The sequence below is a fragment of the Pseudomonas sp. Marseille-Q7302 genome, assembly GCF_965111925.1.
Window position 1 is genome coordinate 332,273 of record NZ_CBCOPK010000001.1, and the last position, 222,807, is coordinate 555,079.

208 protein-coding genes, 2 tRNA genes and 3 pseudogenes (2 of these 213 only partly in view) are annotated in these 222,807 nt (G+C 65.7%); 102 read left to right on the forward strand and 111 right to left on the reverse strand.

The genetic code is table 11. From position 1 onward, the window contains the following. Both ACWPW1_RS01610 and ACWPW1_RS01615 read right to left on the reverse strand, forming a co-directional pair. Positions 1–310, reverse strand: the beginning of a protein-coding gene (locus ACWPW1_RS01610; protein WP_434775501.1) for an L-dopachrome tautomerase-related protein. The gene continues 827 nt to the left of window position 1, outside the view; only the first 310 of its 1,137 coding nucleotides appear in the window; its start codon is at positions 308–310; its stop codon lies off the left edge, out of view. Beyond that, complete coding sequence (locus tag ACWPW1_RS01615; RefSeq protein ID WP_434775502.1) at positions 310–1,317, reverse strand: zinc-binding alcohol dehydrogenase family protein; 1,008 nt, start codon at positions 1,315–1,317, stop codon at positions 310–312. The genes ACWPW1_RS01610 and ACWPW1_RS01615 overlap by 1 nt, the downstream gene beginning before the upstream one ends. A gap of 104 nt (positions 1,318–1,421) precedes the next feature. Between ACWPW1_RS01615 and ACWPW1_RS01620 the strand changes: the two genes are divergently transcribed. After that, complete coding sequence (locus ACWPW1_RS01620; RefSeq protein WP_434775503.1) at positions 1,422–2,330, forward strand: LysR substrate-binding domain-containing protein; 909 nt, start codon at positions 1,422–1,424, stop codon at positions 2,328–2,330. Between the two features lie 47 nt (positions 2,331–2,377). On the opposite strand, the gene ACWPW1_RS01625 is transcribed toward ACWPW1_RS01620, so the two are convergent. Together ACWPW1_RS01625 and ACWPW1_RS01630 are read right to left on the reverse strand one after the other, a co-directional pair. Then, entirely contained in the window at positions 2,378–2,794 is a 417-nt protein-coding gene (locus tag ACWPW1_RS01625) for an organic hydroperoxide resistance protein (protein WP_313648377.1), read from the reverse strand. A 145-nt stretch (positions 2,795–2,939) separates the two neighbouring features. Next, positions 2,940–3,374 (reverse strand): transcriptional regulator, SarA/Rot family, encoded by a 435-nt coding sequence (locus tag ACWPW1_RS01630; RefSeq protein ID WP_434775504.1) that lies wholly within the window; start codon positions 3,372–3,374, stop codon positions 2,940–2,942. Between the two features lie 87 nt (positions 3,375–3,461). On the opposite strand from ACWPW1_RS01630, the gene ACWPW1_RS01635 reads away from it, so the two are divergent. Next, the gene (locus ACWPW1_RS01635) at positions 3,462–4,979 is read left to right on the forward strand and encodes a sigma 54-interacting transcriptional regulator (protein ID WP_434775505.1); all 1,518 of its coding nucleotides are present in this window, start codon (positions 3,462–3,464) and stop codon (positions 4,977–4,979) included. 18 nt (positions 4,980–4,997) lie between these two features. On the opposite strand, the gene poxB is transcribed toward ACWPW1_RS01635, so the two are convergent. Continuing rightward, complete coding sequence (gene poxB / locus ACWPW1_RS01640; RefSeq protein ID WP_434775506.1) at positions 4,998–6,722, reverse strand: ubiquinone-dependent pyruvate dehydrogenase; 1,725 nt, start codon at positions 6,720–6,722, stop codon at positions 4,998–5,000. Positions 6,723–7,017: 295 nt separating this feature from the next. Here poxB and vapB point away from each other — a divergent pair, with 295 nt between their 5' ends. The 5 genes and pseudogenes from vapB (at position 7,018) to gcvT (ending at position 12,539) form a co-directional block, all read left to right on the forward strand. Further along, entirely contained in the window at positions 7,018–7,248 is a 231-nt protein-coding gene (vapB, locus tag ACWPW1_RS01645; RefSeq protein ID WP_434775507.1) for a type II toxin-antitoxin system VapB family antitoxin, read from the forward strand. Then, a pseudogene (gene vapC / locus ACWPW1_RS01650) lies at positions 7,248–7,664 on the forward strand (type II toxin-antitoxin system tRNA(fMet)-specific endonuclease VapC). The gene vapB and the pseudogene vapC overlap by 1 nt, the downstream one beginning before the upstream one ends. Before the next feature lie 319 nt (positions 7,665–7,983). Beyond that, positions 7,984–8,352, forward strand: coding sequence for a glycine cleavage system protein GcvH (gene gcvH / locus ACWPW1_RS01655; RefSeq protein WP_007159937.1), 369 nt, complete (start codon positions 7,984–7,986; stop codon positions 8,350–8,352). Positions 8,353–8,359: 7 nt separating this feature from the next. Then, a complete protein-coding gene (gcvP, locus tag ACWPW1_RS01660) occupies positions 8,360–11,215 on the forward strand; it encodes an aminomethyl-transferring glycine dehydrogenase (RefSeq protein ID WP_434775508.1) in 2,856 nt (951 codons plus the stop codon). Positions 11,216–11,429: 214 nt separating this feature from the next. After that, complete coding sequence (gene gcvT / locus ACWPW1_RS01665; RefSeq protein ID WP_434775509.1) at positions 11,430–12,539, forward strand: glycine cleavage system aminomethyltransferase GcvT; 1,110 nt, start codon at positions 11,430–11,432, stop codon at positions 12,537–12,539. 143 nt (positions 12,540–12,682) lie between these two features. Here the strand turns inward: gcvT and ACWPW1_RS01670 are convergent, their stop codons facing one another. Next, positions 12,683–13,297: a glutathione S-transferase N-terminal domain-containing protein gene (locus tag ACWPW1_RS01670; RefSeq protein WP_434775510.1), complete on the reverse strand. Its 615-nt coding sequence runs from the start codon at positions 13,295–13,297 to the stop codon at positions 12,683–12,685. A 156-nt stretch (positions 13,298–13,453) separates the two neighbouring features. Here ACWPW1_RS01670 and ACWPW1_RS01675 point away from each other — a divergent pair, with 156 nt between their 5' ends. After that, positions 13,454–14,359 (forward strand): LysR substrate-binding domain-containing protein, encoded by a 906-nt coding sequence (locus tag ACWPW1_RS01675; RefSeq protein WP_434775511.1) that lies wholly within the window; start codon positions 13,454–13,456, stop codon positions 14,357–14,359. 15 nt (positions 14,360–14,374) lie between these two features. On the opposite strand, the gene ACWPW1_RS01680 is transcribed toward ACWPW1_RS01675, so the two are convergent. Beyond that, positions 14,375–14,566: a hypothetical protein gene (locus ACWPW1_RS01680; RefSeq protein ID WP_156428920.1), complete on the reverse strand. Its 192-nt coding sequence runs from the start codon at positions 14,564–14,566 to the stop codon at positions 14,375–14,377. A gap of 244 nt (positions 14,567–14,810) precedes the next feature. Between ACWPW1_RS01680 and ACWPW1_RS01685 the strand changes: the two genes are divergently transcribed. Further along, positions 14,811–16,769 (forward strand): DNA topoisomerase 3, encoded by a 1,959-nt coding sequence (locus ACWPW1_RS01685; RefSeq protein WP_434775512.1) that lies wholly within the window; start codon positions 14,811–14,813, stop codon positions 16,767–16,769. Positions 16,770–16,952: 183 nt separating this feature from the next. On the opposite strand, the gene ACWPW1_RS01690 is transcribed toward ACWPW1_RS01685, so the two are convergent. From ACWPW1_RS01690 to phoB, 6 genes are all read right to left on the reverse strand, one after another. Beyond that, entirely contained in the window at positions 16,953–17,261 is a 309-nt protein-coding gene (locus tag ACWPW1_RS01690) for a hypothetical protein (RefSeq protein ID WP_434775513.1), read from the reverse strand. Positions 17,262–17,437: 176 nt separating this feature from the next. Next, complete coding sequence (locus tag ACWPW1_RS01695; protein WP_434775514.1) at positions 17,438–18,745, reverse strand: MFS family transporter; 1,308 nt, start codon at positions 18,743–18,745, stop codon at positions 17,438–17,440. Positions 18,746–18,914: 169 nt separating this feature from the next. Then, the gene (locus ACWPW1_RS01700; protein WP_434775515.1) at positions 18,915–20,252 is read right to left on the reverse strand and encodes a sigma 54-interacting transcriptional regulator; all 1,338 of its coding nucleotides are present in this window, start codon (positions 20,250–20,252) and stop codon (positions 18,915–18,917) included. A 138-nt stretch (positions 20,253–20,390) separates the two neighbouring features. Further along, positions 20,391–22,157 carry an ATP-binding protein gene (locus ACWPW1_RS01705; RefSeq protein ID WP_434775516.1) on the reverse strand — a complete coding sequence of 589 codons (1,767 nt, stop codon included), beginning with the start codon at positions 22,155–22,157 and terminating at the stop codon, positions 20,391–20,393. A gap of 56 nt (positions 22,158–22,213) precedes the next feature. Then, complete coding sequence (gene phoR, locus ACWPW1_RS01710) at positions 22,214–23,527, reverse strand: phosphate regulon sensor histidine kinase PhoR (protein ID WP_434775517.1); 1,314 nt, start codon at positions 23,525–23,527, stop codon at positions 22,214–22,216. An 18-nt stretch (positions 23,528–23,545) separates the two neighbouring features. Continuing rightward, positions 23,546–24,235 carry a phosphate regulon transcriptional regulator PhoB gene (gene phoB, locus ACWPW1_RS01715; RefSeq protein ID WP_007159925.1) on the reverse strand — a complete coding sequence of 230 codons (690 nt, stop codon included), beginning with the start codon at positions 24,233–24,235 and terminating at the stop codon, positions 23,546–23,548. Positions 24,236–24,393: 158 nt separating this feature from the next. Here phoB and ACWPW1_RS01720 point away from each other — a divergent pair, with 158 nt between their 5' ends. The 7 genes from ACWPW1_RS01720 to ACWPW1_RS01750 all read left to right on the forward strand — a co-directional run bounded on the left by ACWPW1_RS01720 (position 24,394) and on the right by ACWPW1_RS01750 (position 32,262). Beyond that, positions 24,394–25,188, forward strand: a complete 795-nt coding sequence (locus ACWPW1_RS01720) for an IclR family transcriptional regulator domain-containing protein (RefSeq protein ID WP_434775518.1) — start codon at positions 24,394–24,396, stop codon at positions 25,186–25,188. Beyond that, complete coding sequence (locus ACWPW1_RS01725) at positions 25,185–26,138, forward strand: 2-dehydro-3-deoxygalactonokinase (protein WP_434775519.1); 954 nt, start codon at positions 25,185–25,187, stop codon at positions 26,136–26,138. Before ACWPW1_RS01720 ends, ACWPW1_RS01725 begins: the two co-directional genes overlap by 4 nt. Continuing rightward, positions 26,131–26,757, forward strand: a complete 627-nt coding sequence (locus tag ACWPW1_RS01730; protein WP_271653612.1) for a 2-dehydro-3-deoxy-6-phosphogalactonate aldolase — start codon at positions 26,131–26,133, stop codon at positions 26,755–26,757. Before ACWPW1_RS01725 ends, ACWPW1_RS01730 begins: the two co-directional genes overlap by 8 nt. A gap of 122 nt (positions 26,758–26,879) precedes the next feature. Further along, positions 26,880–28,028 carry a galactonate dehydratase gene (dgoD, locus tag ACWPW1_RS01735; RefSeq protein WP_017642356.1) on the forward strand — a complete coding sequence of 383 codons (1,149 nt, stop codon included), beginning with the start codon at positions 26,880–26,882 and terminating at the stop codon, positions 28,026–28,028. A 252-nt stretch (positions 28,029–28,280) separates the two neighbouring features. Further along, a complete protein-coding gene (locus ACWPW1_RS01740) occupies positions 28,281–29,606 on the forward strand; it encodes a D-galactonate transporter (protein WP_434775520.1) in 1,326 nt (441 codons plus the stop codon). Positions 29,607–29,699: 93 nt separating this feature from the next. Beyond that, positions 29,700–30,752, forward strand: a complete 1,053-nt coding sequence (locus ACWPW1_RS01745; protein WP_434775521.1) for an SMP-30/gluconolactonase/LRE family protein — start codon at positions 29,700–29,702, stop codon at positions 30,750–30,752. Positions 30,753–30,861: 109 nt separating this feature from the next. Beyond that, the gene (locus ACWPW1_RS01750; RefSeq protein ID WP_434775522.1) at positions 30,862–32,262 is read left to right on the forward strand and encodes a sugar porter family MFS transporter; all 1,401 of its coding nucleotides are present in this window, start codon (positions 30,862–30,864) and stop codon (positions 32,260–32,262) included. Positions 32,263–32,306: 44 nt separating this feature from the next. Here ACWPW1_RS01750 and ACWPW1_RS01755 read toward each other — a convergent pair whose 3' ends face one another. Beyond that, entirely contained in the window at positions 32,307–32,744 is a 438-nt protein-coding gene (locus tag ACWPW1_RS01755; protein ID WP_434775523.1) for a hypothetical protein, read from the reverse strand. Positions 32,745–32,976: 232 nt separating this feature from the next. Here ACWPW1_RS01755 and ACWPW1_RS01760 point away from each other — a divergent pair, with 232 nt between their 5' ends. Continuing rightward, on the forward strand, positions 32,977–34,185 hold the full coding sequence (locus ACWPW1_RS01760) for an aldose 1-epimerase family protein (protein WP_434775524.1): 1,209 nt from the start codon (positions 32,977–32,979) through the stop codon (positions 34,183–34,185). Between the two features lie 18 nt (positions 34,186–34,203). Here ACWPW1_RS01760 and ACWPW1_RS01765 read toward each other — a convergent pair whose 3' ends face one another. Continuing rightward, on the reverse strand, positions 34,204–34,605 hold the full coding sequence (locus ACWPW1_RS01765) for an acyl-CoA thioesterase (protein WP_026083995.1): 402 nt from the start codon (positions 34,603–34,605) through the stop codon (positions 34,204–34,206). Between the two features lie 482 nt (positions 34,606–35,087). Here ACWPW1_RS01765 and ACWPW1_RS01770 point away from each other — a divergent pair, with 482 nt between their 5' ends. The 5 genes from ACWPW1_RS01770 (at position 35,088) to gltP (ending at position 40,831) form a co-directional block, all read left to right on the forward strand. Continuing rightward, complete coding sequence (locus ACWPW1_RS01770) at positions 35,088–36,401, forward strand: MFS transporter (protein WP_059313169.1); 1,314 nt, start codon at positions 35,088–35,090, stop codon at positions 36,399–36,401. Between the two features lie 167 nt (positions 36,402–36,568). Beyond that, positions 36,569–37,768: a formaldehyde dehydrogenase, glutathione-independent gene (gene fdhA, locus ACWPW1_RS01775; RefSeq protein WP_059313170.1), complete on the forward strand. Its 1,200-nt coding sequence runs from the start codon at positions 36,569–36,571 to the stop codon at positions 37,766–37,768. A 144-nt stretch (positions 37,769–37,912) separates the two neighbouring features. Further along, positions 37,913–38,275 carry a hypothetical protein gene (locus tag ACWPW1_RS01780; RefSeq protein WP_434775525.1) on the forward strand — a complete coding sequence of 121 codons (363 nt, stop codon included), beginning with the start codon at positions 37,913–37,915 and terminating at the stop codon, positions 38,273–38,275. 64 nt (positions 38,276–38,339) lie between these two features. Beyond that, on the forward strand, positions 38,340–39,170 hold the full coding sequence (locus ACWPW1_RS01785; protein WP_059313172.1) for an aldo/keto reductase: 831 nt from the start codon (positions 38,340–38,342) through the stop codon (positions 39,168–39,170). 311 nt (positions 39,171–39,481) lie between these two features. Next, positions 39,482–40,831, forward strand: a complete 1,350-nt coding sequence (gene gltP / locus ACWPW1_RS01790; RefSeq protein ID WP_434775526.1) for a glutamate/aspartate:proton symporter GltP — start codon at positions 39,482–39,484, stop codon at positions 40,829–40,831. Between the two features lie 51 nt (positions 40,832–40,882). Here the strand turns inward: gltP and ACWPW1_RS01795 are convergent, their stop codons facing one another. Then, on the reverse strand, positions 40,883–41,728 hold the full coding sequence (locus tag ACWPW1_RS01795; RefSeq protein ID WP_454252297.1) for an NAD-dependent epimerase/dehydratase family protein: 846 nt from the start codon (positions 41,726–41,728) through the stop codon (positions 40,883–40,885). A gap of 151 nt (positions 41,729–41,879) precedes the next feature. Between ACWPW1_RS01795 and ACWPW1_RS01800 the strand changes: the two genes are divergently transcribed. The 3 genes from ACWPW1_RS01800 to ACWPW1_RS01810 all read left to right on the forward strand — a co-directional run bounded on the left by ACWPW1_RS01800 (position 41,880) and on the right by ACWPW1_RS01810 (position 46,354). Beyond that, entirely contained in the window at positions 41,880–42,812 is a 933-nt protein-coding gene (locus tag ACWPW1_RS01800; RefSeq protein ID WP_454252298.1) for a LysR substrate-binding domain-containing protein, read from the forward strand. Beyond that, the gene (recG, locus tag ACWPW1_RS01805; protein ID WP_454252299.1) at positions 42,809–44,884 is read left to right on the forward strand and encodes an ATP-dependent DNA helicase RecG; all 2,076 of its coding nucleotides are present in this window, start codon (positions 42,809–42,811) and stop codon (positions 44,882–44,884) included. The genes ACWPW1_RS01800 and recG overlap by 4 nt, the downstream gene beginning before the upstream one ends. Positions 44,885–44,959: 75 nt before the next feature. After that, on the forward strand, positions 44,960–46,354 hold the full coding sequence (locus ACWPW1_RS01810; RefSeq protein WP_434775530.1) for an aminoacyl-tRNA deacylase and HDOD domain-containing protein: 1,395 nt from the start codon (positions 44,960–44,962) through the stop codon (positions 46,352–46,354). A 97-nt stretch (positions 46,355–46,451) separates the two neighbouring features. Here ACWPW1_RS01810 and rpmG read toward each other — a convergent pair whose 3' ends face one another. Both rpmG and rpmB read right to left on the reverse strand, forming a co-directional pair. Beyond that, positions 46,452–46,607 (reverse strand): 50S ribosomal protein L33, encoded by a 156-nt coding sequence (gene rpmG / locus ACWPW1_RS01815; protein ID WP_007159904.1) that lies wholly within the window; start codon positions 46,605–46,607, stop codon positions 46,452–46,454. Positions 46,608–46,618: 11 nt separating this feature from the next. Beyond that, positions 46,619–46,855: a 50S ribosomal protein L28 gene (gene rpmB / locus ACWPW1_RS01820; RefSeq protein ID WP_007159903.1), complete on the reverse strand. Its 237-nt coding sequence runs from the start codon at positions 46,853–46,855 to the stop codon at positions 46,619–46,621. A 391-nt stretch (positions 46,856–47,246) separates the two neighbouring features. Between rpmB and ACWPW1_RS01825 the strand changes: the two genes are divergently transcribed. Next, positions 47,247–48,824 (forward strand): ABC transporter substrate-binding protein, encoded by a 1,578-nt coding sequence (locus ACWPW1_RS01825; RefSeq protein WP_271653619.1) that lies wholly within the window; start codon positions 47,247–47,249, stop codon positions 48,822–48,824. Between the two features lie 50 nt (positions 48,825–48,874). Here the strand turns inward: ACWPW1_RS01825 and ACWPW1_RS01830 are convergent, their stop codons facing one another. The 10 genes from ACWPW1_RS01830 to ACWPW1_RS01875 all read right to left on the reverse strand — a co-directional run bounded on the left by ACWPW1_RS01830 (position 48,875) and on the right by ACWPW1_RS01875 (position 62,151). Further along, positions 48,875–49,204 carry a Na+/H+ antiporter subunit G gene (locus ACWPW1_RS01830; protein ID WP_434775531.1) on the reverse strand — a complete coding sequence of 110 codons (330 nt, stop codon included), beginning with the start codon at positions 49,202–49,204 and terminating at the stop codon, positions 48,875–48,877. A gap of 15 nt (positions 49,205–49,219) precedes the next feature. Then, on the reverse strand, positions 49,220–49,489 hold the full coding sequence (locus tag ACWPW1_RS01835; protein ID WP_059313179.1) for a K+/H+ antiporter subunit F: 270 nt from the start codon (positions 49,487–49,489) through the stop codon (positions 49,220–49,222). After that, positions 49,474–49,971: a Na+/H+ antiporter subunit E gene (locus tag ACWPW1_RS01840; RefSeq protein WP_271653621.1), complete on the reverse strand. Its 498-nt coding sequence runs from the start codon at positions 49,969–49,971 to the stop codon at positions 49,474–49,476. The genes ACWPW1_RS01835 and ACWPW1_RS01840 overlap by 16 nt, the downstream gene beginning before the upstream one ends. Further along, positions 49,968–51,467: a monovalent cation/H+ antiporter subunit D gene (locus tag ACWPW1_RS01845; protein ID WP_454252300.1), complete on the reverse strand. Its 1,500-nt coding sequence runs from the start codon at positions 51,465–51,467 to the stop codon at positions 49,968–49,970. The genes ACWPW1_RS01840 and ACWPW1_RS01845 overlap by 4 nt, the downstream gene beginning before the upstream one ends. Further along, the gene (locus ACWPW1_RS01850; RefSeq protein ID WP_058791729.1) at positions 51,464–51,793 is read right to left on the reverse strand and encodes a Na+/H+ antiporter subunit C; all 330 of its coding nucleotides are present in this window, start codon (positions 51,791–51,793) and stop codon (positions 51,464–51,466) included. The genes ACWPW1_RS01845 and ACWPW1_RS01850 overlap by 4 nt, the downstream gene beginning before the upstream one ends. Position 51,794: 1 nt before the next feature. Further along, entirely contained in the window at positions 51,795–54,602 is a 2,808-nt protein-coding gene (locus tag ACWPW1_RS01855; RefSeq protein WP_454252301.1) for a monovalent cation/H+ antiporter subunit A, read from the reverse strand. 431 nt (positions 54,603–55,033) lie between these two features. Further along, on the reverse strand, positions 55,034–56,473 hold the full coding sequence (locus ACWPW1_RS01860) for an efflux transporter outer membrane subunit (protein ID WP_434775533.1): 1,440 nt from the start codon (positions 56,471–56,473) through the stop codon (positions 55,034–55,036). Then, complete coding sequence (locus ACWPW1_RS01865; protein WP_434775534.1) at positions 56,470–59,646, reverse strand: efflux RND transporter permease subunit; 3,177 nt, start codon at positions 59,644–59,646, stop codon at positions 56,470–56,472. The genes ACWPW1_RS01860 and ACWPW1_RS01865 overlap by 4 nt, the downstream gene beginning before the upstream one ends. A gap of 159 nt (positions 59,647–59,805) precedes the next feature. Next, a complete protein-coding gene (locus tag ACWPW1_RS01870; protein WP_434775535.1) occupies positions 59,806–61,023 on the reverse strand; it encodes an efflux RND transporter periplasmic adaptor subunit in 1,218 nt (405 codons plus the stop codon). Positions 61,024–61,230: 207 nt separating this feature from the next. Next, on the reverse strand, positions 61,231–62,151 hold the full coding sequence (locus tag ACWPW1_RS01875) for a LysR family transcriptional regulator (RefSeq protein WP_313649522.1): 921 nt from the start codon (positions 62,149–62,151) through the stop codon (positions 61,231–61,233). Positions 62,152–62,300: 149 nt separating this feature from the next. Between ACWPW1_RS01875 and ACWPW1_RS01880 the strand changes: the two genes are divergently transcribed. Beyond that, positions 62,301–63,317: a zinc-dependent alcohol dehydrogenase family protein gene (locus tag ACWPW1_RS01880; protein WP_434775536.1), complete on the forward strand. Its 1,017-nt coding sequence runs from the start codon at positions 62,301–62,303 to the stop codon at positions 63,315–63,317. 57 nt (positions 63,318–63,374) lie between these two features. Here ACWPW1_RS01880 and ACWPW1_RS01885 read toward each other — a convergent pair whose 3' ends face one another. After that, positions 63,375–64,436 (reverse strand): acyltransferase family protein, encoded by a 1,062-nt coding sequence (locus ACWPW1_RS01885; RefSeq protein WP_434775537.1) that lies wholly within the window; start codon positions 64,434–64,436, stop codon positions 63,375–63,377. Between the two features lie 300 nt (positions 64,437–64,736). Further along, positions 64,737–65,033, reverse strand: a complete 297-nt coding sequence (locus tag ACWPW1_RS01890; RefSeq protein ID WP_027600646.1) for a YciI family protein — start codon at positions 65,031–65,033, stop codon at positions 64,737–64,739. A gap of 198 nt (positions 65,034–65,231) precedes the next feature. Between ACWPW1_RS01890 and ACWPW1_RS01895 the strand changes: the two genes are divergently transcribed. Beyond that, complete coding sequence (locus ACWPW1_RS01895; protein WP_454252302.1) at positions 65,232–66,182, forward strand: sulfonate ABC transporter substrate-binding protein; 951 nt, start codon at positions 65,232–65,234, stop codon at positions 66,180–66,182. A 17-nt stretch (positions 66,183–66,199) separates the two neighbouring features. Here ACWPW1_RS01895 and znuB read toward each other — a convergent pair whose 3' ends face one another. Genes znuB through ACWPW1_RS01910 form a run of 3 tightly spaced genes read right to left on the reverse strand, consistent with a single transcriptional unit; the run spans position 66,200 to position 68,230 of the window. Next, positions 66,200–66,985, reverse strand: a complete 786-nt coding sequence (gene znuB / locus ACWPW1_RS01900) for a zinc ABC transporter permease subunit ZnuB (RefSeq protein ID WP_059313191.1) — start codon at positions 66,983–66,985, stop codon at positions 66,200–66,202. Continuing rightward, positions 66,978–67,748 (reverse strand): zinc ABC transporter ATP-binding protein ZnuC, encoded by a 771-nt coding sequence (znuC, locus tag ACWPW1_RS01905; protein WP_059316798.1) that lies wholly within the window; start codon positions 67,746–67,748, stop codon positions 66,978–66,980. The genes znuB and znuC overlap by 8 nt, the downstream gene beginning before the upstream one ends. Next, positions 67,745–68,230, reverse strand: a complete 486-nt coding sequence (locus ACWPW1_RS01910) for a Fur family transcriptional regulator (RefSeq protein ID WP_059313192.1) — start codon at positions 68,228–68,230, stop codon at positions 67,745–67,747. The genes znuC and ACWPW1_RS01910 overlap by 4 nt, the downstream gene beginning before the upstream one ends. Before the next feature lie 65 nt (positions 68,231–68,295). On the opposite strand from ACWPW1_RS01910, the gene znuA reads away from it, so the two are divergent. The 4 genes from znuA (at position 68,296) to ACWPW1_RS01930 (ending at position 72,415) form a co-directional block, all read left to right on the forward strand. Next, entirely contained in the window at positions 68,296–69,315 is a 1,020-nt protein-coding gene (znuA, locus tag ACWPW1_RS01915) for a zinc ABC transporter substrate-binding protein ZnuA (protein WP_454252303.1), read from the forward strand. A 517-nt stretch (positions 69,316–69,832) separates the two neighbouring features. Next, entirely contained in the window at positions 69,833–70,510 is a 678-nt protein-coding gene (locus ACWPW1_RS01920) for a response regulator transcription factor (protein ID WP_007159882.1), read from the forward strand. Then, positions 70,507–71,901 (forward strand): ATP-binding protein, encoded by a 1,395-nt coding sequence (locus ACWPW1_RS01925; RefSeq protein ID WP_059313194.1) that lies wholly within the window; start codon positions 70,507–70,509, stop codon positions 71,899–71,901. The genes ACWPW1_RS01920 and ACWPW1_RS01925 overlap by 4 nt, the downstream gene beginning before the upstream one ends. A 61-nt stretch (positions 71,902–71,962) precedes the next feature. Next, a complete protein-coding gene (locus ACWPW1_RS01930) occupies positions 71,963–72,415 on the forward strand; it encodes a thioesterase domain-containing protein (protein ID WP_434775540.1) in 453 nt (150 codons plus the stop codon). 58 nt (positions 72,416–72,473) lie between these two features. On the opposite strand, the gene ACWPW1_RS01935 is transcribed toward ACWPW1_RS01930, so the two are convergent. After that, a complete protein-coding gene (locus ACWPW1_RS01935) occupies positions 72,474–74,177 on the reverse strand; it encodes a penicillin-binding transpeptidase domain-containing protein (protein ID WP_434775541.1) in 1,704 nt (567 codons plus the stop codon). Between the two features lie 129 nt (positions 74,178–74,306). On the opposite strand from ACWPW1_RS01935, the gene ACWPW1_RS01940 reads away from it, so the two are divergent. Continuing rightward, on the forward strand, positions 74,307–74,621 hold the full coding sequence (locus ACWPW1_RS01940) for a YkgJ family cysteine cluster protein (RefSeq protein ID WP_434775542.1): 315 nt from the start codon (positions 74,307–74,309) through the stop codon (positions 74,619–74,621). 338 nt (positions 74,622–74,959) lie between these two features. Here the strand turns inward: ACWPW1_RS01940 and ACWPW1_RS01945 are convergent, their stop codons facing one another. Beyond that, positions 74,960–75,364, reverse strand: coding sequence for a YkgJ family cysteine cluster protein (locus ACWPW1_RS01945; RefSeq protein ID WP_059313197.1), 405 nt, complete (start codon positions 75,362–75,364; stop codon positions 74,960–74,962). A gap of 3 nt (positions 75,365–75,367) precedes the next feature. Further along, on the reverse strand, positions 75,368–75,940 hold the full coding sequence (locus ACWPW1_RS01950; RefSeq protein WP_017642829.1) for a xanthine phosphoribosyltransferase: 573 nt from the start codon (positions 75,938–75,940) through the stop codon (positions 75,368–75,370). Between the two features lie 180 nt (positions 75,941–76,120). Here ACWPW1_RS01950 and ACWPW1_RS01955 point away from each other — a divergent pair, with 180 nt between their 5' ends. Further along, positions 76,121–78,178, forward strand: coding sequence for a methyl-accepting chemotaxis protein (locus tag ACWPW1_RS01955; protein WP_434775543.1), 2,058 nt, complete (start codon positions 76,121–76,123; stop codon positions 78,176–78,178). 52 nt (positions 78,179–78,230) lie between these two features. On the opposite strand, the gene ACWPW1_RS01960 is transcribed toward ACWPW1_RS01955, so the two are convergent. From ACWPW1_RS01960 to bioB, 7 genes are all read right to left on the reverse strand, one after another. Beyond that, complete coding sequence (locus ACWPW1_RS01960; RefSeq protein WP_271653633.1) at positions 78,231–78,497, reverse strand: hypothetical protein; 267 nt, start codon at positions 78,495–78,497, stop codon at positions 78,231–78,233. Between the two features lie 89 nt (positions 78,498–78,586). Continuing rightward, on the reverse strand, positions 78,587–79,699 hold the full coding sequence (locus ACWPW1_RS01965) for a hypothetical protein (RefSeq protein ID WP_434775544.1): 1,113 nt from the start codon (positions 79,697–79,699) through the stop codon (positions 78,587–78,589). Between the two features lie 76 nt (positions 79,700–79,775). Further along, on the reverse strand, positions 79,776–80,447 hold the full coding sequence (gene bioD, locus ACWPW1_RS01970) for a dethiobiotin synthase (RefSeq protein WP_271653635.1): 672 nt from the start codon (positions 80,445–80,447) through the stop codon (positions 79,776–79,778). A gap of 5 nt (positions 80,448–80,452) precedes the next feature. Beyond that, the gene (gene bioC, locus ACWPW1_RS01975) at positions 80,453–81,250 is read right to left on the reverse strand and encodes a malonyl-ACP O-methyltransferase BioC (RefSeq protein ID WP_059313203.1); all 798 of its coding nucleotides are present in this window, start codon (positions 81,248–81,250) and stop codon (positions 80,453–80,455) included. Beyond that, complete coding sequence (locus ACWPW1_RS01980) at positions 81,231–81,956, reverse strand: alpha/beta fold hydrolase (protein WP_434775545.1); 726 nt, start codon at positions 81,954–81,956, stop codon at positions 81,231–81,233. Before ACWPW1_RS01980 ends, bioC begins: the two co-directional genes overlap by 20 nt. 7 nt (positions 81,957–81,963) lie before the next feature. After that, positions 81,964–83,139 carry an 8-amino-7-oxononanoate synthase gene (gene bioF / locus ACWPW1_RS01985; RefSeq protein WP_434775546.1) on the reverse strand — a complete coding sequence of 392 codons (1,176 nt, stop codon included), beginning with the start codon at positions 83,137–83,139 and terminating at the stop codon, positions 81,964–81,966. Positions 83,140–83,213: 74 nt separating this feature from the next. Then, positions 83,214–84,263: a biotin synthase BioB gene (gene bioB / locus ACWPW1_RS01990; protein ID WP_007159868.1), complete on the reverse strand. Its 1,050-nt coding sequence runs from the start codon at positions 84,261–84,263 to the stop codon at positions 83,214–83,216. 750 nt (positions 84,264–85,013) lie between these two features. On the opposite strand from bioB, the gene ACWPW1_RS01995 reads away from it, so the two are divergent. Beyond that, positions 85,014–85,994 carry an IS110 family transposase gene (locus tag ACWPW1_RS01995; protein WP_454252304.1) on the forward strand — a complete coding sequence of 327 codons (981 nt, stop codon included), beginning with the start codon at positions 85,014–85,016 and terminating at the stop codon, positions 85,992–85,994. Between the two features lie 85 nt (positions 85,995–86,079). Here the strand turns inward: ACWPW1_RS01995 and ACWPW1_RS02000 are convergent, their stop codons facing one another. The 4 genes from ACWPW1_RS02000 to ACWPW1_RS02015 form a co-directional block, all read right to left on the reverse strand. Continuing rightward, positions 86,080–87,630: a phospholipase D family protein gene (locus tag ACWPW1_RS02000; RefSeq protein ID WP_434775547.1), complete on the reverse strand. Its 1,551-nt coding sequence runs from the start codon at positions 87,628–87,630 to the stop codon at positions 86,080–86,082. Beyond that, positions 87,627–88,907, reverse strand: a complete 1,281-nt coding sequence (locus ACWPW1_RS02005) for an FAD-dependent oxidoreductase (RefSeq protein WP_434775548.1) — start codon at positions 88,905–88,907, stop codon at positions 87,627–87,629. Before ACWPW1_RS02005 ends, ACWPW1_RS02000 begins: the two co-directional genes overlap by 4 nt. A 36-nt stretch (positions 88,908–88,943) precedes the next feature. Further along, positions 88,944–89,753, reverse strand: a complete 810-nt coding sequence (locus ACWPW1_RS02010; RefSeq protein ID WP_434775549.1) for a methyltransferase domain-containing protein — start codon at positions 89,751–89,753, stop codon at positions 88,944–88,946. 72 nt (positions 89,754–89,825) lie between these two features. Further along, positions 89,826–90,314 carry an Lrp/AsnC ligand binding domain-containing protein gene (locus ACWPW1_RS02015; RefSeq protein ID WP_007159864.1) on the reverse strand — a complete coding sequence of 163 codons (489 nt, stop codon included), beginning with the start codon at positions 90,312–90,314 and terminating at the stop codon, positions 89,826–89,828. A 157-nt stretch (positions 90,315–90,471) separates the two neighbouring features. Here ACWPW1_RS02015 and dadA point away from each other — a divergent pair, with 157 nt between their 5' ends. The 4 genes from dadA (at position 90,472) to ACWPW1_RS02035 (ending at position 94,001) form a co-directional block, all read left to right on the forward strand. Then, positions 90,472–91,770, forward strand: a complete 1,299-nt coding sequence (gene dadA / locus ACWPW1_RS02020; RefSeq protein ID WP_434775550.1) for a D-amino acid dehydrogenase — start codon at positions 90,472–90,474, stop codon at positions 91,768–91,770. Further along, entirely contained in the window at positions 91,745–92,101 is a 357-nt protein-coding gene (locus ACWPW1_RS02025) for a RidA family protein (RefSeq protein WP_059313211.1), read from the forward strand. Before dadA ends, ACWPW1_RS02025 begins: the two co-directional genes overlap by 26 nt. Positions 92,102–92,196: 95 nt before the next feature. Continuing rightward, positions 92,197–93,267 carry an alanine racemase gene (gene alr / locus ACWPW1_RS02030; RefSeq protein WP_434775551.1) on the forward strand — a complete coding sequence of 357 codons (1,071 nt, stop codon included), beginning with the start codon at positions 92,197–92,199 and terminating at the stop codon, positions 93,265–93,267. A gap of 179 nt (positions 93,268–93,446) precedes the next feature. After that, positions 93,447–94,001: a cupin domain-containing protein gene (locus tag ACWPW1_RS02035; protein ID WP_271653642.1), complete on the forward strand. Its 555-nt coding sequence runs from the start codon at positions 93,447–93,449 to the stop codon at positions 93,999–94,001. A gap of 253 nt (positions 94,002–94,254) precedes the next feature. Here ACWPW1_RS02035 and ACWPW1_RS02040 read toward each other — a convergent pair whose 3' ends face one another. Then, entirely contained in the window at positions 94,255–94,806 is a 552-nt protein-coding gene (locus tag ACWPW1_RS02040) for a DinB family protein (protein ID WP_434775552.1), read from the reverse strand. Between the two features lie 148 nt (positions 94,807–94,954). On the opposite strand from ACWPW1_RS02040, the gene ACWPW1_RS02045 reads away from it, so the two are divergent. From ACWPW1_RS02045 to kdgT, 3 genes are all read left to right on the forward strand, one after another. Beyond that, positions 94,955–95,938, forward strand: a complete 984-nt coding sequence (locus ACWPW1_RS02045) for a glycosyl hydrolase 53 family protein (protein WP_454252305.1) — start codon at positions 94,955–94,957, stop codon at positions 95,936–95,938. A 282-nt stretch (positions 95,939–96,220) separates the two neighbouring features. After that, on the forward strand, positions 96,221–98,836 hold the full coding sequence (locus ACWPW1_RS02050; RefSeq protein ID WP_434775553.1) for a cellulase family glycosylhydrolase: 2,616 nt from the start codon (positions 96,221–96,223) through the stop codon (positions 98,834–98,836). Between the two features lie 787 nt (positions 98,837–99,623). Then, positions 99,624–100,622, forward strand: a complete 999-nt coding sequence (kdgT, locus tag ACWPW1_RS02055) for a 2-keto-3-deoxygluconate transporter (RefSeq protein ID WP_434775554.1) — start codon at positions 99,624–99,626, stop codon at positions 100,620–100,622. A gap of 232 nt (positions 100,623–100,854) precedes the next feature. Here kdgT and rep read toward each other — a convergent pair whose 3' ends face one another. Then, the gene (gene rep / locus ACWPW1_RS02060) at positions 100,855–102,867 is read right to left on the reverse strand and encodes a DNA helicase Rep (protein ID WP_434775555.1); all 2,013 of its coding nucleotides are present in this window, start codon (positions 102,865–102,867) and stop codon (positions 100,855–100,857) included. A 59-nt stretch (positions 102,868–102,926) separates the two neighbouring features. Further along, positions 102,927–103,619, reverse strand: coding sequence for a hypothetical protein (locus ACWPW1_RS02065; RefSeq protein WP_434775556.1), 693 nt, complete (start codon positions 103,617–103,619; stop codon positions 102,927–102,929). A gap of 175 nt (positions 103,620–103,794) precedes the next feature. Between ACWPW1_RS02065 and ACWPW1_RS02070 the strand changes: the two genes are divergently transcribed. Next, the gene (locus ACWPW1_RS02070) at positions 103,795–104,379 is read left to right on the forward strand and encodes a flavin reductase (protein ID WP_434775557.1); all 585 of its coding nucleotides are present in this window, start codon (positions 103,795–103,797) and stop codon (positions 104,377–104,379) included. 39 nt (positions 104,380–104,418) lie between these two features. Here the strand turns inward: ACWPW1_RS02070 and ACWPW1_RS02075 are convergent. The 6 genes and pseudogenes from ACWPW1_RS02075 to ACWPW1_RS02100 form a co-directional block, all read right to left on the reverse strand. Continuing rightward, positions 104,419–104,994 (reverse strand): annotated as a pseudogene (locus tag ACWPW1_RS02075) (methyl-accepting chemotaxis protein); the annotation flags it as partial. A gap of 123 nt (positions 104,995–105,117) precedes the next feature. Next, positions 105,118–106,380 (reverse strand): annotated as a pseudogene (locus ACWPW1_RS02080) (HAMP domain-containing methyl-accepting chemotaxis protein); the annotation flags it as partial. A 98-nt stretch (positions 106,381–106,478) separates the two neighbouring features. Next, complete coding sequence (locus ACWPW1_RS02085; RefSeq protein ID WP_059313221.1) at positions 106,479–106,808, reverse strand: Arc family DNA-binding protein; 330 nt, start codon at positions 106,806–106,808, stop codon at positions 106,479–106,481. 31 nt (positions 106,809–106,839) lie between these two features. After that, the gene (locus ACWPW1_RS02090) at positions 106,840–107,481 is read right to left on the reverse strand and encodes a LysE family translocator (RefSeq protein ID WP_059313222.1); all 642 of its coding nucleotides are present in this window, start codon (positions 107,479–107,481) and stop codon (positions 106,840–106,842) included. 1 nt (position 107,482) lies between these two features. Next, positions 107,483–108,253 carry a 2OG-Fe(II) oxygenase family protein gene (locus ACWPW1_RS02095; protein WP_271653649.1) on the reverse strand — a complete coding sequence of 257 codons (771 nt, stop codon included), beginning with the start codon at positions 108,251–108,253 and terminating at the stop codon, positions 107,483–107,485. Between the two features lie 35 nt (positions 108,254–108,288). Further along, positions 108,289–108,927 (reverse strand): alanyl-tRNA editing protein, encoded by a 639-nt coding sequence (locus ACWPW1_RS02100; protein WP_059313224.1) that lies wholly within the window; start codon positions 108,925–108,927, stop codon positions 108,289–108,291. A gap of 92 nt (positions 108,928–109,019) precedes the next feature. Between ACWPW1_RS02100 and ACWPW1_RS02105 the strand changes: the two genes are divergently transcribed. From ACWPW1_RS02105 to ACWPW1_RS02115, 3 genes are all read left to right on the forward strand, one after another. After that, positions 109,020–110,003, forward strand: coding sequence for a LysR family transcriptional regulator (locus ACWPW1_RS02105; protein WP_271653650.1), 984 nt, complete (start codon positions 109,020–109,022; stop codon positions 110,001–110,003). 199 nt (positions 110,004–110,202) lie between these two features. After that, entirely contained in the window at positions 110,203–111,603 is a 1,401-nt protein-coding gene (locus ACWPW1_RS02110) for a sugar porter family MFS transporter (RefSeq protein ID WP_059313226.1), read from the forward strand. A 78-nt stretch (positions 111,604–111,681) separates the two neighbouring features. After that, positions 111,682–112,167: a UPF0158 family protein gene (locus tag ACWPW1_RS02115; protein WP_323149659.1), complete on the forward strand. Its 486-nt coding sequence runs from the start codon at positions 111,682–111,684 to the stop codon at positions 112,165–112,167. Here the strand turns inward: ACWPW1_RS02115 and ACWPW1_RS02120 are convergent. From ACWPW1_RS02120 to ACWPW1_RS02140, 5 genes are all read right to left on the reverse strand, one after another. Next, positions 112,164–112,688: a glycine cleavage system protein R gene (locus ACWPW1_RS02120; protein WP_434775558.1), complete on the reverse strand. Its 525-nt coding sequence runs from the start codon at positions 112,686–112,688 to the stop codon at positions 112,164–112,166. The genes ACWPW1_RS02115 and ACWPW1_RS02120 overlap by 4 nt on opposite strands. 59 nt (positions 112,689–112,747) lie before the next feature. Further along, positions 112,748–113,806, reverse strand: coding sequence for an HAD family hydrolase (locus ACWPW1_RS02125; RefSeq protein WP_271653652.1), 1,059 nt, complete (start codon positions 113,804–113,806; stop codon positions 112,748–112,750). Between the two features lie 136 nt (positions 113,807–113,942). Continuing rightward, complete coding sequence (tcuC, locus tag ACWPW1_RS02130) at positions 113,943–115,223, reverse strand: MFS transporter (protein ID WP_271653653.1); 1,281 nt, start codon at positions 115,221–115,223, stop codon at positions 113,943–113,945. A 219-nt stretch (positions 115,224–115,442) separates the two neighbouring features. Continuing rightward, positions 115,443–117,176 (reverse strand): OPT/YSL family transporter, encoded by a 1,734-nt coding sequence (locus ACWPW1_RS02135; protein WP_434775559.1) that lies wholly within the window; start codon positions 117,174–117,176, stop codon positions 115,443–115,445. A 72-nt stretch (positions 117,177–117,248) separates the two neighbouring features. Beyond that, entirely contained in the window at positions 117,249–118,163 is a 915-nt protein-coding gene (locus ACWPW1_RS02140) for a LysR substrate-binding domain-containing protein (protein WP_434775560.1), read from the reverse strand. A 287-nt stretch (positions 118,164–118,450) separates the two neighbouring features. Here ACWPW1_RS02140 and ACWPW1_RS02145 point away from each other — a divergent pair, with 287 nt between their 5' ends. Continuing rightward, positions 118,451–119,431: an aldo/keto reductase gene (locus ACWPW1_RS02145; RefSeq protein ID WP_434775561.1), complete on the forward strand. Its 981-nt coding sequence runs from the start codon at positions 118,451–118,453 to the stop codon at positions 119,429–119,431. A gap of 65 nt (positions 119,432–119,496) precedes the next feature. Next, on the forward strand, positions 119,497–119,649 hold the full coding sequence (locus ACWPW1_RS02150) for a hypothetical protein (RefSeq protein ID WP_167348550.1): 153 nt from the start codon (positions 119,497–119,499) through the stop codon (positions 119,647–119,649). A 99-nt stretch (positions 119,650–119,748) separates the two neighbouring features. Here the strand turns inward: ACWPW1_RS02150 and ACWPW1_RS02155 are convergent, their stop codons facing one another. From ACWPW1_RS02155 to ACWPW1_RS02165, 3 genes are read right to left on the reverse strand one after another with little or no spacing between them, the layout of a single operon-like run. After that, entirely contained in the window at positions 119,749–120,729 is a 981-nt protein-coding gene (locus ACWPW1_RS02155) for a DUF3618 domain-containing protein (protein WP_434775562.1), read from the reverse strand. After that, entirely contained in the window at positions 120,726–121,139 is a 414-nt protein-coding gene (locus ACWPW1_RS02160) for a phage holin family protein (protein WP_059313235.1), read from the reverse strand. Before ACWPW1_RS02160 ends, ACWPW1_RS02155 begins: the two co-directional genes overlap by 4 nt. Then, positions 121,136–121,849, reverse strand: a complete 714-nt coding sequence (locus ACWPW1_RS02165; protein ID WP_323149376.1) for a hypothetical protein — start codon at positions 121,847–121,849, stop codon at positions 121,136–121,138. Before ACWPW1_RS02165 ends, ACWPW1_RS02160 begins: the two co-directional genes overlap by 4 nt. Before the next feature lie 372 nt (positions 121,850–122,221). Here ACWPW1_RS02165 and ACWPW1_RS02170 point away from each other — a divergent pair, with 372 nt between their 5' ends. Continuing rightward, positions 122,222–122,752, forward strand: a complete 531-nt coding sequence (locus ACWPW1_RS02170; RefSeq protein WP_059313236.1) for a Dps family protein — start codon at positions 122,222–122,224, stop codon at positions 122,750–122,752. On the opposite strand, the gene ACWPW1_RS02175 is transcribed toward ACWPW1_RS02170, so the two are convergent. Continuing rightward, a complete protein-coding gene (locus ACWPW1_RS02175) occupies positions 122,734–123,987 on the reverse strand; it encodes a substrate-binding domain-containing protein (protein ID WP_434775563.1) in 1,254 nt (417 codons plus the stop codon). The genes ACWPW1_RS02170 and ACWPW1_RS02175 overlap by 19 nt on opposite strands. A gap of 184 nt (positions 123,988–124,171) precedes the next feature. Here ACWPW1_RS02175 and xylA point away from each other — a divergent pair, with 184 nt between their 5' ends. From xylA to ACWPW1_RS02195, 4 genes are all read left to right on the forward strand, one after another. Further along, a complete protein-coding gene (xylA, locus tag ACWPW1_RS02180) occupies positions 124,172–125,488 on the forward strand; it encodes a xylose isomerase (protein ID WP_454252306.1) in 1,317 nt (438 codons plus the stop codon). Positions 125,489–125,605: 117 nt separating this feature from the next. Beyond that, positions 125,606–126,607: a D-xylose ABC transporter substrate-binding protein gene (xylF, locus tag ACWPW1_RS02185; protein WP_059313239.1), complete on the forward strand. Its 1,002-nt coding sequence runs from the start codon at positions 125,606–125,608 to the stop codon at positions 126,605–126,607. A 63-nt stretch (positions 126,608–126,670) separates the two neighbouring features. Next, positions 126,671–128,227: a D-xylose ABC transporter ATP-binding protein gene (gene xylG, locus ACWPW1_RS02190; RefSeq protein WP_434775565.1), complete on the forward strand. Its 1,557-nt coding sequence runs from the start codon at positions 126,671–126,673 to the stop codon at positions 128,225–128,227. Next, positions 128,227–129,363, forward strand: a complete 1,137-nt coding sequence (locus ACWPW1_RS02195; RefSeq protein ID WP_434775566.1) for an ABC transporter permease subunit — start codon at positions 128,227–128,229, stop codon at positions 129,361–129,363. The genes xylG and ACWPW1_RS02195 overlap by 1 nt, the downstream gene beginning before the upstream one ends. A gap of 233 nt (positions 129,364–129,596) precedes the next feature. On the opposite strand, the gene ACWPW1_RS02200 is transcribed toward ACWPW1_RS02195, so the two are convergent. Further along, the gene (locus ACWPW1_RS02200) at positions 129,597–129,881 is read right to left on the reverse strand and encodes a hypothetical protein (RefSeq protein WP_434775567.1); all 285 of its coding nucleotides are present in this window, start codon (positions 129,879–129,881) and stop codon (positions 129,597–129,599) included. Between the two features lie 269 nt (positions 129,882–130,150). Between ACWPW1_RS02200 and ACWPW1_RS02205 the strand changes: the two genes are divergently transcribed. Beyond that, entirely contained in the window at positions 130,151–131,470 is a 1,320-nt protein-coding gene (locus ACWPW1_RS02205) for a Na+/H+ antiporter NhaC family protein (protein WP_434775568.1), read from the forward strand. A gap of 69 nt (positions 131,471–131,539) precedes the next feature. Continuing rightward, positions 131,540–132,481 carry a GNAT family N-acetyltransferase gene (locus tag ACWPW1_RS02210; RefSeq protein WP_434775569.1) on the forward strand — a complete coding sequence of 314 codons (942 nt, stop codon included), beginning with the start codon at positions 131,540–131,542 and terminating at the stop codon, positions 132,479–132,481. On the opposite strand, the gene ACWPW1_RS02215 is transcribed toward ACWPW1_RS02210, so the two are convergent. The 5 genes from ACWPW1_RS02215 to ACWPW1_RS02235 form a co-directional block, all read right to left on the reverse strand. Next, a complete protein-coding gene (locus ACWPW1_RS02215; protein ID WP_434775570.1) occupies positions 132,478–132,708 on the reverse strand; it encodes a DUF2934 domain-containing protein in 231 nt (76 codons plus the stop codon). The two genes, ACWPW1_RS02210 and ACWPW1_RS02215, sit on opposite strands and share 4 nt — an antisense overlap. Positions 132,709–132,885: 177 nt before the next feature. Continuing rightward, positions 132,886–133,713 carry an AraC family ligand binding domain-containing protein gene (locus ACWPW1_RS02220; RefSeq protein WP_434775571.1) on the reverse strand — a complete coding sequence of 276 codons (828 nt, stop codon included), beginning with the start codon at positions 133,711–133,713 and terminating at the stop codon, positions 132,886–132,888. A gap of 62 nt (positions 133,714–133,775) precedes the next feature. Further along, positions 133,776–134,087 carry an AzlD domain-containing protein gene (locus ACWPW1_RS02225; protein ID WP_323149371.1) on the reverse strand — a complete coding sequence of 104 codons (312 nt, stop codon included), beginning with the start codon at positions 134,085–134,087 and terminating at the stop codon, positions 133,776–133,778. Continuing rightward, positions 134,084–134,776, reverse strand: coding sequence for an AzlC family ABC transporter permease (locus tag ACWPW1_RS02230; protein ID WP_434775572.1), 693 nt, complete (start codon positions 134,774–134,776; stop codon positions 134,084–134,086). The genes ACWPW1_RS02225 and ACWPW1_RS02230 overlap by 4 nt, the downstream gene beginning before the upstream one ends. An 81-nt stretch (positions 134,777–134,857) precedes the next feature. Next, a complete protein-coding gene (locus ACWPW1_RS02235; protein WP_434776680.1) occupies positions 134,858–135,616 on the reverse strand; it encodes an AAA family ATPase in 759 nt (252 codons plus the stop codon). A 229-nt stretch (positions 135,617–135,845) separates the two neighbouring features. Between ACWPW1_RS02235 and ACWPW1_RS02240 the strand changes: the two genes are divergently transcribed. Both ACWPW1_RS02240 and ACWPW1_RS02245 read left to right on the forward strand, forming a co-directional pair. After that, positions 135,846–136,640, forward strand: coding sequence for an OBAP family protein (locus ACWPW1_RS02240; RefSeq protein ID WP_434775573.1), 795 nt, complete (start codon positions 135,846–135,848; stop codon positions 136,638–136,640). 42 nt (positions 136,641–136,682) lie between these two features. Then, positions 136,683–137,237, forward strand: coding sequence for a GNAT family N-acetyltransferase (locus tag ACWPW1_RS02245; RefSeq protein ID WP_434775574.1), 555 nt, complete (start codon positions 136,683–136,685; stop codon positions 137,235–137,237). On the opposite strand, the gene ACWPW1_RS02250 is transcribed toward ACWPW1_RS02245, so the two are convergent. Both ACWPW1_RS02250 and ACWPW1_RS02255 read right to left on the reverse strand, forming a co-directional pair. Then, positions 137,234–138,283, reverse strand: coding sequence for a double zinc ribbon domain-containing protein (locus tag ACWPW1_RS02250; protein WP_434775575.1), 1,050 nt, complete (start codon positions 138,281–138,283; stop codon positions 137,234–137,236). The genes ACWPW1_RS02245 and ACWPW1_RS02250 overlap by 4 nt on opposite strands. 54 nt (positions 138,284–138,337) lie before the next feature. Continuing rightward, positions 138,338–139,183 carry an EamA family transporter gene (locus tag ACWPW1_RS02255; protein ID WP_434775576.1) on the reverse strand — a complete coding sequence of 282 codons (846 nt, stop codon included), beginning with the start codon at positions 139,181–139,183 and terminating at the stop codon, positions 138,338–138,340. Positions 139,184–139,310: 127 nt separating this feature from the next. Between ACWPW1_RS02255 and ACWPW1_RS02260 the strand changes: the two genes are divergently transcribed. Together ACWPW1_RS02260 and ACWPW1_RS02265 are read left to right on the forward strand one after the other, a co-directional pair. After that, positions 139,311–140,000 (forward strand): DUF1275 family protein, encoded by a 690-nt coding sequence (locus ACWPW1_RS02260; RefSeq protein WP_313649657.1) that lies wholly within the window; start codon positions 139,311–139,313, stop codon positions 139,998–140,000. Beyond that, positions 139,997–141,628 carry an ATP-binding protein gene (locus ACWPW1_RS02265; RefSeq protein WP_434775577.1) on the forward strand — a complete coding sequence of 544 codons (1,632 nt, stop codon included), beginning with the start codon at positions 139,997–139,999 and terminating at the stop codon, positions 141,626–141,628. Before ACWPW1_RS02260 ends, ACWPW1_RS02265 begins: the two co-directional genes overlap by 4 nt. Here ACWPW1_RS02265 and ACWPW1_RS02270 read toward each other — a convergent pair. Beyond that, a complete protein-coding gene (locus ACWPW1_RS02270) occupies positions 141,621–142,262 on the reverse strand; it encodes a LuxR C-terminal-related transcriptional regulator (protein ID WP_434775578.1) in 642 nt (213 codons plus the stop codon). The genes ACWPW1_RS02265 and ACWPW1_RS02270 overlap by 8 nt on opposite strands. 57 nt (positions 142,263–142,319) lie before the next feature. After that, complete coding sequence (locus ACWPW1_RS02275; protein WP_434775579.1) at positions 142,320–143,708, reverse strand: NorM family multidrug efflux MATE transporter; 1,389 nt, start codon at positions 143,706–143,708, stop codon at positions 142,320–142,322. 115 nt (positions 143,709–143,823) lie between these two features. On the opposite strand from ACWPW1_RS02275, the gene ACWPW1_RS02280 reads away from it, so the two are divergent. The 3 genes from ACWPW1_RS02280 (at position 143,824) to ACWPW1_RS02290 (ending at position 147,204) form a co-directional block, all read left to right on the forward strand. Next, the gene (locus ACWPW1_RS02280; RefSeq protein WP_434775580.1) at positions 143,824–144,753 is read left to right on the forward strand and encodes a LysR substrate-binding domain-containing protein; all 930 of its coding nucleotides are present in this window, start codon (positions 143,824–143,826) and stop codon (positions 144,751–144,753) included. 160 nt (positions 144,754–144,913) lie between these two features. Then, entirely contained in the window at positions 144,914–146,884 is a 1,971-nt protein-coding gene (locus ACWPW1_RS02285) for a Cache 3/Cache 2 fusion domain-containing protein (RefSeq protein ID WP_434775581.1), read from the forward strand. A 128-nt stretch (positions 146,885–147,012) separates the two neighbouring features. Next, positions 147,013–147,204, forward strand: coding sequence for a hypothetical protein (locus tag ACWPW1_RS02290; protein ID WP_059313259.1), 192 nt, complete (start codon positions 147,013–147,015; stop codon positions 147,202–147,204). Here the strand turns inward: ACWPW1_RS02290 and ACWPW1_RS02295 are convergent. Both ACWPW1_RS02295 and ACWPW1_RS02300 read right to left on the reverse strand, forming a co-directional pair. Beyond that, complete coding sequence (locus ACWPW1_RS02295; protein ID WP_434775582.1) at positions 147,201–148,691, reverse strand: YifB family Mg chelatase-like AAA ATPase; 1,491 nt, start codon at positions 148,689–148,691, stop codon at positions 147,201–147,203. The genes ACWPW1_RS02290 and ACWPW1_RS02295 overlap by 4 nt on opposite strands. A 62-nt stretch (positions 148,692–148,753) precedes the next feature. Continuing rightward, on the reverse strand, positions 148,754–149,053 hold the full coding sequence (locus tag ACWPW1_RS02300) for an accessory factor UbiK family protein (RefSeq protein WP_059313261.1): 300 nt from the start codon (positions 149,051–149,053) through the stop codon (positions 148,754–148,756). A 390-nt stretch (positions 149,054–149,443) separates the two neighbouring features. Between ACWPW1_RS02300 and glnK the strand changes: the two genes are divergently transcribed. The 4 genes from glnK (at position 149,444) to sutA (ending at position 152,166) form a co-directional block, all read left to right on the forward strand. Continuing rightward, a complete protein-coding gene (glnK, locus tag ACWPW1_RS02305) occupies positions 149,444–149,782 on the forward strand; it encodes a P-II family nitrogen regulator (RefSeq protein ID WP_003096476.1) in 339 nt (112 codons plus the stop codon). A 48-nt stretch (positions 149,783–149,830) separates the two neighbouring features. After that, a complete protein-coding gene (locus ACWPW1_RS02310) occupies positions 149,831–151,171 on the forward strand; it encodes an ammonium transporter (RefSeq protein WP_434775583.1) in 1,341 nt (446 codons plus the stop codon). 172 nt (positions 151,172–151,343) lie between these two features. After that, a complete protein-coding gene (locus ACWPW1_RS02315; RefSeq protein WP_059313263.1) occupies positions 151,344–151,763 on the forward strand; it encodes a secondary thiamine-phosphate synthase enzyme YjbQ in 420 nt (139 codons plus the stop codon). A 70-nt stretch (positions 151,764–151,833) separates the two neighbouring features. Then, positions 151,834–152,166 carry a transcriptional regulator SutA gene (gene sutA, locus ACWPW1_RS02320; protein ID WP_059313264.1) on the forward strand — a complete coding sequence of 111 codons (333 nt, stop codon included), beginning with the start codon at positions 151,834–151,836 and terminating at the stop codon, positions 152,164–152,166. An 810-nt stretch (positions 152,167–152,976) separates the two neighbouring features. Here sutA and ACWPW1_RS02325 read toward each other — a convergent pair. Continuing rightward, complete coding sequence (locus tag ACWPW1_RS02325) at positions 152,977–153,189, reverse strand: hypothetical protein (RefSeq protein ID WP_059313265.1); 213 nt, start codon at positions 153,187–153,189, stop codon at positions 152,977–152,979. 304 nt (positions 153,190–153,493) lie between these two features. Here ACWPW1_RS02325 and ACWPW1_RS02330 point away from each other — a divergent pair, with 304 nt between their 5' ends. Next, entirely contained in the window at positions 153,494–153,832 is a 339-nt protein-coding gene (locus ACWPW1_RS02330) for a cupin domain-containing protein (protein WP_454252307.1), read from the forward strand. A gap of 73 nt (positions 153,833–153,905) precedes the next feature. Here the strand turns inward: ACWPW1_RS02330 and ACWPW1_RS02335 are convergent, their stop codons facing one another. From ACWPW1_RS02335 to ACWPW1_RS02355, 5 genes are all read right to left on the reverse strand, one after another. Beyond that, positions 153,906–154,259 (reverse strand): hypothetical protein, encoded by a 354-nt coding sequence (locus ACWPW1_RS02335; RefSeq protein ID WP_434775585.1) that lies wholly within the window; start codon positions 154,257–154,259, stop codon positions 153,906–153,908. Positions 154,260–154,542: 283 nt separating this feature from the next. After that, positions 154,543–154,618 (reverse strand) — tRNA-Phe (locus tag ACWPW1_RS02340). 289 nt (positions 154,619–154,907) lie between these two features. Continuing rightward, complete coding sequence (locus ACWPW1_RS02345) at positions 154,908–155,180, reverse strand: oxidative damage protection protein (RefSeq protein ID WP_017639567.1); 273 nt, start codon at positions 155,178–155,180, stop codon at positions 154,908–154,910. After that, complete coding sequence (gene mutY / locus ACWPW1_RS02350; RefSeq protein ID WP_271653679.1) at positions 155,177–156,241, reverse strand: A/G-specific adenine glycosylase; 1,065 nt, start codon at positions 156,239–156,241, stop codon at positions 155,177–155,179. Before mutY ends, ACWPW1_RS02345 begins: the two co-directional genes overlap by 4 nt. Beyond that, complete coding sequence (locus ACWPW1_RS02355) at positions 156,238–158,463, reverse strand: AsmA family protein (protein WP_434775602.1); 2,226 nt, start codon at positions 158,461–158,463, stop codon at positions 156,238–156,240. Before ACWPW1_RS02355 ends, mutY begins: the two co-directional genes overlap by 4 nt. 296 nt (positions 158,464–158,759) lie before the next feature. Between ACWPW1_RS02355 and ACWPW1_RS02360 the strand changes: the two genes are divergently transcribed. The 9 genes from ACWPW1_RS02360 to ACWPW1_RS02400 all read left to right on the forward strand — a co-directional run bounded on the left by ACWPW1_RS02360 (position 158,760) and on the right by ACWPW1_RS02400 (position 165,538). Then, a complete protein-coding gene (locus ACWPW1_RS02360) occupies positions 158,760–160,424 on the forward strand; it encodes an OFA family MFS transporter (protein WP_059313268.1) in 1,665 nt (554 codons plus the stop codon). Positions 160,425–160,567: 143 nt separating this feature from the next. Next, the gene (gene hisB / locus ACWPW1_RS02365) at positions 160,568–161,161 is read left to right on the forward strand and encodes an imidazoleglycerol-phosphate dehydratase HisB (protein WP_058761454.1); all 594 of its coding nucleotides are present in this window, start codon (positions 160,568–160,570) and stop codon (positions 161,159–161,161) included. Then, entirely contained in the window at positions 161,161–161,799 is a 639-nt protein-coding gene (gene hisH / locus ACWPW1_RS02370) for an imidazole glycerol phosphate synthase subunit HisH (protein ID WP_059313269.1), read from the forward strand. The genes hisB and hisH overlap by 1 nt, the downstream gene beginning before the upstream one ends. Beyond that, positions 161,799–162,056 carry a DUF2164 domain-containing protein gene (locus tag ACWPW1_RS02375; RefSeq protein ID WP_271653682.1) on the forward strand — a complete coding sequence of 86 codons (258 nt, stop codon included), beginning with the start codon at positions 161,799–161,801 and terminating at the stop codon, positions 162,054–162,056. Before hisH ends, ACWPW1_RS02375 begins: the two co-directional genes overlap by 1 nt. Positions 162,057–162,087: 31 nt before the next feature. Continuing rightward, entirely contained in the window at positions 162,088–162,825 is a 738-nt protein-coding gene (gene hisA, locus ACWPW1_RS02380; RefSeq protein ID WP_027597481.1) for a 1-(5-phosphoribosyl)-5-[(5-phosphoribosylamino)methylideneamino]imidazole-4-carboxamide isomerase, read from the forward strand. A gap of 7 nt (positions 162,826–162,832) precedes the next feature. Further along, complete coding sequence (locus ACWPW1_RS02385; protein ID WP_454252308.1) at positions 162,833–163,132, forward strand: chorismate mutase; 300 nt, start codon at positions 162,833–162,835, stop codon at positions 163,130–163,132. Between the two features lie 21 nt (positions 163,133–163,153). Then, on the forward strand, positions 163,154–163,936 hold the full coding sequence (gene hisF / locus ACWPW1_RS02390; RefSeq protein ID WP_007159785.1) for an imidazole glycerol phosphate synthase subunit HisF: 783 nt from the start codon (positions 163,154–163,156) through the stop codon (positions 163,934–163,936). 83 nt (positions 163,937–164,019) lie between these two features. Then, positions 164,020–164,727: a substrate-binding periplasmic protein gene (locus ACWPW1_RS02395; RefSeq protein ID WP_434776681.1), complete on the forward strand. Its 708-nt coding sequence runs from the start codon at positions 164,020–164,022 to the stop codon at positions 164,725–164,727. A gap of 49 nt (positions 164,728–164,776) precedes the next feature. Next, positions 164,777–165,538 carry a substrate-binding periplasmic protein gene (locus ACWPW1_RS02400; protein ID WP_434775604.1) on the forward strand — a complete coding sequence of 254 codons (762 nt, stop codon included), beginning with the start codon at positions 164,777–164,779 and terminating at the stop codon, positions 165,536–165,538. 24 nt (positions 165,539–165,562) lie between these two features. Here the strand turns inward: ACWPW1_RS02400 and ACWPW1_RS02405 are convergent, their stop codons facing one another. The 4 genes from ACWPW1_RS02405 to ACWPW1_RS02420 all read right to left on the reverse strand — a co-directional run bounded on the left by ACWPW1_RS02405 (position 165,563) and on the right by ACWPW1_RS02420 (position 169,722). Further along, on the reverse strand, positions 165,563–166,324 hold the full coding sequence (locus ACWPW1_RS02405; protein WP_434775605.1) for a divergent polysaccharide deacetylase family protein: 762 nt from the start codon (positions 166,322–166,324) through the stop codon (positions 165,563–165,565). Continuing rightward, positions 166,321–167,664 (reverse strand): S41 family peptidase, encoded by a 1,344-nt coding sequence (locus ACWPW1_RS02410; RefSeq protein ID WP_059313273.1) that lies wholly within the window; start codon positions 167,662–167,664, stop codon positions 166,321–166,323. Before ACWPW1_RS02410 ends, ACWPW1_RS02405 begins: the two co-directional genes overlap by 4 nt. Positions 167,665–167,693: 29 nt before the next feature. Next, on the reverse strand, positions 167,694–168,977 hold the full coding sequence (locus ACWPW1_RS02415) for a peptidoglycan DD-metalloendopeptidase family protein (RefSeq protein WP_434775606.1): 1,284 nt from the start codon (positions 168,975–168,977) through the stop codon (positions 167,694–167,696). A gap of 133 nt (positions 168,978–169,110) precedes the next feature. Beyond that, positions 169,111–169,722: an NAD(P)H-binding protein gene (locus ACWPW1_RS02420; protein WP_434775607.1), complete on the reverse strand. Its 612-nt coding sequence runs from the start codon at positions 169,720–169,722 to the stop codon at positions 169,111–169,113. A gap of 182 nt (positions 169,723–169,904) precedes the next feature. Between ACWPW1_RS02420 and ACWPW1_RS02425 the strand changes: the two genes are divergently transcribed. From ACWPW1_RS02425 to secB, 3 genes are read left to right on the forward strand one after another with little or no spacing between them, the layout of a single operon-like run. Beyond that, complete coding sequence (locus ACWPW1_RS02425; protein WP_059313276.1) at positions 169,905–170,324, forward strand: rhodanese-like domain-containing protein; 420 nt, start codon at positions 169,905–169,907, stop codon at positions 170,322–170,324. Positions 170,325–170,364: 40 nt separating this feature from the next. Further along, the gene (gene grxC, locus ACWPW1_RS02430; protein ID WP_059313277.1) at positions 170,365–170,619 is read left to right on the forward strand and encodes a glutaredoxin 3; all 255 of its coding nucleotides are present in this window, start codon (positions 170,365–170,367) and stop codon (positions 170,617–170,619) included. Between the two features lie 27 nt (positions 170,620–170,646). Continuing rightward, positions 170,647–171,111, forward strand: a complete 465-nt coding sequence (secB, locus tag ACWPW1_RS02435; protein WP_059313278.1) for a protein-export chaperone SecB — start codon at positions 170,647–170,649, stop codon at positions 171,109–171,111. Between the two features lie 73 nt (positions 171,112–171,184). Here the strand turns inward: secB and rarD are convergent, their stop codons facing one another. From rarD to ACWPW1_RS02460, 5 genes are all read right to left on the reverse strand, one after another. Beyond that, positions 171,185–172,105 carry an EamA family transporter RarD gene (rarD, locus tag ACWPW1_RS02440; RefSeq protein WP_059313279.1) on the reverse strand — a complete coding sequence of 307 codons (921 nt, stop codon included), beginning with the start codon at positions 172,103–172,105 and terminating at the stop codon, positions 171,185–171,187. A gap of 285 nt (positions 172,106–172,390) precedes the next feature. Next, positions 172,391–173,365, reverse strand: coding sequence for a serine/threonine protein kinase (locus ACWPW1_RS02445; protein WP_434775608.1), 975 nt, complete (start codon positions 173,363–173,365; stop codon positions 172,391–172,393). Positions 173,366–173,475: 110 nt separating this feature from the next. Beyond that, complete coding sequence (locus ACWPW1_RS02450; protein ID WP_434775609.1) at positions 173,476–175,365, reverse strand: PhoX family protein; 1,890 nt, start codon at positions 175,363–175,365, stop codon at positions 173,476–173,478. A 66-nt stretch (positions 175,366–175,431) separates the two neighbouring features. Further along, a complete protein-coding gene (locus ACWPW1_RS02455) occupies positions 175,432–176,169 on the reverse strand; it encodes a ComF family protein (RefSeq protein WP_434775610.1) in 738 nt (245 codons plus the stop codon). 58 nt (positions 176,170–176,227) lie between these two features. Beyond that, positions 176,228–176,524 carry a hypothetical protein gene (locus tag ACWPW1_RS02460; protein ID WP_059313282.1) on the reverse strand — a complete coding sequence of 99 codons (297 nt, stop codon included), beginning with the start codon at positions 176,522–176,524 and terminating at the stop codon, positions 176,228–176,230. A 112-nt stretch (positions 176,525–176,636) separates the two neighbouring features. On the opposite strand from ACWPW1_RS02460, the gene ACWPW1_RS02465 reads away from it, so the two are divergent. Then, on the forward strand, positions 176,637–177,338 hold the full coding sequence (locus ACWPW1_RS02465) for an alpha/beta fold hydrolase (protein ID WP_434775611.1): 702 nt from the start codon (positions 176,637–176,639) through the stop codon (positions 177,336–177,338). A gap of 69 nt (positions 177,339–177,407) precedes the next feature. Then, on the forward strand, positions 177,408–177,995 hold the full coding sequence (locus ACWPW1_RS02470) for a cupin domain-containing protein (protein WP_434775612.1): 588 nt from the start codon (positions 177,408–177,410) through the stop codon (positions 177,993–177,995). On the opposite strand, the gene ACWPW1_RS02475 is transcribed toward ACWPW1_RS02470, so the two are convergent. Then, positions 177,992–178,414 carry a DUF1810 domain-containing protein gene (locus ACWPW1_RS02475; RefSeq protein ID WP_434775613.1) on the reverse strand — a complete coding sequence of 141 codons (423 nt, stop codon included), beginning with the start codon at positions 178,412–178,414 and terminating at the stop codon, positions 177,992–177,994. The two genes, ACWPW1_RS02470 and ACWPW1_RS02475, sit on opposite strands and share 4 nt — an antisense overlap. 70 nt (positions 178,415–178,484) lie before the next feature. Continuing rightward, on the reverse strand, positions 178,485–179,819 hold the full coding sequence (locus tag ACWPW1_RS02480) for an MFS transporter (RefSeq protein ID WP_434775614.1): 1,335 nt from the start codon (positions 179,817–179,819) through the stop codon (positions 178,485–178,487). 164 nt (positions 179,820–179,983) lie between these two features. Here ACWPW1_RS02480 and ACWPW1_RS02485 point away from each other — a divergent pair, with 164 nt between their 5' ends. The 13 genes from ACWPW1_RS02485 (at position 179,984) to ACWPW1_RS02545 (ending at position 196,260) form a co-directional block, all read left to right on the forward strand. Next, positions 179,984–180,307, forward strand: coding sequence for a thioredoxin domain-containing protein (locus ACWPW1_RS02485; RefSeq protein WP_434775615.1), 324 nt, complete (start codon positions 179,984–179,986; stop codon positions 180,305–180,307). A 145-nt stretch (positions 180,308–180,452) separates the two neighbouring features. Then, the gene (locus ACWPW1_RS02490) at positions 180,453–182,258 is read left to right on the forward strand and encodes a phenylacyl-CoA dehydrogenase (protein WP_434775616.1); all 1,806 of its coding nucleotides are present in this window, start codon (positions 180,453–180,455) and stop codon (positions 182,256–182,258) included. A 185-nt stretch (positions 182,259–182,443) separates the two neighbouring features. Next, the gene (locus ACWPW1_RS02495; RefSeq protein ID WP_434775617.1) at positions 182,444–184,213 is read left to right on the forward strand and encodes an acyl-CoA dehydrogenase C-terminal domain-containing protein; all 1,770 of its coding nucleotides are present in this window, start codon (positions 182,444–182,446) and stop codon (positions 184,211–184,213) included. Between the two features lie 359 nt (positions 184,214–184,572). Next, complete coding sequence (locus ACWPW1_RS02500) at positions 184,573–184,731, forward strand: YqaE/Pmp3 family membrane protein (RefSeq protein ID WP_007159763.1); 159 nt, start codon at positions 184,573–184,575, stop codon at positions 184,729–184,731. A gap of 257 nt (positions 184,732–184,988) precedes the next feature. Next, positions 184,989–188,525, forward strand: coding sequence for a response regulator (locus ACWPW1_RS02505; RefSeq protein ID WP_434775618.1), 3,537 nt, complete (start codon positions 184,989–184,991; stop codon positions 188,523–188,525). A gap of 3 nt (positions 188,526–188,528) precedes the next feature. After that, positions 188,529–189,347, forward strand: coding sequence for a CheR family methyltransferase (locus ACWPW1_RS02510; RefSeq protein WP_434775619.1), 819 nt, complete (start codon positions 188,529–188,531; stop codon positions 189,345–189,347). Between the two features lies 1 nt (position 189,348). Further along, a complete protein-coding gene (locus ACWPW1_RS02515) occupies positions 189,349–189,936 on the forward strand; it encodes a chemotaxis protein CheB (RefSeq protein WP_434775620.1) in 588 nt (195 codons plus the stop codon). After that, a complete protein-coding gene (locus tag ACWPW1_RS02520; RefSeq protein WP_434775621.1) occupies positions 189,929–191,125 on the forward strand; it encodes an ATP-binding protein in 1,197 nt (398 codons plus the stop codon). Before ACWPW1_RS02515 ends, ACWPW1_RS02520 begins: the two co-directional genes overlap by 8 nt. Positions 191,126–191,221: 96 nt before the next feature. Continuing rightward, entirely contained in the window at positions 191,222–192,040 is an 819-nt protein-coding gene (locus tag ACWPW1_RS02525; protein ID WP_434775622.1) for an NAD-dependent epimerase/dehydratase family protein, read from the forward strand. An 11-nt stretch (positions 192,041–192,051) separates the two neighbouring features. Beyond that, positions 192,052–192,930 carry an SMP-30/gluconolactonase/LRE family protein gene (locus ACWPW1_RS02530; protein ID WP_434775623.1) on the forward strand — a complete coding sequence of 293 codons (879 nt, stop codon included), beginning with the start codon at positions 192,052–192,054 and terminating at the stop codon, positions 192,928–192,930. Between the two features lie 172 nt (positions 192,931–193,102). After that, complete coding sequence (locus ACWPW1_RS02535; RefSeq protein ID WP_434775624.1) at positions 193,103–194,362, forward strand: acyltransferase family protein; 1,260 nt, start codon at positions 193,103–193,105, stop codon at positions 194,360–194,362. A 185-nt stretch (positions 194,363–194,547) separates the two neighbouring features. After that, the gene (locus ACWPW1_RS02540) at positions 194,548–195,612 is read left to right on the forward strand and encodes a Fic family protein (RefSeq protein WP_454253894.1); all 1,065 of its coding nucleotides are present in this window, start codon (positions 194,548–194,550) and stop codon (positions 195,610–195,612) included. 66 nt (positions 195,613–195,678) lie between these two features. After that, positions 195,679–196,260: a DUF4337 domain-containing protein gene (locus ACWPW1_RS02545; protein WP_434775626.1), complete on the forward strand. Its 582-nt coding sequence runs from the start codon at positions 195,679–195,681 to the stop codon at positions 196,258–196,260. 66 nt (positions 196,261–196,326) lie between these two features. Here the strand turns inward: ACWPW1_RS02545 and ACWPW1_RS02550 are convergent. From ACWPW1_RS02550 to rpsU, 4 genes are all read right to left on the reverse strand, one after another. After that, positions 196,327–196,403, reverse strand: a tRNA-Ile gene (locus ACWPW1_RS02550). Positions 196,404–196,508: 105 nt separating this feature from the next. Beyond that, entirely contained in the window at positions 196,509–198,362 is a 1,854-nt protein-coding gene (gene rpoD / locus ACWPW1_RS02555) for an RNA polymerase sigma factor RpoD (protein WP_434775627.1), read from the reverse strand. Positions 198,363–198,438: 76 nt separating this feature from the next. Then, positions 198,439–200,346, reverse strand: a complete 1,908-nt coding sequence (gene dnaG, locus ACWPW1_RS02560; RefSeq protein ID WP_434775628.1) for a DNA primase — start codon at positions 200,344–200,346, stop codon at positions 198,439–198,441. Between the two features lie 151 nt (positions 200,347–200,497). Next, entirely contained in the window at positions 200,498–200,713 is a 216-nt protein-coding gene (rpsU, locus tag ACWPW1_RS02565; protein ID WP_007159750.1) for a 30S ribosomal protein S21, read from the reverse strand. 205 nt (positions 200,714–200,918) lie between these two features. Between rpsU and tsaD the strand changes: the two genes are divergently transcribed. Next, positions 200,919–201,944 (forward strand): tRNA (adenosine(37)-N6)-threonylcarbamoyltransferase complex transferase subunit TsaD, encoded by a 1,026-nt coding sequence (tsaD, locus tag ACWPW1_RS02570; RefSeq protein ID WP_257704707.1) that lies wholly within the window; start codon positions 200,919–200,921, stop codon positions 201,942–201,944. Positions 201,945–201,989: 45 nt separating this feature from the next. Here tsaD and plsY read toward each other — a convergent pair whose 3' ends face one another. Beyond that, positions 201,990–202,559 carry a glycerol-3-phosphate 1-O-acyltransferase PlsY gene (gene plsY, locus ACWPW1_RS02575; protein ID WP_434775629.1) on the reverse strand — a complete coding sequence of 190 codons (570 nt, stop codon included), beginning with the start codon at positions 202,557–202,559 and terminating at the stop codon, positions 201,990–201,992. Positions 202,560–202,669: 110 nt separating this feature from the next. On the opposite strand from plsY, the gene folB reads away from it, so the two are divergent. Both folB and folK read left to right on the forward strand, forming a co-directional pair. Continuing rightward, the gene (gene folB, locus ACWPW1_RS02580; protein ID WP_434775630.1) at positions 202,670–203,023 is read left to right on the forward strand and encodes a dihydroneopterin aldolase; all 354 of its coding nucleotides are present in this window, start codon (positions 202,670–202,672) and stop codon (positions 203,021–203,023) included. Beyond that, positions 203,020–203,553, forward strand: coding sequence for a 2-amino-4-hydroxy-6-hydroxymethyldihydropteridine diphosphokinase (gene folK / locus ACWPW1_RS02585; protein ID WP_434775631.1), 534 nt, complete (start codon positions 203,020–203,022; stop codon positions 203,551–203,553). Before folB ends, folK begins: the two co-directional genes overlap by 4 nt. A gap of 143 nt (positions 203,554–203,696) precedes the next feature. Here folK and ACWPW1_RS02590 read toward each other — a convergent pair whose 3' ends face one another. From ACWPW1_RS02590 to ACWPW1_RS02640, 11 genes are all read right to left on the reverse strand, one after another. Further along, positions 203,697–204,824 carry a multifunctional CCA addition/repair protein gene (locus ACWPW1_RS02590; protein ID WP_434775632.1) on the reverse strand — a complete coding sequence of 376 codons (1,128 nt, stop codon included), beginning with the start codon at positions 204,822–204,824 and terminating at the stop codon, positions 203,697–203,699. 52 nt (positions 204,825–204,876) lie between these two features. Next, a complete protein-coding gene (locus ACWPW1_RS02595) occupies positions 204,877–206,418 on the reverse strand; it encodes a SpoVR family protein (RefSeq protein ID WP_059313304.1) in 1,542 nt (513 codons plus the stop codon). Beyond that, positions 206,415–207,686, reverse strand: coding sequence for a YeaH/YhbH family protein (locus ACWPW1_RS02600; protein ID WP_231357120.1), 1,272 nt, complete (start codon positions 207,684–207,686; stop codon positions 206,415–206,417). Before ACWPW1_RS02600 ends, ACWPW1_RS02595 begins: the two co-directional genes overlap by 4 nt. A 76-nt stretch (positions 207,687–207,762) precedes the next feature. Further along, positions 207,763–209,685: a PrkA family serine protein kinase gene (locus ACWPW1_RS02605; RefSeq protein ID WP_059313306.1), complete on the reverse strand. Its 1,923-nt coding sequence runs from the start codon at positions 209,683–209,685 to the stop codon at positions 207,763–207,765. Between the two features lie 364 nt (positions 209,686–210,049). Beyond that, a complete protein-coding gene (gene glpE / locus ACWPW1_RS02610) occupies positions 210,050–210,379 on the reverse strand; it encodes a thiosulfate sulfurtransferase GlpE (protein WP_434775633.1) in 330 nt (109 codons plus the stop codon). Next, on the reverse strand, positions 210,376–211,197 hold the full coding sequence (locus ACWPW1_RS02615; protein ID WP_454252309.1) for a symmetrical bis(5'-nucleosyl)-tetraphosphatase: 822 nt from the start codon (positions 211,195–211,197) through the stop codon (positions 210,376–210,378). The genes glpE and ACWPW1_RS02615 overlap by 4 nt, the downstream gene beginning before the upstream one ends. A gap of 161 nt (positions 211,198–211,358) precedes the next feature. Continuing rightward, entirely contained in the window at positions 211,359–211,745 is a 387-nt protein-coding gene (apaG, locus tag ACWPW1_RS02620) for a Co2+/Mg2+ efflux protein ApaG (protein ID WP_434775635.1), read from the reverse strand. Positions 211,746–211,780: 35 nt separating this feature from the next. Beyond that, the gene (gene rsmA / locus ACWPW1_RS02625) at positions 211,781–212,572 is read right to left on the reverse strand and encodes a 16S rRNA (adenine(1518)-N(6)/adenine(1519)-N(6))-dimethyltransferase RsmA (protein ID WP_271653706.1); all 792 of its coding nucleotides are present in this window, start codon (positions 212,570–212,572) and stop codon (positions 211,781–211,783) included. A 290-nt stretch (positions 212,573–212,862) separates the two neighbouring features. After that, positions 212,863–213,858, reverse strand: coding sequence for a 4-hydroxythreonine-4-phosphate dehydrogenase PdxA (pdxA, locus tag ACWPW1_RS02630; RefSeq protein ID WP_434775636.1), 996 nt, complete (start codon positions 213,856–213,858; stop codon positions 212,863–212,865). Positions 213,859–213,908: 50 nt separating this feature from the next. Further along, on the reverse strand, positions 213,909–215,204 hold the full coding sequence (locus ACWPW1_RS02635) for a peptidylprolyl isomerase (protein WP_059313312.1): 1,296 nt from the start codon (positions 215,202–215,204) through the stop codon (positions 213,909–213,911). Beyond that, positions 215,185–217,989, reverse strand: a complete 2,805-nt coding sequence (locus ACWPW1_RS02640) for an LPS assembly protein LptD (RefSeq protein ID WP_434775637.1) — start codon at positions 217,987–217,989, stop codon at positions 215,185–215,187. Before ACWPW1_RS02640 ends, ACWPW1_RS02635 begins: the two co-directional genes overlap by 20 nt. Before the next feature lie 119 nt (positions 217,990–218,108). On the opposite strand from ACWPW1_RS02640, the gene ACWPW1_RS02645 reads away from it, so the two are divergent. From ACWPW1_RS02645 to ACWPW1_RS02655, 3 genes are read left to right on the forward strand one after another with little or no spacing between them, the layout of a single operon-like run. After that, positions 218,109–219,131: a phosphotransferase gene (locus ACWPW1_RS02645; protein WP_434775638.1), complete on the forward strand. Its 1,023-nt coding sequence runs from the start codon at positions 218,109–218,111 to the stop codon at positions 219,129–219,131. Next, positions 219,128–219,793: an N-acetylmuramate alpha-1-phosphate uridylyltransferase MurU gene (gene murU, locus ACWPW1_RS02650; RefSeq protein WP_434775639.1), complete on the forward strand. Its 666-nt coding sequence runs from the start codon at positions 219,128–219,130 to the stop codon at positions 219,791–219,793. Before ACWPW1_RS02645 ends, murU begins: the two co-directional genes overlap by 4 nt. Further along, positions 219,790–220,554: a DnaJ domain-containing protein gene (locus ACWPW1_RS02655; protein ID WP_434775640.1), complete on the forward strand. Its 765-nt coding sequence runs from the start codon at positions 219,790–219,792 to the stop codon at positions 220,552–220,554. The genes murU and ACWPW1_RS02655 overlap by 4 nt, the downstream gene beginning before the upstream one ends. On the opposite strand, the gene ACWPW1_RS02660 is transcribed toward ACWPW1_RS02655, so the two are convergent. Then, positions 220,529–221,536: a DUF3530 family protein gene (locus ACWPW1_RS02660; RefSeq protein WP_434775641.1), complete on the reverse strand. Its 1,008-nt coding sequence runs from the start codon at positions 221,534–221,536 to the stop codon at positions 220,529–220,531. The two genes, ACWPW1_RS02655 and ACWPW1_RS02660, sit on opposite strands and share 26 nt — an antisense overlap. A 136-nt stretch (positions 221,537–221,672) precedes the next feature. Between ACWPW1_RS02660 and rpe the strand changes: the two genes are divergently transcribed. Together rpe and ACWPW1_RS02670 are read left to right on the forward strand one after the other, a co-directional pair. Further along, positions 221,673–222,350 (forward strand): ribulose-phosphate 3-epimerase, encoded by a 678-nt coding sequence (rpe, locus tag ACWPW1_RS02665; protein WP_271653712.1) that lies wholly within the window; start codon positions 221,673–221,675, stop codon positions 222,348–222,350. Continuing rightward, on the forward strand, positions 222,347–222,807 hold the 5' portion of the coding sequence (locus tag ACWPW1_RS02670) for a phosphoglycolate phosphatase (protein WP_434775642.1). 220 nt of this gene lie beyond the right edge of the window; the window shows 461 of its 681 coding nt (coding positions 1–461); the start codon lies at positions 222,347–222,349; its stop codon lies beyond the right edge, outside the window. The genes rpe and ACWPW1_RS02670 overlap by 4 nt, the downstream gene beginning before the upstream one ends.

Consider the following 222,807-nt stretch of genomic DNA (forward strand, 5'->3'; position numbering starts at 1 on the left):
TCTGCACACTGATGAAGCCCTTGCCCGGCTGGCCCGGGGTCTCGACGTTGAGCGCGGCGTCCGGGTAGGGCACCGCCTTGCCGTCCTTGAGTTCGGCCACGGTGAAGGGCACCTCGTCGCCCCAGCGGGGATAGTTGACGAAGATCCGGCCGGTCTCGCTGACGGTGACCCCAGTGGGCATGGCGTCGCGGAAGGCGAAGACCTGCTCCAGCTGGCCAAGGGTGCGCTCCTGGGGCAGCGGCGCGGCCTGGGCCGTCAGGCTACCGACGGCCAGGGCGACGGCGAGGGTCAGGGCGGAGAGCCTGGCCATCAGAAGCCCTCCAGTACGAGCTTGCCGCGGGCCTGGTGGCTTTCCAGCTGGGCATGGGCGCGGCGCAGGTTGGCGGCATCGATACGGCCCAGATGTTCACCCAGGGTGGTCTTGAGGGTGCCCTGGTCGATCAGCCCGGCCACGCGTTCGAGGATCTCGTGCTGGCGCACCTTGTCCGGGGTCTGGAACAGCGAGCGGGTGAACATCAGCTCCCAGTGCAGCGAGAGCGACTTGGCCTTCATCGGCACCACGTCCAGCTGCGCCGGATCATCGATCACGCCGAGACGGCCCTGGGGCCGCAGGACGTCCACGAGCTGGGTGAAGTGCTCATCGGTATGGGTGAGGCTGGCGACCAGGGTCACGCCGTCCAGGCCCAGGGCTTCGAGCTGGGGGCGCAGCGACTGGTGGTGGTCGATGACGTGATGGGCGCCGAGCGAGCGCACCCAGTCCTGGGTTTCCTGCCGCGAGGCGGTGCCGATCACGGTCAGCTCGGTCAGCTGACGGGCCAGCTGGACCAGCACCGAGCCGACGCCGCCCGCGGCGCCCATCACCAGCAGTTGTTGACCCGCACCACCGCCTTCGGTCGCGCCCAGGCGATCGAACAGCAGCTCCCAGGCAGTGATGGCGGTCAGCGGCAGGGCCGCGGCCTGGGCGTGATCCAGGCTCCTGGGCTTGTGGCCGGCCAGGTGTTCGTCCACCAGGTGCAGTTCGCTGTTGCAGCCGGGGCGGAACAGCTCGCCGGCATAGTAGACCTCGTCACCCACGGCGAAGCGGCTGACGGCGCTGCCTACGGCGCAGACCACGCCGGAGACGTCCCAGCCCAGCACCTTGGAGTCGCGCTGCACCAGGCCCTGGCGCACCTTGGTATCCACCGGATTGACCGACACGGCGCGGACCTCTACCAGCAGGTCATGGGCCTCGGGCGTGGGATCGGGCAGCACGGCGTCCTGCAGGGCGCGGGGATCGCTGGCGGGCAGGGTGGCGTCACCGTGGATGATGGCTTTCATGGGCGGATTCCTTTGTACGATGAGAAACGTGATGCCATGGTCGTCTTCATTGTCGGTCGGAAAAAGCGGCAGAATCGGATAGCACCTTCACTGCAGGAAAGAAAATGATCCGCTTCGACGACCTCGGCCTCTTCGTGCGCTCCGCCGCCCTGGGCAGCTTTTCCCGCGCTGCCCGCGAGGCAGACCTCTTGCCAGGTCAGGTGAGTGCCGCCATCGGGCGGCTGGAGCGGGAGCTGGGCATTCGCCTGTTCGCTCGCTCGACGCGCAGCCTGAGGCTCACCGCCGAGGGCGAGGCCTATCTGCCCTATGCCCGGGAGGTGCTGGAGACCTTGCGCGAGGGACGCGAGCGGCTGCAGGGGGAAAGCCCCGAGCTGCGCGGGGTGCTGCAGGTGGCGGCGCCTTCGGATCTGGGGCGCAATCTCTTGCTGCCCTGGCTGGCGGAATTTCGCCAGCGGCATCCCGGCCTGACCCTCAGGCTCTACGTCTCGGACCAGCAGGCCGATGTCTATCGCGATCCGGTGGACATCGCCATCCGCTATGGCCGCAGCCAGGACGACAGCCTGGTCGCCCTGCCACTGGCGCCCGACAATCACCGGCTGCTGGCCGCGGCGCCGGCCTACCTGGCGCGCCATGGCACGCCACGCCGCCTGGATGACCTGGTCGAGCATGCCTGCCTGCTCTACCAGCTGCACGGTCGCACCTATGACAAATGGAGCTTTCCGCTGGCCGAGGGTGGCCAGCGGCAAGTCGGCGTCAGCGGGCCGCTGCAGAGCGATGATGCCGAGGTGGTGCGGCGCTGGGCGGTGGCCGGGGAGGGCATCGTCTACAAGTCCTGGTTGGACATGCGCGACGATCTCAAGACCGGGCGGCTGGTGCGGGTGCTGCCCGACCAGCCTGGCGAACCCCTGCCGTTGCAGCTGTTCTGTCCACACCGGCGCCAGTTCTCGCCGGCGGTCCGGCAACTGCATGGCTGGCTGGCGGAACGCTTCGCGGGCCTGACGGGCCAGCCATAGAAAAGGGCGCGTCCCCGAGGAGGCGCGCCCTTGGACGTTCCTCGGTGTCAGGCCAGGGTCAGACGCACGTCCACGTTGCCGCGGGTGGCGTTGGAGTAGGGGCACACCTGGTGGGCTTTCTCGACCAGGTCCTCGGCCACCGCGCGCTCCAGGCCCGGCAGGCTGATGGTCAGCTCGACGTCCAGGGCAAAGCCGGTGGGGATCGGGCCGATGCCGACCTGGGCGGTCACGCTGACGTCAGCCGGTACGGCGATCTTTTCCTTGGCGCCCACGAACTTGAGCGCGCCGATGAAGCAGGCCGAGTAGCCGGCGGCGAAGAGCTGCTCGGGGTTGGTGCCGGCACCACCGGCGCCGCCCAGCTCCTTGGGTGTGGACAGCTGCACGTCCAGGGCCTTGTCGCTGCTGATGGAACGGCCGTCACGGCCACCGGTGCTGGTTGCGGACGCGGTATAGAGGATGTTCATGGCGTGCTCCTGTTTTAGGTATTGCGATAACTGTTTGGCCGGGCGTTGACTGTGAGAACCAACAGGGTATGGACTTAAGTTATCGCGATACCTGTTATCGCGCAAATATATTTTCGGGAGCAGGCGACCAGTGGCAGTGAGCCGGTTAGCGCGTCAGCTTGGCGCGCAGTGCCATCAGGTGTTCGCGCAGCTCGGACATCTGGGCATCTCCCAGCGCACAGTACCCGCTGATGGTGCCGTTGATCTCCCGTGCCCGCTCTCGCAGGGCACGGCCGCCCTCGGTGAGTTCGATGGACAGGTTGCGTTCGTCTTCGGCATTGCGTTGCCGGGTCACGTAGCCCTCGGCCTCCAGGCGCTTGAGCACCGGGGTCAGGGCGCCGGAGTCCTGGTGCAGACGGCGCGCCAGCTCCTTGAGCGGCAGGTGATCGTTTTCCCAGAGCACCAGCATCATCAGGTACTGCGGGTAGGTCAGGCCCGCCTCTTCGAGCAGCGGCTTGTACACCTTGGTCATGGCCAGGGAGGTCGAGTACAGCGCGAAGCAAAGCTGCTGATCGAGAAGAAGGGGGTCTTTGGTGGTCATGGCGGTCCCGCCTCGGTAAATGAGAAGTGATTCTACCCCGAGCATTTGGGTAGCATTAGCCTTTCGCTTTCAGACCCTGCGGTTTCCATGCGTATCCATGTCTCCTTCATCGATCGGGTCGGCATCACCCAGGAAGTCCTGGCGTTGCTCGGTGCCCGCAATCTGAACCTCGATGCCGTGGAGATGGTGCCGCCCAACGTCTACATCGACGCGCCGACCCTGAGCGCGGCGGTGTTGGAGGAATTGCGCGCCGCCCTGCTGACCGTGGTGGGGGTCGAGGCGGTCCGGGTGGTGGACATCCTGCCCGGCCAGCGTCGCAGCCTGCAGCTCGATGCCCTGCTTGCCGCCATGGCCGATCCGGTGCTGGCGGTGGACGGCGAAGGCCGCATCCTGCTGGCCAATCCGGCCTTCGCCGCGCTGGCCGGCGAGGGCGCCGGCACGACCCTCGCCGACCTCTTCAATGACAGCGAGCTGCCAACCGAGCTGCTGGCCCAGGGCTTTCGTCTGCCCCTGCGCGAGGTAGTACTGCGCGGCCAGGCCCTGTTGCTGGACGCCACCCCCATCGGTGAGCCGGTGGGCGGGCTGGCCGGAGGGCTCCTGACGCTCTATGCACCCAGCCGCATCGGCGGTCGGCTGTCAGCGCTACGCCATGACACCCCCGAGGGCTTCGATTCCCTGCTGGGCGATTGCGCGGCCATCCGTACGCTCAAGGCCCGGGCCCAGCGCCTGGCGGCCCTGGAAGCCCCGCTGTTGATCCTGGGTGAGACCGGCACTGGCAAGGAGCTCGTCGCGCGGGCCTGTCATGCCGCCAGTGCCCGGCGCGATGCGCCCTTTCTCGCCCTGAACTGCGCCGCCCTGCCGGAGAGCCTGGCCGAGAGCGAACTGTTCGGCTATGCCCCGGGCGCTTTCACCGGTGCGCAGCGTGGCGGCAAGCCGGGTCTGCTGGAGCTGGCCGACCAGGGCACGGTGTTTCTCGACGAGGTCGGCGAGATGTCGCCCTATCTGCAGGCCAAGCTGCTGCGGTTTCTTTCCGACGGCACCTTCCGCCGCGTCGGTGGGGCCCACGAGAGCCAGGTCAACGTACGCATCCTGGCTGCGACTCACCGCGACCTGCAGGCCATGGTGGCCGCGGGAAGCTTTCGCGAAGACCTCTTCTATCGTCTCAATGTGCTCAGCCTGCAGGTCCCGGCGCTGCGCGAGCGCGGCCAGGACATCCTGCTGCTGGCACGGCACTTCCTGCAGCAGGCCTGTGCCCAGATCGGCCGGCCGCCGTGCCGTCTGGCACCGGCCACCTACGGTGTGCTGCTGGGCAATGCCTGGCCAGGCAACGTTCGCCAGTTGCAGAACATCCTCTTTCGCGCCGCCGCCATCAGCGAAAGCGGCCAAATCGATGTCGAGGACCTGGATCTGGCCGGTACTGCAATGGCCGGGCAGGTGGAAACCGAGGTCAGCACCCTGGAAGCCGCCGTCCAGGGCTACGAGGCGGCGCTGCTGGAACGGCTCTATCCGCAGTATCCGTCCAGCCGCCAGCTGGCCGCACGCTTGCAGACCTCCCATTCGGCCATCGCCATGCGGCTGCGGCGTTACGGGATTCCGCGGCGCTGAGCGCCGCAGGCGCCTGGATCAACGCAGCACGTTGGTCTTGGCCAGATCCACGACTTCGCTGCCACGGCCACTCATCACCGCGCGCAGCATGTAGAGACTGAAACCCTTGGCCTGGGCAGCCTCGATCTTCGGTGGCAGCGACAGCTCCTGCTTGGCGATGCGCACGTCCACCAGCGCCGGGCCGGGATGGGCGAAGGCCTCTTCCAGGGTGGCGTCGAGCAAACTGGCCGATTCCACCTTCCAGCCGCGCACGCCGCATGCCTCGGCCACCCGGGCGAAATCGACCTCACCCAGATCGGTGGTCTCGTCGATCATGCCGGCGGCCTTCATCTCCATGGCGACGAAGCCCAGGGTGGCGTTGTCGTAGACGATGACCTTGACCGGTAGCTTTTCGCTGGCGAGGGTCGCCAGTTCGCCCAGCAGCATGGACAGCCCACCGTCGCCAGCCAGGGCGACCACCTGGCGGTCGGGATAGGCCGCCTGCAGGCCCATGGCCTGGGGCAGGGCGTTGGCCATGGAGCCGTGGCTGAAGGAGCCGGCCAGCTTGCGTTCGAAGTTCATCGCCAGGTAACGCGCGGCCCACACCGTGGGGGTGCCGACGTCGCAGGTAAAGAGTGCGTCCGCCGCGGCCAGTTCGCTGACGCGGGTGGTGAGGTACTGCGGATGCAGGGGTTCACCGTCGGCGGTGGCGGTGGCCAGCTCGTCCAGCTCGGCGCGGGTCTTGCGATAGTGCTGCTGGGCCTTTTCCAGGAAGCGGCTGTGGCTGTTGGGCTTGAGCCGCGGCAACAGGGCGTCCAGGGTAGCGCGGACATCGCCCACCAGGCCTTTGAGCAGCGGGGTGCGCACGCCCAGATGAGCCCCGCGTATGTCGATCTGCACCACCCGGCCATGGTCCGGGAAGAAGTTGCGATAGGGGAGGTTGCTGCCCAGCATCAGCAGCAGGTCGCATTCCTTGAGCGCGTGATAGCCGGAAGAGAAGCCGATCAGCCCGGTCATGCCCACGCCATAGGGATTGGAATACTCGATATGGGCTTTGCCGCGCAGCGCGTGGACGACTGGCGCCTGCAGCCGCTCGGCCAACGCCACCACCTGGGCATGGGCACCGGCGCAACCGGCGCCGCAAAGCAGGGTGATGCGCTTTTCGCCGGCCAGGAGTTCGGCCAGGGCGTCCAGCTCGGCCTCCGGCGGGACCACCACCGGACGTACCGGCTCGCTCCACTGGGCCTCCTTGATCGGCGCCTCGGCCAGGGCTACGTCGCCCGGGATCACCACCACCGACACCGAGCGATTGAGGATGGCCGAGCGCATGGCGGTTTCCAGGATGCGCGGCAGCTGCTCGGGATGGGACACCACCTCGCAGAAGTCGCTGCAATCACGGAACAGGCGCTCCGGGTGGGTCTCCTGGAAATAGCCGAGGCCGATCTCGCTGGAGGGAATCTGGGCGGCGATGGCCAGGACCGGCGCACCACTGCGCTGGGCGTCGAACAGGCCATTGATCAGGTGCAGGTTACCTGGGCCACAGGAGCCGGCGCAGACCGCCAGGCGCCCGCTGGTGTCGGCGGCGGCACTGGCGGCGAAGGCCGCGGCTTCTTCATGACGCACGCCGCGCCAGCGGATACGGTCGCGCTTGCGCAGGCTTTCAGTGAGGCCGTTGAGCGAATCGCCCGGCAGGCCCCAGATGGTGTCCACACCAGCGGCTTCGAGGGTGGCGACGAGCAGATCGGCAACGGTTTTCACAGCCATGACAAAGACTCCAGACAAGGAAGGGAGAGAGCAAAGCCGCTTGGCAGAGGTCTTGTTGTGCCTTCTTGGTCCGATGAAGCGGGGCGGAAGTTCGCGATGGTGCTCTTGTCTGAATCTGGTCTCAGGCTCCGGTGACATTCCCGGCTCCGGCGTTCTTGCCCAGGCTTCGCCAAATGCCATCCGTGAGAAGAGCGCTATGCCAGCTGTATCGCCTAGTGTCGGGAGCATGCCGATTGACAGATCCAGCCTTGCCCTAATATGGGATATACAACTGATATATCCTGGGAGATCGATCATGGATCAAGGTGCTGTATTTCAAAGCAATCGCAGTCAGGCGGTAAGACTGCCAAAGGCGGTTGCCCTGCCCGAAGACGTGAAGCGCGTCGATGTGGTTGTCCTCGGCCGCACCAGAATCATTACCCCGGCCGGGGAATCCTGGGATTCCTGGTTTGAGGGAGAGTGCGTTACGGCGGATTTCATGGCGGAACGTGACCAGCCTGCCGAGCAGGAGCGCGAGGGCTTCTGATGCTCAAGTTCATGCTCGACACCAACACCTGCATCTTCACCATCAAGAATCGACCGGTGTCGGTTCGCAAGGCCTTCACCCGGCGCTAGGGGCAGTTGTGCATCAGTACGATCACCCTGATGGAGCTGATCTACGGTGCAGAAAAATCTTCCAGCCCGGAGCGCAACCTGGCGGTGATCGAGGGCTTCGCCGCGCGTCTGGACGTGTTGAAGTACGGTCACGAAGCCGCGGCGCATACCGGACAGTTACGCGCCGAACTAGCCAGGCTGGGTCAGCAAATCGGTCCCTACGATCAGATGATCGCAGGGCATGCGCGCTCCATGGGTCTGATCCTGGTCACCAACAACCGTCGCGAGTTTGACCAGGTGCCAGGCTTGCGTGTTGAAGACTGGGTTACCGCTAAAGGGAATGAGTGAGCAAGGCACTTGATTCGCCTCTGTCTGCATCACAGGGATAAGGAGCAGCGTGGTCCATAACATACAGCTCAGCTGTCGGACCCAGGAGCCTGGCTAATATCGTAACGATATCGATACGATGTATGTGAATCGATACGGCTTTAGTCAGGTAGATCGCCTATTGTAACGATTTCGCTACAGGGTATTGCCTGCGATTTTGCTAAGCCATTGAAATTAATGAGCTTTTTTACTGGCATTACCCTTGCACTGCTAGATCCATCTATCCATCTATCCATCTATCCATCTATCCATCAGGACAAAGGTCCGCAGGAGTCTGGCAATGGGTCTGCGCTATACCGAAGAACACGAATGGCTGCGTCAGGAAGCCGATGGCAGCATCACCGTCGGCATCACCGATTATGCCCAGGACTCGCTTGGCGACCTGGTCTTCGTGCAACTGCCGGAGCTGCGCAGCTACGCCCAGGGCGATGAGGTGGCGGTGCTGGAATCGGTCAAGGCCGCCAGCAACATCACCATGCCGCTGGACGGTGAGGTCTTGGCGGTCAACGAGGCGCTGAACGATGCGCCCGAGACCATCAACAGCGATCCGTTGAATGCCGGCTGGTTCTTTCGCTTCCAGCCCGCCAATGCCGAAGCCTTCGCCGCGCTGCTCGACGAAGCTGCCTATCAGCAACTGATCAAGGGGTAAGACCGCCATGTCGCTGCACGATACCCTCAGCACCGCCGACGAATTCGTCCCACGCCACATCGGTCCGCGCGAGTTGGACGAAATCGCCATGCTCGATCTGCTCGGCTACGAATCCCTGGACGCCATGACCGCCCAGGTGATCCCCGAGAGCATCAAGGGCACCAGTGTCCTGGACCTGCCCGCCGGGCTGTCCGAAGCCGATGCCCTCGCTGAATTGCGCGCCATCGCCGGTAAGAACCGCCTGCTCAAGAGCCTGATCGGTCAGGGTTACTACAACACCCATACCCCGGCGCCGATCCTGCGCAACCTGCTGGAAAACCCGGCTTGGTACACCGCCTATACCCCCTACCAGCCGGAGATTTCCCAGGGTCGCCTGGAAGCCCTGCTCAACTTCCAGACGCTGATCGGCGACCTCACCGGCATGCCGGTGGCCAATGCCTCGCTGCTGGACGAGGGCACTGCCGCCGCCGAGGCCATGACCTTCTGCAAGCGCCTGGCGAAGAACAAGGCCAACGCCTTCTTCGCCTCCGTGCACTGCCATCCGCAGACCCTCGACGTGCTGCGCACCCGTGCCGAGCCCCTGGGTATCGAAGTGGTGGTAGGGGTGGAAACCGAGATCGAAGACCACGGCCGTTTCTTCGGCGCCCTGTTCCAGTACCCGATGACCACCGGTGAGATCCGCGATTACCGCGAGAGCATCCAGGCCTTCCAGGCGGCCGGTGCCCTGGTGGCCATGGCCGCTGACCTGCTGGCCCTGACCCTGCTCACCCCGCCCGGCGAGCTGGGTGCGGACGTGGCCATCGGCACCGCCCAGCGTTTCGGCGTACCGCTCGGTTTCGGCGGCCCGCACGCGGCGTACTTCGCCACCCAGGACAAGTACAAGCGCGACATGCCCGGTCGGGTCGTTGGCGTCTCCATCGACCGCCATGGCCACCCGGCCTATCGCCTGGCCCTGCAGACCCGCGAGCAGCACATTCGTCGTGAGAAGGCCACCAGCAACATCTGTACCGCCCAGGTACTGCTGGCTAACATTGCCAGCATGTATGCGGTCTACCACGGTCCCGACGGCCTGGTCCGTATCGCCACCCGGGTGCAGCGTCTCACCAGCCTGCTGGCCGCCGGCCTGCAGCGCCTGGGCCACCAGACCCAACACACCGCCTTCGACACCCTGACCCTGGTGTTCGGCGAGCGTACCGCCGCCCTGCATGAGGCTGCGCGTGCCCGTGGTTACAACCTGCGCGACGTCAGCGCCGAGGCCCTGGGCGTCGCCCTGGACGAGACCAGTACCCTGGCCGATGTCCAGGCGCTGCTGGAAATCTTCGCCGACGGCAAGGCCGCGCCCCAGGTCGCCGAGCTGGGTGAAGCGGAGGGCGTCGAGCTGCCCGAGGCGCTGCGGCGCCAGTCGGCCTTCCTGACCCATCCGGTGTTCGCCAGCCATAGATCCGAGACCGAGCTGATGCGCTACCTGCGCAAGCTGGCGGACAAGGACCTGGCCCTGGATCGCACCATGATCCCGCTGGGCTCCTGCACCATGAAGCTCAACGCCGCCAGCGAGATGATCCCGGTCACCTGGGCCGAATTCGGCAGCATCCACCCCTTCGCGCCGGCCGACCAGGCCGAGGGCTATGCCCAACTCACCACCGAACTGGAGGCCATGCTCTGCGCGGCCACCGGCTACGATGCCGTCTCCCTGCAGCCCAACGCCGGCTCCCAGGGCGAGTATGCGGGTCTCTTGGCCATTCGTGCCTATCACCAGAGCCGCGGCCAGGGCGAGCGCGACGTCTGCCTGATCCCGGCGTCGGCCCACGGCACCAACCCCGCTACCGCCAGCATGGTCGACATGCGCGTGGTGGTGGTGGCCTGCGACAAGCGCGGCAACGTCGACCTCGACGACCTGCGCGCCAAGGCCGAGCAGCACAGCGAGCGCCTGGCCGCGCTGATGATCACCTACCCGTCCACCCACGGGGTGTTCGAAGAGGCCATCCGGGAGATCTGCCAGGTGGTCCACGACCACGGCGGCCAGGTCTACATTGATGGCGCCAACATGAACGCCATGGTCGGCCTCTGCGCCCCGGGTCAGTTCGGCGGTGACGTTTCCCACCTCAACCTGCACAAAACCTTCTGCATTCCCCACGGTGGCGGCGGTCCGGGCGTCGGCCCCATCGGCGTCAAGGCGCACCTGACGCCCTTCCTGCCTGGCCATGCCCGACTGGAACGCAAGGAAGGCGCGGTCTGCGCGGCGCCCTACGGCAGCGCCAGCATCCTGCCGATTTCCTGGATGTACCTGAAGATGATGGGCAGCGCCGGTTTGACCCGCGCCTCGCAGATCGCCATCCTCAGCGCCAACTACATCGCCCGGCGGCTGGAAGAGCACTATCCGGTGCTCTACAGCGGCACCGGTGGCTTGGTGGCCCACGAGTGCATCCTCGACCTGCGCCCGCTCAAGGACAGCAGCGGCGTGACCGTGGACGACGTGGCCAAGCGCCTGATCGACTTCGGTTTCCATGCGCCGACCATGTCCTTCCCTGTGGCAGGCACCCTGATGATCGAGCCCACCGAGAGCGAGTCCAAGCAGGAACTGGATCGCTTCTGCGACGCCATGATCGCCATCCGCGAAGAGATCCGCGCCTTGGAGGCCGGCACCCTGGATCCCCAGGACAATCCGCTGAAGAACGCGCCGCACACCGCACGTGAACTGGCGGGCGAGTGGACCCACCCCTACAGCCGCGAGCAGGCGGTCTTCCCGCTGCCGAGCCTGGTGGACGGCAAGTACTGGCCGCCGGTGGCGCGCATCGACAATGTCTACGGCGATCGCAACCTGGTCTGCTCCTGCCCGCCGATCGAAGCCTACGGCGAGGCCTGACCCTCACCCCCGTCCCCTCTCCCGGTGGGAGAGGGGAGGAGAGCGGTGGCTCCGTTGCAGTCCCGAGCGAGCCGCCCGCTTTTCCCTCTCTCCCTCTGGGAGAAGGCCGGGGTGAGGGATGACCCGATCACCCACGTCGCGACCCCATAGCCCAACACTGTCCCGTTTCCCTTGCCTGGAGCGCGACAGCCGCCACCCGACACGGAGCCTCACCATGTCCCTGCTCAAGACTTCGCTGCATGCCTTGCACCTGGAACTCGGCGCCCGCATGGTGCCCTTCGCCGGCTACGAGATGCCGGTGCAATACCCGCTCGGCGTGCTCAAGGAGCATCAGCACACCCGTGCCCAGGCCGGGCTGTTCGATGTCTCCCACATGGGCCAGGTCCTGCTCGAAGGCGAGGAAGCCGCCGAAGCCCTGGAGACCCTAGTGCCGGTCGACATTATTGACCTGCCCAGCGGCATGCAGCGCTATGCCCTGCTGACCGACGACAACGGCGGCATCCTCGACGACCTCATGGTCGCCAACCTGGGTGACTGCCTCTACCTGGTGGTCAACGCCGCGTGCAAGGAGGCTGACCTCGCCCACCTGGAAAAGCACCTGGGCGATCGCTGCCAGGTGCTGCCGCAATTCGATCGCGCCTTGCTGGCCCTGCAGGGACCTGCAGCCGCTACGGTCCTGTCGCGCCTGGCGCCGGAAGTGGCCGAGATGACCTTCATGCAGGTGCGTCGTGTGAAGCTGCTGGACCAGCCGTGCATTGTCAGCCGCAGTGGCTACACCGGTGAAGACGGCTACGAGATCTCGGTGCCGAGCGCTGCCGCAGAGGCCCTGGCGCGCCATCTTCTGGCCGAGCCGGAAGTCGAAGCCATCGGCCTGGGCGCCCGGGATTCCCTGCGTCTGGAAGCGGGCCTCTGCCTCTATGGTCACGACATGGATGCCGGTACCACGCCGGTGATGGCCAACCTCGGTTGGGCCCTGTCCAAGGTGCGCCGTGAAGGCAATGGCCGCGCCGGTGGCTTCCCGGGTGCCGAGCGCATCTTCACGGAGCAGCGCGACGGCGTGAGCCGCAAGCGCGTCGGCCTGCTGGTGCAGGAGCGGGTACCGGTACGCGAGGGGGCGGAGCTGGTGGATGCCAATGGCGCCAGCATCGGCCGCGTCACCAGCGGCGGCTTTGGCCCGACCCTGGGCGCCCCGGTGGCCATGGGGTATGTCGACAGCGACTTCGCCGCCGTCGATACCCCGCTGTTCGCCGTGGTGCGTGGCAAGCAGGTACCGGTCAGGGTCGCCAAGACGCCTTTCGTGCCGCAGCGGTATTACCGTGGGTAAGTAGTCGCCAAGAGCATGGCGGCCATAGCGGTCCGCCGTTGCGGCTAATCCTGCGGGACTCTGGTGCTTTGTTGATCGCGGCCATGGGCCGCTCCTACAGGTACGGACGTTACCGTAGGAGCGGCCCATGGCCGCGATGCTTTTTAGGCCACCGGATAATCTCGAAACACCGACAGCGCCTCCGCCTCGGCGGTCAGGGCCTCTAGCGTCGGGTAATTGCGCCGCTCGATCAGCCCCGGCAGGGCGAAGTGCAGGAAAGTCCAGGCCACGGCGGTGTCGATGGCGTCCTGGCCGATGCTGTCCTCACCCAGCGGCGGACGCGGGCCCAGCCAGGCCTTGTCCAGGGCGCCGCAGGCCGCGCGCAACTGCCCCTCTACCCGCTGCTGCCAGGGCGCGTGACGCTTCTCTGCCGGCCGCAGGTCGCGCTCATACAACAATTGTACGGCTTTCTCGGACAAGGCCAGCGCCAGACCGCTTCGGCTGAGCGCGGTCGCCCGCGCGGCATGGCTACTGGGCAGCAATTGCCGGCTGCCGCAGGCGAGGTGCTGGGCGTAGTCCAGAATCAGTGACGAATCCATCAGGCGCTGGCCATCCAGGCAGATCAGCGTGGGCGCCTTGAGTACCGGATTGAAGCTGCGAAAGCGCTCGACCTCACGGAAGAGCGATATCTGGCGCAGTTCGAAGGGCAGAGCCAGCAGGCGAAGGGAGATCGCGACCCGCCGCACATAGGGGGAGTCGAGCATGCCGATGAGTTGCATGGGAAGCGTCCTGTCAGAAAGGGTGAATCCTGTTTCACGTGGAACGTCATCCGCATAACGTGTTTCACGCTGGATGCCGCTCTGGACAAGACATTAGGGCTTGAGCGAAGCTGCTACCAGCGAGAAAATCTGAACGAATCGTTAAGGAAAACTTACATGTCACGGGTTCCACCGCTGAATGCCCTGCGTTGTTTCGAAGCGGTAGCGCGGCTGGGCAGCGTGACGCGGGCGGCGGCCGAGTTGCACCTGACCCATGCCGCGGTCAGCCAGCAGGTGAAGGGGCTGGAGCATCAACTGGGCATGGTGCTGTTCGAGCGTCTGGGACGCGGGATCGAGGTCACCGGTGACGGTCGCGTCTATGCCGAGCAGGTCCGCCAGTTGCTCGAGGATCTGGGCGAAGCCACACGGCGGCTGCAGGCCCGACCGCGCCGTAACGAACTGGTGTTCGCCACCTTTCCGTCCTTCGCCGCGCACTGGCTGCTGCCGAGGCTGCCACGCTTCAGCGCCCTGCATCCGGAGTACCGTATCCGCCTCCAGACCAGCCTGGATTTCCAGGATCTGCGCCAGGGCATGGTGGATATCGGCGTACGCATGGGCGAGGGGCAATGGGATGGTCTGACGGCGCTACGACTGTTCCAGGACGATGTGCTGCTGGTGGCTGCGCCTGGCTACAACGGTGGGCAGCTGCCGCGCAATCTGGACGAAGCCCTCGCACAGCCGCTGATGCATACGGAGGAAACCTGGCTGCACTGGGGCGAGACGGCCGGTCTGGGCGAGGCGGCGCCCAATCGGGGTATTACCGTGAACGATTCCAACGTGGTGCTGGAGGCGCTGCGCCTCGGTCAGGCGCTGGCGCTGGAACGGCGTAGCCTGGTGCAGGCGGCGCTGAACGAGGGGCGCCTGGTCCAGCTCAGTCCGGTGGTGGCGCCCTATCCCTACGCCTACTGGCTGGTCTGGCCGGAGCGTTTCGAATCGGCGGAAAAGCAGGAGCGCTTCACCGCCTGGATCCAGGCCGAGGTCGCGACCTATGTGGCCGCGATCGAGACTCGGGCGCCCGGCTAGGGCGCCAGGAACGTCTTAGCGCAGCAGCAGCTTGCGACGGCCGTCCGGCCAGACTTCCCAGAGTTGATCGTTGATACGCTGCACCTGGCTGGTGGTGCGGCGCATGGTGGTGATCGCGGCCCGCAGCGCCTGGCTGCTAGCGGTATCCACGTGATTACCGGCGCCGGTGCTCTCGGCCTTGGCGCGATCCATAGCTACAGTGTTCATTGACGCCTCCCAGAGCTCGGCTAAAGACGGCGAAAATGCCGTAGCCCAAGGACCGGCCGTCACGGGCAAGATTCCGCTCCCCCCGTAGCAGCCGTTCAAGCTGTGATCCACGTCCTACGGGCGCTGTGGCCTGTTGGGCGAATTTGCGCAAAGACCGCTTTCTGTACGGATATACAGATTAGTCCTTGCGCTGCCCGGCGCCGCTTTGCATCCTGTAGCGATTCCCTCCGGTACGACGCCCGCCATGCAGCTGTATCTCTGCGAAAAACCCTCCCAGGCCAAGGACATCGCTCGTGTCCTCGGTGCCAATCGCCGTGGCGAGGGCTGCCTGCAGGGGCAGGGCGTGACCGTCACCTGGTGCATCGGCCACCTGCTCGAGACGGCACCACCGGATGCCTACGACGCCCGCTACAAACGCTGGTCGCTGGACGACCTGCCCATCGTGCCCGAGCAATGGAAGCTACAGGTCAAGAAGACCACCGGCAGCCAGTTCAAGGCGGTCAAGCGCCTGCTGGGCGAGGCCAATGAGCTGGTGATCGCCACCGACGCGGATCGCGAGGGCGAGATGATCGCCCGCGAGCTGGTGGAGCATTGCCGTTATCGTGGGCCGATTCGCCGGCTGTGGCTGTCGGCGCTGGATGATGTCTCCATTCGCCGCGCCCTGGCCGCGCTCAAGCCCGGTGCCGAAACCTATGGGCTGTATCAGTCTGCGCTAGGTCGCTCGCGGGCCGATTGGCTGATCGGCATGAACATGAGCCGGCTGTTCACCCTGCTGGGGCGCCGTTCGGGTTACCAGGGCGTGCTCTCGGTGGGGCGGGTGCAGACCCCGACCTTGCGCCTGGTGGTGGACCGTGACCGCGCCATCGCCGCCTTCGTGCCGGTGCCTTTCTGGACCGTGGAGGCGACCCTGGAGGCCTCTGGCGGACGCTTTCAGGCGCAGTGGCAGCCCCCGGAAGCCGTCTGCGATGACCAGGGTCGCTGCCTCAAGCCCGAGGTGGCCCAGGCCGCGGCCCGGGCTATCGAGGCGGCCGGGCAGGCCCGACTGGTCAAGCTCAAGACCGAGCGTATCCGCGAGGCGGCGCCCTTGCCCTTCGACCTGGGTACCCTGCAGGAGGTGTGCTCCAAGCGATTGAACCTCGGCGCCCAGCAGACCCTGGACGTCGCCCAGGCGCTCTATGAGACCCACAAGCTGATCACCTACCCGCGCAGCGATTGCGGCTACCTGCCGCTCTCCCAGCACGCCGAGGCCCCGGCGCTGCTCGCCGCCTTGCTGAGCGCCGATGCGAGCCTCGCACCCCTGCGCGACCATCTGGACGCCGGTCGCCGCTCACGGGCCTGGAATGATGCGAAGGTCAGCGCCCACCACGGCATCATCCCGACCCAGGTGACCCGCGACCTGGGACGCCTGAGCCCGCAGGAGCGCAACGTCTATGGCCTGATCCGCGCCCGTTACCTAGCGCAGTTCCTGCCGCAGCACGAATTCGATCGTACCCAGGCTGACTTCGAGGCGGGTGGCGAACGCCTGCGGGCCACCGGCAAGCGGCTGGTGGAAGCAGGCTGGCGTCGCGCCTTGCCCGAGTCGCTCACGCCGCCCAAGGGCCGCGAGGCCCCGCCGCCCCAGGCGCTGCCCGAGCTGCGCGAGGGTGAGTGTTATCCGGTGGTGGAGGTGCGTTGCAAGGATCAGCTGACTCAGCCGCCCAAGCCCTTCACCGAGGGCGACCTGATCAAGGCGATGAAGAATGTCGCCAAGCTGGTGGAGGATCCAGCGCTCAAGCAGAAGCTCAAGGACACCACCGGCATCGGCACCGAGGCGACCCGTGCCGGCATCATCCAGGGCCTGCTGGACCGTGGTTACCTGGTGAAACAGGGCAAGGCCCTGGCGGCAACGCCAGCGGCCTTCGGCCTGATCGACGCTGTGCCCCGGGCCATCGCCGATCCAGGTACCACGGCGCTGTGGGAACAGGCGCTGGATCGGGTGCAGGAGGGCGAACTGAGCCTTGCGGAATTCGTCACCAAACAGTCGGCCTGGATGGGTAAGCAGGTCGAGCGCTGCCTTGGTCTGACCCTGACCATCAGCGGCCCGCCGCCCGCGGGCAAGGGCGCACCCTGGAAGAAGAAGCGGCGTACGGGTAGCACCAAGGCCAAAGCCAAGCCGGGTGGCGCACCGCCGCGAGCGCGTAAGCCCAAGGTCAGGCCAGACTGACGCTGGCGTGGCGATCAGAGGTGTGTCGCTGTAGCTGGCCTTCGTCTAGGCTTCGTGAATCGCTATTGCAGTAACACTGAAAACAACCTTGACGCTCATGTCTGGAGGAGAAGCCCTTCACCGCTCCAGACAACACCCTCTTCCGGTGGGAGAGGGTGAGGGCGCAAAGCCCGAGCCCGCGTCTTATTTCTTCTCGAACGCCGCTGCGGCAGTGGCATAGGCCGCTTCGTGGTACTCGAATTCGGCGGACTGGACCAGCAGGGTTTCCTCGTCCTCGGTGAAGGCGATCACCGGGCGATAGGAGAGGCCGTCGGCTTTGATTTCGGCTTCGTCGATGAGCTTGGAAAGATCAAAAGCGAAGTCACCGCAGATGGCCTTGGCCTGGGCGTCGGTAATGCCGTGCTTCTTCAGGGCATCGCGCAGCAGGGTGCTCCACTGGTATTGAAACTGGATACCCAGTTTGGCGTAGCTGGGACCGTAGTCGATTTCCATGAGTGTGTAACCGGGGGCTTGGTAGGAGGGGGCGAACTCGCCACAACGGCCAGCGAAATGGCCGTTGTGAACGCTGCCGGTAGCACTACGATGGCGTGCCCCAAAGCCCAGGCAAAGGGGGGGCGGGCCGGACGGCCAAATCTAATGACCGAGAGGCCCGCACCACGGACGAGCGGTTATTCGTGCACGATGCGCGAGTGGTCGCGGGTGTCCTTCATGAAAACGTAGACCAGGAGCGAGCAGGCGATGCAGCCGGTCACGTACCAGTAGTAGCCGCTCTCCATGCCGATGCTCTTGAACCACAGTGCCAGGTATTCAGCGGTGCCGCCGAAGATGGACACGGTCAGGGCATAGGGCAGGCCGACGCCCAGGGCGCGAATCTCGGTGGGGAACAGCTCGGCCTTCACCACGGCGTTGATGGAGGTGTAGAAGCTGACGATCACCAGCGCCACCATGATCAGGCCGAAGGCGCCCCACCAGGAGGTGACGCTGCCCAGGGCCGTGAGGATGGGGTAGGTGAACAGGGTGCCCAGCACACCGAAGGCGATCAACACCGGACGCCGGCCGATGCGGTCGGAGAGGGCGCCGACGACGGGCTGCAGCAGCATGAACAGGAACAGGGTCGCCGCCGAGATGGAGGTGGCGTCGGTCTTGCTCATGCCCACCGAGTTGACCAGGTACTTCTGCATGTAGGTGGTGTAGGTATAGAAGGCCAGGGTGCCGCCCATGGTTAGGCCGACCACGGTGAGGAACTCCTTGGGATGCCGCGCCAGGGTGCGCATCAGGGATTCCTTGGGCTTTTCAGCCTTCTTGAAGGAGCTGGTTTCCTCCATGCCGCGACGTAGATAGAGCGCGGTCACGGCACAGCCGGCGCCGATCAGGAAGGGAATCCGCCAGCCCCAGCTTTCCAGCTGTTCGACGGTCAGGGTCTGCTGCAGCACGATCAGGGTGGCCAGGGCTAGGAGCTGGCCGGAGATCAGGGTGACGTACTGGAAGCTGGAGTAGAAGCCGCGATGTTCTTTGGTCGCCATCTCACTCAGGTAGGTGGCCGAGGTGCCGTATTCACCCCCTACCGAGAGGCCCTGCAGCAGGCGCGCCAGGACCAGCATGATGGGCGCGGCGACACCGATGGTGGTGTAGCTGGGGGTTAGGGCAATGATTAGCGAACCGCCGCACATCATGATCACCGAGGCCATCAGTGCCGCCTTGCGTCCGGCCTTGTCGGCGTAGAGGCCCATCAGCCAGCCGCCGATGGGGCGCATGAGAAAGCCCACGGCAAAGATGGCGGCGACATTAAGTAGCTGGGCGGTCTGGTCGCCTTGAGGAAAGAAGGCCTTGGCGAAATACAGCGAGAAGGCGGCATAGACGTACCAGTCGAACCACTCGACCAGGTTGCCAACCGACCCGCTGAAGATGGACTTGATGCGCTGCGAGGTGGTCTTGGGCGCGGTTTGGCCGGCCGCGAGGGTAGCGGTGCTATCCACAGGGTGTTCCTCTTGTCATTGTTATTAGGGCGCTCAGGGCGTCGACAAGAGTGATTGCAGATGGCGTGCCAGGCTGCGAAAGCGCACCGTTGCTGGCTTTCTGGCGGTTGAATAGGCGGAAGTCTGCCTGTAAAGCCTAGGCAATGAGCGAATTTCCGCCTATGCCCGGTTAGTCATCCTCGGGATCGTCGCGGAAGTCGGCACGCACCAGGCCATGACGCTGCATCTTCTCGTTGAGGGTGCGCCGCGGCAGTTGCAACTCATCCATCACCGCCTTGATCTCGCCGACGTGACGGGCCAGGGCAGCACGCAGGCATTGGGCTTCGAATGCTTCTAGCTGGTCGGTCAGGGAGGAGTGGGCAGCAGCCTGGGTCGGGGCGCCTAAGCCGAGGACCTCACGTTCGGCGGCGTTGGCCAGCTCGCGGACGTTACCGGGCCAACCGTGGCCCAGCAGTTGGGCCAGGCGCGCCGCGCTAGGCGGGGTGATCGGGCGGCCCAGGCGGGCACCGGCCTCGGCAAGGAAGTGATCAAATAGCAGTGGAATGTCCTCGCGCCGCGCCCGTAGCGGCGGCAGGTGCAGCTCGGCGACGTTGAGGCGATAGGCCAGGTCTTCTCGAAAGCGCCCAGCGCGGGCCTCTTCCAGCAGATCCGGTTTGGTCGCGGCGACGATGCGCAGATCGAGGGCGATGCTCTGGTTGGAGCCCAGGCGCTCCAGGCGCTGCTCCTGCAGCACCCGGAGCAGCTTGACCTGCTGCGCCAGGGGCATGCTTTCGATCTCGTCGAGAAACAGGGTACCGCCATTGGCGTATTCCAGCTTGCCAATGCGTTTGCCCTGGGCGCCGGTAAAGGCGCCGCTCTCGTGACCAAACAGCTCGCTTTCAAACAGCTGCTCGGGAATGGCCGCGCAGTTGAGGGCGACGAAGGCCTTGTCAGCACGGGGGCCAAAGTCGTGCAGGCAGCGGGCGACTAGTTCCTTGCCGCTACCAGTCTCGCCGCGCAAGAGGACGTTGACCGGCGTCGGTGCCAGGTCGAGGACTTGCTGGCGCAGGCGGACGATGCCCGGTGAAACGCCCAGTAGGCGGCGGGCGAGGGTACTCTGGTCGTCGACCCGGCGGTGCAATTGGCGGTTTTCCAGCACCAGTCGCCGCTTTTCCAGGGCGCGGCCAAGATCGCCCAAAAGCGCCTCGGGGCTGAAGGGCTTTTCTAGGAAGTCGTAGGCGCCCTGGCGCATGGCGGTCACCGCCAGGGCGACATCGCCGTGGGCGGTGAGCAGGATCACCGGCAGGTCGGGATCCAGCGCCTGCAGCCGGTCCAGCAAGGCCAGGCCGTCCATGCCGGGCATGCGCACGTCGCTGACCACCACCCCGGCGAAATCCGGCGTCACCGCCGCTAGGCACTCCTCGGCGCGGGCGAACAGCCGCACCTGATGCCCCGACAGCTCCAGCCACTGGCGTACCGCTTCGCGGATGCTGGCTTCGTCGTCGACCAGATAGACCTGGGCTTGCATAGGGGCGTCCTTTCGCGGCCGGTGCGCCGCTACCTTGCCCTAACGGCACGGGGCGGTCGAGCCTCAAAAGGATGAATGTACCTGGTGCTGGGCATGCCTCCGGGACACCCTCGGTAGTCTCAGCTCGCGCAGGCGCAGCTAAAGGGAGCTTGGCGCTTCTTGGCCGCAAGAGGCAACAGGCAGCCGAAGCGTGAAGACCGCACCCTCACTGCCGTTGGCCGCGCTCAGGCTGCCGCCCTGGGCCTGGACGATGGCCGAGGACACGGCCAGCCCCAAGCCCAGGCCTTCGCCCACCGGCTTGGTAGTAAAGAAGGGATCGAACACCTGGCCCAGGTGCTCGGTGGCAATGCCGCCACCGTTGTCCGCCACCTCCAGCTGCCAGCGCTCGCCGTCACGCTGCAGCCTGACCCTGACCTGTGGCGTCGGTCGTTCGGCCACGGCGTCCAGGGCATTGCGCAGCAGATTGACCAGCACCTGCTCCAGGCGGATGGGATCGCCCAGCAGCCAGGCCGGGCGCGGCAGATCAAGGATCAGCTCGACGCCCACCTCGGCGCGGCGCGCCTCCAGCAGCTCCAGCGCCTGGTCCACCACCAGCGTCAGGTCGACCCGTTCGCGCAGTCCGGCAGGGGTCTTGCGCGCATACGTTTTGAGGTGGGCGGTGAGACCGCTCATGCGAGTGAGCAGGCCATCGAGACGTTCCAAAGCGGCACGGGCCTCGTCCAGGCGGCCGTGATCCAGCAGCAGCCGCAGGCTCGCCAGATGCATTCGCTGTGCGGTGAGCGGCTGGTTAAGTTCGTGTACCAAAGCCGCCGACATCTGTCCCAGGGCGGCCAGCTTGGCGGCCTGCACTAGGCCATCTTGGGCGGTGCGCAACTCAGCAGTGCGGGCTTCGACCAAGTGCTCCAGTTCCAGTCGGCTGCGCTGACGCAAACGTTGCAGACGCCGCCGCTGGATCAGCAATAGGATGGCGCAGACCAGCAGTAGCCAAGCACACCCAGCGGCTAGCGCTGCACCCAGGCCGCCGCCCTGCAGCCCCCGAGTCGGTCTGAGCAGGTGCAGGGTCCAGCCTTCGCTGGGCAGCGGCAAGCTGTCCCAGAGGTAGTCGGCGCTGCCTTCAGGTGCCTCGATACGGGCCACTTGGCGCTGGTCGCCCAAGGCTACCTGTTGAGTGTGAAGCAGCGGTTGCAGGGTGCGTCTGTCGTACTGGCGGGTGGTGGCCAATTCGGCGCGTTCGGCGGGCGTCAGCTCACGCAGTAGGCGATAACGCCAGGCCGGGCGATTGGCGGCAAAGACCACGCCACGGGCATCGCTCACCAGCAGGACCTCGGGATGCTCGCCCCAGCGCGCTTCTATGGCGGGGAACTCCAGCTTGACCACCACCGCGCCGAGGAAGCGCCCCTGGGCGTCCAGCACGGCGTGGGAGAGGAAATAGCCGGGAATGCCGGTGGTGACCCCCACGGCATAGAAGCGGCCGCTGCCGCCGGCAAGGGTCTCGCGGAAATAGGGGCGGAAACCATAGTTGTGGCCCACGTAGCTGGTGGGCAGACGCCAATTGCTGGCGCCGATAGCAAAGCCTGTGCGATCCAGCACCTCCAGCGTCGAGGACTGAGCCGCCGTGTTCAGCCGCTCCAGCTTGAGATTAAGGCGTTCGGTGGCGGCGGCATCGGGTGGCGTGGTGAGGGCGGCGATCAGCTCGGGGTCCTGGGCCAGCACCGCCGGCAGGGCGCGGAAGCGATCGATCAGGGTCTGCAGGCTGCTGGCGTGCAGACGCAACTGCTCCTGGCCGAGCAGGCTGGCCTCGGCCAGGGTCGCCCGTTCGGCGCGCTGCCAGGCCAGACCACTGACCAACAGGCCGCCCAGCAGGGCGAGCAACAGGACCGGCAGCAGGCGCAGGGCTGGTGGCATGGACAGAGGACCATTTCAGAGATGGCCGGACGATAGCACGGCGCTGCCGCCGCGGCTCAGGCCGAGGCGGCGGCGCGTTGAGCGATCTGTTCGGACTGGAAATGGCAGGTGAAGCAGCTGCCCTCGCCGGGCACGCTATGAATGTCCAGGCCGCCGCGGTGGCGGATTAGCACATGTTTGACGATGGCCAGACCCAGGCCGGTGCCACCGGTGCTGGACGCGCGGCTGGCGTCGATACGATAGAAGCGTTCGGTCAGGCGCGGCAGGTGGCGGGCGTCGATGCCGGGCCCGGTGTCCTGCACGGCAACATGGGCCCCCTCGGCATCCTGCCAGGCGCGTACCCGCACCTCCCCGCCCTCGGGGCTGTACTTGACGGCATTGAACACCAGGTTGGAAAAGCAGCTGCGCAATTCCGTCTCGCTGCCCAGCAGTGCCAGGTCCGGTGCGCAGTCTAGGCTCAGGCGGTGGCCGATGGCGCCGGACAGGGCGCGGCCGTCCTGCAGGATGGAGGCAAGCAGCGGCTCTAGGGCCACCGGGCGATTATCGGCGGGATAGTCGGTGGCCTCCAGGCGCGCCAGCAGCAGCAGGTCGTCGATGGTGTGCTGCATGCGCCCGGCTTGCTGCTGCATCTGCCCCAGCGCTCGCCGCCAGCGTGGCGTGGCGTGCTCAGCGTTGTCCAGCAGGGTCTCCAGATAGCCGGTGATCACCGTCAGCGGAGTACGCAACTCATGGGAGACGTTGGCGACGAAATCCTTGCGCATCTGTTCCAGCTGATGGACGCGGGTCACATCGCGCACCAGCAGCAGCCGATCGCCTTCGCCGAAGCGGGTGACCAGGATGTGCAGGTACTGGTCGTCGTTGAGCGGCGAGGCCAGCTCCAGCGGCTCGCCATAGTCGCCGCCGAGAAAGTAGTCGGAAAAGCGCGGATGGCGTACCAGGTTGGTGATGGGCTGGCCGAGGTCCTGGGGCTGGCGCAGACCTAGCAGGGTTTCCGCAGCGCGGTTCCACCACTCCAGGTTGCCATAGCGGTCCACCAGGATGATGGCATCGCGCAGGGCCTCGGTGGAGGCCTGAGCCCGCCCGATGACGGCGAGCAGTTCTTCACGCTGGCGCTGCTCGTGGCGCTGGCGGCGATAGAGCCGATCCAGCACATCGCCCCACAGCCCTTCGGCCTCGGGCGGTGCACCCGGCGCATCGCTCAGCAGCCAGGCATGCAGGCGCAGCAGGTGTTTTAGGGTGACCGCCAGATAGACCGCCAGTCCCAGGGCCACCGCCAGCCCGACATGGCCGAAGGGCCAGCCGGCCAGGGCGCAGCCGCCGACCACGGTCGCCAGATGGGTGGCCAGACGGGAGCGCCAGTTGATGTTCACAGCGGCGGTGATCCCGCGTCAGAGTTTGGTGGAAAAGCGATACCCGGTGCCGCGCACCGTCTGTACCAGGTTCTCGTAGGTCTCGCCCAGGGCCTTGCGCAGGCGGCGGATGTGCACGTCCACGGTGCGCTCTTCGACATAGACGTTGCCGCCCCAGACCTGATCGAGCAACTGGCCGCGGGTGTAGGCGCGTTCCTGATGGGTCATGAAGAACTGCAGCAGACGGTACTCTGTGGGACCCATCTCGGCGGGAGCGCCATCGATGGTCACCCGGTGACTGATCGGGTCGAGGATCAGGCCGTTGACCTCCAGCGGGCCATCGTTCTCCAGGTGGCCGGTACGGCGCAGCACGGCTTTCAGGCGCGCCACCAGCTCGCGGGGCGAGAAGGGCTTGGTTATGTAGTCGTCGGCACCGGTCTCCAGGCCCTGGACCTTGTTGTCCTCGTCGCCCTTGGCCGTGAGCATGATGATGGGAATGGCGTCGGTCAGCTCGTCGCGCTTGAGGCGCCGAGCCAGCTCCAGGCCGGAGGTGCCGGGCAGCATCCAGTCGAGCAGGATGAGATCGGGCTTGCGATCGACGATCAGGGCGTGGGCGTCCTTGCTGTTGTCCGCCTCCAGGCATTCATAGCCCGCCATTTCCAGGGCCACGGCGATCATTTCGCGAATAGGGGCCTCATCGTCGACGATCAGGATGGATTTACCCGTCATGGAGCGCTCTGCCTCTCGAGTCCTTGCAATGTGCCGTGCATTAGATAGCGCCAATATTGCAGCTATGTGACAAGGCTGTCATATCTAACTTAATCCCACATTATGGGATCATATATCACATGTTGAGATTTGCCAGCGAGGCTTCTAGAGTGAAGGCCATGAACGACAACAATTCCAACAAGGGCGAAGCGCCCAGCGGGGCCCAGGCGCTGTTCCGCGGCCTGGCGGTTCTCGAAGCCGTGGCCGCCGGAGCCGACAACCTGGCCCAGGTTGGCGCCGCCATCGGCTGCACCCGCAGCACCACCCATCGCCTGGTCGCCGCCCTGACCCAGGCCGGCTACCTGCGCCACGACAGCGGGCGGCTGATCCTGGGCAGCCACCTCATCGCCCTCGGCTACCAGGCCCGCGAACAGCTGCCGCTGACCGGCGTGGCCCGGCCCCATCTGCAACACCTGGCCCAGCACTGTGGTGACACCGTGCACCTGGGGGTGCGCGAGGGTGGGGATGTCCTCTATCTGGACAAGCTGCCCGGCAGCCGGGGTCTGGAGATGAGATCCCGGGTCGGCCTGCGCATGCCGCTGGCGCTGACCGGCGTTGGCAAGGCGCTGATGCTGGATCTTGCCGAAGAGGAATGGGAAGCCCTTTATGGCGAAGGCGTAGCCCGGCGTACCGGGCAGCCCGGCCTGCGCGAGGACTTCCTGCCTTGGGTGGACTACTGCGTGCGCCTGCGGCGCCACGCCGCCGAGGGCTATGCCCTGGATCTGGAAGAGAACGAACTGGGCATCCGCTGCGTGGCCGCGCCCATCCGCGGCGCCGACGGCGCCATCGTTGCGGCCCTGAGCGTGGCCAGTGCCATCCCCTATATGCCCGAGGCGCGGCTGCATGAACTGCAGCCCGAGGTCACTGCCTGCGCCCGGGCCATTTCCCGCGAACTCGGCTGGAGTCCCGCATGACCGTCACCCCGCACCTTATCGGCCTCGACTGGGGCACCTCGTCCCTGCGGGCCCAGCTGTTCGACGCCCAGGGCGCCGTGCTGGAAACCCGCAGCCGCCCTTGGGGCATCATGCATGTGCCGGATGGCGACTTCGCGGCGGCCTATCGCACCCTGGTGGGCGACTGGCACGATGCTCAGCCGGACCTGCCCGCCATCGCCTGCGGCATGGTCGGCAGTCGCGGTGGCTGGCGCGAGGTGCCCTATGCCGAGTGTCCGGCCGATGTCCACAGCCTGGCCGCCGGTCTCCTGCGCCTGGACAGCGGCTGCGGCGAGCTCCACCTAGTCCCCGGCGTGATGCAGCGTGGCGCCTTGCCCAACGTGCTGCGTGGCGAGGAAACCCAGGTGTTTGGCGCCCTCGAACTGGAGCCGGACCTGGCCGCCGAGGCCCTGCTGGTGCTGCCCGGCACCCACAGCAAATGGGTGCGGGTGCGTGACGGTCGCCTCACTGATTTTGCCACCTACATGACCGGCGAGCTGTTCGCCGTCTTGCGCGAACACTCCATCCTGGGTCGCCCGGCCACCGAGGCCGGTCCCGAAGCCAGTGCCGAGGCCTTCCGCCTGGGCCTGATGACCGCCCGCGACGCCGGGGCCGAGGGCCTGTTCGGCCGCCTCTTCACCGCCCGCAGCCGCGTGCTGGCTGGTGAACTGGGCGCCGCGCATAGTCTCGACTACCTGTCCGGTCTGCTGATCGGCGAAGAATTGCGCAGCCAGGTTGCCGTCCTCGCGGGCTCGGCCTGCCCACCCCTGGTGCTGATCGGCGACGCGGCGCTCTGCCAGCGCTATCGCGACGCCCTGGCACTGTTCGATATCCACCAGGTTCGCCTGCTGGAGCAGGCCACTCGGGCCGGGCTCTGGCGCCTGGCCCAGGCCGCCGGCCTGCTCCCCACCTCTGGAGGCTCCCATGCTTGATACCTACCTCAAGGACCTGCCGCTGATCGCCATCCTGCGTGGCGTCACCCCGGACGAGATCGTCCCGGTCGGTCGTGCCCTGTACGACGCCGGCTTTCGCGTCATCGAGATCCCACTCAACTCGCCGCAGCCCTTCGAGAGCATCCGCCGGCTGACCGCGGAGCTGGGTGAAAGCTGCCTGATCGGCGCCGGCACCGTGCTCACCGAGGCCCAGGTGGCCGAAGTGGACGCCGCGGGCGGCCGGCTGATCGTCTCGCCCAACGCCAACCTGGCGGTGATCCGTGCCAGCAAGGCCGCCGGCCTGGTCAGCGCCCCAGGCGTCGCCACCCCGTCGGAAGGCTTCGCCGCCCTCGACGCCGGAGCCGACAGCCTCAAGCTGTTTCCCGCCGAGCAACTCGGCCCGGCCGTGGTCAAGGCCTGGCGCGCGGTCTTCCCCAAGGAGCTGGCGCTCCTGCCGGTGGGTGGCATCACCCCGGACAACATGGGCCCCTACGTGGCGGCCGGCGCCAACGGCTTCGGCCTCGGCTCGGCGCTGTACAAGCCTGGCCTCACGGCGGCCCAGGTGAGTGCCAACGCCCAGGCCTTCGCGGCGGGATGGCAAGTAGCCAAAGGTTCCTGATTATCGCGGTCATGGCGGTTCGCCGCTGCGACCGCTCCTACGGATACCCCTGTAGGAGCGGTCCATGACCGCGAGCTGCCCAATCCCTCGATTCCAATAATTACTGTCGAGATTTCCACACCATGAAGATCACCAAACTCACCACCTACGTCGTCCCGCCGCGCTGGTGCTTTCTCAAGATCGAGACCGACGAGGGCATCCACGGCTGGGGCGAACCCGTGCTGGAAGGGCGCGCCCATAGCGTGGCGGCGGCGGTCGAGGAACTGGCCGACTACCTGATCGGCAAGGACCCGCGCAACATCGAGGACCACTGGACGGTGCTCTACCGTGGCGGCTTCTATCGCGGCGGCGGCATTCACATGAGCGCCCTGGCCGGCATCGACCAGGCCCTGTGGGACATCAAGGGCAAGGCCCTGGGCGTACCGGTGCACGAGCTGCTCGGCGGCCAGGTACGCGACAGCATTCGCGTCTATTCCTGGATCGGCGGCGACCGCCCGGCGGAGACCGCGGCCCAGGCCCTGGAGCGCCAGGCCAAGGGCTTCACCGCGATCAAGATGAACGCCAGCGAAGAGATGCAGTTCGTCGACACCTACGACAAGGTCGACCAGGTGATCGCCAACGTCGCCGCCATCCGCGATGCCTGTGGTCCGCACTTCGGCATCGGCGTGGATTTCCATGGCCGGGTGCACAAGCCCATGGCCAAGGTGCTGGTCAAGGAACTGGAGCAGTTCCGCCTGATGTTCATCGAGGAGCCGGTGCTCAGCGAGCACCATGAAGCGCTCAAGGAAATCGCCCTGATGAGCAACACGCCCATCGCCCTGGGCGAGCGGCTGTACTCGCGCTGGGACTTCAAGCGCATCCTCCAGGAAGGCTACGTCGACATCCTGCAGCCCGATCCGTCCCACGCTGGCGGCATCACCGAGACGCGCAAGATCGCCAACATGGCCGAGGCCTATGATGTGGCCATCGCCCTGCATTGCCCGCTCGGCCCGATCGCGCTGGCGGTCAACCTGCAGCTGGACGCCAACTGCTACAACGCCTTCATTCAGGAGCAGAGCCTGGGCATCCACTACAACCAGGGCAACGACCTGCTGGACTACATCAAGAATCCCGAGGTGTTCGACTACGCGGATGGCCACGTGAAGATTCCTCAGGGGCCAGGGCTGGGCGTCGAGGTCAACGAGGAATTCGTCAAGGAACAAGCCGCCATTGGCCATCGCTGGCGCAACCCGATCTGGCGGCACAAGGACGGCAGTTTCGCCGAGTGGTGATTAGCGCCCTCACCCCAACCCTCACCCGAGCGGAGAGGGGGCAAAAGCGGAAGAACCGGCTTCGACCTCTGCACTGACCATCCCCTCTCCCTCTAGGAGAGGGGAAAAGTAGCAACCGGAGCGCTGATCTCGACCTCCGCACCGACCATGCCCTCTCCCCCTTGGGAGAGGGCCAGGGTGAGGGCCGCGCCAGCGCCCTGACCCCCAGACATCGACAACGCTCGCCACAACGTCAATTACAGGACCCGAGCCATGCCCACTCCCACCCAGGCCTCTCCGGCGACGGCTGCAGCCGCCCCGCACCTGGCCAAGCCCAGCCGGGCACGCTTCTTCATCATGACGCTGCTGTTCGTCACCGTGGTGATCAACTACCTCGACCGCAGCAATCTTTCCATCGCCGCCCCGCACCTGGCCCAGGATCTGGGCATCGAACCGGTGCACATGGGGCTGATCCTCTCGGCCTTCGGCTGGACCTACGCCGCCATGCAGATCCCTGGCGGCTGGCTGGTGGACAAGGTCGCTCCGCGTATTCTCTATCCCGTGGCGATCGCGCTCTGGTCGCTGGCCACCATCGGCCTGGGCTTCGTCGGCAGCTTCATCGGCCTGATCATCCTGCGCCTCGCCGTGGGCGCCCTGGAGGCACCGGCCTATCCGATCAACAACCGGGTGGTCACCACCTGGTTTCCCGAGCGTGAGCGGGCCACCGCCATTGGCTTCTACACCTCCGGCCAGTTCGTCGGCCTGGCCTTTCTCACCCCGGTGCTGATCTACCTGCAGCAGACCTTTGGCTGGCACATGGTCTTTGTCGTCACCGGCGGCGTCGGCCTCCTTTGGGCGGTCATCTGGTACGGGATCTATCGCGAGCCCAAGGATTTCCGCGGCGCCAACGCCGCCGAGGTCGCGCTGATCCAGGAGGGTGGCGGCCTGGTCGATCTGGAGCAGAAGAATCGCAGCCGCGCCGCCTTCCAGTGGCGTGACCTCTGGAGCGTGCTCAACAAGCGCAAGCTCTGGGGCATCTACATCGGGCAGTTCTGCCTCAACTCTACTCTCTGGTTCTTCCTCACCTGGTTCCCCACCTACCTGGTGAAATATCGCGGCATGGACTTCATCAAGGCCGGCTTTCTCGCCTCGCTGCCGTTCCTGGCTGCCTTCCTCGGCGTGATCTGCTCGGGCCTGCTGTCGGACTGGCTGGTCCGCCGCGGCGCCTCCGTGGGCCTTGCGCGCAAGCTGCCGATCATTGGCGGCCTGCTGATCTCCACCAGCATCGTCGGCGCCAACTTCGTCGATTCGCCGGCGCTGATCATCGCCTGCCTGGCACTGGCCTTCTTTGGCAACGGCCTGGCCTCCATCACCTGGTCGATGGTCTCGGCCATGGCGCCGGAGCGGTTGATCGGCCTCACCGGCGGGATGTTCAACTTCATCGGCAATCTCTCGGCCATCTGCGTGCCCATCGTCATCGGCTTCCTGGTCAAGGACGGCAGCTTCGCCCCGGCTATCGCCTTCATCGGCGTGACCGCACTGGTCGGTGCGCTCTGCTATGGCCTGGTAGTGGGCAAGGTGGAACGTCTGCCCGAATAAGGGCGCCTAAGGAAGCGCTGCGTGCCTGTCCTGGCACGCGGTGCTCTGCCACCGGCCTTGCCGAACCTATAACGACAACAAAGGAATTCACTCATGCCTCTCGCCCGTCGTACCTTTCTCGGCGTGTCCCTGGCCGCCTCGGCCGGCCTGGTCGCCAGTCGCGCCCTGGCCGACGACAAGTTCGGCCTTACCCGCAACTGGGAAGGCAAGCCGCCCATCGTCATGCCCGATCCCGCCTGGGAGATCCACGACCAGGCCTTCAAGGGCCGCCTGGGCAACGCCTTCGTCGAGCGCCTCTGGTCCGGTGGTCTGTGGACCGAAGGGCCGGTGTGGATGGCCGACTGGCGCTGCCTGCTGTTCAGCGACATCCCCAATGCCCGGGTGATGCGCTGGAGCGCCGATGACGGCCACGTCAGCGTCTATGATGACCAGTCCCACAACGCCAATGGCCACACCCGTGACCGCGAGGGCCGGCTGATCAGTTGCGAGCACGACAGCCGGCGCGTCACCCGCCGCGAGTTGAACGGCAGCGTCACGGTGCTGCTCGACCGCTTCGACGGCAAACCATTGAACGCTCCCAATGACGTGGTGGTCGGTGCCGATGGCGCCATCTGGTTCACCGATCCGGGCTACGGCATCCTCGGTGCCTACGAGGGCCATAAGGCTGAGTTCGAGCTGCCTACCAACGTCTATCGCATCGATCCCCAGGGCAGGGCCACGGTGGCGGCGGGCGACTTCGGCCGGCCCAACGGCCTGGCCTTCGCGCCTGACGGCAAGCGGCTCTACATCAGCGACACCGCTGGCGGCGGCAATCCCGGCAAGCCTAACCACCTGCGCGCCTTCACGCTGAAGGATGACGGCACCCTGGGCGGCGGCGAGGTGCTGATCGATGCCAAGGACCAGGGCGTGATCGACGGCTTCCGCGTCGACAGCGACGGCAACCTCTGGTGCAGCTGGGCCGGCTCGGCCGAGCAGAACAGCGTGCGGGTCTTCAATCCGAGCGGCCAGCCGCTGGCCACCCTGCACCTGCCGGAAACCGTGTCCAACGTCGAATTCGGCGGACCCAAGAGCAATCGCCTATTCATCACTGGCGGTGGTTCGCTCTATGCCACCTATGTGAACGCCCAGCCCGCGCGGCTCTGGTAAGGGCCTCTTACCGGCCGAACCAAGGGTCGTTAGACAGGTCTGTAACAATCGGATACGGAACGACCCGCGACAACAAGATCGCCCACAAGGCGAGCGAGGAGCCTCTGCCATGAGCAACACCACAACCAACGCCGACGGTCACATCACCGAAAAGGCCCAGCCTAAGGCGATCTTCGCCTGTCTGATGGCCGCCCTGGCCGGTCTGATGTTCGGCCTCGACATCGGTGTCATTTCCGGCGCCACCAAATTCATCCAGCAGGAATTCCAGATCTCCGATCAGATGATCGAGTGGATCGTCTCTAGCATGATGGCCGGCGCTGCCCTGGGTGCCCTGGGCGCAGGCTCGCTGTCGGCCAAGCTGGGCCGCAAGAAGTCGCTGATGCTGGGCGCCGTGCTGTTTGTCGTGGGCTCGGTGCTCTGTGGCCTGGCCACCTCGCCGACCATGCTGATCTTTGCCCGCTTCCTGCTCGGCCTGGCCATCGGTATCGCCTCCTTTACCGCGCCGCTGTACCTGGCCGAGGTCGCTCCGGAAAACATCCGCGGCTCGATGATCTCGCTGTACCAGCTGATGATCACCGCTGGCATCCTGCTCGCCTTCCTGTCCAACACCGCCTTCAGCTACTACGAGGCCTGGCGCTGGATGCTCGGCATCATCGCCATTCCCGGCGTACTGTTCCTGATCGGCGTCTTCGCGCTGCCCGACAGTCCGCGCTGGCTGATCATGGCGGGTCGCCGCGAGGAAGCCATCAAGGTCCTGCACAAGCTGCGCGGTGACGAAAAGGTCATCCAGCAGGAAGTCGCTGAAATCGAAGAGCAGCTCAAGGTGCCGCAGAAGGGCTGGTCGCTGTTCAAGGAAAACGCCAACTTCCGCCGCTCGGTGGGCCTGGGCGTGCTCCTGCAGGTGGTGCAGCAGTTCACCGGCATGAACGTGGTCATGTACTACGCGCCGCGCATCTTCGAAGGCATGGGCTACGATACCGCCGCCCAGATGTGGTTTACCGCCGCGGTCGGCCTGACCAACGTGCTGGCCACCTTCATCGCCATTTTCCTGGTCGACAAATGGGGCCGCAAACCCATTCTCTACACCGGTTTCGTGGTCATGGCCGTGGGCCTGGGCGTGGTCGGCAGCATGCTGGGCGCTGGCAACCTGAGCCATGGCCAGCAGACCTTTACCGTGGTCATGTTGCTGATCTTCATCGTCGGCTTCGCCATGTCGGCCGGTCCGCTGATCTGGACCCTGTGCTCGGAAGTGCAGCCGCTCAAGGGCCGCGACTTCGGCATTGGCTGCTCCACCTTCACCAACTGGATCGCCAACATGATCGTCGGCGCCACCTTCCTGACCATGCTGGGCACCCTGGGGCAGGGCACCACCTTCTGGATCTATGCCGGTCTGAACGTGGTGTTCATCTTCCTGGTGTTCCTGCTGGTGCCGGAAACCAAGGGCGTCACCCTGGAGCGCATCGAACGCAATCTGATGCAGGGCAAGCGCCTGCGTGACCTCGGCCAGTAGCCTCTAGCGCAAAAGAAAACGCCCGGCACTGCCGGGCGTTTTTATTAGCGGTGCCAATGCTTGTGTCTGTGCTTGGCGTGCTTCCAGCCCTTGCCGGGATGGTCGCGATAGCGACGGTCGTCGCGACCGCTGTCGCCCAGGTTATTACCCAGGGCACTGCCAGCACCGCCACCCAGGGCCGCGCCGACCAGGCCACCGGTGCTGCCACCGACCCGATTGCCGATCACGCTACCGCCCGCAGCGCCCAGGCCACCGCCGATGGCGGCCTCAGTACGATTGCGACGGTCCGCGCCCAGTACACCACCTGCTGCACCACCCACGCCGGCACCGATGGCCGCACCGGTACTGCCGCCGACCTGTTGGCCGACCAGCGTACCGAGCACACCACCCACGGCGCCGCCGAGTCCAGCTTCGGTATTGCCCGCATAGGCCGGGGCAACGCCTGCCAGGGCAAGCAACAAGAACAGGGCTGAAGGTTTCATGGAGTCCACTCCGTGGTAGAGACGAGTCGATCCTCGGCAAAAATCGCTGCCCTGGCAAGTACCGAACAGGTGTTTGAATGGTAAAGGTTGTCTTTACCCATTCCTTTGATTTCGCTGAACAAACCTATACAGGGTAAGCCGGTCTCAGCCCCTTGGCCGGCGCGGAAGCAGGGTCTGCAACCCGGCAAACGGTGGTCTAGACTCAAGTCGACCGCGATGCCTAGGGCACTCCATGATCCACGCTCGTCTGTTGTCCGGCTGTCTCCTGTTCCTTGCAAGTGCCAGTGCCTCGGCCTGGGAATACACCCTTATTGCCCCCGACAAGCCGGTGCAGAACTGGAGCATCAGCAGTGATCGCCTGGGCCTGCGCGATGGGCTGGCCTTTGCGGTTGGCGTGCATCACCTGAGTGGCGGTCGCCAGGAGGGCTCGGTGCTGATCGAGATCGATACCGGCGCCCTGCAGCTCACCGTGGTGGCTACCCGCGGCATGAATGTCCTGCGTGCCCAGGCCGGCACTCTGCGGCTGGGCTGGGATTCACCGGTGCGCGAGGTGGTCAATCCGGCTTTCGTCAACCTGGAGAACCGCAATGGACTCGGCTGGCTGGAGGGCTTCAACGAACTGGTGGCCCGCGCCGGCTTCGAGTGGGTCGGCCATCCGGGGATGGACAAGGGGCAACTCCTGACCTTGCACGGACGGGCCAGCTACTTGCCGGCCAGCCAGGTGGTACTGACCATCGACGAACAGCCGCCGCACCGCATCAGCCTCAAGGGGGTGCTGCACGAAGAGGCCTTCAAGCAGGCCAACTTTCGCATCGACACCGAGCTGGTCACCCATGCCGGGGCTACCGGCTTCACCCTGCATGACCGCCTGACCAATCAAGGGGCGCACGCCGCCGAGTACCAGGCGCTCTATCACAGCAATTTCGGTCCGCCGCTGCTCGGCGAGGGCTCAGGATTCGCCGCCCCGGTGCGCGAAGTGTCACCCTTCGATGCGCGGGCACGGCAGGAGCTCGGCGAGTGGCAGACCTATCGCGCGCCCACGCCGGGCTATGGCGAGACGGTCTACAACCTCTATCCCTGGGGCGACGATCAGGGGCGTAGCCTGGCGGTGCTGCACGATCGCAGTGCTCATCAGGGGGTGGCGCTGGCATTCAACGTGCGGGAACTACCGGTCTTTACCCTGTGGAAGAACACCGATGCCAAGGCCCAGGGCTATGTCACCGGGCTGGAGCCGGGTACCAGCTTTTCCTACAATCGGGGCCAGCAGCGGGCGCTGGGGCTGGTGCCGCGCATCAAGGCGGGCGGCACACGCGATTTCACCCTCGAATACCGCTTGCTGGCCACCGCTGCCGAGGTCCGGCAGGCACTGGAGCAGGTCGAGGGTATCCAGCACGGGCGGCCGACCCAGGTGCGCGAGACGCCCCTCGCCCAGGATCCGTAGCGGTCCGGCAAGCGGCCTCTAGCGCCGCGCCGGCAACGGGCGGGTGCGGCCGCTGCCGTCGATGGCGACAAAGACGAACACCGCCTCGGTCACCTTGCTCCACTCGCTGGACAGCGGATCGTCGCTCCAGACCTCGATGAGGATCTGGATGGAGCTGCGGCCGACTTCCAGGGTGTTGGTATAGAAGGAGAGCTGTGCGCCCACGGGCACCGGGGTCATGAAGGCCATGCGGTCGATGGCCACCGTGGCGACGCGTCCGGCGGCCAGGCGACTGGCCATGGCGCTGCCGGCCAGGTCCATCTGGGCCACCAGCCAGCCGCCGTAGATGTCGCCAAACCCGTTGGTTTCACGGGGCAGGGCAGTGATCTGCATGGCCAGGTCGCCCTGGGGGATGGGATCTTCTTGTTCGAGCTCTTCGATCATGACAGGGCCCTCGGGAGCCCGGATAGGTAGGTAACGTTCAGCATCCGCATGCAAGAATGCTGCCAATCTCTTTGATGAGATCGTTAGGGGGCTACAGTATAACGCTTGGGGCAGAGCGCCTCGACCGCTTTCGCACCAGAAAGGCATAGCCATGGCTCGTCAGATAGCCGCTGAATACAGCCTGAATGAATAGCGGAAATTCCTTGCAGATTTGCTATCGTGGGCACCGTGCGTGGCCAGGCAATCCAGAGGGTCGCGTACGTCCGATGATCAGGTAATGATCGGTAGACCTGCTGCCGCCGTGCTCCACAAGAGCGCAGGTGGCGCGGTGCAGGTCCGGCGCCCATCCGGCGATCCGCCCGATCCCTACCAGCCGCCCCAAGGCGGAGGGTCACTCGGGGCCGCGTCTTGTCCGCTACACCCGGAAGGATGCCAGAGGCCGAATTTCCTTTGCGCTCCTCTCTTGTCCGGGATCATCGATGAAACTGCAATCCGCCTCCGCGCCGCTCACGTCGCGCCCTCTGGGCCGCAACGATTACAAGACCCTCTCGCTGTCCGCCCTGGGTGGCGCGCTGGAGTTCTACGACTTCGTCATCTTCGTCTTCTTCGCCGCGGTGGTGGGGAAGCTGTTCTTTCCCGTCGACATGCCCGACTGGCTGCGGCAGATGCAGACCTTCGGCATCTTCGCCGCGGGCTATCTGGCGCGCCCGCTGGGCGGCATCATCATGGCCCACTTCGGCGACCTGCTCGGGCGCAAGAAGATGTTCACCCTGAGCATCTTCATGATGGCGCTGCCCACCCTGGGCATGGGCCTGATGCCTACCTACGCCCAGATCGGCGTGGCCGCGCCCATCCTGCTGCTGGTGCTGCGCATCATCCAAGGGGCGGCCATCGGCGGCGAGGTGCCTGGCGCCTGGGTGTTCGTCTCCGAGCACGTCCCCGGCAAGCACGTCGGCTATGCCTGCGGCACCCTGACCGCCGGCCTCACCTTCGGCATCCTGCTCGGGTCGCTGATGGCGACCCTGATCAATACCGTCTTCACCCCGGTGGAAGTGGCTGACTACGCCTGGCGCTTCCCCTTCATCATCGGCGGTGTCTTTGGCCTGTTCTCGGTCTACCTGCGCCGCTGGCTGCACGAGACGCCGGTGTTCGCCGAACTGGCGATCCACAAGTCGCTGGCCGAGGAAGTACCGCTCAAGGCGGTGCTGCGCGACCATCGCAGCAGTGTGATCCTGTCCATGCTGCTGACCTGGATGCTCACCGCCGGCATCGTGGTGGTCATCCTCATGACCCCGACCCTGCTGCAGACCCAGTACGGTTTCTCCGCCGCCCTGGCGCTCAAGGCCAACAGCCTGGCCATCGTCTTCCTGACCCTGGGCTGCATCCTCTCCGGCGCCCTGTCCGATCGCTTCGGCAGCGGCCCGGTGTTCATCGTCGGCGGCCTGATCCTGGCGGTGGCCAGCTGGGCGCTCTATGCCGGTCTGAAGGTCCATCCGGAGTGGCTGTTCCCGCTCTATGCGCTGGCCGGCGCAGCGGTCGGTGTCATCGGCGGCGTGCCGCGGGTGATGGTGCTGGCCTTCCCGCCCAAGGTGCGCTTCTCGGGCCTGTCCTTCTCCTACAACGTCGCCTACGCCATCTTTGGCGGCCTGACGCCCATGGTCGTCACCCTGATGCTCAAGGAGCATCCGCTGGGTCCGGCCTGGTACGTCATGGGGCTGGCACTGCTGGGGGTAGGCATCGGTTTCTACCTGCTCAGCCGCGAGCGCCGCGCCGCCGCGCTCGCGCCCGCCTGACCCCGGCCGTTCACGCCGTCCGCACCGGCGGCGTGAACGGGTTCGCCAAGACGACCCGGCAGGGCGACCTCGGCATGGTCAAAAACGCCATCCCCACAGACGCCGCGCTTCGCGAGGACTAGGCTCGAACCCCTAGAGCCAGTCCAACAACAACAGCGAGGTGCAACATGTCCGGTAATCGTGGCGTCGTCTATCTGGGCGCGGGCAAGGTCGAGGTGCAGACCATCCCCTATCCGAAGATGGAAACCCCGCAGGGCAAGCGTATCGACCACGGCGTGATCCTGCGCGTGGTATCCACCAACATCTGTGGTTCCGACCAGCACATGGTGCGCGGCCGGACCACCGCACCCGAAGGCTTGGTGCTCGGCCACGAGATCACCGGCGAAGTCATCGAAGCGGGCCGTGACGTCGAAACCCTCAAGGTCGGCGACCTGGTCTCGGTGCCCTTCAACGTCGCGTGCGGCCGCTGCCGCACCTGTAAGGAGCAGGACACCGGGGTCTGCCTGACCGTCAACCCGTCGCGCGCCGGTGGTGCCTACGGCTACGTCGACATGGGCGGCTGGGTCGGTGGCCAGGCCGAATACGTGCTGGTCCCCTACGCCGACTTCAACCTGCTCAGATTGCCGAATCGCGATGCGGCCATGGAAAAGATCCGTGACCTCACCTGTCTGTCCGATATCCTGCCTACCGGCTACCACGGCGCCGTCACCGCCGGCGTCGGCCCGGGCACCAGCGTCTATGTCGCCGGTGCCGGCCCCGTGGGGCTGGCGGCTGCCGCCTCGGCCCGCCTGCTAGGCGCCGCGGTGGTCATCGTCGGCGACGTCAACCCGGTGCGCCTGGCCCACGCTAAGGCCCAGGGCTTCGAAATCGCCGACCTGTCCCAGGACACCCCGCTGCACGAGCAGATCGCCGCGTTGCTGGGCACGCCGGAAGTGGATTGCGCCGTCGATGCCGTCGGCTTCGAGGCCCGTGGCCATGGGCACGAAGGCGCCAAGAGCGAGGCCCCGGCCACGGTGCTGAACTCGCTGATGGGCGTCGTGCGCGTAGCCGGCAAGATCGGCATCCCCGGCCTGTACGTGACCGACGATCCGGGTGCGGTAGATTCCGCGGCCAAGGAGGGTGCCCTGAGCATCCGCTTCGGTCTGGGCTGGGCCAAGTCCCACAGCTTCCATACCGGCCAGACTCCGGTGATGAAGTACAACCGCCAGCTGATGCAGGCGATCATGTGGGATCGCATTAAGATTGCCGACATCGTTGGCGTGCAGGTGATCACCCTGGACGAGGCACCCCGCGGCTATAGCGAATTCGATTCGGGCGTACCGAAGAAATTCGTCATCGATCCGCACAAGCTGTTCAGCGCGGCCTGATCATTGCGCTAAGGGTTTTGTCCGGGAATGCTGGCCATTTGGCATTCCTGGGCAAACCCTGCAGTCGTTTGCCACACCAAAGGGTCTACCCTCGCAGCGTCCGATTCGGGCGCTGTTTTTTTTGGTGCTACAGACGAGGCCAGCATGACCCCGAATGTCCTTTCGACCCTTCGCCGTATCGTTCCCGCGCTGCTCGTGGCGTCCTTGCTGCTGCTCGGCAGTACCGCCGCTCGTGCCGAGGGCGGCGTGTCCTTTCGCTTCGCCGAAGAGGGACAAGGCTGGCTGCTGCGCGGCCCGGTCGATGTCCTCAAGTGGCCCTTCGTTTACGACCGCAGTCGTGAACGCATGCACAACACCCTCGTCCGTCTCTCCGGCGATACCCAGGTACGAGTGATCGAGACCCGTTCCTTCCAACGCTGGAAGCGCATCGAGCTGCAACAGGATGGCCGTACCCTGCTGGGCTGGGTGGAAAGCTACAGCGTACCCGAGGCCATGCGCCTCGACTGATCGGGAGCAAAAGGCCACCGGCGCCAGTCACACCTCTGACACCATCCATTCCAGAGGAGCGACCATGTCCGCGATCACCCGTCTTCAGCTCAACGACGGTCACCATATTCCGCAATTCGGCCTGGGGGTCTGGCAGACCCCGGCCGACGAGACCGCCCAGGTGGTCAAGACGGCCCTCGACCTGGGCTATCGGCACATCGATACCGCGGCCATCTACGGCAACGAAGAAGGCGTCGGCCAGGCCATCGCCCAGGCTGGTCTGCCGCGCGATGAGCTGTTCATCACCACCAAGCTGTGGAATGCCGACCAGGGCTACGACAGCGCCCTGCGTGCCTTCGACACCAGCCTGGCCAAGCTGGGGCTGGAACATGTCGACCTCTACCTGATCCACTGGCCGCTGCCGGAAAAGGGCCTGTTCCTCGACAGCTGGAAGGCCTTGATCGAATTGCGCAACCAGGGCCGGGTGAAGTCCATCGGCGTGTCCAACTTCCGTCAGGCCGACATCGAGACCCTGCTGACCGAGACCGGTGTGGTGCCGGTGGTCAACCAGATCGAGTGCCATCCGCTGCTGCAACAGCAGGAGCTGCGCGACTTCAACACCTACAAGGGCATCGCCACCGAAGCCTGGAGTCCGTTGGCCCAGGGCGGCGAGCTGCTGGGCAGCCCGATCCTGCAACAGCTGGCCGCCAAGCACGGCAAGACACCGGCCCAGGTGGTGCTGCGTTGGCACATCCAGCTCGGCAACATCATCTTCCCCAAATCCAAGACGCCCAAGCGCATCGAAGAGAACATGCAGATCTTCGACTTCGCCCTGGACGATGAGGACCTACGGCAGATCGCCGGGCTGAATCAGGACAAGCGTCTGGGTCCGGATCCTTCTACCTTCAACGGCTGATCCCCAGGAGGCGCCGCGATGAGCGGCGCCTCTGTATGCCTGGCGTGCAAGGCGCCAGTGCCTGTATGCTGCGCGGCCCTTTCGGGACACCTCATGCCGGAACGGCATAGGGCAGGCGACAGCGGCATTAGACATACCCCGTTACCCTCTGGCAAAAGTGTGACGCCTTGGTGCTCCTCGTCCTTTTCGAGCACCGTTTCCGCAGCCTGAACGCACCCTCTACGTTGGCGTTGCATGCGCTTTGCGCATCACGACCCGGCACGGTGACGTTCGTCCCGAACTCCATCCAAATAGAACAAAGGTGTCGGTACATGACCAAGCCCAAGCTCAGCCTCGCGTGGCAGATCCTTATCGGCCTCGTGCTGGGGATCGCCGTCGGCGCACTGCTCAATCACTTCAGCGCCGAGAAGGCCTGGTGGATCTCGAACGTTCTCAAGCCGGCCGGCGACATCTTCATCCGGCTGATCAAGATGATCGTGGTGCCCATCGTTATCGCCACCCTGGTGGTTGGCATCGCCGGCGTCGGCGACTCCAAAAAGCTCGGTCGTATCGGCCTCAAGACCATCCTCTACTTCGAGATCGTCACCACCCTGGCCATCATCGTCGGCCTGTTCTTCGCCGACAGCGTGCAACCCGGTGCCGGCATCGACATGAGCACCCTGGGCACCACCGACATCTCCCAGTACCAGAAGACCACCGCGGAAGTGCAGCATGACCACGCCTTCATCGCGACCATCCTCAACCTGATCCCGTCCAACGTCTTCGCCGCCGTCGCCCGCGGCGAGATGCTGCCGATCATCTTCTTCGCCGTGATGTTCGGTCTGGGCCTGGGCGCTCTGCCGGAAGCCACCCGCGAGCCGGTGGTACGCGTCTTCCAGGGCATTTCCGAAGCCATGTTCAAGGTCACCCACATGATCATGAACTACGCCCCCATCGGCGTCTTCGCCCTGATCGCGGTGACCGTGGCTAACTTCGGCTTCGCCTCCCTGCTGCCGCTGGCCAAGCTGGTGGTGCTGGTCTACGTGGCCATCGGCTTCTTCGCCCTCGGCGTGCTGGGCCTGGTGGCCAAGCTGTTCGGCTTCTCGATCTTCCGCATCATCCGCATCCTCAAGGACGAGCTGATCCTGGCCTATTCCACCGCCAGCTCGGAAACCGTGCTGCCGCGCATCATCGAGAAGATGGAGGCCTATGGCGCGCCCAAGGCCATCACCAGCTTCGTGGTACCCACCGGCTACTCCTTCAACCTCGACGGTTCCACGCTCTACCAGAGCATCGCGGCGCTGTTTATCGCCCAGCTTTATGGCATCGACCTGTCGCTGAGCCAGCAGCTGCTGCTGGTGCTGACCCTGATGGTCACCTCCAAGGGTATTGCCGGCGTGCCGGGTGTCTCCTTCGTGGTGCTGCTGGCCACCTTGGGCAGTGTCGGCATTCCGCTGGAAGGCCTGGCCTTCATCGCCGGCGTGGACCGCATCATGGACATGGCGCGCACTGCCCTGAACGTGATCGGTAACGCCCTGGCCGCCCTGGTCATCGCCAAGTGGGAAGGCCTCTACGACGCCGAGAAGGGCGCCGCCTACTGGGCCGCCCTGCCGCACCTGAAGAGCACCGCCAAGGTCGAGGAGCGTCCCCAGGCCACCCGCGGCGAAGCCCTGCGTGACTGAGTGGATCGTTAGTTGAATCCAGAGCCCGGCCCTGTGCCGGGCTCTGTCGTTTCAGCGGTCGAGAATGGCCGCATAGCCTTCGCGATAGCTAGGGTAGCGGGGCGTCCAGCCCAACGCCCGGGCGCGGGCATTGCGGCATCTCTTGCTGCCGGCACGGCGCAGCTGAGCGTCGTCCGACCAGGTGGTGATGCCCAGGCGGGCGCGTAGCCAGTCGACCACCTCGTCCAGCGGCGCCGGATCGTCGTCCACGCCCAGGTAGAGATCGTCCAGGGCGACGCCTTCGCGATCACGCTGCAACAGCAGCGCCAGCAGGCCGGCGGCGTCCTCGACATGGATGCGATTGCCATACAGCGGCGGCTCGCGGGTTACCCGGGAGCCCTCGCGGACCTGACGCAGCAGCGCTTCGCGTCCCGGGCCATAGATGCCCGTCAAGCGCACCACGCTGGCAGGGATGCCGCTGCCGAGCGCGACCTCTTCCGCCTCGCGCAGGAGGCGTCCGGAAAAACGCTCGGGTTCGGCGGGGGCGGTCTCGTCGATCCAGGCGCCGTCCTGTTGGGCGTAGACCCCGCTACTGGAGACGAACAGCAGGCGCCGTGGGCGTTGGCCGCAGACGGCCAGCCAGCCCAGGAGGTGACGCAGGCCATCGACATAGGCGGCGCGGTAGCCGGCTTCGTCATGATGGGTCGCGGCGGTGGCATAGACCACCTGATCCAGGGGCTCGCGGGGCCAGTCCGCGGGTGGCTGGACCTCGGCCAGGTCGCCAGCCACGGGCAGCAGGGTGGCGGGCAGGACGGCGACATTGCGCCTGAGACCGAAGACGCGGTGACCCTGGGCCACCAGTTGCAGGCCAAGGCGGCTGCCGACATCGCCACAACCGGCGATTAGGATGGTGCTCATTGGTGTTTCCTTCTGCAAAGGCCTGGACAGACGGCCAGGGTAGCCTGAGCGTGGGCGAGGTCCAACCGGATAGACCGGGCACCTGCCGGTCGTGGGTGGCCGTCGATAGAGACAGCCGCTAAGATTGACCGGCAACCCATGGAATTTGACTATGACCCTGACTGAACTGCGCTATATCGTCACGCTCGCCCAGGAACAGCACTTTGGCCGAGCCGCCGAGCGTTGCCACGTCAGCCAGCCGACGCTGTCGGTCGGCGTCAAGAAGCTCGAGGACGAGCTGGGCATTCTGATCTTCGAGCGCAGCAAGAGTGCCGTGCGCCTCACCCCCACCGGTGAGGGCATCGTCGCCCAGGCGCAAAAGGTGCTGGAGCAGGCGCAGGGCATCCGCGAACTGGCCCAGGCCGGCAAGAACCAGCTCACGGCGCCGCTGAAGATCGGCGCCATCTATACCATCGGGCCCTATCTCTTTCCGCATCTCATTCCGCAACTTAACCGGGTGGCGCCGGAGATGCCGTTGTACATCGAGGAAAACTTCACTCATATACTGCGCGACAAGCTGCGCACCGGTGAACTGGACGCCGTCATCCTCGCCCTGCCGTTCAACGAGCCGGACGTCCTGACCCTGCCGCTGTACGACGAGCCCTTCTACGTGATGATGCCGGCGCGGCACCCTTGGACCAAGCTCAAGGCCATCCCGCAGAACCAGCTCAGCGACAAGAGCCTGCTGCTGTTGGGTGAGGGTCACTGCTTCCGCGACCAGGTCCTCGAAGCCTGTCCGACGGTGCGCAAGCACGAGGAAAACAAGAATTCCACGGTGGAATCCTCGTCCCTGGAAACCATCCGCCACATGGTGGCCTCGGGTCTGGGCGTCTCGGTACTGCCGTTCTCGGCGGTGGAAAGTCACCACTATGCGCCTGGGATCATCGAGGTGCGGCCCTTCGAGCGGCCGGTACCCTATCGCACCGTGGCCATCGCATGGCGTGCCAGTTTCCCACGGCCCAAGGCCATCGAGGTGCTGGCCGATTCGGTGCGGTTGTGCTCCGTGGCCCGCCCCGAAGCCAAGGGCGTCGTGCAGCCCGCATGAGTGAACTGGCCACGACGCCGGTCACCGCGCTCAAGGGGGTAGGCGCGGCCCTACAGGAAAAGCTCGCGCGGGTGGGCCTGGAAACCCTGCAGGACGTGCTCTTCCACCTGCCGCTGCGCTATCAGGACCGTACCCGTATCGTGCCCATCGGCGCCCTGCGGCCCGGCCAGGACGCCGTGGTGGAGGGTATGGTCGCCTCCGCTGAAGTGCTCATGGGGCGGCGGCGCAGCCTGCTGGTGCGCCTGCAGGACGGCAGCGGTACGCTCTCGCTGAGATTCTTCCACTTCAGCCAGGCGCAAAAGGATGGCATGGCCCGCGGCACCCTGCTGCGCTGCTATGGCGAGGTGCGTCCCGGTGCCTCCGGCCTTGAGATCTACCATCCCGAATACCGCGCCCAGGACGAAAGCGCGCCCGCCCCGGTCGAGCAGACGCTGACGCCCATCTACCCGACCACCGAAGGCCTGACCCAGCTGCGCCTGCGCCAGCTTAGCGCCCAGGCCCTGGAGCGGCTGGGGCCCGAGTCCCTGCCGGACTGGCTGCCGCCGGAGATGGCCGAGCACTATCGCCTGGGCCCGCTGGCCGATGCCTTGCGCTATCTGCACCGGCCGCCGCCGGATGCGGATCTGGAAGAACTGGCCGAGGGCCGTCACTGGGCCCAGGAGCGGCTGGTCTTCGAGGAATTGCTGACCCATCAGCTGTCATTGCAACAACTGCGCGAAACCCTGCGCGCCCAGCGTGCGGTGCCCCTGCCAGCCGCCCGCCGGCTGCCGCAGCTGTATCTGGATAACCTTGGCTTCAAACCTACCGGTGCCCAGCAGCGCGTCGGGCGCGAGATCGCCTACGACCTGGCCCAGGCCGAACCCATGCTGCGGCTGGTGCAGGGCGATGTGGGCGCGGGCAAGACGGTAGTGGCGGCCTTGGCCGCCTTGCAGGCCATCGAGGCCGGCTATCAGGTGGCCCTGATGGCGCCCACCGAAATCCTCGCCGAGCAGCACTTCCTCAACTTCCAGCGCTGGTTTGCCGCGCTGGACATCGAGGTGGCCTGGCTGGCCGGCAAGCTCAAGGGCAAGGCCCGCGCCAGCTCGCTGGAACGCATCGCCGCCGGTGCACCCATGGTGGTGGGCACCCATGCGCTGTTCCAGGAGGAGGTGCGCTTCGCTCGGCTGGCGCTGGTGGTGATCGACGAGCAGCACCGCTTCGGCGTGCAGCAGCGTCTGGCGCTACGCCAGAAGGGTGTCGATGGCCGCCTGGCGCCGCACCAGCTGATCATGACCGCCACGCCTATCCCGCGGACCCTGGCCATGAGCGCCTATGCCGATCTGGATACCTCGGTGCTCGACGAATTGCCACCCGGGCGGACGCCGGTCAACACCGTGAGCGTGACCGACAGCCGCCGCGAGGAAGTGGTGGAGCGGGTCCGCGCCGCCTGCCATGAAGGGCGCCAGGCCTACTGGGTCTGCACCCTGATCGAAGAATCCGAGGAGCTCACCTGCCAGGCGGCCGAGACCACCTACGAGGAATTGCAGTTGGCGCTGGCCGAACTGCACGTGGGGCTGATCCATGGGCGCATGAAGCCGGCGGAAAAGGCCGCGGTGATGGCCGAGTTCAAGGCCGGCAATCTGCAGCTGCTGGTGGCTACTACGGTGATCGAGGTGGGGGTGGACGTGCCCAACGCAAGCCTGATGATCATCGAGAATCCCGAGCGCCTCGGCCTGGCCCAACTGCATCAGCTGCGTGGCCGGGTCGGGCGGGGCAGTGCGGTCAGCCATTGCGTGCTGCTGTTCCATCCGCCGCTGTCGCAGATCGGTCGTGAACGCCTGGCCATCATGCGCGAGACCAACGACGGCTTCATCATCGCCGAGAAGGACCTGGAATTGCGTGGCCCTGGCGAGATGCTCGGCACCCGCCAGACCGGCCTGTTGCAATTCAAGGTGGCCGATCTGATGCGCGATGCTCACTGGCTGCCGGCGGTACGCGATGCGGCCCAGGAACTGCTCGTGCGCTGGCCGAGTCATGCCGGTCCTCTGCTGGAGCGCTGGCTGCGCCATGGACAGCAATACGGGCAGGTTTGACAAAGCTTATACAGACGACGCTACCTACGGAGCCGAATGGTTATACTCCAGGGCGTACGTGAGGATAAAGATGCCATGACCGATGTTGCGCTCGCTTCGCCCCTTCCCGAAGTCCCCTCTTCGATCCAGCAACTGCTCGCCCAGTTGAGCCTGGCTTATCGGCCGGTGTCGGCGACGGCGCGTCAGCCGCAGGCGAACCGGGTGCACACGGTGCTGCTCAGCGACAGCGTCGGCATGTTGCTGGTGCTTCTGCCTGAGGATCAGCTGCTGGATCTGCGCCGGTTGGTGGAGTTCACTGGCCGCCAACTGACGGTGGTGGCACCGGATCGGCTGGCGCGCACCCTGGAGCGTTATGAGCTGGATGTCCTGCCAGGGCTGCCGTCACTGACCAATTCCCCCTGCCTCTATGACGAGCGCCTGCTGGAGGTGCCGCGCCTGCTGCTGGAGTCTGGCGAGCGCTCGTTGCTGCTCGAAGTGGAAACAGCTGAGTATCGCCGTCTCCTGAGCCAGGCGACCGCGGGCAGCTTCGGCATTCCGGCTGCCGGCATCCAGCCGAACCTGCGCCAGCCGGAGCGCGACCAGGCGGAAATCCTCCATGCGGCCACCGCCTTTACCGCGCGGCGTATCCGCCAGCGCCTGGACGAGACCCTGGAAATCCCACCGCTGTCCAAGACCGCGGAAAAGGTCATCAAGCTGCGGGTCGATCCCGATGCCACGGTGGACGACCTGGCCAACGTGGTGGAGACCGATCCGGCCTTGGCCGCCCAGGTGATCAGCTGGGCCGCGTCGCCCTACTATGCCGCGCCTGGCAAGATCCGCTCGGTGGAAGACGCCATCGTACGGGTGCTGGGCTTCGATCTGGTGATCAACTTGGCCCTTGGTCTGGCCTTGGGCAAGACCTTGAGCCTGCCCAGCGACCAGGCTGAGCAGGAAACTCCCTACTGGAAAAAGGCCATTTACACTGCCGCTCTGATCGAGGGCCTGGCGCGCGCCATGCCCCGGGCCGAGCGACCGGAAATGGGCTTGGCCTATCTGGGCGGGCTGCTGCACAACTTCGGCTACCTGGTGCTGGCCCACGTCTTTCCGCCGCACTTCACGCTGATCTGCCGCCATCTGGAGGCCAACCGCCAGCTGGATCACCAGGTGATCGAGCATCACCTGCTGGGCATCACCCGCGAGCAGATCGGCGCCGCCCTGATGCGCTGCTGGGAGATGCCCGAAGAGGTGGTCACCGCGCTGCGCTTCCAGGGTGATCCCGAGTATCGCGGCGAGCAGGCGGTCTATCCCAATCTGATCTTTCTCGCGGTGCAGCTGTTGCGCGGCGAGGGCATCGGCAACGGCCCTGCTCAGCCCATTCCCGACGATCTCTATACGCGGCTGAACATAGATCCGACCAAGGCGCGAGAGTGCATGCAGAAGATCCTGGGTGCCGAAGCCGCCCTGCGTGAGCTGACCGGCCAGTTCAAATGACCGTCTGACTGGCGTCCGGCGCTCCCGGCGCCGGAGCCGCAAACGCCAGACAACAAAAAACCCGCCGAGGCGGGTTTCTTGTTCAAGGGGCGATCAATTACTTGATCTTGCCTTCCTTGTACATGACATGCTTGCGCACGACCGGATCGAATTTCTTGATTTCGATCTTTTCGGGCTTGGTGCGCTTGTTCTTGTCAGTGGTGTAGAAGTGACCGGTACCGGCACTGGAAATCAAACGGATCAATTCACGCATGACGAATCCCCTTAGAATTTTTCGCCGCGGCTACGCAGCTCGGACAGGACGGTTTCGATACCGCGCTTGTCGATGATACGCATGCCCTTGGCAGAAACGCGCAGACGCACGAAGCGCTTCTCGGATTCTACCCAGAAACGGTGATGCTGCAGGTTCGGCAGGAAACGACGACGGGTTTTGTTGTTAGCGTGGGAAACGTTGTTCCCAGTAATCGGACCCTTACCGGTTACTTGGCAAACTCTCGACATGGCTCAGCCCTCATAAACCTCATGCCAAACCCGGCATGGGTTGGCCGCTTGTAACTGTATTGATTCCTGTTTTGACGGGGAAAGCCGGCAAATGCCGGGGACCTGAAGCGGCCATACCCCGAAAAAAGAGCGCTGTTTTATACCAGAAGCACTCTGGGATAACAAGGTGGGGCGACGGATGAAATGCCTGCAAACCCCGCACTGTGTGGGCCTGGACGGAATGTCAACCGTTCGTCGGTCAGAAGCATTGTGACAGACGGACGGGTGGTCTAGTTTAGAACGAACGAGACAAACCATCTACGCCCGCCAGACGACCGCCCGCAGCGCTCCTTTGGCCGCTGTCAGCCAGGCGCTCACCGTCTGCCCACCTCGGATCTACAAGGAATCTTCCATGCGTTTCGCCGCCTTGCCTCTGCTCTTCGCGCCCCTGCTGGCTCAGGCCGCCACGCTCAGCGTCTGCACCGAAGCTAGTCCGGATGGATTCGACGTGGTGCAATACAACTCCCTGACCACCACCAACGCCTCGGCCGATGTGCTGATGAATCGGCTGGTGGAGTACGACGCTGGCGAAGGCAAGCTGGTACCGAGCCTGGCGCAAAGCTGGACGGTGTCCAACGACGGCCTGACCTACGACTTCGCCCTGCGCCCGGACGTGAAGTTTCACCACACCGACTACTTCACCCCCAGCCGCACCCTGACGGCCGATGACGTGGTATTCAGCTTCCAGCGCATGCTGGACAAGGATCACCCCTGGCATGCGGTGGCCAAGAGCGGTTACCCCCATGCCCAGTCAATGCAGTGGCCCAAGCTGATCAAGAGCGTGGAAAAGACCAGCGATCTCGGCGTGCGCATCGTGCTCAACAGCCCGGACGCCACCTTCCTGCCGACCCTGAGCATGGGCTTCGCCTCCATCTACTCCGCCGAATACGCCGACCAGTTGCTCAAGGCCGGCAAGACCGCTCAGCTCAACGACGAGCCCATCGGTACCGGGCCCTTCGTCTTCAAGCGTTACCAGAAGGATGCGGTGGTGCGCTATGCCGCCAATCCGGACTATTTCGCCGGCAAGCCCAAGCTGGATGGCCTGATTTACGCCATCACCCCGGACTCGGCGGTGCGCCTGCAGCGGCTCAAGCGTGGCGAGTGCCAGGTCGCCCTGTCGCCCAAGCCTCAGGATCTGCAGAGCGCTCGGGAAGACAAGAGCCTGCAAGTGCTGCAGACGCCGGCCTTCATGACCGCCTTCGTCGGCATCAACACCACCCATCCGCCGCTGGACAACATCAAGGTGCGCCAGGCCATCAACCTGGCCTTCGACAAGCAGAGCTATCTCAAGGCGGTGTTCCAGGACACCGCGGTGGCCGCCGACAACATCTATCCGCCCACCACCTGGGGCTACGCCAAGGATGTGCCGGCCTACCCCTATGATCCGGCCAAGGCCAAGGCCCTGCTGGCCCAGGCGGGCGTCAAGGATGGCTTCAAGACCACCATCTGGACGCGGCCCAGCGGCAGCCTGCTCAATCCCAATCCGCAACTGGGCGCCCAGATGCTGCAGGCCGACCTGAAGAAGATCGGTGTCGATGCCCAGATCCAGGTGATCGAGTGGGGCGAGCTGATCCGCCGCGCCAAGACCGGCGAGCACGATCTGCTGTTCATGGGCTGGGCCGGGGACAACGGTGATCCGGACAACTACCTGACGCCGCAATTCTCCTGCGCCTCGGTGCAATCGGGGCTGAATTTCGCGCGCTATTGCGACAAGACCCTGGATGGCGCTATCAGCAAGGGCAAGACCCTGGCCGACCAGATGGCGCGGGCCACGGTGTACCACCAGGCGCAGCGCATCATCCACGACCAGGCGCTGTGGCTACCGTTGGCCCATCCGACGGTGACGGTACTGGCCAAGACCACTGTCGAGGGCTATCAGCCCAATCCCTTCGGTCGCCAGGACTTCAGCAAGGTCAGCGGCGGTCGCTAGGACCGCCAGCAGCTCGCCAGCCCCGCGCTGGCGAGTTGTCGAATCCTGGTTCAGCGCCACGGCTGGCCGTCGGTGCGCTGCACCTGCTTGACCTTCTGTTGGATGGCGGCGCGCGCCAGCATGTGGGCGCTGACTGGCGCGGTAATGAAGATGAACAGGGCGATCAGCAGTTCGTGCAGGCTCAGGCCATCGCCCTGGACGCTGAAGAACAGCATGGAGGCGATGATGGTGCTGCCCACGCCCAGGGTGGTGGCCTTGGTCGGGCCATGCAGGCGCATGAAGAAGTCCGGCAGCCGGTACAGGCCAACGGCGCCGATGAGGGCGAAGCTGCTGCCGATGAGCAGCAGGACGCAGATCAGGAGTTCGAGCCAGAAGGGCATGGGGTAGCTCCTACGTCAGTCGATGATTTCGCCATGGAGCATATGCTTGCCCAGCGCCACGGTGCCGACGAAGCCGGTCACGGCAATGAGCAGCGCCGCTTCGAAGAAGACGTCGGTGGCCAGCCAGATCCCGAACAGGATGATGATCGCCAGGACGTTGATATAGAGCGTATCCAGCGCCAGTACCCGATCAGGCATGTCGGGGCCCTTGACCAGCCGATAGACGTTGAGCACGGCGGCTATGCCCATCATCCCCAGGCACAGCAGGGTCACGTAGGTGAGCATTCGAAGATCTCCTTGAGCGGGGCTTCATAGCGGGTCTTGACCTGGAGGATCATCGCTTCCTTGTCCTCGACGTCCAGCCCGTGCAGCAGCAGGGTCTTGCGATCGCCGCTGAGGCCAGAGGACACGGTGCCGGGGGTAAGGGAAACCACGCAGGCGAGCAGGGTGAGGAGGAATTCGTCCTCGATGTCGATGGGCACCTCGATGAAGGCCGGCCGGAGGGCCTCGGGGCGGCCCAGCACCAGGCGGGCGACGTGCAGGTTGGCGACGACGATGTCGTACATCACCATCAGCATGTAGCGCAGCAGCAGGCCAGGACGCCGCAGGCGCGGGGCGGTGAGCAGGAAGTCCCGGCAGAGCAGCGGGATCCCCCAGCCGAACAGCAGACCCAGCAGCAACTGGCCCAGGCTCAGGCTGTTGTTGAGCAGCAGCCAGGCCAGGGTCAGCAGCCCGGTGAGCAGTGGGTGCGGTAGCCAGCGCTTCATGGGCCAACCCCCCGGACGATGTCGAAGTAGGCGGAGACATCCAGCAGTTGCCGGGCGGTCTCCAGGGCGTAGCCATGCAGCGGAGCCGCCGCAGCCATCAGCAGGGGGCTGCCCAGCAGCAGGCCGAGGGTCGCGGCGAGCTGGATGCGATCAAGGCGCACCTCCAGGGCCACGTTGTTGGCGCGCCAGAACAGCGTCGTGCCGGCGCGGGACAGGGCGATGATCATGCCCAGCCCACCCAGCAGCACTACCGGCCAGATGATCAGCGCCGGCCAGGCGGTACCGGTGGCCTGCAGGAGCATCACCTTGCCGAGAAAGCCGGGGAAGGGCGGCAGTCCGGCGACGGAGACCGCGCCGAGAAAGAACAGCCCGCCCAATAGACGCGGATGACGCAGCTCGGGCCCGCTTTTGAGGATGTCGCCCTGGAGGCCGCGCTGCTGGGCGATGAGGTCGGCCAGCAGGAACAGGGCACCGGCGATCCAGGTGCTGTGCACCAGGTAGAAGAAGGCAGCGGCCAGGCCCGCGACGCTGCCCAGGGCGACGCCGGTAAGTAGCATGCCGACCGAGATGACCACCAGGTAGCCGAGCAGCGCCTTGAGGTGGTGGGCGGCCAGGGCGCCGAATACCCCGGCGGCCAGAGTGACCGCCGCCAGCGGCCAGAGCCAGGGCAGCACATAGTGCGCAAGCGGGCCGGCCGCGGCGCCGAACACCAGCAGGAAGACGCGGACGATGGCGTAGAGCCCGACCTTGGTCATGATGGCGAACAGCGCGGCGACTGGCGCGCTGGCCGCGGAATAGGCGCTGGGCAGCCAGAAGTACAGCGGCAGGATGGCGCCCTTGAGGCCAAAGACCACAAGCAGCAGGAAGCCCGCAGCAGCCAACAGGGGCGCGCGCTCGGGGTCGGCGCTAGCTACCTTCAGGCCCAGGTCGGCCATGTTCAGGGTGCCGAGCAGGCCGTAGAGCAGGCCGATGCCGATCAGGAACAGCGCCGAGCCCACCAGGTTGAGCACCACGTAGTGCAGACCGGCGCGTATCCGGTCCGGTCCGGCGCCGTGCACCAGCAGGGCATAGGAGGCGATCAGCAGGATCTCGAAGAAGACGAAGAGATTGAACAGGTCGCCAGTGAGGAAGGCGCCGTTGATGCCCAGCAGCTGAAACTGGAACAGCGCATGGAAGTCCGGGCCGCGAGCATCGTCGCCGCGGCAGGCGTAGAGCACCGCGCCAGCGGCCAGCACCGCCACGGTGAGCAGCATCAGCGCGGCCAGGCGATCCAGCAGCAGGACGATGCCGAAGGGCGCCGCCCAGTCGCCCAGGGCGTAGACCTCCAGCTGACCGCCACTGGCCCGCCGCAGGAGCAGCACCGCCAGCGGCAGCAGGGTCCAGGTGGCGAGCAGCGATAGCCCGCGCGAGGCCCTGGCGGATAGCCGTGGGCGCATCAGCAGGAAGCCGCCGGTAAACAGGGGGACGAGGATGGGCAGGATGATCAGGTGGTTCATCGGCGCGGCTCCTCGCCATCCACATGGTCGGTGCGCAATTCGCCCAGGGCGCGCAGCGACAGGGCCACCACGAAGGCGGTCATGGCAAAGCCGATGACGATGGCGGTGAGCACCAGCGCCTGGGGCACCGGATCGGCATGCTCGGCAGCCTTGCCGATCACCGCCGGCACGCCGGTGCGCAACCGACCCATGGCGAACAGGAAGAGATTGACCGCGTAGGAGAGCAGGGTGAGACCCAGCACCACCGGATAGAGGCGTGCTCTGAGCAGCAGGTAGACGCCGGTGGCGACGAGGACCCCGAGGGTCGTGCAGAACAGGATCTCCATGTCAGAGCACCTCCTGGCTGGATCCATCGGTGTCCGTCTCGTCGCGGCTGACGTGGCCCAGGTTGGAAAGGATCAGCAGCGTGGCGCCGACCACCGCCAGATAGACGCCAAGGTCGAAGATCAGGGCGGTGGCCAGTTCGGTCTTGCCGATCAGCGGAATGGCGAAGTAGTCGAAGGCGGTGGTGAGGAAGGGGCGACCAAAGACCAGCGACCCCAGGCCAGTGAGGGCGGCGATCAATACCCCGACACCGCAGATGGTGTGGTAGCTGATCGGCAGGCGGCGCTGGGTCCAGGCCACGCCATGGGCCACGTACTGCAAGATCAGGGCGATGGCGGTGACCAGGCCGGCGATGAAACCGCCACCGGGCAGGTTGTGCCCGCGCACGAAAATGAAGGCCGACACCAGCAGGGCCAGGGGCAGCAGTACCCGCGCCACGTTGTTGAGGATCATCGGGTGACTGTCGCGCGACCAGGGGGTGCCCTTGGGGTCGACCAGCGGATGCGGCAGGTGCAGGTGCTTGAGCAGACCGTAGATCCCGGCGGCGGCGATGGCCAGCACGGTCACCTCGCCAAGGGTATCGAAACCGCGGAAGTCCACCAGGATGACGTTGACCACGTTGTAGCCACCGCCGCCGGACACCGAGTTGGCCAGGAAGAAGTCGCCTATGTGCTCATAGGGGCGGGTCAGCACGGCATAGGCCAGCAGTGCCACCATCAGCCCCAGGCCACTGGCCAGCAGCACGTCGCGCAGGCCGCGCAGGCTGCTGGACTCGATGGGCGTGCGATCCGGCATGAAGAACAGCGCCAGCACCAGCAGGATGACGGTCACCACCTCCACCGACAGCTGCGTCAGTGCCAGGTCCGGTGCCGAATAGCGGGCGAACAGCAGGGCGACGATCAGGCCCACGGTGCTCAGAGCCATGAGTGCCTTGAGCCGGTTGCGGTGGAAATACACCGTCAGCACCGCGGTCAGCATCAGGATGCCCAGGCCCAGGGCGGTGAGCGGATCGAAGGGCGCCAGGGCCACGGGGCCGGTGAGGCTGTCCAGGCCCGACAGCGCCGCCACCAGCAGCACGAGCGTCGCCAGCAGCATCAGGGTGATGTAGCGCTGCAGCGACCCGCTTTCCAGGCAGAGGGTCAGGCGCTGGGCGAAGCCGACCAGACGATTCATGGCGTGCTCGAAGACCTGGCGGGCGTCGATGTCGGGCAGGCCCTCTTGCCAGCGGAACAGCGGCTGGCGGAAGGCGTAGACCAGCACCCCGCCGATCATCGCCAGGATGCTCATCATCAGGGCGGTATTGAAGCCGTGCCAGATGGCCAGGCTGTACTCTGGCAGGCTGCCGCCCAGGGCGGCGCTGGCGCTGGCGGCCAGCAGCGGCGCCACGGTATAGCCCGGCACCACGCCTACCAGCAGGCACAGCAACACCAGGATCTCCACCGGGATCTTCATGTAGCGCGGTGGCTCATGGGGCGGATAGTGGGGCAGGTCGCGCGGCTCGCCATTGAAGAAGACGTCGTGAATGAAGCGCAGTGAGTAGGCGACCGAGAAGACGCCATAGAGCACCGCCACCGCCGGTACTATCCAGCTGAAGCTGCCGAACAGGCCGTGATGAAGGGTCTCGTTGAAGAACATCTCCTTGCTCAGGAAACCATTGAGCAGCGGCACCCCGCCCATGGCGGCGGCGGCGACCATGGCCAGCGCCGCCGTATGCGGCATGTAGCGACCGAGCCCGGCGAGGCGGCGCATGTCGCGGCTGCCGGTTTCGTGGTCGATGATGCCGGCAGCCATGAACAGCGAGGCCTTGAAGGTCGCGTGGTTGAGGATGTGGAACACCGCCGCCACGGTGGACAGCTGGGTGTCGAGGCCGAACAGCAGGGTGATCAGGCCCAGGTGACTGATCGTGGAATAGGCCAGCAAGCCTTTGAGGTCATGCTGGAACAACGCCAGGATGGCGCCCACCACCAGGGTGGTGAGCCCGGTGAGGGTGACGATGTAGAACCACCACTCCGAATCGGCCAGCGCCGGATAGAAGCGCGCCAGGAGAAAGACCCCGGCCTTGACCATGGTCGCCGAGTGCAGATAGGCCGAGACCGGCGTCGGCGCGGCCATGGCCTGGGGTAGCCAGAAGTGGAAAGGAAATTGCGCGGACTTGGTGAAGACGCCCAGCAGCACCAGGATCAGCGCCAGTGGATAGAGGGCATGGCCGGTGATCAGCGGGCCGGCGGCGAGTACGTCGGTCAACTCGAAGCTGCCGACGATATGGCCGATCAGCAGGACGCCGGCGAGCAGCACGAGACCGCCGCCGCCGGTGACGGTCAGGGCCATGCGCGCGCCCTGGCGGGCTTCCTTGCTGTGGCTCCAGAAGCCGATCAGCAGAAAGGACGACAGGCTGGTCAGCTCCCAGAACACCATCAGTAGCAGCAGGTTTTCCGCCAGTACCACGCCCAGCATGGCGCCCATGAACAGCAGCAGGTAGGCGAAGAAGCGGCCGACCGACTCGTCCTTGCCCAGGTAATAGGTGGCATAGAGGATCACCAGCAGGCCCATGACCAGGATCATCAGGGCGAACATCAGGCCCAGGCCGTCCAGGCGCAGGCTGAGGTTCAGGCCCAGGGTCGGCAGCCAGTCCAGCCGCTGCAGCAGCACGGCGCCGTCGAGCACGGCCGGCAGTTGCGAGGCCAGCAGGGCCAGGGCTACGGCAGGCGCTATGGCGGTACCCAGAGCACAGGCACGCCGCCCGAAGCGATCAGTCGCCAGCGACAGCAGTGTTCCTAGAAAGGGCAACGCGATGATCAGCGCCAATACCATGCCTGCATCCTTTAGCTGAGCGCCTCACGGCGGTGGATAGATGGGGCTCCCTCGAGACCTCGAGCGGCATTCGATCCGTCCACGCAGAGATCGCCAAGACGGCGAGAGGTGGAGGAACCGATCTTCGAGTTTCGTACAAGAACCGAAGGTTTAATAACCTAAGGTGATAATAAAAGAGAGACCTCAAAATCCTAGCCCTGTCTCCCTTACAAAATATTAGGAAACAGGCCCGCAGTGTCCAGCAGAGGATTCAACCGCCTGGCAGCCGCCGTTCGGGTCTCACTGAGACCTCTGGAACGGGCTTTTGCTCAGGTTGGCAAGGAAAGGAGGTACCCGGCGCTTCGGTGGGGCGAAGCGCCGGGACAGGGAAGAAAAAACCCGACACGCCAAAGGAGCAAGAGAACACGCGTGCCGGGGGTAAGCGCCAGCGGTCAGAGCGCCGACGCGGGGGAACCTTGGCCTTGGCCTTGGGCGAGGCGGGCCGGTTGGACCTCCCAGCCACCCCCCAGGGCCTTGTAGAGGGCGACGATGCCGCGATAGAGCTCGATCTCGCCTTGGGCCTGCTGGTCCTCGGCGGCCAGGCGTTCGCGCTGGGCATCGAGCAGTACCAGGAAGTCGGTGCCGCCTTCGCGGTAGCGGATCTCGGCCTGGTCGGCGGCGGTGCGACTGGCCACCGACTGGCGGATCAGCGCCTGCAGGCGCTCCTGGCGTCGCCCGTAGTCGCTGAAGGCATTGGCGCTCTCTTCCAGGGCGGTCAGCACCTGCTGCTCGTAGTTGGCCAGGGCCTCGTCGGAGCCGGCACGGGCGCCGCGCAAGCGGGCGCGCACGCTGCCCAGATCGAAGGCCGCCCAGCTGATGCTCGGTCCCAGACCCCAGGCGCGCGCCGCACTGCTGCCGATCTGCGAGCCGCGCCCGGCGGTGAAGCCGAGAAAGCCGGAGAGACTGACCCGCGGGAAGAGGTCGGCGGTGGCCACCCCGACGTCGGCGGTGGCGGCAGCCAGGCGGCGTTCGGCGGCGGCCACGTCCGGGCGCCGGCGTAGCAGGGCAGCGGGGTCGCCGATAGGCAGACGCTTGGCGATGGCCGGCAGGGCCTTGGGCGAGAGGTCCACGCTCAGGGCATCCGGGCGTTGGCCGAGCAGGGTGGCGATGCGGTTGCGCGCACGGCTGGCCTGGGCCTGGAATTCCGGCAGGCTGGCTTCGGTGGCGGCCAGGCGCGCTTCGCTGCGCTGCACGTCCAGGTCGCTGCCCATGCCCTCGTCTCTGAGGGTCACGGTCAGGCGGCGCGCCTCGCGCTGGTTGCCCAGGTTGTCGCGGGCGATGCGTTCGCGCAGCTGGGCGCCGCGCAGGTCGCCATAGGCGTCCACCAGTTCGGCGATCAGGCTGACCTGCAGTCCGGCGAGATCCGAGGCCGCGGCTTCCGCGCGGGCATCGCTGGCTTCCAGGGTATGGCGGACCCGACCGAACAGGTCCAGCTCCCAGGCCATGTCCAGGCCCAGGTCATAGCGCTCGCTATTGACTCGCTGCTCGGTCAGCCCGGGCTGCTGGGCCTTGCCCAGCTGGCTGCTGGCGCGACTGGTGACCGTCGGATAGAGGTCGTTGGCATCGTCGTCCCGCAGGGCGCGGGCAGCGCGTAGCCGAGCGAAGGCGGCGCGCAATTGGCGGTTGCCGTCCAGGCTGCTGGCGACCAGGGCGTTGAGGGTCGGGTCCTCGAACTGGCGCCACCAGAGCGCCTCGAAACGACCCTGGTCGTAGACGTTGGGCTGCTGGCTCGCCTTGAGTTGCGCAGGCGCGGGTGCGGGCGCCTGGTAGTGCGGGCCGACGGCGCAGGCGGAAACCGCCAGCGCCAGTAGCAGGGGAGCGAAGACCTTCATGCCTGGGCCTCCTGAGCAAGGGCGGATCGGGCCTGGCGACGCTCCACGAAGGCACGTACCAGGACATAGAAGAGCGGCGTGAGCAGCAGCCCGAAGAAGGTCACCCCGAGCATCCCGGAGAACACCGCGACGCCCATGGCATGGCGCATCTCGGCACCGGCGCCGGTGGAGGTCACCAGGGGCACCACGCCCATGATGAAGGCGAAGCTGGTCATCAGGATGGGTCTCAGGCGCAGGCGGCAGGCCTCCAGCACCGCGGCGACGCGGTCCTTGCCGGTGGCCTGCTGATCCTTGGCGAACTCGACGATGAGGATGGCGTTCTTGCACGCCAGGCCCACCAGCACGATCAGCCCGATCTGGGTGAAGATGTTGTTGTCGCTACCGGCCAAGAGCACCCCGGTGATGGCCGAAAGCAGGGTCATGGGCACGATCAGGATCACCGCCAGCGGCAGGCTCCAGCTCTCGTACTGGGCGGCCAGCACCAGGAAGGCCAAGAGCACGCAGAGCGGGAACACCAGCAGGGCGGTATTGCCGGAAAGGATCTGCTGGTAGGTCAGCTCGGTCCATTCGAAGGTCATGCCATTGGGCAGCTCCTGCTTGAGCAGCTGCTCGATGGCCGCCTGGGCCTGGCCGGAGCTGTAGCCCGGGGCCGGCGCGCCGTTGATCTCGGCGGTGAGGAAGCCGTTGTAGTGCATCACCCGGTCGGGCCCCGCGGTATCGCTGATCTTGACGAAGGTGGACAGGGGCACCATCTCGCCGCGGTCGTTGCGCACCTTGAGCTGGCCGATCTGCTCGGGTTCCAGGCGGAAGCGCTGGTCGGCCTGGACGTTGACCTGGAAGGTACGACCGAAACGGTTGAAGTCGTTGGCGTAGACCGAGCCCAGGTAGGCCTGCAGGGTGTCGAAGATGGCGTCGATGGGCACGCCGAGGGTCTTGGCCTTCTCGCGGTCGATGTGGGCATCGATCTGCGGCACATTGACCTGGTAGCTGGTGAACAGCGACTCCGGGGCCAGTTCCGGCAGCTGCCGGGCCTTGGCCAGCACGCTCTGGGTCTGGGCGTAGAGCTCCTCGTAACCCAGGTTGCCACGGTCTTCCACCTGCAGGCGGAAGCCGCCGATGCTACCCAGCCCCTGCACTGGCGGTGGCGGGAAGATGGCGATGATGGATTCCTGGATGGCGGCGAATTCGCCGTTCAGCTGGGCGGCGATGGCGCCGGCCGACAGCGAGGGATCACGGCGCTCCTCGAAGGGCTTCAGGGTCACGAAGACGATGCCGCTGTTGGGGCTGTTGGTGAAGCCGTTAATGGACAGGCCCGGGAAGGCCACGGTGCTTTCCACGCCGGGGTGCTTGAGGGCGATGGCCGACATGCGGCGGATGACCTCTTCGCTGCGATCCAGGGTGGCGGCGTCGGGCAACTGGGCGAAGGCCACCAGGTACTGCTTGTCCTGGGGTGGCACGAAGCCGGTCGGCGTCTTCACCAGGCCCAGACCGGTCAGGCCCAGCAGTACCACATAGAGCACCAGCACGATGGAGCTACCGCGCAGCACCCGGCGCACGGCGCCGACGTAGCCGTGGCTGGCCTTTTCGAAGAAGCGGTTGAAGGGGGCGAACAGCCAGCCGCCGAACAACCGGTCGAGCAGCCGCGAGAAACGGTCCTTGGGCGCGTCGTGGGCCTTGAGCAGCACCGCGGCCAGGGCCGGCGACAGGGTCAGGGAGTTGAAGGCCGAGATCACCGTGGAAATGGCGATGGTCAGGGCGAATTGCCGATAGAACTGTCCGGTGAGGCCCGAGATGAAGGCGGTCGGCACGAACACCGCGCAGAGCACCAGGGCGGTGGCGATGATGGGCCCGGTCACTTCACTCATGGCGCGCCGGGTGGCCGCCACCGGTTCCAGGCCCAGGCCGATGTTTCGCTCGACGTTTTCCACCACCACGATGGCGTCGTCCACCACGATGCCAATGGCCAGTACCAGCCCGAACAGCGATAGCGCATTGAGCGAGAAGCCGAAGGCGTGCATCACCGCAAAGGTGCCGATCAGCGACACCGGCACTGCCACCAGGGGAATGATGGAGGCGCGCCAGGTCTGCAGGAACAGGATCACCACCAGCACCACCAGGATGATGGCTTCGAACAGGGTGTGCACCACGGCTTCGATGGAGCCGCGCACGAAGATGGTCGGGTCGTAGACGATCTCGTAGTCCATGCCCTGGGGGAAGCTCTGCTTGAGCTCGGCCATCTTGGCGCGCACCTGGTTGGACAGGTCGATGGCGTTGCTGCCGGGACGCTGGAAGATCGGGATGGCCACCGCCGGCTGATTGTTCAGCAGCGATCTCAGAGCGTACTGGTTGGAGCCCAGTTCAATGCGGGCGATGTCGCGCAGCCGGGTGATCTGGCCGTCGCTGCCGGCGCGCACGATGATGTTGGCGAATTCTTCCTCATCCACCAGGCGACCCTGGGTATTGATGGCCAGCTGGAAACTGGTGCTGCCCGGCGCGGGTGGCGCGCCGAGGGCGCCCGCCGCGACCTGACGGTTTTGCTCGCGAATGGCGGCGACCACGTCGCTGGCTGTCAGGCCGCGCGAGGCGACCTTGTCGGGGTCGAGCCAGACGCGCAGGGAATAGTCGCCCATGCCGAACAGCTGGACGTCGCCCACGCCGTCCAGCCGCGCCAGCTCGTCCTTGACGTTGATCAGGGCGTAGTTGGACAGATAGAGCATGTCATAGCGCTGATCCGGCGAGGTCAGGTGCACCACCATCGCCAGGTCCGGCGAGGCCTTGTCGGCGGTCACGCCGAGACGCTGCACCTCTTCCGGCAGCTTGGGCAGGGTGCGGGTGACACGGTTTTGCACCTGCACCTGGGCGGTATCCAGGTTGGTGCCCAGGGCAAAGGTGATGGTCAGGGTCAGCTTGCCGTCGGCGGTGGACTGGGACGACAGGTAGAGCATGTGCTCCACGCCGTTCATGGCCTGCTCCAGGGGCGCGGCCACGGTCTCGCCGATCACCTTGGGGTTGGCGCCAGGGAAGGTGGCGCGCACCACCACGGTGGGCGGCACCACCTCGGGGTATTCGCTGATCGGCAGCTGGAACAGCGAGATGGCCCCGCCGATCAGGATGATCAGCGAGAGCACGGCGGCGAAGATCGGCCGGCGGATGAAGAACTGGGAGAAGTTCATCGGAGCAGTCCTTGAGCGAAAGGCGTGCAGAGGCGCAGCCATCGCGGCCATGGGCCGCTCCTACAGGCACGGAAGCCACCGTAGGAGCGGTCCATGACCGCGATACCGCGATGCCTGGACGGGTGAAAGTCTGAAACGGGAAGGGGTGGAGCCTGGGGCCTAGCGACTACCCACCTTGAGCGGCTGGGTGGGTGCTGGCAGGCTGGCCAATACCGCATCGCGCTGGCGCTTGAGGGCGGCCAGAGTGGTGGCATCGGCCATGGGCACCGACTGGACATCGACGGTCATGCCCGGGCGCACTCGCTGCAGGCCGTTGACCACGATGCGATCGCCGGCTTCCAACCCCTTGCGCACGAGGCGCAGGCCTTCCAGGCGCGGACCCAGTTCGATGGTGCGATAGGCGGCCTTGTTCTGGCCGTCCACCACCAGCACGAATTTCTTGCCCAGGTCGGTGCCCACGGCGGCGTCCTGGATCAGGGTGCCTTCGTAGGTACCGCTGCCCACCAGACGCAGCCGGGCATAGAGCCCCGGGGTGAAGCGGCCGTCGGCGTTGTCGAACACCGCGCGGCCATGGATGGTGCCGGTACGCGGATCGAGCTGGTTGTCCATGAAGTCCATGTGGCCTTCGTGGGAGAAGTCGTTCTCGTCGGACAGCGCCATATAGACCGGGCTGGCGGCACCGCGCTGACCCTGGCGGGCGAGGGTCTGCTGCTTGAGGAAGACGCGCTCGTCGGCGTCGAAGTAGGCATAGACCTTGTCGGTGGAGACCAGGGTGGTGAGGCGGGTATCACCGGCGTTGACCAGGTTGCCGGCCGTCACCTCGGCACGACCGACGCGACCGTCGATGGCGGCGCGGACCTCGGTGAAGCCCAGATTCAGGCGCGCGGCGTCCAGTTGCGCCTGGGCAGCGGCGACGCTGGCCTTGGCTTCCTGGGCAGCGCTGCGACGGGCCTCGACGATTTCCGCGGAGATGGCGTTGCTGCTGCGCAGGCGCTCGCCCCGGGCGGCTTCGTCGGCGGTGCGGCTGGCGCTGGCGCGGGCCTGTTGCAGTTCGGCTTCGAGGCGCTTGACCTCGGCCTGGAAGGGCCGCGGGTCGATCTGCAGCAAGAGATCGCCGCGCTTGACCCGGGTCCCCTCGTGGAAGAAGACGCGGTCGACGTAGCCCGACACGCGGGGGCGGACCACCACGGATTCCGGGGCTTCCAGCCGGCCGGTCACCTCGTCCCACTCCACCACCGGCTGGCGCAGCACCTCGGCGGCACTCACCTTGGGCGCGGGCGGTGCGGCACTGGCCTGGGGATGGGAGTCGCCACAGGCGGCGAGCAGTAGCGTGGAGGTCAGGGCCAGGGGGCCGAGGGTTTTCGCGAAGAGATCCATGTTCGAGTCCGCCCGAGGTGGAAAGAGGTCAGGAGGCGAGTCTGCCGCCGGGCAACGTCGGCGACGAATCGAAGGGCTCGAACTTATTTATCGATGGCGGTGATGGTTTTGCTGTAGGTATCGCTGGCGGTGATGGTGGTGGGCGAAAAGGCGCGCCGTAGAGGCCTTTCAGGCACGGTGTTAGGGATTGGCCGCAGGCGTGGATCTCTAGAGACTGTCCGGGTCGCCAATGAACATCTGGATGCGCGACCTCAGCCAGCGTTCGCCGAGGTCGTGATCCTGGGCGCCGCTCCAGGCCATGGGCAGCTCATGGCCACCGTCGCATAGCTCCTCGGGTGGATCCTCGTAGCGGAGGCCGCCGGTGCTGGCCAGCAGGCGCGCGGTGTAATCCGGGACCATCACCAGCAGATCGGTTTCCGCCAGCAGCGACCCCAGGCCGTTGAACTGGGGTACCGCCAGCACCACCCGGCGTTGGCGGCCAAGTTTGTCCAGCAACTCGTCGACATAGCCGGTGAGGTCACCCGCGTAGGACACCAGGGCATGGGGGCGGGCGCAGTATTCGTCCAGGGTCAGGCGGCCGGGCTTGCTGTCGGCGCGCAGGACCTTGAAGCCGAAGCGACGCACCGGGCGGCGCTTGGCATTGGCCGGCAGTTCCTCGGTGTAGCCCACCGCCACGGTGATCTCGCCGGAGGCCAGCATGCCGGCGGCGGTCAGGTAGTTCATGCGGCGTACCACCAGGGTCGTCCCCGGCGCTTCGATGCGGATTCTTCTAAGCAGTGGTGGGAGCAGGGCGAATTCGACATCGTCGGACAGGCCGACGCGAAATACCCGGTCGGCGCTGGCCGGTTCGAAACTCTGGGTCCGGCTCACCGCGCTGGAAATCTGGTCCAGGGCCGGCGACAGCAGGGCGGCGATCTCCTGCGCGCGCGGCGTGGGTTCCATGCTGCGCCCGGTGCGCACGAACAGCGGATCGTCGAACAGCGTACGCAGCCGCGCCAGGGCGGCGCTGATGGCCGGCTGGCCAAGAAACAGCTTTTCCGCGGCACGAGTGACGCTGCGTTCGAGCATCAGGGTCTCGAACACGATGAGCAGGTTGAGGTCGACGCGGCGCAGATCGGTACGGTTCATTCGGGCCCCGATAGGGAGTGGATCGATACCCCCGATGTCCATTATCGATGGGGATGCATAGAATCCTAAGGTAAGGCTGGTTAGAGTCCTAGTCATAGCAGTCCGCCTCGGCAACCGTTCCGGGGTCGGCATCAACGCGAGGTAGTCCCATGTCCCGCCTGATCCAGTTCACCGAATTCGGCCCGCCGGAGGTGCTCACCTGCATCGACCGGCCCACGCCTGTGGCTGGGCCCGGCGAGGTGATGGTGCGGGTCCAGGCCATCGGTGTGAGCTGGTACGACGTGCTCTGGCGGCAGAATCTGGCCCCCGAGCAGGCGGTACCGCCGGCGGGTCTTGGCTGCGAAATGGCCGGAATAGTGACCGCCCTGGGCGAGGGTGTCGCCGACCTGGCGATAGGTGATCCGGTGGCCAGTTTTCTCGGCCACGACATCAATCGCTATCCGGCCTATGGTGATGACCTGGTCTATCCGGCCACCTCCCTGGTGCGCTATCCAGACGTGCTTTCGCCCGCGGAGGCCGCGGTGCACTACAACCCGCTGCTCACCATCTATACCGGTCTGGTGCACCAGGCGCGCCTGCAAGCCGGGGAATGGGTACTGATCACCGATGCCAGCCGCTGCTGCGGACCGGCATCCATCCAGCTGGCCAAGGCCCTGGGCGGCCGCGTCATCGCCAGTACCCACGACGCGGCGGACCGCGACTATCTGCGTGAACTGGGCGCGGAACGGGTCATCGCCGCCGAGGAAGAGGATCTGGTCAGCCGCATCGCTAGCATCACCGATGGCGTTGGTGTGCACGTGGCCCTGGATGCCCTGGGTGGTCCGCAATTGGCGCTGCTTGGCGAAGCCATGGCGCCGCGTGGTCGGCTGCTGCTTTACGGCCTCAACGGTGGCAACCAGACCCCGCTGCCGGCCTGCGCGGCCTTCAAGAAGAAATTCAAGCTCTACATCCACTGCGTGCAGGACTTCACCGGCCAGCCGGAGATGGGCCTGGAGGCCGATTGCGCCGCGGTCCGCGAGGCGCTGCAGCACATTGACCAGCTGACCCGCGATCGGTTGCTCAAGGCGCAGATCAAGCAGGTCTTTCCCTTCGAGCAGTTCGTCGAGGCCCATCGCTGCATGGAGCAGTGCCCTACCAGGGGCCGCGTCGTCCTCAGCGTCGAGTGATGTGGCAGACAATAAAAAACCCACGCCAAGGCGTGGGTTTTTTATTGTCCAGTCGCCTCAGGCGGTGGCTTTCTTCTGCAGCGGTGGGGTGGCGCGGTTGACGCGCGTCTTGGCGCCAAAGAAGGCGACACTGAGGAAGTGCAGCGGGCTGATCCGCTCCAGCACCACCTTGAGCGCCACAGGCAGGAATAGCCCCAGGATCATGCTGACGGTAAAGACCACCCAGATGTTATGCACCTGCAGCTTGTTCAGCACGATGCGGGCACCCGCGGTGCCGAACACGTGGAACAGGTAGATCTCGAAGGAGAAATAGCCCAGCCAGGCCAGCGGCTTGAAGTAGAAGCGGCGGGCGATCAGCAGGCTGATGGCGGCAAGACCCAGGGCAGTGCCCACCACGGCCATGTCGCCTTCGTCGAGGTCGACCAGTTCGAACAGATAGGCCTGGTCGATTGCCACCAGGATCACCAGGGCTACCGCCATCGTCATGATATTGCGACGAGTGATGAGCTGCTCGCTGAAGCGGTAGAGACCCAGGCCCAGCAGGAAGAAGGGGAACAACTGCACCGCCTTGTAGAGGCTGAACAGGTCCGGGAAGCTCTCCCAGGCGAAGGACGCCGCCAGAGCGACGGCAAACACCAGCCCGAAGTTGCGCAGGGTCAGCAGCAGGCCGGCCTTTTCCAACAGGGCGATCACCACGAAAACGCAGAAGATCGACTGCAGGAACCAGAAGTGCGCGTAGCTGAAGAAGTAGATGCTGAAGATGTCGGTCAGCTGCGGCTTGTAGTTGGTGTTGGGGACGGCCATCTGCAAGGCGAAGAACAGCGTCGAGACCACCAGCAGGGGAATGCCGATGCGTTTGAACTTGCCCTGGTAGAAGCGCGACAGGTCGCTGCCGGTGTTGACCGGACGTAAGGCATAGACATAGCCAGAAATGGCGGTGAACAGCGGCATCCGGACGTAAACGAGAGAATCGTAGAGATAGCGCAGCACGGATTCGTCGGGCACCTTCAGGCCCAGGGTGGACGAACTACCGATGACATGGCCCGCTACCATCAGAAACAGCGCCAGTCCGCGGATCGTCTCTATGCGCAGATCCTTTTCAGGCGTGGTCTTGGTCATGCTGAGTCCTCTGTACTAGCTAAGCGAGACAGCGTTTCCACAGGAGTAGGGAAAGGATGTCGGCGCATCAGATCATCTGAGCCCGGTGAGCTTAGGCTAGTTCGTTAGCTTCCTTGCGGTAAGGACGGGAAAAGCCCGGCTTTTCTTGCGCTGCATCACTTTTCTGTGAAGCGATTCTTGAAAGTGTGAACTTGCAACGTCAGCGAACGGCATTGATCGAGATGGCATTGTGCCAGTTTTAAGGCTTTCTTAAGCCAGATGGCGTAAGCACGGCGGCCGTATCGGCCGCCGGTTCGATCTTCAGACGAATGCCTTGCCGTCCAGAATCGCCTTGCGCCAGCGGGTGATACGTACCTCGCCCGGCAGGCCGGCGGAAGTGAAGGGATCACGGGCGATAAAGGCTTCGGCCTCGGCGCGGGTTTCCACATCGACAATGTAGACGCTGCCCGTGGCGGTTTCGCCGTCGTCGCTGAGCTTGGCGCCGCAGGCCAGCAGGGCGGCGGCATTCTCGCGCAGGAAGTCCAGATGGGCCGGGCGATGCTGCTGGCGCAGGGCCAGGCTGTCCGGCTTGTCGAAGGTCTCGATCAGAAAAGGCATGGCAGGCTCCCATAGGGGCGGCGGCCCCGGTGGCCGCCGCTGGCGCAGGGTGGCGCGATCCTGGGGGCAGCGTCAATCGGACCTTGGCCGGCTGACTTCCCTGCAGACCGGGCATAGGCATAGCAGTGAAACGTATTAAACATTTGGATCTAAACGGTTCAGGCTGACCTTTCTCAATGGAATATAAGGAAAGGTCCCATGTCGCTTCTGCTTCTTCCGCGTCTCACGCCTTTGCTCATGATCCTGCTGATGACGCTCAGCATATGGGTGCCCGTGCAGGCCGCCGACCAAGCCCTGCGCGTCGGCTATCAAAAGGGCGGCCTGCTGGCCGTGCTCAAGGCCCAGGGCACCCTGGAACGGGCCTTCGCCGCCCACGGCTATCACCTGAGCTGGCGTGAATTCCAGGCCGGCCCTCAGCTGATGGAGGCCCTCAACGCCGGCAGCATCGATGTCGGCTATACCGGCTCGCCGCCGCCGATCTTCGCTCAGGCCGCTGGAATCGATCTGGTCTATCTGGGCGCCGAGCCGGCCAGTGAGGCGGTCGAGGCCATTCTGGTGCCGGCCGCCTCGCCGATCCACGACGTGGCCGGGCTCAAGGGCAGGAAGGTGGCAGTACAGAAGGGGTCGAGCGCCAACTTCCTGCTGGTCGCGGCCCTGGAAAAGGCCGGACTCGGCTTCAAGGACATCCAGCCGGTCTATCTGCCGCCGGCCGATGCCCGCGCTGCCTTTGCCAGTGGTTCGGTGGATGCCTGGGTGGTCTGGGATCCCTACCTGGCCGCCCTCCAGCAGAGCCAGCCGGTGCGGGTTCTCGCCGACTATAAAGGCCTGCTGCACGCCAACAGCTTCTATGAGGGCTCGCGCCGCTTCGCTGACGCTCATCCCGAGGCGATCCGGCTATTGCTCGCGGAACTGGCCAAGGCCGGTGCCTGGGCCAATGCCCACAAGCCGGAGGTGAGTCGCATCCTGGCCGCGCAGATCGGTCTGCCAGAGGCGGTGATCGCTACCTGGCAGGCGCGCACCCGCTACGGCGCAACGGCGCTGACGCCGGAGATCATCGCCGTCCAGCAACAGACCGCCGACATCTTCTATGCCCAGGGGCTGATCCCCCGACCGGTGGATGTCAGCCAGGCGTTCTGGCAGGCGCCCTAGCAGACTTTGAGCGGTCTCTAGGCGCGGCGGGGTAAGAGGTAGCCCAGCAGAAACATCCCGGCGGCGGCCACCACGACCGAGGGTCCGGCCGGGGTGTCCTGGTACCAGGACAGGGTCAACCCCAGGCACACGGCAGCCATGCCCAGCAGGCTGGCGCCGCAGGCCATCTGTTCGGGGCTGCGAGCGTGGCGCTGGGCCGTGGCGGCGGGGATGATCAGCAGCGAGGTGATCAGCAGCACCCCGACGATCTTCATGGCCACGGCGATGACGATGGCCACCAGCAGCATCAGTGCCAGGCGGATCCAGGTCACCGGCAGGCCTTCGACCTGGGCCAGTTCCTCGTGCACGGTGATGGCCAACAGCGGTCGCCACAGCCAGACCAGGGCCGCCAGCACCAGGGCGCTGCCGCCAAGGATCCAGCGCAGATCACTGGGTCCCACGGCCAGCAGATCACCGAACAGATAGCTCATCAGGTCGATCCGCACCTCGTGCATGAACGACAGCGCCACCAGACCCAGGGACAGGGTGCTATGGGCGAGGATGCCCAGCAGGGTATCGGCGGCCAGGCCCCGGCGGCGCTGCAGCACCACCAGTACCACGGCCAGCGCCAGGCAGCCGACGGTGACGGTCAGGGTCGGGCTGACATCCAGCAGAAAGCCCACGGCCACCCCGAGCAGGGCGGCATGGGACAGGGTGTCGCCGAAGTAGGCCATGCGCCGCCAGACCACGAAGGAGCCCAGGGGACCGGCGACGAGGGCCAGGGCGAGACCGGCGAGCAGGGCATACAGCAGGAAATCAGCCATGCTTGCAGTGGGCTCCATGGACATGCGGGGTCTTGACCACGCCGCCGTGCAGGTCGTGAGCGTGATCGTGGTGATGGTGGTAGACGGCGAGATTGCGCGCGCTCTGGCCAAACAGCGCCTGGTAGGCCGGATCGCCGCTGACCTGCTCGGGGTGGCCGGAGCAGCAGACGTGGCGATTCAGGCAGATCACCTGGTCGGTGGCGCCCATCACCAGATGCAGGTCGTGGGAGACCATCAGCACGCCGCAACCATGACGCTCGCGCAGCTGGCCGATCAGCCGATACAGCTCGCTCTGGCCGCTGATGTCGACGCCCTGCACGGGTTCGTCGAGGACCAGCAGCTCGGGTTGGCGAAGCAGGGCGCGCGCCAGCAGCACCCGTTGCAGCTCGCCGCCGGAGACGCTCTGCAGGGGGCTGTCGATGACCCCTTCGGCGCCCACCTCACCCAGGGCGGCCAGGGCACTGGCGCGGGTAACGCCCGGCACCAGGCGCAGGAAGCGCAGCACCGACAGCGGCAGGGTGGCATCCACCTGCAGTTTCTGCGGCATGTAGCCGATGCGCAGGCGCGGCCGGCGCCAGACACTGCCGCGATCCGGGGTGAGCAGCCCGAGCACGCTGCGCACCAGGGTGGTCTTGCCGGCCCCGTTGGGGCCGATGAGGGTGACGATGCGACCGGGATCCAGGCTCAGGCTGACCTGGTCGAGCACTGGCTGGCCGCCAAAGGTCACGCTGACATCCTGCAGCCGGATCAGCGCCTCGCTCATGCTCGCTTCCGGCAGGCGGCGCATTGGCCGACCACTTCCACGGTCTGGCCTTCCACCTGAAAGCCCACGGCCTTGGCGCCGTCGAGAATCGCCTGGTGGACCGCCGGCTGTTCCAGTTCGATGCTCATCTGGCAGGTGCGGCAGATCAGGAACTGGCCCTGGTGGGCTTCGCCGGGATGGTTGCAGCCGACAAAGGCGTTGAGCGAGGCGATACGGTGCACCAGGCCGTTTTCCACCAGGAAATCCAGCGCCCGGTAGACGGTGGGCGGCGCCGCGCGGCGGCCGTCCTGCTCGCTGAGCACGGCCAGGATGTCGTAGGCGCCGAGCGGTTTGTGGCTTTGCCAGACCAGCTCCAGCACCCGCTTGCGCAGGTCGGTGAGGCGCACGCCAGCGCGACTGCAGAGGTCATCGGCCTCGGCCAGGGCGTGGGCGACGCAGCGCGAATGATCGTGGGGCCGAAAGGCCAGGGGGGCGTCGGACATGGAACGATACCTTGAGAGCCAGAACGTTATTATATTGCACCTCTCTTAAGAATCGGGATTTTCACGTGCCACGCCTCCTACCCCTCGTCGCCTCCCTGCTGCTCACCGCAACCCTGCTGCCCGCCCAGGCCGAGGTGAAGGTCCTCACTAGCATCAAGCCCCTGCAACTGATCGCCGCGGCCATTCAGGACGGCGCCGGCCAGCCTGCCGTGCTCCTGCCGCCAGGCGCCTCTCCCCATCACTACGCCTTGCGGCCCTCGGACCTGCGCCAGGTGCGCGAGGCCAACCTGGTCTACTGGATCGGCCCGGATTTGGAAACCTTCCTGCCGGCGGTGCTCAAGGAGCGCCAGGGCCCCAGCGTGGCGGTGCAGGAACTGCCCGGTCTGCACCTGCGCCGCTTCGGTGCCGAGCATGCCCATGAGCATGGCGAGGACGCTCACGACGAGGCGCATGCCCACGGTGATGAACATGAACATGAACATGAACATGAACATGAACATGAACATGAACATGAACAGGGTGCCGCGCCCGAATACGCCCATGACCACGATCATCGCCCGGGTAGCCTGGATGCGCATCTTTGGCTGGCCCCGGCCAATGCTCGGGTGATCGCCGCCCGCCTGGCCGCCGACCTGAGTCAGGCCGATCCAGCCAATGCGTCGCACTACGCCGCCAATCTTAAGACCTTCGACGCCGCCCTGGCCGCCAAGGACCAGGCCGTGCGCGCCCAGCTGGCGCCGCTGGCGAGCAAGCCCTACTTCGTCTTCCACGAGGCCTTCGACTATTTCGAGGAAGCCTATGGCCTGAGCCATCGCGGCGTCTTCGCCCTCGGCGCCGATGTCCAGCCCGGTGCCCGCCACGTGGCCGCCATGCGTGAAGAACTCAAGGCCGCAGGGCCGACCTGTGTCTTCACCGAGCCGCCCTTGCAGCCTAAGATCGCCACCACCCTGAGCAGTGGCCTGCCGGTAACCCTGGTGGAGCTCGATCCCCTGGGCGCCCGCATCCCGGCCAATGCCGGCGGTTATGCCCAGCTGCTGCAGAACGTGACCGACACGCTCAGCGGCTGCCTGAGCAAGCTGCCCTGAGGCCCTGGGGCGGCGGCCAAGCTGGTACTACCGTCCGTCGCTCTTGACCTGCCCTGGTGATCGTTCAGCTGGCGTTCAGGACGAGTTCAGGCAGCGTTCAGGGCCATTGGCATAATCTGCAACTGTCAGATCAGCAACGCCGAGGTCGCCCGGATATGTTCACCCTAGCGCAGCTCCCGCTAAGGCAGATCGTCCGGACACTTCGACCCGACCTGGCGATGTTCATCCTTGTAACTCCACTGCAGGGTCACCAAGTCAGCTCTGGTCCTCTGTAGCCGTCTCACGACGGAGCCGTCCCCCAACGGCAGTTTCCGATCCCCATGAAGTGCTCCTTACCTCTCCAACTGGAGAGGTTTTTTTTGCCTGGAATAAAGTAAGTGTTCCCATCCATTCGCTCCCCGCTCTCGCCGCCAACCCGCTCCAGGCGCCATAATCGACGTCAGGACGTAGCTGCGCGAAGCCAACGACAGGCGCAGTCGCGGCCGGAGAGTGCCTCTTTAGCTGTTCAGGAGTCTGCATGAAGATCCTCGTCGTCGAAGACGAAAACCTGCTGCGCCACCACCTCAAGGTGCGTCTGGGTGAAGCGGGCCATGTCGTCAATGCCGTGGCCGATGCGGAAGAAGCGCTCTACAGCGCCCGCGAATTCCATCATGACCTCGCCATCATCGATCTGGGCCTGCCCGGCATGAGCGGACTCGATCTGATCCGCCAGCTGCGTAACCAGGGCGCCACCCTGCCGATCCTCATCCTCACCGCCCGCGGCAGCTGGCAGGACAAGGTCGAGGGCCTGGGTGCCGGGGCGGACGATTACGTGGTCAAGCCCTTCCAGTTCGAAGAACTGGAGGCTCGCCTGAATGTGTTGCTGCGGCGCTCGGCGGGTTTCGTCCAGCCGAGCATCCGTGCCGGTTCGCTCAAGCTGGACCTGGGGCGCCAGCAGGCCTTCAACGAAGAACAGCCGCTGCAGCTCACCGCCTACGAGTACCGCCTGCTGGAATACCTGATGCGCAACCATCAGCAGGTGATCACCAAGGAGCGACTCATGGAGCAGCTCTATGACGATGACGGGGAGCACGACAGCAACGTCATCGAGGTGCTGGTGGGCCGCCTGAGGCGCAAGCTGGAAGCCAGCTGCCAGATGCAACCCATAGAAACGGTCCGTGGCCGCGGCTATCTGTTCACCGAGCGCTGCCAGTGATCCGTTCCTTTCGCGTGCGGCTGCTGCTCAGCGCGGCCCTGCTGGTGATCGTCTGCCTGGCGCTGATCGTGCCGGCGATCCGCAATGCCTTCGACCGCACCGTGGAAAACTTCGTCGCCGCCCGCCTGGAGGCCAACGCCAATACCCTGATCGGCGCGGCGCGGGCCATCGACGGGCGTCTGGCGATGCCGGAGATGATCGCCGAAGAGGTTTTCGACCGTCCCGGCTCGCCCATCCTGGGCTATGTCTACGACCAGAATGGCCGTCTGCTCTGGCGTTCGCGCTCGGCGATCAAGGAGCGACCGAACTATCGACCGACCTTTGACGGCGGTGGGGTCAAGCTGGTCAAGGCCACCGACGATCAGGGCCAGGGTTTCTTCGTCTTCGATCGCGAGGTGTTGTTGGGCAATCCGCCGGTCGCGGGCTTCAGCGTGGTCACCATGCAGCCGGCCGAGGAATACGAGCGGCTGCGCGCGACCTTCGTGCACCAGGTGATCCTCTGGCTGGTCGGGGTGCTGGGTGCCCTGCTGGTACTGTTGGCCCTGGTCATGCAGTGGAGCCTGAGACCGCTGCGCCGCCTCAGTCAGCAGCTGGACGCGGTGGAAACCGACCAGCGCGAGCTGCTCGACGAAAAGAACGTGCCCAGCGAGATCAGTCGCCTGATCCGTTCGCTCAACCGTTTGCTCGACCATGAGCGTCTGCAGCGCGAGCGCTACCGCGATACCCTCGGCGATCTCGCCCACAGCCTGAAGACGCCGCTGGCGGTGCTGCAGGGCGTGACCGAGGAATTGCGCCGCCGACCGCAGCTGGACCAGGAGGTCGGCACCCTGCAGACCCAGATCGAGCGGATGAACCAGCAGGTGATGTACCAGCTGCAAAGGGCCACGCGCCAGGGCGGTGCGGTGCTCAGCCGGCCGCTGGAGCTGGCGCCGCTGGTGGAGTCGCTGTTCAGTACCCTGGACAAGGTCTATGCCGAGAAGCGCGTCCAGACCGAACTCGACCTGCCGCTCAACCTGCGGGTGCAGGCCGAAGAGGCCGCCATGCTGGAGGTCTTCGGCAATCTGCTGGAAAACGCCTATCGCCTCTGCCTGACCCAGGTGCGGGTCAGCGCCTGGCGCCATACCGAGCACTGGATCGTCGACATCGAGGACGATGGCCCCGGCATCCCCGCCGAGCGCCGCGAAAGCGTGCTGCGTCGCGGCATGCGCATGGACAGCCGACACCCCGGGCAGGGCATCGGCCTGGCGGTGGTGCAGGATATCCTCGAAGGCTATCGCAGCAGCCTGACCATCGATGAATCGAGCTTGGGTGGCGCCCGTTTCCGCTTCCGCCTGCCGGCGGCGATTTCCCCGGAGCGGCCTTCCTTGGTGCACAATGGCGCCAGGACGTGACCCATGGGTCATGGCTTGCGTCTGCTCCTGATAGTGAAATTCTGTCTGTAAGGACCCCGGCATGAGCCGCGACTGCCGTCACCTCGAATCCCTGCTCCACCACGATATTCCCATCACCAAGGCCCTGGGCCTGGAAGTCCGCGACTGGAGCGAGCGGCGCCTGCAGCTGCACGCGCCGCTGGATGCCAACATCAACCACGCCAGCACCATGTTCGGCGGCAGTCTCTACTGCGTGGCCGTGCTGGCCGGCTGGGGCTGGCTGTACCTGCGCTTGCGCGAAGCGGGTATCGAGGAAGGGCACATCCTCATCCAGGAAGGCCAGATCAGCTATCCGCGACCCATCACCGCCGATGCCCTGGCCTTTGGCGAGCCGCCCGAGGACCGCGCGTGGGAGCGCTTCGAGACCACGTTCCGTCGCCGTGGCCGTGCCCGCATCACCCTGCAGTCGCGCATCGTCACCGAGAGCGGCGAAGACGGCGTGCGCTTCACCGGTCAGTACGTGCTGCACCGCTGAGCGTATGCAAGGCAATAAAAAGGGCGACTCCAGGGTCGCCCTTTTTATTGCCGCCTGACTAGCCGTGAGAGCGGGATTCGGTCTTGGTCTGCTGGGCGGTATCGGTCTGGGGCAGGTTATCCGGCGGCACGGCCAGGGCGCGCAGCGCGCCGGACATGATCTCGCTAAAAGTCGGTGCCGAGACCAGGCCGCCGAAGTAGCCTTCCTTGGTCGGACTGTCGAGCATGACCGCCAGCACCAGCTTGGGATCCGCCGCCGGCGCCATGCCGACGAACAGCGAGCGATAGGCGTGCTCGGTGTAGCTGCCGGAACCGGCCTTGCGCGCGGTACCCGACTTGCCGGCCACGTGATAACCGGGCACCCGGGCGCGATACACGCCGCCCTCGTCTTCCACCACGTGGTTGAGCATGCCGCGGATGCGCCGGGCGATGTTCGGGTCCATGGCCTGGATGCTCTGCTGCTTCTGGTCCTTGAGCAGGGTCAGGGGCGTGAGCTTGCCATCGTTGGCGATCACCGAGTAGGCCTGGGCCAGCTCAGCGACGTTCACCGCCAGACTGTAACCAAAGGACATACTGGCCGTGGCGATCTGCGACCACTTGGTATGCCCGGGCAGGTAACCCGCGTTCTCGCCAGGAAAGCCCAGCGACATGGGGTTGCCGAAGCCGACCCGACTGAGTTGCTCGTAGATGGGTAGCGGGCCGATCTGCAAGGCCACCTTGCTCATGCCGATGTTGGAGGAGTTGAGCAGCACACCGGTCATGGTCAGGACGCCGCGCCGTGCCACGTCGTGGATGGTGTGGCCGTCGATGGTCATCCAGCCCGGCGCCACGTCCACGGTACTGTTCTCGTTGAATTTGCCTGAGGCCAGCGCCGCCGACATGCTGAACGGCTTGATCACCGAACCGGGCTCGAAGGCGTCGGTCAGGGTGCGGTTGCGCATGTTGGGGATCTGCAGGGTGGCGCGGTTGTTGGGGTTGTAGGAGGGGAAGTTGGTCATCGCCAGGATCTGTCCGGTCTTGGGGTCGACCAGCACCGCGGATCCGGACTGGGCGCCGAACTTCTCCACGGCCGTCTGCAGCGCGCGGTAGGCGATGAACTGCAGTCGCAGGTCGATGGACAGGGCCACCTCCCGACTCGGCTGCGGCTGGCGCACCACGCGGATGTTCTTGACCACCGAGCCGCGCGGATTGATCAGCACCTCGCGTACGCCGCTCCGGCCCGCCAGCCAGTCCTCGAAGCCCAGTTCCAGGCCTTCCTGGCCGTGGCCGTCAATGTTGACCATGCCGATCACCTGGGCCACCAGGTCGGAGCTCGGGTAGTAGCGCTTGTATTCCTTGATCTGGCGGACACCTGGCACGCCGAGGGCCATGATGTTCTCGCCATCGATGGGCGACAGGGCGCGAGCCAGATAGAGGAAGTGCTTTTCCGGATGCCCGAGGATCAGGTTGCGCAGCTCGGCCTCCGGCTTGTGGATGGCCTGGGCCAGGCGCCCCAGCTGGTCGGCGCTGTCCTGCATTTCCGCCGGATTGCACCAGATGGTCACCACCTCGGTGGAAACCGCCAGGGGCGCACCGTTGCGATCGGTGATCATGCCGCGGGTGACCGGGATGGGAATGTGGCGCACCGAGCGACGGTCGCCCTGATCGCCGAGGAATTCGGCGTCGAACAGCTTGAGGTAGGTGATGCGTCCGGCGACCACGCAGGTCAACAGGACCAGCACGGCGACCACGACATAGAAGCGATAGCGGGGTGCGGCCGTCATGGCGGCTCCTGCGCGAGAAGAGGGCTTGGGCATGGTCACAACTGGTTACAACCATCGGGGACGCGCATGGTAACTGCTCCAGCCATCGGCCGGAAACCGCTGAGCGGTCGAGGGCGGTACACTGCACACATGAGCGACATCCCCCTGTACGATCTTTCTACCCCTGCCGTGACCTGCGAGAGCTGTCAGGCCTGGTGCTGCCGCCAGGAAGTCCTGCTGTTCGACGATGCCGGCGTGCCCGCGCGCTTCATCGAGGAAGACTGGACCGGTACCCGCATGAGGCGTCTCGACGACGGCTGGTGCGCCGCCCTGGATCGCGAGCAGATGAACTGCAGCATCTATGAGGTAAGGCCCTGGGTCTGCCGGATCTTCGACATGGCCGGTCCCGAATGCCTGGAAGAACGCGCGGACATGAAGCGGGCGATGGAAAGCGGCGAGTTCTGAGGCATTCGCCTGAAAGGTGCACCGTCCGGGTGGTCCCATCGCGGCCATGGGCCGCTCCTACGGAGCCATCCGACCGCTGTAGGAGCGGCCCATGGCCGCGAACAGCTACGTAGGGTGGCTAACGGCGCCAGCCTTGTCCACCTTGCAATGGCGCGGCCCTGTGGAAAACGCTGCGCGGTTTTCCAGGCTACAGGGGCGCTAGCGTCCTGTCGCGGCCTGGAACGCGACAGACCGTAGGTTGGGTTAAGACGGCTCTCTCGTCGAAGCCCAACGCGCGGAACCGAGCCCGCCCCGTTGGGCTTCGCTGGCGCTCAACCCAACCTACGCCGGCCCTTTGTCTAACGCAGCTTCTGCGGCTTGTAGGCGCAATAGCCGGGTCGTGGGCCGACGCGCGGGTGGTTACGGCAGGTGTCCGGGCGCTGGTCGTAGATGGTGCACAACCGCGTCTTGGGATGCAGGTAGAGGCAGTCGTTGTTGGACAGCCGCACCAGGGTGAACAGCCCGGTCTTGGCGTTGAGGCGTTCGACGACGCCGTCCTTCTTGAGCCGCTTGGCGATGTCCTTGAGCGGCTCGCCCTTCTCGAACTCGTCCACTACGCCCATGCGGATCAGATCGGACAGGCGGGCTTCCACCGGCAGGGTGCAGCAACTGGACGCGCAGTCCAGGCACATGGCCTTGTCGTAGCGGATCCAGGTTTCGGTGCGATCGAGATCGGCACCGAGAATGCGCAGTATCTGAGCCATGGCTTACTCGGCGAAGGTGACCTGACCGTCGGCCAGGGAGGCGACGCGGGCCAGGGATTCGACGCGATAGCCCTGGGCGTCGAGTTCGGCGCGACCGACCTGGAAGGACTTCTCGATGACGATGCCGAGACCCATGACCTGGGCACCGGCCTGACCGATGATGGAGATCAGCGCCTTGGCCGCCTTACCGTTGGCGAGGAAGTCGTCAATGATAAGCACCCGGTCGTCGGACGCCAGATGCATGGTCGAGACGGCTATGGTGCTCTCGGTCTGCTTGGTAAAGGAATAGACACTCGCGACCAGTAGATTGTCAGTAAGCGTCAGTGACTGATGCTTGCGCGCGAAGATCACCGGTACGCCCAGCTCCAGACCGGTCATCACCGCCGGGGCGATGCCCGAGGCTTCGATGGTCACGATCTTGGTGATGCCGGCATCGGCGAAGCGGCGGGCGAACTCCTGACCGATGTCCCGCATCAGCGCCGGGTCGATCTGGTGGTTGAGGAAGGCATCGACCTTGAGCACCTGCTCGGAGAGTACTTGGCCTTCGGTGCGAATCTTGGCTTTGAGGCGTTCCACGCGGACGATCCTTTAACGGCAACGCCCGGGCCTGAGTGCAGGACCGGGTCTGGGAATACGGGAGGGCGGCGATTGTGCCCTATCTTTCAAGAAAGTCGTTAGTTTGCCGACAAATCGCCTTATAGATACCCGCAACGGGTAGCGGCGTTTGCCAGCGGAAGGGCAGAGGAGCGGTCATCGATGGACGTTTTGTTGTCACCAGGGATTCGTGTGCTGAGCCGCTTCGGCTTCGCGCGCAAGTTTGCACTGCTCCTCGTGCTGTTCATTCTGCCACTCACGGTCAGCCTCTGGCTGCTCGGTGCGGATTTCCAGGCCAAGCTGGCGACGGTCAGCGGCGAACGCAGTGGCGTCCGGCTCTTGCAACGCCTGGATGTGCTGGAGGCCGAACTCAACGCCCAGCGCAACCTCACCGCGCGCTGGAAGGCGATCGACACCGCTCGGCAACCGACCCCGGCGGTGCAGGCCGCCATCGCCGCCTTGGAGGGCCGCAGTGACAGCGGTCGCGCGAGCCTCGCCGCGCTACAGCAGCAACTGGCGGCCGAGGCCCTGGGCAGTGGCGTGCAGCAACGCTTCCAGGAGCTCCAGCAGGCCTTAACCGGCCTCGACGTCAAGGATCTGCGCAATCTGGGCTGGTGGCCGGACGGCTACGACAGATTCACCGCGGCCCTGGGGGCCGTCCAGGCGTTGCGTGAGGAGATCGCCCTCGACAGCGGCCTGATCCTCGATCCCTGGCTGGAAACCTATCTGCTGATGCAGATCAGCACCACCCAGTCGGTCGAGCTGTACGAGCGACTAGGACGCCTGGCCAGTGTCGGTCAGGCCAGCGTGGTGTCCGGTCAGTTCAGCCTGCAGAGCCGACTGCAGTTGCGCGACCTGCGCGCGCGCGTTGGCGACTCCCACGAGAGCCTGACCAAGGTCGGCGCCCTGCTCAGCAGCAAGCTACCCGCCGACCTGGCCGGCTGGAAGAACGACTACCAAAAGGTCAACAGCCAGCTGGAGGCCAGCCTCAAGACCCTCGATCAGGGCATCTTCAGTGGCGAGATCACCCTCAAGCCGGAGCAGTTCGAAGCCACCCTGGACGGCGTCCTGCAAGGGCTGCAGGCCTTCCGCCAGCAGACCCTCGAAAGCCTGGATCAGCGGCTGCAGTTCTATCGCGCCGATGCCGTCCACCGTTTCGGCTTCATCGTCGCCGGCTTCGGGCTGCTGCTGGTGGTGACCTGTTATCTGCTGCTGTGCATGCAGGCGGCCATCCGCGGCAGCGCGCGGGGCATCACTACCCTGGCCGAAGGCTTGCGTGACGGCGATCTGACCCGCACGGCCCAGGTGAACGGACGCGACGAGCTGGCGGAAATCGGGCGGGCACTGGACCTGGCCGTGGTGCAGCTGCGGGCCAGCCTGCAGACGGTCGATCGGGAGAGTCGCCAGGTAGGTACGGCGTCGGGTGAACTGGGACAGCAGGCCGAGGCGGCGTTGGGCGCGGTGGAAGCCCAGCGCCAGCAGATCACCCAGATCGCCACTGCGGCGACCGAGCTGGCGGCCACTGCCCAGGGCGTGGCCCGGAGTTGCGAAGAGGCCGCCGGGCGCGCCGAGCAGATGCGCGGCATCGCTCAGGTCAGCCAGCGCGATAGTCGCCAGACCACCGCCAGCATCCAGCGCCTCAATCAGCGGTTGGACGAGACCGCGGCGGCCATGGCCCAGGTCAACACCCAGGCCGGGGAGATCCAGCAGGTGGTGGACGTCATCCGTGGCATCGCCGAGCAGACCAATCTGCTGGCCCTCAACGCTGCCATCGAGGCGGCGCGCGCCGGTGATCAGGGCCGTGGTTTCGCCGTGGTCGCCGACGAGGTACGTTCATTGTCGCAGCGCACCCAGGCCTCCACGGCACAGATCGCCGGCACTGTCGGCAGTCTGAGCAGTACCGTGGCCCAGGCCGTGTCGCTGATGCAGGAGGCCTGTGGTCAGGCGGCCAGCGACGCCCAGTCGGTCACCGGCCTGGGGCAGCGTCTGGAAGAGATCGCCGAATCGGTGCAGGGGGTGTCCGATACCCTGGTGCAGATCGCCACGGCGGCTGAACAGCAGGCGGTCACCGCCGATCAGGTCAGCGGCAATATCCAGCAAATCGATGGCGCCGCTGCCGAGCTGCTCGGCAATGCGCGCACGGTGCAGAGCACGGCGGTCGGCCTGGACGCGGGCAGCCGCACCCTGGCGGCCAACACCACGCGTTTCCGCCTGGGCTAGAACGCAGAAGGGGCGCCTGTCAGGGCGCCCCTCCCACTCAAAGAACCGCTGATCAGGCCCGGGTATCGAGCAGCCGGCCCAGGGTTTCCTGAGAGGCCTGCATGACCTTGGTACCGGCCAGCGCCTGGTACTTGCCGACATCCAGATTGACCAGTTGGCTCGCCATGTCAGCCTGGCTGTTGGTGGTCGCGCCCAGGGCTTGCTGTTCGTTGCGCGCGGTCTGGGAGGCGAGGGCGGCACCGGCCTTTTCGACCGTGCGGCTGCCGTTCTGGTAGGCCTGCACCCCTGCGTAGAGGGTATTGCTTGAAGTCACGTTCATGGACAGCGTCCTCGACGGTGATGTCAAAGGGCTATTGAAGCAGCTTTGACGTCAAAGAACCAGCAGGCCGTGTCACCGCTTGTGTCCCGCTACTGTTGAATCGTCGCCCGGTTGCCCTGACCGCTCTGGCTCAGGTTGACGGCGTTGCCAGCGCTCGCCTGGCTGACGGAGGCATATTGGCTAGCGCCCTGCTGGCTGGCGCTGACCTGGGCGTCGCTGCCCAGGCCTGCATGGAAGGAATGACCATCGCCCAGCTGCTCGATGCCGAGCTCGACGTTGTCGCCGATCCAGATCGCGCTGACTTCGTTGTCGTTGCCCTGGGAGACCAGGGTCAGACGGGAGTCGTCCCCGCCGATCAGGACGCCGGCGCTGTTGCGATTGCCCACTTGTTGCAGATCGAGGTGGTTGCCATCGCCCGTCAGGATCACCTGGGCGGCATTGTCATCGCCAAGCTGGCGCGTGTTGACGGCCTGTGGTCTGTTTTCAAGGCCGTTCTGCTGCACCGCCGCGCTGTTGCGATTGCCGATCTGGATCAGTTGGACATCTTGCTGCCGCGCGCCCTGGCGGGCCCCGGCCTGGTTGTCGTCACCGCGTTGCTCGACCACGGCCCGGTTGGCGCCGCCGCCCTGCAGCAGGTCGACCTCGTTGCGCGCGCCCAGGGTCAGCACATCCTGCACATGATCATCGCCCACCTGCTTGAGTCGCGAGCGGCTACCGCTGTCGCGGCCGTCCTGGAACAGGCTCAATTGATTGCGTGCGCCCTGCTGCTCGATGAGCATCCGCTGGTCGTAGCCACCCTGGCGCACCAGGGCTTCGTTCTGCAGACCGCTTTGCAGGATGTCCACCCCATCGCGCTGGCCGTGGCCCTGGTAGACATAGGCATGGCTCTGGCTGGCCTCGCGCTGGTCGATGACGATCTCGCGCGCGCCGCCGGCGGCCTGGGTGACATTGGTGAAGTTGCCGACACCGCCCTGCTCGACGCGGGTGCGGTCGCCCTGGGAGTCGCGCTGGGTGAGATAGGCCTGGCTGGCGCGACCGGTCTGGACGACTTCCAGGCTGCCCTGGCGGGTATCGGGTTCCTGGGTGAGGAAGGCGCCGAGGCGCTCGCCGCGCTGATCCACGAGGGTCTGGTTGTCCAGCGCCCAGGCGGTGCTGGTCAGGCCAAGCAGGCCCAGGCAGGTCAGGAACGTGGAAGTGGGCACGGGGCGAATCCGGTAGCGGCAGACAGGGCAGTCTGCCGCCGGCCTGGCCCTGCGGCCATCGCCCGAAAGACTGATATCAGCCCGGCAGGCGCAGGTGCGCCGCGACCGCGGCGGGAGTGGCCGCAGCCAGGTGCGGCACCGTGCCCAGGCAGGGCGCTGGCAGGCGCTCGTGCAGGGTGGCGAGGTTGTCGTCCAGGCGCAGGGTGGCCGGGGCCACCAGATTGGCTACCCAGCCGGCCAGCGGCAGGCCGTCGGCGAGGATGGCCTCGGCGCTGAGCAGCGCGTGGTTGATGCAGCCCAGGCGCACCCCGACCACCAGGATCACCGGCAGGCCCAGTTCGCGGGCGAGGTCGGAGAGCGACTCGCGGCCGGCCAGGGGCACGCGCCAGCCACCGGCGCCTTCCACCAGGGTGAAGTCGGCCTGCAGCGCCAGGATCCGGCGCACCGGCGCGGCCAGGGCGGCGACGCTGAGGTCGATACCCGCCTCGCGGGCGGCCAGGTGCGGCGCGATGGCCGGTTCCAGGGCGATGGGATTGATGTCGGCATAGCCGAGCGGCAGCGAGGTCTCACCCAGCAGCGCCAGGGCATCACCGTTGCGCAGGCCGTCGGCGGTGCGTTCGCAACCGGAGGCCACCGGCTTGACCCCGGCGGTGGTGAGGCCCTGCAGGCGCGCCTGGTGCAGCAGGCCGGCGGCGATGGTGGTCTTGCCGATCTCGGTATCGGTGCCGGTGACGAAATAGGCGGGCATGGCGGTCATTCCTTGCGGAGCAGAACGTGGATCACCTGATAGGTGGCCGGCAGGCCGGCGGGCTGGCGCAGGCTTTCATAGGCGCGGGTAAAGGCCGCCAGCCGCTGGCGCCCGGTGAGGCCCTGGGGGCGACCCTGGTTGAGGTTGTGGGCGCCGATGGCCTTGAGGTGCTGGGTCAGGGCGCGCAGGTCAGGGAAGTGCAGGCGCTCGGGCTCGACGTCCAGCCCCAGCACCTGCAGGCCACTGGCTGCGGCGGCGTCGGCATAGGCCGCCTGGCGGCGGAAGCGATTGACGTGCACCTGGTCGTCCACCTGGGCCCAGCTCTGGCGCAATTCGTCGAGGGTGCCCTCGACCAGGCTGCTGAAGGCCAGTACACCGCCTGGCCGCAGGATGCGCCGCGCTTCGGCGAGCACGGCGGGCAGGTCCGGGCACCACTGCAGGGCCAGGCTGGACAGGATGAGGTCGCAGCAGTCCGCGCGCAGCGGCAGGCGCTCGGCGTCGGCGGTCAGGTAGTGGCGGGCGCCGGCACCTTGCTCGCGGGCGTGGCGGAGCATGCCGAGGGCCAGGTCCAGGGCCAGGCCTTCGGCGTGCGGATGGCGCCGGGCCAGGGCCCGGCTGCAATAGCCGGTGCCGCTGCCCAGGTCCAGCCAGCGTTGCGGGGCCTGGAGGGGCAGCCGACTGAGTAGGCGATCGGCGACCCGGCGTTGCAGGAGGGCGGCGCCGTCGTACTGCGCGGCGGCGCGGGAAAAGGACAGCGCCACCTGGCGCTTGTCGGGCAATACGTCAGCCATCTCGTCCTGCATAGATGAATTCACGGATACGGGTGGCCACCTCGTCCGGGCGCTCCAGCGGCAGGCCATGGCTGGCATGTTCCAGCACCTCGACCTGGGCGGTGGGCAGCTCGTCGCTCAAGGCCTGGGCGGCGGTAGCCGGGACCAGGGCGTCATGGGCACCGAACAGGTGCAGCTGGGGACCGCTGAAGGCCTGCAGGGCGGCGCGGGTGTCCAGGCGTGCGAGCAGCTCCAGACCGGCGATGACCGCCTCGGGATCGACCTCGGGCAGGGTTACCTGCAGCTGGCGGGCGAGGGTGCGGCTGTCGCGCGCGCCCTGGGCCACCAGCAGGGTGAAGCGCTTGAGGGTCAGCTCGGCGTCCAGCGAGCAGGCCTCGAAGAAATCGGTGAAGACGCTGCGCGCCATGGCGGTCTGCCAGCCGGCGCGGGCGACGAAGCAGGGATTGCTGGCCAGGGTGATGAGGCCGTGCACGCCCTCGGGGCGGCGCAGGGTGAATTCGCTGGCGAGCATGCCGCCCAGCGACCAGCCACCCAGCCAGACGCCCTCGGCGATGCGGGTTTCCAGGTCGGTGAACCAGTCCTGGGTGTCGGCCAGGGTCGGCAGTGGCTCGATCAGGACATCGAGAAAGGGTTCCTGCTCGACGAGTTCGTCACGCAGGGGCTCCAGCGGAGCGTTGCCCAGGCCCCAGCCGGGCAGCAAGATCAGGGTATCGCGCATTGGTCGGTCACTTATCCGCGTCGGGCGGTAATTCGGCCATGGCCTGGGCCAGAGCGTCGAGCAAGAGGTCCACGTGCGCTTCGCGATGGGCCGCCGTCAGGGTCACCCGCAGGCGGGCACTGCCGGCCGGTACGGTGGGCGGTCGGATGGCGGTGACCAGGATCCCGCGTCGGCGCAGGGCGGCGGAGAGTGCGAGGGCGCGCGCGCTGTCGCCGACCAGGATCGGCTGGATCGGCGTGGCGCTGAGCATAAGGTCCAGGCCGAGGGCCGTCGCGCCCCTGCGGAATCTCTGGATCAAAGTGTGCAGAAGCTCACGGCGCCAGCCCTCTTCGCGGACGAGCTGCAGGGCGGCCAGGGTGGCACAGGCCACCGCCGGCGGCTGGCTGGTGGTGTAGATGTAGGGGCGGGCGAACTGGATCAGCGTCTCGATCAGCTCCTCGCTGCCGGCGACGAAGGCCCCGGCGGTGCCGCAGGCCTTGCCCAGGGTGCCGACCAGCACCGGGACCTGGCTCTGGTCCAGGCCGAAATGCTCGACGATGCCGCCGCCGGTGGCGCCCAGGGTGCCGATGCCATGGGCATCGTCCACCAGGGTCCAGGCGCCGTGGCGCTGGGCGACCTGGCAGAGTTCGGGCAAGGCGGCGAGGTCGCCGTCCATGCTGAAGACGCCGTCGGTGACCACCAGGGTGTCACCCGTGGTCTTGGCCAGCCGCGCGGCCAGGCTGGCGGGATCGTTGTGCAGATAGCGGGCGAAGCGCGCGCCGCTGAGCAGGCCGGCGTCGAGCAGGGAGGCGTGGTTGAGGCGGTCTTCCAGCACGGTGTCGCCGCGCCCGACCAGGGCGGTGACCGCCGCCAGGTTGGCCATGTAGCCGGTGGAGAACAGCAGCGCGCGCGGCCGGCCGGTGAGTTCGGCCAGGGCCTCCTCCACCTGGTGATGAGGACCGCTGTGGCCGATCACCAGGTGCGAGGCGCCACCGCCCACTCCCCAGCGCTCGGCCCCGGCACGCAGGGCGGCGATCACCTGGGGATGGTTGGCCAGGCCCAGGTAGTCGTTGCTGCAGAAGGCCAGTAGGGCTTCGCCATCCACCACCACCTCGGGCCCCTGGGGCGCTTCCAGCAGGGGCCGGCGCCGATAGAGGTGCTCGGCGTGACGCTGGGCCAGGCGGGCGGCGAGGTCGAAGGCCATGGAGGAGTCTCGGTGGTGGTTTCAAAGCGCCCTCTCCCAGTGGGAGAGGGCTAAGAGCGGGGCGGGGCGCGGGATCAGGCGGTGGCGGCGTCGTAGAAGAGCTCGCTGTTGCGCTGCTCCACCAGGGCCTGCTCGATGGCGGCCTGGTGCACCTCGTCGGCATGCTCTTCGCGAGCTTCGGGCTGGATGCCGAGGCGGGCGAACAGCTGCATGTCCTTGTCGGCCTGGGGGTTGCCGGTGGTCAGCAGTTTCTCGCCGTAGAAGATGGAGTTGGCGCCGGCCAGGAAGGCCAGGGACTGCATCTGCTCGTTCATCTGCTCGCGACCCGCGGAGAGGCGCACGTGGGACTTGGGCATGAGGATGCGTGCCACCGCCAGGGTGCGGATGAAGTCGAAGGGATCGACGTCCTTTTCCTCGGCCAGCGGCGTGCCCTGGACCTTGACCAGCATGTTGATCGGCACCGACTCGGGGTGCTCGGGCAGGTTGGCCAACTGGATCAAGAGGCCGGCGCGGTCATCCACCGATTCGCCCATGCCGAGGATACCGCCGGAGCAGATCTTCATCCCGGCTTCGCGGACGTAGGCCAGGGTCTGCAGGCGCTCGCCGTAGGTGCGGGTGGTGATGATGTTGCCGTAGAACTCCGGCGAGGTGTCCAGGTTGTGGTTGTAGTAGTCCAGGCCAGCGTCGGCCAGGGCTCGGGTCTGCTCCTGGTCCAGGCGGCCCAGGGTCATGCAGGTCTCCAGGCCCAGGGCCTTCACGCCCTGCACCATCTGCAGGACATAGGGCATGTCCTTGGCGGAGGGGTGCTTCCAGGCGGCGCCCATGCAGAAGCGCGTCGAGCCGATGGCCTTGGCCTCGGCGGCCGCCTCCAGCACCTTCTGCACTTCCATCAGCTTTTCCTTTTCCAGGCCGGTGTTGTAGTGGCCGGACTGGGGGCAGTATTTGCAGTCTTCCGGGCAGGCGCCGGTCTTGATCGACAGCAGGGTGGAGACCTGCACGCGATTGGGATCGAAGTGCTGGCGATGCACGCCCTGGGCCTGGAACAGCAGGTCGTTGAAGGGCTGCTGGAACAGGGCGCGGACTTCGGCGAGAGTCCAGTCGTGACGCAGGGCGGTAGCGCTCATGGGAGATCCTCGATGCATTGAAACGGCCAGGTGCCGAAGCGGGGCCTTTGAATGCGGTCGACCTTAGCCGAAGTGTAGGTCGACTACTGTTCATAAAACGACCAATTTCCGGATTTTTTGCAGGGAGATTGATGGAGTCGTAGGTTGGGTTGAGCGCTAGTGAAGCCCAACAGGGCTGGCACGGTGCCTGTTGTTGGGCTTCGACGGTGGAGCTGTCTCAGCCCAACCTACGGGCGTCCAGCCGTTGGCTTGCGTAGGTTGGGCTGAGCGGCAGCGAATCCCAACAGGTTCGGCGCGGTGCCTGTTGTTGGGCTTCGACGATGGGGCTGTCTCAGCCCAACCTACGGGCGTCCAGCCGCTGGCTCGCGTAGGTTGGGTTGAGCGTGAGCGAAGCCCAACAGGGTTGGCACGGTGCCTGTTGTTGGGCTTCGACGATGGAGCCGTCTCAGCCCAACCTGCGGGCGTCCAGCCGGTGGCTCGCGTAGGTTGGGTTGAGCGCGAGCGAAGCCCGGTTGGTACGGTGCGGGTTGTTGGGCTTCGACGATGGAGCTGTCTCAGCCCAACCTTGTATCTCTCCTGGGTAATGGGATTAGCTACCTCATTACCCGGAGCCGGTTAAGCACCTGCCCAACCTGAGCACTCGATGCTGTTTCGTAGAGCGTGCCTGCCGGCTCCCTTTCTCCACATCCTGAATGGTATCCAAGCCCCTCCTCGGGAGTGAGGCTGTATGCACAAGGCAAGGAACGAGAAATGGCGATCATCGGTATCGACATCAGCAAGCAGAAATTCGACTGTCTGTGGCTGCGTGACGTCTGCAGCCTGAAAGTGAAAACCAAGGTCCTCGCCAATCGGCCCGCAGGATTCGCCGAACTGATCGACTGGTGTTGCGCCCAGACGGGGGAGACACCGGAGCAGTTGCAGGTCTTTCTCGAGGCCACTGGGGTCTATCACGAGCCGTTGGCGCTCTATCTCCACGATCGTGGCGTCCAGGTCTTCGTCCTCAATCCTGCGCGGGTACGCGAATATGCCCGTAGCCTAGGCGTACAAGGCAAGACCGACAAGCAGGACAGCCTGATCCTGGCGCGCTATGGCGCTACCCAGCCCGTGCGCCCTTGGACGCCAGAGCGCCGCGAAGTCCGCGAACTCAAGGCGTTGATCGCTCGCCATGAAGCGCTGCAAGAGGATCTGCAGCGTGAACTTAACCGTCGCGAAAAGGCCGCGGTCAGTGGCAGCCTGACCGTTCTGGCGTCCATCGACAACCTGGTAAAGGCCCTGCAACAGGAGGCGGCGCGGGTTCGTCAGGACATCGACGACCACATTGATCGGCATGATGATCTCAAGCGTGATCGGGCGTTGCTGCAGAGCATTGGCGGGATCGGCGAGGTGCTGTCGCGCCATCTGTTGGCTCTGCTGCACAGTCGCGACTTCAGCAGCGCACGACAATGCACCGCCTTCGTAGGCCTAGTGCCCCGTCCCTGGCAATCCGGTAAGTCGGTGCAGGGGCGCACGGTGCTGAGCAAGGCCGGCTCGCCCCGTATCAGGGCCAAACTGTACATGGGAGCCATCGTTGCCAAAGGCTCCAACCCTGATGTGAAGGCCCTGTACGACCGCCTGTTGGCCCGCGGTAAACCGCGGATGAGTGCCCTGGGCGCGGCCATGCGTAAACTGCTGCAGATCGCCTATGGCGTGCTCAAGACACAACAACCTTATCAGCCACGACAGGCCCTTTAGCGGACCTGTTGTGATTGGTAGGAGAGATGGTATCTACGATCCAACCCCCTCTCCCTCTGGGAGAGGGTTGGGGTGAGGGCGAAGCCTAGAGCATCCGCTCCAGTCCTACCGCCTTGACCACCCAGGCGTTGAAGCGGCGCCAGGCACTGCCGGGTTCGTGGTGCAGCACCCGGGGCTCGCCATTGCGCTCGCTGACCCACTCCAGCCGCACCTGCCCCCGATCCTCGACACGCTTGACCGCGTAGGAGACGCTGGGGTCCATGCCCTGCAGCATCAGCTGCCGCAGGCGACCGGTGAGGGCCGGGCTGTCCACCAACACCCCGACCTCGGTGTTCCACAGCACCGAGCGCGGATCGAAGTTGAAGGAGCCGATGAAGGACCAGCGCCCGTCGATGGCCATGGCCTTGCTGTGCAGGCTGGATTCGGATTCGCCGAAGCTGTAGGGCAGGGCGGAGCGCTTCTGGTCCGGACGGGCGCGCAGCTCGAAGAGCTTGACGCCCTGGGCCAGCAGGGCCGCGCGATAGGGCGCGTAGCCGGCATGCACGGCGGGCACGTCGGTGGCTTCCAGGGCGTTGGTCAGCACCCGCACGTCCACGCCACGGGCGGCCAGGCCTCCCAGGTAGGCGACCCCCTGATTCATGGGCACGAAGTAGGAGGAGACCAGCAGCAGCTCGTGCTGGGCGCCATCCAGGGTCGGTTGCAGCTGCCGGGTCAGCAGCAGCTGCCAGTCCGGTTCGTCATCGGCCAGCACCTTGCGCGGTGCATCCCAGAACGCCTGGGCGTGGGCCCAGGTCAGCTCCTGCAGCCAGCCGTCGAGTTGCGGGGCGGTAGCGTAGCGACGCAGACGGTTGTACAGCGCCAGGTCGCGGGTACGCTCGCTGTCGAGATAGTGGTGCAGCCGTGCGCGCAGCCGCACCAGGGCGGAGGTCGAGGGAGCGAACCAGCGTAGCCGCCGGGCCGGCTGGCTCAGGGGGCTGTTCCAGTACTGGTCGAAGCTGGTACCCAGTTGCCGCGCCACCGGGCCAGCGGCGAGCAGGTCGAGATCGGTGAAGTTCATCTCCGGGCGGGCATCGAAGTACTCGTCGCCCAGGTTGCGGCCGCCCACGATGGCTACGCTGTCGTCCGCCAGCCACAGCTTGTTGTGCATGCGTCGATGCTGGTGGTTGAGATCCACCAGGCGGCCCAGGGCCCGGGTCGGGCCGGTGCTGCGGCCCAGGTGCAGCGGATTGAAGACGCGGATCTGCACGTTGGGATGGGCGGCCAGCACGGCGATCTGGTAGTCGTTGCCGTCGCTGCTGGTGTCATCGATGAGAAAGCGGATGCGCACGCCGCGATCCGCTGCCTTGAGCAGCTCGTTGACCAGCAGTCGCGTGGTCAGGCCGTCGTGGACGATGTAGTACTGGATGTCCAGGCTGCGTTGGGCCTTGCGAATCAGCTCGGCGCGGGCAGTGAAGGCATCGGTGCTGGTTTCCAGCAGGCGCAGGCCCGACAGGCCGGGATGGGCAGCGCCGGCCGCGCGTACCTGGCTATCCAGGGCGGTGCCGGCGACCGGCAACACCTGGGAGGCGTGGCGCGGGATCGGCGCGGCGCAGCCGGCCAGCAGCGCCAGCAGCAGCAGAATGACCAGGCGGATCACAGGCTGTCCTTGAGGCGGTACCAGAGCATGCCCAGGGCCAGCAGCGGCGAGCGCAGGTGGCGGCCGCCGGGGAAGCGCGCATGGGGCACCTGGGCGAAGAGGTCGAAACCGGCCGATTGAGCCAGGATCGCCTCGGCCAGCAGATGGCCGGCCAGGTGGGTGGCATTGACCCCATGGCCGGCATAGGCCTGAGCGTGGAAGACGTTGGGATGCTCGCGCAGCCGACCGATCTGTGGCAGGCGATTGGCGCCGATGCCGATCATGCCGCCCCAGGCGTAGTCCACCCGGACGTCCGCGAGTTCGGGGAAGACCTCCAGCATCTTCGGCCTCATGTAGCCGGCGATGTCCTTGGGATCGCGTCCGGAATAGTGGCAGGCACCGCCGAACAGCAGGCGGCGGTCGGCGGAGAGACGGAAGTAATCCACCGCCACGTTCTGGTCACAGACCGCCCGGTTGCCTGGCAGCAGGCGCGCGGCGCGTTCGGCCGAGAGCGGTTCGGTGGCGATCACGTAGCTACCGGCCGGCAGAACCTGGGCGGCGAGGTCAGGCTGCAGCTCATTGATGTAGGCGTTGCAGCAGAGCACCAGGGTGTCGGCGGAGACTCGGCCGCGGGTGGTATGCAACCGCACCTTGGAGCCGTATTCCAGGCGGGTGACCTGGCTGTCCTCGAAGAGCTGCACGCCCAGGGCCTGGGCCGCGGCAGCCTCGCCCAGGGCCAGGTTGAGCGGATGCAGGTGGCCGGAACCCTCGTCTACCAGGGCGCCTTCGTAGCGCTGGGAGCCGACCACCTCGGCCAGCTGAGACTTGGGCACCAGGCGCAGTGGATGGGGATAGCCCAGGGCCTGGAGCGCGCTGTGCTCTTCCTGCAGGTGCTGCCAGTGACGCGGCTTGTTGGCCAGGTCGGCGAAGCCCCAGATGAGATCGCACTGGATGTCGTGGCGGGCGATACGCTGGCGGACCAGATCCACCGCCTCGAAGCCCAGGCGCTTGAGTTCGCGTACCCCCTCGGCGCCTATGACCGATTCGAACTGCTCGACGTCGTGGCCGACGCCGCGGATCAGCTGACCGCCATTGCGTCCGCTGGCACCCCAGCCGATACGCCGGGCCTCCAGCAGCACCACCCGCGCGCCGCGCTCGGCCAGTTCCAGGGCGGTGTTGAGCCCGGAGAAGCCACCGCCCACCACGCAAACATCGGCCTGGACCTCGCCCTCCAGGGACGGAAAGCTAAGCGTCTGGTTGGCGGTGGCGGCGTAGTAGGAGGGCGCGTGGGGCTGCATGGAGGATAGGCGGCTGATAGGAACAAGGGGACCATGCTAAGCCGTCGGCCGTTGTGCCACCAGGGTAAAGCTCATCGGCAACTGGGCGGCCTGGCCCTGATAGCGGTCGTAGTCGACCTCGCGATTGGAGTGCGGATGCTCCTCCAGCCGTTGCAGGATCAGGCCTGCGTCCAGGCAGGCGGTCACGATGGCGCCCAGGGTGTGGATATGCCAGTAACTCGCTGCACCCTGCCCATGAGATTCGCCGTCATAGGCGATGAGCGCCTCGCTGACCAGGGGCTCACGGCGGAAGTAGCTGTAGTGGGGCAGCAGCGGCTGGTCCGCGTGGGGCTCGAACATCTCCAGGAACGGATGGGTCTCGTAGATCACCAGGCGCCCACCCGGGGCCAGCAGACCGGTCACGGCGGCGAAGAAGGCGGGCAGGTCCGGCATCCAGTTCAGCACGCCGATGGTGATCAGCACCAGGTCATGCTGGCCGAGATCCTCGGGCAGCGCATAGATGTCGGCCGCCACCAGCCGGGGCGTCAGGCCTGCAGCCCTGGCCAGTTGCTCGCCTTGGGCGAGGAAGGCCGGCGCCTGGTCGATGCCCAGCGCGGGCCGCGCGCCGAAGGCGGCCAGGGAGAGCAATTCGCGGGCATTGTTGCAGCCGACCTGGGCGCAGCTCAGGCCGTGGATGTCCAGGTCGCTGAGGGTGGCGGTCAGGCAGGCATCGAGGACCGAGAAGCCGGGTTGCCGGGCCTGTTCCAGCAGGCGCTGCCAGTCCTTACCCTGGGCGTGGAGCGGGGCCGACACCTCCCAGGCCTGGCGATTGGCGGCGGTGATGAGCTGACGCTGACGTGGATCCATGGGCAGGCCTCCTTGGCCATCCTGCGAAAGACCGCAGCCTAGACGCCCAGCGCCGGGATCGCCAGGCGAGCGCTAGTCCGGCACCGGCAGGCTCAGGGTCTCCTTGATCTCTTCCATCACGATGTAGCTCTTGGATTCGCGCACATGGGGCAGCTTGAGCAGGATGTCACCCAGCAGCTTGCGATAGGAGGCCATCTCCGAGATGCGCGCCTTGACCAGGTAGTCGAATTCGCCGGAGACCAAGTGGCATTCCAGCACCTGGGGCAGCTTGAGCACGGCGCGGCGGAATTCCTCGAAGGTGTCGCCGGACTTGTAGTCCAGGCTCAGTTCGACGAACACCAGCAGGCCGGCCTTGAGATGCTGCGGATTGAGGCGGGCGTTGTAGCCCTGGATGATGCCCTCGCGCTCCAGGCGACGGACGCGCTCGGTGCAGGGTGTGGTGGACAGCCCCACCCGTTCGCCCAGCTCGGTGAAGGAGATGCGGCCATCGTCCTGGAGGATGCGCAGGATGTTGCGGTCGATCTTGTCCAGCTCGCGTCTGGCCTGGTGATGAGTACGCATCGCGGGGGTCTCTGCCAAAGGGGGCTTTACCGGAAAATTACTCCGAATATAGGCAATTCTTCAGTGATTAGCACTGCAAGCGCCTTTCTATACTTGCCGTATCTGCCTTCATTCCGACGAAAGCCGGCGAAATCCTCTCACCGGCCAGGAGCTAGCGATGCGTGTACTGGTTTTGGGTAGCGGCGTCATCGGTACGACCAGCGCCTACTATCTGGCCCGCCAGGGTTTCGAGGTGGTCGTGGTCGATCGCCAGGCCGGTCCCGCCCTGGAGACCAGCCATGCCAATGCCGGTCAGGTGTCCCCTGGCTATGCCTCGCCCTGGGCCGCGCCCGGCGTGCCGCTCAAGGCGTTGAAGTGGCTGTTCCAGAAGCATGCGCCCCTGGCCATCCGCTTGACCGGTGACAGCAACCAATACCTGTGGATGGCGCAGATGCTGCGCAACTGCACGGCTGCGCGCTATGCGGTGAACAAGGAGCGCATGGTGCGGCTGTCCGAATACAGCCGCGATTGCCTCGACGAGTTGCGTGAGGACACTGGCATCGCCTACGAAGGCCGCCAGCTGGGCACCACCCAGATCTTCCGCACCCAGCAGCAGGTGGATGCCGCGGCCAAGGACATCGCCGTGCTGGAGCGTTCCGGCGTGCCCTTCGAACTGCTCGACCGCGATGGCGTGGCGCAGGTCGAACCGGCGCTGGCGGCGGTCAAGCACAAGCTGGCTGGCGGTCTGCGCCTGCCCAACGACCAGACCGGCGACTGCTTCCTGTTCACCAATCGCCTGGCCGCGGAAGCCCGCCGCCTGGGCGTGGAATTCCGCTTCGGCGCGGAGATCCAGCAGCTCAGCGCCAACGGCGATCACCTCGACGGCGTCCGCGTCGACGGCGAACTGCTCACCGCCGATTACTACGTCCTGGCCCTGGGCAGCTATTCGCCGCAATTGCTGGCGCCCCTGGGGATTCGCGCCCCGGTCTATCCGCTCAAGGGCTATTCGCTGACGGTGCCCATCGTCGATGCCAGCATGGCGCCGACCTCGACCATCCTCGACGAAACCTACAAGGTCGCCATCACCCGCTTCGACGACCGTATCCGTGTCGGTGGCATGGCAGAGATCTGCGGTTTCGACCTGAACCTGGATCCGCGTCGCCGCGCGACCCTGGAAATGATCACCGGGGACCTCTATCCTCGCGGCGGCGACCTCGCCCAGGCCAGTTTCTGGACCGGTCTGCGACCCGCCACCCCGGACGGGACCCCCATCGTCGGCGCCACCCGCTATCGCAACCTGTTCCTCAACACTGGACACGGGACGCTGGGCTGGACCATGGCCTGTGGCTCCGGCCGGCTGCTGGCCGACCTGATCGCCCGCAAGCAGCCACAGATCAGTGCCGAGGGTCTCGACATCTCCCGCTATTCCGCCACCCAGGAGTCCCCGCGCAATGCCCGTACAGCGTCTGCACACTGATCGCCGCCTGAGCGAAATCAACATCCATAACGGCACCGTTTACCTGGCCGGCCAGCTGGCCGACGATTTTTCCGGCGATATCTACCAGCAGACCCGCGAAACCCTGGCCAACGTCGACAAGTTTCTCGCCGAGGCCGGCAGCGATAAGGAACACATCCTGGTGGTGACCATCTTCCTGCGCGACATCGCCCTGCACTTCGAGGGCATGAACCGCGCCTGGGACGAATGGGCCGCCCAGGGCGCCACTCCAGGTCGTACCACCGTCGAAGCCAAGCTGGCCAAGCCGGACATCCTGGTGGAGATGAACGTCATCGCCGCCGTCAAGGCGTAAGACCGCTATTCCCCCTCTCCCTCTGGGAGAGGGCCGGGGTGAGGGTGTTTCACGCCCCCCCAAACTTTCCCTCTCTCTCCCTGCCGAGACCTCCCATGCGTCCCGCTCGCGCCGTCATCGACCTCGCCGCCCTGCGCCAGAACTACCGTCTGGCGCGTGAACTCTCCGATGCCCGCGCCCTGGCGGTGATAAAGGCCGATGCCTATGGGCACGGCGCGGTGGCAGTGGCCAAGACGCTGGCCAGCGAGGCCGACGGTTTTGCCGTGGCTTGCATCGAGGAGGCACTTGAGCTGCGCGCCGCGGGGATCCGCGCGCCCATCCTGCTGCTGGAAGGCTTCTTCGGAGTCGACGAATTGCCGCTGATCGTCGAGCACGATCTCTGGACGGTGATCCATGCCGACTGGCAACTGGAGGCTCTGGAGCGGGCCACCCTGGCGCGTCCGGTGCAGGTCTGGCTGAAGCTGGATTCGGGCATGCACCGGGTCGGCTTCTTCCCTGAGGATTACGCTGCCGCGTATCACCGGCTGCTGGCCAGCGGCAAGGTCAGCGGCATCGTCAAACTGACCCACTTCGCCCGCGCCGACGAACCGGACAGCCCCGCCACCAAGGCGCAGATCGCCACCTTCCGCGCCGCCACCGAGGGGCTGCCCGGCCCCACCAGCCTGCGCAATTCCCCGGCGACCCTGGGTTGGCCCCAGGCGGCCGGCGACTGGGTGCGCCCGGGGCTGATGCTCTATGGCATCTCGCCCTTCGCTGCGTCCCAGGCTGCCGCCGAGCGGCTGCAACCGGTGATGACCCTGACCTCCCGGGTGATCGCCGTGCGCGAACTGCCGGCCGGCGAGCCGGTGGGTTATGGCGCGCGCTTCGTCACCTCCGGGCCGACCCGGATCGGCGTGGTCGCCCTGGGCTATGCCGACGGCTATCCGCGCCATGCGCCCAATGGCACCCCGGTAGCCATCGAAGGCCGTCCCGGACAACTGATCGGCCGCGTCTCCATGGACATGCTCACCGTCGACCTGACCGACCACCCCCAGGCAGGCGTGGGCAGCGAGGTGGAATTCTGGGGCCAACAGGTATCTGTGGCTGACCTGGCCGCACGCTGCGACACCATCCCCTACCAGTTGCTGTGCAACCTCAAGCGGGTGCCGCGCAGCTATCGCGACTGAGTCCAGGCGGATCGCTTGCCCGTTGGCGAACATGGGCGAGCGCAGCCAGGCCCGCACGTCCGCCCTGGTGTTGTAAATCTCGAACAGCGTTGCCATGATGCCGAACACCGTGCCGTGGCACGCTTTCAGCGCGTGGCCTGGCCACGTCTCCCCCGCCTGCTCGAGGAGTCTTTCCCACCTTGGACGTCGGTGCCCGCCTGCAAACCATCCGTACCCTCAAGGGCCTGTCCCAGCGCGAGCTCGCCAAGCGTGCCGGGGTGACCAACAGCACCATCTCGATGATCGAGAAGAACAGTGTCAGTCCCTCCATCAGCTCGCTGAAAAAGGTGCTGGCCGGCATTCCCATGTCCCTGGTGGAGTTCTTTTCCCTGGACCTGGAACAGGACGCGCCAACCCAGGTGGTCTATCGCGCGGGCGAACTCATCGATATCTCCAGTGGCGCCCAGACCGTGCGCATGCGCCTGGTCGGCCGTGCCCATCCCAGCCGGGCCCTGGCCTTTCTCGACGAGACCTATCCGCCGGGCGCCGATACCGGCGAAGAGATGTACGCCCATGAGGGCGAGGAGGCCGGCCTAGTGGTGGAAGGCCGGCTGGAGCTGACCGTCGGCGGCGAGGTGCACGTACTCGAACCGGGCGACAGCTACTATTTCGAAAGCAGCCGACCGCACCGCTTCCGCAATCCCTTCGAGACCCCCGCCCGACTGATCAGCGCGACCACGCCAGCGAATTTCTGAGCACCCGCAGCACGGCGGTTGCAAGGTGGAAAACGGCGCAGCCTTTTTCCTCTGGAAGCCTGTGCCGGGGGCGCCCTCACCCCAACCCTCTCCCGGAGGGAGAGGGGGCTGTCCGAGTGGGCGCTCGAGTTCCTCGGTCCGGGTAGATTCGTAAGCAGACCGCAGGTTGGGCTGAGACAGCTCTATCGTCGAAGCCCAACATCGCCGCCACGCTGAGGTAAGGCCCGTTGGGCTTCGCTGCGCTCAACCCAACCTACGGGGCGATTCCCCACAACTCCTCTTCGTTGATCCCCAGCAAAGCCAGCTCCGCCCGGCGTAGCGGTTCGTCCTGGGTGAGAAAGAATTCGTCCAGTTGCGGGGGCGCCACGCCGCTTGCCAGGAGCAGGGCATGGGCCTGACCGCGATGATGCAGCTGGTGTACGAAGAGATGCTGCAGGACCCGCCCGGCCTGTTCGCGGACAGGACCGCTGGCGCGGGGCAGGGTAAGGGTCTGCGCCAGGCGCGCCGGATCGAGATCGCGGCACAGGGTGATCAGGCGCAGGTCGCTGGCGGCCTGGGCTTCGCTCAGCGTCGCCAGGTCCGGCCAGGCGTGGTCACGATAGGAGCGCGGCTGATGATGCAGGGCGTCCAGGTAGAAAAGATCCACGTCGAGTAGATGGCCAAGCAGGGCCCAGAGCGAGCCGAAAAAGGCCGCGGGCTGGGGCGCGCGCAAGGCATCGGTGGACAAGCCGGCACAGGCCGTGAGCAGTCGGTGATTGGACCAGCGATTGTTGCAGGCCTGGGCCAGCAGCAGGGAGGCAGTCATGGGCAGATCCTTGGCGGGACGCGCGGACACTCACTGTAACCTGTGCAGATGTGCGGGGCGTCGCAGGCTGGCCAGCCTTGGCGTTGAGACCGTGGCGGCGCTTTGCCATGCTCGCGCGCTGGAACTCCTCTTTGCAAGGATGCGCATGATGCCTAGCGTTTCGCCCTGGTACGGCCTTGGTCTGGTCGCGGCCCTGTTGTGGGGGGGCACGGTGCAGGCCAACGATCCCGTGGCCCTGCCCGAATTGCCCTTCATTCCCCTGGGTGTGGTCGGGCACGACAACAATGCCGCCTATCCCGAGGCGCAGATGGAGCAGCGGCTGCAGCTACTCGACCGCTACAACCTGCGCAGCTACCGCTCCGGCGAATTTCTGCTGCTGGATCCGCCGCGGATGGATCGCCTGGTCGCCCTGGCCCGCCAGTACAACATCACCCTACGTCCGGTGATCACCCGGCAGCTGACCCAGGCCCAGGCCTATGCCCTGGCCAAGCGCTATGCCAACGACATCAAGATCTGGGAGATCGGCAACGAGCAGGACTATTCGCGGGTAGGCGCCAGTATTCGCATCAGTCGGCTGGTGGACATTTACCGCGGCATCCGCCGGGCTTCAGACGAACTGAACGCAGGCCTCGAGACCACCATCAACGTGATGTCCTGCAATCCTGGCGAGAAGGGTCCCAAGGCACGCTGCCCCGGGGATCGGCTGGGCTCCATGTGGTTTCTCGACCAGGCCAAGGCGGCCGGCTTCGATTTCGACTACATCAGCTTCCACTACTACCCGCACTACCACGATCGTGGCCACTGGATGGATCTCTACCTGGGCCAGATGCGTGCCATGGCGGAAAAGTACCGCACGCGGATCTTCTTCAATGAGGTCAACTGCGGCGAGATCTACAAGGGCACCACCGATGGGGGGCGGCCAGGTGATCGCAGCTGCCATGACAGCCTCGAGGCCATCCTGTCCGAACTCAATGGGCGCTATCGCGACATCGTGCGCGAGATCAACGTCTACGAACTGCTCGATGAGCCGACCCACTCGATTCCCCACGAGCGGCACTTTGGGCTCATGTATGACCTGGACCGCCCCAAACCGGTCATGGAACTCATCCGTCGCTATGCCGGGGCGCCCTAGGGCGTCAGAAAGCGGACAAGTCTGACTTCAAGCGAGGATAGCCTCATCGCGTGACCGGGTAGTCACAGGAAAGTGGTAGGGAAAGTGCCATCATCGGCACCGTACATCTGGCAAAACACCGCGTTCACCACCGCCTGATGATGGCACGGGTTCTTATTGGTCTAGCGCTTGCACTAGGCTTTGCGGGTGCCGGGTAAACGATCTTCCCTGGCAGTTTTCCTGCTGTACCGAGGTGGGATGCACGGATCGAATCGCGCACCTCGGCCTATCTGGTTCCACTGCATGACTATCCTGAGCTCTATCTCCCGCCGCCTGCCGCGTCAGGCGCTGCTGTTGCCTGCCCTGTTCGCCACCGCTTCGCTTGCCACCTCCGCCCAGGCCGTTGACCTGGTCGGTCTCAACTTCTCCGGCGCCACCTTCGCGGCCCAAGTACTGCCCGGTGTCAACGACCGCAACTTCATCTTCCCGGCCGAGAGCCATTTCCAGCAGTGGAGCGCCAAGGGCGTGAAGCTGGTGCGCTTCCCCATTCTCTGGGAGCGCCTGCAACCGTCCATGGGGGCCAATCTCGACCCGGCCTATGCGGCACTGGTCGATCGCACCCTGGGCTATGCCCAGAAGTACGGGGTCAAGGTCATCCTCGATCTGCACAACTACGCCCGCTACCAGGGCAAGGTCATCGGCGCGGGCGAAGTGCCCTACGAGGCCTTCCAGAACCTGATGACCCGCATCGCGCAGCGCTGGGGCACTCATCAGGCGCTCTATGGCTACGACATCATGAACGAGCCCCATGACGCCGTGAGCAACTGGCCGATCGCCGCCCAGTACGGCATCAACGGTGTCCGTGCGGTCGATTCGACCCATCCCATCTTCATCGAGGGCAATGGCTGGGCCGATACCACCCGCTGGCCGCAGTGGAACGACGCCCTGCTCAAGCTGAACGATCCGGCCAACAACCTGATCTTCATGGCCCAGGCCTTCTTCGATACCAACCTGAACGTGGCCAGCCTGGCGCCCAACTATGGCGTCGAGCGCCTCAAGCCTTTCGTCACCTGGCTCAAGGCCAACAACAAGCGTGGCTTCATCGGTGGCTTCGGCGTACCTGACACAGATGCGCGCTGGTTGCCCATTCTCGACAGCATGCTCGCCTATCTGAAGCAGAACTGCATTCCGGCCACCTACTGGGCTGCCGGTCCCGGCTGGGGCACCTACAACCAGGCGGTCGAGCCCATCAATGGCAAGGAGCGTCCCCAGTGGGCGGTGCTGGCCAAGTACCTCGACAAGGACAGCTGCGCGGGCATCGGCCCCCAGACAACGCCGACCGCCGCTACCCCGGCCAAGCCCCAGGCTGCGACCGGCGGGGCAACCGCCGGCAACACCGGTGGTACCGGTGCTACCGGCACCGCCGGGGCGACCACCGGCACGACCGCCGGCACCCTCACGGGCGCCGCCCCGGCCGCGGGCACCACCACCACTCCCGCAGGTAGCACGGCCACTACCGGGGCGACCACCGGAGCAGCCACTGGCACCGCGGGCAATGCCGCCAATGCCTCCAAGCTGACCACCGTCGAGCAGCTCTACCTGGCCTACTACGGCCGGGCGGCCGATGCCGGCGGGCTGAACTACTGGGCCTCCCGCCTGGCCGGCGACATGAGCGTCGAACAGCTGGCGGCCACCTTCGCCGGCAATGGCGAAGCCACTACCCTCTATGGCTCGCTGAGTGGCGCCGCTCTGGTCAACAAGGTCTATCAGAACCTCTATGGCCGCAGCGCCGACAGCAGTGGCAGCGCCTACTGGAGCAGCCGTCTGGCCAATGGCGTGACCTCGCGTGCCAACCTTCCGCTGGAAGTCCTGCGCGCTGCCGCTGGTGACGATAAGGCCTTCTTCGACAAGAAGGTGAGCACGGCGCTGGCCCAGGGCACCACCACCACGCCGGCCCCCGCGGCCAGCGTGCAACCGGTGCAGAACGTGGTCCTGCCGGTCGCCGGCGGTCTGGTGGCCTCGGCGCCGTTGACCGGCTACAAGAACATCCCCCTGGGGGTGGTTGGCCACGACAACAGCGCAGCCTATCCGCCTGCCGAGATGGAGGCCCGTCTGCAGCTACTGGCGGCGCGCAATCTGCGCACCTATCGCTCCGGCGAGTATCTGGTGACCAACCTGCCCGAGCTGGATCGGCTGGTGTCCCTGGCCCGCAAGTACAACATCACCCTGCGGCCGGTGATCACCCACAAGCTGACCCAGGCGCAGGCCTATACCCTGGCCAAGCGCTACGCCAACGACATCAAGATCTGGGAGATCGGCAACGAGCAGGACTACGCCAAGGCCGGTGCGCAGGATCGCATCAACACCCTGGTCGGGATCTATCGCGGCATTAAGCAGGCCTCGGACGAGCTGGGCGCCAACCTCAAGACCACCATCAACGTGATGGCGTGCAACTCGGATGATCGCACCACCACCTCCCGTTGCCCGGGTGATCGCAATGGGGCCATGTGGTTCCTCGACCAGGCCAAGGCGTCGGGCTTCAACTTCGACTACATCAGCTTCCACTACTACCCCTATGTCGACGACAAGGGCTACTGGATGGACATGTACCTGGGCCAGATACGCGCCATGGCCAACAAGTACAAGACCAAGGTGTTCTTCAACGAGATGAACTGCGGCAACGTCTACCAGGGCAACACCGATGGCGGCCGTGACGGCGATCGGGCCTGCTACGACAGCGTCAAGCAGATGCTCACGGTGCTCAACACCAGCTACCGGGATGTGGTGGCCGAGATCAACGTCTACGAACTGCTCGACGAGCCGAGCCTCTCGGTGGTCCACGAGCGGCACTTCGGGATGATGTATGACCTCAAGCGTCCCAAGCCGATCTTCGACATGGTGACCAGCTTCGCCAAGTAAGACCTGAACACGGCGATCGCCCCGCCCCCACGGCCTGTATGGCGTGGGGGCGGTGTCGTTTGGGGCGTGTCAGTTTGGAGCGGGGCGGCCCTCACCCTAACCCTCTCCCAGAGGGAGAGGGGATCGATTGGCGCAGAGTGAAGCTTGGGTGTATCGCCCGAGCCTGGGATGGCTTGCCCAAGCCCGAGGCTGTCCTTACTAGCCCTCACCAAGTAAGACCTGAACACGGCGATCGCCCCGCCCCCACGGCCTGTATGGCGTGGGGGCGGTGCCGTTTGGGGCGTGTCAGTCTGGAGCGGTGCGGGCCCTCACCCTAACCCTCTCCCATAGGGAGAGGGGATTGATCGGTGCAGGGTGAAGCTGTGTATTGCCCAAGCCAGGGAGGGCGTGCCCAAGCCTGAGGCTGCACCTGCTAGCCCCCTCTCCCTCCGGGAGAGGGCTGGGGTGAGGGCGATCCCGCCAAGGACCCTGCTTGAGCATCGCCCGTATCGCCGCCAGGGCATCGCTGCCGCGGGTGGTCTTCTGCTCCTAAGGCCTCTTCCAGACCAATAACCTGGGCCAGGCGCGGCAAATGGCCGGCACAGGGCGCCGAGCAGCCGGTGATTGCGGCAGGCCTGGTGAGGAAAGGGCAGCGGTGAGCGCTTCATTGTCAGCCCTGGCTGCCGCGCTTGCGCCTGCCTCTCTCTTGATCTTGGACTTCTGGCAAAGTAGCTTCCTAGAGCCTTTTCTCGTGGTCGGGAGCGGGTCCGTCCGCTCATCCAGGATGAATGTCCACTTCGGTGACGCCATGAAAATCAAAGCGACGATCGAGCGTATCCCGGGCGGCCTGATGCTGGTGCCGCTCTTGCTGGGGGCAGTGCTGCATACCAGTTGGCCAGGAGTCGGTCCTTACTTCGGCTCCTTCACCCAAGGTCTCATCACCGGCATCGTGCCCATCCTGGCGGTCTGGCTGTTCTGCCTGGGCGCCGCCATTCCCCTGCGAACGACCGGTACCCTGCTGCGCAAATCGGGCACCCTGATCCTGACCAAGATCGGTACCGCCTGGCTGGTGGCCGTGCTGCTCGTGCAGCTGTTGCCCAGCGGTGGGGTGACGTCCGGATTCTTCGTTGGCTTGTCGGTACTCGCCGTCGTGGCGGCCTTGGACATGACCAATGCCGGACTCTATGCCTCGCTCATGGAGGAATACGGCACCCGCGAGGAAGCCGGCGCCACGGTCTTGATGGGCCTGGAGTCCGGGCCCCTGGTGACCATGCTGATCCTCGGCTCGACCGGGCTGGCGAGCTTCGAGCCGCGCCTGCTGAACGGCGTCGTCATGCCTTTCCTGGCAGGCTTCGCGCTCGGCAATCTCGATCCGGAGCTGCGTGATTTCCTGTCGCGGGCGCCACGTATCCTGGTGCCCTTCTTCGCCTTCGCCCTGGGCAACACCATCGACCTGCGGGTGCTCATGGCCACGGGGCTGCTCGGGGTGCTGCTGGCCTTGGCGGTGGTGCTGGTGTCGGGCAGTGCCCTGGTGGCGGCGGACATCCTGATAGGCGGCGGGCGCGGCACGGCCGGTATCGCGGCCTCCAGCACCGCCGGTGCGGCGGTCGCCACGCCGCACCTGGTGGCCCAGGCGGCACCGACCTTCGCCGCCGAAGCCCCGGCCGCCACGGCGCTAGTGGCCGTCTGCGTGGTGCTCACGGCGGTCCTGACCCCCATCGCCACCAGCCTCTGGGCTACCCATGTGGCGCCCAAGATACGCCCGGCTCAGGCGCGTCCGGCAGGGGACGGTCAGGGGGTGGGATGATGGCTCGTCGTTGCCAATAGCCTAGGCGCTGTCGGAAAGGTACCCAGGCTTGACCAGGCGGTGTGGAACGCACGCCCTATCCGCTTCCTCACCGATTCCGCCTTGCCTGGCCTGCGCTCGACGACTTTTCGTACCAAACCTGGGAAACCACCAGGCGCCGCCACCGGCAGCGATAGCCAGGGTCAGCGGCGCCAGTAGCCAGGGCGCGACGGCCCGGTTCCTGCGCCCTACGCTAGCCCTTCTTCAGCATCGCCCGCATCGCCGCCAGGGCGTCGTTGCCGCGGGCGGCCTTCTGTTCCTGGGGAGCCTCTTCCAGGCCTTCCCACTGCAGGTCCTCGGGGGGTAATTCGTCAAGGAAGCGGCTGGGGGTGCAGTCGATCAGCTCGCCGTACTGCTTGCGCCGGGTGGCGTAGGTAAAGGCCAGGGTCTGGCGCGCGCGGGTGATGCCCACGTAGGCCAGGCGGCGCTCCTCCTCGATGGTGTCGGCCTCGATGCTGGAGCGGTGCGGGAGGATCTCTTCCTCCATGCCCATGATGAACACATAGGGAAATTCCAGGCCCTTGGAGGCGTGCAGGGTCATCATCTGCACGCCGTCGGCGCCTTCCTCTTCCTCCTGCTGGCGTTCGAGCATGTCGCGCAGGACCAGCTTGGCGATGGCATCCTCGATGGTCATCTGGCCGTCCTCGTCCTTTTCCAGGATGTTCTTCAGCGCATCCATGAGGAACCAGACGTTGCCCATGCGGAAGTCGGCGACCTTGTCGGAGCTGGCGTTCTGCCGAATCCAGTTCTCGTAGTCGATGTCCATCACCATGCTGCGCAGGGCACCGATGGGATCTTCGCCGGCGCAGTTCTTGCGCACGCCATCCATCCAGCGCTTGAAGCGCCCCAGGCGCTCGGTGAAGCGGGCATCCAGGTGCTCGCCCAGACCGATCTCGTCGGCCGCGGCATACATCGACAGGTCGCGGCTGCCGGCATAGTTGCCGAGCTTTTCCAGGGTGGTGGAGCCGATCTCCCGGCGCGGCACGTTGATCACCCGCAGGAAGGCGTTGTCGTCGTCCGGATTCACCAGCAGGCGCAGGTAGGACATCACGTCCTTGACCTCCTGACGGGCAAAGAAGCTGGTACCGCCGGAGAGTCGGTAGGGGATCTGATGGTGCTGCAGCTTGAGCTCCATCAGCTTGGCCTGGTGGTTGCCACGATAAAGGATGGCGAAGTCCGCGTAGGGTCGCTGGGTCTTGAGGTGCAGGGTGAGGATTTCCAGGGCGATGCGCTCGGCCTCGCCGTCCTCGTTCTTGCAGCGCAGCACCCGGATCGGGTCGCCATGCCCCATCTCGCTCCACAGCTGCTTCTCGAACACGTGGGGGTTGTTGGCGATGAGCACGTTGGCGCACTTGAGGATGCGGCTGGTGGAGCGATAGTTCTGCTCCAGCATCACCACCTTGAGCGAAGGGAAGTCGTCCTTGAGCTGCATCAGGTTTTCCGGCCGCGCCCCGCGCCAGGCGTAGATCGACTGGTCGTCGTCGCCCACCACGGTGAACTGGGCGCGCTCCTGCACCAGCATCTTCACCAGCAGGTACTGACTGGTGTTGGTGTCCTGGTATTCGTCCACCAGCATGTAGCGGATGCGATTGCGCCAGCGCTCCAGCACCTCGGGGTGCTCCTGGAACAGCTTCACCGGCATCAGGATGAGGTCGTCGAAGTCGACCGCGTTATAGGCCTTGAGGGTGCGCTGGTAGTGCAGGTAGACCACCGCGGCGGTCTGCTCCTTGGGCGTGCGCGCCTTTTCCAGGGCTTCTTCCGGCAGGATGAGGTCGTTCTTCCAGTTGCCGATGTAGTTCTTGATCTCGTCCAGGCCGTCGTCGCCCTGGTATTCCTTCTGCATGATGTCGGTGAGCAGCGCCTTGATGTCGCCCTCGTCGAAGATCGAGAAACCCGGCTTGTAGCCCAGGTGCACGTACTCGCGGCGGATGATGTTCAGCCCGAGGTTGTGGAAGGTGGAGACGGTCAGGCCGCGGCCTTCGCCGGCCTTGAGCAGGCTGGCCACCCGCGCCTTCATCTCCCGCGCCGCCTTGTTGGTGAAGGTCACGGCGCAGATGTACTGGGCGCGGATACCGCACTGCTGTACGAGGTAGGCGATCTTGCGGGTGATGACGCTGGTCTTGCCGGAGCCGGCACCGGCCAGCACCAGCAGGGGACCGCTGATGTAGGCCACGGCTTCGGCCTGGCGGGGATTGAGCTTGGACATGGCGGACCGGGGGGACGACGCTGGGCGGGGGATTCTACCAGCGCCGGTCCGCCCCGGTCTCAGGGCTTGGGCGGTGGCGCGACGAAGGTCAGCTGGCGCGGATAACCGTACTTCTCTCCGGGCAGCGCCGGGCTGTCGAGAAACACCGCCATGCTGCGGCCGAATTCGTTGACGTAGGTGACGGCATAGTCCTGGCCGTCAGCCAGGCGGACGATGGCGCCGGTCTTGAATTCTTCGCGATTGCGCTCGGTGACCGGAATGGAGATGCCGGCGGCCTTGCGGTAGACGCCCTTTAGCCAATCCTGGTTGGTGAAGTCATTGATCGGGGTGCTGAAGCGCCCCGGCAGGCGCTGCAGATGACGACCGGTACCGGGGGCGTCATCCACCGCCAGGCGCCGGGGATAGCCTACGGCCTCGGCGTCCAGCGGGGTGCCGTCGAGGAACACCGCCAGGTTGTTGCCGACGCGCTGCACCTCGGTGATGGCACGCCATTCACCATCGCCCAGCTGGACCTGACGCCCACTGATGAAGCCCTCGACGTTGGCTGGCGTGGCCGGAATGGTCAGCCCCGCGACCCGTCGCAGCACGCCCCGATCCCAGTCTTCGTTGGTGAAGTCGTTGATGGAGCTGGAGAGGAGTGGCTGGGTAGCGGAAGTCTCGTGCGATGGGCTGGTGGTCTGGGCATGGGCCAGCGGCAAACCGAGATAACAGGCGCAGAACAGCAGGGCGGAGAGAGCCAGGCGAGTGGGCATAGAGGTCATCCTTAACGCAGGTTTCTTGTCGGTCCCATACCGGGAGTGGGCGATAGACCCTGGATGTCTCCCGGCGTTTAGGCCATGGCGGCGCAAAGCGGCATTTTTTTACCCGTGCGGCGCCGAATGGCAACCGCTGCGTTACCCTGAGGGCTTTTCCCGCTGGAGTGCGTCCATGAATTCGACCCTCGCCGCCGTCCCCCTGGCCAAGGCCTATCGCCTGCTCAACCACGGACCCACGGTACTGGTCAGCGCCGCCCACGACGGCCGGCGTAACGTCATGGCCGCGGCCTGGGCCATGGCGGTGGATTTCGAGCCGTGCAAGGTGGCGGTGGTGCTGGACAAGCAGACCTGGACCCGTGAGCTCTTGGAAGCCGAGGGCAGCTTCGTGCTCAACGTGCCTTGCGTGGCCCAGGTGGATCTGGTGCAGACGGTCGGCAATACCACCGGGCGCGAGCTCGACAAGTTCGCCGCCTATGGTATCGAGACCCTGGCGGGTGAACGGGTCGCGGCGCCGCGGATCGCCGGGTGCGTGGCCTGGCTGGAATGCCGGCTGCTGCCCGAGCCGCACAACCAGCAGGGTTACGACCTGTTCCTCGGCGAGGTGGTCGCTGCCCAGGCCGATACCCGTGTGTTTCGTAATGGCCGCTGGGACTTCAGCGGCCAGGATCCCTTGCGCACCTTGCACCACGTCGCCGGTGGCCACTTCCTGGTGATCGGTGACGGCATTCAGGGGCAGTTGCTGACGCCCCAGGGGTAGGACGGACGACGCCAGCGCCTGGCGTCGTCCGGGCAGTGGTCAGACGCGGAAGCGCGCCACCATCTGCTGGAGGTCGCCGCCCAGCCGCGCCAGTTCGCTGACCGACGCCGCGGCATGGGCATTGGCGTTGGCGGATTCCTCGGCCAGGCCGCTGACCTTGACCACGTTGCCGTTGATCTCCTCGGCCACCAGGCTCTGCTCTTCCACGGCGGTGGCGATCTGCTGGTTGAGGCTCTGGATTTCCGCCACCGTCTGGTAGATGACGTCCAGGGCGCGTTCGGCGTCCTGGGCCAGGGTCACGGTGCCCAGGGTGCGGTCACGGCTGGCCTGCATCCGCGTGCTGGCTTCGGTGGTGCCCTGTTGCAAGGTGGCGATGAGTTCGCCGATTTCCTGGGTGGACTCCTGGGTCCGCTGCGCCAGGGACCGGACCTCGTCGGCCACCACGGCGAAGCCACGACCCTGCTCGCCCGCGCGGGCGGCTTCGATGGCGGCGTTGAGCGCCAGCAGGTTGGTCTGCTCGGCGATCGCCTTGATCACGTCGATGACACTGCCGATGCGACCGCTGGCGGTATCCAGGCGCTCCATGGCGGCGCCCAGGCCCTGAACCTCTTCGGCCGCCAGGGTGATTTCCTGGGCTGCGCGCTTGACCGTGCGGCTGCCTTCACGGGCCATGCTATCGGCGTTCTGCGCGGCGCTGGAGGCGTTGGCGGTATTTTGCGCCACGTTGTGCACCGTGGCCGCCATCTCGTTCATGGCGGTGGCCACCTGGTGCATCTCGTCGCGCTGCTGGGTGGCGCCACGGCTGGTCTGAACGCCAAAGGCCGAGAGTTCGTCGGCCGCGCTGCTGAGCTGCCCCACGCCATTGGCGATGCCACCGACCAGCTGGCGCAGATCGGCGGCCATGGCCTGGGTGGTGCGCTGCAGTTCGCCCAGTTCGTCACGGCGGGTCACCGCATCGCTCGGGGTCAGGTCGCCGGCGGCGACGCGCTTGAGCATGGCCATGGCGGTCGCCAGCGGCTGGGTGATCTGGCGGGCGATCAGCCAGGCGGCGGCGATGCCGATAAGCAGGGCGACCAGGCTGGTCAGCAGCAGCTTGAGCAGGGCGGCCTGACGTTCGGCGGCGGCGGACTTGAGCTGACCCTCGCCCAGCTGATCCAGCAACTGCACCAGCTTGTTGCCCTGGTCCTGCAGGCTGGCGACCGCGGCTTGGGCCTGGCGATTCTGGGCAACGATGGACTCGAAGAAGGCGCGGTAGCGGGTCACGTCCTGGGTGGCGCTGTAGAGGCGCGCGGCGGTGTCGCCATCGATCTGCTTCTGGGCGGTCGCCAGGGTCTTGAGCAGGTCGTCGATGACCTTCAGGGTCGCCTGGGACTTGCTGTCATCGGGAGTCCCGAGGAAGCGGCGGATGGCCAGGCGCACGCCGACCATCTGCGCCTTCATCTCGGCCACTGCCTTGAGGTCGGCGGTGCTGTAGCTGCCACCCGGAGCAAAGACCCGCTCGAACAGCTGATCGAAGGTCTCGGTGACGGTATCGGAGACCTTGGTCAGCTCCTTCTGCGCCTCGGCGCTGGTCTGGCTGGACTGCTGCAGGGCAGCGAAGCGTTCCTGGTAGGTCTTCATCTCCTGCTGGATGTTGTGCAGGATGGCGACGTTGGCCGGGTTGCTCAGCAGAATCAGGCCCTTGGCGACATCTTCCGCGACCACGGCCAGATCGGCCTGTTGCTTGGTGACGCTGGCGGCACTGGGATCGAGTAGGTAGTTCTTCTCGTCGATCCTGACGTTGAGGATATGGGCCTTGAGCTCACCGCTGTAGCGCGTCTTGGTGATGCGGTCGAGCAGGGTGTTGGCGGTGAGATAGCCGAACAGGGCCACCACCGTCACCATGACCAGTAGGGCACCAAAGCCCAGGGCCAGCTTCTTAGAAATGCCGAGATTGCTCAGCCAGGAGGCTTTGGAAGCAGACATGGGAATACCGAGAGAGAGTTCGAAGACTCCCTTCATCGGCCATCCCCGTCGATACTTGAAAGCCGACTGTCAGCGCCCTCAAGACAGCCTGGCGACGCTGACGGCTGGCTCCTGGGCAGGCGCGGTCGATCTGCTCAGGCGGTTTCCCGGCTGGCCATGGGCACCGGCAACTCCAGCTCCAGCACGGAGATCAGCGCCCTCTGCTGGCGCTCGTTGAGTTGGCGAAAGCGTTGCAGCAACAGCTGTTCATTGCCATTGAGCAGATCGTCGTCCTCGTCGATCTGCTGCTGCTCCAGCACCCCGTCCTGCACCAGGCTGCGCTCCAGCCAGGCGACGATCTCGGTGTTCATGCTATGGCGATGGGAGCGCGCCACGGCGGCGATGCGCTCACGCATGCCATCGGGTAGGCGGACGACAAACTTTTCCGTGGGAATTCCAGCGGGAGCGCGGTGAACGTAAGGCATGGCGGACCTCCAAAAAACGGGGTGGCTGACGTCAAAGCGCCGACAACAGCAGTCGACCGGCGAAGAAGACCAAGACCAGGCCCATGGTTCTTTCGAACCAGTGGCCCAGGCGGAGAAAGGTCCGGCGAACGCGCGGACTGGAAAACAACAGGCTGACCAGGGCGAACCAGGCGGCATTGACCGCGCACATCCACAATCCATAGAGACCCTGTACGGTCAGCGGCGTGCTGGCGCTGACCACGGTGGTGAAGATGGCCAGGAAGAACAGCGTGGCCTTGGGGTTGGTGGCGTTGGTCAAAAAGCCGGTCAGGAAGGCCTTGCCGGGCGACTGGCGCTCCAGGTCGGCGGCCTGCCACTGGCTGTCGTCCAGCGGCGCGGCGGTAGGCTTGCTGCGGATGAGGTTGAAGCCCAGCCAGAGGATGTAGGCGCCGCCGACGATCTTGGCGACCCCCAGCAGCCAGGGCGTGGCGTGCATCAGGGCGCCGATGCCCAGCAAGGTATAGAGCACGTGCACCGAGATGCCGGCGCCGATGCCCAGGGCGGTGCACAGACCGATCAGGCGGCCGAATCTCACGCTCTGACGTACGGTCACGGCGAAATCCGGGCCGGGTGCCAGTACCGCGAGAAAGTGGATGGTCGCCAGGGCGAGGAATTCGCTCAGGTAGGGGGACATGTCAGCTCCAGTACGTCAGGGGTTCGGCAGCCCCGCGATAACCGACGAAGCACGACAGCGACAGGCGCGGCTGATCGTTGCCGGGGGTCACGGCGTGCATGCGGCGGGAATTGAAAAGGATCAGGTCGCCCGGGTCGGGGCGGATGGTCAGGCAGGGCGGGCCAAGGCGATCGGGTTCGATGCCGTAGCTGTCGCCGCGCATGGCGTCGAAAGCCTCCGGGGACAGTTCCCGCGACCAGAGCTGCAGTTCGCCGCCGCTGCTGGGCATGGTCAGGTAAACGTTGCAGGCCAGCTGGGTCACCAGGCTTTCGGCCTCCTCGCTGCCCGGGGCGTCCTTGGCGAAGATGTCGTGGTGGGCGAGAAAGCGTACGCCCGGCTTCACCACCCGCGACAGACCGACGTACATCTTGCGGCCCCAGAGGGTCTGCAGCTGGGCCCCCGCGGGCCAGACCTCATCGAGGGTGCAGCGCACCAGATCGATGGGGTTGAGATAGGGGCGACAGCGCCGACGCAACTCTTCCAGGTTGCTGGTGACGCTGGCGAAGTAGTCGTCCATCTGCGCACGCTGATGCTCCGCTTCGTAGAAGGCCATGCCGATGCGGCCAATGCTGGGCGCGTTGATGTAGGTGGCAAAGCCATTGCCGAGGATCTGCTGACCCAGGTCGTTGGCCAAGGAACGTGGCACGAACTGGCGAATGCGCACGGCCAGCAGGTCTTCAGCGGTGAGACGGAGCAGGCTCTCGGTGTCGAGAGCGTCGAGTTCGAGCAGCATGGCGCTTCCTTTCTGGGGGTAGGGTGGGCGGTTGATCAGGCGCCAGCCATGTCGTAGCTCACCAGCAGGCGTCCCTTCTTTTCCTTGACGCCCAAGGCGCTCAGCGCGCCGACCGCGCGCAGCGACCGCACGTGGGTCCCGCCGCAGGCATAGCGCGCCACATCCTCGCCAAAGCGCACCTGGCGCTGGCCGTCGGCCTGCACCTCGATCTGCAGCGGCAGGTCTTCTTCCACCAGGGCGTCGAAGTGCGCCTGCAGGGATTCGGCGTCCAGGGCGACGGTTTCCTCCCCCGGGACGAATTCGATACGGCCTTCACCCGGCCAGTGATGGGCCTTGACCGGCTTCCAGCCATGGGTCTCGCCGATGTGGCCGAGCAGATGCCCGGCCGAATGCAGCCGCGAGTGCAGCTGGCGGCGCGCTTCATCGACCCGCGCCAGCACGCGACCCGGCGGCAGGGCACGGTTGGTGTGGTGCAGGATGCGCTCGCCGTCCTGGACCACCCGGGTCACCTCGGCAGTGCCGATCCAGCCGGTGTCGCTGGGTTGACCACCGCCCTGGGGATGGAAGGGCGTGGCGCGCAGTTCGACGACATAACCTTCTTCGGCGGCGCTACAGGCGTGGACCTCGACCTCGGCGATCAGGCTGTCGCTCAGGAAATACAGGCGCTCGGTCATACGTTTACTACCTAGAAAACGAGAAACATCCTCATTTTAAAGAGTGCACACAAGGGTGATAATCCATCTTCTCTCCAAAGGAATTTTGCGCTGTGAGCATAAATCTCCCCCTGCCGTTGCTCAGCGAGATGGCCATCTTCGTGCGAGTGGTGGAGAGCGGCAGCTTCTCTGCGGCGGCCCGCCAGCTGGGGCTGACTCCCTCGTCCACCAGTCGCAGCGTGGCGCGCCTGGAGAAGGCCCTGGGCACTCGACTGCTCAATCGCAGCACGCGCAAGCTGCGGTTGTCGGAGGCGGGGGAGGAGGTCTATCGGCGCTGCAGCGACATGGTCGGCGCGGCGCGGGCGGTGCTGGAGGTCAGCGGCCAGTTCAATCAGGCGCCGGCCGGCGTCGTGCGGCTGTCGGTGCCCAAGGCGGTGGGCAGCACGGTGATCCATCCGCACATGGCCGACTTCCTGCGTCGCTATCCGGCAGTGGACGTGCAGCTGCTGCTGGAAGACCGCCATGTCGACCTGATCGACGAGAACGTCGATCTGGCCATTCGCATCACCGATAGACCGCCGCCGGGACTGGTCGGGCGCCAGTTGCTCACCATCGACCACCTGCTCTGCGCCACGCCAGCCTATCTGGCCGAACACGGCAATCCCGCGCACCCGCGTGATCTGGCCCTGCACAGCTGCATCTACCTGGCCGAGGAGCCGGCCGACTCGCGCTGGAAATTCCGCCAGGGCGCCAAGGTGGTCCACGTCAGCGTCCGGGGTCGCTACGCCGCCAATCACACCGGGGTGCGCCTGGACGCGGTGCTCAACCATATCGGCATCGGCAGTCTGCCGCTGTTCACCGCCGAGGCGGCCCTGGCCCGTGGCGAGATCGTCCAGGTGCTGCCGGAATGGTCCTTTCTGCCGCATTACCATGGCGGCGCCTGGCTGCTCTATCCCGCCACTCGCCATCTGCCGCCCAAGCTCAAGGTATTCATCGACTTCCTCGTCGAGCGTCTGGGCGATCAGCCGCTGCGCCCGGGGCAGGGCGCCGCCGCACTGCCGGAACAGCGCTTTCAGGAGTTGACCATCGGCAGCTAGAACCGGGTTGATCGTGCATTCGTGATGCTTTTCACAAGTTCTGTTACAACTGGCATCATTAGGTGAAACGATTCACCTAACGTTTCTCTGCCCTGAACACCGTGGTTTGCCCTGGGTCATGCTCACCGAGACCCGCCCGCGCGGGTGGATCAGGTCGTCGCCGCGATCCCTGCCCTGGCAAAACAAGAAAGGATTTCCCATGCTCGCTTCATCACCCTCGCTCGCCACTCCCGTGGCGGCCACCCCGCGCAAGGGGCTGGTCGTGCTCATTGCCGTGATCGCCGCCCTGGGTGGCCTGCTGTTCGGTTACGACACCGGCATCATCGGCGTCGCCCTGCTCGGCCTTGGCCGCGAATTCGCCATGGACGACACCGTCAAGCAGCTGGTGACCGGCGCCATCATCTTTGGCGCCCTGTTCGGCTGCCTCGGCACCGGCCCGATCTCCGATCGGCTCGGCCGGCGCAAGACCATCATCGGCGTGGCCCTGGTGTTCGCCCTGGGGTCGGTGCTCTCGGCACTGTCGCCCAACGTCACCCTGCTGATCCTGTCGCGCTTCCTGCTCGGCCTGTCGGCTGGCAGTTCCACCCAGATCATCCCGGTCTATATCGCCGAGGTGGCGCCACCGGAGCACCGTGGCAAGCTGGTGGTGCTGTTCCAGTTCATGGTGGTGTTCGGTATCACCGTGGCCTATTTCACCGGTTTCGCCCTGGACGAGCACTGGCGCTGGATGTTCGGTCTCGGCCTGGTGCCGGCGCTGATCCTGCTGGCGGGCATGGCAGTGCTGCCGGAGAGTCCGCGCTGGCTGCTGGTCAAGGGTCGTGAACAGGATGCCCTGGCGGTGCTGGAACGGGTGCGGGGTGGCAGGACCGCGGCCGAGGCCGAACTGGCCGAGATCAAGACCGTGAGCAACGCGCCGGAAGGCAACTGGAGCGATCTGTTCTCGCCGTGGGTTCGGCCGGCCCTGCTGGTGGGCGCCGGCATCGCCATGTTCTCGCAGATCACCGGCAACAATGCCCTGATCTACTACGCACCGACCATCCTCACCCAGGCCGGTTTCTCCGACCAGACCGCGGTGCTGGCCACCGGCTGTAGCACCATCCTGGTGGTGATCATGACCGTGGTGGGCAGCTTCCTGGTGGATCGCATCGGTCGTCGTCGCTACCTGCTGACGCTGATTCCCGGCTCCATCGTCGCCCTGGCGATCATGGGTTACCTGTTCCAGGGTGCCGGTCCCCAGACCGATGTCGAGCGCTGGACGGTGGTGGCCTGCCTGGCCGCCTACCTGATGCTCAACTGCGGCGGCTTCGGCGTCTGCATCTGGCTGATCAACGCCGAGGTCTATCCGTTGTTCGTGCGCGGCAAGGGCGCCAGCGTCGGCGCCTTCAGCCACTGGGGCTTCGACCTGCTGGTGACCCTCACCACCCTGAGCCTGGTGACCAAGCTGGGCGCCGCCCACACCTTCTGGCTCTATGCCGGCATTTCCTTGGTGGCCCTGCTGTTCATCTGGCGCCTGGTGCCGGAGACCAAGGGCAAGAGCCTGGAGCAGATCGAGCACGACCTGCGCGAACGGCGCTTCTTTCCCTATCAGCGGAAGGGCTGAACGCCAGCTCCGGTGCTAGGGTCGCAACAGGAGCGGAGATAGAGCTCCGCTCCTGTTCGCCTGTGCCGGAGTCCTGCCATGCGCCCCCTCACCCTCGACCTCGATCTGCTGGCTGCCGCCCTCGACAGCCGGGAGCGAGGTACCCACTTCCTCGATCTCGAAAGCGGCGCCCTGCGTCTGCTCGACCCGGACGACCTCAGTCTGGAAGAGCGCGAGGAGCTGGAAGATCCCGAACGCTACCTGCCGTTGCCGCGGCTGACCCAGGACGACCGCCTGGAGCTGCGCGAAGCCTTTCTGCACCAGTTGCGCCATCCCCACGCCCAGCCACTCTTGCGCGCTGCCCTGGAGAGCCGGCGGCCGATCCGCACCTTCGACTACGAGCTGGAGCTCTTCCCCTCGGTACGCGACGCCTGGCAGGCCTTCGCCCTGAGTCGCCTCAAGGAAGAGCTGCTGGTGCTGCTGGACGAAGCCGGCCTGGAGGCCCTGCCGGCGGATGGCCGGCTGCCACTGCCGGACGATATGCCCGAAGGCATCCGGCGGCGGTTGGAGAAGGGACGCAGTTAGTCGTGCCCGTGCCGATAGAGCTTGAGCTCCACCATCAGGTCGTCGGTGAGGGTTTCCAGATGGGTCTGCAGGGTTTCGAGGGCCAGGTCCGCCGGTAATGCCAGCAGGGCGGTGGCATGGAACAGCACCTCGCTGCTCATGGGCGCCGGGCGCGTCTCGGTGGACAGGCGTTCGACATTGACGCCGACCTGATGCAGCGCCCGGGTGATGTCGCGGACGATGCCGACGCGGTCGTTGCCCAGGAGGTCGAGCTGCACCAGCGGTGCACCCACCGCAGCCGGCTGGCCCGGCTCGCCCACCAGGATGCGCAGGCCGGGAATGGCCAGCTGTTGCAGGGTCTCCACCAGACCGTTGCGCAATTCCGGCTCGACTTCCACCGAGAGGATCCCGGCGAACTGCCCTGCCAGATGGGCCATGCGGCTCTCCAGCCAGTTGCCGCCCTGGGCGGCCACGCAGTCGGCCAGGGCTTCCACCAGACCGGGACGATCAGGGGCGATGACGGTCAGGACTAGGTGTTCCATGGCGGGCTCCAAGGCAGGCGAGGGGTGCCTGCAGTCTAGCCCGCCAGGCGGACGCTGGCCTACTGGATATCCTCGGGTTTGACGATCACCCAGTGCTTGTCGGCGTTGACCGCCACGCCGGCCTTGGCCTGGCCCTCGGCGTTGCTCTTCATCATCGCCTCGATCTGGGTGCGGTACTTGGCCTTGCGATCGATCCACAGGTGGATGCCACCTTTGGCACCGTCCACGCCCTGGAACAGCATGGGGCCGTCGCTGACCGGGGTGTCACCGCCCACCAGGATGGGTTTCTTCCAGGGATCTATGTAGGTGAGGATGGCCGCGTACTTGCCGGCGAACCAGGTGGCCGGGGTCCACAGATAGGGCGTGACCTGCAGTCTGAGGTTGGCCTTGGGATCGTACTTGCCTTCGGCGATCTGCTTGCGGGCGGTGGTCAGCTGGCCGCTGACGGGGTCCTTGAGCAGGGTGCTGACGCCAATGACGTTTTCCGGCTTCACGCCATAGCCGTAGCGCGGATCGGCGGCGATCATGCGCACCAGCTCTTCGTGGGCGGCGCTGATCACATAGACCTCGATGCCATTCTCCATCAGCTTGTGATAGAGCTCCTGCTGGCCGGTGAAGGGCTTGGGCGGATTGACCTCCACCGTCTCGACCTTGTCGTCCTTGCCGTAGTAGGTGGCCGGGATCGGCTTGCCGTAGGCCATCAGTTCGTCGACATAGCCCTTGAGCTGCTGCAGGGTGAAGCCGGAGAACACCTGGGCGACCCAGGGATAGCAGACCAGGTCGTCGATCTCGCAGAGCCGGTAGTAGTAGCTGTTGAGGCTTTCCTGGTGGCCGCCGACGTCCTTGAAGGGGATCAGCTTGAGCGAAGGATCCAGGGTCTCGCGGGTCAGCACGCCCTTCATTTCCAGGAAGGGCAGCAGGGCCTCTTCCAGGTCATAGCGGTAGCTGGTGTTGTCCATGTCGAACACCGCGTAGTTGCCCTGGTTGGCATTGGCGGCGATCAGGGCATCGAGCTGGCGGGCGGCATCGGCCGGCCAGTGGGTCAGCTCGGTGGCAGCGGCGGTAAGCGACAGCAGGCCGCCGGCCAGACCGGCGAGAAGGCGGGGAAGGGAAGACATCGGTGGGCTCCGGCACAGCGACCACCCAGTGCGGTCGCCTGGCTGCAACCCTAGCAAAAGGCTGTTACAGATCCGTGTGAGAGACGACCCGTGCGAATGCGAGAGCGGCAGGACCTGCCGCTCTGCGACAGGGCTATCAGGCCGCCACGGTCTTGAAGCGCGGCTCGGTGTTGCCCTTGAACAGTGTCAGGGTCGCGACCAGGCCGAGCACGGCGGCCAAGGTCAGCCACATGCCGGGGGCGGCCTTGTTGCCGGTCTCCTGGATCAGCCAGGTGCAGACCATCGGGGTGAAGCCGCCGAAGGTCGCGGTGGCCAGGCTGTAGGCCAGGGAGAAGCCAGTAGTGCGCACATGGGCGGGCATCACCTCGGTCAGGGCGACCACCATGCCACCGTTGTAGGTGCCATAGAGGAAGGACAGCCACAGCTCGACCATCAGCAGGCGCGAGAAGCCCGGGGCGTGGGTCAGCCAGATCATCGCCGGGTAGGCGGTGAGGATGGCCAGGACCGTGGCGAAGATCAGCAGCGGACGACGGCCGACGCGATCGCTCAGGGCGCCCATCACCGGCAGCCAGATGAAGTTGGACACGCCCACGCAGGCGGTCACGATCAGGCTGTCCAGGGCGGTCAGGTTCAGCTCATGCTTGCCGAAGGTCGGGGTGTAGGCGGTGATCAGGTAGAAGGAGGCGGTGGTCATGGAGACCATGGCCACGCCGGCCAGCACCACGCCGAAGTTCTGGCGGATGGAGGTCATGGTCTCGCGGAAGGTCGGGCGATGCTTGCGCGCCTCGAATTCCGGGCTCTCTTCCAGGGAGCGACGGATCATGAATAGGAAGGGCACGATCAGGCAGCCGATCAGGAAGGGAATGCGCCAGCCCCATTCACCCATCTCGGCGGGCGACAGCCAGTGGTTGAGCAGCGCGCCCAGCACGCCGGCGAAGACCACCGCGACCTGCTGGCTGGCGGACTGCCAGGAGACGAAGAAGCCCTTGCGCCCAGGGGTGGCGATTTCCGACAGGTAGACGGACACGCCACCCAGCTCCACGCCAGCGGAGAAGCCCTGCAACAGGCGGCCCAGCAGCACCAGCAGCGGCGCGGCGACGCCCAGGGTGGCATAGCCCGGCACCACGGCGATCAGCAGGGTGCCCAGGGCCATCAGCATCAGGGTCACGATCAGGCCGTGACGGCGACCGTGCCGGTCGATATAGGCACCAAGGAAGATGGCGCCCAGCGGCCGCATCAGGAAGCCGGCGCCAAAGGTGGCCAGCGACAGCATCAGGGAGGCGAGTTCGTTGTCGCCGGGAAAGAAGGTCTTGGCGATGGCCGTGGCATAGAAGCCATAGACCATGAAATCGTACATTTCGAGGAAGTTTCCGCTGACGACGCGGAACACGGATTTGGCTTTCGAGGTGGTGGCCATGACTGCTAGCTCGATTGGGTTTGTTATGGAGACAGCTCGCGCAAAGGGCGCCCAGGCCTCTGTAGGTGGGTCGCGCTATTTGTAACCATATGTGTTGCAAAACTGCGCTGGCAAGCTGAATCGGACCGGAACCCCCGAAATTGCTGACTTTGAAAGGTTGCTGAAAGATTCGAGACATTACGTCTGGAAATTATTGTCCAGTTGACAAGATGTCGCAGCTCAGTTGAAGAACATCTGCCAGAACGCCGCGCCCACGCCGGCCAGGCTTTCTCCCGCGATGAGACCCGCGGCGGCCGCCAAGGCGAAGCGCTCGGCCACGCCTGGTGCTCGCCAACGCACCAGTGCAGTGAGCAGGGCGCCCAGGGTCATCATCAGCGACACCGAGGCCGGCAGGATGAAGGCCAGGCCCAGGGCCGCCGAGCTGGGCAGCCAATGGGCGCGCCGCGCTGGCAGCAGGGCTTCGGCCAGGCCCAGCAGCAAGCCGGCCAGGGCGCCGAGGACGATGCCCAGCCGCATGGCGCCATCCAGTGCACCCAGGCCCTGGGTCAGGGTTTCCGCCACTGCCTTCCACTGGGCCACCGCTGGCGCTGGCCAGGCGGCACTGAGCAGGAGTGCCTGGGGATCGGGAATCAGCACCTGGTAGGTGAGCACCCCGGTCACCGCGCCCAGTGCGATGCCCAGGCACTGGGCGACCACCTGCTTGGCCGGGGTGGCGCCGATGGCCTTGCCGACCTTGAAGTCGTTCATCAGGTCGGTGCTCTGGCCGGCCGCGCCACCGGCGGTGTTGGCGCCCATCAGGTTGATGTTGACCTGGCCAGGGGCGGCCAGGCCGAAGGTCAGCTGCGACAGCTGGCCAATGGCACCGATGGGCGGGATGCCGGTGGCACCTACCACCCGCGCGGCCATGGCGGCGAGAAAGAGCGCCAGTGGCAGGGCGATCAGGGCGAGCCAGGGATCGATGCCGAACAAGCGGACCTGCAGCGTCACCACCAACAGCGCGGCGACCACCAGCAGCGCCAGCGGCCAGGCCCGCGGCCGGCGCCAACCCCGGCGCTGCCGCTCACCGCGAGGCAGCGTGATCAGACGTACCGCCAGCGAGGCCAGGGTGGCGCTGACCATCAGACTCACCCCCGGCCAGAGCAGCCATTGCACCAGGAATCCATATTGCGGACCGCTGGCGTCCGCCGGCAGGTCGGCAACGCCGCTGGCCAGCAGCCAGGGCGCCACGCCCGCCCAGGCCAGCAGCGTACCGAGCAATAGCGACAGCCCGACGCGCAGACCGATGATGCCGCCGAAGCCGAGCAGCAGCAGGGAGGGATCGAAGCTGAAGGTCAGTCGCTCCAGCGCGGGCGAGGGCGCTGCCCGCGGCAGTGCCCAGGCGAAGGTATCCACCAGCTTGACGGCTGCCGACAGCGCCAGCGCGCCCAGCAGTACCCGTAGCCGGGCCAGGGCCTCGGCGCCGCTGGCATAGACCTGGCGCAGTGCTTCCAGGGTGGCCAGGCCCTCGGGAAATTTCAAACTGGCATCGGCCAGCAGCAGGGGGCGCAGATACCAGGCCACCCAGATACCGAGAAAACTCACCGCGAACACCCAGCCCATCAGCGGCAGGGTCGGCAATTGCTGGCCGGTCAGCAGGGTATAGGCGGGGATGGGCGCCACCAGCCCGCCGGAGACGATGCTGGCGGCCGCCGAGGCCACGGTCTGGTTGATGTTGCTCTCGTGCAGCGTCCAGCCCGGTTGCTGCAGCCGTCGCCCGAGACGATGCCAGAGGCCATAGCTCACCAGCAGGGCGATGATCGACATGTTGAACGACCAGCCGATCTTGAGCCCGGCATAGACGTTGGCGGGTGTCAGCAGAATGCCCAGCAGCGCACCGGTAAGCAGCGCCCGGGGGCTGAGTTCGCGGGTCACTGGCTGGGGCTGATCGAGCTGGGCGGCAGTGGCGTCGGACACGACGGGCTCCTTGGTCGTGGAATCAACGGACGTCGTCAGGGGACCCCTGGGCGCGCCGGTTGGTTCACCCGTTCAAGGGTGGCGCTCGGTCCAGGTCTGGCGCAGGGCCTCGATCAGCTGGCGCAAGCCTGGCGGGGGCTGGCGTCGACTTGGGTAGTAGATGCACAGCGGCGCGCCGGGGGAAGCCCAGTCTGGCAGCACCTGCTCCAGGCGCCCGTCGCGCAGTTCCCCGGCCACGCGCCATTCCAGGCAGTAGGCCAGCGCCAGGCCGTCGAGGGCGGCCTGGATCGAGGTCTCGGTCTCGTTGACGGTGAGAGGCCCTGGCACGTCCAGGGTCCGGGTCGTGACACCGCTGCCCAGCTCCCAGCGATAGAGGGTGCCATTGCCCAGTCGCAGGCGTACGCAGCGATGCTCGGCGAGATCCTCCGGCTGTCCGGGCCGACCGTGGCTGGCCAGATAAGAGGGCGCGCCTACCACGATCCAGCGCAGTTCGTCGGTGAGCGGCAGGGCGACCATGTCCTGGGGCACGGTGTCGCCATAGCGGATGCCGGCGTCGAGGCCATCGGCGACGATGTCCACCGGGCGATCTTCGACGCTGATGTCCAGTTGCAGTTGCGGATAGGCCGCCAGCAGCTGGGGCAGGGTAGGGGTCACCAGCAGACGCGCCGCATCCCGCGGAACGCTCAGCCGCAGCCGGCCCACCGGGGCGTCGCGGTGCTGGTCCAGCTCGCCCAGGGCATCGCCGATGAGGGCGAAACCCTGCTCCAGCTTTTCCGCCAGCGCAGCGCCCGCCAGGGTGGGCACTACCGAGCGACTGGTGCGGTTGAGCAGCTTGACCCCCAGGCGGGTCTCCAGCTGACGTAGCGCATGACTCAGCGCCGAGGTGGTCACCCCCAGTTCGATGGCGGCCTGGCGAAAGCTGCGGCGGCGGACCAGGGCGACGAAGACGTTGAGATCGGCCAGTTCGCCGCGATTGAGGGTCGGCATGTACAGTCCTCGCACGATAAGAGCCTGTCCAAAGCGTGCTGCGCGTCGGCCAAACGGCCTTGAAAATGCCCTGGAAGGCCAGCCCCGTCGGAATGCTCATTTACCATTCGTAAACTCGAACGCGAGTCCGATCCGCTTCCTCAGGCATTTTCGCCTTGTTTGTCTCTAGCTCGCGAGCCTTTGAACAGGCTCTAAGGGTCAAGAGTTCGTTGAGCCCCATTCAACGCCTTTTGAATTAGCCTCACAAGGTTAATCCTTCCGACTGGCGTCTTCGCCTGGAGATCTCTATGAGTGAAACCCTGCGCATCCCGGGTATCGACACCCCCGTTTCCCGCATCGGCCTTGGCACCTGGGCCATCGGTGGCTGGATGTGGGGCGGCACCGACGAGGCCCGTTCCATCGAGACCATTCGTGGCGCCGTGCATGGCGGCATCAACCTTATCGACACGGCTCCGGTGTACGGCTTCGGTCGTTCCGAGGAAATCGTCGGCAAGGCTTTGGAGGGCATCCGTGACCAGGCGGTGATCGCCACCAAGGTCGCCCTGGAATGGCCGGACGAACAGGTGCGTCGTAATGCCAGCGCGGCACGCATCCGCCAGGAGGTGGAGGATTCACTGCGCCGCCTGCGGACCGATCGCATCGACCTCTACCAGGTGCACTGGCCCGATCCCCAGGTGCCCCATGAAGAAACCGCTCGCGAACTGGAGCGGTTGCGGCAGGAGGGCAAGATCCTCGCCATTGGCGTGAGCAACTATTCGCCCGAGCAGCTGGAGGCCTTCCGCCAGTTCGCCAACCTCTCCACCGTGCAGCCGCCCTATAACTTGTTCGAGCGTGCCATCGAGGCCGATGTCCTGCCCTATGCCCAGCGCCACGGCCTGGTGGTGCTCGCCTATGGCGCCCTGTGCCGCGGGCTGCTGTCCGGGCGCATGAACGCGGAGACCCGTTTCGACGGCGACGACCTGCGCCAGGGCGATCCCAAGTTCCAGCCGCCGCGCTTCGCCCAGTACCTGGCAGCCGTGGAGGCCCTGACTGCCTTTACCCGCGAGCGCCATGGCAAATCGGTGCTGGCCCTGGCGGTGCGCTGGATCCTCGATCAGGGACCGACCATCGCGCTCTGGGGCGCCCGCAAACCCGAGCAGTTGCAGGGGTTGGACGAGGCCTTCGGCTGGCAGCTGTCCACCGAGGACTTGGCCGCCATCGACGCCATCCTCGCCGAGCACGTCAAGGACCCCGTGGGGCCGGAATTCATGGCGCCTCCCTTGCGTTGACCTGCGGTAGGGCACCCTGGCCCCGCCCCGTTGCCTAATGGATTCAGCCACAAGAGGTGAGCATCATGGCCAAGCGCGACGATCTCGACCACAAGCCGGAAAACGCTGGCAAGGTCGGCGAGACCCACAAGGAACTCAATCAGGGCGGCGAAGAACAGCGTCCGGAAAATCACCAGCGGCCCGAGCAGTCCAAGGAAAATCCGGATCCGGGCTACTAAGGCCGCGATGATCGACACAACAAAGGCGCACCGGTCCAGACCGGTGCGCCTTTGCTTTTGGTGCTGGGGTCGTTCCCTGACCCCGACGGTGTCGTCTTGTTAGAGGCTACGCGGGGTGGCCATGCCGCTTTCGTCGCCCACCGCACCCGGTGTATTGCCGGTGGCTGCCGTCCGCCCGACGTTCATGCCCGCCGTGGCCTGGGTAGCGCCCAGGGTGCTGCCGGTGCCTGCCGCCGGTGAGCCGGCCATGGATTCGACTCCGGCATCGGGATCGTTGCCCAAGTTCCTGGGTTTGGCCTGGTCGCCATCGTCATGATTACCCTGACGAGCCCCGTCGGCCACTTCCCGGCCGGTGGCCTTGACCTGCTCGTAGCCGCTGCTGGCCACCTTCTTCGCCTTCGACGTGAGCTTGTCACTGTGTTTGCCCAAGGCGCGGTTTTCAGTCTCGGTCCGCGGCAGCGAGGCACCTAGTAGAGCACCGAGCGCGATGCCCAGGGCCCCTACCACCAGGGGCTGTTCACGCAGCAGGGTATCGAAGTTGCCCTTGAGCTGTTGCGCCTGGGCGCCAAGGGCATCCTTGGTCTGCGCCGCCGTGTCGGCCAGTCGCTCGCCGGTCTCGGAAGCCTTAGCCGACACCTGATCACTCAGACCGGCGACCTTGTCGCGTGCATCATGACTGCCCCGATTCAACGAATCGCGGGTATGCCCGGCGCCCTCGGCGACCGACCCCATGGCTCGGCCCAGGCTTTCACTGGCACCGGCCAGCTTGTCCTTGAGCGGACTACCCGCGCTGGCCGGGGCCGGACTACGGTTCTGCCCAAGCGCCAGCCACAGGAGGCCCACCGAGGTGAGCACCGCCGGTACGGGATTGGCCTTGAGGGTATTGCCCAGGTTATGGGCGAATTCGCCGCTGTGGCCCTTGGTGTAGGACAGTGCCTGATCGAACAGCTGGCCGGGTGAGAGCCGGCTTTCCAGCGCTCCTACCAGGTCTTCTATATGCCCGCGCTTCTGATCGATTTCCCGTTCAAGTTCTTCGGGATTCTTTTGGGACTCGTGGTCGACTTGATTGGCGATGCTCATTGCGCGGCTCTCCGTACGGCGTCCTTGTCCTTCTGCAGGCTGTTGACGGTGCGATCAGGGGTGAAGTGGGCCGGCTCGAACTGCTTCTTGCCCGACTGCAGCATGATGAAGCCGATCACCATGACCACGGCGCCCACCAGCAGGGCGGCAGCCCAGGGCGTCAGGTACTGGGAGAGGAAGTAGACGACGCCCATGAGCAGGACGATGAAGCCGGCCAGCAACACGATGGCACCGGCCGCCACGCCGGCGACGCCGGCCTTGGTGGTGCGCAGGGATTCGCCCAGTTCGGCCTTGGCCAGCGCCAGTTCCTTGGTGAACAGCGCCGGGACCTCTTGGACCAGTTGCTTGACCAGGCCGACGACCGAGGTATCGCCCTCGGTGGGCCGCGGAGTGGGATTCTCGTTGATCATGGCTGCTTGTCTCCGCTCAGAGTGGGGCGATCCAGTTGGCTGGATGCGGTACCGGTGGTCAGGCTGCTGTCGCTACGGGCCGGGTTGATCGCCGCGCCGCCAATGGGGTCGCCGCTGCGCGTCGTGGTTGGCGTATGGACGTCAGGACCCTTGGGAATATTGCTGGTATGGATGACATCGGCACCGGCTGCCGGCTCCACCAGTTCGTTTTCCGCTGCCACTGACGGCGTGGTCAGCGAAGGCACCTCGTCCGGACCGCTGGTGCGGTGAGTACTGCCGGTGTCCGGCTGGCTGGAGGCCTTGAGAAAGCGCGACAGGCCAAAGCCGATGGCGATGCTGCTGGTGAGAAACAGGGCCGGGTTGTCCCGGGCCAGGGTGCCGGCCTGATGCAGCAACTGCTCGGCGCTCTTGCCCCGGAGGTCTTCCGCCAGTCCAGTCAAGCTCTGCGCCATGTCACTGACATAGTGCGCCAGGCCCAGGGTGTCCTTGTCTTCGAGTTCCTCGGCGGCGGCCTGAGCGCTCTGGGCGATCGCACCAAGCTGATCGGCTGCGGTATCGCGGTAGTGTTCATAGTGCGCGGCGCCTTCTTGCTTGGCGTCCTGTACCGTGTCCCGAGCGACATCTTTCAGGTCGTGCAGATGGGCTTCGGCCGAAGAGCCTTCCGTGGCCTGGGAACGGGATCCATTCGGCGTATCGAGGGGATTCGTCATACTTGGGTACCTGTTGCAGAACCTTGTAGTGGCCGGCAGAGAACTCTCGGCGACCGTTCGTGTGCCTTACCTTTAAGGTGACCGGGCGGAAGGACACACAGTTCGCGCCAGGTGGTCGTTTAATGGCACAACGGACAAACGGCTTTACCTACAACGCTAGCTACAAGCGTAGCGGCAAGCCCCGGCGTGGCCTCTAGGGCGGACAATGAAACGCAGTCGCAACGGTGGCGACCATTCGTCTTGCCCATGATGGCGATACAGGAATTCGATGAACGATTTTTCCTTTGCCGGGGTCGATTTCCACAGACGTTGATGTTCGCGCCACTACAGCGAACCCCCTTTTTTCTTTCACGTCCTGACAGGAGATCTCTCATGGCCGTTGCCAATGCCAAGCAAGAACTCAAGACCGTTTCTAACGTCAAGCAGAAGGCCCATCAGGGCGAAGACGCCACCCTGCAAAACCAGCAGGCCGTCGGCGAAGCCCTGGCCGTGCTGCTGTCCGATGTCTTCGCGCTGTACATCAAAACCAAGAACTACCACTGGCACATGAAGGGCTCGCACTTCCGCGACTACCATCTGCTGCTGGAAGAGCAGGCCACCCAGCTGTATGGCATCACCGACCTGATCGCCGAGCGTGCGCGCAAGATCGGTCAGCCCACCGTGCGCTCCCTAGAGCAGATGGTGCAGCTCAAGCGCCTGGCCAGCAGCGACGCCACCGACCTATCGGCCGATCAGATGCTGACCGAGCTGCATGATGACAACCAGTCGCTGGCTGCCTACATGCGCACCACCCATACCCTGACCGACGACGCCAACGACGTCTCAACCACCAGCCTGCTGGAAGAGTGGATCGACCAGGCCGAAGAGCGTGCCTGGTTCCTGGGTCAGACCGTCGGCAAATAAGCCACGGTCGCTTCCTGAAAGCCCGTCTCCGGACGGGCTTTTTCATGGGCGTCTTTCAGCGCCACGGGGCGCTGCTGATACTGCCGGGGCGTACAGCCGAATTCGCGGCGAAACACCGAGTGCAGGTACTGCGCCGAGGTGAAGCCGCAGCGCCGGGCGACCTCGGCCAGGCTCGGCGTCTCTTCCTGCAGGGCGACCGCGGCCGCGACCAGCTTGAAGCCGAGAATTTCGTCATGGACGCTGCGCCCCAGCTCGCGGCGAAAGGACATCTCCAGCGCTGACCGGGAGATGCCCACGTAGCTGGCCACCTGGGCGGTCTTGATGCCCTGGCAGGCGTATTGGCGAATGAAGTGCAGGGCGCGCATCACCTGGGGATGGCGCACCGCCTGATGACGACTGGAGGCCTGGATGTTGATTCCTTCGGGCGGGATCAGCACCCGTGGTGCGCCGAGTTCGACGCCGTGCAGTCGCTGATGCAGCAGTCGCGCCGCCTCGCGGCCGATGGCCTCGGTCCCCTGGATCACCGAGGTCAGGGGCACGCGGGTCAGGGTGCGCGCCAGCGGATCGTTGTCGATGCCCACCAGCGCCACCTGTTCCGGCACCGGGATGCCGGCCGTGAGGCAGGCCTGCAAGAGCTGCCGGGCCCGGGCATCGGTGACGGCCAGGATGCCCACCGGCTTGGGCAGCGCCTGCAGCCAGGCGATCAGCTGCTCCACGGCCGTGTCCCACAGCGGGGCACTGGTTTCCAGGCCGCGATAGATTTCCACCGGCAGGCCATCGCGGCGGAGCAGGGCGGCAAAGGCCGCTTCGCGTTCGCCGGCCCAGCGATTGGTGTCGGCAGCTGGCAGGCTGAAGCAGGCGAAGCGAGTCAGCCCGGCTTCGATCAGGTGGTCGTAGGCCAGCCGTACCAGGGCGGCGTTGTCGGTGGCGACATAGGGAATGTCGGGCGGGTAGTCGCCTGGCGCGGCATAGGAGCCGCCTACGGCCACCACCGGCAACTTGCTGTTCGCCAGGGCGGCGCTTACCGCAGGGTCGTCGAAGTCGGCGATGATGCCGTCGCCCTGCCAACGCTCGATGCCCTTGAGCCGGCAGAGGAAATCCTCCTCTAGGAATAGATCCCAGCGCGCACGGGTGCCGCTCAGGTAGTTGCCGATGCCGGCCAGGATGCCGCGATCGTAGATCTTGCTACCGTTGAACAGCAGGGCGACACGGTGCACGGGCGGCTGGCTGGGCATGGCGGATTTCCGGCAGGAAGCGCGTGTGGGGCTCCAGACTACGACCGGCGAGCCCGCCCCTCAAGCAGCAAAATCGCACCTGGCCCTGGTGATTTTCACAATAGGCAGCCCAGGTGGCGGCGCTACCATCGACGTAAACCGGTACGCCGTATCGGGTGCGCTAGATAAGAACAAGGACAACGCCATGGCTTATTTCCCCAATGTCGAGAAGGTCCGCTACGCCGGGCCCGACAGCGATTCCCCGCTTGCCTTCCGCCACTACGAGGCCGATCGCCTGGTCATGGGCAAACCCATGCGCGAGCACCTGCGGATGGCGGTCTGCTACTGGCACACCTTCGTCTGGCCGGGTAGCGATGTCTTTGGTCAGGGCACCTTCCGGCGGCCCTGGCAGGCGGCGGGTTCGCCCCTGGAACAGGCGCGCGCCAAGGCCGCTGCGGCCTTCGAATTCTTCAGCAAACTGGGCGTGGACTACTACTGCTTCCACGACACCGACGTCGCCCCCGAAGGCGCCAACTTCACCGAGTACCGCGAGAACTTCGCCCGCCTGGTGGACGAGCTGGAACGTCACCAGAGCGAGTCCGGCCTCAAGCTGCTGTGGGGCACCGCCAACTGCTTCAGCCATCCGCGCTACGCCGCCGGCGCTGCCAGTAACCCCGATCCGGAAGTCTTCGCCTGCGCGGCCACCCAGGTCTGCACCGCGATGAACGCCACCCACCGCCTGGGCGGCGAGAACTATGTGCTGTGGGGCGGTCGCGAAGGCTACGAGACCCTGCTCAACACCGACCTTGCGCGCGAGCGCGAGCAACTCGGCCGCTTCATGCAGATGGTGGTGGAACACAAGCACCGCATCGGCTTCCAGGGTGATCTGCTGATCGAGCCCAAGCCCCAAGAGCCCACCAAGCACCAGTACGACTACGATGTGGCCACTGTCTTCGGCTTCCTGCAGCAGTTCGGGCTGGAGAAGGAGATCAAGGTCAACATCGAGGCCAACCACGCCACCCTGGCCGGCCACAGCTTCCAGCACGAGATCGCCAGCGCCGTGGCCCTGGGCGTCTTCGGCAGCATCGACGCCAACCGTGGCGATCCACAGAACGGCTGGGACACCGACCAGTTCCCCAACAGCGTCGAGGAAATGACCCTGGCGATCTACGAGATCCTCAAGGGCGGTGGCTTCACGCGCGGCGGCTTCAACTTCGACGCCAAGGTGCGCCGCCAGAGCCTGGACGAGGTGGACCTGTTCCACGGCCACGTAGCGGCCATGGATACCCTGGCACTGTCCCTGGAGCGCGCCGCAGCACTGCTGCAGGACGACCCCCTGGGCAAGTTCAAGGCCGAGCGCTATGCCGGCTGGGAGCAGTCCCTCGGCCAACGCATCCTGGGGGGCCAGCTGAGCCTGGAACAACTGGCCGAACACACCTTCAGCCAGGGCCTGGCGCCCCAGCCGGTGAGCGGTCGCCAGGAAATGCTCGAAGGCGTCGTCAACCGCTATCTGTATCGCTAGCGGCCGCGAGAGTGGGTTGGCAGAAATGCCTGCCTGACCCGCTTGTGCAAGACCGCTGAATCGTTACACTCGAACCCGTTCGCCTGCTCCACAACAACAATAACCAAGGACGCCATCATGAACTTCAAGACGACCCTTCTCGCCGGTCTGCTCGCCCTGTGCACCACCGGTTTCGCCCAGGCCGACGCCCAGCATCCCAAGATCGGTTTTTCCATCGACGACCTGCGCCTGGAGCGCTGGGCCCGGGACCGCGACTATTTCGTCGCTGCCGCCGAGCAACTCGGGGCCAAGGTCTATGTGCAATCCGCCGACGCCAACGAGCAGCGCCAGCTGTCGCAGATCGAGAACCTGATCTCCCGCGGCGTGGATGCCATCGTCATCGTGCCCTTCAACGCCACGGTGCTGAACAACGTGGTGGCCGAGGCCAAGAAGGCCGGGGTCAAGGTGATCTCCTACGACCGTCTGATCCTCAACGCCGACATCGACGCCTATATTTCCTTCGATAACGAGAAGGTCGGCGAGATGCAGGCCAATGGCGTGCTCAAGGCCCAGCCCAAGGGCAACTTCTTCCTGCTCGGCGGCGCGCCCACCGACAACAACGCCAAGATCCTCCGCCAGGGCCAGATGAAGGTCTTGCAACCGGCCATCGACAAGGGCGACGTCAAGGTCGTCGGCCAGCAGTGGGTCAAGGAGTGGAACCCGACCGAAGCCCTGGCCATCGTGGAGAACGCCCTGACCGCCAACGACAACAAGATCGACGGCATCGTCGCCTCCAACGACGCCACCGCCGGCGGCGCCATCCAGGCCCTGGCAGCGCAGAAGCTGGCCGGCAAGGTGGCCGTGTCCGGTCAGGACGCCGACCTCGCCGCCATCAAGCGGGTGATCGCCGGGACCCAGACCATGACCGTCTACAAGCCGCTCAAACTAATCGCCTCCGAGGCGGCCAAGCTGTCGGTGCAACTGGTGCGCAACGAGAAGCCGGCCTTCAACTCCAGCTACGACAACGGCACCAAGAAGGTCGACACCCTGCTGCTCACCCCCACCGAGCTGACCAAGGACAACGTCGACCTGCTGGTCAAGGACGGCTTCTACACCCAGGCCCAGATCGACGGCAAATAACCACTGGCCACCAGCTGGCCGCCTGACGCCTGGCGTCGGGCGGCCCCTGGGCAAGGAGCGGCCATGGCCGACTATCTGCTGGAAATGCACGGCATCGCCAAGAGCTTTGGCGGGGTGCGGGCGCTGAACGGCATCGACCTCAAGGTGCGTCCGGGCGAATGCGTAGGGCTGTGCGGCGAGAATGGCGCCGGCAAGTCCACCCTGATGAAGGTCCTTTCGGCGGTCTATCCCCATGGTACCTGGGAAGGCGAGATCCGCTGGGACGGGCGCCCCCTGGAAGCCCAGTCCATCGCCGAATCCGAGGCGGCCGGCATCGTCATCATCCACCAGGAACTGACCCTGGTGCCGGATCTATCCGTGGCCGAGAACATCTTCATGGGCCACGAACCGCGTCGCTTCGGCGGGCGGCTGGACTATCCCACCATGCTGCAGCGCTCGGCCGAGCTGATGCGCCGGCTCAAGGTGCCGGACATGAACGTGGCCCTGCCGGTGTCCCAGTACGGCGGTGGCCTGCAGCAACTGGTGGAAATCGCCAAGGCGCTGAACAAGAACGCCCGGCTGCTGATTCTCGACGAACCGACCTCGGCGCTGACCACCTCCGAGATTGCCGTGCTGCTGGACATCATTCGCGACCTCAAGGCCCAGGGCGTGGCCTGCGTCTACATCTCGCACAAGCTCGACGAGGTGGCGGCCATCTGCGACACCATCACGGTGATCCGCGACGGCAAGCACATCGCGACCACGCCCATGGCCGAGATGGACATCGACCGCATCATCACCCAGATGGTCGGCCGCGCCATGACCAACCTCTACCCACAGATTCCCCATGAAATCGGCGAGGTGATCTTCGAGGCGCGCCGCTTCACCTGCCTGGACGTCGACAATCCCCAGCGCAAGAGAGTCGACGACGTGTCCTTCGCCGTGCGCAGCGGCGAGATCCTTGGCATCGCCGGGCTGGTGGGGGCCGGGCGCACCGAATTGGTCTCGGCCATCTTCGGTGCCTACGACGGCCGCTACGAGGGCGAGGTCTGGCTCAATGGCCAGCGCATCGACACCCGTACCCCGCTGAAATCCATCCGCGCCGGACTCTGCCTGGTGCCGGAAGATCGCAAGCGCCAGGGCATCATTCCCGACCTGGGGGTGGGCTCCAACATCACCCTCACGGTGCTGGATAGATTCGCCCACCTGAGCCGTATCGATAGCGAGGCGGAACTGTCCTGCATCGACGCCGAGATCGCCCGGCTGCAACTCAAGACCAGCAGCCCCTTCCTGCCCATCACCGGCCTTTCCGGCGGCAATCAGCAGAAGGCGGTGCTTTCCAAGATGCTGCTGGCGCGGCCCAAGGTGCTGATCCTCGACGAGCCCACCCGCGGCGTCGACGTCGGCGCCAAGTTCGAGATCTACCGGCTGATCGGCCTGCTCGCGGCGGAGGGCGTGGCTGTCGTCATGGTCTCCTCGGAGCTGGCCGAGGTGCTCGGCGTTTCCGACCGGGTGCTGGTGCTCGGAGAAGGCCGGCTGCGCGGTGATTTCCCCAATGAGAATCTGACCCAGGAGCGGGTACTGGCCGCCGCCCTGGGTACCACCGAACGGGCGGTCGCCCAAGCCCGGGAGCATTTCTGATGCACGTCGTGAAACAGCTGTTCACCCGTTACAAGATGCTCGCCCTGCTGATCGCCGTGGCCCTGATCTGGCTGTTCTTCAGCTGGCAGACCGAAGGCGGCTTCGTCACCCCGCGCAACCTCTCCAACCTGCTGCGGCAGATGTCCATCACCGGCATCCTCGCCTGCGGCATGGTGCTGGTGATCATCGCCGGCGAGATCGACCTCTCGGTGGGCTCGCAACTCGGCCTGCTCGGTGGGGTGGCGGCGATACTCGACGTCACCTATCACGTGCCCCTGCCGATCACCCTGCTGGCGGTGGCCGCCGGCGGTCTGCTGATCGGCCTGATCAACGGCTACCTGAGTGCCTATCGGGGGATTCCGTCCTTCATCGTCGGCCTCGGCGGCATGCTGGCCTTTCGCGGCGTGCTGCTCGGCCTCACCGGCGGCGTCACCATCGCTCCGGTGTCGCCGGAGCTGGTCTACCTAGGCCAGGGCTATCTGCCGCCGCTGGTGGGCGTGGTGCTGGGCTGGGCGCTGTTCGCCGTGGCGGTCGTGCTCACCTGGCGCCAGCGCAGCAAGCGCAAGACCCTCGGGCTGAGCCTGGCGCCGCTGTGGCGCGACGTGTTGCGGGTGGTGGTGATCGGCGCGGTGCTGGTGGCCTTTATCCAGACCCTCAACCGCTACGACGGCATCCCGGTGCCGGTGCTGATCCTCCTGGTACTGCTCGGGGTGTTCAGCTACATCACCAGCCAGACGGTATTCGGCCGGCGCATCTATGCGGTGGGTAGCAACCTGGAAGCCACCCGGCTGTCGGGCATCAACGTCCAGGCGATCAAGCTCGGCATCTTCGGCCTTATGGGCGTGATGTGCGCCCTGGCCGGCCTAGTCAACACCGCCCGCCTGGCCGCCGGCTCGCCTTCGGCTGGCACCATGGGCGAACTGGACGCCATCGCCGCTTGCTTCATCGGCGGCACCTCCATGCGCGGCGGCTCCGGCACCGTCTACGGTGCCTTGCTCGGCGCCCTGGTGATCGCCAGTCTGGACAACGGCATGTCCATGCTCGACGTGGACAGCTACTGGCAGATGATCGTCAAGGGCAGCATCCTGGTCCTGGCAGTGTGGGTCGACGTCAGCACCCGCACCAGCCGGCGCTGATCGGGATGGTCATGGCAGGCTACCTATTGCTCCGAATGACCCCCTCTCCCCTTGGGAGAGGCTGGGGTGAGGGCCTACATCTCGTGGATCGCGGCCATGGGCCGCTCCTACAGGGGATACGTCCCCGCGATCACTCCTCTGTCCGCCTCGCTCTGGGCCGCCCCCTCTCCCTCTGGGAGAGGGCTGGGGTGAGGGGGGCTCAACCGGCGCTTGATCCCACCTGCGACCGCCGCTCAGCTGTCGAACCGCTGCACCCGTGGGCCGCGTTGGCGCAGGTCGGCGAGGCTTTCCGGGCTCAGGGTGCCGATCGCACGATCGAGGTCGCGCTGCAGGTCCTTAATCACGGTGGCCAGGGTGGTGTTGCATTCCAGGTTGCACAGGGGAATGGCCTTGGTGACCGTGATCGCGCGGGCCGTGTCGGTGACGGTGAACAACAGGGTGCGGTCGGCGCGGCGAGGGACGGCCAGGCAGGAGTGCGGGCTGAACGCGGTAATCAGCATATCAATGGCGTTTTGCATGGGCAGCTCGTCCTTGTTGTGACCGTGAAAGCGTGCGACTCAGACGTCCCCGCGCGCTGAAAGGTTCAGTCCAGAGCGATTACGCGATGCCCCTTTCATCCTATGAGACTGCTCCGGCACCTGGTCGGTCTTGGTCGCTGACGCAGTTGCAGGCAGCTGCTGCCTCCATGCCCAGGGGTAAGCCAGACGCCGCGCCATCCATCCCTGGCCTTTGACGCCCGCGCCGCGCTGCGGCAGAGTGCGCGCCCTTTCGTGGTGCGGAGTCGGCGATGAACGCGGTGGTGGTGGCGGTAGGGCTCATGCTGGTCTTGAGCCTGGCCCGGGTACACGTGGTGGTGGCGATGATCGCTGGCGCGGTGGCCGGCGGCCTGGTGGGTGGCCTGGGTTTGGAGGGAACCCTGCTGGCCTTCAATGCCGGCCTGGGCAATGGCGCCAAGGTGGCGCTTTCCTATGCGCTACTGGGCGCCTTCGCCGTGGCCATCAGCCAGTCGGGGCTGGCGCACATGCTCGCCGATCGGGCTCTGGCGCTGATGGAGCGTCAGGCCGCCCAGGGCGGGCGTTCGCTGCGCTGGGCGCTGCTTGGTCTGCTGCTGGCGGTGTCCATCGCCTCGCAGAACATCCTGCCCATCCACATCGCCTTCATCCCGCTGCTGGTGCCGCCGCTGCTCTATGTGCTGACGCGCCTGGAGCTGGATCGCCGGCGGCTGTCCTGCGTCATGACCTTTGGCCTGATCGCCCCCTACATGTTCCTGCCGGTGGGCTTTGGCAGTCTCTACCTGCACGACATCCTGCTGGCCAGCGTGGCCCGCGCCGGGGTGGACGTCAGCGGCGTCGATCCCAGCCGCGCCATGCTCTTGCCGGCCCTGGGCATGGTGGTCGGCTTGCTGCTGGCGGTGTGCGTCAGCTACCGCCGGCCACGTCGCTACGATCTGGCCCTGGTGGCGCGTACCGAGCGGGCCGACCGGCCCTACAACGGCCGGACCCTGGCGGTGGCCCTGATCGCCGTGGTCGCGGCCTTCGGCGTGCAGCTCTGGCTGGATTCCATGATCCTCGGCGCCCTGGTCGGCTTCGTGGTCTTTACCGCCACCGGGGTGGTGCGCTGGCGGGAGGCGGACGATCTGTTCAGCGAGGGCGTGAAGATGATGGCGGTGATTGGCTTCATCATGCTGACCGCCGGTGGCTTCGCCGAGGTGCTGACCGCCACCGGCCAGATCAACGACCTGGCCGCCACCGCCGCCGCCCTGATCGGCGACAATCGCGCCCTGGGCGCGCTGCTGCTCCTGCTGCTGGGCATGGTGGTGACCCTGGGCATCGGCTCGTCCTTTTCCAGCGTACCCATCCTGGCCGCCATCCTCGGTCCGCTGTGCCTGCACCTGGGCTTTTCGCCGCTGGCCATCGTCTGCCTGATCGGTACCGCCGGCGCCCTGGGCGATTCGGGTTCGCCAGCCTCGGATTCGACCCTGGGGCCCACCTCCGGTCTCAACGTGGACGGCCAGCACAGCCATATCTGGGACACCGTGGTGCCATCCTTCCTGCACTTCAGCCTGCCAATGATGCTGTTTGGCTGGGCAGCGGTGCTGCTGCTGTAACCGGCAGTTGCCGCTCGGGCGCAAAGCGTCGGCCGGGCGGGTCCAAGGCGTATAGCCCAGGAGCCGCCCATGTCCACCCCCGCCATCCATATCGAACCTCTCACCGAAACCGACCTGCCCGCCGCCACCGAAGTGGTCCGCCTGGCCTTCGCCACCTGGATGGGCGCCGCCGAACCCGGAGAATTCTGGAACGATCGCGACTATGTGCGCAGTCGTTTCGCCGCGCCTCATACCGCCTGGTTCAAGGCGTTGGATGCCGGGCGACTGGTCGGCGCGGTCTGCGTCACCCGCTGGGGCCGTCACGGCATCCTCGGGCCGCTGGCTGTACATCCTGACTACTGGGACGCGAAGGTGGCCAAGGCGCTGATGGGCGCCGCGGTGGAGCAGCTCGATGCCTGGCAACTGGTGCATGCCGGACTCTTCACCTTTCCCGACAGTCCGCGCCACCTGGGGCTCTACCAGGGCTTCGGCTTCTGGCCGCGTACCCTGACCGCGGTGATGGCGCGTCCGGTGCAGACGCAACCGGCACCGCCAGCGCTCAGATTTTCCCTGGCGGCCACGCCCGATCGACTGCTGGCCGCCTGCGCCGAACTGGGCCGGGCCAATGCTCCGGGTCTGGATGTGTCCGCCGAAATGGCCGCCGTGCGCGAGCAGGGGCTGGGCGAAAGTCTGGTGCTGGAAGACGAGGCGGGACGGATGGAAAGCTTCGCCGTCTGCCATTTCGGTCCTCACAGCGAGGCGGGTACCGGCGTCTGCTATGTGAAATGCGCTGCTGTCCTGCCGGGAGCGGGGGCGGAGGCGCGCTTCGCCCGATTGATCGCCGCCTGCGACGGCCTCGCCCGGGACCATGGCCAGCAGCGACTGCTGGCCGGTGTCAACACCGCCCGCCGGGGCGCCTACCAGTGGCTGCTGGCCCAGGGCTTTCGCAGCGAGATCCTCGGCATCACCCTGCACCGGGGCGAAGCCCATTACGATCATCCCGAGGTCTGGCTGCTGGACGACTGGCGTTAGTCCTTGGTGCTGTCTTCAGCGGTCTTCTTGCGCGACCGACTGCGGGGTTTGGGCGCTGGCGGAGCGACGCTGCTCTGGATGCCGCCGACCTGGGTCAGGTTGTCGTCGGGCTGGTCTTCCAGTTCGCGGTTGGCCTGAAACCAGTGCTCGAAATCCTGACCATGGGGACGACCTTCGCGCTCCCAGATTTCATAGGCGCGCTGGCGGATGCGTTCTTCAAGATTCATGCGAAGGACCTCTGGTGGAAGGGTAGGGAAGCGCGGCTAGTTGGTCCGGCGCTCATCCTGACTAGGCCTGGTCAGGCGTTGAAAAGTTCTTTCCGGTCGGCGTGGCCCGGATACCGTTGCCGCTTGCCAGGCTCTGGCACAGGGTTATGCACGGAAAGACCGTTCGTCGAGGTGTGGCTAGGTGTGCCAGGCTCGGCGATAGGCGCCCGGGGCTACGCCATAGGCCTGCTTGAACTGACGAGTGAGGTGGCTCTGGTCGGCGAAGCCCAGCTGCAGGGCCACGTCCAGGGGCGCCCAGCCGGCGCGCAGCAGCCCCTGGGCGCGGGTTAGGCGCTGTTGCTTGAGCCAGGCGTGGGGCGGCAGACCGGTCGCGCGGCGGAATACCCGCAGGAAGTGAAAGGGTGACAGCCCGACGGCCTGGGCCAGTTCTTCGAGACTCGGTGGTTGTTGCAGGCGCTGGCCGAGCAGCTCCCGGGCGCGCCGTACCGCCAGGGGTTCACGGCCCGGTTCGGCGACGGCCCCCAGGCGGGCATGGCGCCCGAAAAGCAACAGCAGGGCTTCACGCCAGGCGGTCTGCTGCTCCAGGGCCTCGGCACCCTGGTCGGCCAGCCGATGCAGCTGGCTGAAGGCCGCGCTCACCTGGGCATCCTGCAACACGCTGGTGGTGAAGGCCGGGGTGGCATCGAGGGGGCGCCCCAGTTCGGTGAAGACCGGTGCCAGTTGCGCCAGCGTCGGATAGAAGCCGCGGTACTGCCAGCCTTCCTCGACCGCCGTGGCGCCGGTGTGCAACTCGTCCGGGTTGATCAGCACCATGCTGCCCGCCGCGGCCAGGTGCTCGGCGCCCCGATGGCGAAAGCGCTGGGCACCGCGCTCGATCACGGTGAACACATAGCCTTCGTGCACGTGGGGGGCGAAACGTTGCTGGCGATACCTGGCGTGCAGCAACTCGACGCCGCCCAGGCCGCGGGCCGACCAGAGACGGGCGGTTTCCTGTGGTTCCTTCATGGCGCTCTCGTGGTCCGACCGAACAGCGGGCTTGGTCTCACCTTAGCAAAACTCGGCCGTGCCTAGAGCAGCCAGCGCAGCAGATAGAACACTCCCATGCTGAGCACCACCGTGGTCAGCACTCGCCGCGTCCACAGCATCAGCCCGATCGCGGCCAGACCCGCCAGCAGATAGGGATCGATCAGGGTGGCGACCAGGGATTTCTCACCGGCGAACAGGATGGGGCCGCAGATGGCGGTGAGCATTCCGGGTACGGCGAATTCGAGAAAGGTGCGCAGAGTGCGCCCCAGGCGCAGCGGCAGCCGCGGTTCGAGAAAGAGATAGCGATTGAAGAACACCAGGGCGGCCATGCCGAGCAGGGTGGCGAGGATCATGAACGTCGCTCCCGCAGGCGACGCACCCCGAAGCCCACGCACATGCCGGCCAGCCCGCCCAGCACCAGGGCGCCCTGCCACTGCAGGTGATGCAGCCAGACCGACACCAGCAGCGCCGTGAGCACGCAGGCGACCGTGGCCAGATCCCGCACCAGCGGCACCACCAGCGCGATGAAGGTGGCGGCGATGGAAAAGTCCAGGCCCAGGGCGCCCAGGTTCGGCAGCACTCGCCCCAGCAGCAGGCCGGCCAGGGTGAAGAGATTCCACAGCAGGTAGAAGCTCAACCCCATGCCCAGGGCGCGCCAGCGGTCGAAGCCCGCCGGTTGTTCGGCATGGTTCAGGGCGAAGAACTCGTCGGTGAGCAGAAAGCCGAAGCCCAGTCGCCAGGGCAGCGGCTGGGGCGCCAGCACCCGGCGCATGTGCAGGCCATAGAGCAGGTGTTGGGAGGTCAGCAGCAGGGTGGTCAGCAGGATGGCGGCCAGGCCCGCGCCGGCCTTGAGCATGCCCAGGGCCACGAGTTGGGCCGCGCCGGCGAACACCAGCAGGGAGAAGGCCTGGCCCTCCAGCACGCTGAGGCCGGTCTCGATGGCCAGGGCGCCGACCAGGATGCCCCAGGGCGCGCAAGCCAGCGACAGCGGCATGATCTGCCAGGCGCCCTGGAGGAAGGCGCGGCGGCGGGAAGCGGTCATCGGCAAGCTCCGGAGGGCAGGGGATACCCAGGATGCCGTGCCGCGTCGCTGCCGTCTTGAACGTTCTTGCGCTAGGTGGCCCTAGTCTTCCAGCAGGGCGAACAGCTCCAGGTACTGCCGGGTCAGCTTGTGGCTGGGGTCCAGGTGGATCAGGGGGCGATGCTGCTGGTGGGATTCGCGCATCTTCACCGAGGCCATCAGCGGCGCCGCCAGCACCGGCAGGTCGCGCGCCTGGAGTTCCTCGATCAGCTGGCGCGGGGTACTGGCCTGGGCGTGGTACTGGTTGATGACGATGCCCTCGACCGCAAGCTTTTCGTTGTAGTCCTCGCGGATCTCGTCCAGCTCCTCGATCAGGTCGTACAGCGCCTGCTGGGCGAAGACATCGCAATCGAAGGGGATCAGGCAACGATCGGCGGCGATCAGTGCCGAGATGCTGTAGAAGTTCAGCGCCGGCGGGGTGTCCAGGTAGATGCGGTCATAGTCTTCGCCGAGCTTGTCGAGGTACTTGGCGAGCTTCTGGATCTTGTACTTGGATTCGAGCTTGAACTGCAGCTCGGTCAGCTCACCCGAGGCGGCGATCAGATCCAGATTCGGCCAGGCCGTGGCATGGATGTTGGCCTGGGCCTTCTTGCCGCCGCTCAGGGTCTGCTTGAAGAAGTCGGCGATGCCGTGGGGCAGGTCGTCGCCCACCTGGCCGGTGAGGTACTGGCTGGAGTTGGCCTGGGGATCGAGGTCCACCAGCAGGGTGCGATAGCCCTCGTGGGCGCTGATGGCTGCCAGGTTGCAGGCGATGCTGGACTTGCCGACACCGCCCTTCTTGTTGAAGACCACGCGGCGCAGGGCATGACCAGAGGGAGAGCTGTGTGCGTTCATTGAGTCGTCCCGACAGAAATGGAAAGCCAGAGTCACAAGGCCCGATCGACCGTTTCGCTTATACCGAAACGCCACGCTCGGACGATGACGAATTTATGGCCATTGCATGACAGCTGTATGACGAGACTAGCGCAACGGTGGAACCTTGGCGCCTGCTCACCCTTCGAACTCGGCAAGCTCCCGCCGAGAATCCACCATGAATACCCGTCGACTTTCCGCCTTGCTGCTGCTCGCCTGTGCTCCCCTGGCCCAGGCCGCCAACGACACCCAGTCGCCGGTACCGGTACCGGGTGCCCCTGCCCAGACCGATACCCGGGTGCTCGAAGCCGGCGCCGATGTCTTGCAGCGCAAGCCACCCATCGCCGCCCTCAACACCTACCTGGACGGCTTCCATTTCTACAATGGCCATCCCCACGGCCAGATGGAAGCCCACCACTATTGCAGCGTCCTGGGCGAGGAGATGTTCCAGTGCGTGATCTACGACGGCAACGTGGCCGACGCCAAGTTGATGGGCGTGGAGTACATCATCAGCGAGCGGCTGTTCAAGACCCTGCCCGAGGCCGAGAAGGCGCTCTGGCACAGTCACGTACACGAGGTGAAGTCCGGCCAGCTGATCGCGCCTGGCGTGCCCCAGGTGGCCGAGCACCGGCTGATGGACAAGCTGGTGCACACCTATGGCAAGACCTGGCACACCTGGCATACCGACCAGGACCTGAAGCTGCCCCTGGGCGTCCCCCAGCTGATGATGGGCTTCACCGCCGACGGCCAGCTCGATCCCAAGCTGCTCGCCGAGCGTGATCGCCGCCTAGGTGTCTCCAGCGCCGAAACCAAGGTCGCCCGCGCCGACCTGCCGACGCCCGCGGTCGCCCCCGGCGCCGACGCCTGGCAGCAGGGCAAGGTCATCCAGCTGCAGGACCCCACCGGCCAGCTGCATGACCATGACAGCGAGCACACCGAGAAGGGCGTCAATGCCAGCTCGAACAAGCCCTGAGGGTAGGTTAGGCTCCGGTCAGGAACCCGACTGGAGCCCACCATGCCGTTGCCCGTGCTGCAGACGCCCCGCCTGCTGCTACGTCCCCTGCAGTTGGGGGATGCGGAGGCGATCCAGCGGATTTTTCCGCAGTGGGAGATCGTGCGGTACATGGCCGCTCATATTCCCTGGCCCTATCCGGAAGACGGCGCTCGGCGTTTTTTGCAGGACATCGCCTTGCCAGCCATGGCGCGGGGTATTGAATGGCACTGGTCGCTGCGCCTGCGCAGCGATCCAGAGGTGCTGATCGGCGTCATCAGCCTGCATGACGAGCCCGATAACAATCGGGGTTTCTGGCTTTCCCCGGCTTTTTGGCGCCAGGGACTCATGGGCGAGGCCTGCGCGGCGGTGAATACCTTCTGGTTCGAGGACCTGCGGCGCCCGTGCATGCGTGTACCCAAGGCAGCCTTGAACGAGGGGTCGCGGCGTCTGTCGCAGCGCGAGGGGGTGTGCCTCATCGCACAAGGCGAATCCGACTACGTCTGCGGCAAATTACCCTCAGAGTTATGGGCGCTGAGTCGGGAAGCCTGGCGGCTGACCCACAAGGACCATGCCTAGGCGCCTTGAACGCGTTGCGCGGCCGCCCCACAGCGCTGGCAGAAGCGCGCGAAGGCACTCTTGCGCGCCTGGCAGCCCTGGCAGTGGTCGTGCAGCCCGATGCCACAATGGGGGCAGAAGTCGAGGCTGGCGTCCTTGAGCTCCACCGGTCGCTCGCAGCCCGGGCAGACGCCCTTGGCCAGGCGCGCTAGGGCGGTGTCGTAGTGCAGCTCCTCGCGCCGTACCGTGTCGGGTTGGGCTTCCTTGAGGGCCAGGCGGGCGCGATAGTCCTGCAGGGCGCGGATGGCATGGTGTCCACCCAGCACCGTCAGCAGGATCCCGACCAGATAGCGGACATAGCCGCCATAGCTGGGCAGATAGGGCACCAGCTCGACGAAGAAGGCGAACAGTGCGAAGAAGATGAAGCCCCAGACGAAGGGCCACCAGGTGCTCTGGCGCTGCTTCACGAACAGCCAGACGGCGACGGCCAGCAAGGGTAGCGTCAGCGCCAGGCGATAGAGGAAGACCCGCAACTCGGCCTGCCGTTGGGCATCGAGCCAGGCCTCCTGAGCCGCGTCGCTCAGGTCGGTCAGGCTGCGCGCGGCGGCAGCCGAGCGCTGTTCGGCGGCGAGCAGGGCCTGCTGCTGGCGTTCGACCTCCTGTTCGGCCCCGCGCTCGCCGGCCTTGAGGTCGTCCAGCGCGCGACTGCGGGCGATCAGTTCGCCATCCTGCTCGGGACGCTGGGTGGTCTGGCGGGTGGCCAACCAGTTGTCGAAGGTCTCGCGATTGGCCTGGTAGCTGCGCGCCGCGGCCGCTTGCTGCAGCTGGGCCTGGTCGAGGGCGTCCTGGGCGTCGCGCCTGGCCCGATTGGCCTGGCGCTGGACGTCACGCGCCGCGGCGGTGGCGGCCGGATCCATGAAGTCTTCCAGACTCTGCTGGCGTTCCACCTGGGGCAGGTCGCCGACCAGGGTGCCACCCAGACCGATCAGAAAGCTGGCGAATACCAGCGCCAACAGCCAGAGGCCGCGGTTGAACCATTTTTCCGATAGCCGCAGCGATTTGCCCATGGATCCCTCCTGGTCGAAAAAAGGCTCAGCTTAGCCGTTCCCTGAGCGATCCGCTCAGGCCAGCTTGATCGCCACCACGCCGGCGACGATGGCCAGGCCGGCGCAGATTCGCCCCAGCGGTAGCGTCTCGTGCAGCCAGAAGACCCCGATCAGCAGGGCGAAGAGCACGCTGGTCTCGCGCAGCGCCGAGACCAGGCCGATGGGCGCCTGGGTGGTGGCGACGATCACCAGGCTGTAGGCCAGCATCGACATCACTCCGCCCGCCAGGCCGGCGCGCCAGTGCGGGCCGAGACCGGCAAAGGCCGCCGCGCCGCGGGTCAGCCGCAGCACCAGGGCCGCTACCACGCCGTTCACCGCGAACAGCCAGAGGGCATAGGCCACGGCGTTGCCGCTGGCCCGCGCGCCGAGGGCATCGGCCAGGGTGTAGGCGGCGATGAAGGTGCCGGTGGTGAAGGCGCACACCAGCAGCGCCAGGCTGGGCGGCGTGCCGCGGCGGGCACCGAGCAGCGCCATCAGCGCCAGGCCGGTCACCAGCAGGCCCAGGCCGAGCAGGGCCGGTGGCGAGAGCACTTCGCCCAGGGCGAGAAAGGCTACCGCGCTGACCAGCAGCGGCGCGCTGCCGCGCGAGAGGGGATAGACCTGGCCCAGGTCGCCATAGCGATAGGCGCGGGCGAGAAAGGCGTTGTAGCCGATGTGCAGCAGGGCGGAGAGGGCGATCCAGGGCCAGGCGGCCGCTGGGGGCCGGGCGACGAAGGGCAGCGCCAGCAGCGCGGCGAGGCCGGCGCCGATCTGGATCAGGCTGGCGGTGAGAAAACGGTCGAGGCCGATCTTGAGCAGGGCGTTCCAGCCGGCGTGCAGCAGGGCGGCGAGCAGTACCAGGGCGAACAGGGGCGTGGTCACGAGGCCTCCGGCCAGGCGGGTCCATCAGTCTAGCCCAAGGTGCCTTCCGAGGCGTTGCCCATGGCGTCGGGCCGTTGTACGCCGCACACTGGCAGCCGTCCCTTCTCGTCCGGCCAGGATGGCTGCCATGACTTCCTCTTCTTCCGTTCCGCCGGCCATGCCGCCCGCCACCCCGCGCCACGGTGCGGTCGGTCTGGCGCTGGTCGCCGGACTGTCGCTGCTGGCCGGCATGACCGACGCCATCGGCTTTCTCGCCACGGGCGATTTCGTTTCCTTCATGAGCGGTAATACCACCCGTCTAGCGGCCGACGTGGCCGCCGGCCGCTGGGCCGCCGCGGCGCACCTGGCGCTGGCCATCGGCACCTTCGTGCTGGGCAATGCCGGTGGGGTGTTGCTGCAGCGCCTGACGCGGCAACGGGCCTGCCTGCTGCTCGGGTTGCTGGCTCTGCTGCTGGTGCTGGCGGCCAGCCTGCCCGCCGGGCGTCTGGCACTGCTGACCGGGGTATTCGCCATGGGCATGGTCAACGCCGTAGTGGAGCAGGTCTATGGCCTGCCCATCGGCCTTACCTATGTCACCGGCGCCCTGTCGCGTTTCGGGCGGGGCCTGGGGCACTGGCTGCTGGGTGAACGTCGGCGCGGCTGGGGCATCCAGTTGGTGCCCTGGCTGGGCATGCTGCTTGGCGGAGTGCTGGGGGCTGCCCTGGAAGCACGGCTGGGCCTGGCGGCCTGGTACGCCAGCGCCGCCCTGGCGGCGGCGTTGGCAGTGGTGTTCCGTCTGGTGCCGCGGGCCTGGCAGCTGGGGTATCTGGCGTCATGAGCGAAGCACCGCAAGCCCTGGGTGTCGGCGCCCGCGATCCCGAGCTGGGGCAGACCAAGGTCCGCCTGGCCTTCATCCTGCCGGCCTCGGCCTACATCGTTGGCGCCTGGGCCTGGGGGCTGTTCGGCGATGCCATCCTGCTGGCCAACCTGGCGTGCTACGGCCTGTTTTCCCTGGTGGCCATCGGACTCTTCTTCGAGGTGCGCCGTCGGCCTGGGGTGAAGCCGTGGCGACGCTTCCTGGCCATGTGCCTGGACTTCAGCGCCATCACCTTTTCCTCCATCACCAGCGGCGAGGCCTTGATGCCGCTGTTCGGCGTGCTGCTCTGGGTCACCGTAGGCAACGGCCTGCGCTATGGCCGTGGCTACCTGCTGCTGGCGACCGGGCTGTCGCTGACCGCCCTGAGCGCCATCATCGCCGAGATGCCCTTCCTGCAGCGCTATCCCACGGTCGCCCTGATGATGCTGGTGACCGCGCTGCTGGTACCCGGCTACGTCTATTTCCTGCTGACCCGCATCCAGGATTCGCTGCGCGAGACCCAGGCGGCCAACCTGGCCAAGGCGCGCTTCCTGGCCCAGGCCAGCCATGACCTGCGCCAGCCGATCCACTCCATCGGCCTGTTCACCGCCTGCCTGCGCGACGGCCAGCTGAGCGCGGACCAGGGACGGCTGGTGGACAACATCGACCGCTCCCTGCTGGGCGTCGAGCAGCTGTTTCGCTCGTTGCTGGACATCTACACCCTGGATCAGAAGCAGGTCAGCCCCCGGCGCACGGTGGTCGACCTGGATACCCTGTTCGACGACCTGGTCCGGCAGAACGCCGAGGCCGCGCGCTGGGCCGGGGTGGAGATCCGCTGGCGCCCCTGCCGGCTGCAGGTCTACAGCGATCCGGCACTGCTGCTCACCTCGCTGCAGAACCTGCTGTCCAACGCCCTCAAGTACGCGCCGGGACGACCGCTGCTGCTGGCGGTACGGCGGCGCCAGGGCCGGCTCGCCCTGGTGGTGTACGACCAGGGCCCGGGCATCGCGGCGGAGCACCTGCCGCATCTGTGCGAGGAGTTCTATCGTGTACGGGAGGCGCGGGATCGCGACATCGAAGGGGTCGGCCTGGGGCTGTCCATCGTGCAGCGCATCGCCCGGTTGCTCGATCTGGAACTGCGCATCCGCTCACGGCCCGGCCATGGCACCGCGGTCAGTCTGCAGGGCCTGCCGCTGGCCGCCGTACCGCCGGAGCCCCGGGTGCGGGCGGCGAGCGGACCCCAGCACCTGCTCGCCGGCTGGCGGGTGCTGCTCATCGAAGACGACGCCAACGTCCTGCTCGCCACCGCGACCCTGCTGCGCAGCTGGGGCTGCGAGGTCACGACGGCCACCAGCATTCCCACCGGCGCGGTGGCCTGCGATCTGGTGATCACCGATTTCGATCTGGATCGCAGCGCCTCGGGTGCCGACTGCATCGCCTATCTCAATCGCTTGCAGGGACGGCGCATTCCGGCCGTCGTGGTGACCGGGCACGACATTCCCCAGGTCCAGCAGGCGTTGGGCGATCCCGAGATTCCAGTGCTGGCCAAGCCGGTGCGTCCGGCGGAATTGCGTGCCCTGCTGCTAGCCTTTCGCGTCGCCGCTAGCTGAGCGAGGGCTGGGCGCCGAGGCCGGCCTTGGCGCCAAAGGCGGCCGCGGCGGCACGGGTGCCAACGCCCAGGGTACGCAGCAGCGCGGATACGTGGATACGCACGGTAAAGGGCGAGATGGCCAGGATCCGCGCGATCTCCTTGTTGCTCAGGCCCTGGGTGATCAGACCGAGCACCTCCAGCTGCCTGGGCGTCAGCGCCTGCACCCGGTGGTCGGGGGCCAGGGCCGTCGGCGCCAGGGTCGCCGTGGCGTAGCGCACCACGGGTTGCCCGGCCAGGCAGTCGGCGATGGCGGCGGCCATGGCGGCCGGGGGCAGGGCCTTGCCGATGAAGCCATCCACGCCGGCGGCCAGGATGTGCTCGATCACGGTGGCGTCTTCGAGCATCGAGACCACGATCAGGGTGCTGCGCTTGAATTCCTGGCGCAGGGCGCGCAGTGAAAAGCTCAGGTCCTGACCGGGGTAGAGCAGGTCCAGCAGCAGGCCGGTGGGCGGCTCGCCCTGGCGCGCCAGGTCCAGCACCTGCTGCAGGCTGTCGGCCTGTTCCACCTGCGCGTCGGGCTGCAACTGGCGCAGGATGCGGACCAGGCCTTCGCGAAACAGGGGGTGATCGTCGGCGACGATGAAACGTTGCATCTGTGGCTATCCTGGGGCCTAGGACACCGGTCGCAACCCCGGGGCGGCCCAAAACTTTTAGTCTAGCGCAGCGGCGGAGGGTGGACCATTGGTAATACTCCCGGCCGTGCCCAGCTGCCGCCGCATCAGCCACTCGAAGGCACCGGTCAGCAGCACGGCCGCGCAAGCCAGGCCCAGCGCCAGCCCCCACCAGACCCCGTGCGGACCGAAGCCTGCATGCACCCCCAGCAGCCAGGCGCTGCTGGCCCCGATCAGGCAATAGCAGAGCAGGCCGCCGTAGAAGCCAAGACGCGCCTGGCGGATGCCACGCAAGGCGCCCTGGGCGATGCTCTGGGTGCCGTCGAAGATGACGAACAGCGCGGCGATCAACACCAGCTGGCGTGCCAGCTCCGTGACCGGACTACGCTCGTCCGGCAGAAACAACCCCACCAGCCAGCCAGGAAAGCACCAGAACAGCAGGGCGATGCCCAGCATTACCAGAGCCCCGCCGCCGATGGCCAGCCGCCCGACCAGCAGCGCCTCGCGTGGCCGTCCGGCACCTTGGTGCTGGCCGATGCGGATGCTGGTCGCATAGGACAGTCCCGCCGGCAGCATGAACACCAGATACACCAGCTGGTTGGCGATCTGGTTGGCCGCCAGGGCCGTGGTGCCCAGGGCGCCCATGCACAGCGCCGCCGCGAGAAACAGGCAGGCTTCCACCGCATAGGTGCCGCTGATCGCCAGGCCCTGGCCAAGGGTGTCGGCCAGGGCGCGGCGGTCCGGCCGGCGCAGATAGCGACGCAGGGGATAGGCGGCATAGGCCGGATGACGACTGATATACAGCGCCAGGCCCAGGGCCGCGCCGTTCATCACCACGGCGGTCACCGCGCCGACGCCTGGCAACCCGGGTTGCGGCAGGCCGCCCCAGCCGTGCAGCAGGGCCAGATTGAGCAGGGCATTGAGCACCGCCGCGCCCAGCACGATGGTCAGGACCGGTCCGGGGCGCTCCAGGGCGCTGGTGAAGCCGCGCAGGGTCATGAACAGCAGGTGGCCGGGCAGGGCGAAGGCCAGGCAGCGCAGGAACACCCCCGCGGCCTGGCGGCTTTCCTCCGGCTGGCCGGCCAGGGCCAGCAGCGGCTCGATGTGCCACAGCAGGGTGCCGGCCAGCAGCGCCAGCACCCCGGCGATCCAGATCCCCGCCGCGGTGACCGCCGCCACCCCTTCGGTATCCCCCGCCCCCCGGCGCAGGGCCGCCAGATTGGCCACCGCAGTGATCACCCCCACGCAGATCACCGAAACGAAGGAATAGACCGCGGCCCCCAGGCCACCACCGGCCAGCGCCGCCGGCCCCAGGCGGCCCATCATCAGGGTGTCGGTGAAGACCATGGCGACATAGGCCAGCTGGGCACCGATCAAGGGCAGGGCGAGACGCAACAGCGCGAGCAATTCGTGACGCGGCAAAGACATGGGGGCTCTCGCTGAACAGATGGCCAAGCGGCCGGGCTTTGACAAGAACTCATTGTTGGATCCTGCCGCGCCGCCCACAATCGGAAAATAGCCATGCTATCCATGAGTCTGAGTCATGCCTGAACACGCCTCGCGCCTGCCGCCCCTGTATGCCCTGCGCGCCTTCGAGGCTGCGGCGCGGCATGGCTCCTTCACCCGGGCTGCCGGGGAGTTGTCGCTCACCCAGAGCGCGGTCAGCCGCCATGTGCGAACCCTGGAAGAAACCTTTGGCTGTCGCCTGTTCGAGCGTGCCGGTCGCCAGCTGGTGCTGACCGAGGCCGGCAAGCTGCTGTTGCCCGGCCTGAGCGAAGGCTTCGAAGCCCTGGCGCGCGCGTGCGGCAATCTGGCCGTGGACGAAGGCACCCTGAGGCTCAAGGCGCCCACCACTCTGTCGTTGCGCTGGTTGCTGGCCCGGCTGGCGCGCTTTCGCCAGCTCAGTCCGCAACTCGACATCCAGCTCACCAGCGTCTGGATGGCCAGCGACCGGGTCGATTTCGTCCATGAACCCTTCGACTGTGCGGTGCTGCTGGGCGACGGTCGCTTTCCGGCCGACTGGGAGGTGGTACCGCTGTTCGAGGAGTGGCTGGTGCCGGTCTGCTCACCGACCGCCGCCCGCAGCGGTGACTGGGATGTGGCGCGCCTGCAGCGGGAAGAACTGCTGCATCCCACTTTCGACCGCCGCGACTGGCGCCGCTGGCTGCAGGCCATGGGGTTGGCCCAGGCGGTGCCCCTGAGTGGCGGCCAGGTGTTCGACACCCTGGAGTTGGGCATGGCGGCTGCGGCGCGCGGCTACGGAGTCTCCATCGGCGATCTGGTGATGCTCGCCGAGGACGTGGCGGCCGGTCTCATCGCGCTGCCCTGGCCGGCAGCGGTAGCCAGCGGCGACGCCTACTACCTGGTCTGGCCACGTAATCGGCGGGGGCAGGCGCGCTTTCGCCAGCTGGGTGATTTCCTGCAGCAGGAAGTGGCATCCCAGAGCCTTCCAGAGGTCATTCGCCACAAATAAGGCGCCAGACATCTGTCATTCGCTTTAGTTCGTAACGCTACAGCCGATAAACTACCCGTTCATCGCTAAGAAGACCGTCATAGAGCGGTTCGTTTCTGATGTAGCCCTTGCCCTCAACTTTGTACTGCCCTACAGGGATGTAGGCGCTTTGGAGCACTCTATGGTCATCTCCCCACGTCGCAGCATCGCCCGACAACTTGCCTTGGCCCTCAGTCTGGTACTGGTTGTCGTCATCGCCGGCAGTTGCTTGTTCGCTCTCCACGCCCTCAGCCTGTCCATCGAAGACACCCAGCGCAAGCACCTGGGCAGTGAGGCCCGGCTGCTCTCCGATCAGCAGCAGACCTTCCTGGGCACCCTCAAGGTCAGTACCCAGCGTCTCGCCAACCTGTTCGAGCGCCGCTTCGATGGCGGCCTCTCCCGCAGCAGCGACCGCACCGTCGTCGCCGGCACCGACACCCCGGTGCTGCTCTACAAGGGCGCGGCCCTGAACAACGACTTCACCCAGGTCGATGACTTCACTCGTCTTACCGGCGGTACGGCCACCATATTCGTCCGTGATGGTGACAATTTCATCCGCATCACCACTTCGCTGAAGAAGCAGGACGGCAGCCGCGCCATCGGCACCCGTCTGGACCGCAAGCATCCCGGCTACGCCGGCCTGCTCCAGGGCCAGACCTATGTCGGTCGCGCTCAGCTGTTCGGCCGCTCCTACATGACCCAGTACAGCCCGGTGCGCGATGCCCAGGGCCAGATCATCGCCGTGCTCTATGTGGGGTTCGACTACACCGACGCCCAGGCCCAGCAACTGGCTCAACTGACCCAGCTGCGCATCGGTGAGACCGGCTCCCTGGCCCTGCTCGACGAGCAGGGCAACTGGTTGGTTGCCCCGGCCAACGCCAAGAAGACCGACGAGTTGCTGGCCGAACTCAAGAAGGATCCCAAGCGGCATGAACACAGCTGGCAGGATGGCAACGAGGACTTCGTCAGCGTCAGCGCGGCGGTCGCCGGCGAAGGCTGGACCGTGGTCGCCACCTTGCCCAAGGCCGAGCTGGACGCTCCGGTGCACGCCGTCGGCCTGCGCCTGGCCATCGGCAGCCTGATCGCCCTGCTACTGGCCGTGGCCGCTTCGGTGCTGCTGCTGCGGCGCAAGCTCAGCCCGCTAGCTCAGCTGGTGGAACGCGCCCAGGCCCTGGGTCGCGGTCAGCTCAGCGTACGCGTCGACGCCCGCAGCAACGACGAGATCGGCGAGCTCGCCCACAGCTTCAACCAGATGGCCGATGCCCTGGCGTCCACCGTCGAGCAGGTACGGGGTTCCTCGCGCGCGGTCACCGATCGCTCCCAGCAACTGAGCCAGCTCTCCGACCAGACCCTGCGTCGTTCCGCCGAGCAGTCCAGCCAGATCGACAGCATGGCCAGCGCCGTGGAGGAATTCAGCGCCACCGCCCAGAACATCGCCGACGGCATGCAGCGCACCGAGCGCCTGGTGCAGGAGAACGCCCAGCAGACCCGCACCGGCACCCAGGCCATGCAGGGCGCCTCGGGCGCGCTGGAGCAGATCGCCGACTCCCTGGCCAGCACGGCCGAGCTCATCAAGGGGCTGGATAATCGCTCCCAGCAGATTGGCGGCATCATCGGCGTCATCAGCGGGATCGCCGAGCAGACCAACCTGCTGGCGCTCAACGCGGCCATCGAAGCCGCCCGGGCCGGTGAGCAGGGCCGCGGCTTCGCCGTGGTCGCCGACGAGGTGCGCCAGCTGGCCGGTCGTACCAGCGAGGCCACCCGCGAGATCTCCCAGATGATCGGTGCGGTACAGGGCGAAACCCAGCGTGCCATGGGCGCCATCGATGAGGGCAACCGCCTCATGGAGCAGGGGCTGGCGCGCAACGCCGATGTCGCCCAGGCGCTACGCAGCATCGACCAGCAGGTCGCCGATGCGGTCGAGCAGTTCTCCGGTATCGCCCAGGCCACGGCCGAGCAGAGCACCACCGCCACGGCGTTGAGTCGCAACATTCAGGCCATCGCCGTGGACAACGCTGCCCAGCGCGATGCCGCCGAGGTGCTGGCTGGTACCGCGGGCGAACTGCGTCACCTGGCCGAGGAGCTGAGCGCCGAAGTGGGTCGCTTCAGCTAGTCAGACTGTTCTGGCGCAAGCGAAAGGGAGGCTCAGGCCTCCCTTTTTCATTCCCGCTCGCCGTAGCCCTTGCCTGGCCGCAATACTCTGACTACTGTATGCAAATACAGTATAAAAGGAAGGGTGACATGGGCGTATCCAACGAAGCGGTGCAAGCCGTCGAACGCATGCTGACCACGCTGCGCGCGGAGCGTGACGACTATCGCGAGCTCGCCCATCAGTGGCGGGCCATGTGTTTCGAATTGGCGCAGGAAAATCAGGCGTTACGGGATCGCCTGCAGGAGCCGCCCCGGCATTATGGCCCACCGGCCAACGCCTAGTGAGCGGCCCGATACTGCAGCGCTTCGGCCAGGTGCGCGCGCTGGATGTCGGTGTCGCCGGCCAGGTCGGCCAGGGTGCGAGCCACCTTGATGACCCGGTGCAGGGCGCGCAGGGATAGATTCAGGCGCTCGCCAGCGCTTTCCAGCCAACGCTGATCCGCGTCGCTCAGGGCGCAGACCTGGTGCAACTGGTCGAGGCCGAGCAGGGCGTTGGGGCGCCCCTGGCGAGCCATCTGGAGGGCACGGGCCGCAGCCACCTGACCGGCTGCCTCGGCAGTCGAGAGTTCGGCGGCCGACGAGGCGCCCAGACGCAGATGCTCGCGCGCCACGGTCAGGTGCAGATCGATGCGGTCCAGCAGCGGACCGGACAACTTGCCGCGATAGCGCTGGATCTGCTCCGGGCTGCAACGACAGCGCCCACTGGGATCACCCAGGTAGCCACAAGGACAGGGATTCATCGCCGCCACCAGCTGAAAGCGCGCCGGAAAGCGCACCCGCTCCCGTGCCCGGGCGATGACGATCTCGCCGCTTTCCAAGGGCTCGCGCAGCACTTCCAGCACCTTGCGATCGAATTCCGGCAACTCGTCGAGAAACAGCACGCCGCGATGGGCCAGGGTGATCTCGCCCGGCCCAGGGCGGCTGCCACCGCCTACCAGCGCCGGACCCGACGCCGAATGGTGCGGCTGGCGAAAGGGCCGCTGTGGCCAGTGCTCCAGCGGCTCGGGTCCGGCCACGGAATGGATGGCGGCCACCTGCAGCGCCTCTTCTTCGTCCAGCGGCGGCAGCAGCCCCGGCAGGCGGCTGGCGAGCAGGGTCTTGCCGGTACCGGGTGGCCCGGCGAGCAACAGGTTGTGGGCACCTGCCGCGGCTACTACGAGGGCACGCTTGGCCGCTTGCTGACCCTGGACCTCGGCCAGGTCGGGATAGGGGAGGGGCGTACGCAGCAGTCCACTGGGCTGGTAGGGCGTCAGCGGGGCCTGGCCACTCAGGTGACCGGCGAACTCCAGCAGGTGATCGACCGCCAGCACGGCGAGGCCACTGGCCAGGCAGGCCTCCTCGACGTTGGCCCGCGGTACCACCAGGGTGCGTCCGGCGGTTCGGGCGGCAAGCGCTGCCGGCAGCACGCCGCGGACTGGCCGTACCGCACCCGACAGCGCCAGTTCGCCCAGGCATTCATAGCTTTCAAGACCCTGGGCCGGCAACTGCCCGCTCGCGGCCAGGATACCGATGGCCAGGGCGAGGTCGAAGCGACCGCCATCCTTGGGCAGATCGGCAGGCGCGAGATTGAGGGTGATGCGGCGGCTGGGAAACTCGAAGCCGGCATTGAGGATGGCACTGCGGACCCGGTCCTTGGCTTCGCGGACGGCGGTTTCTGGCAAACCCACCAGGGTGAGGGCAGGCAGGCCATTGGCCAGGTGCGCCTCGACGACCACGGCCGGGGCTTCCACGCCCACCTGGGCGCGGGTGTGAACGAGGGCAAGCGACATGATCTCTCCTTGATCGTGTTTCGCTGGACAGCAGGCTGCACCATCCTGGCGCGCCTTTACGGTCAGTCGGCGGCGGCGACATCCGTGGCCGGAGTAACCGGCGGCTTGACGTCCTGGGGCTGGACGTTCTCCAGCTCGGTCAGGCGCGCCTCGAGGGCTTCCAGACGTGCGCGGGTGCGTGCCAGCACTGCCATCTGCGCATCGAACTCATCGCGGCTGACCACGTCGAGTTTGCTCAGCGCGCCCTGGAGCAAAGCCTTGAACTGGCTTTCGATCTCGGCCTTGGGAAGCGGCGAGTCCTGACCGAACAGCCGGCTGGCCTGCTGGGTCAGGGAATCGAACAGCGAACGGGTCGTGGACATGGTTATCCCCTGCCTGTAATCAAAGCCCGAGTGTAGCACAGCGGGTTCTGTGCCCCGGATGCTGCCCTTGCACCGCTTTGGTGCCAGGCCCGTGCCAGAGCTGTTCGCTGTTGGTGCAAAGTCCTGCTCCACGACCGCTGGTCTGCCCTGTCAGGAGGCGCGGCAGGCCCGGCGACCCCTGTAATACGGACCCCTTCACGAACCTGGCAAGCTTTCTGCTACAGCCGATGCAGAGACGGGCGTCGAGTGCGCCTGGGGCAGAGGCGCCCGCTGGCCGCTTCTGCCGTGACCGCGGCGATTGATACGCCGACGGTTATACAGACGGTCACTGCGCTAGACTTGGCCGGGGTTTGTTTTCCTGGGGCAAGTCAACTCAATCGGGAGAAGTTCATGAAACTAGTCACCGCCATCATCAAGCCGTTCAAGCTCGACGACGTGCGTGAGTCGCTGTCCGAGATCGGTGTGCAAGGCATCACCGTTACCGAGGTCAAGGGCTTCGGGCGCCAGAAGGGCCATACCGAGCTCTATCGCGGCGCCGAATACGTCGTCGACTTCCTGCCCAAGGTCAAGATCGACGTCGCCATCGCCGACGATCAACTCGACCGCGTCATCGAGGCCATCACTAAGGCTGCCAACACCGGCAAGATCGGCGACGGCAAGATCTTCGTGGTGAATCTCGAGCAGGCCATCCGCATCCGTACTGGCGAAACCGACACAGACGCCATCTGACGATTTAACCGACAGCCCAACCCCACACGAGCCCCAGGAGAAACAACGATGACTCTGCGCACCTACGCAGGGCTAGGAGCCCTCATGTCTTTCGTAGCGCTGCCGGGCCTGGCCATGGCCCAGGAAGCGGCTGCGGCACCGGCCATCAACAGCGGGGACACGGCCTGGATGCTGATCTCGACGGCCCTCGTGCTGTTCATGACCATCCCGGGCCTCGCGCTGTTCTACGGCGGTATGGTGCGTGCCAAGAACGTCCTGTCGGTGATGATGCAATGCTTCGCCATCACCGGTCTCATCAGCATCCTGTGGATGGTCTATGGCTACAGCCTGGCCTTCGACACCACCGGCATGGAGAAGGGCGTCACCAACTTCAATTCCTTCATCGGCGGTCTGGGCAAGGCCTTCCTGTCCACGCTGCAGCATGATGCCGTGACCTCGGCGACCGCCCTGTTCCCGGAAAGCGTCTTCGTCACCTTCCAGATGACCTTCGCCATCATCACTCCCGCGCTGATCGTCGGTGCCTTCGCCGAGCGCATGAAGTTCTCCGCCATGCTGGTCTTCACCGGCCTGTGGTTCACCTTCGTCTATGCCCCTATTGCCCACATGGTCTGGAGCGGTGACGGCGGCCTGATGTGGGACTGGGGCGTACTGGACTTCGCGGGCGGCACCGTGGTGCACATCAACGCCGGTGTGGCCGGTCTGGTCGCGGCCATCGTCCTGGGCAAGCGCAAGGGCTATCCGACTACCCCCATGGCCCCGCACAACCTGGGCTACACCCTGGTCGGCGCCGCCATGCTGTGGGTCGGCTGGTTCGGTTTCAACGCCGGGTCCGCCGCAGCCGCCAATGGCACCGCCGGCATGGCCATGCTGACCACCCAGATCGCCACCGCTGCCGCGGCCCTGGGCTGGATGTTCGCCGAGTGGATCACCCATGGTAAGCCGAGCGCCCTGGGCATCGCCTCCGGCGTGGTCGCCGGTCTGGTCGCCATCACCCCGGCCGCCGGTACCGCCGGCCCCATGGGCGCCCTGATCATCGGCCTGGTCTCCGGCGTGGTGTGCTTTTTCACCGCCACCAGCCTCAAGCGCAAGCTGGGCTATGACGACTCCCTGGACGCCTTTGGTGTGCACGGTATCGGCGGCATCGTCGGCGCCCTGCTGACTGGCGTCTTCGCCGCGCCGGCCCTGGGTGGCTTCGGGACCGTGACCGATATCGGCGCCCAGCTCTTCATCCAGTTCAAGGGTGTGGCCTTCACCATCGTCTATACCGGTATCGTCACCTTCGTGATCCTCAAGGTGCTGGACGTGGTCATGGGCCTGAGAGTCAACGAGGAAGAAGAAACCGTGGGCCTGGACCTCACCCTGCACAACGAGCGTGGCTACAACCTGTAAGCTGCCGCTCTCGAAAAAGGCGCCGCAAGGCGCCTTTTTCATGTCTGCCCTACGGCTGGAACAACCGCCGTCCTGCTGTGTCTAGACTGCACGCCGGTGGTGTGCAATCACCGCTTTGCTTTTCCGATCGTCGCGCTAGAATGCGCGCCCAGTCAGTCGGCGGGGGTATTTCATGTGGCTGCAGCGGACCTTTTCCCTGCGCGCTCGAGCGCGTGGTTTTCATCTCGTCACCGATGAGGTGCTGGATCAGCTGCCTGAGCTGGCTGAGTGTCGCGTCGGCCTGCTGCACCTCTGGCTGCAGCACACCTCGGCCTCGCTGACCATCAACGAGAATGCCGATGGGGCCGTGCGGCGCGACTTCGAGCGGTTCTTCAATCAGCTGGTCCCCCAGGGGCAGGCCGGTTATGAGCATGACTACGAAGGGCCGGACGACCTGCCCGCGCATTTCAAGAGCAGTCTGCTCGGGTGCAGCCTGAGCCTGCCGATCCAGGCGGGCCAGCTGGCGCTGGGGACCTGGCAGGGCATCTACCTGGGCGAACACCGTGACCAGGGTGGCGCGCGACGTTTGATCGCGACGCTGCAGGGCGAATAGCCAGGAATTTTTTGTAGGAGACCGCGTCAAAACGCGCGGTCCGATTTTGCCAAAATGTTGGAGGCGGTTTATGAGCGACGAAGATCTGGAACAGGACGACCTGGAAACAGGTGCGGAGGAAGAGGGCGATAACGAAGAGTTTGCCGCCGCAACCGACGACGCCGAGCAAGAGGAAGGCAGCGAAAGCGAAGCGCCAGCGTCCGGCAGCAAGGCCAAGAAGAAGCGCGAGCCCGAGCCGGAAGAGCTGCCATCGGTGGAAGCCAAGCAGCGCGAGCGGGATGCGCTGGAAAAAGCCATGCAGGACTTCTTGTCGCGTGGAGGCAAGGTGCAGGAGATCGACGCCAACGTGGTCGCCGATCCGCCCAAGAAGCCTGACAGCAAATATGGCAGTCGTCCCATCTAGGACCGTGCCATACCGCCTTCGAAACCCCGCTTCGGCGGGGTTTCGTCTATCTGGCGGTCACAGCAGCGCCATCACCATGATGAAGCCGGTAAAGGCCGCAGCCATGGTCGCAAGGCAGGCCATGCAGATTACATCATCTCTCTCATACATGTTGGCAACGCCTTAGTAGCCCTAATGGGTGATGGCATTTTGCTCTCCTGGCAAAGACTCCCCTGTGCGACTCATCGCAAAAGGCCACTATCTCGCCCTGGCGATGCCAAGCAGTTCACCAATGGCGGGGCGGCGGCCCGTAATAGGGCCGTGGTTCGTAGGCTGGCTGGTAGGGGTAGTAGCCCGGCGGGACGGGGCGCCAGTGCGGTGCCGCATAGCCCGTTTGGGGGTAGGGGCGGTAATAGTTATAGGGGTAGCCATCCCGGCGGTAATAGGAATGGTGTCGATGATGCCGCCGGTACTCGCCCACCGGCAGGAAGCCTGCTTCCTCGACAGCCATACCAGGGGCCCCTGCCCAGGGTTGCCCCCGATCAGGTCCCCCGTGCGCTGCGGCCATACCGCTGGCGGCAAGGGTGGCGGTCACTAGCAGAATCAACGACGCTCGCGATGTCATGGTGTTCTCCTCGCGGCGCTCGATAGGCCGCGTCACCATGAAACACCTTTGGCCGTCAGCGGGCGTCAGGCCAGGTAAAGGTCTGGTAAGGCCGCTGGGTCAGTCCCAGTCCAGGCCTTGCATGCCCGCGGCGACGATGAGGGCCAGCGAAAGCAGCCCGATGCCACACATCAGGATCGTCAGCTCCAGTTGGTCCAGCCGCCGCTTCACCCCTGCCACCAATGCCAGAGGGTAAAGCCGATCAGTGCCATGACCAGGCCGAGAAACAGGCGATTCAGCCACAGGCTGGCGCTGCTCAGCAGGGTGAACCAGAGCGGTGTGCCTGGCTCGCTCGGTGCGATGGCGGGCTGCCCGCTGGCTTCTTGTGGCAGGACGTCGGGAAGGGGGGTAGCGATGAGGGGGATCGAGCGAATGGGCATAAGCGAGCGCCTCCGTGCGCCTTGTGCGAGGTATGACCGACCGCAGGCGAAAAGGCAGCGGCAGGCCATGGCCGAGCGACGGTAGTGAAGGGCGCCGCTCGTGCAACGGATGATCACCGAAATTTCTGCCGTCCGGGCGATGGGCCGCTGAAAAGGTCGGGCGGTTCCCACTCTTGGCGGCAGATAGCGGCATCGCTGGAGCCCTCAGGGCGACGCCTGAGGCGAAAAGGAGCCGGTGGGCTTGAATGGGCGACTTGGCGGGTACAGCCTCATGGTCCTGATGCCGGACGCTTGGAGAAACGTCATGACCAATCTGCTTCGCGACCTGCCCGATGCCTCCGCGTCGGAGGTATTCACGCCCCTGCTGGAGCGGCCTGGCTGCCGCATCGAACGGATCGTCTCCCTGGGTCAAACCACCCCGGCGGAGGCGCCTTATCGGCAGGCTCATGACGAATGGGTGATGCTGCTGCAGGGCGCGGCCCGGGTTGCCCTGGAGGGGCGGGAGGTGGTGCTGGAGCCGGGCGCTGCGCTGTTCATTCCGGCGCGGACCGAACACTGGGTGACCTATACCGATCCCCTCGTCGCCACGGTGTGGCTGGCGATCCACCTGGGAGAGGCCTTGGCAGCCCCGGCGTCGGTCTGAGGCGAAGCGTGCTGCCTATGCCGCGGCGCCAGGGGCGTCAAGGCAGCGCGCCTGAGCCTTGGTGTCCTGGGTCCTAGCGGACCTGGGTCACCGGGCCGTGATCGTCGCAATGGCCGTCATGGACGTGATGCAGGCGGCCATCCACCAGGTAGTCGACGTGGTCACCGTGGGGAACGGCCTCGTGGCCGCAGTCAGGACCATGGACATGATCGGGCGCATGGCCACTGCTCTGGCCGTGAGTGCAATGATCGGGATTGATGGCGCTAACCTCCAGCACATGCTCGTCCACGTGATCGCCGTGCATATGGTGCAGATGGCCATCGTGGAGATAGTCGACATGGCCGTCATGCTCGATGGCGGTGTGACCGCAGTTCGGACCGTGCTGATGGCTGTGATTCGCGTGATGCTTTTCGCTGCAGGTGGTCATGATACTGACTCCGAAAAGGGTGGCTGTCTGGTAACGCCACGCCATTAAAAAGTCTGAAGTGGGTAGAGGGTCAAGGGTGTCAGGCGGAGTTCCTACCGAGCATCATGGCGTCTAGGGCGGGCCTTGAGGGTCTTCTCGTGGGGCGTGGCAGGACAGCACGGAGGAGGGGCGGATGGGCAGCGGACCCAGGGGATGAGGCCTGGATATATTGCAGGCACAAAAAAACCGGCACTAGGCCGGTTTCTCTGATCTCCAGATCCCGCAGGAGCTTGGAGGTTTGTCTTGGTGCCCAGGGACGGAATCGAACCGCCGACACGGGGATTTTCAATCCCCTGCTCTACCAACTGAGCTACCTGGGCAACGGGGCGCATTAAAAGCGTTTCTCGACCCTGTGTCAACAGTGAGCCCAAAAAAATTTAGGTTTTTCGGGCGCTTAGGGTCTGTTCAATGCCTCGCGAGCTAGAGACAAACAAGGCCTGGGCGGCCCCGCGAAGATAGCTGAGGAAGCGGATCGGACTCGCGCTCGAGTTTACAAAGGGTAAATGAGCGTTCCGACCGGGCCGCCCAGGCCGGGCTGGCGACCCAGGCCAGCCTCAACGCCCTTTGGCCGACGCGCAGCAGGCTTTGAATAGGTCCTAAGCCGTCGACTCAGGCGCTGGGGGGCACGTAGCCTTCAGCCTGGGCGTAATCCTCACCGGACAGGAACTTGTCCATCTCGGCTTGCAGGAACTTGCGATCCTCGGCGTTCATCATGTTCAGCCGACGCTCGTTGATGAGCATGGTCTGGTGCTTCTGCCACTCTTCCCAGGCCTGCTTGGAGACGTGCTGATAGATGTCTTCGCCCTTGGCGCCGGGGTAGGGCGGGCGATCCAGGGCGGGAAGCTCCTGCTTGTGCTTGCGGCACATCACGGTGCGGGTCATGCGGGTTCTCCTTTGAGCGCCTGCTCGGCGCGCTTGAGCAGTTTCTGCACCGGGGCGGCGAGGCCCAGGCGCGGCGGGGACGCGAGGTTATACCAAAGCCAGTCGCCCTCGGCCACGCGCTGGTGGCGATGGTCCACCTGCACCAGCCAGGGCTCGATGGCCAGCTGGAAATGGCTGAAGGTGTGCACCAGGCCGGGCAGCGCCTGGCGCTCGTCGATGGCGAGGCCCTGGCGTTCGGCGAGGGCTTCGAGCTCGGCCACATCGGCGACCTCCGGCGGTCCCCAGAGACCGCCCCAGAGGCCGGTGGACGGCCGGCGCTGCAAGAGCACGGCATTGGCATCGTTGACGAACAGCGGCATCAGGGTGCTGCGCTGCGGCAGTGTCTTGCGTGGCTTGGCGGCGGGAAAGTCGGTTTCCTGGCCTAGCAGGTGGGCGCGGCAACCCGGCTTGACCGGGCACAGCAGGCAGCTGGGCTTGCTGCGGGTACAGAGGGTGGCGCCCAGGTCCATCATCGCCTGGGTGTAGTGGCCGACCCGCTCGTGGGGCATCAGTCGTTCCGCGACCTCCCACAGGCGTCGGGCCACGGCAGGCTCGCCGGGATAGCCGGGAGTGGCGGTATAGCGCGCCAGCACCCGCTTGACGTTGCCGTCGAGGATGGGGGCGCGGATGTCCATGCTCAGGCTGGCGATGGCCCCGGCGGTGGAGCGACCGATACCGGGTAACTCGGCGAGGGCCTCGACACTGCGGGGAAATTCGCCGCCGTGCTGTTCGACCACGGTCTTGGCAGCCTTGTGCAGATTGCGCGCGCGGCTGTAGTAACCGAGACCGGTCCAGAGGTGCAGGACCTCGTCTTCCGGTGCGGCAGCCAGGGCCTCCACGGTGGGCAGCGCCTGCATGAAGCGGTCGAAGTAGCCCAGTACCGTGGCCACCTGGGTCTGCTGGAGCATGATCTCCGAGACCCAGACGCGATAGGGGGTCACGGCCTGTTGCCAGGGCAGGTCCTTGCGACCGTGCAGGTCGTACCAGGCCAGTACGGCGGTACCAAAGGCGTCGTCAGTCATCGGCGTTGCAGCAGTCCCCGGATGGCGTTCTGGATGTCAGGGCTGATCTTATCACCCAGCTTCTCTTCGATTTTTTCGTTCAGACGATTGCCGGCCGCGCGGGCGATGATCTGGCCCATGGCCTCGCGATCCAGGCGGCAAGCCTTGGCGCCCAGTTCCATGGGGCCGCGGCAGTGCAGCGGCCATTCGATATCGGCGTAGCGCTCGCCGACCTGGCAGCCCGGATCGGCGGCGGCGTTGGTATCGCCCTGCACGGTGATGCCCAGGCGGTAGTCCAGGCCGAGGGTGCGCAGATCGATGTCGCCATCGCCCTTCACCGCCAGGCCCGGCACGCTGACGCTGAGGTCCTGGTTGCGGGCCACGCCGTTGACGATGGTGAGGCTGCCGCTCAACTGGCGGAAGGGCGTGTTCTGGCCGCCATGGGGCAATTCCAGCGGCTTGCGGTTGAGCAGGGAGATGCCCTGGCACAGCTGGCTTTCGACGTTGGCGTCGATCAGCTGGCCATTGCGCAGGGCGAAGCGCGCGGTGCCGTCGAGGTTGTCGATCAGGGTGCGCTGGCTGGTGCCGGTGCTGCGCAGGTCGGCGTCCAGATCGAGCAGGCCTTCCACTGGCGGCTTCTGGCCTTGGGCCTGGAGGATGCGCTCCACCGGCACGGCCTTGATGCGTTCCCGGGCGGTGAGTTGCGGTTGGGCACCGCGCACGTCGAGGGCGCCGTTGGCTTCGAAGCGACCACCGAACAGCTCGCCTTCCAGGGCGCTGAGCTGCAGCTGGCCGTCAGCGGCCTTGGCCTTGAGGCTGGCGCCTTCGAAGGGCAGGCGATTGAGGGTGAGGTGTTGCAGGCTCAGGTCGACATCAGCGTCCAGGCTGCGCAGGCGTTCCACCGGCAGCAGGGTTTCCTGGCTCCAGGCGTGCTGGGTCGGGGCTTCCGGTAGCGGCGAATTGCCTTGGGTGGCGATGGCGTCGACCTGGGCGACCTCTTCCTGGCGTGCGCCATTGGCCTGGCGCGCGGCGGCGGCCTTGGCCGGCAGATAGCGATCCAGGTCCAGGGTGTCACCGCTGAGCTGGATACGCAGGGCGCGGCGGGCGATGTCGGCGACGGCGACGCGGCCCTTGAGGGTGCTGTCGTCCAGCTGGAAGTTGAAGTCGTCCAGCGCCAGGGCGTTGCGGCTGGCCTGCACCTGGGCATTCATCTCGAAGCGCTGCAGGGTCTTGGCATCGGCCATGGCCGGTAATTCGACGCCGATACTGTCGAGGAAGGCGCGCAGGTCGAGACGGGCGATGGACACGCGACCGGCCAGCTGCGGATCGGTTTCCAGACCGGTGAGCTTGAGGTCGCCCAGCGCCTTGAGGTCATTGGCAGTGAGCTTGAGGCTGGTCCATTCGGCGGTCTGGGCGCGGCGGTCGACGGCGAGCTGGCCGCTGGCGGAATAATTGACCACCTTGCCGTTGAAGGGCTCGCCGCTGGCGTCGCCGGTGAGCTTGAGGTTGTCTAGGGCGTACTGCTGGCTGGCCGGATCGAAATGGAATTCGCCATTGAGCAGCACGGTGGCGTTCACCGGCGGCTGGGTGGTGCTGGCGGTACCGGCGAGCTTGAGCGGAATGGGAGTGCCGGCGTAGATGGCGCCGGTCTCCAGGTCGATGCCTTCGAAGGCATAGTGGGCACCGCTGCGGGCATCGCTGTATTCGATCCGGGAGTTGCGCACGGTCAGGCTCTCGACATTGAGCTTGAGTGGCTGGTGCGGGCTGGTCGACTCACCGGAGCCGGAGGAGTCGGCAGGCGCCTTGGCCGGCGCGTCGCTCTGGTCCGCCTTGGGTGCGGGGCGACCGATCTCGGCCCAGTTGGTGCGGCCTTGGTCATCGCGGCTGGCGGTGAGGTCCAGACCGTCGATCTTGACGTCGCTCATCTCCAGGTCGCGGCGCAGCAGCAGGGGCAGCAGCCGGACCGACAGGATCAGCCGCTGTACCTGGGCCAGCTGGCGATCAGGGGTGGCCGCGCTGGCCAGGGTGGCATCGTGCAATTCGACGCCCAGCCAGGGGAACAGACTCCAGCCGATGTCGCCCTTGAGCTGCAGATCGACGTTGGCCTTGTCGCGCGCGAGCTGGCGAATCTCGTCCTTGTAGTCGTTGGGATCGACCAGGTGGGTGAGGGCGAAGCCTACGGCGACCAGCAGGAGCAGCAGGCCGACGAGGACGATACCCAGCACTTTGGCGAAAGCTTTCATGGCGAGGAAATTCCTGTTCCGGCGGGCGATGGCGCGACTGGCCAGTATAAGGGCTTGGGCTGGCCGCGATGACATCGAGGTGTCGGCCCTGTGACAGCGGTGGTAAACGCCCGTTTCGTCGGCGGTCTTGCACCGCCCGTACCCTGGCAAATGAGTAGGGGTGGCAGTAGGCCAGGGTGCGCTTTAATGTCGCGCACCTCTGGTCGGTTGACGCCGTTTCTTTGACTCGTTTATGGGGAAGCGTGCAGGGAATGTCCACCGGCCTGGACGCTATACATCAGAAAGGGGCTAAACCCATGAGCACTACTCTCACCGCTGGCGGCGCCGCTTCGGCTCGTCCGGCTTTTCTTTCCAAGGAGCGCATCGTCGCCCGGCCCGGCTTCAACCGCTGGCTGGTGCCGCCGGCCGCCCTGGCCATCCATCTGTGCATCGGCATGGCCTACGGCTTCTCGGTGTTCTGGCTGCCGCTGTCCAAGGCGATCGGCATCACCGCCGCCGTGGCCTGCCCGGTCGAGATGGGCTTCTTCGAGCAGATCTTCAGTGCTACCTGTGACTGGAAGATCTCCCAGCTCGGCTGGATCTACACCCTGTTCTTCATCTTCCTCGGCTGCTCGGCCGCCCTGTTCGGTGGCTGGCTGGAACACGCCGGTCCGCGCAAGGCCGGTGTCGTCTCGGCGCTGTGCTGGTGCGGCGGTCTGCTGATCTCCGCCCTGGGCATCTACACCCACCAGATCTGGATGCTGTGGCTGGGTTCGGGCGTGATCGGCGGTATCGGGCTGGGCCTGGGCTACATCTCGCCGGTGTCGACCCTGATCAAGTGGTTCCCGGACAAGCGCGGCATGGCGACCGGCATGGCCATCATGGGCTTTGGTGGCGGCGCCATGGTGGGTGCGCCCCTGGCCGATGCCCTGATGCGTCACTTCGCCTCGGCCACCGAGATCGGTGTCTGGCAGACCTTCCTGGTCATGGCGGTGATCTATTTCGTGTTCATGATGAGCGGTGCCCTGGGCTACCGTGTTCCGCCGACCGGCTGGAAGCCCGCCGGCTGGACGCCTTCCACCAAGAAGGCCAGTAGCGGCATGATCACCAACCGCCACGTCCATGTGAGCAAGATCTGGGGCATCCCGCAGTTCTGGCTGGTCTGGGCCGTGCTCTGCCTGAACGTCACCGCTGGCATCGGCATCATCGGCATGGCATCGCCGCTGTTGCAGGAAGTCTTTGGTGGTCGCTTGCTGGGCAACGGTCTGCCCTATGGTGAACTCAGCGCCGATCAGCTCAAGCAGATCGCCGCCATCGCCGCCGGCTTCACCGGTCTGCTGAGCCTGTTCAACATTGGCGGTCGCTTCTTCTGGGCATCCTTCTCCGATTACATCGGCCGCAAGATGACCTACTTCGTCTTCTTCACCCTGGGCTTCGTGCTCTATGCCATCGTGCCCTGGACCGGTCATCTGGGCAGCGTGGCGCTGTTCGTCTTCGCCTTCTGCCTGATCCTGTCCATGTACGGCGGTGGTTTCTCCACCGTGCCGGCCTACCTCGCCGACCTGTTCGGTACCCAGATGGTCGGCGCCATTCACGGTCGCCTGCTCACCGCCTGGGCCGCCGCCGGCGTCTTCGGTCCGGTGCTGGTCAACTACCTGCGCGAGTACCAGCTGAGCATGGGCATCCCCCGCGCCCAGGTGTACGACATCACCCTGTACATCCTGGCCGGCCTGCTGGTGCTGGGCTTCCTCTGCAACCTGATGGTGCGCCCGGTAGCCGACAAGCACTTCATGACCGAGGCCGAACTCGCCGTCGAGCGCGCCAATGGCCATGACAGCAACGTCGGCAGCGCCCAGATACTGGAGTGGAGTGCCGATCCCAAGACCAAGCCGCTGGCCATCGCCGCCTGGCTGGCCGTGGGTATCCCGCTGGCCTGGGGTATCTGGATCACCCTGCAAAAGACCGCTGCGCTGTTCAGCTAAGCTACCGCTCAGCCTCGCGACAACGGGGCGCCCCGGGTGGGGCGCCCTTGCGGTGGGACGCTCCGTCCCGCCGCGCTTTCGATCCAGCCCCCACGCCCCTATAATATCGGCCCTTTCGCCCACCGATTTTCGCGGAGCAGGCTATGGCCGAACGCAAGGCAACCGTCGAGCGCAACACCCTGGAAACCCAGGTCAAGGTATCCCTGGATCTGGACGGCACGGGCGCAGCGCGCTTCGACACCGGGGTTCCCTTCCTCGAGCACATGCTCGACCAGATCGCCCGCCACGGGTTGATCGACCTCGATATCCACTGCCGCGGCGACCTGCACATCGATGACCACCACACGGTGGAAGACATCGGCATCACCCTCGGTCAGGCCTTCGCCAAGGCCGTTGGCGACAAGAAGGGCATCCAGCGCTATGGCCATGCCTATGTGCCGCTGGACGAAGCGCTGTCGCGCGTCGTCATCGACTTCTCCGGCCGGCCCGGGCTGCACTGGAACGTGCCCTTCACCCGCGCCACCGTGGGTCGCATGGACGTCGATCTGTTCCTCGAATTCTTCCAGGGCTTCACCAACCACGCCCAGGTCACCCTGCACATCGACAACCTGCGCGGGGTCAACAGCCACCACCAGATCGAAACGGTGTTCAAGGCCTTTGGCCGCGCTCTGCGCATGGCCCTCAGCGAAGACCCGCGCATGGCCGGCGTCATGCCCTCCACCAAGGGGTGCCTGTGATGCAGACGGTAGCCGTCATCGACTACGGCATGGGCAACCTGCACTCCGTGGCCAAGGCCCTGGAGCATGCTGGTAGCCATCAGGTGCTGGTGACCGGCGATCCCGCGGTGATCCGCGAGGCGGACCGCATCGTCCTGCCCGGCGTCGGCGCCATCCGCGACTGCATGGCCGAGATCCGCCGCCAGGGCATTGATGAGCTGGTCCGTGAAGTCAGCCAGGACCGGCCCTTCCTCGGCGTCTGCGTCGGCATGCAGGCGCTGATGCAGCGTAGCGAAGAGAATGGCGGGGTGGACTGCATCGGCCTGTTCCCCGGCGCCGTGCGGCGTTTCCCGGGCGGCATGCAGGAAGAGGGCGAGACCCTCAAGGTGCCGCACATGGGCTGGAACGAGGTCAGCCACGTGCTCGACCATCCGCTCTGGCACAGCATCCCCGATCGCGCCCGTTTCTATTTCGTGCACAGCTTCTATGTCGAGGCCGGCAGTCCGCGCCAGGTGGTCGGTCGCGGCCACTACGGCCTGGACTTCGCTGCGGCCCTGGCCGACGGCTCGCGCTTCGCCACCCAGTTCCACCCCGAGAAGAGCGCCGACTGCGGTCTGCAGCTCTATGCCAACTTCCTCGCCTGGGACGGCCGCTGGTAATGGCGCGCAAGCCGTCCGCGCCGCTGGTCAGGCTCGAACCCGAGCAGACCCAGCGCGTGGTCACGGCGTTGCAGACCCTGCTGGACGATAGCTTCGAGGTCCGCCTGGGGCGTTTCGAAGTCGAGGAACTGCTGGATTTCTTCGCCCGCGAGTGCGGGCCGCTGTACTACAACAAGGCGGTTGCCGACGTGCAGGCCCTGCTCAGGGAGCGTGTCGACAGCCTGGAAAGCGACATCTGGGCGCTGGAAAAGCCCTAGACCGCCCTCACCCCCGAGCCAAGGTAATGCCATGCTGATCATCCCCGCCATCGACCTCAAGGACGGTGCCTGCGTCCGCCTGCGCCAAGGGCGCATGGAAGACTCCACCGTGTTCTCCGACGATCCCGTGGCCATGGCCGCCCAGTGGGTCGACGGCGGCTGCCGCCGGCTGCATCTGGTGGATCTCAACGGCGCCTTCGAGGGCCAGCCGGTCAATGGCGAGGTGGTCACCGCCATCGCCAAGCGCTATCCCGGCCTGCCGATCCAGATCGGTGGCGGCATCCGCTCGCTGGAGACCATCGAGCACTATGTGCGCGCCGGCGTCAGCTACGTGATCATCGGCACCAAGGCGGTCAAGCAGCCGGAATTCGTCGCTGAGGCCTGCCGCGCCTTCCCCGGCAAGGTCATCGTCGGCCTGGACGCCAAGGACGGCTTCGTCGCCACCGACGGCTGGGCCGAGGTCAGCGAATTGCAGGTCACCGACCTGGCCCGCCGCTTCGAGGCCGACGGCGTCAGCGCCATCGTCTACACCGATATCGCCCGCGACGGCATGATGCAGGGCTGCAACGTTCCAGCGACCCGCGCCCTGGCCGAAGCCACCAGCATCCCGGTGATCGCCTCCGGCGGCATCCATAACCTGGGTGATATCCAGAACCTGCTCGACGCCCGCAGCCCGGGCATCATCGGCGCCATCACCGGCCGGGCGATCTACGAGGGCACCCTCGACGTCGCCGAGGCCCAGGCGCTGTGCGACAACTTCAAGGTCTGAGGGCTCGATGATGAACGAATGCTCTTCGCTTGAGGAGGTTCGCTCGGCGATCGACGAACTTGATCAGCAGATCGTCCAGTTGCTGGCGGCGCGTGGTGCCTATGTACGTCAGGCCGCGCGTTTCAAGAAAGACGACGATACCGTTCGGGCTCCGCAGCGCGTCGAGCAGGTCATTGCCAAGGTCAAGTCGCTCGCGGTCGAGGCTGGCGCGTCACCGGTAGTGGTCGAGCACGTCTATCGGGCGATGATCGCCGCATTCATCGAGGCTGAACTGGCAGAGCATGCCACCTTGCAGCAACGTACCTGACATCGTCTTCTGGAGAGAAACATGGCGCTGGCGAAACGCATCATCCCCTGCCTGGACGTGGACAATGGCCGCGTGGTCAAGGGCGTCAAGTTCGAGAATATCCGCGATGCCGGTGATCCGGTGGAGATCGCCCGTCGCTACAACGAACAGGGCGCCGACGAGATCACCTTTCTCGACATCACCGCCAGCCACCAGGGCCGCGACACCACCCTGCACACCGTGGAACGCATGGCCAGCCAGGTGTTCATCCCGCTGACCGTGGGCGGTGGCGTGCGCACCGTGCAGGACATCCGCAACCTGCTCAACGCCGGTGCGGACAAGGTCTCGATCAACACCGCGGCGGTCTTCACCCCGGAATTCGTCGGCGAAGCCGCGGCGCGCTTCGGCTCCCAGTGCATCGTGGTGGCCATCGACGCCAAGCGCGTCAGCGGCCCCGGCGAGACCCCGCGCTGGGAGATCTTCACCCATGGCGGGCGCAAGCCCACCGGGCTCGATGCCGTGGCGTGGGCGCAGAAGATGGAAGGTCTGGGTGCCGGCGAGATCCTGCTCACCAGCATGGATCAGGACGGCATGAAGAACGGCTTCGACCTGGGCGTGACCCGCGCGGTCAGCGAGGCGGTGGGTATCCCGGTGATCGCCTCCGGAGGCGTTGGCAACCTGCAGCATCTGGCCGACGGCATCCTCGAAGGCAAGGCCTCGGCAGTGCTCGCCGCCAGCATCTTCCATTTCGGCGAATGCACCATTCCCGAGGCTAAACGGTACCTGGCCGAAAAAGGGATTGTGATACGCTCCACAAAATCTTAAGCACCGGCAGTGCCGGCAGGGAGAGGGGCGTGCGCAAGGGATTCTGGGCCTGCTTGGCGGGTTTGCTGCTGGCATCGACGACCATGGTTAGGGCGGAGATCCCGGCGGGTTATCAGCTCACGCTGCTGACGGAAAACTTTCCCCCCTACAACTTCTCCACCGACGGCAAGAACTTCGCCCGCGAGGACGATCTCAAGGGCATCGCCGTCGACATGGTGCGCGAGATGTGCCAGCGCGCCGGCATCTCCTACAACCTCACCTTGAGATTCCCCTGGGAGCGGATCTACGGCATGGCCCTGGATCAGCGCGACCACGGCGTCTTCGTCACCGCCCGGCTGCCCGAGCGCGAAGCCCTGTTCAAGTGGGTCGGCCCCATAGGCCCCGACGACTGGGTCCTGCTCGGTCGCGCCGACAGCCATCTGCAACTACGCAGCCTGGACGACGTTCGCCAGCAGCAGCTCAAGATTGGCGCCTACAAGGGCGACGCCATCGCCGAGAGTCTCGTCCAGCAGGGCTTCCAGCCGGATCTTGCGCTGCGTGATCAGGAAAACGTACAGCGCCTGCTCAAGGGGCAGATCGACGTCTGGGCCACCGGCGATCCCGCCGGTCGCTATCTGGCGCGCCAGGAAGAGGTGACCGGCCTCAAGATGCTGCTGCGCTTCAACACCGGCGAGCTGTTCCTGGCCCTGAACAAGCAGACGCCCGACGAGGTGGTACAGAAGCTGCAAAAGGCCCTGGACGAGATGCGTCAGAACGGCGCGGTCCAGACCATCTTCAACCGTTATCTGTAACCCCGATGGGCCGAGCGCTCGGCTCGGACGGTTGGGCGAGGAAAGAGCAATGCGCAAGTTGTGGCTGCCTGTCGCTAGCATGCTGTTGAGCTGCGCCCTGGGCATGGGAACGGCCCAGGCGGAGTTGCCACCCGGCTATCGCGTCGTGCTGCTGACCGAGAATTTCCCGCCGTTCAACATGGCGGTGGATGACAAGAACTTCGCCCGCGACGAGGCCATCGACGGCATCAGCACCGATCTGGTCCGTGAGATGTTCAAGCGCGCCGGGATCGACTATAGCCTGTCGCTGCGCTTTCCCTGGGATCGCCTCTACAACCTGACCCTGGAAAGCCCCAACTACGGGCTGTTCTCCGTTTCCCGCACCGAGGCACGGGGCCCCTTGTTCAAGTGGGTCGGGCCGCTGGGCAAGACCCGCAAGGTGCTCATGGCGCTACCGGGCACCACGATCCGGGTCCCCGATCTCGCCGCGGCTGCCAAGCTGCGCGTCGGCGCCTACAAGAATTCCGCGGTCAGCCAGATGCTCAAGGACAAGGGTGTCGTCGCCAGTGAAGTCCTGCGCGATCAGGAGAACATCGCCCGGCTGCAAAAGAACGAGATCGACGTCTGGGCTACCACCGATGTGGTGGGGCGCTATCTGGCCAAGCAGCAGGGCGTCAGCAATCTGCAGACACTGCTCAGCTTTCAGGAGTCCGACCTCTATCTGGCCCTCAACAAGGACACCCCTGATGAGGTGGTGACCCGTTTGCAGCAGGCCCTGGACGCCATGCGCCAGGAAGGCGTGGTCGACAGCATCACCCGCAACTATCTCTGACGCCTGGGTGACAGGTGCCGGGCGCTAGCGGTAGCGCCCGTCGCGACCGTGCCCGGCCATGGCGCGATTGGCCCGCAGTGCGATCATCTGTGGCAGGTCGATGACTTCCACGCCCTGGGCCTGGAGCTGTGGCAGCTGCTGGGCCAGCACCGCCAGGGTTGCCGGGTGTGGATGGCCGATCAATACGGCGCTGCCCTGCCGCTGGGCGAGGCGTACTCCCTCGGCCAGCTGTGCGGCCACCGCCGCCGGGGTCGCCTCGTTGTCGAGAAAGACATCGCGCGAGACGCTGGCCAGACCGATCTTCTGGGCTTCCGCCGCGGCCACGGTGGCGGCGCTGGTGCGGCTGTCGAGAAACAGTAGGTGGCGTTCCTGCAAGACCTGCATCAGCTCGGCCATGGCCGGCCGGTCGGCGGTCATGCGACTGCCTTCGTGGTTGTTCACCCCGTCCGCCTCGGGCACTCGCTCCAGCGCCCGGTCGAGGCGTTGCAGGCGTTCGGCGGAAGACATCTCCGGATGCCAGGCATAGGGCCCGCCAGCCGGGTCCATGGGTAGGTGCAGCAGCACCGTACGGCCGGCACGATGGGCCTGGGCGGCCAGTTCGGCGGCGTAACGGGTCTCGGGGATGATGGCCAGCACTACCGGTGCGGGCAGGGCCAGCACCTGGCGATCCCGCGCCGGATTCTGGCCGAGATCGTCGATGACGATGGTCAGGTGCGCGGTAGCCGCCTGGGCGAGTCCGCTGGCCAGGGCGAGCGCCCCGGCCAGCAGCCAGTGTCTACCCCTCACGGGGTATGGGTGACGTTGAGTCCCTTGAGCAGCGACAGCGCCTGGGAGAGCTGGAAGTCGTCATCCTGCGGACGCGTACTCTGGTTGGGCGCCTTGCTGCCGGTTGGCCGATCGGCGCCGCCATTGCCATTGCCCAGGTGGCCGGCCAGATCCGCCTCGCGGAAGTATTCGTCGCCACCGCTCTGCGGCGTGACCTTGGCGGGGGCCACGGGGATGTCCGGGGTAATGCCCTGGGCCTGGATGGAGCGGCCATTGGGCGTGTAGTAGAGCGCCGTGGTGAGCTTGAGCGCTCGGTCATTGTTGAGCGGCAGCACCGTCTGCACCGAGCCCTTGCCGAAACTGTCGGTGCCCATGAGGATGCCGCGCTTGGAGTCCTGCAGGGCGCCGGCGACGATTTCCGCGGCCGAGGCACTGCCGCCGTTGATCAGCACCACCAGGGGCACCTTCTCGCTGGGATCGGCGGCATCGGCCGAGAAGCGCAGCTCGGAATTGGGTAGACGGCCCTTGGTGTAGACGATCAAGCCGTGGGTCATGAAGGCATCGGCCACCTCGACCGCCGACTGCAGGACGCCCCCCGGATTGTTTCTCAGGTCGAGGATCAGGCCCTTGAGCTTACCCTTGTTTTCCTGGCGCAGCTTGCCGAGCGCCTTGACCGTCTCTTCGCCGGTATTCACCTGGAACTGCGAGATGCGCAGCAGGCCGTAGCCGGATTCGAGCAACTGGCTCTTGACGCTGTTGACCTTGATCACCGCCCGCGCCAGCTTGACGTCGAACGGCTGGGCGCCGCCGCGCACGATGGTCAGGGTAATGGGGCTGCCCGGCTTGCCGCGCATCTTGTCGACGGCTTCGTTGATGGCCTGGCCCTTTGTCGGCTGGCCGTCGATCTTGACGATCAGATCCCCGGGTTGCAGATGGGCCTTGGCCGCCGGCGTGTCGTCGATGGGCGAGACCACCTTGATGAAGCCGTTTTCCTGGCCGACTTCCAGGCCCAGGCCGCCGAATTCACCACTGGTGGTTTCCTGCAGTTCGGCGAAGTCCTTGGGTTCGAGATAGGCAGAGTGCGGATCCAGGTTGCTGAGCATGCCCTTGATGGCATTCTCCAGCAGGACCTTGTCCGACACCGGCTCCACATAGGCAGCCTTGATGCGGTCGAACACCTCGGCAAAGGTGCGCAGCTCGTCCAGAGGCAGCGGAGCGCTGGCCGGGGCAGCAGGAGCGGTACCCGGAGCGACCGGCGTTACCGCGGCTGGCGTGCTTTGCGGCGATTGCGCCTGGACAGCTCCGACGCCACCGAACAACAGGGCGAGGACCAGGACGGTGGGACGAAAGCGATGCGGCATGTGCAGCTCCTAAACCGAGGTGTGTCGCACTATCCCTGAGCACGGCACCAGATGACGGGGTCCGTCGGGCGGCCCTGTTGGCGGATGGCGAAGTACAAGGCGGAGGCTTCCTGACCGCCGCTGGCGCCGACGGTCGCGATGGCATCCCCGGCCTTGACCACGTCACCTGCAGCCTTCAGCAGGCTCTGATTATGTCCGTACAGGCTGAGATAGCCATTCCCATGATCGATGATAACCAGCTGCCCGGCGCCTCTTAGCCAGTCGGCGAAGACTACCCGACCGCCGTGGACCGCCTTGACTCTGGTGCCGGCACCGGCGGCGATCAGGACGCCATCCCATTTCGCCCGAGGGTCGTCGCCACGGGCACTGCCGAAGCGCGCCACCAGGCGACCGTCGACCGGCCAGGGCAGCTTGCCACGGGCACTGGCGAAGGCGCCGCCATACGCAGGTGCTGCACTAGACACCGCAAGCTCCGGGGCGTTCGAGGAGCGGGGGGCTTTCGTATCGCTTTGCGCCTGGCGTCGCGCCGCTTCCCGCGCCTGGGCGGCACGGGCCTCGGCGAGCTGCCGCTGGCGGGCTTCCTCGGCTTCGCGGGCCTGGCGGGCGAGGGTTTCCTCGATGGTCTTGAGCACCTTGTTGAGGGCTGCCTGATCCTGCTCGCGGCTCTCGATCTCGCGACTCTTGTCGCGGTAGTCCGAGTTGATCTTGGCCAGCGCCGCCTGACGCTCCTTGCGCACCTCGGCCAGGTCCGCCTGACGCTTCTCCAGGTCTTCGCGACGGGCGACCAGTTCGCTCTGCTCCTGCTGGATGCCCTGTTCCACGTCGCGCAATTCGCGCAGGGTGTCGTTGAAGGCGGCCAGCTGATCCAGGCGGGTGCGATTGAGGTAGTTGTAGTAGGTGAGGGTGCGGCTGACCTTTTCCGGATGCTCCTGATTGAGCAACAGCTTGAGGTATTCCTGGCGGCCACTCTGGTAGGCGGCGCGGACCTGCACGGCGATCAGCTTCTGTTGTTCAGCGCGAGACTGGTCGAGCTTCTGCTTGCGCCCGTCCAGCTCTTGCAGCTTTTTTTCGCCACTCTCCAGCTGCTTCTGCAGCGAATCCACCTGCTTTTCCAGCTCGCCCATCTGGGTCTCGGTACTCTGCAGCTGCTTTTGCACGCCAGACTTCTCGGCCTGCACCTGCTTAAGCACCTTCTGCATTTCCTGGATGTCCTGGCGGGCTTGCTCGATCTGCCGCTGGGTATCGGCGCGGTCGTCGGCCAAGGCAGGAGCGAGAACGCTGGCGAAGAGGAGAAGGGCGAGAACACGGCGCATGCGAAGTCGTACGTTTCGAGGGCGAAGCGCCTAGTATGCCCGTCACATCCGGCAAAAAAAACGGCAAGGCACGCCGTTCAGCGTTCACAGCCCGACCAGGCGGCCAGGCTGCGAACGAAGGGGCACTTCTGTCTCAATAGCCAATTGTGAAACGGGTGCGATGGTGAGCGGGCCGTTCGACCTCGTCCAGCAGGGCCACGGCGAAGTCCTCGTAGGAGATCCGGCTGTCCCCGGCGGCGTCGAACAGCAGGGCATCGCGGCCCAGACGGAAATGACCGGTGCGCTCGCCAGGAGCGAAGACCATCTGCGGGCTGACGAAGACCCAGTCGAGGTCGCTGACCTCGCGGAGTGCTTCCAGAGTGGCGATGCCGGCACCGGCTTCTTGGCGATATTCCGCCGGAAAGGCCGGCGCATCGAAAAGCCGTGAGCCGTCCGGCAGGCTGAGGCTGGCGGCGCCACCGACGATCAGCAGGCGCGGGATGCCCGAAGCTCGGGCGAAGTCGAGGAGGGCGGCCGGTGCCGTGTCGGCGAATCTCAGACTGCTGAGCAATACTTCGCAACCGGCCAGGGCCTGGGCGGTTTCTGGTCTGGCGACATCGCCGGCAACCACGGCGAGGCCGGTCCGCGGGGCGAGTCGAGCGGGATCGCGCACCAGCGCGGTGACCTGATGGCCACGGGAAAGGGCTTCGTCGAGCAGGCGGCTGCCCACATTGCCGGTAGCGCCGAGCTGGGCGATGGAGGTCATGGCGAGGTTCCTTGAAAATGACGGGAAGCCAAGCCTAGGCAGAGTCGCGAAAACCGCCAAGAAGGCAGCTTGAGGTGTGCTGGTTACCTGCCGATAACCCACGGTCGTCGAGGGTATGGCGCTACCGGGGGGCTGTGTATACTGGCCGGCATTTTTAGCCCTTCTTGGATAGCTCTTTCATTATGGAATTTATCGGTCGGTTGGTCGAATTCGCCACCCATCATCCGCTGCTCGTCGCCGCCTTCCTGGCCATCGTCGCCCTGATGCTGTTCAACGAAACCCGTCGGGGCGGTCGCAGCCTGTCCACCGGCGAGCTCACCAACCTGCTCAATCGCGAGCAGGGCGTGGTCCTCGATATCCGTCCGAGCAAGGACTTCGCCGCCGGGCATATCGTCGGCGCGTTGAACATCGCTCAGGAGAAAGTCGCCAGCAGCCTGTCTCTACTGGAGAAGCACAAGGCCAAGACCCTGATCGTGGTGGACAGCGCCGGCCAGCAAGCCGGTGCCGTGTGCGGCGATCTGCAGAAGGCCGGCTTCACCGCCGCTCGCCTGAACGGCGGCATCGCCACCTGGCGTGCAGAGAATCTGCCGCTGGTGAAGTGACCCCTAGCGTGGCCGCCCCATCGGCCACCGGAGACTGCGCATGACCGACGTCGTCATCTATACCAGTGCCTGGTGCCCCTACTGCCATCGTGCCAAGCACCTGCTCGATCGCAAGAACGTGGCCTACCGAGAGATCTCCGTCGACGGCCAGCCGGCGCTGCGCACCGAGATGGCCCGCAAGGCCGGCCGTACCAGCGTGCCGCAGATCTGGGTTGGCAGCACTCACGTCGGTGGTTGCGATGAGCTCTATGCCCTAGACCGAAGCGGGCGTCTCGACCCGCTGCTGTCCGCCTGACCAACACTCATAACTCAAGGCCCTACCATGACCGATCAAGCCAACGGCGCGCAGGAAGACGGCGCTCAGTTCTCCCTTCAGCGCATCTACATCCGCGACCTGTCGTTCGAGGCGCCCAAGAGCCCGGAGATCTTCCGCCAGGAGTGGCAGCCCAACGTCAACCTGGACCTGGCCACCCGCCAGAAGACCCTGGGCGACGACTTCCACGAAGTGGTGCTGACCCTGACCGTCACCGTCAAGAACAACGAAGAGACCGCCTTCATCGCCGAAGTGCAGCAAGGTGGCATCTTCCTGATCAAGGGCCTGGACGCCGCGTCCATGGCCCATGCCCTGGGCGCCTTCTGCCCCAACATCCTGTTCCCCTACGCCCGTGAGGCGCTGGACAACATGGTGGTACGTGGCTCCTTCCCCGCGCTGATGCTGCAGCCGGTGAACTTCGACGCCCTCTACGCCCAGGAACTGGCGCGCATGCAGACCGCTGGCGAAGCCTGATCGGCTCGCTGCGGTACCGGACGCCCCTTGCGAGGGGCGTTCTGCTGTCTGGCCCCGGGTCTTTTCGAGGGGGCTAGGCCTTGCCGGTCTCCCGCTCACGCGCCTTTGCACTGGCTCTGAGCTTGCGGCTGGCACGCCAGAGATCGAAGCTGAACACCGCAAGGCCAGCCCAGATGCAGATAAAGGCGAACAGTCGCTCGCGGGGAAAAGGCTCGCCAAAGAGCCAGACCGCCTGGATCAACACCAGGGTCGGGGCGAGGTACTGCAGAAAGCCCAGGGTCGAATAGGGCAGCTTGCGGGCCGCGGCGTTGAAGCACAGCAGCGGTATCAGGGTGACGGGACCGGCCAGCACGATCAGCAGGCCCAGGGAGGACTGCCAGACCTCCGCCTGCAGGCTTACGCCCGGGGTCAGCAGCGGCAGCGCGATCAGGGCGATCGGCACCAGCATCCAGCTTTCCACCACCATGCCCGGCAGCGCAGCCACGGGCGTCTGTCGCCGCACCAGGCCATAGAAGGCGAAGCTCAGGGCCAAGGCCAGCGACACCCAGGGTAGTTGCCCAAGGGTCCATAGCTGCTGGGCCACACCCAGCACCGCCAGGCCCACGGCGATCCACTGCAGCGGGCGCAGCCGCTCGCCAAGGATCACCAGGGCGAGCAGGATGTTGACCAGCGGGTTGATGTAGTAGCCCAGGCTGGCCTCGACCACATGGGCGTTATTGACCGCCCAGATGTAGACCAGCCAGTTGCAGGCCACCAGCGCGCCGGACACGGCCAGCCAGAACAGCCGCCGGGGATGGGCGCGCAACTCCGCCCACCAGCCGCGATGGCGCCAGACCACCAGCAGCAGCGCGCTGAACAGTGCGGACCAAAGGATGCGCTGGAACAGGATCTCGGTCGCCGGTAGGGCCGCCAGCAGTTTGAAGAACAACGGAAACAAGCCCCACAGCACATAGGCGGTGAGGCCCAGGGCATAACCCTGGCGCAAGGCAGACATGAGAAATCCTTAGGCAGGCAACTTTCTTGTCCGGGCAGGATAGCTCAAGGGGCGGCGGGATGTCGGAATGGGTGGGGCTTCCTGTCGTCAGCCCTGGCAGGCTGGCATCTCGCACTCGCGGCCATGGCAGTGCGCCACTGCGACCGCGGCGTAGGCCGCAGGCATTGTCTGATCGCGGCCATGGGCCGCTCCTGGGGGTCAGGTTCCGGTAGGAGCGGCCCATGGCCGCGATCAGTGTCGTAGCGTGGAAAACGGCGCAGCCTTTTCCACTGAGTCGCACAAAGGCTAGAACAGCCGCAGCGGCGCCTCGTCCAGGGCGGCGCGTTGCTCGCGCAGGGTGAGGATCTGGTCGCCCCAGTAGCGTTCGCTGCCGAACCAGGGAAAGCTCTTGGGAAAGGCCGGATCGTCCCAACGGCGCGCCAGCCAGGCGCTGTAGTGCATCAGGCGCAGGGTACGCAGCCCCTCGATCAGGGCCAGTTCGCGCGGCTGGAAGTCATGGAATTCCTCGTAGCCGTCCATGAGTTCGGACAGCTGCGTCAGCCGCTCCTGGCGATCGCCGGCCAGGAGCATCCAGAGATCCTGCATGGCCGGGCCATGGCGGCAGTCGTCGAGGTCGACGATATGGTAGGCATCATCGCGACAGAGCAGGTTGCCCGGGTGGCAGTCGCCGTGCAGGCGGATGACGTCGTAGCTGACGCTCTCGAAGAGTTCGTCGAGGCGCAGGAGCAGGTCGCGCGCCACGGATTCATAGGCGGGCAGCAGGCTCTTGGGAATGAAGTCGCCGGTGAGCAGGGTGTCCAGGGAGGCATGGCCGTAGCCCTGGACGTCCAGCGTCTCGCGGTGCTGGAAGGGCCGGCTGGCACCCACCGCATGCAGGCGGCCGAGCAGCTGGCCCAGACGATGCAACTGGTTGAGGTCGCCCGGCTCCGGCGCGCGACCGCCACGGCGGGGAAAGAGCGCGAAGCGAAAGCCGGCATGGGTGAACAGCGTCTGGCCGTCGCGCTGCAAGGGCGCGACCACGGGCACCTCGCGCTCTTCCAGTTCGGCGGAAAAGGCGTGTTCTTCGAGAATGGCGGCATCCGTCCAGCGATCCGGACGGTAGAACTTGGCGATCAGCGGGGTCTCGGCTTCGATGCCGATCTGATAGACGCGATTCTCGTAGCTGTTGAGGGCCAGCACCCGGGCATCGCTGAGATAGCCCAGGCTTTCGATGGCGTCGATGACGAGGTCGGGACTCAGATTTTCGAACGGATGAGACATGGCGCGCTCCTCGGTCACGGGGGACGATGGCGATTGCCACCCTGCATCCGAGAGATGCTAGCGCATGCCCGAGCCCCTTGGCGAAGGCTCGAGCGCTATCCGCTCGCCGGTCAGGCGCCTATCACCCCGCCGTCTTCCCGGGTGATGACCATCACCGAGGAACGGGGCTGACCATCCGGTCGTTGCTCCGGGAACTGGGAGCCGCCTTCCTCGCCCGGGTGCTGGATGCCGACGAACATGGTCTTGTAGTCCGGTGAGAAGGCCAGACCCGTGACCTCGCACCCGACCGGGCCGACCAGGAAGCGGCGCATCTCGCCACTGCGCGGATCGGCGCAGAGCATCTGGTTGTTGCCCATGCCCTCGTAGTCGCCCTTGTTGCTGTACTTGCCGTCGGTGAGTACCCAGAGCCGGCCGGCGGCGTCGAAGCCCAGGCCGTCAGGACTGTTGAACATGTTCTCGGCGTTGATCTGCGGGGAGCCTGCTTCGGGCGTGCCCGGATGCACCTTGGGGTTGCCGGCGATGACGAACAGGTCCCAGTCGAAGGCCAGGGCAGCGGCATCGTCACCGCTCTCGCGCCAGCGCACGATCTGCCCATAGCGGTTGTTGGCGCGGGGATTGGGGCCGCCTACCGGCATGCCGTCCTCGCCGCGCTTGGTGTTGTTGGTCAGGGTGCAATAGACCTGGCCGTCCTTGGGACTGACGGCGATCCATTCGGGGCGGTCCATGCGCGTGGCGCCGACCTGGCTGCCGGCCTGGCGGGCATGGATGAGCACCTCGGCCTGGCTGGCGAAGCCATTGGCGGCGGTCAGGCCGTGCTCGCCGTGCACCAGCGGCAACCACTGGCCGCGACCCTTGGGCCGGTTGGGGTCGCGGTCGCCTTCGTCGAAGCGGGCGACGTAAAGAGTGCCATGATCGAGCAGGTCGCGATTGGCCTTGGGATCGTCCTGCAGGCGGTCGCGGCTGACGAACTTGTAGATGAACTCGCCGCGTTCGTCGTCGCCCATGTAGACCACCACACGGCCGTCGCGGGTGCGGGTGAGGGCGGCGTTCTCGTGCTTGAAGCGACCCAGGGCGGTGCGCTTGACCGGCTTGCGCTGGGGATCGAAGGGATCGATCTCGGTGATCCAGCCGTGGCGGTTGAGTTCGTTGGGATTCTGCGCCAGGTCGAAGCGATCGTCGTGCAGGTGCCAGTCGTTCTCCACGCTGGCGTGCTTGACGCTGTAGCGCTTCTGGGCCGCATCGAATTTCAGGTTGGCGTCGCGGCTGCCAAAGACGTCGGTGAAGTTCTCTTCGCAGGTCAGGTAGGTGTGCCAGGGGGTGGCGCCGCTGGAGCAGTTCTGGAAGGTACCCAGTACTTCGCGTCCGGCCGGGTCGGCGGCGGTCTTGAGCAGGTCGTGGCCAACAGCCGGACCGCTAACGGCGATGGGCGTATTGCCATGCACCCGGCGGTTGTAGGGCGAGCCCTGGACGAAGTGCCATTGGCCATCCACGCGCTTCACCTCGATCACCGAGACGCCCTCGGCGGCCTGGGCCTTGCGGGTGTCTTCCAGGGACTTGGGCGGGGTGCCGTGGCTGAGCAGGTAGCGGTAGTTGGTGTATTCGTTGTTGATCGCCATCAGCGCCCGGTCCGGATCGTCCGGGAAGGGAAAGAAGGCCATACCATCGTTGTTGTCGCCGAATTGCACAGCCTGGTCGGCGGCGCTGGGGCTGCCATCGGGGCGGAAGGCCGGGCCATCGGTGTGCAGCGGCTGGCCCCAGCTGATGAGCACGCTGGCGCGATAGCCGGGCGGCACCACCAGGGTGTCGGCGGTGGAAGCCGGGATGTTGGCGAAGCCGATCAGGGGATTGCCCATGGCCTCGCTGACGGCATCGGCCAGGGCGCTCCGCCCGAGCAGGCCACCACCGAGGAACATGGCGGCTCCCGCCAGGGCGCCAGCACCAATGAAGCGTCGACGGCTGAGATGGACAAGGCGTTCGAGATCGGTCTGTTCGTTGTGCATGTAGATGGCTCCCTCACGGTGTGCAGGCGAGGCTAGTCAGGCTAAATGACGTTTTGGTGACAGTCGCTAGTCGCCGGGTGGTGGTGTCCGCGCCAGGCAATAGACGTCGACCCGCCTGGCGCCAGCGCGCTTGAGCAGGCGCGCCAGGCTATCGGCAGTGGCGCCGGTGGTCAGGACGTCGTCTACCAGTGCCACATGGCGACCCTCCAGCGCAGCGTCTTTCACCAGGGCGAAGGCCTGCTTGAGATTGCGCCGTCGCTCGCTGGCGCTCAGCCCTTGCTGGCTGTGGTGTTCCTGAACCCGCTGCAGCAGCTCGACCTCGACCGGCAGGTGCAGGGGCTTGCCGAGCCAGCCGGCCAGCAGGACAGCCTGGTTGAAGCCGCGCTGGCGCAGGCGCAGGGGAGAAAGAGGTACTGGCAGCAGCAGCTCCGGGCGTGGCTGGCCTTCGTCGAAAAGGTGCAGCAGATGCCGCGCCAGCAGCGCCCCGGCCAGGCGACCGAGGCTGCCCTGGTCACGATGCTTGAATCTGTTGATCAGGGTGTCGACCGGAAAGGCATAGCGCCAGGGGGTCAGCACCTGGTCGAAGGCCGGTGGCCTGGCCAGGCAGCCGCCGCACAGCAGGCCGTCCACCGGCAGTGGCAGGGCGCAGCACCGGCAATGAGGGCCGAGCCAGGGCAATTCGCTGTCGCAGCCTTCGCACAGCGGCAGTCCGGCAGGTAGCCAGCGGGCGCAGAGGGCGCAACTGGTGCCAGGCTGCAGGCGTTGCCACTGGCGCTTCAGGGTGTGGGAGAAAGGAAGGGTCATGGCGGCATCCGTGCCGATCGAGAGCCCTACTGTGCCAGGCAGCGGGCCTGGCGACCAGTCAGCCGCGAATCAGCCAGCCCATCACCATCAGGCCCAGGATCAGCCAGATGACGCCGCCCACTATCGAGCGGGCCATGAAGGCTCGCACCGCGGCGTAGAGCAGCAACAGGCCGACGGCCAGGACCACGAAGCTGATATAGGAGTCGTCCATGCCGATGGAGCGCGCCATGCCATGGAGGAAGTCGTGCACGGCATCGGCGATGCCGCCCAGGACCGAGCCGAACAGGTCGATGATGAAACGGATGACTTGGCCGAGCGCCGCGCCGAGCCAGTCGAAGAAGCCTTCAGTACGCATGGATGTTTCCAGATCCTTGGCAATGTCCCTTGGAACCCGCGAAGCCCGCCGGGTTCGCTGGCGATCCGCGCTACACTGCGCGTTTTCCGCAGTGTCTCTCAAGTTCTTAGTGATGACAGCTACCGACGCGCTACCCCTGATCCTGCTTCCCGGCCTGCTTTGTGACCAGCGTCTCTGGGCCACCCAGGCTGCCGACCTGGCCGACACCTGCCCGGTGTTCATCCCCGACCTCACCCGCGACGCCGGTATCGCCGCGCTGGCCCACCGGGTCCTGGCCGAGGCGCCGCCGCGTTTCGCCCTGGGCGCCCTGTCCATGGGCGGCTATGTGGCCTTCGAGATCCTGCGCCAGGCGCCGGAGCGAGTGGCGCGCCTGGCGCTGTTCGACACCATGGCCAGCCCGGATACCCCCGAGCGTGCCACCCAGCGTCGCGCCATGCTCGACCTGGCCGAACGCGGTCGCTTTCTCGGCATCAGTCCGCAACTGCTGCCACGCCTGATCCATGCCTCGCGCCTGGGCACGGCGGTGGCCGATACCGTGCTGGCCATGGGCAAGGCGGTGGGCAAGGAGGCTTTCCTGCGCCAGCAGCAGTCGATCATCGACCGCCCCGATTCGAGGCCCACCCTGGCCCAGATCCAGGTGCCCACCCTCATCGCGGTTGGCGCCCAGGATCAGCTCACTCCGCCTGCCGAGGCCGAACTCATGCAAGCCGGTATCCAGGGCTCGCGTCTGGTGGTGCTGGACGACTGCGGCCACCTGCCGCCACTGGAGCTGCCGGAACGGACCACGGCGCTGTTGCGGGAGTGGCTGGCCTAGCCCCTCGTCGCGGACGCTGAACCCCGGCGACATGCGGGCCTCCATTGGCAAAGCCCCCTGGAGTCCCGCATGTCGCATCGCCCATCACTCTCCATCCTCTCCCTGGTGCTGGGTCTCGCCCCCACCACCGTGGCCTTGGCCGCGCCAGTGGGGGCCGGTCAGCCCGAGCAGCTGCATTTCGCCGACGACGGCGTCATTCCCAATAGCCGCCTGCCCGTGCTGCTCTATCGCCAGGTTCCTCTGGAAGGGACCGACCGCGCGGCGGCGCTGGAGCAACTGTTCGCCGACAATGCCTGGCCGCCGCAATGGCGCTACGGCGTCTATAGCTACCATCACTATCATCCCAACGCCCATGAAGTCCTGGGCGTGGCGCGTGGTCAGGCTACCCTGCGCCTGGGCGGCGAGCAGGGGCAGGATGTGGCGGTGACCGCGGGTGACGTGGTGGTACTGCCGGCGGGCACCGGGCACCGCAACCTGGAATCCAGTGAGGACTTCCTGGTGGTGGGCGCCTACCCGCCCGATCAACAGGACTTCATCACCCAGCGCGCCGATCCGGAGGCCCATGGGCGTTCGCTCGAACTCATCGCCCAGGTACCGGTGCCGACAACCGATCCGGTCACGGGGCGCGCAGGCGCGCTGCCGGGGCTCTGGCGCTAGCAGAGTCGCGTCAGGGTGGCCTCGTCCGGCTGGCCGGCGAAAAAGGTCTTGAGCGCCTCGCGAAAGGGCTCGGGGTCTTCGGCCACGGCGGCGAAAAGGGTGAGGCTGGAGTGGAACTTGAGATCGTCCGGCTGTCCGAACAGCGCGGTCGCGGACAGCCCCGGATGCTCCAGCGCCGCCGTGGTGATCTCCCGCAGGCGCGGTCCCAGTACGGGATGCGCCAGGTAGGCACTGGCCTCGTCACGGGAGGCGATGGCGTAGTGCTGGGCGGTCTCGCTGCGCCCTAGCCCCTGGATCTGCGGAAAGATGAACCACATCCAGTGGCTGCGCTTGCGCCCGGCGCGGATCTCCGCGAGGGCGGTGGCATAGGTGGTCGCCTGGGCATCGACGAAGCGTTGCAGATCGTGATCGACGGGCATGGGAAAACTCCGGGCCTTTTGCCTATCGGCAGGCCGGCCCGGAGGAAGTGCCGCTCACGAGACGAGCGGTTTAGCCGCGCACCGTGCGATAGCTGACCTCGCCGCCTTCGCTGACGTCGTCCAGGTCGATCCGGGAGGTCTCCGGCAGGCTCAGGCCACCGACCAGACCCAGCAGGGCGACCAGGATCAGGTAGAGCGCGGGCGAGAGATTGCTGCCGGTGGCGCCGATCAGCCAGGTCGCCATCAGCGGGGCAGTGCCGCCGAAGATGGTATAGGCCAGGTTGTAGGTGATGGCGCCGGCGGTGTAGCGCGTGCGAGTCGGGAAGACCTCGCTGAGCAGCGGTGCCGTCACCACGTTGCACAGGACTGCCCCGGCGCCCAGCAGCAGGGAACCCAGCAGGGCGCTGCCGAACTGGCCGCTGCTGGCCAGCAGCAGCGCCGGATAGACGCCTGCGGCCAGTACCAGGCTGGCCAGCATCGTGGTCATGCGTCGACCGATGCGGTCGGTGACGCGCCCCAGCACCGGGCAGGCGGCCGCGGCGGCGAACAGGGTGATCAGGCTGATGGCCAGCGCCGCGGCCCGGTCGAAGCCGCCGGCCAGCTGCAGGTAGGTGGAGAAGTAGGTGGTGAACATATAGAAGGACAGCGCCGTCAGCGAGATGAAGGCGCCCAGGCGCAGGATGGAGCGACCCTGCAGCCGCAGCGTCTCGCCCAGCGGCGAATGGCTGACCTCATGGTCGGCTTCCAGGGCCTGGAAGGCCGGGGTCTCGTCCAGCTTCAGGCGCAGGTAGAGGCCGATCAGACCCAGGGGGGCGGCGGCCAGGAAGGGAATGCGCCAGCCCCAGTCGGCCATGGTGGCGGCACCCAGCAGTCGTTCCAGGCCCCAGGCGGTCAGGGCCGCGCTGGCGAAGGCGAGAAAGGTCGAGACCGGCACGAAGCTGCCGTAGCGGCCGCGGCGATCGCGCGGCGAATGCTCCATCACGTAGGCGCAGGCACCGGCGTACTCACCGCCGGCGGAAAAGCCCTGGGCGCAGCGGATCAGCGTCAGCAGGATCGGTGCCCAGATGCCGATGGTGGCGTAGCTTGGCAGGATGCCGATCAGGGCGGTGGCGCCGGCCATGATCAGGATGGTCAGGGCCAGGACCCGTTTACGGCCGATGCGGTCACCCAGCAGGCCGAAGACGATGCCGCCCAGCGGTCGGAAGGCAAAGGCCACGGCGAATACGGCAAAGGTCTTGAGCAGCCCGGCAGTGGCGTCGCCACTGGGAAAGAAGTGCGCGGCGATCAGGGTGGCGAGAAAGCCGTAGAGGGCGAAGTCGAACCATTCGACGAAGTTGCCGATGGACGCGGCGGAGATGACCTTGCGCAGGGTGGCGGGTGAAACGGAAGTCGCTGTCTGGCTCATGGCGGGCCTCAAGAAAGGGCGGAGACGGAGGCAGAAATGGAGCGCCTTGTTTTATTGTCGGGAGATCGGGGCGTACCGCAGCTTCGACCCTAATCCTTTTTCCGTGACCAAGCAGTCCCGCCAGCGACTTGTCCACCGTTGGAACCGACTTCAGGAGCCTTGCGATGACCTTTACCACCACCTATGCCGCCCAGGAGCCCGCCCGGACCGATGTCGACGCGCTACCGGGGGTGACCCTGCTGGAATTCGGCGCGCCCTGGTGCGGGCACTGTCGCGCCGCCCAGCCGCTGATTGCGACGGCCTTGGCAGAGCATCCCACCGTGCGCCATCTCAAGATCGAGGATGGCTCCGGGCGGCGCCTGGGACGCTCCTTCCGCGTCAAGCTCTGGCCGACCTTGATCGTCTTCAAGGATGGCCAGGAACTGGCGCGGGTGGTGCGCCCGACCGGGGCGGCAGAGCTGAGCGAAGCCCTGGTCCTGGCGGACTGACCGGTCGTTCCGCTCGTCCTCGCCGCGCTTGACAAGGTCAGGGCTAGAACATAAGTTTCAAACAACTGTTTAAACGCCCTGGCGGAAGGTCCGCAGCGACGCTGCCGCCCCCTCGACAACAAGCATTCGCAAAGAGGTAACAGTCATGCCCGAATACAAGGCTCCCCTGCGGGACATCCGCTTCGTTCGCGACGAACTGCTGGGCTATGACGCGCACTACCAGAGCCTGCCCGGCTGCGGTGATGCCACCCCGGACATGGTCTCCGCCATCCTCGAAGAAGGCGCCAAGTTTTGCGAACAGGTCCTGGCCCCGCTCAATCGCATCGGTGACCAGCAGGGCTGCACCTGGAGCGAAGAGGGTGTGAAGACCCCCGATGGCTTCAAGGAAGCCTATGCCCAGTTCGTCGAAGGCGGCTGGCCGAGCCTGGCGCACAACCCGGCCCATGGTGGCCAGGGCCTGCCCGAATCCCTTGGCATCTCCCTGTCGGAAATGGTCGGCCAGGCCAACTGGTCCTGGGGCATGTACCCCGGCCTGTCCCATGGCGCCATGAACACCCTGGAACAGCACGGCACCGACGAGCAGAAGCACACCTACCTGGAAAAGCTGGTGACCGGCGAGTGGACCGGCACCATGTGCCTGACCGAGCCGCACTGCGGTTCCGACCTGGGCATGCTGCGCACCAAGGCCGAGCCGCGTGCGGACGGTAGCTACGCCATCACCGGCACCAAGATCTTCATCTCCGCCGGTGAACACGACATGGCCGAGAACATCGTCCATATCGTGCTGGCCCGCCTGCCCGATGCCCCTGCCGGCACCAAGGGCATCTCGCTGTTCATTGTGCCCAAGCACCTACCTGACGCCAGCGGCGCGGCTGGTGAACGCAACGCCGTGCATTGCGGTTCCCTCGAACACAAGATGGGCATCCACGGCAACGCCACCTGCGTGATGAACTTCGATGGCGCCACCGGCTTCCTGATCGGCCCGCCGAATCGCGGCCTGAACTGCATGTTCACCTTCATGAACTTCGCTCGCGTCGGCACTGCCCTGCAGGGTTTGGCCCATGCCGAGGTAGCCTTCCAGGGCGGTCTGAAGTACGCCCGCGAGCGTCTGCAGATGAGATCCCTGACCGGTCCCAAGGCGCCCGAGAAGCCCGCCGATCCGATCATCGTGCACCCCGACGTGCGCCGCATGCTGCTGACCATCAAGGCCTTCGCCGAAGGCAGCCGGGCGATGATCTACTACACCGCCAAGCTGGTGGACATTCTCAAGTACAGCCAGGACGAAGAGCAGAAGCAGCAGGCCGAGACCCAGATGGCCTTCCTCACCCCCATTGCCAAGGCCTTCATGACCGAGGTCGGCTTCGAGGCGGCGAGCCACGGCGTGCAGATCTATGGCGGCCACGGCTATATCGCCGAGTGGGGCATGGAGCAGAACCTGCGCGATGCGCGCATCGCCATGCTCTACGAGGGCACCACCGGCATCCAGGCCATCGACCTGTTGGGTCGCAAGGTACTGATGACCCAGGGTGAGTCGCTCAAGGCCTTCACCAAGGTGGTGCACAAGTTCTGCCAGGCCCAAGCCGAGAATGCCGAGCTCAAGGCCTTCGTCGAGCCGCTGGCCAAGCTGAACAAGGAGTGGGGCGAGATCACCCTCAAGGTCGGCATGGCCGCCATGAAGGATCGCGAGGAGGTGGGTGCTGCCGCCGTCGACTACCTGATGTACTCCGGCTATGTCTGCCTGGCCTATTTCTGGGCAGACATGGCCCGGGTCGCCACCGAGAAGCTGGCCGCCGGTACCGACGAGGCCGCCTTCTACCAGGCCAAGCTGGCCACCGCGCGCTTCTACTACGAGCGCCTGCTGCCCCGTACCCGGGCCCATGCCGAGGCGCTGCTGGCCGGTGCCGGCAGCCTGATGGCCCTGGCCGAGGAAGACTTCGCGCTCGGTTACTAAGCGCAGGAAGCTCCTCTGAAAACCCCGCTCCGGCGGGGTTTTCGCTTTTTCACGCATGCGAAAAAGCCAACCGGCGGACCTCCGATCAGCTGACCGCCAGGTCAGATCATGAACCTATGTCTCCCTTCCGGTTCGGTCTTACACTCGGGTCATACCGACAAGAACACCTTCTGAGGAGACTCGACATGGCTGACTACACCCCGCCGCTTCGCGATATCCGTTTCGTGCTGGATGCCGTCCTCAAGGTCAAGGATCGCTGGAGTCAGTGGCCCGCCCTGGCCGAGGTGGTGGACGGCGAGACCGCCGATGCCATCCTCGAAGAAGCCGGCAAGCTGTGCGCCCAGGAACTGGCGCCGCTCAATCGCAATTCCGATGAAGAAGGCTGCCACTGGCAGAACGGCGAGGTCGCCACGCCCCAGGGCTTCCGCCAGGCCTACCAGGCCTTCGCCGAAGGCGGCTGGGTCGGCGTCGGTGGCGATCCCGAATACGGCGGCATGGGCATGCCCAAGGTGCTCACCGCCCAGGTCGAGGAAATGATGCACGCCAGCTGCCTGGCCTTTGGTCTCTATCCGATGCTCAGCGCCGGTGCCTGCCTGGCCCTGCATGCCCACGGCAGCGAGGCACTCAAGCAGGCCTATCTGCCCAATCTCTACAGCGGCCTGTGGGCCGGCTCCATGTGCCTGACCGAGCCCCACGCCGGTACCGACCTGGGTCTGATCCGCACCCGCGCCGAACCCCAGGCCGATGGCAGCTACCGCGTCACCGGCACCAAGATCTTCATCACCGCCGGCGAGCACGACCTCACCAAAAACATTATCCACCTGGTGCTGGCCAAGCTGCCCGATGCACCGGCCGGCTCTCGGGGCATCTCGCTGTTCCTGGTGCCCAAGATCCTGGTGGACGAGGCGGGCACCCTGGGCGAGCGCAACGCCGTGGCCTGCGGCTCGCTGGAACACAAGATGGGCATCAAGGGCGCCGCCACCTGCGTAATGAACTTCGACGGCGCGGTCGGCTATCTGGTGGGCGAGGTCAACAAGGGCCTGGCCGCCATGTTCACCATGATGAACTACGAGCGCCTGGGCGTTGGCATCCAGGGCCTGGGGTCGAGCGAGCGCTCCTACCAGAATGCCCTGGCCTATGCCCGCGAGCGCCTGCAGAGCCGCTCGCCTGCCGGTGTTCAACAGGCCGCCAAGAGCGCCGATCCCATCATCGTGCACCCTGACGTGCGCCGCATGCTGCTGACCATGAAGGCGCTGAACGAAGGCGGGCGGTTGTTCTCCAGCTATGTCGCCCTGCAACTCGACACCGCCAAGTACAGCCCCGAACCCGCCGAGCGCGAACGTGCCGAAGCCCTGGTGGCGCTGCTGACCCCGGTGGCCAAGGGCTTCCTCACGGATCTTGGCCTGGACCTGTGCGTGATCGGCCAGCAGGTGTTCGGTGGCCATGGCTACATCCGCGAGTGGGGGCAGGAGCAACTGGTGCGCGATGTGCGCATCACCCAGATCTATGAGGGCACCAACGGTATCCAGGCGCTCGACCTGGTCGGCCGCAAGCTGGCCGGCAGCCGTGGGGCGCTCTATCGACCCTTCAGCGAAGAGGTCCACGGCTATCTCGCCGGTTTCCCGGCGGACAACGAATTCGCCGCGCCCCTGCGCCAGGCGCTGGAGCGGTTGGACGGGGTGACCGAATGGCTGCTGCAGGCCGGTGCCAGCGATCCCCACCAGCTCGGCGCGGCCTCAGTGGACTACCTGCACCTATTCGGCTATGTCGCCTATGGCTATCTCTGGGCGCGTGCCGCTGCTGCGGCGGCGGATCAGGAAGCGGCCTTCGCCGAGGCCAAGCTCGCCACCGCACGGTTTTATTTCACCCGTCTGCTGCCCCGTACCCTGAGCCTGGAGGCCGCTGTGCGCAGTGGCGCGCAGCCGCTCTACGCCCTGGCTGAGGAGGCTTTCTAAGCTGTTGACTGGCAAGCTAAAAAGCCATGCCGTGTAAGCTTTTGCTTACATGACGTCGCCGCGATAAGCCATCGCCTAGTCCAGGGGAGCTGCGTAATCTACACCCATCGGATCGCGGTACAGGATGTACCCAGCGCTCCAGGTGATTTCAAGGAAATATGGCCAGGATGGCCCCCCGGCACGGATGTCGGGCAGAGACTCTCAAGGATAGATGGCCAAGGATTGGCGGCCCGACAAGGATGTCGGGTTAAGTCTACGAAACCCCGCTTCGGCGGGGTTTTTTATTGCCTGCCGGAACCTGATTCGGGCCCTACCAGTCTGAGAGGCATCTTCTTGCCTGCTCACTACTGGAGCCTGAAATGGACCTTATCCGCCTGATCTTCGCCATCATCCTACCTCCCGTGGGCGTCTTCCTGCAGGTCGGCTTTGGCGGTGCCTTCTGGCTGAACATCCTGCTGACGCTACTGGGCTATATTCCGGGTATCATCCATGCCGTCTGGGTAATCGCCCGTCGCTGATGTGAAACACGGACGCAGGCTGCGTCCGGAGTCGATCGGCGAGGTTGGGAGTCGGCGCCAGCCAGGGCGACAGCCTTAGCGAACGGGCGTCTCTGTCCTGGCGAGCGTGCACTCTCCAGGCGGTTTCGCGAGGGGCCGGCCAAGGTGCGCCAAGTCCCGAGCGGTGCCCGGCCGTGACTTCCTGGTGACGGCCTACCCCGTAGGCAGACGCTTTGCCGTCGCCGATCGTTTCGTCCCGTACAAGGCTTTCAGACCTCATGAATCGCGAGTCGCCCCTCGATCAGAAGCACTTCAGCAAGATCCTCAAACGCAATCTCTCGCTGCCTCTGAGCATCGGCGTCTTCAGTGCGATCTTTTTCATCGCCATCATCTATTACCTGCTGAAAGTCACCCAATGGGTCGAGCACACCGACCGCGTCATCAGCGAGGCCAACGCCAACTTCCGGCTGGTGGTCGATCTGGAAACCGGGATGCGTGGCTACCTGCTGAGCGGCAACACCAGTTTCCTGCAGCCCTATGAGCGGGCCCTGCCCGACGTCGAGCCACAGCTCGATGAGCTCAAGAATCTGGTCAGCGACAGTGCTGTGCAGATTCGCCGGCTGGAGCGGATCGAGGCGGTGCACCGTGAGTGGCGCCAGTATGCGAATCAGGTGATCGAAGCGCGACGGCTGGGTGGCGATTTCCAGACATCGCTGAACGATGGCCAGGGCAAGAACCGCATCGACAGCATCCGCCGCGATTACACCGATTTCATCGCCTACGAAGAGCAGATGCGCGCCGATCGCACCGAGACGGCCAGCCGCATGACGGTGGTGTTCGTCGCCGCCTTCCTGATCGTCAGCCTGCTGCTGTCGGGCATCATGGCCTTCTTTGGTCGCCGCGAGCTCATGCGGCTCTCCGCTACCTATACCGGCCTGCTCGACCAACAGGCCGAGCACACCGAGAATCTGGAGCGGCAGAGCTGGTTCCGCTCGGGCCAGAATCAGCTGTCCGAGGCCGTCATTGGCCAGGCGGCGCTGGCGCCCTTGGGGCAGAGCATCCTGCAATTCCTGGCGCGCTACCTGGGCGCCGCCGCTGGCGCTCTTTATGTCCGCCTCGATGACGGTAGCCTGGAGCGAGTGGCCGACTATGCCCTGGATGACGAGGGGCGTCGCCGTCGCCAGCGGCTGGCACCGGGCGAAGGCCTGGCGGGCCAGGCCGTACTGGAAGGGCGTGCGGTGGCGCTGGAGCAACTGCCCGCCGACTACCTCAAGGTCAATTCGGCCCTGGGCGAGCGCCAGGCCAGCGCCGCGCTTATCGTGCCCATCGAGAACGATGGTCGGGTAAATGGCGTGCTCGAACTGGGCTTCCTGCGTGCCCTGCGGCCGCAGGACAAAGAGTTGCTGACGCTGATCGCCGACTCCATCGGCTCCTCTGTGGAGGCAGCCCGTTATCGCCAGCGCCTGCAGCAGGTGCTGGCAGAAACCCAGCAGCTCAACGAAGAGCTGCAGGTGCAGCAGGAAGAACTGCGCACCGCCAACGAAGAGCTGGAGGAACAGTCCCAGGCGCTCAAGGAATCCCAGGTTCATCTGGAGCAGCAGCAGGCCGAGCTGGAGCAGACCAACGAGCAGCTGTCCGAGCAGGCTCAAGAACTGCTGCAACAGCGCGACGTGCTGGATGACCGCAACAATCGCCTGAACGAGGCCCAGCAACTGCTGGAGGACCGTGCGCGCGAGCTGGAGCGGGCCAGTCAGTACAAGTCCGAATTCCTGGCGAACATGTCCCACGAGCTGCGCACGCCGCTGAACAGCTCGCTGATCCTGTCCAAGTTGCTGGCGGACAACCCGGCCGGCAACCTGAGCGGCGAACAGGTGCGCTACGCCGAGTCCATCTACTCGGCGGGCAACGATCTGCTCACCCTGATCAACGACATTCTCGACATCTCCAAGGTCGAGGCCGGCATGCTGGAGATCCGCCCGGAGCAGATGTCCGTGCGCCGCCTGGTGGAAGCCCTGAAGACCGCCTTCGAGCCGGTGGCCCAGAACAAGGGCGTCGGCTTTGTGGTGGAGCTGGACGCGCAGATGCCAACGTCCTTCTTCAGCGATCGGCAACGGGTCGAACAGATCCTCAAGAACCTCCTGTCCAACGCCTTCAAGTTCACCGAACACGGCCAGGTCACCCTGCGCCTGTCCCTGGAAGATGGCCAGCCCAGCTTTGCCGTCAGGGATACCGGCATCGGTATCGCTGCCGAGCAGCAGGAGCTGATCTTCGAAGCCTTCCGCCAGGCGGACGGTGCCATCACCCGTCGCTATGGCGGTACCGGTCTCGGGCTGTCGATCTCCCGCGATCTGGCGCTGTTGCTGGGCGGTACCCTGAGCGTCACCAGCCAGCCGGGCGAGGGCAGTACCTTCACCCTGCGTCTGCCGCTGGAGTACCAGGAGACCGCTGCGCCCACTCTGCCAGTGACGCCGGTGAGCGCTTCTGCCGTGCCTACCACCCCGGTATCCGCGCCCACGCCCCTGACGACCCTGGCCGCTACACCGCGTCCGCCCGCGGCGGCGCCGGTCACCGAGGCGGCGGCACCCGTGGGTGCCGCCTTCGCCGACGACCGAGACAACTGGCCCTATCCGGATCGCCGGGTGCTGGTGATCGAGGACGAAGTACCCTTCGCCCAGATCCTCTTCGATCTCGCCCATGAGCTGAAGTACAGCTGCCTGGTCGCCCATCGTGCCGAGGAAGGCTTCGCTATCGCCCTGGAATACCGCCCCGATGCCATCCTGCTGGACATGGGGCTGCCGGATCATTCCGGCCTCACGGTGCTGGAGCGGCTCAAGGAAAATCCGCTGACCCGCCACATCCCGGTGCACGTGGTCTCGGCCTCGGACCGTGTCGAGACCGCCATGCACATGGGCGCGGTCGGCTATGCCATCAAGCCCACCACCCGCGACGAGCTCCGCGAAGCCTTCACCCGCCTGGAGTCCAAGTTCGCCGCTGGCATCAAACGCGTGCTGCTGGTGGAAGACGATGCCCTGCAGCGCGACAGCATCGCCAAGCTGATCGGCGACGTGGACGTGGAGATCACCGCGGTGGAGATGGGCAGTCAGGCCCTGGAACTGCTGCGCGACGAGCTCTACGACTGCATGGTCATCGACCTCAAGCTCCCCGACATGGAAGGCGGTGAACTGCTCGAACGCATGGCCAGCGAAGACATCTGCTCCTTCCCGCCGGTCATCGTCTACACCGGGCGCAGCCTGTCGCGTGATGAAGAAGCTACGCTGCTCAAGTATTCGCGCTCCATCATCATCAAGGGCGCCCGCTCGCCGGAGCGGCTGCTCGACGAGGTGACTCTGTTCCTGCACAAGATCGAGGCCGACATGCCGCTCGATCGTCAGCGCATGCTGGAGAGTGCCCGCAGCCGCGAGAAGGCCTTCGACGGCCGCACCCTGCTGCTGGTGGACGACGACGTGCGTAACATCTTCGCCCTCACCAGCGCCCTGGAGCAGAAGGGTGCCAAGGTGGAGATCGCCCGCAACGGCCTGGAAGCGCTGGAAAAGCTCGACAACAGCGACACCATCGACCTGGTGCTGATGGACATCATGATGCCGATGATGGACGGCTACGAAGCCATGCGTGAGATCCGCAAGCGACCGCACATGAAGAAGCTGCCGATCATCGCCATCACCGCCAAGGCGATGAAGGACGACCAGGAGCGCTGCCTCGCCGCGGGTGCCAGCGACTACCTGGCCAAGCCCATCGACCTGGATCGGCTGTTCTCGCTGATCCGCGTCTGGATGCCCTCGCTGGAGCGCCTGTAAGTCATGAGCGAACGGCTGCAGGACATCGAGCTGAGGTTGCTGCTGGAAGGCGTCTTCCTGAGATACAGCCACGATTTCCGCAATTATTCCAAGGCCTCGCTCAAGCGCCGGGTGCTGCAGGCGTTGACACGCTTCGACTGCCCGAGCATCTCGGCGCTACAGGAGCGGGTGCTGCGCGATCCGGCGCTGTTCGCCGAGCTACTGCAATTCATTACCATCCCGGTGAGCGAGATGTTTCGCGATCCGGGCTACTTCCTCGCCCTGCGCCAACAGGTCGTGCCGGTGCTGCGCACCTATCCCTCGCTCAAGGTGTGGATTGCCGGTTGCAGCACCGGTGAGGAAGTCTTCTCGATGGCCATCCTGTTCCAAGAAGAGGGGCTGCTCGACCGTACCTTGTTCTATGCCACCGACATCAATCCGCGCTCCATGGAGAAGGCCCACCAGGGCATCTTTCCGCTGGAGCGGATGCGCGCCTATACCGCCAGCTATCAAAAAGCGGGCGGCACTCGGGCCTTCTCCGACTATTACACCGCGGCCTACGACGGTGCGCTGTTCGACAAGTCGCTGATTGCCAACGTCACCTTCGCCGACCACAGCCTGGCCACCGACAGCGTCTTTTCCGAGACCCAGCTGGTGTCCTGCCGCAACGTGCTCATCTACTTCAACAAGAATCTGCAAAACCGGGCGCTCGGCCTGTTTCACGAGTCCTTGAGTCACCGCGGCTTTCTCGGCCTGGGCAGCAAGGAGTCGCTGGACTTCTCCGCCTATGCCAGCCACTTCGAGCCGGTGGTGAAGCAGGAACGCCTGTTCCGCAGGCTCTAGCATGTTTCCACCCGTGAAACCGTTGCGCCTCATCGTCATCGGAGCCTCTGCCGGCGGGCTGCAGGTGCTGCTGCGTCTGCTCTCGACGCTTCCAGCCAGCTTCCGCCTGCCGCTGGCCGTGGTCCTGCACCTGCCGGACGACCGTAATTCGCGCCTAGCCGAGTTGTTCCAGGCGCGGCTCGCCTTGCAGGTGCGTGAAGCCGAGGACAAGGACGCTATACTGCCGGGCACTCTGTATTTCGCGCCGCCGGGTTATCACCTGCTGGTAGAAGACGACTTCACCCTGTCGCTCTCGCGCGACGAGCCGGTGCAGTTTTCCCGGCCGTCCATCGATGTGCTGTTCGAAAGCGCGGCCGATGCCCTGGGTGAACAGGTCTGCGGCATCCTGCTCACCGGTGCCAACCATGACGGTGCCAGTGGCCTGCACGCCCTGGCTCAGAACGGCGCGGTGACCATCGTCCAGTCGCCGCAATCGGCCGAGGTGCCGACCATGCCCGAGGCGGCGTTGAAGAGATTCCACCCGGATTTCGTGCTGGATGTGCCGGGCATCCATCTATTGCTCATCGAGCTGGAACGCGATCATGGCTGAAGTACCCGTCGAGCAGGCGAAGATTCTGCTCGTAGACGACCTGCCGGAGAATCTCCTGGCACTGGAAGCCTTGCTGCGCAGCGAGGCGCTGGAGATTTTCCAGGCCACCTCCGCCGAAGCGGCGCTGGAGCTCCTGCTGATGCACGAATTCGCCCTGGCGATCCTCGATGTGCAGATGCCCGGCATGAACGGCTTCGAACTGGCGGAGATGATGCGCGGCCTGGAAAAGACCCGGCACATTCCCATCGTCTTCGTCAGCGCCGCCGGCCGCGATCTCAACTACGCCTTCAAGGGCTACGAAAGCGGTGCGGTGGACTTCCTGCACAAGCCCCTCGATGTCCATGCGGTCAAGAGCAAGACCCGGGTCTTCGTCGACCTCTACTGGCACCGCAAGCGCCTGGCCGAGCAGTTGGTGGCCCTGGAACAGAGCCGTCAGGAGCAGGAGGTCCTGCTGGCCGAGCTGCGCCAGACCCAGGTGGAGCTGCAGCAGGCGGTGCGCACCCGGGACGATTTCATGTCCATGGTCTCCCACGAACTCAAGACGCCGCTCAACACCCTGATGCTCGAAGCCCAGCTGCGCCGCATGTACCTGGACAAGGGCAAGCTGGAAGCCTTCACCCCCGACAAGCTGGCCGGCATGGCCGAGCGCGACGAGCGCCAGATCCAGCGCCTGGTGCACCTGATCGACGACATGCTCGATATCTCGCGCATCCGCACCGGCAAGTTGTCCATCCGCCCCTCGCAGTGCGATCTCGCCGCCCTGGTGAACACCGTGGTGGACAGCTTCACCTCGCAGTTCGCCGCAGCCGGCTGTCCGGTGGAGCTGCACGCCGAAGGTCCGGCGCCCGGTTTCTGGGACGAATTCCGCATCGAGCAGGTGATTACCAACCTGCTGACCAATGCCATGAGATACGGCGCCGGTCGGCCCGTGGAAATCTGCCTGCGCAGCGATGGGGCGGAGGTAGAGCTGAGCGTCAAGGACCACGGCATCGGCATCCCGGTGGAGCACCAGGCGCTGATCTTCCGCCAGTTCGAGCGCGCCAGCGGTACCGAGAACATCGCCGGCCTGGGCCTGGGGCTCTACATCGCCGACCAGATCGTCAAGGCGCACCGCGGCAGTCTGCACGTGGAAAGCATCGCCGGACAGGGCGCGACGTTTAGGCTACGGCTGCCCTGTCTGTCCGCTTAGGTAGCATTGACAGGACCCTAAGCGCTCGCGAGAATCGTAAAAAGAGGTGGGATGTCGTACCTCTTGCCAGATAACTCCATAAGAAGGCGCCCAGTCATGTCCGAAGCTCGCTCATCCCATTTCCACCGTCTGTTGCTGACCGGCGCCGCCGGCGGTCTGGGCAAGGAGCTGCGTCAGCGGCTCAAGCCCCACGCCGAGATCCTGCGCCTGTCCGATATCGCTCCGATGGACGCCGCCCAGGGGCCGGCGGAAGAGGTAGTGACCTGCGACCTGGCGGACAAGGCCGGCGTCCATGCCCTGGTGGAAGGCGTCGATGCCATCCTGCACTTTGGTGGCATCTCCACCGAACATGCATTCGAGCCCATCCTCGAAGCCAACATCCGCGGTACCTTCAACCTCTATGAGGCCGCGCGACGCCACGGGGTGAAGCGTATCATCTTCGCCAGCTCCAACCATGTCATCGGCTTCTACCGCCAGGATCAGCGCATCGACGCCAGCGTGCCCCAGCGTCCGGACAGCTACTACGGCCTGTCCAAGGCCTTTGGCGAAGACCTGGCCAGCTTCTACTTCGATCGCTATGGCATCGAGACAGTGAGCATCCGCATCGGCTCCTCCTTCCCTGAGGCGCAGAACCGCCGCATGCTCGCCACCTGGCTAAGCTACGAGGACCTGACCGACCTTATCCTGCGCAGCCTGACCACCCCCGACGTCGGCCACACCATCGTCTATGGCGCCTCCGACAACCGCGACAGCTGGTGGGACAACCGCCTGGCCGCGCACCTGGGCTTCCAGCCCAAGGACAACTCCGAGCAGTTCCGCGCCAAGGTCGAGGCCCAGCCCATGCCGGCAGCGGACGATCCGTCGGGGGTCTACCAGGGTGGTGCCTTCGCCGCCACTGGCCCCTTCGACGACTGAGGGTGCCCGTCATGACCGCTGAACTACTGGTCGATGCTCGCAACGCCACAGGCGAGTGCCCGGTGTGGCACGTCGCTGAACAGGCGCTCTACTGGGTCGACATCCCTGCTAAACGTCTGCACCGTTGGACACCGGCCGGTGCCCTGGACAGCTGGAGCGCACCGGAAATGCTCGCCTGCATCGCCGCCCGCGAAGGCGGCGGCTGGCTCGCAGGTCTGGAAAGTGGCCTCTTCGCGCTGCAGGCCGAGGCTTCCGGCCAGCTCAGTGGCGAGTGCCTGATCGCCCTCGATCATGCCCAGTCGGCCATGAGATGCAACGACGGTCGCTGCGATCGCCAGGGCCGTTTCCTAGTGGGCACCATGGTGCAGGACATGGCCCAGGGCGCGACCGCCGGGCGCCTCTACAACCACACGGCAGGTGAGGGCGCTCGGTTGCTGCTGGACGACCTCATCGTCCCCAACGGCTTGGCCCTGAGTCCCGATGGCCGCACCCTCTACCTGTCCGACTCCCATCCCAGCCGCCAGCTGATCTGGGCCTTCGACTACGATCCCGACACGGGCACGCCAGGCAACCGGCGGTTGTTCGTCGACATGAATGCCCATCCCGGCCGGCCCGACGGCGCCGCGGTGGATGTAGACGGCTGCTACTGGATCTGCGGCAACGATGCAGGTCTGATCCACCGCTTCACCCCCGATGGCCGCCTGGATCGCTCCCTGGCCGTGCCGGTCAAGAAGCCCGCCATGTGCGCCTTCGGTGGACGCAACCTGGACACCCTGTTCGTCACCTCCATCCGTCCGGGCGGGGATCTCACCGACCAGCCACTGGCCGGCGGGCTGTTCGCCCTGGATCCCGGGGTGCAGGGATTGCCCGAGCCCACTTTCGCGGGCTGAGCGGCAGTCGAACTCAGCTGCAGCAGGACTCCTGGCGGAGGAGTCCTGGCTCGCCCGCTGACCAGCGTCTGGTAATCTCAGGACACCGGTTGTCATGCTTTTGTCATGAGTAGCGGCAAGGGCCGTGCCCAAGCGGCTTATAATCACGCTCTACCTGCCGTAAAGCGCCGCCATGACCCCCTCACCCGCGCTCCGCCCCACCGCCCGTTACTACGGCCTGGAATGGCTGAGATTCCTCATGGCGCTGTACATGGTCGTCTACCACCTGGGCGGGCTCTACAGCGATCTGCCGGACGCCTTCCGCCGCTTGGCCGGCATGGGCTTCTTCGCCACCAGCACCTTCTTCCTGCTCTCTGGCTTTCTGCTGGCCCATGTCAGCCTGGATCGCCAGGGTGCGCTCAAGGGCAGCTCGCGCGGCTTCGTGCTGCGCCGGCTGTGCAACCTCTATCCCATCCACCTGCTCACCCTGCTGGTGGCGCTGGGCCTGTCCTACTGGCTGTCCCAGGACTCCTGGCTGGAGCACGGGGTGCCGGTTTACTACAACCAGCATCCCTACCTGCAGCTGGAGGAGGGCAGCGAGCTCGACGAAATGCTGCCGCTGACCTGGCTGGCCGCCACCACCCATGTGCTCCTGCAACTGCTCCTGCTGCAGTCCTGGGAGCCGCGCTTCCTCTGGCTCAACGGTGCCGCCTGGTCGATCTCGGCGCTGCTGTTCTTCTACCTGCTGTTCCCGCTGCTGGGCCCGCGACTAATGCGCCTGCGCCGCTGGGCCCTGGCTGCCGCCGTGCTCTGGGGGCTCTATCTGCTCGGCCCGTTGGTGGCCACCTGGGCCCAGGCCTTCGATACCGTCACCGTGGGCGTCATCCATCGCAATCCGCTGATCCGCCTACCGGAATTTCTGCTTGGCATCCTGCTCTATCGCGCCGTGCAGGAGCCCTGGGTGGCCGAGACGACCCAGCGCCTGCGCGTACCCCTGCTGCTGTTCGGCCTGACCGGCCTGTGGCTGGGCGCCCTGCTGCTGGAAGGCGATGGCCGCCGCTGGTTCTACCTGGTCCACAATGGCCTGCTGACGCCCTTCCAGGCCGCCGTGCTGCTGGCCTGCGCCACCTTCGGCGAGCCCGATCGCGCCGGCGTGCGCCGCCTGGCCCAGCGCCTCGGCGAGGCCTCGCTGTGCATCTTCGCCGTCCACACTCCGCTGATCGGCGTGCTCGAACCCTGGACCCGCACCTTGTTGGGCTGGATGCACCTGGCCGGCGACAGTCTCGAAGACCTGGCCGAAGACGTCGGTGAGGTGCTGGCCCTGCCCATCCCCATTCCCGGCTGGATGCTGCCGCTGCATCTGGTGCTCATCGTCCTGCTCGGCCTGGCCATGCAGCGCTGGGTAGCCGGCCCGCTAAGGCGCTGGCTGCAGGCGCGATTGCCCAAGCTTTAACTTACATAGGTTAAGCGCTTATTAAGGCTTTATAGGTTATCCTTTAATAAGCCGATTGCTTGTTAATAGATAGCGCCATGCGAAAGCAGGATTTAAGCCCCGAGCGCCAGGCTTGCTTGGTTCGTTGTTCAGACTATCCCCATTGTTATGCGCTGGTGCCGCCGCCCGTGCCGCGACGGCTACCTATGGGGGGCGGGCTGAGCCGAGCCTTACAGGACGCCCAGGAGGCCCTAGGTATGCTCAAGGCTTCCAGCCAGTTACTGCCGAACCACGACCTGATCACCCGTACCCTGGCACGGCGGGAGGCGGTGCACAGCTCGCAGATCGAGGGCACACGCACGCAACTTCCTGAGCTTTTCGAGTATGAAGTGACGGGTGGCGAGGGCTTGCCCGCCGATGCGGGCATTACCCAGCGCTACGTGCAGGCGCTGGAATTTGGGCTGGCCACCTATCGCCAACAGGGCAGCCGATCGGCTTTGGATGAGCGTCTGGTCAAACAGTTGCACGCTGACCTGATGCATGACGCTGGAGAAGCCTATCGACCAGGCGAATACCGTCTCACTCAGGCCTGGATCGGGCAGAGTCGACGGATCGAGGACGCCACCTTTGTAGCGCCACCACCTGAATACCTACCGGAGTGCATGGCTGCCTTCGTGCGCGATGTGCTGCACTACACGCCAGCTGAGGACGAACAGGGCGAACTCTCCATCGTTGCGCAATTGGCTCTGGCGCATGCCCAGTTCGAGACCATCCACCCTTTCGTCGACGGTAATGGACGGGTAGGACGCCTGCTGCTGCCATTGCTGCTAGCCACTGAAGGCTATCCACCGCTATACCTCTCGGGCTTCCTGCTACGTAATCGGCGGGACTACTACGATAGCCTGGCGGCTACGCAGCTTCGCGGCGACTGGGCTCCCTGGTGCACCTTCCTGGCTGAGGCTGTCACCCATGCCTGCCGCTCCGCCGTAACCATCGCCCAGGATATGACGGGGGTGGAGCAGCGTTGGCAAAAACAACTCGAAGCGCTCGGATTACGTAGTGACGCCGCGGCGCTCAAGCTGCCCCGCCTATTACTGGCCCAGCCGGTGGTGACCGTGCGCCAGGTACAGCTATGGCTTGGCGTGTCCTTTCCGACGGCCAACAAGGCCTTAGAAGTTCTGGTCAACTGCGGCATCCTTAGCGAACCGGCGCAGCGTCGTCATCGGGTCTACTATGCTCGCGAATTGCTCGACAGACTGAGCCAGAACTAACACCTTAAGAAGGCCTTAAGCCAGCCCGGCTAGCCTTGCCGCAGGAATCCGCAGCGGAGCTGAGTCTTGCCCAGCGAATACGAAGTCCAAGGCCCTCACGACCACGAAGTGGAACACGCCGCCCACGGCCCCCATCGCCGCGACAGCCTCACCGGCCGCATCGCCGTCACCACCGCCATCCTCGCGACGCTAGGCGCGCTCTGCGCCTACCAGGGCGGCAACGCCGAGAGCCTGGCGCTCTACTACAAGAACGAAGAAGCCATCGCCAAGACCGAAGCCGCCAACCAGTGGGGCTACTACCAGGCCAAGGGCGAAAAACAGAACCTCGCCGACCTCGGCGCCGCGCTCGCTACCAACCCTGATACTGCCCAACGCTTCATCCAAGACAGCCAACGCTATGCCCAGCAAAAGGCCGAAATCCGCACCAAGGCTGAAGCCCTGGAAGCCAAGGTCGATGCCAATGAAGCCCTGAGTGAAACCCAGCTCCACCGCCACCACCGTTGGGCCCAGGCCACCATGCTGATGCAGGTCGCCATCTCTCTGGCCGCCATCACTTTGCTGACCCGGCGGCGTTGGTTGCAGGCGGCGGTGTATGGGGTGGCGGGGGGAGGGGTAGCCGTTGGGGTATTGGCGCTGTTGCATGTGTGAGCGCCAGAAGCGTGAGAAGCGATTTGCAGACATGAAAAAGCCGCGCAAAGCGCGGCTCCTGAAAGCTGGTGGGCCCACACGGACTCGAACCGTGGACCAAAGGATTATGAGTCCTCTGCTCTAACCAACTGAGCTATAGGCCCTATAGCGCGGTGGAGTATACCGGGGTGGGGGAGGATCGCCAAACCCTTGTCGGGCATAAAAAAACCGGAGCCTGGGCTCCGGTTTTCTGGTGCAGCGCGGGCGCCTTACTCGTCGAGGAAGGAGCGCAGGTGTTCGCTGCGGGAAGGGTGTCGCAGCTTGCGCAGGGCTTTGGCTTCGATCTGGCGGATACGCTCGCGGGTGACGTCGAACTGCTTGCCCACTTCCTCGAGGGTGTGGTCAGTGTTCATGTCGATGCCGAAACGCATGCGCAAGACCTTGGCTTCACGGGCGGTGAGGCCGGAGAGCACGTCGCGGGTGGCTTCCTTGAGGCTTTCGCTGGTGGCCACTTCGATCGGGGACTGCATGCTGCTGTCCTCGATGAAATCGCCCAGGTGCGAATCCTCGTCGTCGCCGATGGGCGTCTCCATGGAGATCGGTTCCTTGGCGATCTTGAGCACCTTGCGGATCTTGTCCTCGGGCATCTCCATGCGCTCGCCCAGCTCTTCCGGGGTCGGCTCGCGACCCATCTCCTGCAGCATCTGGCGGGAGATCCGGTTCAGCTTGTTGATCGTCTCGATCATGTGCACCGGAATCCGGATGGTGCGCGCCTGGTCGGCGATGGAGCGGGTGATGGCCTGGCGAATCCACCAGGTGGCATAGGTGGAGAACTTGTAGCCACGGCGGTATTCGAACTTGTCCACCGCCTTCATCAGGCCGATGTTGCCTTCCTGGATCAGATCGAGGAATTGCAGGCCACGGTTGGTGTACTTCTTGGCGATGGAGATCACCAGACGCAGGTTGGCCTCGACCATTTCCTTCTTGGCGCGGCGGGCCTTGGCCTCGCCAATGGACATGGCGCGGTTGATGTCCTTGATCTGCGAGACTTTCAGCTCGTAGTTACGCTCAAGTTCAGCCAACTGGGCCTGCTTGGCCTGGATGTCGGCCTGGAAGCGCTCGAGACCTTCGGCGTACTTGGGCTTGCCCTTGAGCAGGCCAGCGGTCCACTCGGTGTTGGTCTCGTTGCCGGGGAAGTGGCGCAGGAAGTCAGCACGCGGCATACGGGCATCACGTACGGCCAGCTGCATGATGGCGCGCTCGAGGCCACGGACGCGTTCCAGGGACTCGCGCACGCGGATCACTAGGGCTTCGTACTGCTTGGGCACCAACTTGATCGGCGAGAACAGCAGGGCCAGGGCGACGAATTCTTCCACGGCGTGGTCGTTATCGCGGCCGTGCTTCTTCAGCACCTTCTTGGTCTTTTCCAGCTGCTCGGCGACCGCGCCGAAACGCAGGCGAGCCTCTTCCGGATCCGGACCGCCGTCGCCTTCTTCCTCGTCGGCGTCGTCGCTCTCTTCTTCCTCGTCCTTCTCGTCGTCCACGGCCTTGGCATCGGTGGCCTTGTTCGGGACGGGCAGCTCATTGCTCTCGTTCGGCAGGCTGCCGTCGTCGGGATCAATGTAGCCGGCGAGGACGTCGGACAGCCGACCGCCTTCGGTGGTGACACGGGTGTATTCGCTGAGGATGTAGTCGACGGTGCCCGGGAACTGGGCGATGGCACCCATGACTTCGCGGATGCCTTCCTCGATGCGCTTGGCGATCTCGATCTCGCCTTCGCGGGTCAGGAGCTCCACGGTACCCATTTCACGCATGTACATGCGCACCGGGTCGGTGGTGCGGCCGACGTCGCTCTCCACTGCGGCCAGGGCGGCAGCGGCTTCTTCGGCGGCGGCTTCGTCGGTATCCGTCTCGGCCAGCAGCAGGGCATCGGCGTCCGGCGCGGTTTCGAATACGTTGATCCCCATGTCATTGATCATGCGGATGATGTCTTCCACCTGTTCCGGATCTGAAATATCCTCCGGTAGGTGGTCATTGACCTCCGCGTAAGTCAGGTAACCCTGCTCACGACCGCGGGCGATCAATTCTTTCAGACGGGATTGCTGTTGCGCTTTTCCGGACATAGGTACCCTTCCACTGAAGGCTTAGGCGGGCAAAAATAGCTGAACATTATAGCCGGTTAGACGGTGGTCGTGCCAGTTAGGTCACGGACCCCGCCGGACGGCTGAGGAGTTCGCGTAGGCGGTCCTTGTCTTCGGAGCTCAGCTCGCTCTGTCGCGCCTTGCGTAGGAGTTGCTCCAGCGAGCGATCACGCTGGCTGGCGGCTAACCTCGTTATGGTGTCGAAAAACTGTTGTTCAAGGTTGTCGCCGGCAATCAGCCATTCTTTTTCCGCCAGGGCGCGCAGCAGTCGGCCCTGTTCGGTGCCGTGCCAGCGCGCGATGAGCGCCAGGGTGCTCTGTCCCGGTTTCTTCTGCAGCGCCTCGACCAGGGCGACCAGCAGCTGGGCGTACTGATCGCTTTCCTCGGCCAGGTTGCGGGCGTCCTGTACCGCCTGGGCCAGGGTCGGGTGGTGCAGCAGGCTGCGCAGCGCGGCCAGTACCGGCGTCTCAACCTTGACCGGAGGCTGACGTGGAATGCGCTCGCCGCCACCCTTGCCGTTGAAATCCTTTTTCCAGCCCTTGCCATCGCGCCCGCCCTTGCCTTCGCGGCGTGGCGTCCACTGCTGCTGCGCGGGGGCTTCTTCGGCATGGGCATAGGCGTAGTCGCCATAGTCCATGGGAGGAGCGTCCTGCGGCGGCGCGGCGGGTGCCAGCTGGCTCAAGGCCTCGTTGCCCAGGCCAGTGAGTTCGCTCAGGCGCTGGCGCATCAGCAGCTGCAGGTTGTTGCCAGGGATCTTCTCGATTAGCGGCGCCGCCAAGGTAGCCAGGTGCGCCTTGCCTTCCAGGGTGGCTGGATCCGCTTCGATCATGAGCTGCTGGAAGAAGTACTCGGCCAGCGGCTGGGCCTGCTGGACGAAGCGTGCCTGGAAGGCATCCGCGCCCTCGGCACGTACCAGGGTATCCGGGTCTTCACCTTCGGGCAGGAACAGGAAGCGCACCCGAAAGCCATCCTTGAGCACCGGTAGCGCCGATTCCAGGGCGCGCCAGGCGGCGCTACGGCCGGCCTGGTCGCCGTCGAAGCAGAACAGGATGCTCGGCACGATGCGAAACAGCCGCTTGATGTGCTCTTCGCTGGTGGCGGTGCCCAGGGTGGCCACGGCATTGCGGATGCCTTGCTGGGCCAGGGCGATGACGTCCATGTAGCCTTCCACGACCAGGATCTCGTCCAGGTCGCGGTTGTGCTTGCGCGCCTCGAACAGGCCGTAGAGTTCCTGGCCCTTGTGGAAGACCGGGGTCTCCGGCGAGTTGAGGTACTTGGGCTTGTCGTCGCCCAGCACGCGGCCGCCAAAGGCGATGACCCTGCCACGGCTGTCGCGGATGGGGAAGATCACCCGGTCGCGAAAGCGGTCGTAGCGCTTGCCGCTCTCGGCGTTTTCCACCAGGAGGCCGGCATCGAGCATGGCCTTCTGCTGGAGGTCATCGCCGCCCAGGTGCTTGCCCAGGTTGTCCCAGCCGGGCGGGGCGAAGCCCAGGCCGAAGTCGCGGGCGATCTCGCCGGTCAGGCCACGCTTCTTCAGGTAGTCCACCGCCGCCTGACGCTTGGGGTGGTTGCGCAGCGCCAGGCGATAGAACTCGGCGGCTGCGGCCAGCAAGGGGTAGAGCGGGGAATCCGTGGGTTGGCGTGGCTTGCGCCGACCGCCGCTCTCTTCGCGCGGTACTTCCACGCCGGCGCGCTTGGCCAGCTCCTCGACCGCCTCGGGAAATTCGAGGTTGTCGTGGTCCATGATGAAGCCCAGGGCATTGCCACCCGCGCCGCAGCCAAAGCAGTAGTAGAACTGCTTGTCAGGGCTGACGCTGAAGGAGGGCGTCTTCTCATTATGGAAGGGGCAACAGGCCATCCAGTTCTTGCCGGCCTTCTTGAGCTTCACTCGCGCGCCCACCACCTCGACGATGTCGGTGCGATTGAGCAGGTCGTCGATGAAGCCTTGCGGGATGAGTCCGGCCATGGTCAGCGTCTGGATAGAAGGGCGAAGATCGGAGGGTGGAGCGAGGAGGGCAGTCTAGCGCTAGAGGACGCCAGGGCGAAACGGGAAGGCCAGAAACAAACAACCCGACCAAAGGTCGGGTTGTCTTATAACGCCAGAAGAGCGCTGTAACTCAGTACAGGCGCTCGCGACGGCGCTGCTCGCGCTGTACTTTCTTGGCGTGACGCTTGACCGCGGCGGCAGCTTTACGCTTGCGCTCAGCGGTGGGCTTTTCGTAGAACTCGCGGCTACGAACTTCGGCCAGTACACCAGCCTTCTCGCAGGAACGCTTGAAACGACGCAGCGCTACGTCGAAGGGTTCGTTTTCTTTGACTTTGACGTTGGGCATCCAGGTCGTACCTTCAAATTTACCGAGGTTTAATCCAACGCTAGCGGCAAAAGGGCACGGGAAGCGTCGGTTTTTAAGGGTTGCGGATAGTAACTCTTCAACTGCCTTGCTGCCAAGCCCCGGCGGACGAAAAGCGCTGGCCGGTGCTGGAAGCGGCGCTTATCATGCGCAGCCTGACATCTTATACCCTCGAAGGCTTATCTCCATGCGTGTTCTGGGACTGGAAACGTCCTGCGATGAAACCGGCGTCGCCCTCTACGACAGCGAGCGTGGCCTGCTGGCTGATGCGCTGTTCAGCCAGATCGATCTGCACCGCGTCTACGGTGGCGTGGTGCCGGAGCTCGCTTCGCGCGACCACGTCAAGCGCATGCTGCCGCTGATCCGCGAAGTGCTGGACGAGGCGGGCAGCCGCCCTGAAGACGTGGACGCCATCGCCTATACCGCCGGTCCCGGTCTGGTCGGCGCCCTGCTGGTGGGCGCGGCCTGCGCCCAGGCATTGGCGCTGGCCTGGGGCGTGCCCGCCTTGGGCGTCCACCATATGGAAGGTCATCTGCTGGCGCCCATGCTCGAAGAGCAGCCGCCGCAGTTTCCCTTCGTCGCCCTGCTGGTCTCCGGTGGCCACACCCAGCTGGTGCAGGTGGATGGCATCGGTCGCTATACGGTGCTGGGCGAGTCCCTGGACGACGCTGCCGGCGAGGCCTTCGACAAGACCGCCAAGCTGTTGGGCCTGAGCTATCCGGGCGGACCGGAAATCGCGCGCCTGGCCGAGCGTGGCGTCCCAGGCCGCTTCGTCTTCCCGCGACCGATGACCGATCGGCCAGGGCTGGAATTCAGCTTCAGTGGTCTCAAGACGTTCACCCTCACCACCTGGCAGCGTTGCAAGGCCGCCGGTGACGATGGCGAGCAGACCCGCTGCGATATCGCCCTGGCCTTCCAGACGGCGGTGGTCGAGACCCTGACGATCAAGTGCAAGAGAGCGCTGAAGCAGGCCGGTCTGAAGTCGCTGGTGATCGCCGGTGGCGTCAGTGCCAACCAGGCGCTGCGCCAGACGCTGGAGCAGATGCTTGGCGAGCTGGGTGGTCACGTCTTCTATGCCCGGCCGCGCTTCTGCACCGACAATGGTGCCATGATCGCCTATGCCGGTTGCCAGCGGTTGCTGGCTGGTCAGCACGAGGGTCCGGCCATTGCCGTCAAGGCGCGCTGGCCCATGGAACAGCTGGCGGCGCTCTGAGACGAGCGGAAGGCGTCGCCGGGTAATCCCTGTGCGGCGCCAGGGTCAAAAATGACGCTCGGTCCCCTGACGCAGGGCGCGCAGATTGTGTCTATGGCGAATCAGGATGAGCAGCGCGAGCAGCAGCATCGGCGCCAGCAGGTCCGGGCGCTGCCAGGCGAACAGCGGCAGGATGCCGAGCAGCGCCACCAGCGACGCCAGGGAGGCGATCCGGAGCGTGGCGAACACCGTGGCCCAAAGGACGAGACCCAGCAGGGCAGCGGGTGGATAGACCCCCAGCAGCAGACCGGCGGCCGTGGCGACGCCCTTGCCGCCTCTGAAGTGGAAGTACAGCGGATAGAGATGACCGACCACGGCAGCCAGGCCAATCCAGGCCTGCTGCAGCGGCGAGAGTCCCAGCTGCTGAGCGATGAGCACGGGAATCAGGCTCTTGCTCAGGTCGCCGGCTAGGGTCAGCAGCGCCAGCTTGCGTCCGGCCAGACGCAGCATGTTGCTGGCGCCGGGATTGCCGGAGCCGTCGTGACGCGGGTCGCGAGTGCCGAACAGGCGACTGAGCAGCACGGCGAAGGAGAGCGAGCCCAGCAGGTAGGCCAGCAGGAGCAGCAGCCAGAACATGGTAGGGTTCCGCGCCAGGAGAAGGCTCGATTCTACCGACAGCCCGCCGCCCGACGATAGGCCGGCGGCGACGATCAAACAGAGCACGGCAAAGGTGCGAGGCAAAGGCAGTGGACAAGGTTTTCATCGAGGGGCTCGAGGTCGACACCGTGATAGGGGTGTACGACTGGGAGCGTGACATCCGCCAGTGCCTGCGCATCGATCTCACCATGGGCTGGGACATTCGCGCGGCGGCCGAGAACGACGAACTCGAGCACACCCTGAATTACGCGGCGGTGGCCGAGCGCATCACCACCTTCGCCCACGAGACCGCCTTTGAACTGGTCGAGACCTTTGCCGAGCGCCTGGCTGCCTTGCTGCAGACGGAATTCAAATTGCCCTGGCTGCGCCTGTGCGTCACCAAGCCCGGTGCGGTACCGACCGCCCGTGGCGTGGGTGTGGAGATCGAGCGGGGGCAGGCGTGACCCGGGTCTATCTGGGGCTGGGCAGCAACATCCAGCGCGAGCAGCACCTGGGCATGGCCCTGGACGAACTCGCGACGCTGCTGACCGATATGCAGTGCTCGCCGGTGTTCGAAAGCGAGGCCGTGGGTATCCGCAGTGCGCCTTTCTTCAATCTTGTGGTGGCGGGTAACACCGACCTCGATCCCACGGCCCTGAGTCAGAGACTCAAGGCCATCGAAACCCGCAGTGGCCGCTATGCGCCGGATCGCCAGGGCTTGCCGCTGGACATCGACATCTTGCTGCATGGCGACCTGACCGGCGAGTTCGAGGGCCTGACCTTGCCGCGCGCCGAGATCCTGCGCAACGCTTTCGTGCTCTGGCCGCTGGCCTTGCTGGTGGGCGAGCGGCGGCATCCGGACAATGGCCGTAGCTTCAACGAGCTGTGGCAGGAAATGCGTGGCCAGACCAGCCAGGTGTTGCGGCCGGTGTCTTTCAGTTGGAAGGGGGTCGAGCTCACCCCAGAGACACTGCTTGGCACCAAGCTAGCGTAGCGCGGTAGTTGTTGGGCTTCGCTGTGCTCAGCGCCAACCTACGGGCGTGCAACTTGTCTCCCTCTCCCGTTGGGAGAGGGCTGGGGTGAGAGGGCTGGGGTGAGGGGGCTCGGGTGCGAGGGCTCCACTGCGCTTAGCCCAACCTACGAAAGCTGTGCCAGGGCGTCGATGCGGGCCTGCTTGAGGGCCTCGCCCAGGGCCGCGCCCTTGAAGCCCTGGGACACCAGGGGCTGTACCTCCACCTCACGCAACACCTCGGCAGCCTGGCGCAGCAAGGCCAGCGGCGGCTCGCCCTCGTCGGTCCTCACCGTCGCCGCACAGGCGCAGGCTTGGAGGAATTCTTCGAAGCGCGCCGGACGCCGCAGCACATCGAACCCTTGCAGCAGCTCGAACCAGGCTTCCGGTGTCAGCTGCCGAGCCTGCAGGGCCGTGGGCCAGTGGCGAGCCAGCAACAGTGCCAGTTCGGCGGGTTCGCGCGGGACCTTGAGGCGGGCGCTGATCGCAGCGTGCTGCTCTTCGGGTACGTCCAGCAGCAGACAGGCCCAGCGCACATTCAGCGACGCCTGTACCTCTGCCGTCTGGCGCAGGGTGGCATAGAGCCGGGCACCCGGTTCAGGCCGATCGGCTACGAAGCGTGCCACGACTTCCGGCAAGAGCACGGCCAGGGCACCGCAATCGTGCAGTACCCGAATGAAGACATCGGGGCGCTCTTCGAGCAGGGCGCGGGAGATTTCCTTCCACAGCCGTTCGGCGGTCAGGGCATCCAGCTCGCCGCTGGCGACCATCTCCTGCATCAGCAGCAGCGTCTCGGGCGCCACCTGAAACCCCAGGGTGCAATAGCGGGCGGCGAAGCGGGCTACGCGTAGCACACGCAGGGGGTCTTCGGCGAAGGCCGGGGAGACGTGGCGCAACAGGCGCGCCTGGAGATCGGCGCGCCCGCCATAGGGGTCTATGACATGCCCCTCGTCATCCTCGGCCATGGCGTTGACGGTAAGGTCGCGGCGGATCAGATCCTGTTCGAGGGTGACGTCGGGTGCGGCATGAAAGGTAAAGCCGCCATAGCCGCGCCCGCTCTTGCGTTCGGTACGGGCCAGGGCGTACTCCTCACCCGTCTCGGGATGCAGGAAGACCGGAAAGTCGGCCCCTACCGGGCGAAAGCCCTGGGCGGCCAGGGCCTCGGCGGTGGCACCCACCACGACCCAGTCCACTTCGGTGACCGGTCGGCCGAGCAGGCGATCGCGTACAGCGCCGCCTACCTTGTAGATTTGCATAGAAAAAGACCTCCTTGCGGAGGCCTAGGATAGCGTGAAAGACCAGGTCGGCTCAGATCGGCGAGGCCAGATCCAGACGGCGGTCCTGGTCGCGACTCTCGTGGCGGGGTGGAACAAGGAAGCTCTGGGCGACGTCTTCGCCCCTCATGCTTTCCAGGCGGATGTCGAAACCCCAGAGCCGGTGCAGGTGCTTGAGTACCTCGTCTGTAGAATTGCCCAGCGGCTTGCGATCATGCTGGAAGTGACGAAGGGTGAGCGAGCGATCACCCCGCCGGTCGACGTTCCAGATCTGCACATTGGGCTCGCGATTGCCCAGGTTGTACTGGGCGGCGAGCTGTTCGCGGATCAGGCGATAACCAGCGTCGTCGTGGATGGCCGCTACTTCCAGTTCGTCGCGCTGATCGTCATCGAGAATGCTGAACAGCTTGAGGTCGCGGATCACCTTAGGCGAAAGGTACTGCAGGATGAAGCTCTCGTCCTTGAAGCTCTTCATGGCGAAGGTGACGGTAGCCAGCCAGTCACTGCCGGCGATGTCGGGGAACCAGCGGCGGTCTTCTTCCGTAGGGTCCTCACAGATGCGGCGGATGTCGCGGAACATGGCGAAACCCAGGGTGTAGGGGTTGATGCCGCTGTAGTAGGGGCTGTCGAAGCCCGGCTGGTAGATCACCCCGGCGTGGGATTGCAGGAATTCGAACATGAAGCCTTCGGTGACCAGGCCCTCGTCGTAGAGATCGTTGAGCAGGGTGTAGTGCCAGAAGGTAGCCCAGCCCTCGTTCATCACCTGGGTCTGGCGCTGGGGATAGAAGTACTGGGCGATCTTGCGCACGATGCGGATCACCTCACGCTGCCAGGGCTCCAGCAGCGGGGCGTGCTTTTCCAGGAAATAGAGGATGTTTTCCTGGGGTTCGGCGGGAAAGCGCGCGCCTTCGTCATGCAGCTCCTTGCCGGCCATCTTGGGAATGGTCCGCCAGAGATCGTTGACCTGGCGTTGCAGCTGCTCTTCGCGTTCCTTCTGCCGCTGGCGTTCCTCGGCGGCGGAGATCGGATAGGGCCGCTTGTAGCGATCCACGCCGTAGTTCATCAGGGCATGGCAGGAATCCAGCAGTTCTTCCACGGCATCGATGCCATGGCGTTCTTCGCACTGGGTGATGTACTGCTTGGCGAACACCAGGTAGTCGATGATGGAACTGGCATCGGTCCAGGTGCGGAACAGGTAGTTGCCCTTGAAGAAGCTGTTGTGGCCATAGCAGGCATGGGCGATCACCAGTGCCTGCATGGTCATGGTGTTCTCTTCCATGAGGTAGGCGATGCAGGGATCGGAATTGATCACGATCTCGTAGGCCAGGCCCATCTGGCCGCGGCTGTAGTGCTTCTCGGTATGCAGGAAGTGCTTGCCGTAGGACCAGTGGTTGTAGCCGATGGGCATGCCGACGGAAGCATAGGCATCCATCATCTGCTCGGCGGTGATCACCTCGATCTGGTTGGGGTAGGTGTCCAGCGCATAGCGCTTGGCGATCCGGGCGATCTCCCGGTCGTAGGTCTGGATCAGCTCGAAGGTCCATTCCGAACCGGTGGAGATGGGCTCACGCTTCATGACACGAGTCTCCGCTGGAACAGTTCGCGGAACACGGGATAGATATCCCCCGCCGAGACGATCTGCTGCTGCGAGAAGGAATCCGGGAACGCACCGCGAACGTTCTCGTACTCGTACCACAGCGCCTGGTGTTCGCGCGGGGTGATCTCCACGTAGGTGTAGTACTGCATGAAGGGCAGGATCTGCTTGGTCAGGATCTCCCGGCAGATGGGCGAGTCGTCATTCCAGTTGTCGCCGTCGGACGCCTGGGCGGCATAGAGATTCCACTCGTTGACCGGGTAGCGCTCGGCCATGACTTCCTGCATGAGCTTGAGGGCGCTGGAGACGATGGTGCCGCCGGTTTCGCGGGAGTAGAAGAACTCTTCCTCGTCCACTTCCTTGGCGCTGGTGTGGTGACGGATGAACACCACCTCGATGCGCTCGTAATTCCGCTTGAGAAACAGGTAGAGCAGGATGTAGAAGCGCTTGGCGATGTCCTTGGTGGCCTGGGTCATGGAGCCGGAGACGTCCATCAGGCAGAACATCACCGCTTTCGAGCTGGGGCTGGGCTGCTTGGAGAGCAGGTTGTACTTGAGGTCGAAGGTGTCTAGGAAGGGCACCTTGTCGATGCGCGCGCGCAGTCGCTCGATCTCGGCTTCCAGCGCCTGGATGTCGCCCAGGTTGTCGGGCTCCTCCACGCGCAGCCGCGCCAGTTCCGCCTTGGCTTCGCGCAACTTGTTGCGGCTGCCGCCGGAGAGGGCGATGCGCCGGGCATGGGAGGCGCGCAGGGTGCGGATGATGTTGATGCGGGCCGGATTGCCCTCGTTGCTGATGCCGGCGCGTACCGTCTTGAAGGTGTCGGTGCCGGTCAGTTGCTTCTTGACCAGATTGGGCAGCTCCAGGTCTTCGAACATGAAGTCGAGGAACTCGTCCTGGGTGATTTGGAAGGCGAATTCGTCCATACCTTCGCCGCTGTTGCTGGCCTTGCCCTGGCCCTGACCACCGCCGCCGCCCTGGGGGCGCGGGATGCGTTCGCCGCTGACGAATTCCTTGTTGCCCGGATGGACGATGGTCTGGCGTCCGCCCTTGCCCTGATAGAGGGCGGGCTCGTCGATGTCGCGGGCAGGAATGCTGATCTGCTCGCCGTGTTCCATGTCGGTGATGGAGCGCCGGCTCACGGCTTCCTCGACCGCCTTCTTGATGTGCTCACGGTAACGCCGCAGGAAACGCGTGCGGTTCACCGTGCTCTTGTTCTTGCCGTTTAGACGCCGGTCGATGACATAACTCATACAGGCCCTCCGGGCTATTGCAGGACGCCACGACGACGCGGCTGGCGCGTCGTCGCGGGTTCAGCCTCAGGCTGCCTTACTGCGACTTGCGTACCCGTGAATACCACTCGGACAGCAGTCGCACCTGCTTCTCGGTGTACCCACGCTCTACCATGCGGGTCACGAAGTCGCTGTGCTTCTGCTGGTCTTCCTTGCTGGCCTTGGCATTGAAGCTGATGACCGGCAGGAGCTCCTCGGTGTTGGAGAACATCTTCTTCTCGATCACCGCCCGCAGCTTCTCGTACGACAGCCAGCTCGGATTCTTGCCGTTATTGTTGGCCCGGGCGCGCAACACGAAGTTGACGATCTCGTTACGGAAATCCTTCGGATTGCTGATGCCGGCCGGCTTCTCGATCTTCTCCAACTCCTCGTTGAGGGAGGCGCGATTGAGGATCTCGCCGGTTTCCGGGTCGCGGTATTCTTGGTCCTGGATCCAGAAGTCCGCGTAGAGCACGTAGCGGTCGAAGATGTTCTGGCCGTACTCGCTGTAGGACTCAAGATAGGCTGTCTGGATCTCCTTGCCGATGAACTCCACGTAGCGCGGCGCCAGGTATTCCTTGATGAATCTCATGTAGCGCTCGCGGGTCTCGGCCGGAAACTGCTCGGCTTCGATCTGCTGCTCCAGCACGTAGAGCAGGTGTACCGGGTTGGCGGCGATCTCGTTGGCGTCGAAGTTGAACACTCGCGAGAGGATCTTGAAGGCGAAGCGCGTGGACAGGCCGTTCATGCCTTCGTCGACGCCCGCGCTGTCGCGGTATTCCTGGATCGACTTGGCCTTGGGATCGGTGTCCTTGAGGTTTTCACCGTCGTAGACGCGCATCTTCGAATAGATGTTGGAATTTTCCGGCTCCTTGAGGCGCGAGAGCACGGAGAACTGGGCCAGCATCTTGAGGGTGTCCGGCGCGCAGTGGGCGTTGGCCAGGGAGCTGTTGACCAGCAACTTGTCGTAGATATGGATCTCGTCGGAGACGCGCAGGCAGTAGGGCACCTTGACGATGTAGATCCGGTCGATGAAGGCTTCGTTGTTCTTGTTGTTGCGGAAGGTGTGCCACTCGGATTCGTTGGAGTGGGCCAGGATGATGCCGCTGTAGGGCAGGGCGCCGAGGCCCTCGGTGCTGTTGTAGTTGCCTTCCTGGGTCGCGGTCAGCAGCGGGTGCAGGACCTTGATCGGGGCCTTGAACATCTCCACGAATTCCATCATGCCCTGGTTCGCGCGGCACAGGGCGCCGGAATAGCTGTAGGCATCCGCATCGTTCTGCGGGTATTCCTCCAGCTTGCGGATGTCCACCTTGCCCACCAGGGCAGAGATGTCCTGGTTGTTCTCGTCGCCCGGTTCGGTCTTGGCGATGGCGATCTGATTGAGGATGGAAGGGTAGAGCTTGACCACCCGGAACTTGCTGATGTCGCCGCCGAATTCCTGCAGGCGCTTGGCCGCCCAGGGCGACATGATGCTGCGCAGGTAATGGCGGGGGATGCCGTAGTCCTCTTCGAGGATTTGGCCGTCCTCGTCGGGGTTGAACAGCCCGAGGGGCGATTCGAACACCGGCGAGCCCTTGATGGCGTAGAAGGGGACCTTCTCGATCAGGTGCTTGAGTTTTTCTGCGAGGGACGACTTGCCGCCGCCCACCGGGCCAAGCAGATAGAGGATCTGCTTCTTCTCTTCCAGGCCCTGCGCCGCATGGCGGAAGTAGGACACGATCTGCTCGATGCAGTCTTCCATGCCATGGAAGTCGGCAAAGGCCGGGTAGCGGCGGATGACCTTGTTGGAAAAGATGCGTGATAGACGTGAGTCACTGGTGGTGTCCACCAGTTCGGGTTCGCCGATGGCCATGAGCATGCGCTCGGCGGCACTGGCAAAGGCGGTACGATCCTTCTTGCAGATCTCAAGGTATTCCTGAAGGGAATACTCTTCCTGGCGAGTCGCTTCGAAACGCCCCTGGAAGTGACTGAAAATGCTCATGACGTCTCCTCGCTGGATACCCTGGACCAGCTTGGAATCGATGCCTGGAGCCTTGCCTTGCTGCCGGTGGGGAGCGGTCATGCCGGGCGACGAAAGATAACGTCTCTAATACCTTCGCGGTCGTCTTGCCTAATCGATCCTTCACGCCTGCAGAAGTAGGGTTGGGTTTCGAGAGACGCACGAGGAGACCGATGGAAACGGTCCCCCTGGAATTCCCCCGAATCTCCAGTGGTTACACCGATGGTCCAAAGCCGGTTATCAAGCCCGCCGTTTCCGGAGGGCCTGATTCCAGAATAGTCCTATCTGCGAGATGTGGAAGAGCCAATTCGGTTTATTCTTGTAACGACAGCGTCAACCCGCTGTGTTAAACGGCCTGCCCGCTTTCGGTCTGCTCGGGATAGAGGGTGCGCCAGTTTTCGAAGCCGCCGTCTACGCTGTAGACCTGGCTAAAGCCCTGGCTGGCAAAGAAGGCCGCCGCGCTTTGGCTGGAATGGCCGTGGTAGCAGAACACCAGCAGCGGCGCGTCCAGATCGGCGGCGGCGATGAAGTCGTGGATGTTCTGGTTGTCGACCCGTTGGGCACCGGCGACGTGCAGGGTGGCGTAGCTGTGCGGATCGCGGATGTCGACGATCCGGGCGCCCTCACTGCGCAGTTCCAGGGCCCGTTCGGGGGAGATACAGGTGAATTCGCTCATTTCTTCTCCTTGCAACTGCAGAGATGACGGCGGTTGCCGTCGACGTCGAGCAGGGTCATGTCGCCGCCCCAGACGCAGCCGCTGTCGAGCGCCTCGACATTGGGCGCGGCGCATTGCCCCTTGAGCGCGGCCCAATGGCCGAACAGAATCCGCACGTCTTGAGTCAAGCGACGGCCATGGCTGAACCAGGGGGCGAAGCCGGCCGGCGCACTGTCCAGGCCTTCCTTGCTCTTGAACTCTAGACGCCCTTCCGGGCTGCAGAATCTCATGCGCGTCAGGTAATTGGTGATCAGGCGCAAGCGGTCCTGGCCCTCGAGATCATCTTGCCAGAGCGTCGGCTCATTGCCATACATCTGCTCCAGAAAGGGCACGTACGCCGCTTCATCGCGCAACACGGCCTCTACCTCGCCGGCCAGGCTCAGCGCCTGAGCCAGCGTCCACTGTGGCGGCAGGCCGGCGTGGACGAGTACGCAATTGCGCTCGGCGTCGTGCTGGATCAGCGGCAGCTGGCGCAGCCAGAACAACAGTTCATCGCGATCGGGCGCGGCGAGGATGTCGCTCAGGGTGTCCTGCTTCTTCAGCTTGGCGCCGCCGAAGGCGACTGCCAGCAGGTGCAGGTCGTGATTGCCCAGAACACTGACCACCGAGTCGCGCATGGCGTAGAGGTATCTCAGGGTTTCCAGGGATTGCGATCCGCGATTGACCAGGTCACCCACCAGCCAGAGGCGGTCCTTGGCGGGATCGAAGCGGACCTCGTCGAGCAGACACTTGAGCGGGTCGAGGCAACCTTGCAGGTCGCCAACGGCGTACAGCGTCATCGGGACTCCTGGTGTGGGGTTTTAGAGGTTTGCGCAAGAGTTGGCGAGTGATTTTCTGGTCTGGACCCGGCGACGCGTCATAGCAACGCTATGGCGTGGCAACGCAGCTCGGACTGAAAAAGCCCTGCCGAACGTGTGTAGATCCCGTCTGAAACACCACACTAGTGTAGCGAGCCGGGTACGGCCAGGCGGAAAGTAGGAATGGTGGCCTCGAAGCTGTGGCCGTCACTGGCGACCATCTGGTAGCTGCCCCTCATGCTGCCTACCTGGGTCGGCATCAGGGTGCCGCTGGAATAGCTGTGGGTCTCGCCTGGCGCGATCAGCGGTTGTTCACCGACCACGCCGGGCCCGCGGACTTCCTGCGCCTCGCCGTTGCCGTCGGTGATGATCCAGTGACGGCTGAGCAGCTGCGCTGGCAACTGACCGTCGTTGCGGATGCTCACGTCGTAAGCGAAGGCGTAGCGCTCTTGGCTGGCGCTGGACTGTTCGGGCAGGTAGCGGGTGGTGACCTGCACGGTGATGAGGTAGCGCGGATCGGGCTCGGTCACGAAAAGGATCTCTGCAGAGGCGGGATGGAAGGGCGTCAGTTAGACGCCAGCTGATTGGCCAGACGCACATAGGCTGCCAGGTCCAGCTGCTCAGGACGCAGCCCCGGATCGACGTCGGCGGCTTCGATGGCGGCGCTGTCCAAGGTGCCCTTGAGGGTGTTCCTGAGCGTCTTGCGCCGCTGGCCGAAGGCTTCGCGGACGACGCGTTCGAGCAGGGCTGGATCGCGGGCCACATGGGGCCTTTCGGTATGGGGCACCAGGCGGACGATGGCCGAATCCACCTTGGGGGGCGGATTGAAGGCGCCAGGGCCGACGTTGAACAGGTGCTCCACGCGGCAGTGGTACTGCACCATGATCGACAACCGGCCCCAGTCGCCATTGCCAGGCACCGCGGCCAGGCGTTCCACCACTTCCTTTTGCAACATGAAATGCATGTCGGCGATGATGTCGGCGAAGCTGAGCAGGTGGAAGATCAGCGGCGTTGAAATGTTGTAGGGCAGATTGCCCACGACCCTTAGCCGATCACCTGCGGCGATGCTGGAGAGGTCGTACTTCATGGCGTCGCCCTGGTGCAGGGTGAACAGCGGGTTGAGACCGAACTTGAGCTTGAGCAGCGGGATCAGGTCCTGGTCCAGTTCGATGACGTCGAGCTGGGCTCCGCTGGTCAGCAGACCCTCGGTCAGGGCACCCTGGCCCGGGCCGATCTCCAACAGCCGCTCGCCGGGCCGCCCATGGATGGCGCGCAGGATGCGATGGATTACCCCGGCGTCGTGCAGGAAATTCTGGCCGAACCTCTTGCGGGCGCGGTGTTGGTAGAGCTCGGTCATCTGGTGCTCCGGCGCAGGCGCGGGGCCTGCGATTTCAAGACGGCAAAGACCCACCAGTTTAGCAGACCCTTGGCCACCTCCGGAGCGCTCGGAGCCTCTTCATAACCTGCTGCGCGTCGGCCAGGCGGTGTTGAAAAGCCTCTGAGAGGTCAGCCCCGCCTAGGTGGCCCCGCCGCAATGCTCCTTTACCACGCATGAGCTCGCATGCGAGTCCGCTCCGCTTCCTTGGGCCTTTTCGCGGGTGCGGCCTCGGCCTTTCGGCTTTGGCTCGCGACGCCATGAACAGGCGCTTAGGTCACCGAACGGCGATGGCCCGCCATGACGTAGGCGGTGTCGAGAGCAACCTTCAGGCTGCCGGTATCGATCCGTCCGCTGCCGGCCAGGTCCAGGGCGGTACCGTGATCGACCGAGGTGCGAATGATCGGCAGGCCCAGGGTCACATTGACCGCGGCGCCGAAACCCTTGTGCTTGAGCACTGGCAGGCCCTGGTCGTGATACATGGCCAGGACCGCATCGCAGTGATCGAGGTGCTTGGGGGTGAAGAGGGTATCGGCAGGCAGCGGCCCGACGAGGTCGAGGCCCTCGGCACGCAGGCTGTCCAGTGCCGGCTCGATGATCTCGATCTCTTCGCGGCCCAGATGACCGCATTCGCCGGCATGGGGGTTGAGGCCACAGACCAGGATGCGGGGTTGGGCGACGCCGAAATAGCGTTGCAGGTCGTCGTGCAGGATACGGGTGACCTGAAGCAGCGTCTGGCGATCGATGGCATCGGCCACCTCGCGCAGCGGCAGGTGGGTGGTGACCAGGGCGACCCTCAGTCCGGCGGTTGCCAGCAGCATCACCACCTGAGGGGTCTTGGTCAGCTCGGCGAGGAATTCGGTATGGCCGGAAAAGGCCACGCCGCCGTCGTTGATCACGCCCTTGTGCACCGGTGCGGTGATCATGCCGGCGAAGGTGCCGTCCAGGCAGCCCTGGCCGGCGCGGGTCAGGGTTTGCAGCACATAACGGGCGTTGGCGGTATCGAGCTGGCCCGTGACGACAGGCGCACCCAGCGGGGTATCCCAGACATAGAGGGCACCCGCCGGTGCCGGCGTTTCCGGCCAAGCCGCCGACGTTACCTCGAGCAGGTCGATGGAGAGTCCCAGTTCGACGGCGCGGGCGGTCAGCAGGGCGCGGCTGGCAATGGCGATCAGGGGGTGGGGCTGAGCCTCCCGGGCCAGCAGCAGGCAGAGGTCGGGACCGATACCGGCGGGTTCACCGGGGGTGAGGGCGAAGCGCAGGGCCATGCACAGCTCCGGAAACAGAAAGGCCGCAGGGGGTGCCTGCGGCCTTGGGGTTACTGCTTGATCTCGACGTAGGCTTCGTCGCGGATCTGGCGCAACCAGGTCTGCAGCTCCTGGTCATACTTGCGACTGCGCAGGAGGTTCAGGGCCTGCTGTTCGCGCGCCTGCTGGGTGTTGTCGGTGGCCCGGCGCCCCAGGACTTCCAGGATGTGCCAGCCGAACGGCGTGTGGAAGGGTTGCGACAGCTGGTTGACCGGAGCGCTGTTCATGACCTCGCGGAATTCCGGTACCAGGGATTCCGGGTTGATCCAGCCCAGGTCGCCGCCATTGAGCGCCGAGCCCGGATCTTCCGAGAAGCTCTTGGCAAGGGTGGCGAAGCTTTCGCCGTTCTGGATGCGCTCGCGCAGGCGTGCAGCCAGTCGCTGGGTCTCGGCATCGCTGCGCACGGCATTGGGCTTGAGCAGGATGTGGCGCACATGCACCTCATCGACGATGCTCGCCTCGCCACCACGCTTCTCTTCCACCTTGAGGATCACGAAGCCGCCGGGGACCCGCACGGGCTGGGTGATGCCGCCGACACCGACGCTACCGATCAGGCGATCGAAGGGCGGGGGCAGCTGGGCGGCCTTGCGCCAGCCGATCTCGCCGCCGTCGAGGGCGTTGTCGCCGGCCGAGCGGGCGATGGCCAGCTGGTTGAAGTCGGCGCCCTGGCGTAGCTGGTTGTAGGTGTCCTGGGCCTGGCGTGCTGCGGCATCGAGACCGGCAGTGCCGGCGTTGTCGGCTGCCGGGATCAGAATATTGGCCAGGCGATACTCTTCGGACAGCTGCAGCTTGCCGAGGTCGGACGCGAGGAAGTTCTGCACTTCCTGCTGGGTAACCTGTACCCGCTGGCCAACCTGACGCTGGCGTACCCGACTGATCATCATCTCGCGACGAACCTGCTCGCGGGCGGCGTCGTAGGAGAGACCGTCGCGAGCCAGGGCTTGACGGAATTCAGCCACGCTCAGGCCATTGCGCTGAGCGATGGTGGCCACGGCCTGGTTGAGCTCCTCGTCGGAGATCTTCACGCCCATGCGTCCAGCCAGCTGCATCTGGATGTCTTCCAGGATCAGGCGCTCTAGCACCTGCTGACGCAGCTCGCTTTCCGGCGGCGCCGCGGCGCCGCGGCGGGTGATGTTCTGCTTGACCTCATTGAGTCGCTGATCGAGCTGGCTCTGCATGACCACGTCGTTGTCGACGATGGCCACAACCTTGTCCAGCGGTACCACGGCAGCCTGAGCCAGAGGGGTGAGGGCGAGCGCCGCGCCCAGGGCGAGCGGGCGCAGGGCGTTACATAGCTTGGTCTTCACGTTCACGATAGCCTTGAATGCCTCTGTCCAGGAAGCCTTCGGTCTTGCCGCCGAAGACGTTGCCGAGTCCCTTGAGCACGATCTGCAGGAAGATCCCGCGATCGGCTTCGGAGCTCTGGGCGGTGTAGAAGACGTCGTCTTCGCTCTTGAGCCAGTAGCGGCTGATCAGGCGCAGCTTCCAGCAGCAGTTGTCGTACTCGAAGCCACCAAAGGCTTCCAGGGTACGGCTCTTGTTGTAGTCGAATTGCCAGCGGGCAATGGCGGACCACTGGGGCACGATCGGCCAGATGAAGGAGATGTCGTGCTGGTCGACCTTGTAGTCGTCGCTGTTGTAGGTGAAGCGGCCGAAGTTCGGATCGAACACCCGGACATTGTCACGATAGCGATAGCCGACGTTGAGGATCTTGCCCGGCTCGGCTTCCGGCTGATAGTGGAACATCACGCTGCCGGAGTCGGTCTGGTGCAGGGCCGGATCCCAGTTGAATTCACCGTTCACGCGCCAGTCGCGGTTGAAGCGATACATCCCGGCCAGGGCATAGGGCGAGCGCGAGGTGGTGGCCTGGGGATTGTCGATGTTCTGCCCAAGGCTGCGGGCGTAGGCCAGGTCGTCCTTGGTTAGGCCGGGCAGTTGCACCTCACGATCACGGAAGTAGAACAGCTGGCCAAAGCTTACGTTGGCCCGCTCGAAGCCATTGGGCTCGATGAAGCGGCTGGTCGCACCCAGAGCCAGCTGGTTGGCATCACCGATGCGGTCGCGACCGGTGAAGCGGTTGTCGCGCCACAGCGAGCTGTAGCTGAAGGTGTATTCACCGGTATCGAACACCGGCAGGTCGTCCTGGTCGCGATTGGGTACATAGAGGTACTTAGCGCGGGGTTCGAAGGTCTGCTTGCCACCTTCGCCGAACAGATTCGAGGTGCGATCGAAGTACAGGCCGCCATCGAGGCTGAAGATGGGGACCGAACGGGTGGGGCTGTCGTTGAAGCTGGTCACGCTGGAGCCAGCTGACGCACGACGGCTGCTGCCCACCAGTGGCGAAGCCAGATCGTTTTGGCCGGTGCTGTCCAGATCCAGGTCGTAGCGGGTGTAGGCATAGCGCAGCGAGGGCGTCAGGAAGCCCCAGGAGGCGGTCATGGGCCGCGCGATACCCGGCTCGACATGGTAGCGGTTGCCTTCGGCACGGGTCAGGCCGAAGAGATTGACGTCAGGGCGGTTGCGCACGTTGGTGCGGTTGCCATTGTCATCCAGGTCGAAGTAGGTGTTGTCGTCGAAGCTGCGGGTGAAGCGTACCGCCTCGGTGTCGTAGGTGAAGTCCAGGCCGCCTGGGTTGTAGGGCAGGGCACCGCTCAGGGTCAACTGCGGTAGGCGGTTGTAGGGCGTCACGTCGGAGACGGTGGCCAGCTGGTAGGCCTGGGCATTGAGGCCAGCGACGAAGGTATCGCCACGGTAGGTCAGACGACCCTGCTGGTTCACGTAGGTCGGCTTGTTGATGCCGAGATCGGTGTCCAGGTCCTGGAAGTAGTAGGGATCGCTGATGCGGGTGTAGTCCACCTCGGCCATCAGACGCGAATCCAGGCCGCTGCGATTCTTCCAGCCGTACAGCCAGCGGCTGTCGGTGGCTTCCGGTTCGCCCTCGTGTTCCGGATCGGTGTCCTTGAGGTAGGAGCCGTAGACTTCGCCTTCACTGCTGCGGGTCAGGTAGCGGAAGTCACCCTCGGTCTGCAGGCCGTGCTTGGCCATGTAGCGCGGATAGAGGGTGGCGTCGTAGTTGGGCGCTAGGTTGAAGTAGTAGGGCGTGGTGATCGCGAAGCCGGTGTCGCTGGACGTACTGATCGAGGGCGCCAGGAAACCGGACTGCCGACGGTCGTCGATCGGGAAATAGATGAACGGCGTGTAGAGGACCGGAATGTCCTTGACCCGCAGGGTGGCATTGGTCGCATAACCCAGGCCGGTGGCCGGGTTCAGGGTGACGGTATTGCCCTTGACCTGCCAGGCGTTGCTGCCCGGTTCGCAGGTGGTGTAGGTGCCATCCTTGAGGCGGATGATGGCGTCGTCGCCGCGCTTGGCGTAGAGCGCGCTGCCGCGAGCACGGCTCTGGTGCATGACGAATTCGGCGTTGTCGACCTGGACCTGGCCGTTGTCCAGCTGCATGTCCGCCTTGTCGCCGACCATCAGCAGGCCGTTGTCGCGGAATTTGACGTTGCCCTTGAGCTCGCCGCGATTCTCCAGCTGGTGCAGGTTGGCCTCCTGGGACTCCACCTGCATGCCGCCCTGACGCAAGACCACGTCACCGGCGAGAGTGGCGACCTGCCGCTCCTGCTCGTAGCGCGAGGCCTTGGCGGAGACGTAGGTCGGGGCCTTGGACGTGGGGGTGTCGTCGTACATGCCCGGACGCTGTGGCTCGACATAGGCGCCGCTGCAGTAGGGGCCGGTCTCGGCCAATTGGGCCGGGGTCAGCTGGTCGCGCGGGACCCAGTCCAGGTGGCTGTAGTCGGCGCTGCGGGACTTGAGGGCGCGACCCTTGCTCTCGGTCACCAGGACGGCATCGTCGCCCTTGCGCGCGGCGGGCTGCGCCGCGACGCCCTGGGTCTCACCCTGGCTGGGGCGGGGCGGAATGGCCGCCGTTGGCGCCTGGGTGTTGCACGACCAGGCACCGCCGGCCCCGGCGCTGCAGCTGAACTGCTCGGCGGGCGCGGCGATGAGGGCGGTGACCGGCTGCATGGCGAGCAGGCTGCCGGTTACCAAGAGGGGAAATTTTCTTCGAAACGCGGGGGTTTTCACGGCCATCCTTAAAGTCGTCCTGCACGCCGGCCATTAAGGGGCCGCGGCCTCTCGATGGGCTCAAAAAGATAGCGGATAATAAAACATGACCTGCGCATCGGCTAGGGCCGGGGGATCCGCTGCAAATGACTGAAGATGTTCGCTTGAACCAGATAGAAGACTGGCTGACTACCGTTTTACCGGAAATTTTCCGGGCGCAGGCCTGGGGCGAGGTGCCCGTGGGCACCCTGACCGTAGCCAGCAGCGATGCCAGCTTTCGCCGTTATTTCCGCTGGGCGGGCGACGGGCGCAGCCTGATCGTGATGGATGCGCCGCCGCCGCAGGAGGACTGCCGTCCGTTCGTCCAGGTGGCGGGCCTGCTGGACGCCGCCGGGGTCCATGTACCGCGCATCCTGGCCCAGGATCTGGAACGGGGGTTCTTGCTGCTGAGCGACCTCGGCCAGCTTACCTACCTGGAGGTGATCAACGCGACGAATGCCGACGAGTATTTCCAGGCGGCCATCGACGCGCTCCTGGCTTTCCAGCGCAAGCAGCCGACGAACGGCAGCCTGCCGCTCTACGATGAGGCTCTGCTTGCCCGCGAGCTGGGACTGTTTCCGGAGTGGTATGTCGGCCGTGAACTGGACCTGACCTTGAGTGCCTCTCAACTCGAACGCTGGCAGGCCGTCTGCCGGCTGCTGATCGACAGTGCCCTGGCGCAGCCCCAGGTGCTGGTCCATCGAGACTTCATGCCGCGCAATCTGATGTTCAGCACGCCCAATCCAGGCGTACTGGACTTCCAGGACGCCGTCATGGGGCCGGTCACCTATGACATCACCAGTCTATTCAAGGATGCCTTCCTGAGCTGGCCGGAGCCGTTGGTCCAGCGCTGGCTGCTGGGTTATTGGGAGCAGGCACGGGCTGCCGGGATACCGGTGCAGACTGACTTCGCCGACTTCCAGCGGGCCTCGGACCTGATGGGGGTACAGCGCCATCTCAAGGTGATGGGTATCTTCGCCCGCATCTGGCACCGCGATGGCAAGCCACGCTACGTCGCCGACACGCCCCGCTTTCTGGCCTATATCCGCACCGTGGTGGCTCGCCGGCCCGAGCTCGCCGACCTGGGCGCCCTGCTGGACGAGTTGCACGCCGAGCGAGCCCATCCATGAAGGCCATGATCCTGGCGGCGGGCAAGGGCGAACGGATGCGTCCGCTGACGCTGACGCGCCCCAAGCCGCTGATCGAAGTGAACGGTCGCCCGCTCATCGAGCACCATATCAAGGCGCTGGCCGCCGCCGGTATCACCGACTTGGTGATCAACCACGCCTGGCTGGGCGACCAGTTGGAAGCCGTCCTGGGCGACGGCAGTCGCTTGGGTGTCTCCATTCGCTTTTCCGCCGAAGGTGAGCCGCTGGAGACCGGGGGCGGTATCTTTCGGGCGCTGCCACTGCTGGGTAGTGAGCCCTTCATGCTGATCAATGGCGACATCCGCACCGATGTCGACTTCGCGGCGCTGGCACTGCCCGCCGGCTGCCTGGCGCACCTGATGTTGGTCGACAATCCCGTTCATCACCCCAGCGGCGATTTTGGCCTGGTGGATGGGCGGATCACCCTGGAGGCCTCGGAAAAGCTCACCTATAGCGGCATCGCCGTGCTGCACCCGCAGCTCTTCTCCCGCTGCACGCCCGGAGCCTTCAAACTGGTCGATGTGCTGCGACCGGCCATTGTCGCTGGGCAGGTCTCGGGCCAGCGGTTGGCGGGGCGCTGGGTGGACGTAGGCACCCTGGAACGCCTGGCCGAGGCGGAGCAACTGTTCGGGATGGCTTCTTGAAGCTCTGGTTCTGGCCGCTGACGCTGCTGGGTTTCCTGGCCGGGTGGGCGGTGGCCAGTATTCCCGGCGCCCTGCTGGTGGCGCTGCTTGCCCATGCCGGCGAGCGCCAGCTGGGGCTGACCTCCCTGGCGGGCTGGAAGGCGCGCTGGCAGGGACGCCCTGGCCGCTTCGAGCACCAGGCGCAATTCCAGATGCTCGGGCGCCTGGCCAAGCGTGGTGGCCGGGTACTTACCGCCCATATCCGCCAGGCCGAAGGCGAGATCGAACGGTTGGGGCTGGGGGCTGACGACCGCAAGAAAGCCATCGCCGCCTTCGAGCAGGGCAAGGGTGGCGCCCTGCCGTCAGCGGCAGACCTGCGCCGTCTCAGCGAGCGCAGTGAGCTGATTCTGCGGGCCTGCTGGCGCATGGTCTGGATCAGCGGCAGCGTACGCCCCGGTGATCGCGATGAAATCCTGGGCTGGGGGCAGGCGATGGGGCTGGCCGAAGCCCAGGTGCTGGCCCTGCAGCCGCCTGTGCAGGCGGCGCCGCGGCAGCCCAGCAACGAAGAGAAATACCGCAAGGCCCTGCAATTGCTCGGCGTCACTGATGATGCCGACGCGGCCACGGTCAAGCAGGCCTATCGCCGATTGCTCTCGCGTCACCATCCCGACAAGAAGGCCGGTGCCGGAGCGGGCCAGTCGGCGGTCTATGCCGCTGCCCAGCGTACCGCCGAGTTGCATGCTGCCTACCAGGTGATCAAGAAGCGGCGGGGCTTTCGCTAGGGGCCGACGGCAGGCGCTCCAGCCAGGCGCGCAGGCGGCGAACGGTCTGCTCCTGCTCCGCCGCCCGGTCGCCCGGGATGACCGGCAATTCGATCTGCCGATAGCCCTTGTTGGCCTTTTGCGCCGCGCGCTCCTTGCGCTGCTGCGCCGGCTGGCCGGGGGCGTGCACCAGATCGGCGATCTGCAGGTCGGTCTTGCCCATGGTGGCGTCCAGTCGCGGCGGCATGCCCTGCGGCGCGCGGGCATCGATGAGTACCAGTTGCTTGACCTCGGCTGGCTCCTTTTCCGCCAGGTAGCGCGCCGCCCAGTAGGCGCCGGTCCCGTGACCGACCAGCACGATGGGATTGGCGCCCTGTTGCAGCGCCAGGTCGATGCCGGCGGCGATGCGTGCCAGCACCCGGGTGGCCTGGGCGTTGGCCGCGGCTTCGGGGTCGGCGGGCGTGACGGCTGCCTGAGCGGGCTCGCCGCTGCCCGCCTCGGCCTGCGTCGCCGCGGCCGGCGCCGTGCCGCTGCCGCCGGTGACCGGCGGTGCCTTCTGTTCGCTGTTGGCCTGGGCGTCGGTATCTACGGGAGCCGTGTCCCGTTCGATCGCCACCACGGGGTCATAGGGATCGGGCAGGCTGAGGCTGATGGTCTGCCACCCGTAGGTGGGCAGCTCCTGACGCACCGGGGTTATCACATTGGGCCAGTCGGCCGATTCGCCATCGCCCGGCACCAGCACCAATGTCCCGGCGGTCTTGGCGCGGGCGCTGGGTAACAGCAGGGCGAGAAAGGACTCTTCGCCGGCCTGCAGGGTCTTCTGCTGCTCGGCGGGCAGCTGCCGCATGAGTGCCTGTTGCTGCTCCTGGCTGCGCGTCAACGCTGGCGCCAGACTTTCGGTCGGTGGCTGGGGCGCCGGCGTGGGCGCCTCTTCGGCCAGGACCGGTGTGGTCAAGCCGAGCAGCAGGAGGACGCAGAGCGGCAGAGGGGCAGGCAACGACATCGGGCGGAATCCTCAAAGGAGACGGTTGACTCTGACGAGCCTACCGCCGTTCGCCTCGTCGGGGCAGCGGGAACGCCTTAGCGGCAGGCGGATCTCCGTTACAATGCCGCCACTTAACCTTCGCCGAGGCTATCCCATGCAACCCTTCGCCATCGCTCCCTCGATCCTGTCCGCCGATTTCGCCCGTCTGGGCGAGGAAGTCGACAAGGTCCTCGCCGCCGGTGCCGACATGGTCCATTTCGACGTGATGGACAATCACTATGTGCCCAACCTCACCATCGGCCCCATGGTCTGCAAGGCGTTGCGCAACTACGGGGTGACCGCGCCCATCGACGTGCACCTGATGGTCAAGCCGGTGGATCGCATCATCGGCGACTTCATCGAGGCCGGCGCCACCGACATCACCTTCCATCCCGAGGCCTCCGAGCACATCGACCGCTCGCTGCAGCTGATCAGGGATGGCGGCTGCCGGGCCGGCCTGGTATTCAATCCGGCCACTTCGCTGGACGTGCTCAAGTACGTGATGGACAAGGTCGACATGGTGCTGCTGATGAGCGTCAACCCCGGCTTTGGCGGCCAGAAATTCATTCCTGGCACCCTGGACAAGCTGCGCGAGGCGCGTGCCCTGATCGACGCCTCGGGCCGGCCGATCCGCCTGGAAATCGATGGCGGCGTCAACGTCAAGAACATCGGCGAGATCGCCCGCGCGGGTGCCGACACCTTCGTTGCCGGCTCTGCCATCTTCGGCCAGGCGGACTACGCCGCGGTGATCCAGGCGATGCGCGCCGAGCTGGCCAAGGCCCAGTCGGTATGAGCGCCCTGGTGCAGCTCGGCGGCGGGCATCCGCCCGCGCTGGTGATGTTCGACCTCGACGGCACGCTGCTGGATTCCGCGCCCGATCTGGCCACGGCGGTGGACGCCATGCTCGAACGCCTGGGCCGTGCGCCGGCGGGGCTGGACAAGGTGCGCCTGTGGATCGGCAATGGCGCCCGGGTGCTGGTGCGCCGCGCCCTGGCCGATGGCATGGAGCACGGCGCCGTGGACGATGCCGCTGCCGATAGCGCCCTGGCACTGTTCATGGAGCTCTATGGCGGCAGCCATGCCCTGACCCGCGTCTATCCGGGCGTGCTGGACAGTCTGGCGTTGCTGCGCACCCTGGGCGTGCGCCTGGCGGTGATCACCAACAAGCCGGAGCGCTTCGTCGCGCCGCTGCTGGCGGACATGGGTCTGGGCGATTTCGACTGGATCGTCGGTGGCGATACCCTGCCACA

Bases quoted from the DNA above. Each gene is read 5' to 3' on its own strand.
- ACWPW1_RS01615 (WP_434775502.1), bottom strand. From the start codon at position 1,317: ATGAAAGCCATCATCCACGGTGACGCCACCCTGCCCGCCAGCGATCCC.
- ACWPW1_RS01620 (WP_434775503.1), top strand. From the start codon at position 1,422: ATGATCCGCTTCGACGACCTCGGCCTCTTCGTGCGCTCCGCCGCCCTG.
- ACWPW1_RS01625 (WP_313648377.1), bottom strand. From the start codon at position 2,794: ATGAACATCCTCTATACCGCGTCCGCAACCAGCACCGGTGGCCGTGAC.
- ACWPW1_RS01630 (WP_434775504.1), bottom strand. From the start codon at position 3,374: ATGACCACCAAAGACCCCCTTCTTCTCGATCAGCAGCTTTGCTTCGCG.
- ACWPW1_RS01635 (WP_434775505.1), top strand. From the start codon at position 3,462: ATGCGTATCCATGTCTCCTTCATCGATCGGGTCGGCATCACCCAGGAA.
- poxB (WP_434775506.1), bottom strand. From the start codon at position 6,722: ATGGCTGTGAAAACCGTTGCCGATCTGCTCGTCGCCACCCTCGAAGCC.
- vapB (WP_434775507.1), top strand. From the start codon at position 7,018: ATGGATCAAGGTGCTGTATTTCAAAGCAATCGCAGTCAGGCGGTAAGA.
- gcvH (WP_007159937.1), top strand. From the start codon at position 7,984: ATGGGTCTGCGCTATACCGAAGAACACGAATGGCTGCGTCAGGAAGCC.
- gcvP (WP_434775508.1), top strand. From the start codon at position 8,360: ATGTCGCTGCACGATACCCTCAGCACCGCCGACGAATTCGTCCCACGC.
- gcvT (WP_434775509.1), top strand. From the start codon at position 11,430: ATGTCCCTGCTCAAGACTTCGCTGCATGCCTTGCACCTGGAACTCGGC.
- ACWPW1_RS01670 (WP_434775510.1), bottom strand. From the start codon at position 13,297: ATGCAACTCATCGGCATGCTCGACTCCCCCTATGTGCGGCGGGTCGCG.
- ACWPW1_RS01675 (WP_434775511.1), top strand. From the start codon at position 13,454: ATGTCACGGGTTCCACCGCTGAATGCCCTGCGTTGTTTCGAAGCGGTA.
- ACWPW1_RS01680 (WP_156428920.1), bottom strand. From the start codon at position 14,566: ATGAACACTGTAGCTATGGATCGCGCCAAGGCCGAGAGCACCGGCGCC.
- ACWPW1_RS01685 (WP_434775512.1), top strand. From the start codon at position 14,811: ATGCAGCTGTATCTCTGCGAAAAACCCTCCCAGGCCAAGGACATCGCT.
- ACWPW1_RS01690 (WP_434775513.1), bottom strand. From the start codon at position 17,261: ATGGAAATCGACTACGGTCCCAGCTACGCCAAACTGGGTATCCAGTTT.
- ACWPW1_RS01700 (WP_434775515.1), bottom strand. From the start codon at position 20,252: ATGCAAGCCCAGGTCTATCTGGTCGACGACGAAGCCAGCATCCGCGAA.
- ACWPW1_RS01705 (WP_434775516.1), bottom strand. From the start codon at position 22,157: ATGCCACCAGCCCTGCGCCTGCTGCCGGTCCTGTTGCTCGCCCTGCTG.
- phoB (WP_007159925.1), bottom strand. From the start codon at position 24,235: ATGACGGGTAAATCCATCCTGATCGTCGACGATGAGGCCCCTATTCGC.
- ACWPW1_RS01720 (WP_434775518.1), top strand. From the start codon at position 24,394: ATGAACGACAACAATTCCAACAAGGGCGAAGCGCCCAGCGGGGCCCAG.
- ACWPW1_RS01725 (WP_434775519.1), top strand. From the start codon at position 25,185: ATGACCGTCACCCCGCACCTTATCGGCCTCGACTGGGGCACCTCGTCC.
- ACWPW1_RS01730 (WP_271653612.1), top strand. From the start codon at position 26,131: ATGCTTGATACCTACCTCAAGGACCTGCCGCTGATCGCCATCCTGCGT.
- dgoD (WP_017642356.1), top strand. From the start codon at position 26,880: ATGAAGATCACCAAACTCACCACCTACGTCGTCCCGCCGCGCTGGTGC.
- ACWPW1_RS01740 (WP_434775520.1), top strand. From the start codon at position 28,281: ATGCCCACTCCCACCCAGGCCTCTCCGGCGACGGCTGCAGCCGCCCCG.
- ACWPW1_RS01745 (WP_434775521.1), top strand. From the start codon at position 29,700: ATGCCTCTCGCCCGTCGTACCTTTCTCGGCGTGTCCCTGGCCGCCTCG.
- ACWPW1_RS01750 (WP_434775522.1), top strand. From the start codon at position 30,862: ATGAGCAACACCACAACCAACGCCGACGGTCACATCACCGAAAAGGCC.
- ACWPW1_RS01755 (WP_434775523.1), bottom strand. From the start codon at position 32,744: ATGAAACCTTCAGCCCTGTTCTTGTTGCTTGCCCTGGCAGGCGTTGCC.
- ACWPW1_RS01760 (WP_434775524.1), top strand. From the start codon at position 32,977: ATGATCCACGCTCGTCTGTTGTCCGGCTGTCTCCTGTTCCTTGCAAGT.
- ACWPW1_RS01770 (WP_059313169.1), top strand. From the start codon at position 35,088: ATGAAACTGCAATCCGCCTCCGCGCCGCTCACGTCGCGCCCTCTGGGC.
- fdhA (WP_059313170.1), top strand. From the start codon at position 36,569: ATGTCCGGTAATCGTGGCGTCGTCTATCTGGGCGCGGGCAAGGTCGAG.
- ACWPW1_RS01780 (WP_434775525.1), top strand. From the start codon at position 37,913: ATGACCCCGAATGTCCTTTCGACCCTTCGCCGTATCGTTCCCGCGCTG.
- ACWPW1_RS01785 (WP_059313172.1), top strand. From the start codon at position 38,340: ATGTCCGCGATCACCCGTCTTCAGCTCAACGACGGTCACCATATTCCG.
- gltP (WP_434775526.1), top strand. From the start codon at position 39,482: ATGACCAAGCCCAAGCTCAGCCTCGCGTGGCAGATCCTTATCGGCCTC.
- ACWPW1_RS01795 (WP_454252297.1), bottom strand. From the start codon at position 41,728: ATGAGCACCATCCTAATCGCCGGTTGTGGCGATGTCGGCAGCCGCCTT.
- ACWPW1_RS01800 (WP_454252298.1), top strand. From the start codon at position 41,880: ATGACCCTGACTGAACTGCGCTATATCGTCACGCTCGCCCAGGAACAG.
- recG (WP_454252299.1), top strand. From the start codon at position 42,809: ATGAGTGAACTGGCCACGACGCCGGTCACCGCGCTCAAGGGGGTAGGC.
- ACWPW1_RS01810 (WP_434775530.1), top strand. From the start codon at position 44,960: ATGACCGATGTTGCGCTCGCTTCGCCCCTTCCCGAAGTCCCCTCTTCG.
- rpmG (WP_007159904.1), bottom strand. From the start codon at position 46,607: ATGCGTGAATTGATCCGTTTGATTTCCAGTGCCGGTACCGGTCACTTC.
- rpmB (WP_007159903.1), bottom strand. From the start codon at position 46,855: ATGTCGAGAGTTTGCCAAGTAACCGGTAAGGGTCCGATTACTGGGAAC.
- ACWPW1_RS01825 (WP_271653619.1), top strand. From the start codon at position 47,247: ATGCGTTTCGCCGCCTTGCCTCTGCTCTTCGCGCCCCTGCTGGCTCAG.
- ACWPW1_RS01830 (WP_434775531.1), bottom strand. From the start codon at position 49,204: ATGCCCTTCTGGCTCGAACTCCTGATCTGCGTCCTGCTGCTCATCGGC.
- ACWPW1_RS01835 (WP_059313179.1), bottom strand. From the start codon at position 49,489: ATGCTCACCTACGTGACCCTGCTGTGCCTGGGGATGATGGGCATAGCC.
- ACWPW1_RS01840 (WP_271653621.1), bottom strand. From the start codon at position 49,971: ATGAAGCGCTGGCTACCGCACCCACTGCTCACCGGGCTGCTGACCCTG.
- ACWPW1_RS01845 (WP_454252300.1), bottom strand. From the start codon at position 51,467: ATGAACCACCTGATCATCCTGCCCATCCTCGTCCCCCTGTTTACCGGC.
- ACWPW1_RS01850 (WP_058791729.1), bottom strand. From the start codon at position 51,793: ATGGAGATCCTGTTCTGCACGACCCTCGGGGTCCTCGTCGCCACCGGC.
- ACWPW1_RS01855 (WP_454252301.1), bottom strand. From the start codon at position 54,602: ATGGTATTGGCGCTGATCATCGCGTTGCCCTTTCTAGGAACACTGCTG.
- ACWPW1_RS01860 (WP_434775533.1), bottom strand. From the start codon at position 56,473: ATGAAGGTCTTCGCTCCCCTGCTACTGGCGCTGGCGGTTTCCGCCTGC.
- ACWPW1_RS01865 (WP_434775534.1), bottom strand. From the start codon at position 59,646: ATGAACTTCTCCCAGTTCTTCATCCGCCGGCCGATCTTCGCCGCCGTG.
- ACWPW1_RS01870 (WP_434775535.1), bottom strand. From the start codon at position 61,023: ATGGATCTCTTCGCGAAAACCCTCGGCCCCCTGGCCCTGACCTCCACG.
- ACWPW1_RS01875 (WP_313649522.1), bottom strand. From the start codon at position 62,151: ATGAACCGTACCGATCTGCGCCGCGTCGACCTCAACCTGCTCATCGTG.
- ACWPW1_RS01880 (WP_434775536.1), top strand. From the start codon at position 62,301: ATGTCCCGCCTGATCCAGTTCACCGAATTCGGCCCGCCGGAGGTGCTC.
- ACWPW1_RS01885 (WP_434775537.1), bottom strand. From the start codon at position 64,436: ATGACCAAGACCACGCCTGAAAAGGATCTGCGCATAGAGACGATCCGC.
- ACWPW1_RS01890 (WP_027600646.1), bottom strand. From the start codon at position 65,033: ATGCCTTTTCTGATCGAGACCTTCGACAAGCCGGACAGCCTGGCCCTG.
- ACWPW1_RS01895 (WP_454252302.1), top strand. From the start codon at position 65,232: ATGTCGCTTCTGCTTCTTCCGCGTCTCACGCCTTTGCTCATGATCCTG.
- znuB (WP_059313191.1), bottom strand. From the start codon at position 66,985: ATGGCTGATTTCCTGCTGTATGCCCTGCTCGCCGGTCTCGCCCTGGCC.
- znuC (WP_059316798.1), bottom strand. From the start codon at position 67,748: ATGAGCGAGGCGCTGATCCGGCTGCAGGATGTCAGCGTGACCTTTGGC.
- ACWPW1_RS01910 (WP_059313192.1), bottom strand. From the start codon at position 68,230: ATGTCCGACGCCCCCCTGGCCTTTCGGCCCCACGATCATTCGCGCTGC.
- ACWPW1_RS01920 (WP_007159882.1), top strand. From the start codon at position 69,833: ATGAAGATCCTCGTCGTCGAAGACGAAAACCTGCTGCGCCACCACCTC.
- ACWPW1_RS01930 (WP_434775540.1), top strand. From the start codon at position 71,963: ATGAGCCGCGACTGCCGTCACCTCGAATCCCTGCTCCACCACGATATT.
- ACWPW1_RS01935 (WP_434775541.1), bottom strand. From the start codon at position 74,177: ATGACGGCCGCACCCCGCTATCGCTTCTATGTCGTGGTCGCCGTGCTG.
- ACWPW1_RS01940 (WP_434775542.1), top strand. From the start codon at position 74,307: ATGAGCGACATCCCCCTGTACGATCTTTCTACCCCTGCCGTGACCTGC.
- ACWPW1_RS01945 (WP_059313197.1), bottom strand. From the start codon at position 75,364: ATGGCTCAGATACTGCGCATTCTCGGTGCCGATCTCGATCGCACCGAA.
- ACWPW1_RS01955 (WP_434775543.1), top strand. From the start codon at position 76,121: ATGGACGTTTTGTTGTCACCAGGGATTCGTGTGCTGAGCCGCTTCGGC.
- ACWPW1_RS01960 (WP_271653633.1), bottom strand. From the start codon at position 78,497: ATGAACGTGACTTCAAGCAATACCCTCTACGCAGGGGTGCAGGCCTAC.
- bioD (WP_271653635.1), bottom strand. From the start codon at position 80,447: ATGCCCGCCTATTTCGTCACCGGCACCGATACCGAGATCGGCAAGACC.
- bioC (WP_059313203.1), bottom strand. From the start codon at position 81,250: ATGCAGGACGAGATGGCTGACGTATTGCCCGACAAGCGCCAGGTGGCG.
- ACWPW1_RS01980 (WP_434775545.1), bottom strand. From the start codon at position 81,956: ATGCGCGATACCCTGATCTTGCTGCCCGGCTGGGGCCTGGGCAACGCT.
- bioF (WP_434775546.1), bottom strand. From the start codon at position 83,139: ATGGCCTTCGACCTCGCCGCCCGCCTGGCCCAGCGTCACGCCGAGCAC.
- bioB (WP_007159868.1), bottom strand. From the start codon at position 84,263: ATGAGCGCTACCGCCCTGCGTCACGACTGGACTCTCGCCGAAGTCCGC.
- ACWPW1_RS01995 (WP_454252304.1), top strand. From the start codon at position 85,014: ATGGCGATCATCGGTATCGACATCAGCAAGCAGAAATTCGACTGTCTG.
- ACWPW1_RS02005 (WP_434775548.1), bottom strand. From the start codon at position 88,907: ATGCAGCCCCACGCGCCCTCCTACTACGCCGCCACCGCCAACCAGACG.
- ACWPW1_RS02010 (WP_434775549.1), bottom strand. From the start codon at position 89,753: ATGGATCCACGTCAGCGTCAGCTCATCACCGCCGCCAATCGCCAGGCC.
- ACWPW1_RS02015 (WP_007159864.1), bottom strand. From the start codon at position 90,314: ATGCGTACTCATCACCAGGCCAGACGCGAGCTGGACAAGATCGACCGC.
- dadA (WP_434775550.1), top strand. From the start codon at position 90,472: ATGCGTGTACTGGTTTTGGGTAGCGGCGTCATCGGTACGACCAGCGCC.
- ACWPW1_RS02025 (WP_059313211.1), top strand. From the start codon at position 91,745: ATGCCCGTACAGCGTCTGCACACTGATCGCCGCCTGAGCGAAATCAAC.
- alr (WP_434775551.1), top strand. From the start codon at position 92,197: ATGCGTCCCGCTCGCGCCGTCATCGACCTCGCCGCCCTGCGCCAGAAC.
- ACWPW1_RS02040 (WP_434775552.1), bottom strand. From the start codon at position 94,806: ATGACTGCCTCCCTGCTGCTGGCCCAGGCCTGCAACAATCGCTGGTCC.
- ACWPW1_RS02045 (WP_454252305.1), top strand. From the start codon at position 94,955: ATGCCTAGCGTTTCGCCCTGGTACGGCCTTGGTCTGGTCGCGGCCCTG.
- ACWPW1_RS02050 (WP_434775553.1), top strand. From the start codon at position 96,221: ATGACTATCCTGAGCTCTATCTCCCGCCGCCTGCCGCGTCAGGCGCTG.
- kdgT (WP_434775554.1), top strand. From the start codon at position 99,624: ATGAAAATCAAAGCGACGATCGAGCGTATCCCGGGCGGCCTGATGCTG.
- rep (WP_434775555.1), bottom strand. From the start codon at position 102,867: ATGTCCAAGCTCAATCCCCGCCAGGCCGAAGCCGTGGCCTACATCAGC.
- ACWPW1_RS02065 (WP_434775556.1), bottom strand. From the start codon at position 103,619: ATGCCCACTCGCCTGGCTCTCTCCGCCCTGCTGTTCTGCGCCTGTTAT.
- ACWPW1_RS02070 (WP_434775557.1), top strand. From the start codon at position 103,795: ATGAATTCGACCCTCGCCGCCGTCCCCCTGGCCAAGGCCTATCGCCTG.
- ACWPW1_RS02085 (WP_059313221.1), bottom strand. From the start codon at position 106,808: ATGCCTTACGTTCACCGCGCTCCCGCTGGAATTCCCACGGAAAAGTTT.
- ACWPW1_RS02090 (WP_059313222.1), bottom strand. From the start codon at position 107,481: ATGTCCCCCTACCTGAGCGAATTCCTCGCCCTGGCGACCATCCACTTT.
- ACWPW1_RS02095 (WP_271653649.1), bottom strand. From the start codon at position 108,253: ATGCTGCTCGAACTCGACGCTCTCGACACCGAGAGCCTGCTCCGTCTC.
- ACWPW1_RS02100 (WP_059313224.1), bottom strand. From the start codon at position 108,927: ATGACCGAGCGCCTGTATTTCCTGAGCGACAGCCTGATCGCCGAGGTC.
- ACWPW1_RS02110 (WP_059313226.1), top strand. From the start codon at position 110,203: ATGCTCGCTTCATCACCCTCGCTCGCCACTCCCGTGGCGGCCACCCCG.
- ACWPW1_RS02115 (WP_323149659.1), top strand. From the start codon at position 111,682: ATGCGCCCCCTCACCCTCGACCTCGATCTGCTGGCTGCCGCCCTCGAC.
- ACWPW1_RS02120 (WP_434775558.1), bottom strand. From the start codon at position 112,688: ATGGAACACCTAGTCCTGACCGTCATCGCCCCTGATCGTCCCGGTCTG.
- ACWPW1_RS02125 (WP_271653652.1), bottom strand. From the start codon at position 113,806: ATGTCTTCCCTTCCCCGCCTTCTCGCCGGTCTGGCCGGCGGCCTGCTG.
- tcuC (WP_271653653.1), bottom strand. From the start codon at position 115,223: ATGGCCACCACCTCGAAAGCCAAATCCGTGTTCCGCGTCGTCAGCGGA.
- ACWPW1_RS02140 (WP_434775560.1), bottom strand. From the start codon at position 118,163: ATGCCGACCCTCAATCGCGGCGAACTGGCCGATCTCAACGTCTTCGTC.
- ACWPW1_RS02145 (WP_434775561.1), top strand. From the start codon at position 118,451: ATGAGTGAAACCCTGCGCATCCCGGGTATCGACACCCCCGTTTCCCGC.
- ACWPW1_RS02150 (WP_167348550.1), top strand. From the start codon at position 119,497: ATGGCCAAGCGCGACGATCTCGACCACAAGCCGGAAAACGCTGGCAAG.
- ACWPW1_RS02155 (WP_434775562.1), bottom strand. From the start codon at position 120,729: ATGAGCATCGCCAATCAAGTCGACCACGAGTCCCAAAAGAATCCCGAA.
- ACWPW1_RS02160 (WP_059313235.1), bottom strand. From the start codon at position 121,139: ATGATCAACGAGAATCCCACTCCGCGGCCCACCGAGGGCGATACCTCG.
- ACWPW1_RS02165 (WP_323149376.1), bottom strand. From the start codon at position 121,849: ATGACGAATCCCCTCGATACGCCGAATGGATCCCGTTCCCAGGCCACG.
- ACWPW1_RS02170 (WP_059313236.1), top strand. From the start codon at position 122,222: ATGGCCGTTGCCAATGCCAAGCAAGAACTCAAGACCGTTTCTAACGTC.
- ACWPW1_RS02175 (WP_434775563.1), bottom strand. From the start codon at position 123,987: ATGCCCAGCCAGCCGCCCGTGCACCGTGTCGCCCTGCTGTTCAACGGT.
- xylA (WP_454252306.1), top strand. From the start codon at position 124,172: ATGGCTTATTTCCCCAATGTCGAGAAGGTCCGCTACGCCGGGCCCGAC.
- xylF (WP_059313239.1), top strand. From the start codon at position 125,606: ATGAACTTCAAGACGACCCTTCTCGCCGGTCTGCTCGCCCTGTGCACC.
- xylG (WP_434775565.1), top strand. From the start codon at position 126,671: ATGGCCGACTATCTGCTGGAAATGCACGGCATCGCCAAGAGCTTTGGC.
- ACWPW1_RS02195 (WP_434775566.1), top strand. From the start codon at position 128,227: ATGCACGTCGTGAAACAGCTGTTCACCCGTTACAAGATGCTCGCCCTG.
- ACWPW1_RS02200 (WP_434775567.1), bottom strand. From the start codon at position 129,881: ATGCAAAACGCCATTGATATGCTGATTACCGCGTTCAGCCCGCACTCC.
- ACWPW1_RS02205 (WP_434775568.1), top strand. From the start codon at position 130,151: ATGAACGCGGTGGTGGTGGCGGTAGGGCTCATGCTGGTCTTGAGCCTG.
- ACWPW1_RS02210 (WP_434775569.1), top strand. From the start codon at position 131,540: ATGTCCACCCCCGCCATCCATATCGAACCTCTCACCGAAACCGACCTG.
- ACWPW1_RS02215 (WP_434775570.1), bottom strand. From the start codon at position 132,708: ATGAATCTTGAAGAACGCATCCGCCAGCGCGCCTATGAAATCTGGGAG.
- ACWPW1_RS02220 (WP_434775571.1), bottom strand. From the start codon at position 133,713: ATGAAGGAACCACAGGAAACCGCCCGTCTCTGGTCGGCCCGCGGCCTG.
- ACWPW1_RS02225 (WP_323149371.1), bottom strand. From the start codon at position 134,087: ATGATCCTCGCCACCCTGCTCGGCATGGCCGCCCTGGTGTTCTTCAAT.
- ACWPW1_RS02230 (WP_434775572.1), bottom strand. From the start codon at position 134,776: ATGACCGCTTCCCGCCGCCGCGCCTTCCTCCAGGGCGCCTGGCAGATC.
- ACWPW1_RS02240 (WP_434775573.1), top strand. From the start codon at position 135,846: ATGAATACCCGTCGACTTTCCGCCTTGCTGCTGCTCGCCTGTGCTCCC.
- ACWPW1_RS02245 (WP_434775574.1), top strand. From the start codon at position 136,683: ATGCCGTTGCCCGTGCTGCAGACGCCCCGCCTGCTGCTACGTCCCCTG.
- ACWPW1_RS02250 (WP_434775575.1), bottom strand. From the start codon at position 138,283: ATGGGCAAATCGCTGCGGCTATCGGAAAAATGGTTCAACCGCGGCCTC.
- ACWPW1_RS02260 (WP_313649657.1), top strand. From the start codon at position 139,311: ATGACTTCCTCTTCTTCCGTTCCGCCGGCCATGCCGCCCGCCACCCCG.
- ACWPW1_RS02265 (WP_434775577.1), top strand. From the start codon at position 139,997: ATGAGCGAAGCACCGCAAGCCCTGGGTGTCGGCGCCCGCGATCCCGAG.
- ACWPW1_RS02270 (WP_434775578.1), bottom strand. From the start codon at position 142,262: ATGCAACGTTTCATCGTCGCCGACGATCACCCCCTGTTTCGCGAAGGC.
- ACWPW1_RS02275 (WP_434775579.1), bottom strand. From the start codon at position 143,708: ATGTCTTTGCCGCGTCACGAATTGCTCGCGCTGTTGCGTCTCGCCCTG.
- ACWPW1_RS02280 (WP_434775580.1), top strand. From the start codon at position 143,824: ATGCCTGAACACGCCTCGCGCCTGCCGCCCCTGTATGCCCTGCGCGCC.
- ACWPW1_RS02285 (WP_434775581.1), top strand. From the start codon at position 144,914: ATGGTCATCTCCCCACGTCGCAGCATCGCCCGACAACTTGCCTTGGCC.
- ACWPW1_RS02290 (WP_059313259.1), top strand. From the start codon at position 147,013: ATGGGCGTATCCAACGAAGCGGTGCAAGCCGTCGAACGCATGCTGACC.
- ACWPW1_RS02295 (WP_434775582.1), bottom strand. From the start codon at position 148,691: ATGTCGCTTGCCCTCGTTCACACCCGCGCCCAGGTGGGCGTGGAAGCC.
- ACWPW1_RS02300 (WP_059313261.1), bottom strand. From the start codon at position 149,053: ATGTCCACGACCCGTTCGCTGTTCGATTCCCTGACCCAGCAGGCCAGC.
- glnK (WP_003096476.1), top strand. From the start codon at position 149,444: ATGAAACTAGTCACCGCCATCATCAAGCCGTTCAAGCTCGACGACGTG.
- ACWPW1_RS02310 (WP_434775583.1), top strand. From the start codon at position 149,831: ATGACTCTGCGCACCTACGCAGGGCTAGGAGCCCTCATGTCTTTCGTA.
- ACWPW1_RS02315 (WP_059313263.1), top strand. From the start codon at position 151,344: ATGTGGCTGCAGCGGACCTTTTCCCTGCGCGCTCGAGCGCGTGGTTTT.
- sutA (WP_059313264.1), top strand. From the start codon at position 151,834: ATGAGCGACGAAGATCTGGAACAGGACGACCTGGAAACAGGTGCGGAG.
- ACWPW1_RS02325 (WP_059313265.1), bottom strand. From the start codon at position 153,189: ATGCCCATTCGCTCGATCCCCCTCATCGCTACCCCCCTTCCCGACGTC.
- ACWPW1_RS02330 (WP_454252307.1), top strand. From the start codon at position 153,494: ATGACCAATCTGCTTCGCGACCTGCCCGATGCCTCCGCGTCGGAGGTA.
- ACWPW1_RS02335 (WP_434775585.1), bottom strand. From the start codon at position 154,259: ATGACCACCTGCAGCGAAAAGCATCACGCGAATCACAGCCATCAGCAC.
- ACWPW1_RS02345 (WP_017639567.1), bottom strand. From the start codon at position 155,180: ATGACCCGCACCGTGATGTGCCGCAAGCACAAGCAGGAGCTTCCCGCC.
- mutY (WP_271653679.1), bottom strand. From the start codon at position 156,241: ATGACTGACGACGCCTTTGGTACCGCCGTACTGGCCTGGTACGACCTG.
- ACWPW1_RS02355 (WP_434775602.1), bottom strand. From the start codon at position 158,463: ATGAAAGCTTTCGCCAAAGTGCTGGGTATCGTCCTCGTCGGCCTGCTG.
- ACWPW1_RS02360 (WP_059313268.1), top strand. From the start codon at position 158,760: ATGAGCACTACTCTCACCGCTGGCGGCGCCGCTTCGGCTCGTCCGGCT.
- hisB (WP_058761454.1), top strand. From the start codon at position 160,568: ATGGCCGAACGCAAGGCAACCGTCGAGCGCAACACCCTGGAAACCCAG.
- hisH (WP_059313269.1), top strand. From the start codon at position 161,161: ATGCAGACGGTAGCCGTCATCGACTACGGCATGGGCAACCTGCACTCC.
- ACWPW1_RS02375 (WP_271653682.1), top strand. From the start codon at position 161,799: ATGGCGCGCAAGCCGTCCGCGCCGCTGGTCAGGCTCGAACCCGAGCAG.
- hisA (WP_027597481.1), top strand. From the start codon at position 162,088: ATGCTGATCATCCCCGCCATCGACCTCAAGGACGGTGCCTGCGTCCGC.
- ACWPW1_RS02385 (WP_454252308.1), top strand. From the start codon at position 162,833: ATGATGAACGAATGCTCTTCGCTTGAGGAGGTTCGCTCGGCGATCGAC.
- hisF (WP_007159785.1), top strand. From the start codon at position 163,154: ATGGCGCTGGCGAAACGCATCATCCCCTGCCTGGACGTGGACAATGGC.
- ACWPW1_RS02395 (WP_434776681.1), top strand. From the start codon at position 164,020: ATGGTTAGGGCGGAGATCCCGGCGGGTTATCAGCTCACGCTGCTGACG.
- ACWPW1_RS02400 (WP_434775604.1), top strand. From the start codon at position 164,777: ATGCGCAAGTTGTGGCTGCCTGTCGCTAGCATGCTGTTGAGCTGCGCC.
- ACWPW1_RS02410 (WP_059313273.1), bottom strand. From the start codon at position 167,664: ATGCCGCATCGCTTTCGTCCCACCGTCCTGGTCCTCGCCCTGTTGTTC.
- ACWPW1_RS02415 (WP_434775606.1), bottom strand. From the start codon at position 168,977: ATGCGCCGTGTTCTCGCCCTTCTCCTCTTCGCCAGCGTTCTCGCTCCT.
- ACWPW1_RS02420 (WP_434775607.1), bottom strand. From the start codon at position 169,722: ATGACCTCCATCGCCCAGCTCGGCGCTACCGGCAATGTGGGCAGCCGC.
- ACWPW1_RS02425 (WP_059313276.1), top strand. From the start codon at position 169,905: ATGGAATTTATCGGTCGGTTGGTCGAATTCGCCACCCATCATCCGCTG.
- grxC (WP_059313277.1), top strand. From the start codon at position 170,365: ATGACCGACGTCGTCATCTATACCAGTGCCTGGTGCCCCTACTGCCAT.
- secB (WP_059313278.1), top strand. From the start codon at position 170,647: ATGACCGATCAAGCCAACGGCGCGCAGGAAGACGGCGCTCAGTTCTCC.
- rarD (WP_059313279.1), bottom strand. From the start codon at position 172,105: ATGTCTGCCTTGCGCCAGGGTTATGCCCTGGGCCTCACCGCCTATGTG.
- ACWPW1_RS02445 (WP_434775608.1), bottom strand. From the start codon at position 173,365: ATGTCTCATCCGTTCGAAAATCTGAGTCCCGACCTCGTCATCGACGCC.
- ACWPW1_RS02450 (WP_434775609.1), bottom strand. From the start codon at position 175,365: ATGCACAACGAACAGACCGATCTCGAACGCCTTGTCCATCTCAGCCGT.
- ACWPW1_RS02455 (WP_434775610.1), bottom strand. From the start codon at position 176,169: ATGACCCTTCCTTTCTCCCACACCCTGAAGCGCCAGTGGCAACGCCTG.
- ACWPW1_RS02460 (WP_059313282.1), bottom strand. From the start codon at position 176,524: ATGCGTACTGAAGGCTTCTTCGACTGGCTCGGCGCGGCGCTCGGCCAA.
- ACWPW1_RS02465 (WP_434775611.1), top strand. From the start codon at position 176,637: ATGACAGCTACCGACGCGCTACCCCTGATCCTGCTTCCCGGCCTGCTT.
- ACWPW1_RS02470 (WP_434775612.1), top strand. From the start codon at position 177,408: ATGTCGCATCGCCCATCACTCTCCATCCTCTCCCTGGTGCTGGGTCTC.
- ACWPW1_RS02475 (WP_434775613.1), bottom strand. From the start codon at position 178,414: ATGCCCGTCGATCACGATCTGCAACGCTTCGTCGATGCCCAGGCGACC.
- ACWPW1_RS02480 (WP_434775614.1), bottom strand. From the start codon at position 179,819: ATGAGCCAGACAGCGACTTCCGTTTCACCCGCCACCCTGCGCAAGGTC.
- ACWPW1_RS02485 (WP_434775615.1), top strand. From the start codon at position 179,984: ATGACCTTTACCACCACCTATGCCGCCCAGGAGCCCGCCCGGACCGAT.
- ACWPW1_RS02490 (WP_434775616.1), top strand. From the start codon at position 180,453: ATGCCCGAATACAAGGCTCCCCTGCGGGACATCCGCTTCGTTCGCGAC.
- ACWPW1_RS02495 (WP_434775617.1), top strand. From the start codon at position 182,444: ATGGCTGACTACACCCCGCCGCTTCGCGATATCCGTTTCGTGCTGGAT.
- ACWPW1_RS02500 (WP_007159763.1), top strand. From the start codon at position 184,573: ATGGACCTTATCCGCCTGATCTTCGCCATCATCCTACCTCCCGTGGGC.
- ACWPW1_RS02505 (WP_434775618.1), top strand. From the start codon at position 184,989: ATGAATCGCGAGTCGCCCCTCGATCAGAAGCACTTCAGCAAGATCCTC.
- ACWPW1_RS02510 (WP_434775619.1), top strand. From the start codon at position 188,529: ATGAGCGAACGGCTGCAGGACATCGAGCTGAGGTTGCTGCTGGAAGGC.
- ACWPW1_RS02515 (WP_434775620.1), top strand. From the start codon at position 189,349: ATGTTTCCACCCGTGAAACCGTTGCGCCTCATCGTCATCGGAGCCTCT.
- ACWPW1_RS02520 (WP_434775621.1), top strand. From the start codon at position 189,929: ATGGCTGAAGTACCCGTCGAGCAGGCGAAGATTCTGCTCGTAGACGAC.
- ACWPW1_RS02525 (WP_434775622.1), top strand. From the start codon at position 191,222: ATGTCCGAAGCTCGCTCATCCCATTTCCACCGTCTGTTGCTGACCGGC.
- ACWPW1_RS02530 (WP_434775623.1), top strand. From the start codon at position 192,052: ATGACCGCTGAACTACTGGTCGATGCTCGCAACGCCACAGGCGAGTGC.
- ACWPW1_RS02535 (WP_434775624.1), top strand. From the start codon at position 193,103: ATGACCCCCTCACCCGCGCTCCGCCCCACCGCCCGTTACTACGGCCTG.
- ACWPW1_RS02540 (WP_454253894.1), top strand. From the start codon at position 194,548: ATGGGGGGCGGGCTGAGCCGAGCCTTACAGGACGCCCAGGAGGCCCTA.
- rpoD (WP_434775627.1), bottom strand. From the start codon at position 198,362: ATGTCCGGAAAAGCGCAACAGCAATCCCGTCTGAAAGAATTGATCGCC.
- dnaG (WP_434775628.1), bottom strand. From the start codon at position 200,346: ATGGCCGGACTCATCCCGCAAGGCTTCATCGACGACCTGCTCAATCGC.
- rpsU (WP_007159750.1), bottom strand. From the start codon at position 200,713: ATGCCCAACGTCAAAGTCAAAGAAAACGAACCCTTCGACGTAGCGCTG.
- tsaD (WP_257704707.1), top strand. From the start codon at position 200,919: ATGCGTGTTCTGGGACTGGAAACGTCCTGCGATGAAACCGGCGTCGCC.
- plsY (WP_434775629.1), bottom strand. From the start codon at position 202,559: ATGTTCTGGCTGCTGCTCCTGCTGGCCTACCTGCTGGGCTCGCTCTCC.
- ACWPW1_RS02590 (WP_434775632.1), bottom strand. From the start codon at position 204,824: ATGCAAATCTACAAGGTAGGCGGCGCTGTACGCGATCGCCTGCTCGGC.
- ACWPW1_RS02595 (WP_059313304.1), bottom strand. From the start codon at position 206,418: ATGAAGCGTGAGCCCATCTCCACCGGTTCGGAATGGACCTTCGAGCTG.
- ACWPW1_RS02600 (WP_231357120.1), bottom strand. From the start codon at position 207,686: ATGAGTTATGTCATCGACCGGCGTCTAAACGGCAAGAACAAGAGCACG.
- ACWPW1_RS02605 (WP_059313306.1), bottom strand. From the start codon at position 209,685: ATGAGCATTTTCAGTCACTTCCAGGGGCGTTTCGAAGCGACTCGCCAG.
- glpE (WP_434775633.1), bottom strand. From the start codon at position 210,379: ATGAGCGAATTCACCTGTATCTCCCCCGAACGGGCCCTGGAACTGCGC.
- ACWPW1_RS02615 (WP_454252309.1), bottom strand. From the start codon at position 211,197: ATGACGCTGTACGCCGTTGGCGACCTGCAAGGTTGCCTCGACCCGCTC.
- rsmA (WP_271653706.1), bottom strand. From the start codon at position 212,572: ATGACCGAGCTCTACCAACACCGCGCCCGCAAGAGGTTCGGCCAGAAT.
- pdxA (WP_434775636.1), bottom strand. From the start codon at position 213,858: ATGGCCCTGCGCTTCGCCCTCACCCCCGGTGAACCCGCCGGTATCGGT.
- ACWPW1_RS02640 (WP_434775637.1), bottom strand. From the start codon at position 217,989: ATGGCCGTGAAAACCCCCGCGTTTCGAAGAAAATTTCCCCTCTTGGTA.
- ACWPW1_RS02645 (WP_434775638.1), top strand. From the start codon at position 218,109: ATGACTGAAGATGTTCGCTTGAACCAGATAGAAGACTGGCTGACTACC.
- murU (WP_434775639.1), top strand. From the start codon at position 219,128: ATGAAGGCCATGATCCTGGCGGCGGGCAAGGGCGAACGGATGCGTCCG.
- ACWPW1_RS02660 (WP_434775641.1), bottom strand. From the start codon at position 221,536: ATGTCGTTGCCTGCCCCTCTGCCGCTCTGCGTCCTCCTGCTGCTCGGC.
- rpe (WP_271653712.1), top strand. From the start codon at position 221,673: ATGCAACCCTTCGCCATCGCTCCCTCGATCCTGTCCGCCGATTTCGCC.